The sequence below is a fragment of the Streptomyces sp. NPDC091281 genome (assembly GCF_044757425.1).
Classification (GTDB): domain Bacteria; phylum Actinomycetota; class Actinomycetes; order Streptomycetales; family Streptomycetaceae; genus Streptomyces.
On sequence record NZ_JBIVUY010000005.1, the window covers coordinates 278,998 to 509,683 of the forward strand.

Sequence of the window (230,686 nt, forward strand, 5' to 3'; positions counted from 1 at the left end):
GAGAGCGTCGCGCGGGTCGCCTTGCCGTCGAGGACGACGTCGAAGGCGAGTCGCTCCGGCGAACGCGCGTCGTCACCGATGCGGAAGGTGCCGTCGGCCAGGGGGACGAGGGGTTCGCCGAGGTCGGTGGTGAAGTCGCCCTGCCAGACCCAGAGCCGTCCGCCGCTGCACTGCACCCGGATGTTGGGGAGCCACGGGTTGTAGCCGCGGTAGTGGCCGACGAGGGGGGCCCAGCGGGTGGGCGGCTCCTCGATGACGCTGGGCCGCTCCGGGGCCTCCTCGATCGCGGACCGGGGCAGCACGAGCGCCGGGGACGGGCGGCGGGACCGGGCGGCGTCGGCCCGCTCGATGGCGTGGTGGGCGAGGTCCGACCAGGGTCCGCTGCCGTTGGCGAGGACGACGGCGCCGAGTCCCCGTTCGCGGTCGCAGACGAGGGCGGCGTTGTAGCCGACCATTCCTCCGGTGTGCGCGACGTACGCGCGGCCCTCGCGCTCGTACACGTACATGCCGAGCCCGTAGGTGTAGGGCGGTTCCTCGGCCTCGACGGGGTCGGTGATCATCTCGCGCAGGCTGTGGGGGCGCAGGAGGCGGGTGTCGCCGTCGCCCAGCAGGAGCCTGATCCAGGCGGTCATGTCGGAGGGGGTGGAGGCGATGCTGCCGTCGGCCGTGGCCGTCTCCAGCCAGTGCGCCGGTGCCAGTCCGTCGGCGCGGCGCGGCGGCCGGTCGTCGTAGAAGGGCGCGTAGCCGACGGCGAGGCGGCGCCGTGTGTCGTGGGTGACGGCCGCCTCCGAGGCGGTCATGCCGAGCGGGCCGAGCAGCCGTTCGGCGAGGAGCTGCTCGTAGGGCAGGCCGGACACCGCCTGGAGGACGAGGCCGAGGGTCTTGTAGCCGGTGTTGGAGTAGTAGTGCCAGGTGCCGGGCGGGGTCGTCGCCTCGGTGTCGCGCAGGGCCCAGACCTCGAACGCGGCCTCCCCCGTGTACTCCGGCCCGCTGACGATGCCCGCGGTGTGGTTGAGCAGGTGGCGGACGGTGATCGGCGCGAACGCCGACCGCACCTCGAACCAGGGGAGGTAGCGGGTGACCGGCGCGTCGAGGTCGAGGAGTCCGCTGTCGCGGGCCTGGAGGACGAGGGCCGCCGTGAAGCCCTTGGAGATGGAGCCGATCTCGAAGAGCGTGTCGTCCCGTACGGCGGTCCCGGCGGCGAGGTCGGCGGATCCGGCGGTCGTCCGCGCGAGGACGCCGTGGCGGTCCGTGATCGCCAGGGAGACGCCCGCGGCCCACGAGGTGTCCTCCAGCACCCCGCGGACGGTGTCGTGGAAGTCGGGGCCGAGGGTGATCGTGGTGGCTGCCATGGTGTTCTTCTCCGTACGTGCTGAGGGGTGCTGGGGGCGGCGCGGGGACAGGTCAGCGCGCGCCGCGGCGGAGGGCCCGGCCCGCGAGTTCGCCGGTGGGTTCCCCGTCGCGCAGGGCGGGGCGGCCGTTGACGAGGACGTGGCGCGTTCCGGTGGCGTACCGGTGGGGGTCGGCGTACGTCGCGTGGTCCTGGACCGTGTCCGGGTCGAACACCACGAGGTCGGCCCACGCGCCGGGCCTGATCCGCCCCCGGTCGACGAGGCGCAGCGTGTCGGCGGGGAGGCTCGTCATGCGGCGTACCGCCTCCTCCAGGGTCAGCAGGCCGTCGCGGACGAAGGGGCCGAGGACGCGGGCGAACGAGCCGTAGGCGCGCGGGTGGGTGGGGGCGTCCGCGAACGGCGGCTCCGTCGAGGACGCCTCGGCGTCGGAGCACACGCCGACCCACGGCTGCCTCAGACCGAGGCGGATGTTCTCCTGCGACATGCAGAAGTAGAGGGCCTCGATGTGGGGGTCGTCGGCCACGAGGTCCAGGAGGGCTTCCAGGGGCTCGTCGTAGCCGCGTTCGGCGCTGAACCGGGCCAGTGTCTTTCCCGCCGCGCCGGTGAGCGCCCCGGAGGAGCCCTGGAGGAGGACGCCTTCGGCGCCGCCCGCGTCGCGGTAGATGTTCTCCCAGGCGCCCCCCGGCGCCCGGACGTCCGCGATGATCCGCGCCCGGTCGGCGGGGTCGGCGATGCGGGCGAGCAGGGCGTCCTCTCCCCCGTCGAAGTACCAGGGGGGAATGGACGCGGCGAGGCTCGTGCCGCCCGCCTCGTAGGGATACAGGTCGGCGCTGATCTCGATGCCCTCGTCGCGTGCCTCGGCGATCAGGCGGATCGCCTCGGGCATGCGCTGCCAGTTGTCGCGGCCGGAGGCCTTGAGATGCCAGACGTGCACCCGGCTCGACGACAGGCGGGCGATGTCGATGACCTCGCGGACGGACTTCTCCAGGTGCGCGGCCTCGTCCCGGATGTGGGAGACGTACAGCGCGTCGTGGGCGGCCGTCACCGTCGCGTAGGCGGTCAGTTCCTCGGTGGAGGCGTAGGCGCCGGGGGCGTAGAGAAGGGACGAGCCGACGCCGAGGGCACCGGCGGCGAGTTCCTCGTCGAGGACGTCGCACACCGAGCGGAGTTCGTACGCGGTGAGCGGCCGTTCGTCCGCGCCGGCCCGGATCGCCCGGAGGTTGTGGGCGCCGACGAAACTCGCGACGTTCGGTCCCGTCCCGTCGGCCTCCAGCGTCCGGAGGAAGTCCGCCAGGCGCGGGAAGGCGGTGCGGACCCCGTCCTCACGGGGCCGGGCGTCGACGATCTCGACGGCGCGGCCGACGACCGGGCCGAGCGAGTACCCCTCGCCGAAGATCTCCGTGGTGACGCCCTGATGGAGGTCGGACAGTCCACGGGGGTCCTGCTGGAGCGACTCGTAGGCGTGGCTCAGGATGTTGATGAATCCCGGCGCGACCGTGAGACCGCTCGCGTCGAGTTCCGGTCGCCCGTCCGGCGCGATCCGCCCCACCTCGGTGACACGGCCGCCCGAGACGGCGACGTCGGCTCTCCTGCCCGGCGCCCCGGTCCCGTCGACGACCGTCCCGCCGCGGATGACGAGGTCGTTCGCCCGTGCCATGTCACACCTCTCCTCTGACGTCGGCCAGGTCACGGCGCGTCAGGTCCTCGTAGGTCTCGCGGCGCACCACCGCACGCGTCCGCTGTCCGTCGGCGAAGATCACCGGTGGCCGGCGGGCGCCGTTGTAGTTGTTCGCCATCGTGTGGCAGTACGCCCCGGTCACGGGGACCGCCACGACGTCGCCGACCCGCGGTTCACGCAGCGGGACGCCCGTGCTGAGCCGGTCACCGGACTCGCAGTGCTTGCCGACGAGGTTCACGGCCTCGCCGCCGCCGACGCGGTTCACGACGGTCGCCTCGAACCGCTGCCCGTACAGGGACACTTCGAGGTTGTCGCCCATGCCGCCGTCGACGGCGACGAACGTCGGGTGGCCCTTCTTCACCGAGACGACCCGGTAGAGGGTGAGTCCGCTGCGCGCCACGACGCTGCGGCCCGGCTCGATCAGCAGCTGCGCGTGCCGCGGCAGGTGTGCGGCGGCGGCGCCGACGAGGCCGTCGAGCCATGCTTCGACGCTCGGCGGGGCGTCGTCGTAGGTGTAGCGGACACCGAGACCGCCTCCGAGGTCGTAGATGTCGAACTCGCCGTACGAGGCGAGCGCGCGCACGGCCGCGACGTAGGGGTCGACCTCGCATATCTGGCTTCCGATGTGCATGTGCAGGCCGCGCAGGTTCAGGCGGTCGCTGGCCCGCAGGCGCGCGATGGCCTCCTCGGCGTCGGCACGCCCCAGACCGAACTTCGAGCCCTGCTTGCCCGTCGCGAGCGCCTCGTGCGTCTCGGCCGCGACGTCGGGCAGCACGCGGACGAGGACGTCCTGGCGGCCGGTGACGATGTCCTCCAGCTTCGCGATGTCGTCGAAGTTGTCGATGACGACGAGTCCCACTCCGGCGTCGACCGCGGCCCTGAGTTCATCGGCCGACTTCGCGTTCCCGTGCACCACGATGGTGTCGGGCCGCACCCCCGCGGCGAGGGCGAGGGCGAGTTCACCGCCCCCCGCGACATCCGCTCCGAGCCCCGCCTCCGCGAGGGTCCGGTACACGGCCGTCGCGGGAAACGCCTTGGAGGCGAACACGACACGGGAGTTCGGCCACCGGGCGGCCAGCGCCTCCCGGAACAAGGTCGCCTGCCGGATCAGCGCCGACTCGTCGAGCACGTAGGCGGGGGTGCCGAACCGCTCCGCGATGTCGGTGAGCCGTACGCCTCCGACGACCAGTTCGCCCTCGGCGTCGAGGTGGGTGCCCTCGGGGAACAGCTCGATCAGAGCGCGTTCGTCGTCGTGCGGATTCGTGCCTGTCGCGTCGAAGATCGACGTCGTCATGTGTATGCCCCGCTTTCTGGTTTCCGATCACTTTAGGGAGCCGACACAGGGCAGATCTCTAGCCGATTGGACTAGGATCTCGGCATGAGTTTGTACGATCAGCCAGCTGCCGGGTGTTCTCTCGCGGAGCTTCTGGAGCGCGTCCTCCCGCTGCGGGTCACCGTCCTCACCGGGTCGGCCGACCTCGGCGCGCTCTTCGTGCACGGCACGGTCCTCGCGGGACTGGGAGAACGGCTCCCGGACCTGCCGGACAGGTTGCTCCTGCTGGTGGGGGACGGTGACGCACCGCGGGTCGCGGCGTCGGTCCGGGAGGCCGCCGCGCGCGGCTTCGGCGCGGTGCTCCTGCGGGCGGGCGCCCCGGCGGCCCCCGAGGCGCTGCGCGCGGCGACCGAGGCCGGGGTGTCGCTGCTCTCCTTCGACAGCGAACTGAACTGGCGTGAGGTGGCGGCCCTGCTCGACGCGGTGATCGAGTCGCACTGGGCCCCGCCCGACGGCGGGCCCGCGGTGGGGATCGAGGAGCTGTACGTGATCGCCGACGCGGTCGCGGCGACCATCGGCGGCTCGGTCTCCATCGAGGACCTGTCGCAGCGGGTCGTCGCCTATTCGAGTGTGCCGGGCCAACTGATCGACGCGGTACGCAGCGAGGGCATCCTCGACCGGAGCGCCCCCCACGATCCGGGGGACCGGGAACGCTACGGGCGCATCCTGCGGTCCGACGGCGTCGTCCGGTTCGAGCGGATGGGGGACGAACTCGCGCGGGCGGCGATGGCGGTCAAGGCCGGCGACCTCCCGCTCGGCACGATCTGGGCGATCGAGGGCGAGCACGGCATCGGCCCCCAGGACGAGGCCGCCCTGCGGCAGGGCGCCCGGCTGGCGGCGCTGCACCTGCTGAGGGCGCGCGACACGGTCGAACTCGATCACGGCCTGCGCGGCGACGCCCTGCGATCCCTCATCGACGGGACGGAGAACGCGGACGCCGCGCGCATCCGGCTCCGCCTGCGGGACGACGTGCCGCGCGCGCTGCTCGCGTTCGGGTTCGAGGACACCGCGGCGGACCGGTCCGACTCGTCGGAGGCGGCACGGGCCGCCCAGGACGTCGCCCGCCAGGTCACCGCCCTGCGGCCGGGCGCCACGATCACCGTGTCCGGCGGGATCGTCTACGTCCTCCTGGTCGACGAACGCGCGGCCCCCGCCGCGTCCTCCCTGGCCGAGTCGATCACGTCGATACTGGGCGGCCGGACCCGGCGGAGGCTGTTCGGGGCGGTCGCCGTCGACGGCGACGCGGCCCGCCCCCTCACCGAGCTGCGCGCGGAGGCGGACGACGTGCTGGCGGTGCTCGCCGCCCGCGCCGACCGGCCGGTGGCGGCCCTGGGCGACGTGCGGGTCGACGTCATCCTGAGCCACGTCGCGGCCGAACTGACGCGCACCTCCTGGCTCCGTGACGCGGAGATCACCAGGATCTTCACCGCCTCGGCCCGCAACCGGGAGATCGCCGCGAGCGTGGCCGCGTGGTTCGACGCCCGGTTCGAGGTGAGCCGGGCGGCGCAGGCCCTCAAGGTGCACCCCAACACCCTCCGCTACCGGCTCCGCCGCTTCTCCGAACTGACGGGAGTGGACCTGGAGGACGCGGACGCCTGCCTGGGCGTCTGGTTGCAACTGCGCACGCACCCGGAGATGCACGCCTCCTGACGGGGCGTCGTCCCGGGCGGCGTGCCCGTGCGCCCCGCGACGGTCGAGGCCGGGCGGGGCAGGGCGGAACAGGCGGGGCGGGGCGGATCGGCGCTAAGGCTTCCGGAGTACGCGGAGCCGGCTGACGTCCGGCACTACGGCGCCGCGGACGTGGCCGCCGGGCGAGCGGGCGATCCGTTGCAGGAAGTCGACGGCGGGCCGCGTGATCTCCTCGCCGGGCAGGATGTTGGGGATGCCCGGCGGATAGGCGGACAGGGCGTCGGCGCTGATCCGGCCGACGGCCGCCGTGTCGCGGACGACCTCGGTCGGTGCGTAGAACGCCTCCCGCGGCGAGACCCGCGGCGGGCCGGGCGGCGGCAGCCGTGCCGGGTCGGCGGTCTCCCGCGGTGCCGCGTCGGTGCGGGCCGCGAGGACGGCGTCGACGAGCCGGTCGAACGAGGTGGCCCTGCCGACCCCCACGAGGGGGACGAGCGTGGTGCGGGTCGCCATCTCCACCCACAGGCCCGCGTCGCGCGCCAGCGTCAGCCGGAGGGCGTGCGCGTCGGCGCAGATCCCGCTGACGTCGATCGGCATGCGCAGCGGGTCGCGGGAGACGATGTCCGGATAGGCGGCGAAGGTGTCCTCGATCAGCGAGACACCCGCCTCCCGCCGGACGCGGTCGCGCGCCGCCTCCAGGGCGCGCATCGTGTCGTCGACCCGCGCCCCGCCCCGCTGGAGGTCGCGACGGGCGACGTCGATCGATCCGAGGAGCAGGGAACTCTCGCTGGTCGAGTTGGTCATGTGGTAGGCCCGCTCGATCGCGGGCTCCAGCGCGTCGGCGTGCGCGGTGTCGCCGAGGTGCAGCACCGCGCTCTGGTGCAGGGAGGACGTCATCTTGTGCGTACTCATGACGACGATGTCGGCGCCCTGGCGCACGGGGGACGCGGGCAGGTCCGCGTGGAACCCGAAGTGGGCTCCCCAGGCGCAGTCGACGACGAGTACCGCGCCGGCGTCGTGGGCCACGCGGGCGATGCCCGGCACGTCGGCGACGGCCCCGAAGTAGCTGGGGCTGACGATGTGGACGGCGGTGACCGGTCCGGGACGGTCGGCGATCGCCCGCGCGACGGACGCCGGGGTGACGCCGTGGGCGATGCCGTTGCGGGCGTCGACGCCGGGCAGGACCCAGGACGGCCGCAGCCCGGCGAGGACGATGCCGTCCACGACGCTGGAGTGGACGCTGCGCTGGACGACGATGCCGTCACCGAGCTGGCTGACCGCGAGCGCCGCGAGCCGGTTGCCCTGGGAGGAGCCGTTCGTGAGGAACCAGGTCCGTCTCGCGCCCCAGGCCGTCGCGGCCATCCGGTGGGCGCGCTCGCGGGGGGAGTCACGTCCGAGGTCGATGCCGTCGAGGAGCTGGGTGACGTCGACGGCGAGGGCCCGTTCGCCGAGGAACTCCGCCTGGCCCGCGGCGAACGCGTCGCCGGTGGCGCCGTGGCCGGGCACCATGAAGGAGACCGGCTCGCGGGCCGCGTGGCGCAACAGGGCGTCGGCGTAGGGGGCTTCGTGGTCCGCGGCGGTCCGGGGCAGGCCGTGGTGGCCGAGGCGCGGTGTCATCCGTTCACCGTTCCCTCGGCGTCGGCGCGGTGCTGCCCGCTCGGCAGCGCGGCCAGCAGTTCGCGCGTGTACGGGTGTTGCGGGTTCAGCAGCACCTCTTCGGTGGTGCCGACCTCGACGAGCCGTCCGGACCGCATCACCGCCACACGGTCGGCGATGTTCCAGGCCAGGCCGAGATCGTGGGTGACGACCATGAGGCTGAGGCCCATCGTCTCGCGCAACCGCAGGAAGAGGCCGAGGACTTCGCCGCGCAGCGACGCGTCGAGGCTCGCGACGGGCTCGTCGGCGATGATGGTGCCGGGTTCGACGGCGAGCGCTCCGGCGATGAGGACGCGTTGACGCTGACCGCCGGACAGCTGGTGCGGGTAGCTCAGGAAGAACTCTTCCGGCGGGCGCAGGCCGGCGTTCGACAGGGCCCGTGCCACGAGATCGACCTCGGTGACGTCCTCACCGCGGGCGTGGTGCTCGGCGACGAGCCGGTGCAGGCGGATGCCCTCGGCGACCGACGTGTAGACGGAGTGCTTCGGGTTCAGCGCGGCCGCCGGGTCCTGCATGACGAGTTGGACGCGTCGGCGGTAGGCGCGCAGCGCGGCCCCGCCGGTGGGGAGCCGCTCACCGCGGGCGGTCACCTCGCCGCTCGTCGGGCGTTCGAGACCGAGCAGGGTTCTGCTCAGCGTCGTCTTGCCCGACCCGGAGGCGCCGACGAGAGCGAGGATCTCACCGTCGCGGACCTCCAGGGTGACGCCGTCGACGGCGTGGACCTCGCCGCGGCCGTGCGGGGCGGGGAAGGTGACGTGGAGGTCGGTCGCGCTCAGCACGATGTCGTTCATCGGGACACCTCCGACAGGGGGCGGGTGATGCCCAGGTCCTCGGCGCGCAGGCAGCCGGTCTCCGGTCCGCGCGCGTACCGGGCGAACTCGGGCCGGTGGACGAGGCAGGTGTCGTCGGGGGTCCGGCACCGTGCGACGAACTCCCGCTCGGCCGCGCCGTCCACGGCCGTGACCGGGTCCTCGGCGAGCCCCTGCGGCCGGTACCGGGAGGAGGGGTCGCCGATCGTGGGGAACGCGCCCGCGAGGGCCCGCGTGTAGGGATGCCGCGCCTGCTCGAACACCCTGGGGCCGGGGCCCTGTTCGACGACGCGGCCCCGGTGCATGACGACCACGTCGTCGCAGACGCTGGACAGCACCGCGAGGTCGTGGCTGATCATCATCAGGCCGAGTCCCAGCTCCGTGGCCAGGTTCCGCAGCAGACGCAGGATCTGGGCCTGCACCTTCACGTCGAGCGCCGTGGTCGCCTCGTCGGCGATCAGCAGCCTGGGGTCGCAGGCGAGCGCCATGGCGATCATGACGCGTTGCTTCTGTCCGCCCGACAGCAGATGGGGATGGCTGAACGCGTGCTCCGCCGTGAGGCCCACCATGTCGAGCAGTTCGGCGACCCGGAGGTCGGCCGCGCGCCGCGTCGTCGCCGGACGGTGCACGAGAAGGGGCTCGGCGATCTGCTCCCCCACCGTGCGCACCGGGTTGAGAGAGTGCATCGCGCCCTGGAAGACGATCGCGGCGTCCGACCACCGCATGCGGCGCAGCGCGCCCCAGGACAGGGAGTTGACGTCCTGGCCGCAGACCTCGACCCGGCCCTCGACGCGCGTCCCGCGGGGGTGCAGCCGCAGCACGGCGCTCGCGATCGTGGACTTGCCCGAGCTGGACTCACCGGCGATCCCGAGGGAGCGGCCCTGTTCGAGGGAGAGGGAGACTCCGCGTACGGCGGGGATGTCGCCCCGGCCGGACCGGTACGTGACCCGAAGGTCCTCGATCCTCAGCAGGTGCGTCATCGGGCCTCCTTGAGGCGGGGGTTGACGATGTCCTCCAGTGCCTGGCCGGCCATCGTGAACGCGAGCACCAGGACGACGACGCAGATCCCGGGCGGGAGCAGCGCCCACCAGGCCCCGAGGGAGACGGCGCCGGTGCCGAACGCGGCGTTGAGCATCGTGCCCCAGGAGACCGCGGTGGGGTCGCCGAAGCCGAGGAAGGACAGGGTGGTCTCGGCGAGGACCGAACCGGCGACCGTGAGGGTCGTGTTGGCGAACACGAGCGGCAGCACGTGGGGGAACACGTGCTTCGCCATGAGGTGCCAGGGGCCCGCGCCGAGGACCCGCGCCCGTTCGATGAAGGGCCGTTCGCGGACGGAGAACGTCTGCGCGCGGATCACCAGCGCCGTCGCGGGCCACCCGGTGACGCCGATCACCACGATGATCGAGAACAGGGAGCCGCCGAGCAGGGTCGCCAGGACGAGGGCGAGGGGCAGGAACGGGATGACGATGAACCACTCGGTGAGCCGGAACAGGACGGTGCCGGGCCACCCGTCCGACATTCCCGAGGCCATGCCGACGATGGTGCCGATCACCATCGAGATGACCGTGGCGGTCAGGCCGACCAGGAGCGGCACCCGGGCCCCGAAGACGAGGAGGGTGAGCACGGACCGTCCGTTGTCGTCGGTGCCGAGGGGGTACGTCGTGCTCGGCGGCGCGAGGATCGGCCCGGACGCGGCGCTCACGCGCAGGTCGTCGGCGTCGGCGAGCAGCGGTGCGCAGACCGCGACGACCGCGAAGAGGAGGAGTACGGCGAGTCCGGCCATGCCGGCCCGGTTCGCGCGGAACGTCGCCCAGGTACGGGCCCAGGCCTCTCGGCGGAGTTTCCGGCGGAGCGCCGCGGCACTGGACCTTCCGGGTGCGGGGGCTGCTGTCGTCATGCTTTCACCCTCGGATCCTGGAGTGCGTAGAGGAAGTTCGCGAGCGTGTTGGCGAGCACGACCGCGCCCGAGAACACGAGGAACAGCCCCTGGAGCAGGGGGAGATCGGGAATGCGCAGGGCCTCGCTGGTGAGGAGGCCGAGGCCGGGGACGGAGAACACCGTCTCGACGGTGATCGCGCCGCCCACGGTGAACGCGAGGTTGAGCGCGATGAGCGTGGTCATGGGCAGCCGGGCGTTGGGGAGGGCGTGCCGGCGCAGGACCTGCGCGTCGGAGAGGCCCTTGGCGCGCCCGGTGAGGAGGTAGTCCTCTCCCATCACGTCGAGCATCGAGGACCGCATGATGATGGAGTACTCGGCGAGGTAGGAGATCGTCAGGGTCACGGTCGGCAGGACGAGGTGCCAGACGGTGTCCGCGACGCCGACGAAGCTGGTGGGGTCGACGCCGGGCGAGTGGAGTCCGCCGATGGGGAAGACACCGAGGACGGGACTCGCGGCGAACGCCATGAACAGCAGGAGGCCGAGCCACCACTCGGGCATGGCGTACGTGATGATCGCGGAGGCGGAGGTGGAGCGGTCGAAGCGCCCGCCGTGCCTCCAGGCCTGACGGCTGCCGAGGCGGCTGCCGAGCCAGATCGACAGGATCGTCGCCGGGAGGACGAGCAGGAGGGTCGGCCCCATGCGTTCGGCGATCAGCTCGGTGACCGGTTTGGAGTACTGGAAGGAGACGCCGAGGTCCCCGGTGACGACCTGTTTCAGGTATTTCCCGAACTGGACCGGCAGCGGCGCGTCGAGTCCCAGCCGGTGCCTGATGTCCTCCAGGTCCTGCGCGGTGCGGGCCTTGCCGCGTCCGAGGGTCCGCTCGGGGTGCGGGTTGATCACGCGGAACAGGAAGAAGTTCACGACGACGACGAAGACGAGCGCGAGCGCGGAACCGGCGAGCTGCCGGAGCACGAACCGGCGGCTGAACCGGCCGGCGAACCGTGAGGGCCGGGGAGGCAGTCCCTGCCGGACCGGCGCCTCGACGCTGAGGGCGGGCGTGGGTGTGGGTGTGGATGAGGGTGTGGGCGTGGGCGTGGATGTCGATGTGGGTGTGGGTCGTGTGGTCATTCCCGCTCCTCCGCTGTCGCCCGGCGCCACCGCGCCCTCGCGAGCCGCCCGATCAGCCAGATCGGGACGAGCGCCGCGACGCCGCCGTAGACGACGGTGGCCGTTCTCCCGGCCCGGTCCGCGCTCGTGTCCCGGGCGGCGTTCCCGGTCGGTCTCAGCGAGTAGAGGCTGGAGACGTCGGTCATGACGTCGCCGCCCGCCTGGAACGCGGGGGTCCATCCCCGCCACCGGTCGGTGCGGTAGGCCTGCTGCCCCATCGGCTGCCCCAGCACGATGTAGGGAGCGTCCCGGTGGAGGACCTGCTGCATCTTCTTCACGATCGCGACGCGCTTGCCGTGGTCGCGTTCGTGCTTCTGCTCCGCGTACAGCTCGTCGTACTCCTTGGAGCAGTACCAGCTGTCGCTCTGGAGGGCGCGTTGCCCGCAGGTCAGGTAGATGAGGACCGAGTCGGGGTCGTCGCTGAATCCCCAGCCCCACCAGAACATGTCGTAGTCGCCGCTCAGGACTTCCTCGTTGAGCTTGTCGGCGGTCATCGCGTCGATCCCGATGTCGAAGCCGAGGTCCTGCATCCATTCGCCGATGAGGCGGGTGGCGAGGAGGGACGACTGCTCCGACGCGTCGACCGCGATGCGGAGCCGCGGCATCGGCCGGCCGTCGGGGAGGGTGCGTCTGCCGTGGGCGTTCAGCTTGTATCCGGCCGCGTCGAGTCGGCGGGCGGCGAGTTCCGGGTCGTACCGCGTGTCCTCTACGGGTGGCTTCCACTGGAATTCCGGAAAGCCGTCCGGGACGACCGTCCGCAGCGGCGACATGCCTCCTTTGAACGCCTTGCGGGAGATCTCCGCCGGGTCGAACGCGGTGGTCAGGGCGTGACGGAACGCCGGGTCGAGCACCGCGGGATTCGGGTCACCGAGCGGTTTTCCCGTGTCGGGGTCGGCGGAACCCGAGTTGAAGCCCACCTCCAGGAAGTTGCCGAGGAACGGGAACTGCCCGGCGACGACGTGCGGTTGGCTGCTGAGTTTGCGGGCCTGCAAGGCGTTGACGCTCGACGTGTAGTCGACGTCGCCCTTCAGGATCGCCTGCATGATGGTGTCCTGCGCTTTGAAGAACTGCCAGTCGACATAGGTGACCGGACTGGTCCCGCGCCAGTTCCCGGGCCACGCCTGGAAACGGTAGAGCGAACTGCCCGCCCCGCCCTCCAGAAGCCGGTAGGGCCCGGACGTCACCAGGTTCTTCGGATCGAGCGGATATCGATCGAGTTTCTCGTCGGGATATCTTTCGAGGACCTTTTTGGGGAGGATCGGGATCGGCAGCTTGGGGAGCGTCGCGCTCGGCGCGTCGAGGTCCAGCCTCACGGTGCGGGCGTCCGGGGCTTTCACGGTGCGCACGTTGTCGAGGTAGTTGCCCCAGGTGCTGCCGCCCGGCCCGCCCGCCAGGACGCGCTTGAGGGTGTACGCCGCGTCGGCCGCGGTGAGCGGTGCCCCGTCGCTCCAGCGGAGCCCCGCCCGCAGGTGGTAGGTGACGGTGAGACCGTCCGGCGCGACGTCCCAGGAGTCCGCCAGTCCGGGTCCCTGTTCGGACAGGGAGTCGTGGGAGGGCGAGGTCAGCGCTTCGAAAAGGTAAGGGATCAGGCTGTACGCATTCGACAGGATGAACATCATCGGGTTGAGGGTGTCGACCTCGCCGACGGCCGCGACGGTGAGCTTGCCGCCCGCGCCCTGCGCACCCGGGGCCTTCGCACCCGTGGCCTTCGCACCCGCGGCTTGCACAGCCGTACCGTCGGCGGACCCTGCCGCGACCGTGTCGGTCGCGGAACGGTGACCGGCCGCCGGGGCCGACGCCGTGAACCCGCCGACGAGGAGCGCGACCAGCGCCATCGCCGCGAGGGACCCGGCGCCGGCGCGCGTACATGGGCCTCGGAGGTGAAACGATCTGGAACCTGACGTGGTTCTCCACGGCATAGTGGGCCTCCCGCACGTCGGCGACCGACGTGTCCTCGTCCCCGAAGAGGTGCCCTCGTGGCACGTGCGTCTCGGATTCCGATCAGTAGACCAGCCGGTGCGGGAAGCTATCTTTGGCCTTTTGGCTGAATTTCACGCAGCGGATTTATGCCGTCAGCCATCTCGGCACCCGGCTGCGCGCCGGGGCCGCCGATCGGGGCCGTCGATCGGGACCGTGTTCCGGTCGACGTTCCCGTCGACGTCGCAGTGGGTGCTCCGGTCGACGGCGGTCCGCCCCCTGGACGCGGTGGGGCGCGGGGGCGGGCGCCGGGGGCGTCAGGTGGACCAGATCACCGTGCTGCCGTCCAGGACGACGACCTTGCCGTCGGGCCGCAGGACCAGCTTCGCGCCCTGGTGGCCGTAGCTGCCGGCGGCCCAGATGGGACGGTTCGCCGCGTTGTGGATCACGAGGTTGCCGTCGGCCTGGAAGATGGCCCGGTGGCGCTCCCCGAAGGTCATGGCCGCCCACGTCGCGTTGCCGTTCTCGTTGTAGACGACCAGGTTGCCGTCGTCCTGCATGACCATCCGGATGCGGTTCGTGGTCCAGGCCTCGCCGGCCTCCAGGACGCTGGGCGCCGAGACGACCTGGGTCGACCAGACCGGCTTGGGGCTCTTCTTCGGTGCCTTCGGCTTGACGGCCGCCTTGGTCGGCTTCGGCGGCGGCACGGGCTTCTCCGGCGCGACCGTGGGCTTCTCGGGCGGCGCTTCGACCGGCTTCGGCTCCGGTGGTGCCTCGGTCTTCTTCTTCGGCGCCGCGGAAGGGGTGGGCTTCTCGGTGACGTAGCCGTCGGCGGAACCGAAGGCGGCGGCCTCGTCCAGCACCGTGCCGGAGCCCGGAGCGGTCGACTCCGACGCGGCGTTCGGCCGGTCGTCCCGCTTGTCGAAGCCCCCGGCCAGCAGCAGCGGCACGGCGACCAGCACGGCTCCCGCCATCGCGGCGGCCGCCACCATCGGCTTGTTGAGCCGCCCGCCGCCCGAGGCCGTGGCCGCGGTGTCCCCGGGCGGCGTGGCACCGTCACCCGCCGTGGCCACCGCGCCACCGCCGACGCCGACACCGCCCGACGGTTCGGGGGACGCCCCGCCCCCGACTCCGGCACCGGCACCGGCACCTGCACCTGCTTCGGCACCGGCGCGGGGAGTCGCGGCGGCCGGGAGCGTGGTGTCGGGGTGAGGGGTGGCGGAGGGTGCGGGCTCTGCGGTTCCCGGCTGCTCCGCGGCTCCGGGCTTCTCCGTGGCTGCGGGCTGCTGGGCGGGCCCCGGCTGCCGCGGGGTCGGGGCGGGCGGCTCTGCGGTGTCGGGCTGGTCCGGCGCGGCTGCGGCGGGGGCCGTGCCGGGCGCCGCTGCGCTCGTACGGGCCGCGGCGGCGCCGGTCTCCGCCTCGGCCTCGGGTGCGGGCGCGGGCGCTCCGGGCGCGGCTGCGGCCGTGGCGTGCTCGGGGCCGGCGGGGGCCGCCGCCGGGCTCAGCGCACCGGCGGGCGGCGCGACGGAGGCGGGCAGCGGGACGGCCACCCGTACGCGCGGCGCCGCACCGGCTGCTGCGGGGTCGGTTCCGTCGGGTAGGTCATGTGCGGGGACCATGGGGTCGCTTCTCCTCAGCGGCAGGCGTCACGGGCGGTCGGGTCCGGTCCGGGGCCAGTTCCGGGTCCGGGTCCAGGTCGGAGGGGGGTCTCGGCAGCGCGGCCGGAGGGGTCAGGAGAAGGACCAGAGGTGGTCGTCCTTGAGATCGCAGTCGAAGATCGTCAGCCTGGCGTCCTTGCCCCCGGAGCCGTAGTAGCCGCTCACGTCGAGGCAGAGGTTGCCGCTGGAGTGGCTGCGTATCCAGAACTTCCCCGCGGACTTCTTGTCCAGGTACCAGAGCTGGTTGTCGGCGGTGGTGCCGTTGCAGTGGTACTCGGACACGGCGGTACGGGCCGGGCGGCCTCCGTAGTAGGGAAGGTCCAGGCAGTAGCCGTCCAGGCTGTTGCGGATCGTGAAGAGGTCGGCTCCGGCGGGCCCGGCGTTCTCCTTGGTCACCACGAGGTCCCACAGCTGGTTGTCGCCGGTCCGGTCGCATGTGTACTGGTTCACCGGACCGTCCACCCGGCCCCTGCCGTAGTTGGGGACGTCCACGCACAGCCCGGTCATGACGTTCTTGATGAGCACCCTGGTGGTGGTGCGGAAGTCGGCACCCTGCGGGAGGGAGCGTCCCGTCGCCTTCCTGCGGGCCGGTGCCGCCGCCTTCGCCGGGCGGTTCTGACCGCCGGGGGCCGAGGCCCGCGGCGTCGTCGGCGTGGCCCGGGACGGCGAGGCGGGCTCGGACTCCTTGACCTGTCCCGCCGCGGGAGTGGCGCTCTCCGACTCCTTCGCTCCCCCCGCCCCCGGAGCGTTCACCTTCTTTTCCGGCGGGACCGGGGTCGAGGCGACGTAGCCGTCGGAGCCGGGCGCGCCGTCCGACCCGCCGCCTTCGAGAAGGGTGCCGCCGACGGGCTGCGCCCGGTCCGCTCCCGTGGGCGGCCGGTCGTCCGCGCCGGTCCCGAGCAGCAGGAACGGCACCCCGACGAGGACCGCTCCGGCGATCGCCGCCGCCGCGAGCAGCGGCTTGCCGGGGCGGCCGTTCGACGGTTCGTCCCCGTGCGTCGCCGTCCGGCCCTCTGACGGGGCGGCCGGAGAGGAGGCGGCGGCGGTCGCATCGGGCACGGCGGGGGGCGCAGAGGGGCCGGTTGCGGTCGGCGGCTGCGGCGGGGCCTCGGGGACATCGGCTCCCGAGCCGGACGACGTCTCGGGGAGGGGTGCCTCCGCCGTCACCGGGGTGCTGTTAGGCGCGGGGAGGGGTGCTCCTGCTGCCGGGGTGCCCTTCGGCGCGGGGACAACGGCCTCTTCCGCCGGAGCGCCCTCCGGTGCCGTCTCGCCGCGCGGAGCGGCCGGGGCCGTCGGCTCACCGTGGACGGCCGGGGCCGCCGGGGCCTCCGTACCCTCCGCGACCGGTGAAGGGGCGGCCGACGGCTCGGTGCCCGCCGACGGGGTGGCCGTCGCGGCGGACCCGGACGGCTGAGGTCCGGGCGGAGGTACGGGCCGACCGGTCGCCGCGAGGAGGCCCTGGGGCGGGGGGCCGGGTGCGGCCGCCCCCGCGGGGAGGACCGACGCCCGGCGCACGGCGGGACCCGGTGTCTCCGTGCTGTCACCTTGCTGCGGCATCGCTGCTAGTCCATTCCGTAGAGTCAGTGGTCGAGTGAGCCCAGAGGCCCGGCACAGCGGCCCGGCCAGCCGAACGTCCCTGCCCCGGACGGGCGTTGGGCCAGGACGTCGTCGAGGCGGGCGAGTACGGTGCGGTCCTGGTCGTCCAGGGGCGTGTGGTCGAGGGGAGCGGCGCCCGCGGCGGCGGGCAGTTCGCGCAGGAGGACGAGCGGCGTCGGGCCCTCGCCGCGTACGTCGAGCACCTTGAACAGGGTGCCGGGCGCGAAGACGACCTCGTCCGCCTGGGCCTGGGGGCCTGTCGCGCCGAACAGGTGCCGTACCCGGCGTCCGGTCACCGACCAGACGGCGTACCGGGTGCTCGCCGGGCGGGCGCCGGAGCCGTCGCCCGGCAGGGCGCTCACCGGGGCGGGATCGCGCAGCACGGCGCCGGGCACCGGTGTCGCGCCGCCGCCCTCACCGGCCCCGCGCAGCGCGGGCCCCCGGAACGACGGCATCCGCCGCAGGGCCGAGGCGACGCAGGCCGCGTACGGCAGCAGGCGCGGGTCGCCGGTCCGCAGGCCCCGGTCGAGTTCCTCGTGCCCGAGCGGGCCGTCCCCCGTGCGCAGGTACAGGAGCAGGGCGACCAGGTCGGCGCGCGCCGCCTCCTGTTCGGGTCCGCGCAGCGCGGGCATCCTCGTGAACGCGCGCGTGACGACCGCCGCCTGACGGTCCCACAGCGCGTCCGCGAGGACCCGGAACGCGGCCCGCTCGGCCGCGGTGCTCTGGTGTCCGGGCTGGAACGGAACAGCGGGCAGCGGCCGCACGGGGCGCACGGGCCGTGGCGCGGAGGTGGTCTCCGGGACCGGCCGGGGCGTCGGCGGTACGGGGGCGGGGGCGGGCGTCGCGTTCGGTGTCACGGGTACGGGAGTGGGCGTCCCCGTCGGCGCCGCGGGTACGGACGCCGACGTCTCCCTCGGCCCTGCGCGGCGGGATGTCTCCTCGGCGGGAGCGGAACTGGTGAGGCGGGGCCGGACCGGGGGGCCCGGCAAGGACGGCTCCCGGGATGACCCATGTTCGGGCGTGCTGCGGGTGCTGTCCGGTGCGGGTTCCGATGCCGGTCCCGGTCCTGGTGCCGGTGCCGGGGGCGGGGGCGGGGGCGCTCCGTTCTCCTTGTCGCGTTCGCGATCCGGCTCGGTGGCCTGCGGTGAGGCCGCGGTGCGCGCCTGCGGACGGGTCTGCGGATCGCCGGTCGTCGCCCCTGCCGACGCGGCCGTGCGCGCGGCGTGCCCGGCCGTCGTACCGGCCGCCGCTGCCGCGGCCTTCGGCTCGGGAAGCACGGTGGCGGCGGGCGCGGTGGGCACGGTGGGCGCGGCGGATGGCGTGGGCGCGCCCGAGGTACGGAGGGGCTGGCTCCGGTCCGGTCGGTGGGGCGTACGGGGCCCGCTCGTCGTGGCGGATGCGCCGACCGTCGCCCCCGTCGGCGCCGTGGAGGTGGCCGTCACCGTCGGCACGGAGCGCGGCGGGGTGGGCGACGGCGGTGGCGCGGCGGCGGTCTGCGGCGCGACACCCGCCGCCGGAGCATGGGCGGCCGGAGCATGCGTGGCCGGAGTGGGCGCGGCCGGAGTGGGCGCGGCGGGGTCGGGGCCGCCGCTCGCCGCCGGTCGGTTCCGCTCCCCCGGGGACGTCGAGGGGTGGCCCGCGGGCTCGTTGGCCGCCTGTGCCGCTGCCGGGCGGGCCCCGGCTGGCGCCGTCCTGGTGAACGTCGCGAAGCGGAGGCTTCTGACCTGGTACTGGGCGGCCAGTCGGCGCAGTTCCTGGCCGCCGTCGGCGGCGGTGCCGTGGACCTGCACACGGGCGCGGGAGGACATGCCCGGCGGCAGCCCGGCGAGCAGTCTCTCCAGGACGGGGGACAGTGACCGGTCGAGCACCTCGCCGGGGCGGCCGACCTCGATCTCGGGGCCGCGGGCGTCGACCGGGCGGGCGGCGAGCGCGCCCGGCTCGGTGTCCGTGCCGCTGATCCACAGTCCCGCCCGGGTCGCGGTGACCTGCCACCGGTCGGAGAGGCGCACCCGGCCGCGCCGGGGGTCGCCCGGTCCGGTCAGCGGCGGGGTCCAGCGCAGCAGCCGGGGCGCGGACGCGCCGGGGGCGCAGATCACGGAGTCGACGAACGGCTGCCAGCTCGGTGTCCCGTCGGTGCCCACGGCCGTCGAGCGGACGGTGCCGCGGTGCCGGCCGGAGTCGGTGAGGAGCGGCAGCCCGCTGTAGACGACGACGTCGGCGTCGGTGAGTTCGGCGACGCCCTGGCCGACGCGCAGCACGTCCCGTCGGCCGCCGGGGGCGAGCCGCAGGGTGGTGCGCGCGGTGTCGGTCAGGGCCGTCACGACCTCCGCGACGTCGTCGGTGACGACGTCCTCGCCGTCCGGTACGCCGACGACGACGAGGAGTCCGCGCCGGTCGACGGGGACGGCGAAGCACAGGTCACCCGGGCGCGGCGCGCGGGCGCGCTCGGGTCGGACGAGCACCCCGGCCGGTATGTGCTGCACGACGCACCCGCCGCTGGTGCGGGACGGCAGGCTGCCGGGGGCGGGCTGCCAGTCCGGGGCGGGTTGGCGGGGTCCGAGGGGGACCGCCGGGGCGCCGGGCGAGAAGAGCCACCAGCCGCCCTCGCGGTCGGCCGGTCCGGGGCCGGGCGACGGGTCGTGGACGAAGAGTCCGCCGCCGGGTACGCCGAGGACCGTGCCGTCGGGGGCGATGACGTCGAACCCCCAGGCGTCGGCGATCCGCCGGGCGACGGACGGCATCCCGGGGCGCTCGTCGCCCGCGCCGGACATGGCGAGCCGGACGGTGTCGACGCCGTCGCCGCGCAGGGTGTCGAGGAGGGCGGCCAGTCGCGGCCAGAGCGCGGGAGCGGAGGCTTCGTCGGCGCCCGCGACGACGGTCATCGTCCCGTCGGCGTCCGACTCCAGGGTGCGGGTGAGATCGGCGATGTCGGCGGGGACCAGCAGTTCGTCGGAGAACCGCCGCAGGAGCATGAGGCGGTCGTACTCCTCGACGAGGAAGCCGGGTTGGCCGGACGCGTCCTGGCCGGTCCGGTCGGTCCCGGACGGAGGGGTTCCGGTCCGGTTCCGGTCGGTGCCGGACGGCGGGGCCTCGGCCCCGGCCCGGCGGCGGCGCCAGCGCATCAGCGGTGCCCTCTCTCGGAGGACGGCACCGGAGCGTCGAGGCCCGGAACTATTTCATACACCACATACATGGAAGGTGAATCCCCGCTGAGATGACTGATCGGTTGCGTGGTACTGCGCTCGGTTCCGTGAACGGCTCGGAAGCGCCCGGCGAGGCGGCTCAAGGGAATTCCGCGGCGGCGGTCCCGTGCGCGGGGCCGGACTTCCGCCCGGTGACTCCTCCGGTCGACGGGCGGACCGGCCCCCGCCCGACCGTACGAGCCAACGAGACGCGGTTGCGCGGCACTTGCCTGTCGCACGAGGAGCCTGCCTGATCCGGATCATACGCGGCCTCCTGGACAAGGTGTCATCAGTGCTCCTCCGCAACGACGTAGCGCGTGCCGTCGAGAAGCAGGCGTACCGTGCCGTGCCGATCGCTGCCGAAGGTGTGCGCGCGTCCGTCCGGGGTGACGACGACGATCCGTACGCCGAGGACGGCCGCGGCCACGGCGACTTCGCGAGCCCACGCCCCCTCCGCACCCGTCGCCTCACCAACCTCGTTCGACACCAGCGCGCCTGACGTGCCGTCATCGGCGCGGTCATCCAGCGCCGACGTCTGACTCAGCAGCCAGCGCAGGTGCTGTTCCTGGGTCAGGCCGAGGTCGTCGATCGTCAACGCGCCTCCCAGCAGGACCGCTTGGGCGGTCTGGCCGCCGGTCAGGGTGACGCCCAGCCCCGCCAGGTCGGCCACCGGGACGGTGCGGCCACGGTCGGTGCGCAGCGGGGTCGCGGTCTCCCCCAGTGCCGACACCAGGGCCTCCGCGAAGGGCAGTCCCTCTGCGGACGGCCGCGCCGGGTCGTCGGCTCCCTGGTGGACCGTGGGCTCCTGCGGGACCGGCCCGGATGCGGCGGCGTCGGACGCGACGGCGTCGGGAGTGCGGTCGGTCCGCGCGGCGAGGTGCTCCCGGGTCAGTTCCGTGCCGGGGGGCAGCAGAGCGCGGGCACGCTGGGCGGCCTGCCACAGCAGCGACAGGGCCTGGTCCTGGTCCTGGTCCTGCGCGACGATGCCCGCCGACCTGGCCAGTGCGACCAGCGCCTGGTCGTCGGCGCGGGCGCGGAACGGGGCGGGGGACGCGAGGCGGTCCAGTACGGCGCTCAGCTCGCGCTCCTCGTCGCCGACGCCGTCCTCCGGGTCGTACAGCCGGGTGATCCGCTGGTCCGCCGCGCGTTCGGCGCCGCCCGGACTGCCGATCTCCCTGCCCAGTTCGACCGCGAAGCCGAGGTTCCGGTCGGTCGCGACGGTACGCAGGAAGGCGGCCATGCTCTCGGCTTCCGCGCGGGTGGTGAACCGCTGGGCGGACCCGAACAGGTCGCCCCAGTTGAGGACGATCCGGTCGACGTCGGTCCAGGACAGGTCGCCGTGGATCTGGGACTCGAAGTACCGTCCCACCGCCGCGTAGCCGAGTTCCGCCACGTCTCGGCGCATCTCGGGGTCGTAGCGGAAGCGGGTCGCCTCGGCGAGCGCCAGCCTCACCCGCCGCTCCTCGCCGTATGCGAGGAGGGGGTAGACGTGGGCGTTGTCGGTGTACGAGAGCACGCCCCGCTCCGCCGTGTCGGCGCTGTCGCCCGGGGTGTGGGTGACCCTGCCGCGCACCGGCTCCTTCCAGTGGACGACGGCGCTGCCGTAGGAGTAGGTGCCGCCGTTCTGCGCCGGGGACACCAGGGCCGCGTACTTGGGGAGTTCCTCCGGGCTCGGCGGATCGAACGCGCCGCTGCCGGGACCGTCCTGCGGGGTGCCGTCGACGCGGCGCAGGGCGGCGGCGTAGCCCTGGAGTTCCTCGACCCAGCCGCGACCGGCGCGGCTGGCCGTCCCTCCGGTGGTGCCGCTCTCCCAGAAGTTGCGGAAGCCGGTGTCGGAGGTGAGGGCTTCGGCCCGGGTGGGGACGGTGCCGTCGGGGCGCGGGGCCGTACCGGGGGGACGGCTCGCGAGGTCGATGTTCGAGGCGATCGGCAGCCGCCGTACGTGATCGTGGGCGTCCTGGAGGATGCCCGCCATGCGTTCCGCGTCGTCCACCGGATACCTGGTGCGGAACGTGGAGTTGAAGTGGGTGACGCGCTGGAGGAACGCCTCCCGGTCCCGCGCGTGGAACAGTTCGCCGCGCTGTTCGGCGGCGAGCAGCGCCCATGTCTGGCTGGGGGTCAGGTCCTCCCAGCCCGCGCGGTGGCGGGGGTCGCCCGGGGTGCGCAGGGCGTGCAGCAGCTCCACGTCCTGTGCGTCCGGAACCATGTGCCGGTCCCCCTGGCCGGACTCCGTGGCGTGCTGCGTGGCGTGCACGGTCAGCGGCTGGCGGTGTCGGGTCCCCGGAAGGGGGCGGCTGATCGCCTGCTTCGCCAACTCCCGCCGGTCCAGCGCCTTCGGCATGATCAGCGTGCCGACGGCACCGGCGTCGGTGGTCGCGGCGGGCGAGGGCGCGGTGGTTCCGGGCGGTGCGGCGTGCAGGGCCGCTTGTTCGCGTCGCCGCAGGGGTGCGACACGTGCCTCGATGGCCGCGTCGATCAGCGGTACCCGGGCGCGCCCGGCGGCGTCCTCGGCGTCCCAGGCGGCCTGGTTCACCTCGTCGGGACCGACCAGGCGGATGCCGGTCAGCAGTTTGCCGAAGTCGCGGGCGTTGCCGTGGCCGATGCCGATGTTGTGATGGGTCTGCCCGTCGATCACGTCCTGCACGTCCGACGCGGAGCGGAAGTTGGCCGCCGCTCCGGTACGGAGACGTTCCTGGTGGACGAGGGCGGAGGTGGGGATCTGGTAGGCGCCGGCGGCCTGGTTGGGCTCTCCGTAGGTGGTGACGAACCTCCAGTAGTCCCGCCACGGCAGGGTGAACTCGACCACCACTTCGTCGTCGGAGGCGGCGTTGGCGTTGCTGAACACACTCGTGTGCGACAACGACGTGGTGAAGAACTTCCGGTACTCCGCACTCTGGTTGTAGGCCATCGCCGCCCTCAGGCCTGCGGCGGGGTTTCTCCCCTGGAACTGCTCCGCCTCCAGGACCGACATCTTCCGGTAGAGCTGCATCGGATCACCCGGGTCCCTGAGGATGGGCTTCGCGGACGCGGCCTGCAGGGCGCGAATGCGCACCAACTCGTCGTGGAACGCGGCCATTCGCCCCGTCATCGAGTGGTGCAACGCCAGCTTGGACACCACCACGTCCTGGTCGTAGGCGAAGACGTAGTAGCCGCTGGTGAAGTCGGCCGCGGCGTCGTCCGTCTCGAAGAACCTGGCATAGGCGCGGTAGAAGTCCTCCATCACCGCGGCCGTCACCTGCCGCGCCGGGGGCGCACCATGCACGACGGCGTCCGCGGACTGGGGGGACGCCCCGCCGGACTCGTCCAACCCGTCGGAGCCGTCAGACCCGTCGGAGCCGTCGGCCCCGGACCGGCGTCCCGGATCATCAGCGACGACCGACGCGTGCACCGCCGGACCGGCCTCACCGATCCCGGTCATGAAGTCCAGGAACGCCTCGTACGTCGCATTGTCCGCCGCCGTCGCCGCAACCGGATTCGCCCCCGCCGAGTGGACCGCCGCCGGATCAACCCCGTACAACCGCTCCAGCAGCGGCACCAGTTCAGGCTCGTTCTCCCGCACCCACGCCGCACCGTTGTTCCGCGCCCGACCCGTCACCGCGTCGACACCATGATTCGTGCCCACATACGCGTTGCTCAACTGCGCGAAGAACTCGAACACATCCGTCGACGAGTAGTTGTCCGCCTCGCGGCCCGACACATCCCGGCGCACACCGTCGGGCCACTCCTCATCCGCACCGGCATCCCGCTTCGCCTTGTAGACCCGATCGACCAATTCCCTTTCCGTGTCGGTCAGTCCGACCGTGTGGATCAGGTGCGCGACCTCATGCGTCGCCGACGAATACCCCTCCGCCTGCGACGGCACCGCACCGACCGACGTGCGCTCACCCAGAAGGTTCTCCTCCGCGATCACCGCCACCAACCCACTCTGCGCACCCCTCAACTCATCCAGCCCACGACCCCCCACACCACCCAACCCCACGAACGAACCCACCGAACCCAACGCCACGTCCTGCGGCAACACCACCACCACCGCACCCGAACCCAGCAACCGCGACACCACCTCACCGTCCCGGAACATCCGCGCCACCTGCGCCCCCACCTCCCACCGCGCAGACACCGGACGCACCGACCCACCCGGCACCACCACCAACAACCGCGCACCGAACTCCGCGAACTCCCCCACCGACAACCGCGACCGCACACCCCCCACAAACCCCGCACGCCCCGCCAACCACCGCCGCACCCCCACCGGCAACAACCCCACCGCAACCAACAACTCAGCCACCGGCAAACCCGACAACCCCGCCAGCAACCCCTCCGCATCCGCAGGCTCCACCACCCCCGGAACCACCACCTCGACCTCGGACGGCACGCCGATCTCAGCTTCATCGAGCGCTTCGGGGCCGAAGGGCTCCCCATGGGAGCGGTTGCGTGCCGCCTCGAGCTTGCGGGTGATCAACTCCGATGCCAGGTAGCGGAGTTCCTGCCGGGCGTCCCGTGCCGCCGCTCGCGCGGCAGCCCTCACCTCGGCGGTGGACACCACGCGCAGTCCGGTCACCAGCCGGGCGAACGCCGGGGCGTTGCCGTGGCCGATGCCGATGTTGTGATGGGTCTCCTCGTCGATGACCTCGGTGACGTCCTCCTGGGCCCGGAAGTTCGCCCCCGCCCCCATCCGCAGCCGCTCCTGGTGCACCAGCGCCGAGTCCCGGATCTGATAGGCACCCGCCGTCTGGTTCGGCACACCGTACGTGTCGACGAATCCCCAGTAGTCCCGCCACGGCACGGTGAACTCGACCACGACCTCCTCGTCCGAGGCGGCGTTGGCGTTGCTGAACACATTCGTGTGCGACAACGACGTGGTGAAGAACTTCCGGTACTCCGCACTCTGGTTGTAGGCCATCGCCGACCGGAAGCCCGACTTCACATCCCGTGCCGACAGGAACTGCTGCGCCTCCGCCGCCGACATCTTCCGGTACAGCGCCATCGGTTCGTCGGGCTCGTGAGCGATCCGGGTCGCCCTCGCCGCCCGCTCCGCGCGCAGCCCCAGCAACTCGTCGTGGAAGCGCACCATCTGCGGGCGCAACCGCTCGTCGGTCGCCAACCTCGGTGTCACCACCTCCTGTTCGTCCACGAACGCGTAGAAGACGCTGTCGAAGTCCGAGGCGGCCGCACCCGACCCGAACAGGAAGTCCGCGTATGCCTGGTAGAAGGCCGCCATCACCTCGGGGGTGAACCGGCCGGACGGCGCGCCGTGCACCACACCGGCTCCGGAGCCTCCGGAGGGGTCCTTGTCGGCGTCGGAGGCGCTGTAGTGGCTGCTGGTGGGGCTGTAGTAGACCTCGACACGCGGGGTGCCGGGGGCGTGGGGCCCGTGCTGGGAGACCACCAGGTCCGGCGCGTCGGTGAAGGACCGGGCGACGTCGAAGGTGACACCGAGGGCGTGGGCCGTGAGGGCCAGGAACGTCTCGCCGTACGGTGTCGACCAGTGGGTGCTCCAGTTCTCGACGGCGGCCAGCAGGGGGGCCAGTTCCTCGGAGGTCGGCCTCGCGGTGCTCGTCGGGTACGTGGCGAGCACCCGCGTCCGCAGGTCGTCGTCCGTCAGACCGGCAAGGGCCTCCGGTGTGCCGACGCCGTGCCACCGCGCCAGGTTCAGCAGATCGGTCCGGGTCGTGCCCGGGTCGTGGAGGTGCTGCGCGAACTCCCTGACGGTGGACTGCCGCAGCTGGCCGATGACCTCGTAGGGAAGCGTCTCGTCGGCGACCGCCTGGTCCAGATAGCCCGCGACGAGTGCGCGCAGGGCGGCAGCGGCGGCCTCCGCGTTCGGGTGCGGGGGCATCGTGCCCGTGTGGGAGAACACCTTCGCCCGGTGGGCCAGCGCCCCGCGGACGCCGTCCGTGGCGGAGAGCCACCGGTAGAGGTCGGGGTGGGTGGTGGCGAGGCCGGGCAGCGCGTCCCTGACCAGCCGGGGAGCGCTTCCGATCACGGCGTAGAGAAGGCACTCACCGTTGGCGACGGTCCGCAGGAGCCGCCCGCGGGCCGGGCCGCCGGTCGGGGGCGCGGGGGTGGTCGGCGGGTCGGCCTTCTTGGTCTGCCCCTCCGAGCCGGATGTGCTGCCGCTCGCCTTGGCCTTTCCCTTCGGCGGCGTCACCTTCGGGACCTGCGGCGCGGGCTCGGTCGACGCGGGCTCGGTCGAGGTCGACACAGGCTCGGTCGACGCGGGCTCGGTGGACACAGGCTTGGTCGAGGTCGACACAGGCTTGGTGGACGTGGACTCGGTCAGCGCGGGTTTCGCCGTCACGGTCTCGCTCGTGCCGGACACCTGCGCCTTCTGGGTGGTCCCGTCCGAGGTGACCGGGGCGGGCTGTGGCTGGTGCTGCGGGACCGCGGGCGACGGGCGCAGGGTGTTCCTCGGTCCCGGCCTGGCGGCCGGTGTGGCGGCCAGGGACGACAGCGGGACACTGACCAGGCCCTCGTCGGTGCCTCGCCGGAGGGCGTCCACGTCCTGGGCGAGGCCGGGCAGCCGTCCGTGCGCCGCGGACTGCGCGGCCGCCTGCTCGGACTGCTCCTTCAGCGCCTCCACGACGGAGCGGTTGAGTGCGCGCAGGTCGGTGCGCCGCGCGTCGCGGTCCGTGCGGGCCTGGTCGAGACGGCCGTCGGCCTTGGTGAGCAGGGTCGCCGCCTCGGCCGCCGCGGTCTCGGCGTCGGACAGGGCCTTCTCCAGCGCGGGAAGGCGACCGGCGGCCTTCTCGGCCGTGGTCCGGGCGGTGTCGGCCTCGCCCTGGAGGCGTTTCTGCTCGGCGCGCAGGGCGTCGAGCCGGTCGCGCGCGGCGTCGCGGCGGGCCTCCGCGCGGGCCGCTCGGTCCCGTGCCTCGCGGATCCGGTTCTCGGGGACGGTGCCCGCCTTCTGCCGGGCGATGTGCGTCAGCACGAGTTGGGTCGCGCGTACGACACCGGCCGCGGCGGTGGCCTCGGTGGTCGCCTCACTGATCCGGTGAGGGATCTCCAGCAGCAGTGCGGTGAGCCGCCGGGTCTCCTCCCGCCAGCGGTCGCGTTCCGCGGTCACGGTGTCCCGCCGCGTCTCGGCCGTCGTGACCTCGGCCCCCGTGCGGGTGACCGCGTCGGTGGCGGTGCGCTGTGCGGTCTCGGCGGTGGTGAGGTCGTCCTCGGCGGTGGCGAGCGCGGTGGCGCCGCGCGCCTGGGGGCCGCGCAGCGCGGCCTCCCGGTCCCGTGCCTCGTCCTGGGCGCGGAGGGCGTCGGCGTGGGCGGTGATCTGGGCGGACAGGCCGGTCCAGGCGTCGAGGGTGTCGGCGTCCGTGCTGTCCAGGTCGCCGGTCGGCGTGAACCGCCAGTGGCGCAGCCCTTCGTCGGTGCGCAGCACCAGTTCCACAGGCCGGCCGGCGAGGGCGGCGGTGCGGGAGGCGGCGTACAGGGCGCGGGCGAGCAGGAACCCGTCCGGGTCGGGGCCGATGGCGAGCCAGAGCTGGGCGGCGGGGTCGCCGGGGTCGAGGCCGTCCGCGAGGGCGCGCGGGAGGTCGCCGAGGGGGTGGGTGGTCCAGTCGCGGAGATCGGCCTGCGGGAGGGCGGCCAGCAGGGAGCGCAGGTCGTAGACCTGCGGGTCGGTGCGGGCGTCGGTGATGCCGTAGCCGAGCACGTCCCGTTCGCCGAGGCGCATCTCGGCGCTTCCGGTGACGTAGAGGGTGCCCTCGGGGCCGTTGACGGTGATGACGGTGTCGACGAGGGTCTCGTAGGTGCGGGTGCCGCGGCCGTTCTCGGGCAGTGCGGTGCCGCCGCCCTTGAACCACTCGCGGCGGGTCGCCGTGATGCCGGAGCCCTGGCCGCGGCTGACGGGCTGCTGGGCGAGGAGGGGCAGTCCGGCGCCGAGGAGGTCGCGGTCGTCGGCGGCGTACGCGGTCTGGAGGACCGTGGCGGACGCCGATCCGGCCGTCTGCGCGGTGTTCGCGGTGATCGTCGGCAGCCGGAGCCGGTCGAGGGCGACGTCCCCGGCGTCGGTGACGCGTCGGGGGTTGAACAGTTCGATCCGCAGGCCGGGCGGGTCGTCGGACTCGAAGACGTCGGGGTAGGCGCCGGGCAGGGTCTGGGTGAGTCCGGCGGCGCGCGGGGGGTCGAGGCTGATCTCGCCCGCCTGGACGAGTTCGCCGATGCGGACGGCGGCGGCCTCCGCGGACTCGGAGAGCTTCGTCGCTCCCCAGGTGGCGGCGAGCCGGGGGGCGACGGTGGTCAGCGCCTGCGCGAGTTCGGCGTACGCGTGGTAGTGGAACACCGGTGTGGGGCCGGTCGGCACGAGCCGCTGCCCGTCGGCGAGGTGCGGCCCGCCGGTGCCGGTGCGGGGGGTCCTCAGGGGGTGGACGGCGGAGACGGCGGCCGGGACGGGGGTCACGGGTGCCGCGGGGTCGGTCGCCTCGCTGCCGGTGAAGCGGAGGGTGACGCGGACGGGCACCGTCGCCGTGGCGGCGGGGCGGCCGCGCAGCATCCGTTCCAGCCAGGTGAGGAAGGTGATGTCCTCGTCGTACCAGGCCAGCACACCGGCCTCGATGATGCCGCCGGGCACGTCGAGGGGCCAGTCGGTGACGAGTTCGGAGCGGACCGACGCGGTGTACGCGTAGTCGACGTCGAAGTCCGCCGCGTTGTCCGTGCGCATCCAGAAGCGGTCCTCGCCCGAGGTGGCGGTCCTGCTGGTGTCGGCGCGTTGGACGGTGTTGCTGAAGGCCGGGCCGGTGCGGTCGGTGCGGGTGTCGTCGGTGGGGCGCGGGTAGCGGGCCGTCGGGGTGCCGGTGGTGACGTGCCGTCGGTTGTGGGTGACGGCGCTGGAGGTGTTCGCGGGCGCGTGCACGTGCACCTGTTCGAAGCCGCTGCCGCCGCCCGCGGGACGGCCGCGGACGGTACGCAGCCCGGCCGTGTCCTGGACGGGCCGGGCGGCCAGGGTGACCTCGACGAGTCGGGCGCCGCCCTTGGTGACGTGCCGGAAGTGGAAGCTCCGCGCTCCGTGGGGGCCGCGGCCGGGCAGGGCGCGCAGCGCGGTCGGGGAGGTCATGTCGGCGATCCGCGCGAGGACGCCGGGCAGGAACGAGGGGTGGCCGGGGACGGTGGAGCCGGGTGCCTCGCGTTCGACGAGGGCGGTCAGTTCGGCGCGCAGCCGGTCGCGGCGCTCGGTCCCGTCGTCGGCGTACTGCTTGGCCGACAGGATGCCGGCCAGGCCGGGTGCGCGGGTGCGGGCGAAGCGGTCCGGGAGGGGCAGGGTCGCCTCGGGCGGGGTCGGCACGGTCAGACCGTCGACTCCGGTGAACCATGCCGCGTCGCGGGCCAGTTGGGCGTCGCTCAGGAGGAACTGGGTGCCGGGCGGGAGGTCGACGGCGAGGGTGACGGGTGCCGCGCCGGTGAGGCCGAGCGTGTTGCCGACCAGGTTGCGGCGGCCGTGCCGGACGGTGATGAGGACGGTGGCGCGGCTGCCGACACGGTGCAGGGTGCCGCTCTCGGTCGGGGTGCGGGTCACGCCGGTGCTGGAGGCCTGGGTGTGGGTCCGGTCCGTACGGCTGCTGTAGGCGTGCCGTCCTGACGGGTTGAAGGCGCCCGTGGGCTCCGGCTTCTTCGCGCCCTCGGGGGTCTTGCGCGGCCGTTGCAGCGAGGTGGCGGTGACGGCGACCTGGTGGCCGCCACCGCTGGTGACCTGCTGCTGGGTGGTGTCGGTGGCGCCGACGTCGGTCTCCAGGTACTGCTTGCCGCTGTGCAGGTGCTCGGCGTCGTGCAGGTAGCCCTGGAGTTCCACGCTGAACTCGTGGTCGGCGCCGAGGCCGGGCAGGGTCAGTCCCTCGATGACGTAGCCGCCCTTGAAGATCTGGTGGGCGCGGCCCAGCCGGTTGGCGGGGCCGAGGGCGCTGCGCAGGGCTTCCATGAACGGGGTGCCCTGGTCGGTGGCGTCGGAGCCGGTGAGGGTCTCGGCGGCCTTCCCGACGGCCTTTCCGACGGCTTTGGCGACGGCGGGCGCCTTCGCGGCGGCGGCCTCCTGGACGGTCTCCAGCAGGCCCTTCTCGGGGCGGCCCGGATAGGTGTGGGTGACGATCTGTTCGAACGCGTCGAGCAGGGCGGCGGTCCCGGGGAGGACGTCCATGACGGCGTCGTCGGGGAGCCGCACCACGCCGTCCACGGGGGTGCCGTCCGGGTCCGTCAGCGCGAGGCGCCGGCGGTCGGTGGCGTCGACGGGCCGGACGCGGTGGGTGGCGGGTGCCCGCCGGGGGGTTCCGGCGGGGACCGTGCGGTTGCGGGGGACGGCGAGGGTGAGGTGTCCGGAGACGGTCGCCGGGGGCGGCGTCTCGGGCGGGGCGGGCCGCTCGACGTCCGCGGGACGGGTGGGGTGCGCGTCGGGATGCGAGGCCGGGTCGGCGAACCGCACCGCGGGATCGGTGCCCTGGCCTTCGTAGAGGTCGAGGGCGAAGCGGGCGGGCACGTCGAAGATCTCGGTGGACTGGCCGCTGCCGATGAAGAACTGGTCCTGGTTGACGGCGGAGCCGGCCGTGGCGGTGTGAGCGGTCTGCCCCGCGTACAGGTAGTCGCCGGTGCCGCCGAGGGTCCACGGGGTGGTGGAACCGAGCGGGCCGCTGGGTCCGCCGCCGAAGCCGCCCTGCGCTCCGTAGGCGTATCCGCTGGACTCGCCGCCGCCCGCGGCGAACGACGAGATGCCCATCACCTGGATGTCCGGGAGGGTCCGGCGGTGTCGCGCGTCGGTGGCGGGGCCGGGCGCGGTGTCGCGGAACGCGGACAGCCGCAGCTGGACGCGGCGGACGGCGCCGGTCCGGTCGGGCAGGTCGAACCACTCCGGGTGGCCGCCGTCCACCATGGCGTCGGCGGCGGCGCGCAGGCCGATCTCGGAGCGGGCCTGTTCGAAGCGCCGCAGGTTCGCGAGCTGTGCCTGGGCCCGCGCCTCGTCGAAGAGCCCGAAGTGCGCTTCGAGGGGCGGGAGGAAGCCCTCGGCGCGCAGCCACGCCTCCGCTCGCTCGAACATCTGCTCGGTGCCGTCGACGGCGAGGGGCGCGGTGGAGGCGCCGAGGGTCCGCAGGTTCTCCAGTTCCTCCGGGAGTTGGCGGTCGCCCTGCCCCGGCCGGTGTTCGGTGCCCTCGGCCTGTTCCGCGGCGAGGACGCGCAGCCGCATCCCGTCGTCCCACGGCCCGAAGGTGCGGGCGGTGCTGCCGCCGCGGGCCCGGATCAGGGTGACGTGGTGGGTGACACGTGCCGGGGTGAGCAGGTGGCCGCGGTTGCTGCGCACGGCGTGCGCCATCGTGGCGGAACCGCTTGCCGACAGGGTGGCGCTGGTCTGCCCCTTCACCCCGCCCTTGACGGCGAAGCTCCCCGCGGCCTTCGTCGCGGCGTCGGGGTGCCCCTGGGCCCGGTCGCCGGTGAACGAGGGGCCGACGCTGCCGTCGAGGGCGGCGCCGCTGGTGAACTTGGCCGAGCTGTCGATCTTGACCGTGTGGGCGACGTGCGCCTCCAGGTTGATCTTCCCGTCGAGGGAGCGGTGCGTCGGGGCGCCCGGTGTCACCTCGGTGGTCACCTTCAGCATGCCGATGACCCGGCCGTCGCTGTCCAGCAGGAGCGGCGAGTACAGTCCGCGGCCCCGCTGGAGGGGCAGGGTGCCGCGCAGCACCGGCTCCGACAGGAACGTCTCCAGTTCCTGGGCGGAGGTGTCCGACAGGTCGGCGAGGTCGGTGGCGAAGCCGCGGCGCACCTCGGCGAGCAGCCGGGCGGGCTCGCGCACCGAGTCGACGCCCCAGACCGGGAGGTCGTCGAGGTCGGCGGGGGCGGGGAGCTGTTCGGCGTTGTCGACGGCGAGGTGTTCGGGGAACCAGACGGTGACCGGGCCGTGGGTCCGCGCGTCGCTCCATCCGCCCGCCGGGGGCTGGGCGGGTGCGTCCACCCGGACCTGCCAGACGGTGCCGAACTCGATCGGCCGGGAGAGTTCGTTGCTGCGCTGGGCGGTCATGGTCTGCACGACGTGGGTGACGGTGGTGACCGACGCGTACTCGTTGTGGGTCAGGGTGAGCGCGAGCGCGCCGTCGACCGCCGAGACCGGTCCGGCCGCGGTGACGGGGTAGCGGCCCGACCAGTTCACCGGGATGGTGCGGACCGTCCCGGAGGCTGCCGTGTGCGAGGACTCCTGGCCGCCCTGGGCCCGCCGCTCGACGCGCTTCTCGGGGTCCTCGGTGCTGTGCGCGCCGTACCGTTCGGAGCGGGTCGGCTCGCGCAGGGCGAGCCGGATGTCGACGGTGCGGTCGCGGCCGTCGTGCCGGACGGTGAAGCGTGCGCCGGTGCTGCTGCGCAGGTAGGGCAGTTGGCGGGCGAGTTCGTCGGCCGTGAGGGTGGCGCGGAGGTGGAGCAGCACCGGGTGGTGGTCGGGGACGGTGCCGGTGATGCCGAGCGCGTCGAGGATCTGCCGGTGCACGCCGTCGACGACGGACGCGGGCAGCGGCTCGACGTGGACGAGACCGACGTGCCCGTCGTACTGGGAGCCGTAGTCGCTGACGTAGGAGGACAGGGGCGTGGACCAGTCACGGGGTGCCTGGCTGACGTCCCAGCGCCCGTCGTGGGTGTCGGGGGGCAGGGGGTCCTCGGTGGGCTGGGGCTCCCCGGCGGGCATGGTGTCTCGCGGCGCGGGTGAGGTCGGCGCGTGCGCGTGGTCGGGCACGGCGGGACCGGCGTCGAGCACGTTCTCCACGGTGCGCAGGTCGTCCGAGGTGAACGCGCCCTCGCCGGGCAGGCGGGTGGTGTCGGCCATCACGCCGGTGCCGACGGTGCGGAGCAGGCGGCGGAACAGGGAGTCGCCGTCCCGGCCGCGGTCCCTCATACCGGTGTAGTGCGCGATCTCGTGGAGGACCACGGCGTCGTCGCGCGCCGGGTCGGCGCCGAGCCGGAGGTGCAGCTGGTCGGAGCGGCCGGGGTCGGCGTCGCGGCTCAGCTCGATCGCTTCGGCGTGCTCGGGCGCGGGTGTCAGCAGCAGGTCGACGTGGAGCTGGTCGCCGGACCGGGGCAGGTTCAGGCCGTGGTTGAGATGGGTGTCGAGGAGGCCGCGCAGCCGTTCCTGGAACGCGGGCAGGTCCTCGGCGGTGAAGCCCTTCCCGAAGCGGACGGGGAGGTGGAGGCTGAGGTTGCGCACCCAGCGCCCGTCGTCGGCCTGGATACGCCGTACGTGCATACGGATCAGGGTGGTGCGGCCGTGCAGGGTGCCCGGGGCACGGCGCGCGCTCAGCGGGTCCGCCGCCGGATCGAACCACTCCGTGTACAGCGGTGAGGCGGGGGCCTGGGCACGCCGGTCACGCCACTGGTCCGGGCGGATCGGTGCGGGGGCGGTGTCCGGGGTGGCGTCGGAGGGTGCGGCAGCGGTGTCCGGGGTGGTGGTGTCCGGGGTGGTGCTGGCTGGGGTGGCGCCGGACGGTGCTCCGTGCAGGGCGGCTTGTTCGCGCTGCCGCATCCGCTCGACCCGCCGGTCGATCTCCGCGTTGATCCACGGGACGCGTGCGTCGGCGGCGGACGCCTCCGCGTCCAGGACGGCCTGGGTCACCTCGTCCGGGTCGACCAGGCGTATCTCTCCCAGCATCCGCCCGAATTCACGGGAGTTGCCGTGGCCGATGCCGATGTTGTGATGGGTGTGCCCGTCGATGACCTCGTCGACATCGGCCTGGGTATGGAAGTTGGCCGCCGCTCCGGTGCGCAGGCGTTCCTGGTGGACGAGGGCGGAGGTGGCGATCTGGTAGGCGCCGGACGCCTGGTTGGGCTCTCCGTAGGTGGTGACGAACCTCCAGTAGTCCCGCCACGGCAGGGTGAACTCGACCACCACTTCGTCGTCGGAGGCGGCGTTGGCGTTGCTGAACACGCTCGTGTGCGACAGCGAGGTGGTGAAGAACTTCCGGTACTGGCCGCTCTGGTTGTAGGCCATGGCCGCTCTCAACCCGGCGGCGGCGGTCCGTCCCTCGAACTCCTGCGCTTCCAGGACCGACATCTTCCGGTACAGCCGCATCGGGTCACCGGTGCGGCGCGTGATGGGCCGGGCGGACGCCGCCTGACCGGCGCGGATTCTCACCAACTCGTCGTGGAATCCGGCCATCTGCTGCATCATGCGCTGCTTGAGCGCCAGGTCCGGCAGCAACACGCCCTGCTCGTAGGCGAAGACGTAGTAGCCGCTGGTGAAGTCGGCCGCGGCGTCGTCCGTCTCGAAGAACCTGGCGTACGCCCGGTAGAAGTTCCCCATCACCGCGGCCGTGACGTGCCGGGCCGGGGGCGCACCATGCACGACGGCATCCGCGGACTGGGGGGCCGCCCCGCCGGACTCATCGAACCCGTCAGACCCGTCAGAGCCGTCGGAGCCGGACCGGCGTCCCGGATCATCAGCGACGACCGACGCGTGCACCGCCGGCCCGGCCTCACCGATCCCGGTCATGAAGTCCAGGAACGCCTCGTACGTCGCATTGTCCGCCGCCGTCGCCGCAACCGGATTCGCAGGCGCCGAATGGACCGCCTCCGGATCAACCCCGTACAACCGCTCCAGCAACGGCACCAGTTCCGGCTCGTTCTCCCGCACCCACGCCGCACCGTTGTTCCGCGCCCGACCCGTCACCGCGTCGACACCATGGTTCGTACCGACATACGCGTTGCTCAACTGCGCGAAGAACTCGAACACGTCCGTGGACGAGTAGTTGTCGGCGTCCTGGCCCCAGAGGTCGCGTCGTACACCGTCCGGCCAGGCGATGTCGTGACCGGCGGCCCTCTTGGCGTCGTAGACCTGGCGGATCAACTCCCGCTCCATGTCGGTCAGTCCGACCGTGTGGATCAGGTGCGCGACCTCATGCGTCGCCGACGAATACCCCTCCGCCTGCGACGGCACCCCACCCACCGATGTCCGCTCACCCAGCAGGTTCTCCTCCGCGATCACCGCCACCAACCCGCTCTGCGCCCCCCTCAACTCATCCAGCCCACGACCCCCCACACCACCCAACCCCACGAACGAACCCACCGAACCCAACGCCACGTCCTGCGGCAACACCACCACCACCGCACCCGAACCCAGCAACCGCGACACCACCTCCCCGTCCCGGAACATCCGCGCCACCTGCGCCCCCGCCTCCCACCGCGCAGACACCGGACGCACCGACCCACCCGGCACCACCACCAACAACCGCGCACCGAACTCCGCGAACTCCCCCACCGACAACCGCGACCGCACACCCCCCACAAACCCCGCACGACCCGCCAACCACCGCCGCACCCCCACCGGCAACAACCCCACCGCAACCAACAACTCAGCCACAGACAACCCCGACAACCCCGCCAGCAACCCCTCCGCATCCGCAGGCTCCACCACCCCCGGAACCACCACCTCGACCTCGGACGGCACGCCGATCTCAGTGCCGTCGATCACGTCGAGGCCGAACGGCTCGCCCTGCACACCGGCGAGTTGGTCGAGCTTCCGCTGGATCAGCGCGTGGGCCGTGCGCCGTCCGTCCGCACGCGCGGTGTCGGCGGCCGTCCGGGCGGCCTGTTCGACCTCCTGCGCACCGACCTGACGCGTCGTGGTCACCAACCGGCCGAAGTCGCGGGCGTTGCCGTGCCCGATGCCGATGTTGTGATGGGTGTGCCCGGTGTGGACCGCCTCGACGTCCTGCGCGGTACGGAAGTTGGCGGCGGCGCCCGTGCGCAGCCGTTCCTGGTGGACGAGGGCCGAGTCACGGACCTGGTACGCGCCCGCCTGCTGGTTCGGGGTCCCGAACCTGCCGACGAAGTCCCAGTACGGGTCCCAGGCAAGAGTGAACTCGACCACCACCTCCTCGTCCGAGGCGGCGTTCGCGTTGCTGAACACACTCGTGTGCGACAACGACGTGGTGAAGAACTTCCGGTACTCCGCACTCTGGTTGTAGGCCATCGCCGCGTTCAGCCCCGCGGAGGGCGACGCCACCAGAATCTGCTGCGCCTCCGCCGTCGACATCTTCCGGTACAGGCGCATCGGGTCACCCGGCTGACGGTCGATCGGCGTCGGCATCGCCGCACGCTCTTCCTCGACACCCAGCAGCTCGGCATGGAACCTCTCCATGCCGCGCACCGTGCGCGCGTGAACTGCCAGTTCGCGGGTGACGGCGTTCTGACCGTCGACGAAGTCGTAGTACACGCTGTCGAAGTCCGACGCCGTGCGCTCGGCGGAGAAGAAGTGATCCGCGTACGCCCGGTAGAACGCCGCCATCACGTCGGGGGTGAACCGGCCCGACGGCGCGCCGTGCACCACGCCGGTGTCGGCGGTCCGGGACACCGTGGACTCGGTCTCGGACTCGGTCTCGGACTTGGGCTGGGACACGGGCTTGGACACGGGTCCGGGGGTGGTCACTGAGGTGGGTACCGGAGTGGCCTCGCGAGTGGGCTGTACCGCGTCACCGCCTTCCGCTGTCCCGGTGGATTCCGGTCCGGACACGGTGGTCAGGGGCACCGCCGGGGCCAGGGCCGGGGTGTCCCCGGTGTCCGCCACGGTGGTCCCGGTGCCCTCGGTGACCGTGCTCGTCGGCTGCGGGGCCCGGGGTGCGCGCGGTTCGGCTCCCCAGGGCCCGCTGGTCGTCGGCACCGGACGCTGCGGGGCGGGTACGGCCGACCGGGACTCCGGCGACGGCGTCGTGAGGTCGCCGACCAGCGCGCCGAGCAGCGCCAGGTGGCGACCGCGCAGGCCCCCTTGCGCGAGCCCGTCGGGAGCGGGCCGGGTGAAGTCGCCCATCAGGCTGCCGGGGATGTCGGGCCGGGCGGCCGCGGCCGGGTCGCCGCCCCGTGACTCGTCCCTGAGGCCGAGCTGGTGGGCGATCTCGTGCGCGTAGTCGACGGGTTCGGCATCCGCCCACCAGGCGTTGCGGGTCATCTGCTGGTCACGTCCGACCAAGCTGACGTCGAGCGCGTGCGGGTGGCTGTCCCCGGACACCAACTCGACGGTCACGTGCAGGAGATCACCGTCGGGGAGACGATGGCCGGCCGCGTTGAAGTGCGCCTCCACTCCCGCACGTACCTTGTCCCAGACAGGGGCGGGCATCCCGTCCGGCGCCGCCACCTGGACGGTGAGGTCGACGACCGACTCGCCGTCGAAGACGAACCGGCGCGCGTCGAACTTCGAGTGGACGACGTACTGCGTCGTCCCGCCCGGCCGTGCGGGATCGGCGGGGGTGGAGACCGGATCGACCCAGGTGTGGGTACGGGTCACCGGGGACGCGGCGGCCCGCGCGGCCTCGAAGGCGGAGCCCCCCGTCGACGAGGCGGGCGCGGCGGGGACGGGGTGCGCGGTCGTGACGGGCGGCACCTCGGCCGTCTCGTCCCCGAACTCCTCCTGGATACCGTCCTGTTCCTGCTCGGGGCCGAGGACACGACGCCCGTCGGAGCCCTCCGCCCCGGACGCGGGGCCACTCCCGGAGCCGATACCGCTGCCACTGCTGGTTCCGCTGCCGCTGCCGGTGCCCGTGCCGCTGCCGTGCGGCAGCGTCGCATCCGTGTCCGTGTCGGTCGGGTGGCCGGTGGAGGACCGCGGGGCGCTCTCGTCGCTGTCCTCACCGAACAGGTCGCCCGAGGTGTCGGTGGTCCGGACCTCGGTGCGTCCGGTGTCGCCGGACACCGAACGCGGCCCACCGGACGCCGAGTTGGCGGCACCACCCGTACCCGTTCCGGTGCCCGTACCGGTTCCCGCCCCCGTGCGGGGAGTGTGGGTCTCCGGGGCCGAGACGGCCGCCGGGGAGGTCGTCGTGTTCGGGCCGCCGTCTGTTCCGTCGAGGTCCGCCGCGCTGTTGTCGAAGGTGTCGTCGGCGGTGTCGTCGAAGGTGTGGTCGGCAATCCGGTCGGTGACGTTGTCGAGGCCGGTACGGGAGCCGGAGCCGCCCAAGCCCTTCGCGGCGGTGGAGCCGGACAGCGCCGCCGGGTCGGCGCCCGGGGGCGTGGAGGAGGACGTGGACGCGTACGTGGTGTCGGAGGAGAGCGACGCGGTGTCCGAGTCGAACAGCGAGTCGTCGTCGAACAGCGACACGTCGTCCAGGGACGACACGTCGGAGCCGCCGTCGTGGACGCCGTCCGTGATGCCCGAGGGCGTCGGCACCGGGAGGGACGGAGGGAGCGGCGGCGGCGTGACCGGGACGTTCCCCGTCGAGGTGACCGGCGGAGGCACCGGAGCGGTGACCGGCGGGGCGGGGATGTGCGGCGGGATGCCGGAGGTGACCGTCGGCAGCGGCGACGGCGCGGACACCGGGTCCGCGGACGTGGTCGGCGGGGGGACGGTCCTCCCGCCGCCGTTGCCCGTGTCACCGGGCGGCGAGGTGCTGTCGTTGATGCCGTCGAACTCGGTGGTGGTGAGGAACTTGTTCACCTTGAGGCCGCCCAGGACCAGCGCGCCACCGGCGATCACGGTGATCACCGAGCTGGTCCCGGCCCCGACGAACGTCTCCCACTTGAAGTCCCACTCACCCTCGAAGGCGCCCTGGACGAGGTACTCGGCCATCGATTCGCTGACCGCGCTGGAGACGAACTCCCCGGTCAGTACGGCGCCGCCGTTGAGGCCCTTGGCCCAATTGGGGTTCGTCCTGGCGAACTTGTCGAAGCTGTCGAGGTTCTTGAACCAGTTCTTCACCACCTTGCCGCCGCCGCGGAAGAACATCTCGAACAGGCCGTTCAGCGCACCGGCGGCGGCCGACTTGCCGACGTCACGCCAGTCGATGCCCTTGGGCTTGCGGCCGCCCGGGTTCAGCGCGATCTGGGCGAGCTGCACGGCGAGGCTCTGAAGGGCCTCCTCGAACGCCTCGGTGAGCACCGCGGTGAACGGCGCCAGCTGCACCAGCCGTTGGACGATCATGAAGACGGCCAGCCTGCTGCGGGCCCTGGCCAGCGCCATCTGGGAGATCGACGTACCGCCCGTGATCGCGGCCAGCGCGGCCAGGAGGGCCAGCTCGATGAGGAGCATGACGATCTCGGCGATGATCTCCCACTTCGCCGCCTGGATCTTGATCGAGTGGTTGACCTGGCCCTGGGCGATCTCCTCGAGCTGGTCGATCATGCCGTCGAGGTGGTTGACGCCGCCGTCGTCCACCAGCAGCGACAGGCCCCGGACGTAGGCGTCGCCGACGTCGTCGGGCAGGGAGGTGGCGGCGTCGACGATGGAGGTCTGGATCTCGTCGCGGAGGGAGCGGACACCACGGCCGAAGTTCAGATACAGATCCTTGCTGTAGTAAGCAAGGTTCTCCCTGGCCTGCAACGGCATCTCGCCGATGATGATCCAGAGCATCTTCCTGACGTCCTCAGGAAAGACGATCTCCTGCATGTGAAGCTCCGCTCGTCCTCAGCTGTCGGTCGTGCCCTCTCCTCCTCGTGTCAGCGGCGCCCGCCGGTGTCGCCGTCGAGGGCGTCCTCGGTGCGCTTCTGGTGCTCGCGGATGCGCTCCGTGGAGTCGGCGGCGTTCTTCTCGATGCCCTCCAGGTTCGAGAGCGTCGCGGAGACCAGGCCGTCGAGCGCGTCGAACAGCGTCCTGCTGGTGCCCCGGCAGTACTCGTTGTTGCGTTGGTAGACCGGGCGGACCTTCTCGGCGAAGTCGTCCGTCCAGCCGGGCCATTCGGTGTAGTGCCGTTCGTTGCTGTCGAAGTCCTCGCCCAGCTTGCGGGCGAGTTCGGGCAGCCGCTTCATCCGCTCGATGCTGGCCCTCAGTGCCTCGGTGTTCGCCTCGTACACGCCGCTCATGCCCGGCCCCTTCCTCGGTCGTGCGGGTCGTCGCCGTCCTCGTGGATCTCGTCGCGCAGCCGGTTGCGGGTGCGCCCGCCGCCGGGTTCACCGCCGAGCGCGGACCCGAAGATGCGGTCCCAGTCGATGTCGATGCCGCGCAGCTCCGGCAGTTCGGTGCTGGGCGCGGTCAGCGGCCCGAAGGTGTCCATCACCTCCTGGGCCATCTGGGCGCGGCCCCGCCCCACGGCCTCCATCACGGACTGGGCGAGCTGACTGGCGTTCATCGAGCGGTACTTGTTGTCGAGGAACTTCAGTCCGGTCAGTTCGCCGGCGGCGCCGACCGTGACCTCGACGGCCCGGTCGCGGGAGCGGACGGTCGCCGAGGCCCCGGCGAGTCGTTCCTCGGCCTGCGCCACGGCGGCCTGCACGGACTCCAGTTCGGCCATCGCCTTGGCGATGCGCTGCTCGATCGGTTCGGTCACGGGTGGCTGCTCCTCGCCTGCGCTGCGGTGGTCATCGGCCGATCACGGCGGGTGCGCCGCCGTCGTCGGTGCCCCATACGTCGTCCTCCTCCTCGGCCCACACCTCCCGGGCGCGGTCACCGCTCTGCGTCTGCGGCCGGCCGCCGGGAGCACCGGCGCCGCCCACGGGCACGAAGGGGCTGGAGCCGGTGGTGCCGGTCGCGCGGGGCGCGGACACCTGTACGTTGTTCTCGTCCTGGACGGGGCGGGCCGCGGGGCCGCGGCGTGCGCCGCGGCTGTTGAGGGGCTGCCCGTCGTCGATGACGTTGCGGACCCGCTCGGTCTGGGCCTGGTTCCCGCCGCCCGCGCCTCCCATACCGCCCATGCCGCCCATCGGCATGCCCATCGGCATGCCGCCCGTGCCACCCGCGCCGCCCGCGCCGTTGAGGCCGCTCATGCCGAGGCCGCCGGGCAGCGAGCCGGTGTTGAGCGGGGTGCCGCCGTCGCCCGAGGAGGCCGCGGCGGTGGACGCTCCCGAGGTGGCGTACGGGGACTCGTAGGGGGACTCGTCGTACAGCTCCTCCTCGTAGGAGCCGTAGTCGTAGCCGGAGGAGGCGCCGGGGAGGGAGCCGGGCGAGCCGCCGCCGGAGTGGAAGCCCGGTGCGGTCGGCAGTCCGCCCGGTGAGCCGTTGAGGTCGCCCGTGGAGACGGTGCCGTCCGGGAGGGTGGTGGAGCCGATGCCGGTGCGGGGGTCGACGGTGCTGACCGTGCCGTCGGGGAACTCGGTGACGATGTTCCCGTCGGAGCCGAGCCGGGTGACGCTGCCGTCGGGGTTGGGGAGGAGGTCGCCGACGTTGAGCGGGCCGGTCTCGACGGTGCCGTCGGGATGGGTGACGGTCGCCGTGTGCAGGTCGGGGTCGATCCGTACGGAGCTGCCGTCGGGGAACTGCGTGACCAGCCGGTCGTGGGCGTCGAGGGTGGTGTGGCTGCCGCCCGGGTTGGTCAGCACGTCGCCGGAGAAGGGGCTGGCGTCGACCCGGTCGGGCCACTGCGAGGCGAGGTCACCGACGTTGAGGTCACCGGAGCCGATGACGCTCCCGTCCGGCAGATCGAGGCCGCCGCCCCCGGGCAGCCCTCCGGTGCCGCCCTGGACCTGCTGCCAGGCTTCCTCCTGCCGCTTCTGAGCCTTCTCCTGCTCGGCCCTGACCTCGGCTTCCTTGGCCTCCTGCTCGGCCCTGGCCTCTTTCTCCTTGGCTTCCTGTTCGGCCCTGGCCTCTGTTTCCTTCTGCTCGGCCTTGGCCTCGGCGGCGGCCTGCTTCTGCTCGGCCTCCTTCTCCTTCGCCTCCTGCTCGGCCTTGGCCTCCGCTTCCTTCTGCTCGGCCTTCGCCTCGGCGGCGGCCTGCTTCTGCTCGGCCTCGGCCTCCTTCGCCGCCTGCTCCGCCTTGGCTTCCTTCTCCTTGGCTTCCTGCTCGGCCCTGGCCTGGGCTTCCTTCTCCTCGGCCTTGGCCTCGGCGGCGGCCTGCTTCTGCTCGGCCTCCTTCTCCTTCGCCTCCTGCTCGGCCTTGGCCTCGGCCTCCTTCTGCGCGGCGGCCGCCTCCGCCTCCGCCTGCTTCCTCTCCTGCTCCTTGCGGGCGGACTCCTGGTCGGCGCGGGACTGGTTGAACTGGCTTATCTGCAATTGCTCCGCGCGTGCCTGAGCCTGCTTGGCCTCGGCCTCCTTGGCCTCCTGCTCCGCTTTGGCCTGGGCTTCCTTCTCCTCGGCCTTCGCCTCGGCGGCGGCCTGCTTCTGCTCGGCCTCGGCCTCCTTCGCGGCCTGCTCCGCCTTGGCTTCCTTCTCCTTGGCTTCCTGCTCCGCCTTGGCCTGGGCTTCCTTCTGTTCGGCCTTCGCCTCGGCGGCGGCCTGCTTCTGCTCGGCCTCGGCCTCCTTCGCGGCCTGCTCCGCCTTGGCCTCTTTCTCCTTGCGTTCCTGTTCGGCCTTGGCTTCCTTCTCCTTGGCCTCCTGCTCGGCTTTGGCCTTCGCCTCCTTGGCCTCCTGCTCGGCCTTGGCCGCCTTCTCCTTGGCCTCCTGCTCCGCCTTGGCCTTCGCCGCCTCCGCCTTGGCCTTCTCCGCCTCGGCCTTCTGCCACGCGATGAAGTCGTCGTTCTTCTTCTGCGCGGCCGCGGCGGCCGCCTCCGCGTCGGCCTTCTCCTTGGCGGCCTTGTCCTCCGAGTAGGAACTGGTGAGGTCGTCGTCGCCGCGGGTGCGGACCGTCCCGAGATCGATGTTCGTGGAACTCCACTTGTTGTGGATCTCGTCGAGGGCGGCGTTGGCCGGTTCCACCAGGTTCTCGATGACGGACGCCTGCCAGTGCGAGACGGCCATCTCGCCGATCGCCTTCCAGGTGCTCAGATCGGTGAGCTTGCCGAAGTTGTCGCTCTTGCCGTACCGGGTCGCCGTGTCGTCCATGAGCGAGGTGGGATGGTACGTCGTCCGCGTGCCGCCCCTGGCGACGCTCTGCACCTTGTAAGTGATCTGCGTGATGTTCCGCTCCCACACGTGGTCGGTGACCTCGACCAGCAGATCGTGCAGCCAGCGCAACGGATTGCCCATGTAGAGCTCCCAGTGCGCCCAGCTGGTCTGGAGTGTGCGGGCGGCCTTGGACAGGGCGTCCTTGGCCTCCCGGATCTCGTTGCCCTGCTTGGAGTGGGTGCCGGTGAAGCCCATGTCCTTGGCGTAGCCGCTGTACTGGCGGTCGATGGTGTGGATCAGATTCCAGAAGACACCGGCGGCCTGCCCGCGCCAGGCGTCGTTCTGTTCGGTGCCGACGCGGCGCTGCCACTCCTCGACGATCTTCTGCTGCCTGCTGAAGAACTCGCCGACCCGGTCGAAGGCGGCGGCCGCCGTGTCGAAGGACTTGAGGCTGACCGCCTGGTCGTTGGCGACGTTCTTGCCGTTCCACGACCAGCCGTAGGTGCCGTTCTCGTTGTCGAGCATCCGCTCCAGCGCGCGCCCGGTCCCGTAGGCGTACTGGGTGAGCGGTGCGGTCGTCCAGACCGCGTCCTCACCGGTGAGCCCGAGGTGGTTGTCGTACTGGCTCTTGAACTCGCCGCCCTCCACCACCCCGCCCACGGGCGCGCCGTCGCCGTTCTTGTTGCCGAGCAGGGTGATGCGGGCCTTGTACATCGTGACGCCGTGGCCGTTGCTGCCTCCCCTCATGTAGAAGGGGATGACGAAGTCGGTGTTCTGGATGTTGAAGCCCGCGTTCTCGACACGCCAGTTGAAGTCGTCGGGATCGACGTAGTCGACGTAGCCCTGCTTGCTGATCTCCACCTTCATCTGCTTGATCTTCTCGTTGCCGAGGAGTTCGTCGAAGAGGGTGTGCCGTTCGGGCGCCTTGTACCCGGTGAGCAGCGACACCGCCTTGTTCCAGCTGTCATTGTCCGAGGTGAGCGGAATGACGTTCTTCTCGTCCATGATCGGTCTCCGTAGACGGCTGGGCTCACAAAGCGGGGATACGGGAAAGGGGGCGGGCCGGGCTCGCGGCCACCGGGACCGGCACAGGAGCGGGGCACCTCCCCGAAAGGGGGTCCGGGTCGTGCGGGCCGCATCCCGGCGGGCGGACGACGGCCTAGGTCGCGGACACGACCTAGTCGTCCTCGTCGTTGCCGCCGCCCAGGGAGTCGTCGACGTCCTCGAAGACGTCCAGCAGCTTCTGGCCGTCGATCGCGGCGAGGTTGTCGCCCTGGGTCTTGAACAGCTTCTCGATGCTGGTGCCGAGGTTGTCCTCGATGTCCTCGAAGAGGATCGTCTGGTTCTTGAGGATCACGTCGATGGCCCCGATGACCTTGGTGATGGACTCGACGAGGCTCTCCCCGTTGGTCCGGGCGTCCTTCACCATCGCGCCGATCGTCAGGGGGAGGGCCGCCTCGGACGGCGTGCCCTCGGGGATCTCGCCCCCCGGCAGCAGGTTCGCCAGGCTCGGTGCCGACCTGCCGTCGTACTCGCCGTCGAGAAGTATCTTCCTCAGTTCCTCACGGAAGTTGAGCACGTCCTCCTTGAGGAACTTCTCCAGCCACGCCTTGTCGAGGTTGACCGTCGTACCGTCCGCCATGTCCTTCTCCTGCCGGGGACTGCAACTGCCACTGCCACTGCCGGTGCACCGGGCGGCGACCCGCCCGCGTCGCGGGGGCCGCCGCCCGGCTCAAGGGACGCGCGCGTGCCGGCTCAGCGGCCGACGCGGACGCTCTCCCACAGCTGGGTGAGCTTCTTCTCGCTGTGGTCGTAGTTGCCGGACACGTCCGTCAGCAGCCTGGAGTGGTTCTCCAGCAGGGTCTTCATCGCCTCGACGGCGCCGTTCCACGCCGCCTGCTTGGCGTTGTACACCTCGCGGTCGTCACCTTCCCAGGACGCCTTCAGCGCCTGGAGTTCGGCGTCCAGGTTGACCAGGATGCTGGCGATCGCCCTGGTCTGCTGGACCATGTCGTCCGCCGCGTTCGACATGCTTCGGTAGTCGACGTAGATGTGTCCGTCGGTGAAATCGCTCATCTCGGAGCCTCGTCTCGCATCAGGTACGGAGGGGGGTCGACGGCCGGAGATCCGGCCCGTGCCGGCGCGCGGTGCGGGCTCAGCCCTTCAGCGCGTCGAAGATGCTCTGGGACTGGCTGTACGCGGTGTTGATGGAGTCGTTGTTGGCGCCCTGGGTCAGACCCTGCTGCTGGAGCGTCTCGTTGAGGGTGTCCACCATGTCCCGCACGTTCCGGGAGATGACCTCGGCCTGGTCGTCCCACAGCTTCAGCAGGTCCTGGAACGCCTTGCCGTCCGAACCCTTGAGCCCGGACGCCAGGTTGAACTTCATGTTCTCGACGTCCTGCCGGCAGTTCTGCACACCGGTGAAGGCCATCTCGAGGGCCTGGATGCCGTTCCGTGTCGCCTGCTCCTCTGACTGCTGGAAGCCTGCCACTTACCGCACCTCCTGATGATGGTGTCCGGTCCCCCGCACGGAACCGGACCACGAGCGGGCCGCACGACATCCCGCTCGGCGAGGGCAACCGGGCCCGGTGTGGAACCAGTTGACCGGACACTGCGAATCGCAACCCGGTCATCCTTGCATGATGATGTTGCTGAATTCTTTTGTCTTGAGGTCGATTTGAGGGACATTCTGCGCCGGAACAGGTCAGTTCCCGTCGGCGGGCTGATGGGCCGTCACGGAATCGCCCTCTCCGCGCCGCTTGTCCGTTCCGCCTGCCGCGGCGTCCCGCGCGGTGGCCTTCGCCGCGCCCGCGCAGGGAGCCGCCGTCGTCCGGCCGCCGCCTCCGGTCACGGCCGCCGCCGGGCTGAGGTCGGGGCCGGTGGGAAGCATCGCGAGCAGCGGCGAGGGAACCCCTCGGGCCTGCCCGGTGCTGTATCCGAGCGCCGCCAGCGCCTTGTCGGTGGCGATCCGGTACTTCATGCCGCTGTCGGTCACGAGGTAGACCGTGCCACCGGCGGCCCCGCCCGCGCTCAGCGCCCGTACCAGCGCGCCGCCGCCGGGGCGGACGGTGATCCGGTCGACGGGCACGCAGGCCGGGGTGAGCCCATCCGGAGCGGGCTGCGCGGCCGGTCCGAGCGCGGACGACGCGACGAGCGCGACACTGAAGCGGGCGCCCGCTCCGGCGCCTCCCTCGATCCGCGCGCAGGCCGTCCGGCCCGCGCCGAGACCGACGGCCGCGGGCGGCTTCGCGGGAAGGTCGGCGGGGTCCGTGCGCGGGGCGTCGGCGGTACGGCCGTCCAGCGCGTCGGCGCCCAGTCGCAGCGCGCCGGGAGCCTCCTCGCCGTACGCCTCCTCCCGCGTCCTCGGGTCGCCGAGGAGCAGGGCGGCGCCCGTCGGGGTCAGCGGCACCAGGCCTTCCCTGCGCAGCAGGTAGTAGCGGGTGTCCGCGCCGGGCACCGCGACCTCGAAGACCTGGCCGATCCGGGTCTTGCGGCCCCCCAGCTCCGGCCCCTTGCCGCCGCGGCCGGGTACGTCCGGCGGGGACAGGTCCGGGCCCGCGGGAAGGGAGTTGAGGAACGCCGACGACACCTTGACCCGGGGGGTGGTGTCGTAGCCGAGGGACCGCGAGGCGCCCCGCTCGTCGTCGAGGCGCAGCCTGCTGCCCCGCCACACCAGGTAGTCCGCCTTGTCCGGTCCGGTCACCACCAGCGCCTGCGAGGCGCTGAGGCCGGAGCCTTCCGCGGAGGCGCCCACCGCGAGGAGCGTCGTCACCGCTCCGGAGGCGGCACCGGAGCAGACCTGCCAGGCGCCCGTGTCGAGGTCGCCCGCGGCGGGCAGCCGGTCGGGCGCCCCGCTGATGCCGACGGGCGCGCCGGGCGGAACGCCCTCCAGGGAGCGGGAACCGACCTGGACGACCTTCATGTCGGCGCCCGCGAGCAGACGCGCGGAGGCGTAGTTGCGCACCGGGCGCAGCCGGCCCTCCAGGTAGAGGTAGCGGGACCCGGTGTCCTTGTTGACGACGAGTGTGCCCGTGGCCTTCCAGGAGTCCTTGACACCGGGCTTGAACAGGCCGAACACGAAGGCGCCCGCCGACAGCAGCACGGCGATCACCACGCCGACGGCGACTCCCCGGTTGGTGCGGCCCTGGGGGCTCTCCGGGGCGTCCGGATCGCCGCGGAGCAGGGCGGAGGTGAGGCGGCCCATGACGAACATGTGGGCCTGTACCTGGTCGCGTTTGGACTGCACGGTGCGCCCCCTCAGCCGTTGAGGGACCGCAGGGCCCCGTAGACACCGAGCACCCACAGCACCAGGGGCAGCAGGGCGATCGCCGCCGCCGAGTGCAGCAGTTCCGCGCCGCGGCCCCAGTACGGCATCAGCCTGCGGCCGGGCACCGTCCAGGAGGCGATGGCGAGGCCCGCGGTGGCGGCGAGCAGCCCGACCACGGTCAGCAAGCGCCCGGTCTCCCCGGCGTCGTGGGCCCGGGAGTACACCAGCAGGGCCAGGCCCCAGACCGCGGGCAGCACCAGGAACAGGCGCTGCCAGACGTTGCCGAGCCCTCGGGCGTGCAGCAGCAGCAACAGCGCCAGCGCCACGGAGGTGAAGACCTCCGCCAGGCCCGGTTCGCGGGCCATGACGGTGAGGGAGCCCGCGCAGACCACGCCGACCGCCCCGTACAGCGCGCTCATCCAGCCGTCCGCGAGCACCGAGCGGGCGGCGACGACCGCGGTGGGATGCGGGTCGATGCCTTCCTGCAACTGCTGGGCGTTCGTGGGCAGCGGAGGCATGCGCAGTCCCGCCATGCGGAAGGACAGCGGGGGCACGAAGGCGCCGAGGAGCACGGCGGCGAGCGCGATGACACCGGCGACCTCGACCGCGGTGAGCCCGGCGGCGAGCATGACCACGGCGGCCAGCGCGCCGAAGGCGGCGACCACGGCGGGCGCGAGGAACAGGGCGGCGTACGCGGCCACCGCGGCGAGCGCGAGGACGGCGCCGCCCGCGCCCGCGGCGGTCGCGGCGAGCATCCGGGAGCCGAGCACCTCCTGGCCGTGCGGCCCGGAGAGGGCGCCGCCGGGCAGCAGCCATCCCGCGAGGGCGAGATAGGGCACGGCCATCAGCCCGAGGGCCGCGCCCGCCCCGCCGTCGCCGACGGCCCGGCTGGCGGCGGCGGCGCCCGCGAGCAGCAGCAGCGCGGCCGCGGCGGCGCACACCGCGCGCGTGGTGCCCGGACCGCCGGGCAGGGCGAGCACCACCAGGCCGACCGCCAGCACGGTCACGGCGAGGCCGCGCAGCAGGGCGCGGCCCGCCGCCGCGGTCCATCCGTGGGGCTGGTCACGCAGCGCCGTGGAGATGCCGTCGACCAGGTCGTCCAGGTGCACCTCGGGGAGCGCGTCGACGCGGGGCCGGAGATAGACCGTCTCACCGTCGCGGAGGTCGAAGAAGTCGAGGGAACGCTCCTCGTCCAACGGCTCGCCGCCCAGGCGCTGGAGCACCCAGCCGCCGTGGTCGACGCCGGTCTCCTCCAGGTCGTCCCCGGCGTAGCCGAGCACGGCGGGGAGCAGGTCGGCGACCGGCACGTCGGCGGGGACGGCGAGGTCGATCGTGCGGGCGGGGGCTCTTACGGTCAGGCGGCACAGACCGGCCACCTGGTTGTCACTCATCGGTCTGGCTCACGCCTTCCGGGGTTCTGGCGCACAACAACGCACCGAAGTGGGGGGAGTTGCCCGTGGTGGTCAGCTCGGAGGATCGTAGTATCAAACGTCTCTTCGGGGTGACCCCGCCCCCGTGGCATCCCGTCCCCCCACCTGTGGAGGCGTTCCGTCGGCGTGACGGGCGCTCCGTAAGGAGACCGTACGGTGAGTGTGGTTCTGTTCCGGCGACCGGCCCGCAGGCGAGGCCCCGAGATGCCGGGCGGTGAACTGACCCTTCAGGAGCCGCCGGTGCTCCCCGAGACGGTGCCGGACTCCTCCGCCGTCTGGACCTATCTGCCGATGGCGCTGATGTCGGTGTCGATGATGCTGATGTTCATGCGGCCCGGCATGGGCAGCGGCGGAAGCAGCTTCATCTATCTGGCGCTCGGTCTGATGGTGATCTCCTCGGCGGCCATGATGCTCGGTCAGGTGATGCGCCGGAACAGCGAGCGCAAGCAGCGCCTCAAGGGCGAGCGCCGGGACTACCTGCGCTACCTGACCCAGACCCGGCGCAAGGTGCGGACCGCGGTGGTCGACCAGCAGCGGGCCCTGGCCTGGCGGCATCCCGAGCCGTCGGCGCTGGCGTCGGTGGCCGGGTCGACGCGGCTGTGGGAACGGCGGCCGCAGGACGAGGACTTCGGCGAGGTGCGGGTCGCGGTCGGCGACCAGAAGCTGGGCCTGCACCTGGCGCCGGTGACGGGCACCCCGGTCGAGGACCTCGAACCGCTCGCCGCGCACGCGCTGCGCAGCTTCATCCGCGCCTACGGCGTCGTCCCCGACCAGCCCATCGCGATCTTCCTCCAGGCCTGGGCGCGGGTGCTGTTCCGCGGCGACGAGGACCGGGTCCGCGCGCTGGCCCGGTCGATGGTCGCGCAGCTCGCCGCGTTCCACTCCCCCGACGACCTGTGGATCGCGCTGTGCGTGTCGGACGAGCGGCGGGCGGACTGGGAGTGGGCCAAGTGGCTGCCGCACCACCTGCACCCGCAGGAGAGCGACGGCGCCGGACCGGCCCGGATGAACGGGTCGGCGTTCAACGAACTGGAGGATCTGCTGGGCGCCGAGTTCCTGGAGCGGCCGCCCTTCGACCCGGACGCCGTGCCCGGCCGCGAGGAGCCGTTCACGGTGATCGTCGTCGACGGCGGCACCGTGCCCAGCGGCCACCGCCTGGACGGCCCCGGCATGCGCAACACGGTCGTCCTGGACCTCGGCGGGGCGCTGACCTGGCGGCCCGGCCGGGTCACCCTCCGCTTCGACGTGGACGGCGACGACTTCTCCCTGGTGCGCACCGACCGCGACCGCAAGGAGCAGTCGACCCGGCTGGGCCGCCCCGACGTCCTCGGGGTGCACGGCGCGACCGCGCTCGCCAAGCGGATCGCCCCCTATCGCATGGGCATGGCCGCCGACAGCAGCGAACCGCTCTCCACCGACGTGGAGTTGACCACCCTGCTGGGCATCCAGGACCTGCACCGGCACGACCCGCAGACCCTGTGGCAGCGCAGCACCGGCCCGAGCCGCCTGCGGGTGCCCATCGCGGTGGGTGTGGACGGGCAGCCGGTGGAACTCGACATCAAGGAGTCGGCGCAGGGCGGCACCGGCCCGCACGGCATGCTGATCGGCGCCACCGGCTCGGGCAAGAGCGAACTGCTGCGCACCCTGGTGCTGTCGCTGGCCCTGACGAACTCGTCGGAGACACTCAACTTCGTCCTGGTCGACTTCAAGGGCGGTGCGACCTTCCTCGGGCTGGACGAACTGCCGCACGTGTCGGCCGTCATCACCAACCTCGCCGACGAGGCGGCGCTCGTGTCCCGGATGCAGGACGCCCTGCACGGCGAGCTGATCCGCCGTCAGGAACTGCTGCGCGCCGCGGGGAACTACACGTCCGCGCTGGAGTACGAGAAGGCGCGTGCCGCGGGCACCCCGCTGGCGCCGCTGCCCAGCCTGTTCGTGGTGGTCGACGAGTTCAGCGAACTGCTGGCCGCGCACCGCGAGTTCATGGAGCTGTTCGTGATGATCGGCCGACTCGGCCGCAGCCTGGGCGTGCATCTGCTGCTCGCCTCGCAGCGCCTGGACGAGGGCCGTATGCACCAGTTGGAGAGCCATCTCTCCTACCGGATCGGCCTGCGCACGTTCTCCGCGATGGAGAGCCGCGGCGTCCTCGGCGTGCCGGACGCGTACGAGCTGCCGTCGGCGCCGGGCAGCGGCTTCCTCAAGTCCGGGGTCGAGGCGCTGACCCGGTTCCGGGCCGCGTACGTGTCCGGGCCTTACCGGCACCGCCGCGGCAGCGCCAACCAGGCCCGCGCCGCCGGGCAGACGGTGCCGTGGACGAGCGGCTGGGTCGTCCCGCGCGCCGTGCCCGACCTGCCGGAACCCGAGCCGGAGGCCGAGGAGAGCGTGGAGACGCTGCTCTCGGTGGCCGTGGACAAGCTGGTGGGGGCGGGGCCGCCCGCGCACCAGGTGTGGCTGCCGCCGCTGGACCTGCCCGCCACGCTCGACCAGGTGCTGCCGCCGCTCACCCCCGATCCCGAGCTGGGGCTCACCACGGTGGGCTGGCCGGGCCGGGGCGCGCTGAAGGTGCCGATCGGCATCGTGGACCGGCCGTTCGACCAGATGCGGGACCTGCTGACCGTGGACCTCGCGGGCGTCGGCGGGCACATCGCGATCGCCGGAGGTCCGCAGAGCGGCAAGAGCACCATGGTGCGCACGATCCTCACCTCGCTGGCCCTCACCCACACGCCGCGCGAAGTGCAGTTCTACTGCCTGGACTTCGGCGGCGGCACGCTGGCCGGACTGGACGGGCTGCCGCACATGAGCGGGGTCGCGGCGCGGCTGGACTCCGAGCGGGTGGGCCGCACGATCGCCGAGGTCAACACGCTGCTGGCGACACGGGAGAAGTTCTTCCTGGAGCAGGGCGTCGACTCCATGGCCACCTACCGGCGGCGCCGTGCCGCGGGGGAGTTCGCCGACCACGAGCACGGGGACGTGTTCCTGGTCATCGACGGCTGGTCGACGGTCCGCCAGGACTACGACCGGCAGATCTCCCACTTCACCGCGATCGCCGCCCGCGGCCTCAACTACGGCGTCCACCTCGTCGTCACCACCTCCCGCTGGGTGGAGCTGCCGTCCGCGGTGCGCGACCAGGCGGGCACCCACCTGGAGCTGCGGATGGGTGATCCGATGGACTCCGAGATCGACATGCGGCGGGCGGGCACCGTCCCCCGCGTTCCGGGGCGCGGCCTGACCAGGGAGGGCAAGCTGCACTACCTGACGGCGCTGCCCCGTATCGACGGCGGCGAGCGCGCGGACGACCTCGGCGAGGGTGTCGCCTCGCTGGTGTCGGCGCTGGCCGAGAGCTGGCACGGCCCCGTCGCGCCGCGCGTGCGCATGCTGCCCACCGAGCTGCCGGTGTCGGCGCTGCCCGCGCCCGAAGGCGACTTCCGCTTCCCGCTGGGGCTGGAGGAGGACGAACTGGCCACCGTGTGGCACGACTTCTCCGAGAGCCCGCACATGGTCGTCATCGGCGACACGGAGAGCGGCAAGACCAACCTGCTGCGGCTCACCGCGCGGGCGATCATGCAGCGGTACTCCCCCGCCGAGGCGCGGATCATGGTCGTGGACTACCGGCGCGAGCTGGTCGAGGCGATCCCCGACGCGTACCGGCTGGGCCACGCCGTCTCGATCGACGCGCTGCGCGACCTGGTCGACGGGGCGGCGCGGGCGGTGCGGACCAGGGTGCCGGGCCCCGACATCTCCCCCGGCAGGATGCGTGCCGCGGACTGGTGGTCCGGGCCGCGGCTGTTCGTCCTCGTCGACGACTACGACATGATCGGCTCGGGTCCGATGAACGCCCCGTTCGAGCCGCTGCTCGACCAGTTGGCGCTCGGCTGGGAGGTGGGCCTGCACATGGTGGTGGCCCGCGCCGCCTCCGGCGCGAGCCGTGCCATGGGCGACCATCTGATGCGCAGGCTCCAGGAGGTCAACACGCCGACGCTGATGATGTCCTGCCCACCGTCCGAGGGCTACGTCGTCGGCAACGCCAAGGGACGCCTGCTGCCGCCGGGCCGCGCAGCCCGCATCGCCCGCCGCCGTACGGTCCAGGTGCAGACCGCGTTCCTGGGCTCCGGCGAGGAGTGAACGGCGGTCACGGGCGACCGTGACCTCCGTACCCCCTGGTGCGGTCGGCGGAGGTCAGTCCGCCGGCCGCCACCTGCGGGCCCGGCCGCGGGGGATCACCGCGGCCGCGGCCGCCACCAGCAGCACCACCCCGCCGGCCACGGAGGCGACCAGCACGGCCCGGTGCCGAGGGGCCGGTGACGGCGCCTCGGGCAGGGCGGCCGGGGGCGGCTTCGGCACCGTGGCGGCGGCGTCGGTGAGGACGGCCGTCAGCGCGCCGTACACGTCCAGGCGCGGCGGCGACGCCGGATAGGCGGTGGCCGTCAGGCGGCGCGCCACGTCGGCCGCGCTCAGGTCGGGGTGGCGCGCCCGGACGAGGGCCGCGGCTCCCGCCACATGGGCGGCGGCGAGGGAGGACCCGGACCCGAGGTAGTGGCCGCGGCCCTTCGGCCCGTTCCCGACCACGCCGACGCCGGGGGCGGCGAGGTCGGCGGAGAGCGCCGTCGGCGCGTCGGCGGGGCGTCCGCCTCCGGCGCCGTAGTCCATCACCGACAGCACGTCCGGCGCCGCGGCGGGCCAGTACCAGAGCGGCGCGGCCCGGTCCTGAGCCGCGTCCCCCCGCGCCGTGTCCTTCGGCACCGTGTCCGGGGCGAACGGGGCCACCACCAGGGCGTCGCGCTTGTCCGCGTAGGCGACCGCGGCGGTCAGCTCCTTCTTGCCGGTGGGCAGCGCCCGAGCGACGTAGATCACCTGGGCGCCGCCGTCCGCGGCCTCCCTGATGCCGTCGGCGAGCAACTGCGGGGTGGTCGTGCCGCGCTCCTCGGTGCCCCGCACCGCGAGAATCCGCGCCGCCGGTGCCACGCCCGCCGGGCCCACCCCCTCCTTCCGTGCCGCGGCGATGAGTCCGGCGGCGAAGCTGCCGTGCCCGACGCAGTCGCCGTCCGCGCCGCCCGCCGTCTCGACCCGCCCGGCCAGCACCGGGATCGAGGTGCCGACACCGGTGTCCACCACCGCGACGGTCACCCCGGCGCCCTGCGACTGCTGCCAGGCGCGGGGCAGACCGAGGGCGCGCACGGTCCACGGTTCGCGCTCGGCGGTCCGTCCGGAGGCCGCCGCGCACGGCTCGTCGGCGCCCACCTCCGCACGCACCACGGGCAGTTCGACCGGCGCGGAGTCGGCGAGGGCCGGTCCGGTTCCGGCGAGGAGCAGGGGGAGGGTGCCCATCAGGACGGCGGCGGCCGCGCGTGCGGAGGTGGGGTCTCGTCGCATGGCGGGCATCCTATGGCGCCCGCCCGAGCGGCACGGGACGGCACCCGGTGTCCGGCGTTCCACGGCAAGTGCGCTGCCCCGCCTGGAAGATGACGGCCCCGCTCACGTAGCCTTCACCCGGTACGCGCCCCGACGTCCCACAGGGCCGAACCGTGGCGCCGGAGCGAGGAGGACCCAGCTTGTCGCGGCAGTTGCTCACGGTCTGCCCGGAGCAGCCGGGAAGTTTCCGGACCATCGGTGAGGCGCTGGCCCAGGCGCGCAGCGGAGCGGTCGTCAGGGTGCGGCCGGGCCGCTACCCGGAGAACCTGACCATCCGGACCCGGGTGACCGTCGTCGCCGAGGGCGAACCCGGCAGTGTCGAGATATGCCCGCGCCGCGGCAGCGCCGTCGTGCTGGTCGCCGACGCGGTCATGCTGACCGACCTCACGCTCCGCGGTGGCTCCGAGGACGTGCCGGTGGTGGACGCGGCGCGCGGGCAGGTCGCCATGGACGGCTGCACCGTCGTCGGCGCGGGCTGGACCGCGGTGCTGGCGCGGGAGTCGGGCTCGCTGGCCATGCGCGGCTGCCGGGTCAGCAACCCGGACGGGGCCGGGATAGTCGACACCACCGACACCGGCAGCGTGATCTCCGACTGCGTCATCGAGAACCTGGCCACCAGCGGTGTCGTCATCAGCGCGAACGGCCGTACGTCGGTGCGGGACTGCCGTATCCGCGGGGCGCGCGGCAACGGCGTGCTCGCCAACGGCGAGGCCCAGGGCGTCGTCGAGGACTGCGAGATCTCCGGCACCGGGAAGCCCGCCATCGCGCTGGAGGGCGACAGCAGCACCCGGGTGCGGCGCGTGCGGGTGCACGACGCGGCGGTCGGCGTGTACGTCACCAGCGGCTCGCGTCCGCTGCTGGAGCAGGTGACGGTCAGTGACACGTCCGGTCCCGGTGTGGTCCTGGCGTCGGGGGCCGACGCGGAGGTGCTGGGCTGCCGTACGTCCCGCACCAAGGGCAACGGGCTGGCCGTCCTGGAGCGGTCGCGGGGCACGTTCCGCGCGTGCGAGTTCGACACCGCGGGCGGGGCGGCGATCCGGGTGTCGGACTCCAGCGCCCCGGTGCTGACCGACACCACCGTCCGTGACTGCGCGGACCGGGCGGGCGCCGTCCTGCTGGAGGAGGAGTCGGCCGCCGAGTTCGAGCGGCTGGAGGTGGCCCACGCGGCCGGTGTCGGCATCCTGATCCGCAGCGGCGGGAACCCGCTGCTGCGCCGGGCCCGGGTCGTCAAGTCCGGCGGGCACGGGGTGGAGGTCACGGACGACGGCCGCGGACGGCTGGAGCACTGCGAGATCGAGAGCGCCGGAGCGGACGGTGTCCGGGTGTCCGGCGGCGGCCGTCCGCATCTGCGGGACTCCGCCGTCCTCGGCGCGGCCGACGCCGGGATCGGGGTGGGCGCGGAGGGCCTGGGCTCCGTCCGTGACTGCCGGGTGCAGGGCTCGGGTGCCTCCGGCGTCGCCGTGGACAAGGGGGGCGAACTGTCGGTGCTGCGCACCGAGGTGTCCGGCTCGGGCGCCCACGGCGTGCTGGCGGCGGACGGGGCGCGGCTGAGCCTCGACACCTGTGTGATCACGGGCAGTCTCGGTGACGGCGTACGGATCGACACCGCCGACCAGGTCAGCGCGGCGGGCTGCACCGTGCGGGAGAACAAGGGCGCGGGCCTGAAGCAGACCCGCGGCAGCGACCGGCTCACGGTGGAGGACCTGACCAGCGCGGACAACGGCGCCCCCGACCTGTGGGGAGCGGACGTCGTCGGCACCGCGGCGGCGGGCGAGCCGGGTGGCCGGGGCGGCTCCGGGAAGGCCGTGCCGTCGGGCCCGCTGGAGGAGCTGGACTCGCTGATCGGCCTGGCCGACGTGAAGCACCAGGTCCGCACCCTGGTCAACCTCAACCAACTGGCGCAGCGCCGGTCCCGGTTGGGCATGCCGGTGCCGCCGATGAGCCGCCACCTGGTCTTCTCCGGCCCGCCCGGCACCGGCAAGACCACCGTCGCACGCCTCTACGGCGGCATCCTCGCCGAGTTGGGCGTGCTGGGCTCGGGACACCTGGTCGAGGTCTCCCGCGCCGACCTCGTCGCCCAGGTCATCGGCGGTACGGCCATCAAGACGACGGAGGCGTTCAACGAGGCCCTGGGCGGGGTGCTGTTCCTGGACGAGGCGTACACCCTGCTGTCGGACAGCAAGGGCAACGGCGCCGACTTCGGCCGGGAGGCGATCGACACCCTGCTGAAGCTGATGGAGGACCACCGCGAGGAAGTGGTGGTGATCGCGGCGGGCTACACCGACGAGATGGCCTCCTTCCTCAACTCCAACCCCGGCCTGGCGTCCCGGTTCACCCGCACCGTCGAGTTCGCCAACTACACGCCGGAGGAACTCGTCACGATCACCGAGCGGATGTGCGAGGCCCACCGCTACGAGCTGGACCCGCGCACACTGGAAGCGCTCGCCGACCACTACGGGCGGATGGAGCGGGGCGCCGGCTTCGGCAACGGCCGCGCGGCGCGCCGGGTGTTCGAGGAGATGGTGGACCGGCAGGCGTTCCGGCTCGGCTCGATGGTCGACCCGGCCGAGGCGGACCTCTCCCTGCTGCTGCCCGCGGACGTCGGCCCCGAACCGGACGACTCCGCCGGCGCGGCGGGCAGTTCGGACGAACTGCTCGCGAAGCTGGACGCCATGGTCGGCCTCGGGGCCGTCAAGCGGGAGGTGACCGACCTGGTGAACCTGCTGGCGACCACCCGGCAGCGGCAGGCGGCCGGACTGCCCACCCCGCGGATCAGCCAGCACCTGATCTTCTCCGGCCCGCCCGGCACCGGCAAGACCACCGTCGCCCGCCTCTACGCCGAACTCCTGCACTCCCTCGGGGTGCTGCCCACGGGCCAGCTCGTGGAGGTCGCCCGCGCCGACCTCGTGGGCCGCTACGTCGGTCACACCGCGCAGATCACCAAGGAGGTCTTCGAACGGGCCCTGGGCGGTGTGCTGTTCATCGACGAGGCCTACACCCTCACCCCGGAGGGGGCGACGTCCGACTTCGGCCGGGAGGCGGTGGAGACCCTGCTGAAGCTCATGGAGGACCACCGCGACGAGATCGTGGTGATCGCCGCCGGATACACCGCCGAGATGCAGCGGTTCCTGCACTCCAACCCCGGCCTGTCCTCGCGGTTCACCCGCACCGTGGAGTTCGAGAACTACTCCACCGGAGAGCTGGTCGGCATCATCACCGCGCAGGCCGCCGACTCCGGCTACGACTGCCCGCCGGAGACCGTCGACGCGCTGAGCCGCTACGTGGCCGCCATCCCCCGCGACCGCGCCTTCGGCAACGCCCGCACCGCGCGGCGCCTGGTGGAGTCCATGATGACCCTCCAGGCCCGCCGCGTCGGCACGATCCCGTCCCCCGGCCTGGACGACCTGCGCCTGCTGCTCCCCGAGGACCTGCCACCGGACGGGGCCGACGGGGCGGGGCGCTGAGGGGGCCGCCCCGGGTGCCGTGCCGTCAGTGGTCGATCCACTGGTACCACTTCTGGTTGTCGGCGCCGTCGCAGGGCCACACGATGACCGGGGTGCCCGCCGTCGTCCCGAGGTTGTAGACGTCGACGCACTTCGAACTGAGCTGTGAGACCAGGTTGTTGGTGGTCTTGTTCAGGTGGAACTGCTGCGCCCGGCTGCCGTCGCACCGCGCTGTCCGCATCGCCGACCCGCTGGCCGACGAAGGCGAGGTCATGCACAGTCCGTCGGCGCGGGCCGTGCCGTCCGGGCGGAGGTCCCAGCGCTGTTCGTCCTGGTCGTTGCACCTCTCGATCCGCAGCCGGCCGCCTGCGGACGAGGGGTCGAGGCACATTCCGGCACCCCCCGCGATCAGGAAGTAGCCGGTCTTCGACGGGCTCTTGCCGTTCCCCTCGGCGCTCTTGGGCGTGGCGCTGACCGGCGGCGGCTTCCTGGGCGTGGTCCGGGGCGCGGGCGTGGGCTCGCTGCGGGGCTCGGCCGACGCGGCGTCCTTGCGCGTGGGCGCCTTCGCCGTGGTCCCGGACACGGAGACGGACGGCGAGGCCGCCCGCTTCGCCGACGGGGTCGCGGCCGCGTAGTCGCCCGGAGCGGACGGGAGCGCCGCCCCGAGCACGGTGTCGTCGGCGGTCTCGGCGGCAGCGGTGTCCGCCGCCCGGGGCGCGTCCCGGTCGTGCCGCGTCAGGATCAGAAGCGGTACGGCGGTCAGGAGCGCGCCGACGATCACGGCGGCGGCGAGCACCGGCTTCTTGGGGCGTCCGGGCCCGGTTGCCGTAGCCGCGGCATCGGCGGACGGGCCTCCCGGGGAACCGGACAGTACCTGTGTCCCGGCGCCTTCAACGGCGTTCCGGGAAGCGGAACCTGACGCGACGCCAGGAGCCGGGCCGGAAGCCGCTGCCGCCCCTGGCACGGCCCCGGCTCTCGGTACGGCGGCTCGGCGGGCGGCGGTGCCCGTTCCGCCCCGGCGCCCCCCGCCCGGCGCCGCGGTCCCGGCGCTCTCCGTCGTCCCGCTCTCCGCCGTCCCCTCGGCGGCCTCGCCGGTCTCCGCGTCCGGGCCGGTCTGCCGGGGGGACGCTTCCTGTGTCACGTCGGCGGCAGCCGCCCCGGCACCGTCCGTCGCACCGGCGGACTCGGCCGCGCCGGCCCGCTCACCGGAGGGATCGCGTCGGCCGGCGGGGGTGAGTTCCGCTCCCGCCGCGCAGGCCACCGCGGGCAAGGTGACCGCCTGACGCACCTTGGGCGCGGCGGACCCGGTCGCCGGGGGCGCTGCGGCAGCCGGTCGGGCTTCGTCGTTGTGAGGTGGCATCCGTACTCCGTCGTCGGCTCGTGGGGGATGCGTCCGTGCTGCTCAGCGGCGCGGGTGACGGGACCGTGAGGGCCCACCGCTGTCGAGGGGCCCGACCGATGCACCGTCGGCTCGCCCCGTCTCCCCGCGGACCGACGCCGCCGTGGCCCGCAGGACCCACGGGCCACGTCACGGACACGCAGGCCGAAGCGTAGCCAACGACCCGGCAGGGCCCGACCGTTGGGGGGAACGGAGGGGTGTCATGCGCGGGTGCCGCCGGATGGCGGGCCCGAGGATGCACCATGCCCGCCGGATCGGGCCGCGCCGGGTGGTGTTCCGGCACTCCTGGATGACCTGCGAACGGGGCCGGATCGCACAGCGGGTGGAGAAGCTCCGCGGCCTCCGGCGGTGCCGTGTCGGTGCGGGCCGCGAGGACGGCGTCGATGAGCCGGTCGAACGAGGTGGCCCTGCCGACTCCCACGAGGGGGACGAGCGTGGTGCGCGTCGCCATCTCCACCCACAGGCCCGCGTCGCGCGCCGACGTGAGCCGGAGGGCGTGCGCGTCGGCGCAGATCCCGCTGACGTCGATCGGCATGCGCAGCGGGTCGCGGGCGCACGCCGGGCGGAGCGGATGCCTCGCCGGACCCCGTCGGCGGACAGCCGCCCTCACCGGGGTCTCGACGCGTCCGGGCCGAGGCAGCGCCGCGTCTCGTGCTGTCACGCCACGGTCCGGCGCCGGGGACGGGCGACGGGCGTACCGCGTCGCACCGGAGGAATGCGGAACTCGAACTCGGGACGGTCCCAGGGGATGGCGGGCGGGTTCGCGAGCGCGGTCCCGATCCGGACCGCGCCGACGCGGTGGTAGAAGCCCTCGGCGGGAACATGCGACACGACCGCGACCCGGTCGAGCCCGGCGGCGCGGGCCTCGGACATCATGTGCGCGACGAGCAGTCGTCCCGTGCCCCGCCCTTGCGCCGCGTCGGCGACGAACAGCAGGTCCAACTCCGGCGGGGCGAGGACGAGCGAGTAGAACCCGAGGATCTGGCTCCCGTGGTCGTCGGAGCCGACGGCCACGAAGACGCGGTGGGCCTCGATGTAGTCGGCGCCGACCCGGTAGCCAGCGACCGCTGCGGCGTATCTGCCCTCGTAGGCACCGGAGCGGCGCACGAGCCGCGTGAGCCGTCCGGCGTCCTGCGGGACGGCCCGACGAATCGTGATCGTCCGGCCGCGTGGGGAGGTGCGTGAACTCATCGGGAGATCTTCTCTCATACGGAGTGCGATCATCCGCCCCCGTCTCCCGAGCGGGCCGGCGTCCCTGGTCGGCTCGCAGCCGTGGCCGAGGGGAAGGACGATCCGACGGGAGCACCGATTTTTAGTTGAACAACCAAAAAAGCGTACACTTGCACCCATGGGCAGACCTCGCAAGTTCGACGAAGACCAGGTTCTGGAGAAGGCGCGCGACCAGTTCTGGCGCTCCGGGTACGACGCGACGAGCATGCAGATCCTCTGCGAGGCGACCGGCGTGGCCTCACAGAGCCTGTACGGAGTGTTCGGGAGCAAGCACGACCTGTTCGTGCGGGCCCTGGAGGCGTACTGCGCCCGGCAGGTGGCTGGACTCGCCTCGATCCTGGCGGAGAGTCCGGACCCATGGGGTTCGCTGATGGACGCGGTGACCTTCGAGAACGACGGCCGGTTGCCGCTCGGCGTCGACGGATGCTTCCTCGCCTCCTCCGCCACGACGCTGGCGCGACGGGACGACAGGGTGCGCGAGCTGTCCCGGCGCACGTACAGGGACATCCTGGGAGTGGTGCGCGGTCAGTTGGAGCGGGCCCGGACCGCCGGGCAGGTCCGGGAGGACGTCGACCTGGACTCCGTGGCCGCCGGTCTGCTCACGTCGATGCAGGGCATCGAGTTCCTCGCGAAGAGCGGCCTGGAGGACAGCCTCCTGGAGAAGGCGCGCGCGGCGACCGTGGCCATGCTCACGGCCGCCTACGCAGGGCAGCCGCGGAACGACGACGAGGCATGAGCGGCGTCCACACAAGAGCTGACCGGCGTCCGTCCGCCGGCCGGACGTTCGATGCCGGACACCCGCAGGACGCCGCCGGGCCCGCCCTCCGGGCGGACGACAGGACTCTGCGGACACGACCTAGTAACCGACCGTGAAGCGCTTGTTGAGGTGCCTGGGATTCTCGATCTCGTCCACCAGCGCGACCGCGAAGTCCTCGTACGAAATACTGGCTCGACCGTCCGACCCCACCACGGGATGGTCCGATCCGGTCCGATAGCGGCCGGTACGCGCACCGGGGGCGAAATGGATCGGAGGCGGGGAGAGGTATGTCCACGTCACCTCGTCACCCAACGCCCGGTACGCCTCGAGGGCTTTCAGCTGTCCCCTTGCGTGCGGCTTGTACTCCTCCGGAAAACCTGGTGCTTCGTAGAAGGTCACTCCGTCTTCGTTGAGCAGGCTGGAGCCGCCCCCCATGTGGAGCACGCGCAGTTCCTTCGAGGGAAGGGACCGGGCCGCCGCGGCAACGGTGGCCACGACGCGTGTATACACCTCCGGGTTCCCTCCGATCGTGAGTACCAGCACATCGGCGTCCTTCGCGAAGGCGGTGACCGAGTCGAGCCGGGTGGCATCGCCGACGGCTGCCTCGACTCCGGGAGGGAGGTCGCGCAGCCGCCCCTCCTGACGCGCCACGGCTGTCACGTCGTGGCCGCGCGCGGCGGCCTCCGCGACGACCCGGGCTCCCGCGGTTCCGGCGGCCCCGAACGTGACGATCCTGCTCATCCTCTTCTTTTCCCTTCGCGGACAGGTGTTTCCGAACGCGCAGTGCTGCCGTCCGCCCCTGTGATCGGACGGTGCCCGACCAGTACGCGGGACGCCGCACGGCTCCACAGAAGGCTAGGACTGCGCGAACGGGCCGAGACAGGTGTGCCGGGGACTCGGAATGATGGAATTCGGTCGTCAGAGGCTTTCCGCAGCCGAGGCACTGGGAGGTCGAGCTGATCTCCGGAGGACCACCGCGTCTGCGCGGAAAACCCGTCACCGCGGCCTGGTCCGGGTGGACCGGGGCCGCGGTGATCCGGGAGGGACGCGTCAGATCCGGTCCAGGACCACGACCGGAATCACTCGTTCGGTCTTTTCCTGGTATTCGGCGTAGGTGGGGAAGGTTTCCACCATCAGCGGCCACAGCCGGTCCCGTTCCTCGCCCACGGCCGTGCGGGCCCGCACCCGTAGGTGCTCCGCGCCGACCTGGATCTCGATCTCCGCCCGGGCCAGCAGGTTGAGGTACCAGTTGGGGTGCCGGTCGTGCCCTCCGCGGGAGGCGACGAGGACGAAGGAGTCGCCCGTCGCCCGGTAGATCACGGCGAACTTGCGCGGCAGTCCGCTGCTCCGGCCGATCGTGTGCAGGACGAGGGTGAACAGGCCGGGGAGCCATTCGTGTCCGACCGCGCCGTCGGTCTCCTCGTAGGCCTTGATGTGTGTTTCCTGGAACAGCACGTGGGTTGTCTTCCTGGTGCGGAGTGGTTTCGGGGTCTGGGGACGCCCGACCGCGCGGCGGTCGGCCGACGGTCCGGGTCAGGGACGACGGGTCAGCAGGACGGTGCCGGTCCGGTCGGGGCGCCGCGCGTGCGCGACGGCCACGGCGTGCTCGGCGAGGTCGTAGTGGCCGGCGATCTCGGCGAGGTCGGGACGTGCGGCCACGAGGTCGAGGGCGAAGGCGACGTCGTCCGCGCGGGTGGCGTCGTCCAGGCCGGCCCACTGCTCGATGCTGACGCCGACCGCCGCTCGCTGGCGGCGCACCAGATCGAACGGTTCGAAGCCGGAGGGCCGGGAATCCAGGCGGCCGTAGGAGAGCAACGTGCCGCCCTCGCCGAGCCGGTCGAGCATGGCTCGGCTGACCGGTCCGCCGACCGGGTCGAGGGCCACCCGCACGGGCCGCCCGCCGATCGCCTCGTCCAGGCGCTTCTCCCACCCGTCGGCCGAGGTGGTGATGACGGGGACCTTCGGCCACCGTGCCCGGTGCCGGGCCGCCGTGTCCGCGGAGCGGACCAGGGCGATCAGGGACAGGTCATGGCGATCGGCGGCGGCGCTGACGAGAGTGCCCACCGCAGATCCGGCGGCGGCGTGCAGGATCGGTCCGTCTGCTCCGGCGGCCCCGCCTCCGTGGTGGTCGACGGCTCGCATGAGCATGCGCATGGTGAGCGGATTGACCAGGGCGAGCGCCGCCACATCGTCCGGCAGTGCGTCGGGCACGCGGTGCACGTGCGCCGCGGGTGCCAGCACCACTTCCTGCCAGGCGCCCGCGGCACCGAAGAAGGCGACCCTGTCTCCGGGGGCGACGCCTGTCACACCCTGACCGACGGACTGGACCGTCCCGCTGCCCGCGGACCCGACACCGGCCGGCCGCGCGGGATCGGGCGCGGCCCAGCCCTCCCGCACACCGAGGAGGTCACCGGCGTGGATCGCGGTGGCACACATCGACACGGCGACCTGGCCAGGTCCCGGGCGAGGTGGGGTGAGTCGGTCGCTGAAGGTGAGAACGTCGGCCGGGTCACCCGGTCCGGTACGGACGATGCCGCGCATTGCTCCTCCTGAGGTACTGGTGTGCCGCTGCCTCGAACGTGGGCGGGGAGCCTGAGGCGCGGGCCCGGCCCTCCCGGCCCGTCTAGCCCGCCTGGCCCACCTGGACGGGGACGTCGAGCTTCTCGCGCAGCCAGGAGGCCATCACGGTGACCGCCTCGTCGATCTCGGGAACCTTTCCGGCGCCGAACAGGAAGTTGTGCTGTCCGTCCGGGATCACCTCCAGCCGCAGGTCGACGCCGGCCGTCCGGGCTCGGGCGGCGAACTGCTCACTGTCGTCGGTCAGGATCTCCTGGTCGCCGTAGAGGACGAAGGTCGGCGGCAGCCCGGTCGGATCCGCGTGCGCGATGTTGATCCGGGGGTCGGTCTTCGCCACCCCGGTACCGTCCAGCATCAGGTCGCCGAAGGCGGTGAGCTGGGTACGGCTGAGCATCTTGTCGAGGTCCGCCTTGCCGTCGATGGAGGGGTTGTCGAGCGCGATGTCGAACCAGGGCGACATGGAGAGCACCGCGCCGGGCAGCGGCAGTCCCTTGCGCCGGGCGGTGAGCGCGAGGTTCACCGCGTAGTTGCCGCCGATGGAGTGCCCGACCGCGGCGATCCCGGCGGAGTCGTACCCCTCGTGCAGCAGCCACCGGTAGGCGGTCTCCACGTCGTCGATCTGGGCGGGGAACTTGTGTTCCGGCGCCAGCCGGAAGTTCACCAGGAGTGCGGGGACACCGGCGGCTCGGGCCAGATGACCGACCGCTTTGCGGTCCATCCACATCGAGGCGACCACCGAACCGCCCGAGTGGCTGTGCAGCAGCACATGCTCGGTGGAACTGCCGGCCGGCACCACCCACAGCGCGGGCACGCCGCCGGCGTCGACCTCCCGGTACGTGACGCCCTCCGGCTCACTCGCGAGGAGGTGCAGGGACTCGGCGACGTCGCGCCAGACGCCGAGGTTGTCCGTGAGGGCGAACTTCGAGGCCATCTCCTCGTAGAACGTGGCCATGTGGGTGAGTTCGGGGCTGCTCATGATGATCGCTCTTTCGTGCGGTGAGGCAGGGAAGCGCGGTGCGCGCACCGTTTCTGGTCGATCGACCAACAACAAGAATCACGGTACTCCATTTCTGATCGCTCGACCAAAAATGCGTCGGGCTCACGCCCGGAGCCCACAGTCCGCGGCCCACGAGCCCCGACCCGGGTCGCGCGTCCGTCTCCGGCGGCGCGCATCAGCCGGGAGCGCGGCACCGGCCTCGTACGGGATGCCTGTTCACACCGCCGACAGTGCCTCGGTCGGCGGCAGGCGGGAGGCGCGGACCGCGGGGTAGACACCGGCGACGGCACCCACGACGATCGCGCAGCCCAGACCGACGCCGAGCGCGCCGGGAGGGAGAACGGGCAGCCAGGACCGGGAGAGGGCGTAGACGGTGGTGACCCCGGCGCCCAGGGCGGTGCCGACGACTCCGCCGAGGACCGCCAGGGCCACCGACTCGGTCAGGAACTGGCCCCGGATCTGGCCCCGGTTGGCGCCGAGCGCCCGCCGTAGCCCGATCTCCCGGCGCCGCTCCAGCACGGAGACGATCATCGTGTTGGCGACTCCGATACCGCCTACGAGGAGAGCGACTCCCGCCAGCCCGAGGAAGAGCGCGGAGAAGGAGTGCTGGGTGGCCCGTTTCGCCGCGAGGGCGTCGGAGGGGCGGCTGACCTGCACCGCTCCGGGAAGCTCCGGGTTGAGTGTCGCGGGCAGGACGTCGCGGACCGCCTCGATGCGCGATTCGACCGCTTTCACGTAGAGCACAGTGGGGTGTCCGTCGAAGGAGAGCGTGTCCTTCGCGGCCTGCCAGCCGACCAGGACGGCTGTCTCCAGGTCCGGGGTGAGCGGCATGGGCCGCAGGATGCCGATCACGCTGAAACGGTGCTTCCCGATCGTCACGAGCGGCTCGTGACCGGGGACGATCGTGGCGATGCCGAGACGTACGGCCGCACGCGTCCCGAGGACGGCGGTGGGGAAGTTCTCCGTCCCGCTGTCGAGGAACCGACCGGAGCGCAGGCTACCGCCGATCGTGGCCAGGAGGTCCGTCCGGGTGGCGAGGACGGTCAGCCCGATCGAGTCGTTGGGGTCGGCGAGATCGGAACGGCGCACCGTGGCATGGGTATTGGCGACGGCGGTGGCACCGGTGACCGGGCCGATACGGGCCGCCGCCGCGGCGGCCGACTCCGGCAGCAGCGCCTTGGCGCCCGCGTCCGTCTGAGGCTGGGCGCGGAGGATGTTGGTGCCCAGCGCGGAGAGTTCTGCCAGGAGGGCACGCTGGCTGGAGGCGGGGATGCCCGTGACGACGACGAGGGTCGCTATGCCGATGGCGATACCCAGCGCGGAGAGCGCGGCCCGAGCGCGACGGGTGGACAGGCCGAGCAGCCCGAGGCGCAGGATGTCGAGAAGGGGGAGGCGGACAGGGCGGTTCACGCAGACCCCCGCACGTGGGTCGTAGCCGTCGGGCCGGCGGTGTCGGAGGCTATCCGGCCGTCCCGCAGCCGTACCGCGCGCGGCAGGCTGGCGGCGATGTCGAGGTCGTGCGTGATGACGGCGATGGTGGTGCCCTCCGCGTTGAGGCCGACGAGCAGTTCGAGCACGGCCTGTCCGTTGGCGCTGTCCAGAGCACCGGTCGGTTCGTCGGCGAGGACCAGGGCGGGCTCGTTGACCAGGGCGCGGGCGATCGCCACACGCTGTCGCTCGCCGCCGGAGAGTTGCCGGGGCAGGTGACGGGTGCGGTGTGCGAGACCGACGCGCGCGAGTGCCTCCTCGGCGCGTGGGCGGCGTCGCCGTCGTGGGACGCCCGCGTAGAGCAGACCGGTGGCGACGTTCTCCGCGGCGTCGAGGCCGTCGATGAGGTGGAAGTGCTGGAAGACGAAACCGAGGAACCGGGCGCGTACGGCAGACAGTTGACGGTCAGTCAGTCCGGCGGCCCCGTGCCCCGCGATGTCGACGCCACCGCTGCTGGGCCGTTCCAGCGTCCCCATGATGTGCAGCAGGGTGGACTTGCCGGACCCCGAGGGGCCGACGATGGCGAGAAGCTCGCCCTCGGCGACGGTGAGCGACACTTCGTGCAGGGCCGTGACGCCGCCCGGATAGGTCTTGGTGACCTCGTGGACCGTGAGGGCGGCAGCGGTGGTGCTCATGAGGAGGTCACCACCACCAGGCCCTCGCGGATGCCGGGACCGCTGACCTCGACGAGTCCGTCGGCGAACATGCCGGTCGTGACCGCGAGGAGCGAGGAGTCCGTCCGCTGGAGCGCGTACCCGCCCTCCCGCAGCGCGAGCAGAGCCGTGACGGGAACGACGAGGACGTCCTTGCGCCCCGGGGTCGTGAAGCGGACCTGCACGGACGCCGAGTCGAACGCCTTGAGGCCGTCGGCGTCCTCGGGCGTCACGGTCACCACGACCGTGGGGGACTCGGTCTGCGCGTCCGGGCCCTGCGCCGTCGTGCCCTGGACGACCGGCGAGACCGCGGTGACCTTGCCGGGGACGACACGGGCGTCGGGGAGCGTGATCAGTACGGCCTGCCCTTTCCGCACGGCGCCCGCGTCGGTGGCGTCCATTTTCATCGCCACCGTCTTCGCCGTGGTGGTGTACGTCAGCACGTCGGCGCCGACCGGGTCGCCGGGCAGCGCGGTGACGGTCTCGATCCGTACCGGACCGGGCAGGACGAGTGCGCGGTCCGGGGAGAGGGTGCCGGTGGCCTTCTGCCCGGTGTCGTGCTGCCAGCGCTTCAGCGCGTCGCTCAGCGCGGAGGTGAACTCGGCCTGTCCCGGGGGGAGCGGCGAGGCTGATCTGGTGACCGTCTCGCCCACGGCGTAGCCGAGTTCCCGCAGATTGTCCGCGAGGACCCGGACGTCGTGACCGCGGATCCCGGGCCTGTCCAGCGGCCGGAAGAAGGGGGTACCGCCGAAGAAGACCGGGACGGGCTGGTCGTCCACCCAGAACAGCGCCTTGCCCCGGGCGGCCCGCGTGCCGGGAGCGGGCACCTCGGTGAGGGTTCCGGTGCCCTTGCTCTTGAGGGTGAACGCGCGGCCGTGGCCGAGTGTGCCGGGGAGGGACTGGCTGGAGGACAGGTCGCTTCGCGTGACCTTCACCGTGTCGAGGTGCAGCGGCTGGTCGGACGTGGTGTGAGGGGCCTTCTGCGCGTGCAGGGCGGCGGCTGCCCCGCTGACCGCGCCCGCGCTCAGCACGACGGCCAGCGCGAGAGTGAGACGAGGACGCCGCCGTCGCCGGGGCATCCGGTGGTCAGTGGTTCTTTCCACCGAACGCCTCCAGCGTGCAGGCCTTGTCGACCGTGGTCTGCGCTTCCTCGCTCAGGGTCTGCTCGCCGGAGTAGTTCCATCCCGAGTTGTCGGGCAGCGAGACGACCTTGAGCCCCTTCTTGTTGAGGCATGTGATGTAGGCACGCCAGTCGTCGGCGAAGTGCGGGTTCTTGTCGCGGTCGAGTTCCGGCGGCTGGAGGGGCAGCTTGCCCGCGCAGGTGCGTTCGGCGGCGCGTGCCGTGGGGCTGTCGTCGTTCTGGTCGACGGAGTACGGCCCCCGCGAGAGGATCATCTTGTGCCCGTGCTCCTTGAGGCACGAGGCGTACGCGTTCCAGTACTGGTCGCGCTCCGCGTCGCTGCTGTCCAGCCGGAGTTGCGGCCTGCTCTGCTCGGAGGCCGCGGAGGGGGAGCGCTCCGGTTCGCCGCCCTCCCCGTTCGGGGCGGAGGGGGATTCCAGGGAGGCGACGTCGTTCTTCCGGTCCGCGTGCGACTCGCCCCCGCCGTCGGTCCCGCCGCACCCGGTGAGCAGACCCGTGCCGCCCAGCAGGGCGGCGCTGACCGTGAGGCGGACGAGAGGGGAAAGGGGTTTCATGAGGCTTGATGGTGGTCGGTGAATGTGGGATTCGTGTCAGGAAGCGTTGGGCCTCCTGTCCCCGTCCGCACCGGCCGCCGCGGGCCGGGGAATCCGCCGGACGGCGTTCCTATACTCGCTGCCATGAACGCTCGGATACTGGTTGCCGAGGACGACGCCAAGCAGGCCGAACTGCTGCGCGTCTACCTCACGCATGAGGGCTACTCGGTCTCGATCGTCCACGACGGCCGGACCGCCCTCGAGGCTCTGCGGCGGGACGCGCCGGACCTCCTCGTGCTCGACGTGATGATGCCGCGCGTGGACGGGCTCGACGTGTGCCGTGTGCTGCGTCGTGAGTCGGATCTTCCGGTCCTGATGGTGACCGCGCGCTGCACGGAGGACGACCTTCTGCTGGGGCTGGATCTCGGCGCCGACGACTACATGTCGAAGCCGTACAGTCCCCGGGAGCTGACCGCGCGGGTGCGGACCCTGCTGCGTCGCGCCCGTCCCGCCGAGGGGCGCAAGGCGCCGGCCGAACCCGCGCTCGTGGTGGGCGGCCTTCGGATCGACCCGGCCCGCCACCAGGTGTGGTGCGACGGGGTGCTGGTGGAGTGCACACCGGGTGAGTTCCGGCTCCTTGCGGCACTTGCCGACCGGCCCGGTCAGGTCTTCAGCCGCGAGCAGATCCTGGGACGGCTCCATGGGACCGGGGGCTACTTCACCGTGCGGACCGTGGATACGCACGTCATGAATCTCCGCCGGAAGATCGAGGACGATCCCGCCCGGCCGACGCGCCTGCTCACGGTCTACGGCGTCGGTTACGTCCTGTCCGACGAGGCATGAGCCGCCTCCGGCACCGTAGCCTTCTGGCACGGCTTCTCGTCCTCTCCGTCACGATCTCGATGTGCTCGATCGTGGCCACGGCGTGGCTCGCGACCCGCGTCACGGCCCGCGCCATCGAGCAGGAGCAGGGCCAGGCCATCTCGGAGGACTCCCGGACCTACGAGGCCCTGCTGACGTGGGCGGTGGACCATACCGACTGGTCCGGGGCGCAGCCCCTGGTGGAGAGACTCGCCCGGGAGACCGGCCATCGGGTGGCCCTCGCCACGCAGAACCGCGCGGTCCTCGCCGATTCCGCCCGGCCCGGCGCCAGTCCCCTGCCCGCCCGAGCCTCGGCCACCGTGGACGCGCTCGCGGTGGAGACGGGCATCTCCGGCAAGGCCGGAGACAGCCGCATCGACCCGCGCGTCGTCGGCCCCTTCCGGCTCACCGCCGGTGAACGTCAGCGCCTGCGGACCCTCGCCGAGCGTCGTGCGGAGTGTCTGCGCGGCGCCGTCGGCGGCGAGGTGACCATCACCACGACACCCAGCGGTCGGCCCCGTGTCACCGCCGCCGACTACGACGGGCCGCGCTGTCGCGGCGACGGCCTGGACGAGCCCACCCGTACGGAGGCCGTCGCCCTCGGCCGGCTCGACACGCTGGTCGACGACTGCCTGCGGCGGCGCGGCGCCGGCGCGGTGCGCCTGAATCCCGACCTGAGCTGGGTCGGGGCGGGCGCCGGTGCCCCCGATCCGGCGCTTGTCTCCACCTGTCTCGACAGCGGGCGCCGCCAGCAGCTCGATTCCTACGTCCCTCCGGCCGCGCTCCTCTTCATCGGCTCCCCGAGGGGCGCTGCCGGCTCGGCCTTCGACCTGTCGCCGCAGAACCGGCTCCGGGTCGTCGGTGTCGTCGCCGCGGTGCTCCTCCTGAGCGTCGCCGTCACCGTGAGTCTGGGTCTGCGCCTCGTCCGCCCGTTGCGGGCTCTCACTGTCGCGGCGCACCGGATGAGAGACGTGGGCGAGGCCGTGCCCGTGCCCGTCACCGGTCGGGACGAGGTCGGTCGGCTCACCGAGGTGTTCAACGAGATGTCCCGGAGGCGCGCGGAGCTGGAGCGCATGCGGCGCGAGATGGTCGGCGACGTCGCCCACGAGTTGCGTACCCCGCTCAGCAACATCCGCGGCTGGCTGGAAGCCGCCGAGGACGGACTCGTCCCGGCCGATGGTGCCCTCGTCGGCTCGCTGCTGGAGGAGGCGCTGCTGCTTCAGCACATCATCGACGACCTGCGTGATCTCGCCGCCGCCGACGCGGGTGAGCTGAGGCTGTACAGGGTGCGCTGCGACGCCGCCGAACTGCTGCGGCAGGTGGCCACCGCGCACCTGGCCCAGGCCGAGCAGGCCGGGGTGTCTCTTGTCGTCGCTTCGGACTCCGTGCCCGGGGAACTGCTCGGCGACCCGCTTCGGGTCCGGCAGGCGCTGGGGAACCTGGTGACCAACGCGGTCCGGCACACTCCGTCGGGGGGCACCGTCACGCTTCGAGCCGAACGTGACACCGAGGATGTGGTGTTCTCCGTCGCGGACACGGGGGCCGGTATCGGCCCTGCGGATCTGCCGCACGTCTTCGACCGTTTCTGGCGTGCCGAGAAGTCACGCAGCCGCGGCAGTGGCGGCAGCGGTCTGGGACTGTCGATCGTGCGCAACCTCGCGCAGGCGCACGGGGGTTCGGCCACCGTGCGCAGCACGCACGGGGTCGGTTCGGTGTTCTTCCTGCGGCTTCCGGCCGGGGGCGAGGGCGGAGCCGAGCCAGGGCAGGCTCCGCCTGGGTGAACCGGTCACCGCACGGTGCGTACGCCGGAGCCGCGGGCGAGGGGGTGGAGACCTCGCCCGCGGCGTCGTGCGCCGGTCAGCGGTGATCGGTGAGCGGGTCCTGGGGGAAGTTGAACTGCCCGTTGGCGTTCTTCGCCTGGTCTGCCGGCGTGAGGGGGTTCATCACATCCCAGTGCTCGACGATCTTTCCACGGGAGAGACGGAAGAGGTCGTAGTACGAGTAGGGCGTTCCCTCGTAGCTGCCCTGGCCTATGACGAGAGTGAAGTTCCCCTCGCCGAACACCTTGTTGATCTTGTCGACGCGCAGCTTTCCGGTCTTGACGAGGGACTCGTAGAAGGGCTTGCTTCCCGCGACCCCGTCGGAGGCGACTCCCAGGCTGTGCTGGATGTAGGTGTCCGCCTTCCAGATGGGTTCGCCGTAGCGGGAGAAGTCTCCCTGCATGAAGACCTCGGTCATTCCCTGCCAGACGAGACGCTTGTTGGCGTCCGTCCGCTGGTTGTCCACCACCCGGGTCGGTCCGTCGATCTCCGTGTGGCCGGCACCGTTCGGGCCCGCGGCAGGCTGGTGGGTTCCCCAGTGCTCCACGATCCTGCCCTGCTCGAAGCGGAAGACGTCCCAGGCGACGGTCCGGCCGGTCGGCAGTTTCGTGTTCGAGTGGACCAGCACGTAGGGCCCGTCGACGAGGACGCGAACCGGGTCGACGGAGATCGCTCCCCTGGGGGCGGAGGCCAGCCAGGACTTGAGACCGGCGAGGCCGTCACCGAGGGCCGGGTCGTGCTGGATGAACTTCTCGGGGTTGATGACGGCGAACGCCGAGCGGTCGCCCGTGCGATAGGCGTCGAGGAGACGCAGCACGGCGCGCTTCTGCTGAGCGGCGGTGGTGCCGTGGGTGATGTCCTGGTGTCCGGCCTCGGCCACGGGTGAGGCCGGGACGGAGGAATGGGCCGAGGCGATGGGCAGGGCGGTGAGGGCCAGCAGTGATGTGGCTCCGACGAGAATACCGAGTCGGGTCGACCTGATCATTCTGTGCTCCTGTGAGGTCTGAAGAGATGAGTGGGCCGCGGTGTTCCCGCGGCATGCGCTCCGGAAATGGCCCCGCTCGTGGCGACGGGCCGGTAGGGCCTGCCGTCCGGTGTCACCGATGCCCGGACGGTGAGCGGACCGTCACGCGATGCGCACCGAGCGCTTGGCGAGACCGTTCCAGAAGCCGTCGACCACCGTGCGCGCGCCGTCGAGTTCTTCGTGACCCGCGCCGAGAGCGACGAACAAGGGGGCGAAATGTTCGGTCCGGGGGTGTGCGAGGTGCGCGGCGGGCGCTTTGCTCTGGAAGTCCAGCAGGGCGTCGACATCCTGCGCGATCAGGGCCTGGTGGCCCCATTCGTCGAATTCCCGCATGAACGAGCTGACGTTGTTGTCGAAATTGATCGCGTTCAGGTTGTGAGTGAAGAAGCCGCTCCCCACGATGAGTACGCCTGCGTCCCGAAGCGGGGCCAGCTTCTGGCCCATTCTCATGAGTTCCTGAGGATTCAGGGAGGGCATGGACATCTGCAGGACCGGCACGTCCGCTTCGGGGAACATTTCCACGAGGGGAACGTAGGCGCCGTGGTCCAGTCCTCGTTCCGGGAAACTCTGCACCGGCGTGTCGCGCCCGCCCAGAATTTTATGCACGGCGTCCGCCAGTCGCGGGGCGCCGGGGGCGGGATAGCGGACGTCGTAGTAGTGCTGCTCGAAGCCGTGGAAGTCGTGGATCAGCGGCACCGTCGTCGTCGCGCCCAGAGCGACGGGAGCTTCCTCCCAATGGGCGGAGACGATCAGAATCGCGGAGGGCTTCGGTAGGTCGCTCGCGAGTCCGGACAGTTGCTTCGTCCATATCGCGTCGTCCGCGAGGGTGGGGGCCCCGTGGCTGATGAAGAGCACCGGAGTGCGAACCCCAGAGACTTCAGGCATCTTGCTGCTCCTTCGGCATGGTCAAAACGCGTCGCCCAGCATGTCCGGGCTTCGCACTTTGCACTCAGAGCCTGCGTGATGCCGCTGGAGGGAAGCGAGATTCTGAGGGGACACCACCTGATCGAAATCGGACAGCCAGACCGTCCGTCCCGTCTGCGGGGAGTCAGTCGCCTCAGCCGCCCTGCCGCTGACGGAAGGCCTTGGGAGAGGTCCCGGCCAGGCGGCTGAAGAACGATCCGAAGTTGGTGGGCTCCGAGAATCCGAGACGTCGAGCGATTGCCGCGACGGGTTCCCCGGTATGTGCCAGAAGCCGCTGTGCCTCCAGGACGACGCGGGCGTCGATGACGTGTTTCGCGGGCTTCCCCGTAGCCGCCAGACAGGCACGCGAAAGAGTCTTCACGCTGTAGCCCAAGGAATCGGCATAGTCCTCGACCCGGCGGGTGGTGGCGTACGAGCGCTCCAATTCCGCCCGGAAGCGCGAATAGACGGTCTCCGTTTCGGCCGACAACTCGGTCGGATCGTCGCGGCCGGGCAGTCGATCGATGTGGAGCAGCAGAGTGGCGAGCAGCAGTTGGAGGATCTGCGAGGACGTCTCACGGTCGGGCCTCTCGAACTCGCCGCGGATCTGACCGATCAGGACGGCCAGTTCCTCGTATTCCTTTCCGGTGCCCAGTTGCCAGCACACCTGGCCGTACCACTCGTGCAGCAGCCGGTCGGCGGGCGAGACGGGCACGGGAAACGCCGAAGTGAATATCAGGTGAGGGCCTCTCATCGTGCCTGGAGTGCCGAAACGCTGCACCTGTCCGGGGCGGAGCCACAGAAGCGTGCCGGGTCGGCAGGGATGCGTGACGAAATCGGCAGTGTGCTCCCCCGCACCCTCGGAAATGAGCGTGATCGCATGAAAATCCGTGCGATGGAACCGCTCCAGCGCCCCGTCCCGCCCCCTTCCGTGCACATCGTCCAGGTCCATCATTTCGAAGTTCGGAACAGTAGCCCTGGGCGAGTTGAAGCCATAGCCGGGGATGGTATTACCATTGCCCTCGAAGGAATTCGGTGTCGACACGATGCTCTCGTATTCACTGCGCGATGGGAATATGCGGCTCATATCCATCGTAGCTTCCGTGCACCGGGGCCTCTGTCCTGCGAGTCGGCGACGGTGAGCACCTTTCCTGCACGAGCGCGGCCCTCCCCCTTGTTCGGAGCATTCACCGCGAGCGTCCGCGTCCTGGTCTCCGGCCGAGCCCGGCGGGAGGGGCTGCCACCGTGATGCGGGATGTCGCATTCGACGGCCCGCCCCGGCCTCCGACAGGCACCGGCCCGCAGCCCGGTTCCGTCCCCCGCCCCCGTCCGGCGCACCCGGCACGATCCCCTACGGACCGGGGTGCGGCTGATCCCGCGCCGGCCGGACCGGCGTGCTCCCCCGCGCAGTCGGCTCACCGTCTGCCGGGCGCTGTGGCCCGCCCGGGTTTCGGTGGGCCGGGGCGTCGGTGACCGTATGGCGGGACGGCCAACCTGTCAGCACGCGTCGGACGTTGTCCCGGACGGCTCCGAGGAGACGGACGTGCGCCGACCCGGTCTCGCCCGCGAGGTGGGGCGAGAGCAGGACGCGGTCGCAGCCGAGGAGGGGGCTGTCCGGTCGCAGGGGTTCGTCGGTGAACACGTCGAGGGCCGCTCCCGCGAGTCCCACCCCAAACGCGAAACACCAGGCCAGAACAGCCCAGCCCAGCCCCGGAAGATCAATGACCGTCACATGGGGGCGTGCCACCGGTTGTACGGGGGCTTTCCGGTCTGCTGCCGGCGGTGTCGACGCCGGTGCGCATCCCGGCCCCGGACGCCGCGCGCCCGGGTCATGGAGCCACAGGCCGGCCGCCCGCCTCGGCTGGTGGGGGTGCTCCGTTCCGGTGCTTCCACCGGCTGTGACGCACCGTTTCCGGCGGGCGGGCGGCCTGGAGCGGGTCAGTGGGCGCCTTGGCCGCCGTCGACGTTGAGGATGTGGCCCGTGATGTAGGCGGCCTCGTCGGATGCGATGAAGAGGATCGCCGCGGCGATCTCCTCGACCAGGCCCACACGGGCCAGCGGGATCTGCGCGGCCATGGCGGCCTTGTTCTCCGGCGTGCCCGTGAAGCGCGTCAGCATGCCGGTGTCGGTCGGGCCGGGTGCCACCGCGTTCACGCGGACTCCGGACCCGGCGACCTCCAGGGCGACGGACTTGGTGATGCCCTCGACGGCGTGCTTGCTGCCTGCGTACAGGGAGGCGCCCGCGGCACCGCTGTGCCCGTAGGCCGAGGAGATGTTGACGATGTTGCCGCTTCCCTGTTCCCGCATGACGCGCACCTGGTGCTTCATGCTGAGGATCACGCCGAGGACGTTCGTGTCGAACGTCGCGCTGTAGGTGTCCGCGCTCTGGTCGGTTATCGGGCCGGGACGGCCCTCGGTGCCCGCGTTGTTGACGGCGACGTCGATGCGGCCGAAGCGTGCGACGGTCCGGTCGGCCATGGAACGGACGTCGTCCTCGTCGCGGACGTCGGCGTTGATGAACTCGGCCTCCGAGCCGAAGGCGCGCAGTTCCTCGGCCAGGTCCTTGCCGGTCTGCTCGTGCCGTCCGATGACGACGACGTCGGCTCCTTCCCGGGCGAAGGCGACGGCGGCGGCGCGGCCGATACCGGTGAGCGCACCGGTGACCATGATGACGGGCTTCTTCATGACGTGTTCTCGATTTCTGTCGTGCGGTGCCGGGCGCGGGTGCGTCCGGTCCGGGGGAGGCGGAGCCGGTGGTGTGGTGTGACCGGCCGCCGTGGAAGCGGGGAGGCGGTCGCCTTCCCGCGAGTCACAGTTCTTGCTTTGCCTGGGGGCTCTGATGCCTGTGGAGCACCGTTCGCGGAGGTCCCTGACGCCGGGCGCCGCGGGGGTGCGCCGCAGCGCGTCGGCCCGCCAGGGGTGTACGCGGGGAGCACGGTGTCCTCGCGGCGGGCGTCCTCGATCCGGCGGCTGCCGCGGTGTCCGCCGCGGGTCAGTGGCGGACCGTGATGACGATCTTGCCGACCTGGGTGTTGGACTCCATGTAGCGGTGGGCCTCGACGATCTCCGTCAGGTCGAAGGTCCTGTCGATGACGGGGCGCAGCGTGCCGAGAGCCAGGCCGGTGTGGACGAAGGCGACGCCGCGGGCCAGTCGTTCGGGGTCGGTGGTGACCTCGAACAGCGTGTAGGTACGGGTGGTCAGGGCCGGGAAGCTGCGGGCGTTGGGCAGCGGGGTCAGGCGGGTGTCCAGAGCGCCGTAGACGATCAGGCGGCCCCCGGGAGCCACGGCCCGGGCGATGGTCTCGACGCCGGGTCCGGCGACCGGGTCGAGGGCCAGGCCGACGCCGACGCCACCGGTGATCTCCTTCACGCGGGCAGGCAGGTCCTCGTCCTCGGTGACGACGACGTGGGCGGCGCCTTGGTCCAGCAGGGGCTGCTTCTTGTCGGCGGTACGGGTGGTGGCGATGGGCACGGCGCCCAGGTGGCGGGCCGTCTGGACGGCGGCCAGGCCGACGCTGGAGGACGCGGCGGTGATCAGGACGTGGTCCCCGGGGCGTACGCGGCCGTCCTCGGCAAGAGCACCGTACGCGGTCAGGTAGGCCATCCATACGGCGGCGGCGGTCGTGGGGTCGAGGCTGCCGGGCCGGGGCACGACGGCGGCGGCGGGGACCAGGATGTGGTCCCCGTAGGTGCCGTAGCCGGTCATCAGGAACGCCGGCACCACCCCGACCGGGTCCCCGGGCCGGAACCCGGACACGTCCGGGCCCACGGCTTCGACCACCCCGGCGGCCTCGTATCCCAGGCCGGAGCGCGGGAACTCCGGCTGGTAGCCGTAGACGCCCTCTCGGAACATGACCTCCGCCCGGTTCAGTCCGATCGCGTCGACACGGATGCGCAGTTCGCCGGGACCGGGATCGCCGACGTGCACCTCCCGCAACGTGAGGACCTCGGGTCCGCCGACCTGGTCGAACTGCACGCCCTGGGCCATGGTGAGTGCTCCTTGCCTACCTGATTGCTTACTTACGGCGATGCGGTGGTTCGGTGACGCGGTGGTTCGGTGACGCGGTGGTTTCGGTGAAGCGGAGGTCCGCCGGTGTGCCGGTGTGGCATCGATCGGCCTTCGGCGGGCGCGGCGGGCCGCCGGCCGGGGCAGGGGTGGACGCGGCTGGGGTCCGGGGAGGTGAAGCCGACGGCCGCACGACGGGGTCGGCGGTCGCGTTCGGTCGGCCGCCGGGCGCAGCCGGGACGGCGAGGGTGGGTGCCGCGGGGCGGATCGGCGGGCACCGCCCTCGGCCGGGTGGGTCCGGGGCGACTGCCGGGCGTTCGCGCGGCGCGGTCCGTGTGGCTGATGTCTGGTGGCTGGTGGCCGGACGGGGTGCGGCAACGGCGTGGCGGAGCCGGTCAGCGGTGCGTGTGCGCCTGTCCTCGGGTGCCGGGGCTCCTCAGGTCACGGTCGGGGCGGGTCGGGTCGGTAGTCGCCCTGCCCTCCGCGCGCGGGGTGAGGCGGGGTCAGGCCACTCGTGTCTGCTGTCGGTAACCGCCCGGAGCCAGTCCGAACTCACGTTTGAAGGCCTTGGCGAACGCGAACTCCGAGCCGTACCCGGTGCGTGCCGCGACCTTGGTCAGCGGGACGTCGGACTCGCGCAGCAGCTGTGCGGCGGTGGTCATGCGCCAACGCGTCAGGTAGGCCATCGGCGGCTCGCCGACGAGGGTGCTGAAGCGGCGGGCGAAGGCCGCGCGGGACAGGCCGGACGAACCGGCCAACGACTCGACGGTCCACGGCGCCGCGGGGTCCCGGTGGATCGCGTCCAGGGCGGGGGCCACCGCGGTGTCCCGCAGGGCGGCGGCCCAGCCCCGCGCGGCGTCCGCGGGCTGGTCGTCCAGCCAGGCGCGCAGGATGTAGAGCAGCAGCGAGTCGATCAGCGCCTGCATGATGCCGTCGGAACCGATCCGCGGGTTGTCCAGCTCGGCGCCCAGCAGCGTCACGGTGGAGCTGAGTTCGGGGTGGCGGCCGTGCCGCGCGGGCAGATGGATGATCTCCGGCAGCCGCTGGACCAGCGGATGCGGCCGGCCGCGGTCCAGGTGGTAGTTGCCGCACAGCAGGCTGGTGGGCGGGCCGTCGCCGCCCACCACGAGCGAGCCGACGGGAGAGCCGCCGTGGACCGTCTCGCTCGTGGCGGGGTCCAGCGCCGGTGTGGAGGGCTGGTCGGCGAGGACGACGCTGGCCCCGTCGCGCACGAAGACCACGTCGCCGGGACCCAGCGGAATCGGCGCGACGCCGCCGGGCGGCACCAGCCAGCACGTCCCGTGCAGCACCACATGGAACCCGGCCCCCGCGACCGGCGGCAGCCGCAGCCCCCAGGGAGCCCGGCCGACCGTACGGCACGACGCCGGGCTGCCGGTGCGCATGGAGGCCAACGCCTCGGTGAGGATGTCCATCCCCGCTCCCTTCTCTTCTCGGGTGACTGCGGTGCCGGCCGCCGCCCGACGCGGGGCGGCCGACGGGATGCGTTCAGAGCGTCAGGACGATCTTGCCCTGTACGGTGCCCGACTCGATCAGCTCGTGGGCCTTCGGGGCGTCGGCGAGGGAGAAGGTCTGCTGCACATGCGGGCGGATCCGACCGGCGTCCACGAGCTGGGCGATGGCCTCCAGCGCGGCGTAGTCCGGCTCCACGGTGACCCCGGCGAAGCGGTACCCGGCCGCCGTGACCGCCGCGGCGAGGGCGGCGTCGCCCTGCTGACGCAGGCTCACCAGGACGCCCCCGGGCCGCAGCGGGCCCAGCGCCCGGGTGCCCTGGGCGGTGGAGTCCAGGACCACATCCACGTCCCGGACCGCTTCGGAGACATCGGCGGTCCGGTAGTCGATCACCTGGTCCGCCCCCAGGGAGCGGACGAAGTCGTGCCGGGGCGCACTGGCGAGCGCCGTCACCCGCGCACCGCGCGCCTTCGCGATCTGCACCGCCAGATGACCGACCCCGCCGGAGGCACGGTGGACCAGCACGTGGTCCCCCGCCGAGACACCCGCCGCGTCCACCAGCCCCTGCCAGGCCGTGAGCGCGGCCAGCGGCAGTGCGGCGGCGTGCACATGGTCCAGCGTGGCGGGCTTGCGCGCCACCTGCCGTCCGGGCACCGCGACGTACTCCGCGTACCCCGTCGCGGCCCGCGGGAAGAAGGGCATCCCGTACACCTCGTCACCGACCGCGAAACGCGCTCCGGCACCCACCTCCTCGACAATGCCGGAGATGTCCCAGCCGACCCCGAACGGCGGCTCACCCAGCAGCCGGTAACCGCCCGACCGCACGGACGCGTCGACCGGGTTCACCGCGCTCGCGACAACCCGGACCAGCACCTCGGCACTCAGGAGACGGGGACGTTCGACCTCGACGACCTCAAGGACCTCCGGCGCACCGAAGGACTTCTGGACAATAGCTCTCATCACGATCTTCCCTGCCGTTCCGATGGGGCACCCTCAACGTACGGAGATCCGACGAGCGGATGAATGGCCCACAGTCCACCCCACATGTCCGAACGTCTCGCCCCACCACCCGCACACCACAACACCCACCCACGGCCGGGATCCGGCCGGGCACTGCGCCCGCTCATTCCGCGCTGGTCACGGTGTCTTCAGCAGACCGGCGAGCACCTGCAGCCGACGGGCGTCCAGGCTGCCGTCCGGGACGGTGCAGACCATGAGCGCGGGACCGGCGTTCCCTGGCATCGGGTAGGCGTCCCAGTCCAGGTTCAGTTCGCCCACCAAGGGGTGGTTGAGGCGCATGTGGCCGCGCGTGGGGCGCATCACGTCGTGGAGGGCCCACAGGGCGGCGAACTCGTCGCTCCGGAGCGCGAGGTCACCCACGAGTTCGACCGCGCGCGGGTGCCGCGGATCAGCGGCGACCTGCGTGCGCAGCATCCCGATCAGATCCGCCACGGTGGCCGCCCGGTCCGGGCACGCCCGCTCGGCCTCGGGCCGCAGGAACAGCGCCAGCAGGTTCCGTTCCCTCTGCGCCAGCCGGGAGAAGTCTCCGAGCAGGGCGCCCCCGAGCGGATTCCAGGCCAGCACGTCCAGGAAACGGCCGACGACCAACGCGGGCGACGTCATGCCGTGCAGCAGCCGCAGCGTGGTGTCGGGCACCTCTTCCGGTCCGTACGCATGGGCCACGGGGGCCGGGTGACGGGCGGCGGCGGCGAGACCGTGCAGGTGCCGCGTCTCGTCGGCGGAGAAGTCGAGGGCACGCGCGAGAGCGTCCAGAACCTGTTCCGAGGGCCGGACGTCGCGTCCCTGCTCCATGCGCTGGTAGTAGTCCGGGCTCACCCCGGCCAGCAGCGCCAGCTCCTCCCGCCTCAGCCCGGCGACACGCCTCCGCGGCCCCGGCTCCAGGCCGATGTCCTGCGGTCGCAGCCGGGTACGGCGCGTGCGCAGGAAGTCCGCGAGTTCGCGCCGGGGATCGTCGCTCATGGCGTGGGAGGCTCCGGTCACACCGCCAGTATGCCGCCGGCGCGAGCCGCGAGGGTGGGTCCGCCAGACCCAGGAAAAGGAGAACGACCGCGCCGCCCCGTGCCGGAGCCACGATCGAAGACACCACAGCCACCACGGAAGGACAGCGCCATGAAGGCCGCGCAGATCATGAGTTTCGGTACGGCGGACGTACTGCGGATCAATGAAGTGGATCGCCCCGTTCCACGGACCGGTGAGGTGCTGGTGTCGGTCGAGGCGTCCAGTGTCAACGGCCACGATGTGATCGTCCGCTCGGGAGGGCTGAAGATGGTGTCGGGGCGCCGGTTCCCGATCGGTACGGGGCTGGACTTCGCGGGCACCGTCGCGGCGACCGGCGCCGACGCCGCGGGCTACCGGGTGGGCGACCGGGTGTGGGGCACGGTCCACCCCCGCAAGAAGCACTCCGTCGCGGGGGCCGCCGAGTACGTCGTGGTGCCCGCGTACCGCATCGCGCTCGCCCCGGCGGACCTCTCGGCCGTGGAGGCGGCCTCCTTGGTGGTCGGGGGTTCCACGGCACTGATCGCCCTGCGTGACAGCGTACGCATGGTGAGTGGCGACCGGGTCCTGGTCCGGGGCGCGGCCGGCGGAGTGGGCACGGCGGCCGTGCAGCTGGCGCACGCCATGGGCGGCCAGGTGACCGCGCTGGCCCGAGACCGCCACGCCGAGCTCCTCACCGGACTCGGCGCCGACGAAGTCCTGGACTACGGCTCCACCACGCCGGACCGGACCGGGCCGTTCGACATCATCGTCGACACGGTCGGCTCGGAGCTGAACTCCTACCGCAGCCGGCTGGCCAGAGGCGGCCGGATGGTCACCGTGGCACTCTCCCCTTCCAGCATGGCCGCCATCGCCGCGTCGAGTGTCCACGGGGCCCGACGTATCCGCGCCTTCAGCGCCGACCCCGAGACGCGTCTGCTGCACGAGGTGGCCGACTTCGTCGCCTCAGGGCTGCTGCGCCCCGTGGTGGACAGCGTCTACCCCCTCGCGGGCATCGCCGCCGCGCACCAGGCGTTCGAACGGGGCGGTGTCGCGGGCAAGCAGGTGGTGACGGTACCGCGCGGCTCCGCCTGACGCCGACACGCCGTGGCTCCGCGCACGACGGGACAGCGGGGGCGCGCCGGGGTGCGCCGGGCCGAAGACGAACACCGGCCGACGCGGACGGACGACCCCGGAGGGCACGGGTGAGCTGCCGGACCTGGCGCAGCAGGCCGCTGCGGAGAGCAGCCGCCGCGGCGGCGCCGGGCGGGCACACACCCGGCGGGCGGCGGCTGCCCCGCCGTGCGGCACGCCACCCCGACCGGGCCCTGCCGCGGCCGAGACGGCGGCCGGGAACAGCGGGATCGTGGTCCTGGCCGGCGGTTCACCGACGGGGAGGACCCGGGTCTGCCGGGAGGCCGTCCAGCCGCTCGCCGGACAGAGGTGGCGACTGTGGCACCCTGACGACCCGACGCGAAACACCGCCGAGCGCTCTCGCGCTCGCCTCTGGGCCCACCGTCGGACCTGCGCGGGAGACGATCCAGCTCACAGGCCGAAGGATGCTCCCGTGTCCATCCGGACCAACTCTCCGAGCTCGTGCCCGACTGGCGTCATCGCTCCCCCGCGAGGTCGAGATCACCCCTGCTCGTCCCGGACGCGTCCTCAACACTCCGTGAGCGCGACCAGTGCCGCGTGATCGGCCCCGACACCGCCCGCCACCACGCCTCCACCGGCAGCTTGCCGCCCGGCTCGAACGGCTCGCCCGGACGCGGGAGTGCCACGGCCTGACCGGCTTCCTCGGCGGCGTCCTTGGTCCACTCGCCCGGCTCGGCCCACGGGTGGGTGGCGAGGTTGAAGGTGCCCCAGTGGATCGGCATGAGGACGCCCGCGGGCGCGCCGCCCTGGAGGTCGAGGTGGGCGCGGACGCCCTCCGCCGGGGTCATGTGGATGTCGGGCCAGAAGGTCGAGTAGGCGCCGATCTGGATCATCGTGGCGTCGAACGGGCCGTACGTCGCGCCGATGTCCTGGAAGCCGTCGAAGTAGCCGGTGTCGCCGCTGTGGTAGACGCGGTGGCGCTCGCCCGCGACGGACCAGGACGCCCACAGGGTGTGCTGCGTGTTGCGCAGGCCGCGGCCGCAGAAGTGGCGGGCCGGGGTGGCGGTGAGGGTGAGGCCGCCGACGCGGGTGTCCTCGTGCCAGTCCAGCTCGCGCACCCGGTCGGCGGGGACGCCCCAGCGCTCCAGGTGGGCGCCGACGCCGAGCGGGACGGCGAAGACGGTGTCGGTGCCGGCCAGCTCCTTGATCGTGGGCAGGTCGAGGTGGTCGTAGTGGTCGTGGGAGATGACGATCACGTCGACGGGGCCGAGCGCGGCCAGTGGCAGCGGGGCGGGGTGCAGGCGCTTGGGGCCCGCGAAGGGGAACGGGGAGCAGCGCTGTCCCCAGACCGGGTCGAACAGCACCCGCTGCCCGTCGATCTCGGCGAGCACGCTGGAGTGGCCCATCCAGGTCAGCCGCAGGCCCGTGGCGGGCGGCGCCACGATGTCGGCGAGGGTGGTGGGGTGCACCGGGATCGTGCCCGAGGGGGCGCGCAGCGGGCGGGTGTCCTTGTCGAAGAACGTCTTGGCGAACTCGACCGCGGAGCCCGACGGGCGGGTCCGGGCGGTGCCGCCCGGGTTCTGGAACACCCCGTCCTTGAAGTGGGGCGACCTGCGGATGCGCGCCATGCGCTCCCCGCTCGGGTCCGCGCCGAAGGCCTCGGGCCGCAGAGCGCGGAGCCCGGTGCGCTGGGAACGGAAACCGGACACGGTACCTCCAGGTGGACTCGCTAGGGGTTCCCATTATGGTCGGCCCGGATGACAACGTCGGACCATGCCGCCCACCTGGTCTCTCCCGGCGGCGCGCGGCCCCCGCGTTGACAGGTCGCCGCACCCTCCCGATACTGACCGACTGTTCAGTAAAGGTTCCGGCGAGGAGTCCGCATGGCCACCCCCCAGTCCGCCCCCGCGCCTGCCATCCGGCCCGCCGCTCCGCCCGTCGCGTCTGCCCCCGGGCCCGCTCCCCTGGTCTCCCTCACCTGGACCGACGACGTCACGGGCCGCCGTGGCTTCCTCGTCGTGGACCGGCTGGTGCGCGGGGTGTGCAGCGGCGGCCTGCGGATGCGCGCGGGCTGCACGCTGGACGAGGTGACGGGCCTGGCCCGCGGCATGAGCCTCAAGGAGGCCCTGCACTACGACCCGGCGGCGCGCTACGTCCCCCTCGGCGGCGCGAAGGGCGGCATCGACTGCGACCCCCGGGACCCGGAGGCGTACGGCCTGCTGGTGCGGTTCCTGCGGGCGGTCCGGCCGTACGTGGCGGCCTGCTGGACCACCGGTGAGGACCTGGGGCTGACCCAGGACCTGGTGGACCGGGCCGCCGCAGAGGCGGGGCTGGTCTCCTCGATCCAGGCGGTGTATCCGCTGCTGGACGACGAGGCGGCGGCCCGCGCCCGCCTGGCGGACGCCTTCGCCGTCGAGGTGGACGGCATCGGCCTGGACGAGCTGGTGGGCGGCTGCGGGGTCGCGGAGTCCGTGCTGACCGCGCTCGACCGGGAGGGGACGGCGTACGCGGGCACGCGCGTCGCGTTCCAGGGGCTCGGCACGATGGGCGGGGCGACGGCCCGCTTCCTGGCGCGGGCGGGGCTGAGCGTGGTGGCCGTCGCCGACGTCAAGGGCACGATCGCCAACCCGGCGGGCCTGGACGTGGAGGCGCTGCTGGCCGCCCGCGACGGGCACGGCACCGTCGACCGGTCGGCGCTGCGGCCCGGCGACCGCGAACTCCCCGGCGACGCCTGGCTGTCGGCGGAGGCGGAGGTGCTGGTCCCGGCGGCGGTGTCGTACGCGATCGGCGTCGACGAGCAGGCGCGGATCACCGCTCGCTGGATCGCGGAGGCGGCCAACATGCCGGTCCTGCCGGAGGCGGAGGCCCTTCTGCACGCCCGCGGGGTACGGGTGTTGCCCGATGTCGTCGTCAACTCCGGTACCAACGCCTGGTGGTGGTGGACGCTCTTCGGCGACATCGGCGCGGACGCGCAGGAGGCGTTCGCGCACACGCGCCGGTCGATGCGGACCCTGGTGGAGCGGGTGCTCGCGGACGCGGACCGCGACGGGACGACCCCGCGGCGGGCGGCCCACGCGCTGGCCGGGCACCGGCTGCCGGTGATCACGGAGCGGTTCGGGCAGTACCGCTGACGACGCCGGGCGCCGCTGTCGGTGTCGACTCGGGGCCGCCTCCTCGGACGGTGTCGGCGCAGGTCCGGGGCCCTGTGCCGGTGCCCGGTGCGCGGGCGGACGCGTGCGGGGGCCGTGTGTAGGGTGACCGCGTGGCGAGGGTGCGGATGAGCGTGGCGGAGCGGCGGGAGGACCTGCTGCGGGCCGCCGTCGAGCAGATCGAGGCGCGGGGCGTGGCGGCGGTCAGGATCGCCGACGTGGCCGCCGTGCTCGGCGTGAGCAACGCCCTCGTGCTGTACCACTTCGCCACGAAGGAGAAGCTGGTCGCGGCGGCGTTCGCGTACGCCGCCGAGGGCGATCTGGCCCGGCTGCGCAAGCTGCTCGGCCGCCGCACCACGGCGCTGCGCCGTCTGCGGTCGGCGGTGCGCTGGTACGCGCCCACCGGCCAGGCCAAGGGCTGGCGGCTGTGGATCGAGGGCTGGGCGGTGTCGCTGCGCGAGCCCGCGCTGCGCGAGGTGGCCCGCGACCTCGACCGGCAGTGGAAGGCCGCGCTCACGGGCGTGATCGCCGACGGTGTCGCGGCGGGCGAGTTCCGCTGCCCCGACCCCTCCGGCACGGCCCTGCGCCTGACCGCCCTGCTCGACGGCCTCGCGGTCCAGCTGACGGCCTACGACGGCGCCGTGTCCCGGACGCGGGCGCAGCAGTGGGTGGACGAGGCCCTGACCCGCGAACTCGGCCTGCCGCAACGGGCGGAGAGCACCGAACCCGTGCAGACGTCCGACGGAGCCGACGCGGACTGAGGCGGGCTGACGCGGGCAGCCCGCCCACTGTGCCCCACGATCACCCCCTCCCCCCCAGCGCACCCTCAGTCCAGCTCGTACACCGCCGTGACCGTCGCCGTGGCCCGGACGGTGCCCGGCTCCAGCGGTACCCCGCCGAACGCGGCGCCGGACAGGTCGGCCGCCGCGGCGACGGGTCGCGGGGCGGCGTAGGCGTCCTCGCTGAGGGAGACCAGGCGGCCTAGCCGGTGGCCCGTGAGCCGGGCGTACTGGAGGGCCTTCGTCCGCGCGTCCTCGACGGCGCTCTCACGGGCGCGGGCCCGCAGCGGCGCCGGGTCGGCGACGTCGAAGGCGACGGAGTGGACGCGGCCCGCCTCCCCGGTCGCGTCGGCGACGGCGCGCAGCAGGGCCCCGGTCGCGGCCACTTCGCGGACCCGTACCGAGAAGCTCTGCGCGGCCTGGTAGCCCGTCAGGCGGGCGGTGCCGTCGCTGTGGTCGTGGACCGGGAGGAGGGAGACGCTCTCGGTACGGACGTCCTGGTCGGCCACGCCCTGGGCGCGGACGGCGGCGAGCAGGGCGGTCGCGGCGGCGCTCTGGGCGTCGAGGGCGGCCTGCGGGGTGCGGCCGGCCGTCTCGACCCCGGCGCCGACGACCGCGAGATCGGCGTCGGCGCTGACCACGCCCTCACCGGTCACGGTCACGGTGGCGGGAGCGGGGGCGGCACCGGAGACCGCAGCCCCCGGCTGCTCGCCGGGCGCGGCGAAGGCAGGCAGTGCGGGGCCGAGGAGGGCCAGCGCGACGAGGGGCGCCACGACGGCCACCCGGCGGGCGCGGACCCGTGCGGCGCGGGACGACGGGGACGGGATCGTGAACGTACGGGGCATGGCGCTCCGGTCCTTCCGGGGGCGGGCGGCGGCTGCCGTCATCCCAGCAGCCGCACCCGCCCCCGGCGGCACACCACTCCCGCACCCTCACCTCACTGGTGGAGCCCGTCCGGGTCACCGGCCCCCTCGGACCGCGGACCCCGTCCGCTCACTGCACGGCTCACCGCCCTGCTCAGGCCACCCGGGCGATCCGCTCCTTGATGGCGTCCGGGGAGAGCGTGCCCTTGGCGGTCACGTGGTCGCCGGACGACTCCCCGCGCAGCCGCCGCCCGATCCACGGCACCAGGTACTCGCGCGCCCAGTGCACGTCGTCGCGGCGGATCTCCAGGGTGCCGCGCGGCGGGAGCAGCGGCCACGGCTGCTCGGGGTCGGCGGGCACGTCCAGGCCGAGGGTCTGCCCGGCGCGCAGGGCCACGCGCGTGTGCCCCTCGGGGCCGAGGTGGAGCCGGTCGCCGTCCCAGGCCCGCCGGTCCTGCACGGACCTGAGCGACCAGAGGTCGAGCACCGGGCAGCCGTACCGGTCGGCGATGGCGCGCACATGCCCGTTGTACGTGGCGATCTTGCCGCGCAGATGCTTCAGGACGGGGACGCCGCGGGTGTCGAACCCGGTCGTCACGAGGACGGTCCCGGCCGCCGAGGCGAGGGCCGCGACGGCCCGTTCGAAGCGTTCGGCGACCTCGTCGGGGTCGGTGCCGGGGCGGAGGATGTCGTTGCCGCCCGCGCAGAGGGAGACCAGGTCGGGCGCGAGCGCGACCGCGCCGGGAAGCTGGTCCGCCACGATCTGGTCGAGCAGTTTGCCGCGGACGGCGAGGTTGACGTAACGGAAGTCGCCCTCGGGCCTGCGGTCCGCGAGCAGGACCGCGAAACGGTCGGCCCAGCCGACGAACGCGCCGTCGGGGCCGGGGTCGCCGACGCCTTCGGTGAAGCTGTCCCCCAGCGCCACGTACGACCCGATCGGTGATCTCTTGTCGTTCTTCGAATCGTCTGCCACAACGGTTCATGATTCACCTTTGAATGTGACTTACGCGACCGTAGGCAGGGGTTGACGGGCGGTGAGATAAGCCACTCCTAAAGAGTTTCCCAATCAGGGAATAAGGGATCTTCCCCGGAACGGCGCCACAGGGCTGCGGCGGAATGGCGGAACGGCGTCGCGGAACACACCGAAGGCCGGGCCCCCTGGATGAGGGTCCGGCCTTCGGTGTGCGTGTCAGGTGTGGCTCGGGGTGCGGCGGTGTCAGCCGACCGAGACGCCGTGCGAGCGGAGGTAGGCGACCGGGTCGATGTCGGAGCCGTAGTCCGGGGTGGTGCGGATCTCGAAGTGCAGGTGCGGGCCGGTCACGTTGCCGGTGGCGCCCGAGAGGCCGACCTGCTGTCCGGCGGTGACGGTCTGGCCGCCGGAGACGGAGAGCGAGGACAGGTGGGCGTACTGGGCGTAGCGGCCGTCGGCGAGGCGGATGACGACCTGGTTGCCGTAGGCGCCGCCCCAGCCGGCCGAGACGACGGTGCCCGCGCCGACGGCCTTGAGGGAGGTGCCGGTCGGGACGACGAAGTCGACACCGGTGTGGTAGCCGCTGGACCACATGCTCCCGGACATCCGGTACGGGGTGCCGACGGCGGCCCCGGCGACGGGGGCGCTGAAGCCGCTCGCGTTCGAGGTGTCGGCGGCCTGGGAGGCGGAGCCGTCGGAGGAGCCGGAGGCCTTCGAGGAGCCCGCGGAGGACGAGGAGTCCGAAGACTTCGCGGAGTTGGACGACTGTGAGGACTTCTTCGAAGCGGACGAATCCGACTTCTTCGACGAATCACGCGGAGCCGACGGCGCCTTGGAGGCCTCCGTGGCGCCCGCCGGGGCCTTCTTGCCGATCGACAGCTTCAGGCCGGGGTGGATGAGCGACGGGTCGGCGCCGACGGCCTCGCGGTTGTCCGCGTAGAGGCGGGTCCAGCCGCCGCTGACGTGCTGCTCGTCGGCGATCTTCGAGAGGTAGTCGCCGGGGCGCACGGTGTACGTCGTGGCGGCCTTGGCGCCGTCGGCGGACGTCCGTGCGACGGGGGCGGCCTGGACGCTCTGCGCGGCGTGGGAGACGGCCTGGGCGGCGGGCGCCTCGGACGGCGCGGCCTGCGCTCCGCCGGCGCCCATCAGGGGGAGGGCCAGCGCGGCGCCGCCGGTTCCGGCGGCGGCGATCGAGCGGGTGAAGAACTGGGACTTGGGACGGCGGTGCTTACCCTTGGCGGGCATGGCGAATTCCTCTCCGGCGCCTGCGAGGTGAGCTGTCGGGTGCGGACTGGAGATGTCCGGCCGCGCGGGGACGCGGCTTTACCCCGAGCCGTTCCGGGAACCGGAACAGGCGTTACTACCTGTGGGTCCCCCGCTCCTGCCGTGTACGGGTGAGTGGGTGCGGAATCCGGGCGGCGGCAGGATTGGGCGTCCGTCCGGATGGGTCAGGAACGTAAGCGACCAAGACGCACGGGAACAAGCAGAGGTTGCGCTTCCGGTGCATTTCCCTTGATCCCCTTCCGGAATTCACGGTCACCCTGTGTCGACCGGGAGACGTCGCGGGCGGGGAACACCCGCGGAAATCAGGCGTATTACGTGAACATGACGCGCGACATACGGTCACGGATGAGACGCTGCTCACGTGACACCTCTCCAGGTCGCCCTATTCCAGGCCGAGTTGGAACGAAGAAGCCAATCGAGCCAATTCGACTAATTCCATCAATTCGGGCAGACATCCCAGATGTCACCTCACCGCACATCCAACCCAAGGGGGCCATCGGGGGAGGTGTCCGACAGCGGCCGGTGTTCCGGGCTCCTCCGGTTCGGCCGCCCCCGTGTCGTATGGTCGTGACGCAGTGGTCATGAACGTGATCACGAGAGTGGTCACGCAGGTGTTCCGGCGGCCGTCACGAGCCGCGTCGGCCGGAACCACGACCGGGAGGAGCCCCCGTGACGCAGCAGGTCCCGTCGACCGAGCCCGAGCTGGCCGCCGTACGCAACTTCCGGGACGTGGGCGGCCTGCCGACCACCGACGGACGGCGCGTGCGGCACGGCGTGCTGTTCCGCAGCGGCCACCTCGCGCACGCCACCGCCGAGGACGCGGCGTTCCTGTCCTCCCTGGGCCTGCACACCGTCTTCGACTTCCGCAACGCCGCGGACCAGAAGCTGGAGGGCCCCGACGTCGAGCTGCCGGGCACACGGAACGTCAACCTGCCGCTCTCCGACCCGGCGGACGGCGCCGAGTTCTGGAAGATGGTCCGCGACGGCGACCTCGCGCAGCTGCGGGAGATCCTGGGCGACGGCAAGGGCGCGGACCGGATGATCCAGTCCTACCGGGCGATCGTCCGGGAGCGCACCGCCGAGCACTCGCGGGTGCTGCACGCGCTCGCCGAGGACAGCGTGCCCGCGCTGATGCACTGCGCGGCGGGCAAGGACCGGGCGGGCCTGTCGATCGCGGTGACCCTGCTGGCGCTCGGCGTGGAGCGCGAGGCCATCGTCGCCGACTACCTGGAGTCCAACGCCAAGCACCGCCGCTACCGGGTGCACCGCAGCGGCAGCTCGGCCGAGGCGTTCTCCCCCGAGGTGATGGACCTGCTCGCCCCGCTCTTCGACGCCCGCGCCGCGTACCTCACGGCCGCCTTCGACACGATCGAGGAGACCTGGGGCGACGTCGACACCTACCTGGAGCGGGGTCTCGGCCTGTCCCCGCGGACCCGGGAGCGGCTGCGCGAGCGCCTGCTCGACTGATCCGCGCCCGACCCGGCGACGCCCGCCCGACGGGCACCCGACGTCCCGAGGCGGGCCTACTTCTTGGCGCCCACCTCGAACAGCAGCCACAGGAACCCGGCGAAGACGTGGCCGACGGCGATGTAGATGATCAGCCTGATCCACAGGCTGCGGGGGAACTTCTCCTCGATGTCGGTCACGGCGTCTCTCCATGGGTGGGGCCGAGGCACAGGGTGGCCGTCGGGCTCTGCAACAGGGTGTGGACGAAGAGGAGTTCGACGCCGTCGGGGTCCTGGGCGGCGATACGGTGCGGGGTCAGCGAGTCGAAGTGCGCGCTGTCCCCGGGGCCGAGCACGTGCGCGGTGTCGCCGAGGCGCAGCAGGAGCCGTCCGCGCAGGACGTGCAGCCACTCCTCGCCGGGGTGGACCCGCACGATGTCGCCCTGCGAGCCGTGCGGCACCTGCACCCGCAGTGCCTGCATGCCCCGCCCGGAGGCCCCGGCCTGCCAGTACGTCCAGCCGCCCGCGTGGGTCGGCTCCATGTCGGCGGCGCGGACCACGGCGTCCCGGTCGGCGACCGACTCGCCGAGCAGCTCCGAGACGGTCGTACCGTAGGTACGGGCGAGCGCGAGCAGCATCGGCAGCGAGGGCTGGCGCTGCCCGGTCTCCAGCCGGGACAGGTGGGCCGGGGACAGCCCGGCGGTCCGGGCCGCGGCCTCCAGGGTGAGGGCGGCACGCCGCCGGAGGGAGCGCAGTTGCGGCGCGACGGCCGGGAGGTCACCGCCGGGCTCGGGCCCGGACGGCGGGGCGGGGTGGCTCATGACCCCATTCAGCCCCACCTTTGCCTCTGCGGCAAATTTCTTGCCTCTGAGACAAAGAAGCAGGGAAGGGGGGCTCGGTCGGGTCGCCTAGCGGTTGGCCACCGCCTGCTTCACGAGGGTCCTGCCGAAGTCCCAGACGAGTCCGCCGCCGTCGTGGGCGTCGTCCATCACCGCGGTGAAGGCGTCCACAAACCGGTCCACCTCCCGCTCCCCCACGATCAGCGGCGGGATCAGCTTGATGACCTCCAGGTGGTCGCCGGAGACCTGGGTCAGAATCCGGTGCCGCTGGAGCAGGGGGACGACCACCATCTGGGCGAACAGGCCCTTGCGGGCGGCCTGGAGCATGGTCCAGCGTCCGCGCAGCTTGAGCGAGCGGGGCCTGCCGAACTCGATGCCGATCATCAGGCCCCGGCCGCGGACGTCGGCGAGCATCTCGTAGCGGTCGGTGAGGGCGGCGAGGCGGGTGCGGAGCAGGTCGCCGGTGGCGCGGGCGTGGGCGACGGTCTGCTCGTTCTCCATGACCGCCAGCACGGCCAGACCGGCCGCCATGGCCTGGGCGTTGGAGCCGAAGCTCGCGGAGTGCACCAGCACCCGGTCCATCGAGGAGTAGACCTTCTTGAAGATCCAGTCCTTGCCGAGGGTGGCCCCGACCGGGACGTAGCCGCCGGAGAGCGCCTTCGCCACGCAGACCAGGTCGGGTTCGACGCCCTCCTCGTGCTGGTAGGCGTAGAAGTCACCGGTGCGGCCCAGACCGGTCTGCACCTCGTCCGCGATCAGCAGGGCCTTGTGGCGCCGCAACAGTTCCTGCGCGGACCGCAGATAGCCGGGCGGCGCCTCGTGCACACCCTTGCCCTGGATGGGCTCCACGATCAGCGCGGCCACGTCGCCCTTCTTCAACTCCCTTGCCAGCGCGTCGAGATCGCCGAGCGGTACGGCGGTGTCGGGCAGCAGGGGCGCGAACCCGTCGCGGAAGCCGCCCTCGCCGTTGACGGAGAGGGAGCCGGTGGTGAGGCCGTGGAAGGCGTGGTCGCAGTACAGGACCCTGGGCCTGCCGGTCGCGTAGCGGGCGAACTTGAGGGCGGTCTCGACGGCCTCGGTGCCGCTGTTGCCGAAGAACACCCGGTCCAGGTGGGGGCTGTGGGCGAGCAGCCGCTCCGCGAGCAGGCCGGGCAGCGGCTGGCAGTCGAAGCGGGTGAGGTCGGCGAGGGAGGCGTCGAGGACGTCGTGCAGCGCCTTGCGGACCACGGGGTGGTGACGGCCGAGGCCCATCACCCCGAACCCGGCGAGCATGTCGAGGTAGTCGTTGCCGTCGGCGTCCCAGAAGTAGGCGCCCTCGCCGCGCTCGTAGACCTTGTCGAAGCCGATCGTGTGGAGCATGCGCGGGAGTTGGTGGTTGAGGTGGCGGCTGTGCAGCTCGTAGCGTTCGGCGCCGCGCGCGGCGAGCAGCGCCCCGAGGTCGAACTCCCCGGCCTGCGCGGCGGCGGACGCGGATTCCGCGGTGGTCATTCCTGTGACTCCTTGACTGCCTGTGACTCGCTGACGGCCCGCTCGTCCCGTACGGCGAGGCCCGCGCCGACGCGTCCGGCGATCTCGACCGGGGTGAGGCCGATGTCCGCGAGGACCTCGGCGCGTTTGGCGTGGGCGAGGAACTGCTCCGGAATCCCGAACCGCTGCACGGGCACGTCGACGTCGGCGTCGGAGAGAGCCAGCGCGACCGCCGAACCGACCCCTGCCGCACGGCTGTTGTCCTCCACGACGGCCACCAGCCGGTGTCCGGCGGCCAGTTCGGTCAGTGCCGGGTCGACGGGCTTGACCCAGCGGGGGTCCACGACCGTGCAGGGCACCCCCCGCGCGCGGAGCAGGTCGGCCGCCTGGAGGCAGACGGACGCCATGACGCCGACGGCGACCAGCAGCACCCCGGCCCCGGACCCGGCACCCTCGTCCCGGTGCAGGACGTCGACGCCGCCGACCCGGTCGACCGCCGGGACGAGGGGGCCCACCGACTCCTTGGGGAAGCGGACCAGGGTCGGCGCGTCGTCCACCGCGACGGCCTCGCGGAGCTGGGCGCGCAGCTGGTCGGCGTCGCGCGGGGCGGCGATCCTGAGGCCGGGCACGACCTGGAGGATCGACAGGTCCCACATGCCGTTGTGGGAGGCGCCGTCGACACCCGTCACCCCGGCCCGGTCGAGGACGAAGGTGACCCCGCAGCGGTGCAGGGCCACGTCCATCAGCAGCTGGTCGAAGGCGCGGTTGAGGAAGGTGGCGTAGACGGCGACGACGGGGTGCAGGCCGCCGGTGGCGAGACCGGCCGCCGACACGGCCGCGTGCTGCTCGGCGATGCCGACGTCCCACACCCGGTCCGGGAAGCGCTCGGCGAACCGACCGAGGCCCACCGGGTGGAGCATGGCGGCGGTGATCGCGACGACGTCCTCGCGCTCCTCGCCGATACGGACGATCTCCTCGCCGAACACGGAGGTCCAGGACGGCGCGCCCGCCGGGGCGAGCGGGGCGCAGGTCAGCGGGTCCATCACGCCGACGGTGTGGAAGTGGTCCTCCTCGTGGGCGAGGGCGGGCTCGTAGCCGCGGCCCTTCTCGGTGAGGCAGTGCACCAGCACCGGGCCGTGGAAGCGCTTGGCGCGGCGCAGCGCCGACTCGACGGCCTTGATGTCGTGGCCGTCGATCGGGCCGACGTACTTGAGGCCGAGGTCCTCGAACATGCCCTGCGGGGCGAAGGCGTCCTTGAAGCCCTTCTTCGCGCCGTGCAGGGACTCGTAGACGGTGCCGCCGACGACGGGGGTGCGCAGCAGGACGCCCTTGCCCCAGGCGAGGACCTTCTCGTAGCCGTCGGTGGTGCGCAGGGTGGCGAGGTGGTTGGCGAGGCCGCCGATGGTCGGGGCGTAGGAGCGCTCGTTGTCGTTGACGACGACGATCAGCGGCCGGTCCTTGGCGGCGGCGATGTTGTTCAGCGCCTCCCAGGCCATGCCGCCGGTGAGCGCTCCGTCCCCGATCACGGCGACGACGTGGCCGCGCTCGCCGCGGACCTGGCGGGCCTTGGCGAGGCCGTCGGCCCAGCCGAGGGCGGTGGAGGCGTGGCTGTTCTCGATGACGTCGTGCTCGGACTCCTCACGCGAGGGGTAGCCGGAGAGGCCGCCCTTGCCGCGCAGCTTGGAGAAGTCCTGACGGCCCGTCAGCAGCTTGTGCACATAGCTCTGGTGGCCGGTGTCCCACAGGATGCGGTCGGTGGGTGACTCGAAGACGCGGTGCAGGGCGACGGTCAGTTCCACCACGCCCAGGTTGGGGCCGAGGTGTCCGCCGGTCCTGGCGACCGCGTGCACCAGGAACTCCCTGATCTCCTCGGACAGTTCGCCGAGTTCCGTCTCCGACAGCGCCTTCAGGTCACGCGGCTGCCGGATGTTCTCCAGGATCGACACGCTCGGGCCCCCTCTCGGTCCCTGCTGCTCAACTCACGGTGACGGCCGGCTCCCCCGGGGCGGCGCCGTCCTGCTCCATCTGCGCGGCGATCCTCATCGCCTCGTCGATCAGGGTCTCCACGATCTTGGACTCGGGGACGGTCTTGACGACCTCGCCCTTGACGAAGATCTGGCCCTTGCCGTTGCCGGAGGCGACGCCGAGGTCGGCCTCGCGGGCCTCGCCGGGGCCGTTGACGACACAGCCCATGACGGCGACCCGCAGCGGCACCTCCATGCCCTCCAGACCGGCGGTGACCTCGTCGGCGAGCTTGTAGACGTCGACCTGGGCCCGGCCGCAGGAGGGGCAGGAGACGATCTCCAGGTGCCGTTCGCGCAGGCCCAGCGACTGGAGGATCTGGATGCCGACCTTGACCTCCTCGGCGGGCGGGGCGCTGAGCGACACCCGGATGGTGTCGCCGATGCCCTGCGCGAGCAGCGCGCCGAAGGCGACCGCCGACTTGATCGTGCCCTGGAAGGCGGGCCCGGCCTCCGTGACCCCCAGGTGGAGGGGGTAGTCGCAGGCCGCGGCGAGCTGCCGGTACGCCTCGACCATGACGACGGGGTCGTTGTGCTTGACGGAGATCTTGATGTCGCGGAAGTCGTGCTCCTCGAAGAGGGACGCCTCCCACAGCGCCGACTCCACCAGCGCCTCGGGGGTGGCCCTGCCGTACTTCTGGAGGAGGCGGCGGTCGAGGGAGCCCGCGTTGACGCCGATGCGGATCGGGGTGCCGTGCTCCCGTGCCGCCTTGGCGATCTCCTTGACCTTGTCGTCGAACTGCTTGATGTTGCCCGGATTGACGCGGACCGCCGCGCAGCCCGCCTCGATCGCGGCGAACACGTACTTCGGCTGGAAGTGGATGTCCGCGATCACCGGGATCTGCGACTTGCGGGCGATGGTCGCGAGGGCGTCCGCGTCGTCCTGCGTGGGGCAGGCGACGCGGACGATCTGGCAGCCGGACGCGGTCAGTTCGGCGATCTGCTGGAGAGTGGCGCCGATGTCGGAGGTGCGGGTCGTCGTCATCGACTGCACCGATACCGGGGCCCCGCCGCCGACCGCCACCGGCCCGACCTGGATACGCCGCGACATGCGGCGCTCCGCGATCGGACGGGCCGGGACCTCGGGGACGCCGAGGGAGACGGCGGTCACCGCGTCACCCCCGGTTCCCGGGCGAGGCCGTCTCGCGCATCGCGCGCAGCGACTCCTTGAGCGAGCCCATGGTGGCGAGGACGGCGGTCGGCTCGTAGCCGCAGTGCGCCATGCAGTTGGCGCAGCGCGGGTCCTTGCCGCGGCCGTACTGGTCCCAGTCGGTCTTCTCGATGAGTTCGCGGTACGTCGGGACGTAGCCGTCGCTCATCAGGTAGCAGGGCTTCTGCCAGCCGAACAGGGAGTAGTTGGGGATTGCCCAGGCCGTGCACGGGAAGTCGACCTTGCCCTCCAGGAAGTCCAGGAAGAGCGGGGAGTGGTTGAGCCGCCACCGGCGCCGGTTGCCGCCGGAGAACGCCTTCTTGAACAGTTCGCGGGTCTGCTCGACGCCGAGGAAGTGCTCCTGGTCGGGGGCCTTCTCGTAGGCGTAGGCGGGCGAGATCATCATCTCGTCGACCTTGAGGTCGTCGTTGAGGAAGTTGAGGACCTCGACGATGGTCTGCGGGGTGTCGGTGTTGAAGAAGGTCGAGTTGGTGGTGACGCGGAAGCCGCGGGACTTGGCCTCCTTGATCGCCGCGACGGCCTCGTCGAAGACGCCTTCCTTGGCGACCGACTCGTCGTGCCGCTCGCGCAGGCCGTCGATGTGCACGGCGAAGGCGAAGTAGGGCGAGGGCGTGAACTTGTCGAGCTTCTTGCGCAGCAGCATGGCGTTGGTGCAGAGGAAGACGTACTTCTTCTTCGCGACCAACTGGCGGACGATCTCGTCGATCTGAGGGTGCATCAGCGGTTCGCCGCCGGCGATGGAGACCATCGGGGCGCCGGACTCCAGGACCGCGCCGACGGCCTGGGCGACCGGCATGCGCTGCTTGAGCACCCCCGCCGGGTGCTGGATCTTGCCGCAGCCCTCGCACTTGAGGTTGCAGGCGAACAACGGCTCCAGCTCCACGATCAGCGGGAACTTGTCCCGCTTGCGGAGCTTCTGTTCAGCCAGGTACGTAGCGACTTTGATGGACTGGCGCAGCGGCATGGCCATCTGGCTCACCTCCGGGGGAGCAGCACGTTGCGGTGCCATTCGAAGAATGCAGGCAGGACGGAACGAAGGACACGGAAAGCCGATATTCCACCGCGTACCGTGCCGATCCGGACGAGTTCATGTTCAGGAGCGTCCACGACCACCCGGACGGCCGCAACCGGGCGCGTCCCCGCGCGGACGGCGCTCAGCAGCGTGGCCGCCGACTCCATGTCGACGGCGATCGCGCCGGTGGCGAGCAGGTCGGACCGCTCCGGACCGCGGACCACGTGGTCGGAGCCGGTCAGCGGGCCGGTGTGGACGGTGCGCCCGGGAAGGGTGCGCACGAGTTCCTTGACGAGCAGTTCGGTGTTCACGCACGGCACGGTGCCGAGCGGGTCGCGGGTCTCCTCGGCGACGACCAGGTCGCCGGGGTGCATTCCGGGGGCCAGGCCCGCGCAGAAGCCGGTGGCGAGGACGGCGGCGCCCGAGAGGACCGGGTCGGTGAGGACCCGGCTCACGGAGCGTTCGGCCGCCTTCGGCCCCATGCCGGTGCGCAGGACGGTGACCGGCCCGCCCGCGCCGCCGCGCTCGCCCATGCGCAGGGCGAGGTGCTCGATGCCGAGCGCGCAGGCGATCAGCAGCGGGGCGGGGGCGGGCCGCGGGGTCATCTACTTTCCCTTCGCCTCGGCGGGGACGGGGGTCAGCGCGGCGAAGGGGTCGCCGTGCACGTACCGGCCGAGCGCGGTCAGCGGGAAGACCTGCCGGTAGAGGTGGTAGTTGATGGAGAAGTCCCAGGGGAAGCCGGTGCCGGTGAACTCCGGCTCGTCCCAGGAGCCGTCCTCGCGCTGGGTGCGCACCAGCCAGGCCACCCCGCGCGCGACCGCCGGGGAGTCCTGCTCACCGGCGGCGAGCAGCGCCATCAGCGCCCACGCGGTCTGGGAGGCGGTGGAGGCGCCCCGGCCGCTCCAGCGCGCCGGGTCGTCGTAGGAGCGCAGGTCCTCGCCCCAGCCGCCGTCGTCGTTCTGGACCCGCTCCAGCCAGGAGACCGCGCGGCGGATCGCGGGGTGCCGGGCGGGCAGGCCCGCGGCGGTGAGGGCGGGCACCACCGAGCCGGTGCCGTAGACGTAGTTGACGCCCCAGCGGCCGAACCACGAGCCGTCCGGCTCCTGTTCGGCGAGGAGCCAGTCGATGCCGCGCCGGGTGCGCGGGTCGTGGGCCAGGCCCTCGACGGCGAGCATCTCCACGACGTGCGCGGTGACGTCGGCGGACGGCGGGTCGATGACCTCGCCGAAGTCGCAGAACGGCAGCCGGTTGGGGAAGGGGCTGGTGTTGTCGACGTCGAAGGCGCCCCAGGCGCCGTTCCTGGACTGCATGCCGAGGTTCCAGCGCACCCCGCGCCCGATCGCCCGCTCCATCCGCTCCGGGTCGTGGTGGCGGACCCGGCGCAGCGCGAGAACGACCTCTGCGGTGTCGTCGATGTCGGGGTAGTTGTCGTTGTGGAACTCGAACGCCCATCCGCCGGGCGGGAGTTGGGGACGCCGTACGGACCAGTCGCCGGGGCGCACGATCTGCTCGCCGAGCATCCAGTCGGCCGCCTTGACCAGTTGGGGGTGGTCGGCCGGCACCCCCGCGTCGGCCAGCGCGATCGTGGCCAGGCAGGTGTCCCAGACCGGGGACTGGCAGGCCTCGACCATGCGGGCGCCGTCCTCGCGCCACACCGCGTACCGGTCGAGGGACTCCAGGCCCGCGCGCATCACGGGGTGCTGGAGGTCGTAGCCGAGGAGGTGCAGGGCGATGACCGAGTAGACGGCCGGGGGCTGGATGCCGCCCCAGCAGCCGTCGTTCTCCTGCCGTTCGACGATCCAGCGGGCGGCGGTGTTCAGCGCGGCGGCGCGCAGTCTTCGTACGGCGACCGTCCGGTAGCCGCGGACCACCTTGTCCAGCCGCTGGAACAGGCCGTCCCAGGTGTGCAGCGGGGCCAGCGGCCGGGGCGGGTTGGGGCGGGCCGGGTCGGTGTGCAGCTCGTCCAGCGGGAACGGCGCGGGCCGGACCGGGCGGGTGGCGGAGACGACGGTGAGCGGCACGATCGTCTGGCGGGCCCAGCAGCCGAAGTTGTAGATGCTGAGCGGGAACCACTTGGGGAAGTACAGGAGTTCCGGGGGGAGTTCCGGCAGGTCCTCCCACTTCCACCAGCCGAACAGCGCCAGCCAGATCCGGGTGAAGACCCGCGCCGAGGCGATGCCGCCCCGCTCGCGGACCCAGGCGGAGGCCCGTGCCATGTGCGGCGCGTCGGGCGCGTCCCCGGCGAGCCGCAGCGCCACGTACGCCTCGACGGTGGCCGAGAGGTCGCCCGGCCCGCCGTGGAAGGTGGCCCAGGTGCCGTCCTCGCGCTGCTCGCCGCGGATGAAGAGGGCGGCGGCGCGGGTGGTGGCCTCGTCGCGGATGCCGAGGAACTGGCGGAGCAGCAGGTCCTCGGCGTCCATGGAGACGTTGGTCTCCAGGTCGCCCTTCCACCAGCCCTCCGCGTCCTGCCGGGCGAGCAGGAAGTCGGTGGCGCGCCGCATCGCGTGCGCGGCGGCTTCTGGTCCCCCGGCCGCCACGGGGATGTCGAGGTGGGTTTCGCTGGCCGCGGCAGTACGGGGCGGGAGGGCCCCGGTGCTTCCGTCGGTCGTCGCTGTCATGGCTTCCCCTTCGTGCAGTGTGCATCCGTTGCGTCTGCTTGGGTCCGCCGTCGGCCGGTGCGTCTCTTCCCGCGACACCGGCCGGCGACTACGCGAGGGCTATTCGACCGATAGTGATCATCTCTTTCGTACGACGACGAAGTCGGCGAGCGCCGTGAACCGGTCCCGGACCTGCTCGGGCATGTCGACGGCGTCCAGGGCTTCGATGGCGACGGTGTGCTGACGGCGGGCCTCGGCGGCGGTCCACTCCCGCCCGCCGGCCTGCTCGATGAGGGCGGCGCGGGCGGCGAACTCCTCCTCGGAGAAGGTGGCGAAGTCGCTGCTCTTGGCGTCGGCGGCGAGGATCTCGCCCAGCTGCTCGGAGGCGGCTCCCCCGGCGGCGAGGGCGGCGACGACGGGGAGGGACTTCTTGCGCTGGCGCAGGTCGCTCCAGGTCTGCTTGCCGGTGGAGACGGGGTCGCCCCAGATGCCGAGGAGGTCGTCCACGGCCTGGAAGGCGAGTCCGAGGTGGTAGCCGTACCGTTCCAGCGTGTCGGCGGTGCGCTCGTCGGCGCCGCCGAGCACCGCGCCGATGGAGCTGGCGCAGGCCAGCAGGGCGCCGGTCTTGTTGCCCTCCATCTCCAGGCACTCCTCGACGCTGACGCGGTCGCGGTGCTCGTAGGAGATGTCCTGCGCCTGGCCGTCGATGAGGGCGCGGGTGGCGGCGGTGAGGCGGCGGGTGGCGCGGCCCGCCTCGACGGTGCCGAGTTCCAGCAGGACCTCGTTGGCGAGGGCGAAGAGGGCGTCGCCGACCAGGATGGCCTGGGCGGGGCCGTGCACCTTCCAGACGGTGTCGCGGTGGCGGCGCTGCTCGTCGCCGTCCATCAGGTCGTCGTGCAGCAGGGAGAAGTTGTGCACCAGCTCGACGGCGACCGCGCCGGGCACGCCGACCTCGGGGGCCGCGCCGGTGACCTCGGCGGAGAGCACCGCGAGGGCGGGCCGGACGGCCTTGCCGCCGTCGCCGTCGGTGGGGTTGCCGTGGGCGTCGATCCAGCCGAAGTGGTAGGCGGAGACGGTGTCCATGGGGGGCGCCAGCCGGTCCACGGCCGCCCGCAGCACCGGCGTGGCTAGGGTCCGGCCGCGCTCCAGGAGCGCGGTCACGTCCACCGCGGTCTCTCGACTCGCCGGCGGGGCCGGGGGCACAGGGGGCACGATGTCTCCTCTTGTCGCGGTGGCGGAGGGGGTGCGGGGGTGTGCCGAGCCGTGCTGATCGGTCATCAGGCCGCCTCCTCGAACGCGAAGAGACGGCGGGGGCGGGGCCGGCCGAGGGCGTCGAGCGCGGCGTCGGCCGCGTTCACGCCGCTGCGGACCGCACTCTCCATGGTCGCGGGCCACCCGGTGGCGGTCCACGCCCCGGCCAGGTACAGGCCGGGTGACTTGGTGCGGGCGCCGGGCCTGAGCCGTGCGACGCCGGGGGCGGGAGCGAACGTCGCGGTGCGCTCCCGCGTCACGAAGAAGTCCCGCACCTGTGCGCCGCGGGTGTGCGGCAGCAGCCGCTCCAGCTCGGGCAGGTAGCGCTCGCGCAGCTCGGCGACGGGGGCGTCGATCTCGTCCTGCGCGGCGGACTGGGACAGGGCCAGGTACTGGCCCTCGGTGAGCCCGGAGGCGGCGGTGCGGTCGAAGACCCACTGCACGGGCGTGCCGAGCGCGGCGAGGAACGGGGCGTCGAGGACCTTGCGGTCGTAGACGACGTGGACGTTCAGGATGGGCGCGGTGCCGATCTCCAGCAGCCGCCCGGGGGCGTCGAGCGCGCCGTCCGGCAGCAGGTCGTGGGTCTCGCGCTGCGGTACGGCGAGGACGACGGCGTCGGCGGTGAACGTCTCTCCGGGGGTGTGGACGCGCCAGGTGCCGTCCGGCTCCCGGTCGAGGGAGGCGACGCGGGTGCGGGTCTCGGTGCGGACGCCCGCCGCGTCGAGCGCCTTGCGGGCGAGCCCGTCGTGGAGGTCGCCGAGCGGGACGTGGGCCCAGCCGATGTCGGCGGCGCCCGCCTCGGAGAGCAGGCCGGTCTTGAACACCATCGCGGCGAGCGCGAGGGAGGTGTCCCCGGCGACGGCGTTGAGGGTGGCGACGCCGACCAGGTCCCACAGGGCCTCGACGGCGCGCGGCGACTGGCCGTGCGCGGCGAGCCAGGTACCGAAGTCCTGGTCGTCGAGGGCCGGGTCGGTGAGGTCGAGGGCCTTCAGGGCGAGGGCGGCGCGGCCGACGCGGGCCCGTTCGGCGAGCGAGAGGTGCGGGTAGGCGGCGATGCCTCGCCCTAGGTGCAGCGGGACCGGCAGCGCGTCGCGCCGGATACGGCCGAGGCGGCGTCCGGCGGGGCGGTCGAGGTCGACGACGGGCACGTCGAGACGTTCCTGCAGCGGTGCCAGCGCGGTGGCGTCGACGCGGTCGAGGAACCAGCGGTAGGCGGTGCAGCAGCGCAGGTAGACGTGCTGTCCGTTGTCGACGGTGAGGCCGTCGCGCCGGAAGGAGAAGGCCAGGCCGCCCAGGCGCGGGCGGCCCTCCAGCAGGGTCACGCGGACCCCGGCGTCGGCGAGCGCGAGCGCGGCGGTGATCCCGGCGAGCCCGCCGCCGACCACGACGGTGTGCCGCCCGGCGGAGTCCGGGACGTGCGGCAGCGCCTCGTCGCTCATCGTGCACCCTCCCCTGCGGTCCCACCGTGTCGGTTGCACTCTGCACGGCGGGCCGTCGCCGTCAGGGACGCCGCGCCGGAGCGGAGGGTTGCGTACCGCGTTTCGCCCTCGCCGGCCCCCGCGCGCGCCCCGTCGGCCGGGCCCGCCGCGCCGCGCGCGCGGACGCCGCGGCGCCCGGTGGCCGAGAAGCCGTCGCCGGTGCCGTCCCCGGCGTCCGTGCCGTCCCGCCGCTCCATCAGGGCTGCCTCCTGAGCGTCAGCCGCGCCACGTGGCGCGCGTCCAGGCCGGACAGGCCGCGCACGGCGACGTAGGCCTTCTCGTGGCCGGACAGGGAGACCCGGCCGCGCAGGACGGCCTCGGGGTCGCGCTCGATGCGGTCGAGGAGGCGGCGGTAGATGCCCGCCATCGCGGCCACGCAGGCGCCGCTGCGCCGGTCGAGCAGCGGCAGCAGCCGGTAGCCCTCGGCGAACAGGGCGCGGGCCCGCCGCACCTCGAAGTGGACGAGACCCGCGAAGTCGGACCCCTCCGGCGGTCTCGGCCCGTCGAACCCGGCCGAACAGCCGAACTTGGCGAGGTCGTCGGCGGGCAGGTAGGTCCGGCCGGCCGCCGCGTCCTCCCGCACGTCGCGGAGGATGTTGGTGAGCTGGAGGGCGAGCCCGAGGGTGTCGGCGTACTCCGGCGCGCGGTCGGCGCCGCGCGCGCCCGGCTCGGTGCCGAACACGCCGAGCGAGAGCCGCCCGATCGCGCCGGCCACGCAGCGGCAGTACGCGCGCAGGTCGTCCCAGGTCTCGTAGGTCTCGCCGCGGACGTCCATGAGGACGCCGTCGATCAGCTCGTCCAGGCCCTCCAGCGGGATCGGGAAGACCCGCGCGGCGTGCGCGAGGGCGACCGCGACGGGGTCGGTGTCGTCCTCGTCGACCTCGCCCGCGCGGATACGGGTCAGCAGCGCCCGGGTCTCGTCGAGCCGGACGTTCTTGACCTCGCCGTCCAGGGCGCCGTCGCCGATGTCGTCCACGCGGCGCGAGAGCGCGTAGAGCGCCGACATGGCGCGCCGCTTCGGTGTGGGCAGCAGCCGGATACCGTACGCGAAGTTCCGGGCCTGCTGCCCGGTGACGGCCTCGCAGTAGCTGTAGGCGGCGAGGACCGGTGCGGACAGGGTGGGCACTGGGTCCACGGTCCGGATCACCCCTCTCCTCTCAAAGACAGGCCCGTCTCGCGTAGCAGCCGCAGCGTGCCGGGCTTGGGCGGGCCGGGAAGGACGTCGTGGTCGGCGGCGGTGATCGCGTGGATCGCCGCCCGGCCGCCCGCCACGAACCCGGCGAGCAGCAGCCTGAGGCGGCCTCGGACGCTGCGCACCAGGGGCGCGCCCTCGTCCAGCAGGTCACGGGCGCGGGCGGCCTCGTAGGCGATCAGGGCGCGCACGGAGGCGTTCGCGGAGTCCGCGGCGAGGTCGCTCTCCTGCACGTGGAACCGCTTCATGTCCTCGGCGGGCAGGTACACGCGGTCGCGGCCCAGGTCCTCGGCCACGTCCTGGAGGTGCTCGACGATCTGGAGGCCGGTGCAGACCGCGTCGGAGCGCCGGACCCGCTCGGGGGTGGTGGTGCCGGTGACGGCGAGCACCAGCCGGCCGACGGGGTTCGCGGAGAGTTCGCAGTACGCGAGGAGGTCGTCCCAGGTCTCGTAGCGGGCGACGAGCTGGTCCTGGCGGTTGGCGGCGATCAGTCCGAGGAACGGTTCGGGGGACAGCGCGCGGCGCCGGACGGTCGGCTGGAGGCTCCGCAGCAGGGGGTGGGCGGGGGTGCCGTCGAAGACGCGGCGCAGGTCGGCCTCGAAGGCGTCCAGGAGCACCAGCCGGTCCTCGGCGTCGGCGTCGGACACGCCGAGCAGGCGGGCGTCGGCGCCGCCGGGGGCGAGGTCGCCGTCGCCGATGTCGTCGACGAGGCGGGCGAAGCCGTAGACGGCCATGAGGTCGTCGCGCCAGGCGCGCGGGAGGAAGAAGGGGGCGACGGGGAAGTTCTCGTCGGCGGCCTTCGCGAGGGTGGCCCGCGCCGGGTCCGCGCCGGGAGGCGCCGTGCGCTCCGTCCGCGCCGTCACGGGGTGCTCCCCTGGGCAGGGACGGCGCGCGCTGCCTTGAGCTGGGGAGTTTCCGTAGCCATTGCCGTCACATCTCCCGTTCTACACCGACAACCCAGGACCCACTATTTCGGACACGCCGCCCGGCCCTCCGCGCGGCGGGGCCGTCCGAGGGTGTCGCGCATTATCGCCCCACTTGGCGTGTTTCGGGACCGGTCCAGCTTACGTTGTACAACGCGTGAGGGATCGCGGGGGTGTCCCGCAGATCACAACAACACACCGATCGCCGCCAAGCTTCCGGCGCCGAGCCGGAGTTGACGCTTCCTTTGCAGACGCGGGCCCCGCCGGAGGGTTCCGGCGGGGCCCGGCGGCCGGGGGCCGCGTCCGCGCGTTCCGGTCGCTACTTGCCGGAGAACTTCTCGTACTCCCGCAGGACCTCTTCGGTGGGGCCGTCCATGCGCAGTTCGCCGCGTTCCAGCCACAGGACGCGGTCGCAGGTGTCGCGGATGGACTTGTTGCTGTGGCTGACCAGGAAGACCGTGCCCGCCTGGCCGCGCAGCTGCCGGATGCGCTCCTCGGAGCGCTTGCGGAACTTGGCGTCGCCGGTGGCGAGCGCCTCGTCGATCATCAGGACGTCGTGGTCCTTGGCGGCGGCGATGGAGAACCGCAGGCGGGCCTGCATGCCGGACGAGTAGGTGCGCATGGGGAGGGTGACGAAGTCGCCCTTCTCGTTGATGCCGGAGAAGTCGACGATCTCCTGGTAGCGCTCCTTGACCTGCTCGCGGGACATGCCCATGGCGAGGCCGCCGAGGATGATGTTGCGCTCGCCGGTCAGGTCGTTCATCAGGGCCGCGTTGACGCCGAGCAGGGAGGGCTGGCCGTCGGTGTAGACCTTGCCGCTCTCCGGGGGCAGCAGCCCGGCGATGGCCCGCAGCAGGGTGGACTTGCCGGAGCCGTTGGAGCCGATGAGGCCGATGGCCTCGCCGCGGTGGGCGACGAAGGAGACCCCGCGCACCGCGTGCACCTTGCGCACGCCCCGCTCGTCGCCGCGCTTGACGATGCGGCTGAGCGCGGACGTGGCGCTGCCCTTGCCGGAGCGGGCGCCGTGGACGCGGTAGACGATGTGGACGTCCTCGGCGATGACGGTCGGGACGGTCTGCTCAGCCACGGCCGTACCTCTCCTCGGCCTGCCAGAAGTACACGAACCCGCCGACGGCGAAGAGGGCCGCCCAGCCGCCCGCGACCGCCCAGACGTGGTCGGGCAGGTTCTCGGCGCCGTACTCCTCGATGAGGGCGAAGCGCATCAGGTCCATGTAGATGGCGGCCGGGTTCCACTGGAGGATGTTCGCCATCCACTGGGGCTTGTCGGCGAGGAAGACCGGGATGGAGAACATGACGCCGGAGGCGTACATCCAGGTCCGCATCACGAACGGCATCAGCTGGGCCAGGTCCGGGGTCTTGGCGCCCGCGCGGGCGAAGACCAGGGCCAGGCCGGTGTTGAAGCAGAACTGGAGGGCCAGCGCGGGCAGGATCAGCAGCCAGGACATGTCCGGGTAGCTGCCGAAGGCGATCGCCACCGCGAAGAGCACGATCATCGAGTACAGCAGTTGCTGGAGCTGCTGGAGCGCGAAGGAGATCGGCAGGGAGGCGCGCGGGAAGTGCAGGGCGCGGACCAGGCCGAGGTTGCCGGAGATCGCGCGCACCCCGGTCATCACGGAGCTCTGGGTGAAGGTGAAGACGAAGACGCCGGTGACGAGGAAGGGGATGTAGACGCTCTTGGGCATCCCGCGGCTGGCGTTGAGGATCACGCCGAAGATCATGAAGTAGACGGCCGCGTTGAGCAGGGGCGTCGCCACCTGCCAGAGCTGGCCGAGCTTCGCCTGGCTGTACTGCGCGGTCAGTTTCGCGCGGGAGAACGCCAGGATGAAGTGCCGCCGCCCCCACAGCTGGCGGACGTACTCCCGCAGCGGAGGCCGGGCACCGCTCACGGCCAGCCCGTACTTGGCGGCCAGCTGTGCCGCCGTGAGGCCCTCGTCGGGCGACGGGGGCGCGCTCACCGCGACTCCGCCGTCATGCGTTGTCTCACTCACCAGTAGGAAACTTTCGTCTTCGGATAGCGCGACCTGGACCGTCCGGCCGGAGCCGGTGGGGCCGTACGGACGTACGACGGCCCGGGACCCCGGGGGGAAGCTTGTCAGATGACGGGAGGACGGCCCAGTCGGGTCAGCCGCCACACCGTACGCCACTTGATGGGGCGGCGCGGGCCGCACGACGTGGTCCACCCCTCCCGGAAGCCACCGAACCACGCCTTGAGGGCGGAGCGCGAGGGGCGGCGCAGGAGCGTGAGGAGCAGCCAGACCCCGAGATAGACGGGGACCAGGGGTGCGGGAAGGTTTCGCCGGGCCAGCCAGACCCGGTTGCGGGCCACCATGCGGTGGTAGACCGCGTGCCGCGAGGGCGCGGTGGTGGGGTGGTACAGCACCATGTCGGCCCGGTAGTCGATCATCCAGCCGGCGTCGAGGGCCCGCCAGGCGAGGTCGGTCTCCTCGTGGGCGTAGAAGAACGCGTCGGGGAGGGTGCCGGCCTCGGCGAAGACCTGGGTGCGGACGGCGTTGGCGCCGCCGAGGAAGGTCGTGACCCGCGAGGAGCGCAGCGGGTCGGAGGCGCGCAGCCGGGGGACGTGGCGGCGCTGGGTCTCGCCGGTGTCCGGGTCGGCTATGCGGAAGCTGACGATGCCGAGCCTCGGGTCGGCCGCGAAGGCCTCGCGGCACAGGCGGGCCGTGTCGTGCTGGGCGAGGAGCCCGTCGTCGTCGAGGAACAGGAGTATGTCCACGTCGCGGCCGCTGGGGCCGAAGGCCTGTATACCGACGTTGCGGCCGCCGGGGATGCCCAGGTTCTCCGGCAGTTCCACGGTCCGCACGTGCGGGTGGCGCTCGGTGACGTCGGGGACCGGGGAGCCGTTGCCGACGACGACGACCTCGACGGTGTCGCCCTCCTGCTTGGCGACGGAGTCGAGCAGGGCGTCCAGTTCGTCGGGGCGGTTGCCCATGGTGATGATCACCGCGCCGACCTTCAGCGGGGCGCTCACTTGAGCCTGCTCGACACGAGGACGGACACCAGGTGCAGCACCGTCTGCAGGAGCGCGATGCCCGCGAGGACGGCGACGCCGAGGCGGGAGAAGAACAGGTCGCCGCGGACCTGGTCGGCGATCGCCAGGACCAGGATGAGCAGCGAGGCCTCGATGCCGAGGATCAGGCGGTGGAACTTGAGCGCGGCGGCGGCCCGGCGGGCGAGCGCCATGCCGGAGGAGCGGGGCTCGGCGGCGGACTCCTTGACGGGCGGCAGTCCGCCCTGGTGGCGGGCGACGCCGACGAGGTCGGTCTCCGCCTTGATCAGGATGGCGCCGAGCGCGGCGAGGGTGCCGAGGAAGGCCCACAGCCAGTCGATCCGGCCGCTGCCCCACAGGTCGGCGGCGCGCAGCCCGAAGCCGACCAGGACGGCGGCGTCGGTGAGGTAGGCGCCGACCCGGTCGAGGTAGACGCCGGAGAGCGAGTACTGCTTCTTCCAGCGCGCGATCTCGCCGTCGACGCAGTCCAGCAGCAGGTACAGCTGGACGGCCAGCACCCCGAGGACGGCGCCCGCGATCCCCGGCACCAGCAGCGCCGGGGCGGCGAGGACGCCGCAGACGGTCATCAGGTACGTGAGCTGGTTGGGCGTGACCCTGGTGTTCACCAGATAGCGGTCGACCCGCAGGGACACCTCGCGCATGTAGAGGCGCCCCATCCAGTGCTCACCGCTGCGCCGGTCCTTGACCCCCGCGGGGTGGACGACCGGACGGAGTTCAGCTACCGATGGCCTTGACATAGTCGGTGTACATGTCCTTGATCTGGTCGGTCGTGAGGTCGAGGTGTTCGAGGATGGTGTAGCGGCCGGGCCGGGTCCGCGGGGCGTACGCCACGACCTCGACGAACTCGTCGGGCGTGAAGCCGATCTCCCCCGGCAGCACCGGGAGCCCGTGGCGGCGCAGCACCCCGGCCATGTGGGCCGCTTCCTCGTGGGCGCCGCGCAGGAACATCGCGAAGGCCGCGCCCAGGCCGCACTGCTCGCCGTGGGCCGCCGCGCGTCTGGGGTGGAGCAGGTCGAACGCGTGGTTGATCTCGTGGCAGGCCCCGGAGGAGGGCCGGGAGTCCCCGGACACGGACATCGCGATGCCGCTGAGGACCAGGGCCTCGGCGAGGACCTGGAGGAACTCGGTGTCCGCGATGCCGCCGGGGTGGCGCAGGACCGCCTCGCCCGCCTGGCGGGCGATCGCGGCGGCCAGCCCGTCGATCTTCTCGCCGTTGACCCGGTGGGCCAGCTCCCAGTCGGCGATGGCGGAGATGTTGGAGACGGCGTCGCCGATCCCGGCCCGCACGAACCGGGCCGGTGCCTGGCGGATGACGTCCAGGTCGATGACGACGGCGATCGGGTTGGGCACTCCGTAGGAGCCGCGGCCCGCGTCGTTGTCGAGGGTGGCGACCGGGGAGCAGAGGCCGTCGTGGGCGAGGTTGGTGGGGACGGCGACCAGGGGCAGGCCGACGCGGGCGGCGGCGAACTTGGCGCAGTCGATGATCTTGCCGCCGCCGAGGCCGACGAGCGCGTCGTAGTGACCGGCGCGGATCTCCCCGGCGAGGCGTACGGCGTCGTCGAGGGTGCCGCCGCCGACCTCGTACCAGGTGGCGCCGGGCATCGACGGGGCGAGCCGGTCGCGCAGCCGGGCGCCGGAGCCGCCGCTGACGGCGACGGCGAGCTTCCCGGAGTGCGAGACGCGCTCGTCGGCGAGGACGTGCGCCAGGTCGTCGAGGGCACCCGGGCGGATGTCGACGACGACCGGTGAGGGGATGAGCCGGGTCAGTACTGGCACGCGATCTCCCGTCCTCGGGCGAGATCGTCGTGGTTGTCGATCTCGACCCACGGGACGTCGCCGATGGGCGCCACGTCGATCCGGAAGCCGCGGTTCACCAGTTCCTGGTAGCCGTGCTCGTAGAACTGCTGGGGGTCCTTCTCCCAGACGGTCCGCAGGGCGTCGGCCAGCTCCGGGGCGGCGTCGCCCTCGATCAGGGTGACACCGATGTACTCGCCGGTCGCCTCGGAGGGGTCCATCAGCTTGGTGATGCGGGTCATGCCCCGGTCGGGGTCGACGACGACCTTCATCTCCTCGTCGGCGAGGGACTTCACGGTGTCGAGGGCGAGGATGATCCGCTTGCCGTCGCCGCGCGCGGCGAGCAGGGTCCGCTCGACGGAGACCGGGTGGACGGTGTCGCCGTTGGCGAGGATGACCCCGCCCTTCAGGGCGTCACGGCCGCACCAGAGGGAGTAGGCGTTGTTCCACTCCTCGGCCTTGTCGTTGTCGATGAGGGTGAGCCGCAGGCCGTACTTCTTCTCCAGGGCGTCCTTGCGCGCGTACACGGCCTCCTTGCGGTAGCCGACGATGACGCCGACCTCGGTCAGGCCGATCTCGGCGAAGTTGCCGAGGGTCAGGTCCAGGACCGTGGGCTCGCCCTCGACGCCCGCGGGCCCCACCGGCACCAGCGCCTTGGGCAGGGTGTCGGTGTAGGGGCGCAGGCGCCGACCGGCGCCGGCCGCCAGCACGAGGCCGATCATGCGGGTTCTCCTTCGTCGTGTACGGCGGGTGCGCCGTCCTGGTGGGCGGCGACCCAGAAGCGGATGCTCTCGGCGAGCACCAGCAGGGCCAGGGCCACGGCGAGGACCGTGAGCGCGACCGTGAACTGTCCGGCGGTGAGGAGCGCGGCGAGCACGGCGACCAGCAGGGTCCGCCCCTCCTGTCCCCCGGCGGCGCGCACCAGCCAGGCGGGCGGCGCGCCGGCGTCCCCGCGGATGCGGTACACCGTGTCGTAGTGATGGTAGGCGACGGCCGCAACCAGCCCGAAAGCCGCCGGCAGCGCCCCGTTCACCTCCGCTTTCGCGGCGAGGACCAGGACGGTGAGGTACTCCCCGGCTCGCAGGAACGGCGGCACCAGCCAGTCCAGGGCGCCCTTGAGGGGGCGGGAGAGGGCCTCGGCGGAGAGGACGGCGTACAGGGCGGCGAAGAGCACGACCCACCAGCTCGGGCCCCACGCCCAGGCGGAGGCGACGACCAGGGCCGCGCCGAGGGCGGCGGCGAGCGGGGCCAGGTGCGGGCCGGACCTCAGCAGCGGGGCGAGGGCTCCGGCGAGGGGGCCGTTGTCGGCGAGGTCGGCCAGGGCGCGGGCGGCCCGGTCGGTGCGGCGGGCGCGGCGGGTCAGGGAGCGCAGGACGCGGCCCGCGGTGGTGTAGCAGGCGGCGAAGGCGCAGCCGACGAGCAGCACGGTGAGGGTGACGCGGGGGGTGGTGACGGCGGTGAGGACGGCGATCATGGCCCAGCGTTCGCCGATGGGCAGCACGATCATGCGGCGCACCCACACGGTCCAGCCCACGCCGTCCAGCCGTCCGGAGAGGGCGGCGGTGGGGCTGGTGTTGGCGGTGGCGTCGTGGTTGGCCTCGTTGAAGGAGAAGTCCACGACGTGGCGGCAGGTCTGGAGGATCATCGCGCCGAGCGCCAGCGCCCACACGTCGTCCCCGCCGCGGGCGGCGCCGAGGGCGAGGCCCGCGTAGTAGGCGTACTCCTTGGCCCGGTCGAAGGTGGCGTCGAGCCAGGCGCCGAGGGTGGAGTACTGGAGGGAGTAGCGGGCGAGCTGTCCGTCGGTGCAGTCCAGGACGAACGAGAGGATCAGCAGCAGTCCGGCGGCGACGAACCCGCCCCGCGTGCCGGTGGCCGCGCAGCCCGCCGCGATCAGCGCGGTGAGCAGCGAGGCGGTGGTGACCTGGTTCGGGGTGAGGCCGCGGCGGGCGCACCAGCGGGCCAGGTAGCGCGAGTACGGGCTGATGAAGAAGGTGGTGAAGAAGCCGTCGCGGGCCTTCACGGCCGACTTCAGACGTACGGCCTCGTCGTCGACGGCGGAGACGGCCTGCCGTGCCTCGTTGCGGGCCTGCGGGTCGGCGGGGACGGCGGCGACCAGGCTGCCCAGCTCGGGGCGCTGGACGGGGGTGCCGTCGGCGTCGAGGGCGGCGACCACGCGGTCGGCGAGGCTGTCCACGGCGAGCGAGGTGCCGCCCGCGGCGGTGTTCTCGCGGGCCAGGGCGCGGGTGAGGGCCTGGCGGGCGGCGGGCTGGGCGGTGACGGCGCCGGGGACGGCGGCGAGCGGGAAGCGGGGGTCGGTGAGGCCCAGGCGCAGGGCGTGCGGGTGGCCCACGAAGCGGGCGTCCACCACCGCGACCCGCTGGTCGGCCGGGACGGCGGCGAGCTGGGCCTCCGTGTCGGCGGCGTCCACGGCGGTCCGGACGTCGAAGCCGAGGGACCGCAGATCGCCCTCGATCGACGATCCGGGGACCGGCGATCCGGTCAGGATGGCGGTCGGCAACCGAACTCACTCCCTGGGTGCCGGCGCGTGGGCGCCGGTGATTCGCATGGCGGCAACGCCCCTTGGCGGCACCAGGCGGGCGGCATTCGGCAGAGGCTATCGGATGCCCGGAAGGCCGCGTTCACCGCCCGTTCAGGTCGACTCCACACGGCCGGTACCGGCCTCGCCGAGATCATCATCAGTGATCAGGGGCCCGCCCGACAAACCGCGCGGGGGCGGACCGGGCATCCGCGACATTGCGGGACCCCGGGCTCGGGGCGCCCCGGTGAGCGGGGGCGCGCGGGACGGGCGGCGCGCACGGACACGGGCCTCCGCGGCGGTCTCCGCGAGGCCGCTCCGGCGGCCCGCTCGGCGGTCCCGGCGAGGCCGCTCCGCCGGGCCGGCCGGGGCGGGTGCCGGAGAGAGGCGGACGGGCGGCGCATAGGGTGGGCGGCCATGACGTGGCTGATCACCGGCGGTGCCGGATACATAGGGGCCCATGTGGCGCGGGCGATGGCCGGGGCCGGGGAGCGGGTCGTCGCGCTGGACGATCTGTCGGCCGGGGTGCCCGAGCGGCTGCCGGACGGGGTGCCGCTGGTGCGGGGGTCGTCGCTGGACGGCGCGCTGGTGCGGCGGGTGCTGGCCGAGCACGCGGTGACGGGTGTGGTGCACCTGGCGGCCCGTAAGCAGGTCGCCGAGTCGGTGGCGCGGCCGACGCGCTACTACCGGGAGAACGTCGGCGGCCTCGCCACCCTGCTGGAGGAGGTCGCCGGGGCCGGGGTGCGCCGGTTCGTGTTCTCCTCCTCCGCGGCGGTCTACGGCGACCCGCGCACCGACCTGATCACCGAGGACACGCCGTGCGCGCCGGTGAACCCGTACGGCGAGACCAAGCTCGCCGGGGAGTGGCTGGTGCGGGCGGCGGGCGAGGCGCACGGCATGGCCACGGCGTGCCTGCGCTACTTCAACGTGGCGGGGGCGGCGGCGCCCGAGCTGGCGGACACCGGCGTCTTCAACATCGTGCCGATGGTCTTCGACCGGCTCACCCGCGACGAGGCGCCGCGGATCTTCGGGGACGACTACCCGACCCCGGACGGCACCTGCGTACGGGACTACATCCACGTCGCCGACCTCGCCGAGGCGCACCTCGCGGCGGCGCGGCGGCTGGCGGCGCCGGACGCGCGCGGCGACCTGACGGTGAACATCGGCCGCGGCGAGGGCGTCTCGGTGCGGGAGCTGGTCACGCTGATCGGCGAGGTCACCGGCGACACCCGCCCGGCCGTCGTCGAGGCCCGCCGTCCCGGGGACGCGCCCCGCGCGGTCGCCTCGGCGGCGCGGGCGGCCCGTGAGCTGGGGTGGACGGCGCGGCGCGGGGTACCCGAGATGGTCGACTCCGCGTGGCGGGGCTGGCAGGCGCGGCACGGCCGCTGAGCCGGGCGCCGAAGTCACCCGCACGGCGCTGACCTGCGGATCGTTTCCGCAGGTCAGGGCACATGACAACGGTGTTCAGTGCCGCGTTGCCGGATACCCCCCACCCGTAGTTCACTGAGGTCCCGAGCGGATCACAGGAGGCGTCTGTCATGGGGGCTGGGCACGACCACGGGCACGGGCACACGCACGCGCCGACCACCGGTACGGCCGCGTCGGCCTACCGGGGCCGGTTGCGGGTCGCGCTGTCGATCACCCTCGCCGTGATGGTGGTCGAGATCGTCGGCGGGCTGCTGGCGGACTCGCTGGCGCTGATCGCGGACGCGGCCCACATGGCGACCGACGCGCTCGGCCTCGGCATGGCGCTGCTCGCGATCCACTTCGCGGGCCGCCCGGCGACCGGCAACCGCACCTTCGGCTACGCCCGCGCCGAGATCCTGGCCGCGCTCGCCAACTGCCTGCTGCTGCTCGGCGTCGGCGGATACGTCCTCTACGAGGCGGTGCAGCGGTTCGTCGACCCGGCGCCCACCGAGGGCGGGCTGATGATCGTGTTCGGCGCGATCGGCCTGGTGGCGAACATGGTCTCGCTCACCCTGCTGGTGCGCGGCCAGGCGGAGAGCCTGAACGTGCGCGGCGCGTTCCTGGAGGTCGCCGCGGACGCGCTGGGCTCGGTCGCGGTGATCGTGTCGGCGGTCGTCATCCTGGCGACCGGCTGGCAGGCGGCCGACCCGATCGCCTCGCTGGTCATCGGGCTGATGATCGTGCCGCGCACGGTGAAGCTGCTGCGCGAGACGCTGGACGTGCTGCTGGAGTCCGCGCCGAAGGGCGTCGACATGGCGGAGGTGCGGTCGCACATCCTCGCCCTGGACGGCGTGGTGGACGTGCACGACCTGCACGCCTGGACGATCACCTCGGGGATGCCGGTGCTGTCGGCGCACGTGGTGGTGGTCCCGGAGGCGCTGGACGCGATCGGCCACGAGAAGATGCTGCACGAGCTGCAGGGCTGCCTGGGCGACCACTTCGACGTGGACCACTGCACGTTCCAGCTGGAGCCGGGCGGCCACGCGGCGCACGAGGAACGCCTCTGCCACTGAGGGACGGGCCCCCGCACCCGGAGCACCCGGAATCCCCTCGTACATCCGTTCGGTGAGGTTCCGGATCGGCGGTGCCGGGCAAGATCACCCACCGAGCCCCGGCTTCCGGCGCCCCACCGGGCGGCGGTCACCGTCGCGCCGTACGCCGGACATGCGGCCGTTCGCGCGGAAGTGCCGGGAGAGCCGTGACGGTACGGCAGACTGGGGGCGCGAGCACCGATGTTAAGGATGGGTATGCCGATCACACCTGCCACCGCGACGACCGGCTCGTCGAACGCCACCGCGGACGCGATTCTGCTGGAACTCGTCGACGAGGACGGCCTGACCATCGGCACCGCGGAGAAGCTCGCGGCGCACCAGCCGCCGGGACAGCTGCACCGGGCGTTCTCGGTGTTCCTCTTCGACGAGCAGGGCCGGCTGCTGCTCCAGCAGCGGGCGCTCGGCAAGTACCACTCCCCCGGTGTCTGGTCCAACACCTGCTGCGGCCACCCGTACCCGGGCGAGGCGCCCTTCGCGGCGGCGGCGCGGCGGACCTTCGAGGAGCTGGGGGTATCCCCGTCCCTGCTGGCGGAGGCGGGCACCGTCCGCTACAACCACCCGGACCCGGACTCCGGTCTGGTGGAGCAGGAGTACAACCACCTGTACGTCGGGATGGTGCAGTCCCCGCTGCTGCCCGACCCGGAGGAGGTCGGCGACACGGCCTTCGTGACACCCGCCGAGCTGGCGGAGCGGCACGCGAAGGACGTGTTCTCCTCCTGGTTCATGACAGTGCTGGACGCGGCCCGACCGGCGGTCAGGGAGCTGACGGGCCCGTCGGCGGGCTGGTGATCCGGGCCGCGTCCGCGGGCGTGAGCGGCAGGGCGGCCCAGATCACCTTGCCGCCGCCCGCCGTGTGCTCGACGTCGCACATGCCGCCCGCCTCCCGGGTGATCTCCCGGACCAGGAGCAGGCCCCGGCCGCCGGTGCGGCCGTGGTCGGCCTCCAGGGCGGTGGGCCGGTAGGGGTGGTTGTCCTCCACCGCCACCCGCACCCACTGCGCCCCGACCGCGACCTCCACCCCGACCACGGGCGACAGCAGCGCCGCGTGCCGGACGGCGTTGGTCACCAGCTCGGACACGATCAGCAGGAGCCCCTGGACCACGTCGTCCGAGGCCGGCACGCCCTGCCGGTGCAGCAGGTCCCGCACGGCGTGCCGGGCCTGCGGGACCGAGGCGTCCGCGGCGGGCGCGGTGAACCTCCACACCCCCTCGTAGCTCAGGGCCCGCGGCCCTCTGTTGCCGGGCGGGTCCTCCGGCGTCCCTACGGGCACGCCCGCGTCGCCCTCCGCCCGTGACCCGGGGCCTCCCCCGTGGTTCTCCATCGTCCGGTCGCCACCCTTGCGCTCGATTGTCACCACACGTCGAGTGTTGGTAACGCGGCGCTTTTCCCCGAAGACCTGAACAGAAGTCAGCCGATATCGCGCACTTCCGACCGGGAGACGGCGCTTCCAGAGGCGGAACGGACCGTTTCTGTCGCGCCGGTGCCGTCTTCGGGGACTCTTCGGGTGGTACGGGTTTGCCGGAGCGGTCGGCCGGTTTCACCGGGGGCCGGTGAGACGGATTGCTCACAGTGGGGCCCGCCGCGCGGCCGTGTTTCACCGCCTTTGCCCGCGATGAGGCGGCCTCCGGGCCGACGGGGCAGGTCACGCGGGTGGACCGGCGGCTAGCATCCGGCGCATGGAGCCCGAACTTCTGCTCGGGGTCACCGACGCGGTGGCCACCGTCGTACTGCACCATCCGGCCAAGCGCAACGCCATGACCGAGGCGATGTGGCGGGGCCTGCCCCCGCTGCTGGAGAAGCTGGCCGCCGACCCGGGCGTACGGGTCCTGGTGCTGTCCGGTGCGGGCGGCACCTTCTGCGCGGGCGCCGACATCTCCACGCTCCAGGGGTCGGCGCAGGAGGCGCAGGAGCTGGCCGTGCGCGCCGAGGAAGCGCTCGCCGCGTTCCCGAAGCCGACCCTGGCCGCGGTGAAGGGGCACTGCGTGGGCGGCGGCGCCCAGCTCGCGGCCGCCTGCGACCTGCGGTTCGCCGAGGAGGGCGCGCAGTTCGGGGTGACCCCGGCGAAGCTCGGCATCGTCTACCCGTCCTCCGCCACCCGTCGCCTGGTGGCTCTGGTGGGGCCCGCCGCCGCCAAGTTCCTGCTGTTCTCCGGCGAACTGATCGACACCGGGCGGGCGCTGCGCACCGGCTTCGTCGACGAGGTGCTGCCCGCGGGTGAACTCGACGCACGCGTCGAGGAGTTCACCCGCGTCCTGGTCGGGCGCTCCCAGCTCACCCAGGCCGCCGCGAAGGAGTTCGCCGACGGCCGCACCGACCGCGACGCGCACTGGGCGGCGCAGGCCCGCGCGGCCGGGGACACCGCGGAGGGCGTCGCCGCGTTCCTGGAGCGCCGCGAACCCCGCTTCACCTGGAACCTGCCCGGCTGACCCGCGGCCCGGCACCGGACCGGCCGGGCGCGCGGGGCATGCACGGCCGTTCACGAGGTACCCGGAGACTCCCGGCCGGTGCGGCCGGGAGACGAGAGGAGACCCCCGTGTTCCGTGCCATCGCAGACGTGCTGCGGCAGATCGGCGGCGCCATCGCCACCGTGGTGACCCTCCCCTTCCGGGCCCTCGCCCGGCTCTTCGGCGGCGCCTCGTCCTCGACCCGGCGCAGCGGCGCCTGACCCCGCCGCGCGGGTCCGGCCCGGTGCCCGGCGCGCGGCCCGCCGCACCCGCGCCCCGGTCCCCGGATGTCGGTCCCGCCTGCCACAATTGCCGCGCAACCTCAGTGGAGAAGGCGGTACGGGAATCGTGACGACACCCGGGTCAGACGGAACAGGCTCGATCGAGGGCAGGATCGCCGGAGAACTCGGCGTACGGGAGCGGCAGGTGCGGGCGGCCGTGGAGCTGCTCGACGGCGGCTCGACGGTGCCCTTCATCGCGCGCTACCGCAAGGAAGCGACCGAGATGCTCGACGACGCGCAACTGCGCACGGTCGAGGAGCGGCTGCGCTACCTGCGGGAGCTGGAGGAGCGGCGGGCGTCGATCCTGGAGTCGGTGCGCGAGCAGGGCAAGCTCACCGACGAGCTGGAGGCGAGCATCCGGGCCGCCGAGACGAAGGCCCGCCTGGAGGACATCTACCTGCCGTTCAAGCCGAAGCGGCGCACGAAGGCGCAGATCGCGCGCGAGGCCGGTCTGGAGCCGCTCGCCGAGGGCCTGCTCGCCGACCCGGGCGTGGAACCCCTCGCCGCGGCGGCGGCGTTCGTCGACGCCGACAAGGGCGTCGCGGACCCGCAGGCCGCACTCGACGGGGCGCGGGCGATCCTCACCGAGCGGTTCTCCGAGGACGCCGACCTGATCGGCGAGCTGCGCGAGCGGATGTGGACGCGCGGGCGGCTGGCGGCGACGGTGCGCGAGGGCAAGGAGGAGGCGGGCGCCAAGTTCGCCGACTACTTCGACTTCACCGAGCCGTTCACGGCGCTGCCCTCGCACCGGATCCTGGCGATGCTGCGCGGCGAGAAGGAGGACGTCCTCGACCTCGTCCTGGAGCCGGAGGAGCCGACCGACGGGCCGTCGTCGTACGAGGGGATCGTCGCGGGCCGGTTCGGGGTCGCCGACCGGGGGCGGCCCGGCGACAAGTGGCTGAAGGACACGGTCCGCTGGGCGTGGCGCACCCGCATCCTGGTGCACCTCGGCATCGACCTGCGGCTGCGGCTGCGGACGGCCGCCGAGGACGAGGCGGTCGACGTGTTCGCGGCGAACCTGCGCGACCTGCTGCTCGCCGCCCCCGCCGGGACCCGCGCGACGCTCGGCCTCGACCCCGGTTTCCGGACCGGCGTGAAGGTCGCCGTGGTCGACGCCACCGGCAAGGTCGTCGCCACCGACGTCATCCACCCGCACGTCCCGGCCAACCGCTGGGACGAGGCGATCGCGAAGCTGGCCCGGCTGGCGCGGGAGCACACGGTCGACCTGGTCGCGATCGGCAACGGCACCGCGTCCCGCGAGACCGACAAGCTCGCCGGTGAACTCATCACCAGGCACCCGGAGTTGAACCTCACCAAGGTGATGGTGTCGGAGGCGGGCGCCTCGGTGTACTCGGCGTCGGCGTTCGCCTCGCAGGAGCTGCCCGACATGGACGTGTCGCTGCGCGGCGCGGTGTCGATCGCCCGGCGGCTCCAGGACCCGCTGGCCGAGCTGGTGAAGATCGACCCGAAGTCGATCGGCGTCGGCCAGTACCAGCACGACCTGTCCGAGGTGAAGCTGTCCCGCTCGCTGGACGCGGTCGTCGAGGACTGTGTGAACGGCGTCGGGGTCGACGTGAACACGGCGTCCGCGCCGCTGCTGGCCCGGGTCTCCGGCATCACCTCGGGCCTCGCGGAGAACATCGTGGCGCACCGCGACGCCAACGGCCCCTTCACCTCCCGCACCGACCTGAAGAAGGTGGCCCGGCTCGGCCCGAAGGCGTACGAGCAGTGCGCGGGCTTCCTGCGCATCCGGGGCGGCAGCGACCCGCTGGACGCGTCCAGCGTGCACCCGGAGGCCTATCCGGTGGTGCGGCGGATGGTGAAGTCCTCGGGGCAGGACGTGGCCGCGCTGATCGGGAACACGGGCGTGCTGCGGTCGCTGCGGCCGGACGCGTTCGTGGACGAGAAGTTCGGTCTGCCGACCGTGACCGACATCCTCAAGGAGCTGGAGAAGCCGGGCCGCGACCCGCGCCCGGCCTTCAAGACGGCCACTTTCAAGGAGGGCGTGGAGAAGATCGGCGACCTGGCGTCCGGGATGGTCCTGGAGGGCGTGGTGACCAATGTGGCCGCGTTCGGCGCCTTCGTGGACGTCGGCGTCCACCAGGACGGTCTGGTGCACGTCTCCGCGATGTCGCGGACGTTCGTCAAGGACCCGCGTGAGGTGGTCAAGCCGGGCGACATCGTCAAGGTGAAGGTCCTCGACGTGGACATCCCGCGCAAGCGGATCTCGCTGACGCTCCGCCTGGACGACGAGGCCGCGCCGAAGGACGGCCCGGCGGGTGAGGGCCGTGCGCAGCGCGGCGGCGGGCGTCCGCCGCAGCAGCGGCAGCAGGACGGCGGCCGCCGGGGCGGCGGCGGTGGCGGCCAGCGCGGTGGCGGCGGTCAGCGGGGCGGTTCCGGTGGGCGGCAGGCGCCCGCGCCCGGGAACAGCGCCATGGCCGACGCGCTGCGCCGGGCGGGCCTGGTGGACCCGAAGGGCAAGCGCTAGCGGTCGTACGGCAAGGGCCCGGCCCCCCGCGTGAGGGGGGCCGGGCCCTTGCCCTTGCCCTATAGCGCCCGGAACGGTGTCAGCCTTCGGTGACCTTGCCGTCGGCGACCTCCAGGCGACGGGTCACGTGGACCGCGTCCAGCATGCGGCGGTCGTGGGTGACCAGCAGGAGGGTGCCCTCGTAGGCGTCGAGGGCGGACTCCAGCTGTTCGATCGCGGGCAGGTCGAGATGGTTGGTCGGCTCGTCCAGGACGAGCAGGTTGACGCCCCGGCCCTGGAGCAGGGCGAGGGCGGCGCGGGTGCGTTCACCGGGCGACAGGGTGGCGGCCGGGCGCAGCACGTGGTCCGCCTTGAGGCCGAACTTGGCCAGCAGGGTGCGGACGTCGGCCGGTTCGGTGTCGGGGACGGCCGCGCAGAACGCGTCGAGGAGCGTCTCGGTGCCGTGGAACAGCAGGCGGGCCTGGTCGACCTCGCCGACCAGGACGCCCGAGCCGAGGGCGGCGTGCCCGGCGTCCAGCGGGACGCGGCCGAGGAGGGCGCCGAGCAGGGTGGACTTGCCGGCGCCGTTGGCTCCGGTGACGGCGACCCGGTCGGCCCAGTCGATCTGGAGGGTGACCGGGCCGAGGCGGAAGCCGTCGCGGTGGACCTCGGCGTCGCGCAGGGCGGCCACGACGGCGCCGGAGCGCGGGGCGGCGGCGATCTCCATCCGCAGCTCCCACTCCTTGCGGGGCTCCTCGACGACGTCCAGCCGTTCGATCATGCGCTGGGTCTGGCGGGCCTTGGCGGCCTGCTTCTCACTGGCCTCGCTGCGGAACTTGCGGCCGATCTTGTCGTTGTCGTTGCCCGCCTTGCGGCGCGCGTTCTTCACGCCCTTGTCCATCCAGGACCGCTGGGTCTGGGCCCGCTCCTGGAGCGCGGCCCGCTTGTCGGCGTACTCGTCGTAGTCCTCGCGGGCGTGACGCCGGGCCGTGTCGCGTTCCTCCAGGTAGGCGTCGTAGCCGCCGCCGTAGAGGTTGATGCGGTTCTGGGCGAGGTCGAGTTCGAGGACCTTGGTGACGGTGCGGGTGAGGAACTCGCGGTCGTGGCTGACGACGACGGTGCCCGCGCGCAGGCCGGTCACGAAGCGTTCGAGGCGCTCCAGGCCGTCGAGGTCGAGGTCGTTGGTGGGCTCGTCGAGGAGGAAGACGTCGTAGCGGGAGAGCAGCAGGGAGGCGAGGCCCGCGCGGGCGGCCTGGCCGCCGGAGAGCGAGGTCATCGGCTGGTCGAGGCCGACGCCGAGGCCGAGGGAGGCGGTGACCTCCTCGGCGCGCTCGTCGAGGTCCGCGCCGCCGAGGTCGAGCCAGCGCTCCAGGCTGACGGAGTACGCGTCGTCGGCGCCGGGCGCCCCGTCGACGAGGGCCTGGGTGGCCTCGTCCATGGTGCGCTGGGCGTCGGCGACGCCGGTCCGGCGGGCGAGGAAGTCCCGGACGCTCTCGCCGGGGCGGCGCTCGGGCTCCTGGGGCAGGTGGCCGACGGTCGCGGTCGGCGGGGAGAGCCGCAGTTCGCCCTGCTCGGGGGCGGTGAGCCCGGCGAGCAGGCGCAGCAGCGTGGACTTGCCCGCGCCGTTGGCTCCGACCAGCCCGATCACGTCTCCGGGGGCGACCACGAGGTCGAGCCCGGAGAAGAGGGAGCGGTCGCCGTGCCCGGCGGCGAGGTTCTTGGCGACGAGGGTGGCAGTCATCAGACATCAGATCCTAGAACCTGCGCGGGGCGCCCGGTGCGGGGGCCGGTCCGGGGGCTGCCGGGGTGCGGGGGCGGTCGGTTACCGTCCGGACGTGGACATCCAGGGCGTGGACAGGCGGACGGACGGCCGACCCGGCGACGGGACCCAGGGCGGGACCGGTGGGGCCGGCGGTGAGGTCGTGGTGGTCGGCGGCGGGGTCGTCGGGCTGACGACGGCGGTGGTGCTCGCGGAGCGCGGGCGGCGGGTGCGGGTGTGGACACGGGACCCCGTCGAGCGGACCACGTCGGCGGTGGCGGGGGCGCTGTGGTGGCCGTACCACATCGAGCCGATGGCACGGGCCCGCGTCTGGGCGCTGCGCTCGCTGGAGGTGTACGAGGAGCTGGCCGCGCGGCCCGCGGAGACCGGGGTGCGGCTGGTCGGCGGGGTGATGGGCGAGACGGCCCCCGAGGACGTCGCCCACTGGGCTGCGGGGCGGGTGCCGGGACTGCGCCGGTCCACGGCCGAGGAGTACCCGGCCGGGACGGGTGTGTGGGCGCGGCTGCCGCTGATCGACATGGCGGCGCACCTGCCGTGGCTGGTGGAGCGGCTGCGGCGGGCGGGCGGCACGGTCGAGGAGCGGACCGTGTCCGACCTGGCGGACGTCCCCGCGCCGGTGGTCGTCCACTGTGCGGGGCTGGGCGCGCGGGAGCTGGTCGCAAACGACTCGATCCGGCCGGTGCGGGGGCAGTTGGTGGTCGTGGAGAACCCGGGCGTGCGTTCGTGGACGGTCTCCACGGCCCCGGACGGGACGATGGCGTACCTGTTCCCGCAGCCGGGGCGGCTGCTGCTGGGCGGGACGGCCGAGGACGACGCCTGGTCGCTGGAGCCGGACCCGGCGGTGGCGGCGGCGATCGTGGCGCGCTGCGCGGCGCTGCGGCCGGAGGTGGCGGGCGCGCGGGTCCTCGACCACCGGGTGGGCCTGCGGCCGGTACGGCCCGCGGTGCGGATCGAGCGGGAGGTCCGGCCGGACGGGCGGGTGGTGGTGCACCACTACGGGCACGGCGGGGCCGGGGTGACGGTGGCGTGGGGCTGCGCGGAGGAGGCGGCGGCGCTGGTGGAGCCCGCCGCCTCCTGACGGCACGGTCCGATCCGGTCCGGTCCGATGGGATCTGATCTGATCCGGTCAGGGCACGCGGTGTGCGGTGTGCGGGCCGGTGAGGCCGGGCGGTACGGCGGTGTCACGGTCCGCCGGGCCCGTACGGACGCCCCGGTCGCCGCGGGTGGCGGCGGCGAAGGCGCTCGGGCCGCCGACGAACGGGACGCGGGCCGAGGTGCGGGCCAGGTCCAGGGTGAGGGTGGGGGTGTCGGCGGGCGGGTCGATCAGGCCGCTGTCGGTGCCCGCCACGACGAGGGCCAGCCGGTGTCCGGCGGGGACGACGTGGTCGGTGGCGGTCAGGTCGAGGGTGATCCGGTAGGCGCGGCCCGGGGTGAGCGGGACGCCCTTGCCGGGGTCGGCGTACGTGCCGAGGTCGGCCCAGCCGCGGCTGACCACGGTGTGGCCGACCTGTGCGGTACGTGCCTTCGTCTCCCGGAAGCAGGCGCTGTCGCCCGGCGTGCTCTCGCCCCAGCAGGTGCGGTCGGTGAGGGTGGTGATGCCCTCGCCGCTCGCCGCGTAGTCGCGGATCGTGTCGGGGCCGAGGGCGACGAGGACGGCGCTCAGGTGGGCGGTCGGGGTGCTGGGGGTGACGGTCACGGTGACCTCGGAGGAACCGGCCAGCCGCAGGTCGCGGGTGAGGGGCGCGGTGGTGAAACCGGCCTTGTCGGGGGTGGTGGTGTCGATCGCGGCGGCCCAGGCGTCCTCGTCGTGCCGGGGGTCGTCGGTGAAGGTCTCGGTGCCGCGGCCGGGGCGCGTGCCGAGGGTGCCGACGCCGGGGAGGGCACCGGAGGCGGGGCGCAGCGTGGTGGTCCGGGTGTGCTTCGGGGGCCAGGCCGTGGAGGTGACCCACTGGTCGGGGGCGCGTTCGACGTCGGCGACCGGTTCGCGGTCGACGCCGTTGTCGTAGCCGAGGAGTTCGTGGTCGAACCAGCGGTGCAGGGTGCGGACCCAGTCGGCGCGGCGGAAGTCGAAGGGATCGACGTGACCGGTCTGGGAGAGCCAGATCTTGCGCTCGACGCCGGCCCGGCCGAGGGCGTCCCACCAGGGGCCGAGGTGCGAGGTGCGGACGTTGAGGTCCTGGAGCCCGTGCACGACGAAGACGCTGGCGCGCACCTTGTGGGCGTTCTTGACGTAGTCGCGTTCGGCCCAGAGGGCGGTGCGGTCGCCGGTACGCGGGGCGCCGTCGACGAGGCGCTGCTGCACGGCGGCGCAGCGGGCGCGGGCCTCGGGGCTGTCGACGTAGTCGGAGAGCCAGTCGGGGCCGGAGTCGTAGAGGGGGGCGCCCTGGCTGAAGTAGTAGTCGTACCAGGAGGAGATGGCGCTGATCGGGACGATGGTGCGCAGGCCCTCGACGCCGGTCGCGGCGACGCCGTTGGCGATGGTGCCGTCCCAGCTCTTGCCGATCATGCCGGCGCGGCCGTTCGTCCAGTCCGCGCGGGCCGTGGTGGTGCCGGTGCGGGTGGTGTACGCGGTGGCGCGGCCGTTGAGCCAGTCGACGACGGCCTTCGCGGACCGGACGTCGGAGCGGCCGCCGACGTCGACGCAGCCGTCGGAGCGGTTGGTGCCCGCCAGGTCGACGGCGACGAAGGCGTAGCCGCGCGGCACGAAGTAGTTGTCGTAGTAGAGGGGCGCCTGGACGAGGCGGCCGTCGGCGTCGTAGGTCTTCTTCTGGCTGTCGTTGCCGCGTCCGCAGCAGGAGTAGTAGGGGCTGGCGTCCATGATGACGGGCACCTTGCGGCCCCGGGCGGCGGGTTCGCGGGGGCGGACGATGTCCACGGCGATGCGGTCGGTGCGGCCGTCCCCGTCGCCGTCGAGCCGGGTGTCCACCCAGACGGCCTCGCGGACGGCATCGGCGTAGGAGTAGACGGGTCTGCTCTCGCGCGGACCGGCGTGCGCCGCTGCCGGGGTGAGGAGGGCGGCCACCAGGGCGGTGAGGAGGACGGTCGCGAGCGGTCTCCAGGTCGTGAAGCGCGTGCGTGTCGGCATGCGCGGGACGGTACAGCGGTCAACTCCCGTACAGAAGAGGGCCTGTGGGGGTTCAGGGGGTGCGGTGGGCGGCGGCCGGGGCGGGGCCGGATCAGGTCCGTGGGGATGTTTCGGTCGTGACGGCCGAATGGCGATCGTGTGACGGCCGTGGCGCGGGGCAGGTCCTGGGACACGGGAACTGCCTAGGCTCCGAACAGACCTCCTGCCCCCACGACTTGGAGTTCCAGTGCATCGCAGAATCATCGCGCCGGGCGCGCTCGCCGCCGCCACCGTCCTGCTGGCGATCCCGGCCTCCGCCGCGAGCGGCTCCCCCGGCGCGCCGGGGATCGGCGACCCCTACTACCCGGCGTACGGCAACGGCGGCTACGACGTCTCCCACTACGACCTGCGGCTCAAGTACCAGCCAGCCACGGACGAGTTGGAGGGGACGGCGACGATCCTCGCGCGGACCACCGCCGACCTGACCCGGTTCGACCTCGACTTCCTGCTCGACGTGAGCGAGGTCCGCGTCAACGGGGTGAAGGCCTCTTTCGCCGCGACCGGCGAGCACGAGCTGGAGATCACGCCGCGCAGCCCCCTCGCGAAGGGCACGGCGGTCACCGTCGTCGTGCGCTACCGGGACGTGCCGTCCACCAAGAAGGCGTACGGCTTCACGAGTTGGCACCGCACCCCGGACGGCGGGGTCGGCGCCAACGAGCCCGAGGCGGCGTGGTGGTGGTTCCCCAGCAACGACCACCCGCTGGACAAGGCCACCTACGACGTGTCCGTGCAGGTGCCCGACGGGACCCAGGCCATCTCCAACGGCACGCTCCAGTCGACGAGTTCGAAGGCCGGGTGGACGCGGTACAGCTGGCGGTCCGCGAAGCCCCAGGCGACCTATCTGGCCACCCTCGCCGTCGGCCGCTTCGACGTCACCACCGGGACGACCGAGAGCGGCATCCCCGTCGTCAACGCCTACAGCAAGGACCTGGGCGCGAACGGGGCGGCGGCGCGGGCGAGCGTCGAGCGGACCGGGGAGATCGCGGACTGGCTCACCGGGTACTTCGGCCCCTACCCCTTCGACTCGCTCGGCGGCTACGTCCCGAACACGGACACCGGGTACGCGCTGGAGACCCAGACCCGGCCCTTCTACAGCCCCCGGCAGTTCGCGAGCGGCTCCAACACGTCCGTCGTCGTGCACGAGCTGGCCCACCAGTGGTACGGCGACTCGGTGTCCGTCGCCGGATGGAAGGACATCTGGATCAACGAGGGCTTCGCACGGTACGCGCAGTGGCTGTGGTCCGAGTCGGAGGGAGAGGGGACGGCGCGCGAACTCGCGGACTACGTGTACGCCACGCACCCCGCCGACGATCCGTTCTGGACGGTCGCGCCCGGCGATCCCGGGCCGGAGAACCAGTTCGACCTCGCCGTGTACGACCGGGGGGCGCTGGCCCTCCAGGCGCTGCGGGAGGAGTTCGGGGACAAGGCGTTCTTCGCGGTGCTGAAGGGGTGGCCGCGGGAGCACGCCTACGGCAACGCGACGGTCGCCGACTTCCGGCGGTACGCGGAGGGGGTGTCCGGGGTGTCGCTCGGGGCGCTCTTCGAGACGTGGCTGTACCGGCCGGCCAAGCCGGGGGGCTCCGCAGGGGGGCGGGTGGCTCGGTCGGCGCAGGCCCTGCGGGTGGCTGAGCCGGAGTCTTGGCGGGCCATCGTGGCGACGAATGGGGTGCACGACCACTGAGGTGGGGGGTGTGGGGGGGTGCGGGTCCGTTGTGGCTGGTCGCGCAGTTCCCCGCGCCCCCCTCCGGGGGTTGGGTGCTTGTCGGGTGCGGGTCCGTCGTGGCTCGTCGCGCAGTTCCCCGCGCCCCTGAGGGGGTGTGCCTTAGCTGGGTTCGATTGTGCTGTGGGGGCCGTGGGCGTGCGCGGTTCCCCGCGCCCCTGGGGGGGTGGGCTTCTCGGGTTTCCTGCGGTTGGTGGGGCGGTGATACTGCTGCGTATGAGTGGGGAGAGCGGGGAGTCGGGGCTCACGGTGGATGAGTTGGCCGGGCGGGCGGGGCTCACTGTGCGGACCGTGCGGTTCTACGGGGCCAAGGGGCTGCTGCCGCCGCCGGAGATCGGGGCGCGCCGGGTGGGGCGTTACGGGCCGGAGCATCTCGGGCGGCTCGCGTTGATCGAGGAGCTGCGGGGGCAGGGGCTGACGCTGGCGGCGATCGGGCGGTACCTGGAGCGGCTGCCGCCGGGGCTGGACGCCCGCGACCTGGCCGTGCACCGGGCCGTCGTGGCGTCCTGGGCGCCGGACGCCGTGGAGACCGTCGACCGCGCCGAACTGGCCCGCCGCGCGGGACGGACGCTCACCGAGGACGACGTACGGCGGCTGACCGCCATGGGGGTCGTCGCCCCGGACGGCGACGCGGCGGACGCGGTGCGGGTCGACACCGGGCTGCTGCGGCTCGGCGTACGGCTGCTGGACGTGCCGCTGTCGCAGGAGTCGATCCTGGCGGCCCGTACGGTCCTGCTGGACCACGCGCGGGCCGCCGCGCACGACCTGTCGCGGCTGCTGCGCGAGGAGGTCCCGGAGGCCGACGCGGGCGCGGTGCGGTCGCTGTCGGCGCACATGCAGCCGCTGGTGGTGCAGGCGCTGCTCACGGCGTTCCAGCGGTCGCTGACCGAGGAGGTCCGGGAGTGGATCGGGGAGCCGTCCGAAGACGGCTCCCCGTGACGTCCCGCAGCCCGCGGGGGCCGGTCAGCGGCCGTCGGTGAAGGTCTCGCCCTTCTCCGCCTTCGCCACCAGCAGCGCGGGCGGGGTGAAGCGGTCGCCGTAGCGCTCGGCGAGTTCGCGGGCGCGGGCCACGAAGCCGGGCAGGCCGCCGTCGTAGCCGTTGACGTACTGGAGGACGCCGCCGGTCCAGCCGGGGAAGCCGATGCCGAAGAGGGAGCCGATGTTGGCGTCGGCGACCGAGGTCAGGACGCCCTCCTCGACGAGGCGGACGGTGTCGAGGGCCTCGGAGAACAGCATGCGTTCCTGCATGTCCCGGAACGGGATCTCGGCGCCCGGCCGGGTGAAGTGCTCGCGCAGGCCCGGCCAGAGGCCCGCGCGCTTGCCGTCGACATAGTCGTAGAAGCCCTTGCCGCCGCTGCGGCCGGGCCGGTCGAACTCGTCGACCATGCGGTCCACGACGGCCTCGGCGGGGTGGACCTGCCAGGTGCCGCCCGCCTCCTCGACGGCCCGCTTCGACTCGGCGCGGATCTTGCGGGGCAGGGTGAGGGTCAGCTCGTCCATGAGGGAGAGCACCTTGGCGGGGTAGCCCGCCTGGGCGGCGGCCTGTTCGACGGAGGCGGGCTCGATGCCCTCGCCGACCATGGCGACGCCCTCGTTGATGAAGTGGCCGATCACGCGGGAGGTGAAGAAGCCGCGCGAGTCGTTGACGACGATCGGCGTCTTCTTGATCTGGCGGACCAGGTCGAAGGCGCGCGCCAGGGCCTCGTCGCCGGTGCGCTCGCCCTTGATGATCTCGACGAGCGGCATCTTGTCGACGGGTGAGAAGAAGTGCAGGCCGATGAAGTCGTCCTGCCGTTCCACGCCCTCGGCGAGGGCGGTGATGGGCAGGGTGGAGGTGTTGGAGCAGAGCAGGGCGTCCGGCTCCACGACGTGCTGGATCTCCTGGAAGACCTTGTGCTTGAGCGAGGTGTCCTCGAAGACGGCCTCGATGACGGCGTCGCAGCCCGCGAGGTCCTGCGGGTCGGCGGTCGGGGTGATGCGCGCGAGGAGGGCGTCCGCCTGCTCCTGGGTGCTGCGGCCCCGGGCGACGGCCTTGGCGCACAGCCGCTCCGAGTACGCCTTGCCCTGGAGGGCCGCTTCGAGGGAGACGTCCTTGAGGACGACGTCGATCCCGGCGCGCGCGCACGAGTAGGCGATGCCCGCGCCCATCATCCCCGCGCCGAGCACGGCGGCCCGCCGCACCTGGCGCGGCTCGACGCCGCGGGGGCGGCTGGCGCCGGAGTTGACGGCCTGGAGGTCGAAGAAGAACGCCTGGATCATGTTCTTCGAGGTCTGCCCGGCGGCCAGTTCGACGAAGTAGCGGGCCTCGATGACCTGCGCGGTCTCGAAGTCGACCTGGGAGCCCTCGACGGCGGCGGCGAGGATGTTGCGCGGGGCCGGGTAGGGGGCGCCGCCGGTCTGCTTGCGCAGGTTGGCGGGGAAGGCGGGCAGGTTGGCGGCGAACTTGGGGTGGGCGGGGGTGCCGCCGGGGATGCGGTAGCCGGGCACGTCCCAGGGCTGCCGGGACTCGGGGTGGGCGTCCACGAAGGCTCGTGCCTTCGCGAGCAGGTCCTCGGGGCTGTCGGCGACCTCGTGGACGAGGCCGTTCTCCAGGGCGCGGCGCGGGCTGTACTGGGTGCCCTGGAGCAGCACCTTCAGCAGGGCGTCGGCGATGCCGAGGAGGCGGACGGTGCGGACGACCCCGCCGCCGCCGGGGAGGAGGCCGAGGGTGACCTCGGGGAGGCCGATCTTGGAGCCGGGGGCGTCGAGGGCGACACGGTGGTGGCAGGCGAGGGCGAGTTCGTAACCGCCGCCGAGGGCTGCGCCGTTGATGGCGGCGACGACGGGCTTGCCGAGGGTCTCGATGCGGCGCAGGTTCCGCTTGATCTCCAGGCCGCCGTCGAGGGCCTCCTGGGCGGTGGCGGGGGTGACGCGGATGAGGTCGCGCAGGTCGCCGCCCGCGAAGAAGGTCTTCTTCGCGGAGGTGATGATGACGCCCCGGACGGTGTCCTTCTCGGCCTCCAGGCGGTCGGTGACCGCGGCGAGGGAGGCGCGGAAGGCCGCGTTCATGGTGTTGGCGGACTGGTCGGGGTCGTCCAGGACGAGGGTGACGAGGCCGGTGCGGTCCTGTTCCCAGCGGATGGTGGTGCTCTGTGTCATGACAGGGTCTCCGGTGAAGTGGTGGGGTTCCGCGGGGAGTTCAGACGCGTTCGACGATGGTGGCGATGCCCATGCCGCCGCCGACGCACAGGGTGGCGAGGCCGTAGCGCTTGTCCTGGCGTTCCAGTTCGTCGACGAGGGTGCCGAGGATCATCGCGCCGGTCGCGCCGAGCGGGTGGCCGAGGGCGATGGCGCCGCCGTTGACGTTGACCTTGTCGAGGGAGAGACCCAGGTCCTTGGCGAAGCGCAGCACGACGGCGGCGAACGCCTCGTTGATCTCGACCAGGTCGATGTCGTCGATGGTGAGTCCGGCCTTGGCGAGCGCCTTGCGGCTGGCCGGGGCGGGGCCGGTGAGCATGATGGTGGGCTCGGAGCCGGAGACGGCGGCGGAGACGATCCGGGCGCGCGGGGTGAGGCCGTACCGCTCGCCGACCTCGCGGGAGCCGATGGCGACGAGCGAGGCGCCGTCGACGATGCCGGAGGAGTTGCCCGCGTGGTGGACGTGGTCGATCTTCTCCACCCAGTGGTACTTCTGGAGCGCGACCGCGTCGAAGCCGCCCAGGTCGCCGATGTCGGCGAACGACGGCTTCAGCCGGGCGAGGGAGTCGGCGGTGGTGCCGGGGCGGGGGTGCTCGTCGTGGTCGAGGACGACCAGGCCGGTGCGGTCCTTGACGGGGACGACGGAGCGGGCGAAGCGGCCGTCCTTGAGGGCGGTGGCGGCCCGCTCCTGGGAGAGCGCCGCGTACTCGTCGACGTCGCGGCGGGAGAAGCCCTCGAGGGTGGCGATGAGGTCGGCGCCGATGCCCTGCGGCACGAAGTTGACCGCCAGGTTGGTCATCGGGTCGTTGAACCAGGCGCCGCCGTCGGAGCCCATCGGGACCCGCGACATCGACTCGACGCCGCCCGCGAGGACGAGGTCCTCCCAGCCCGAACGGACCTTCACCGCGGCCAGGTTGACGGCCTCCAGGCCCGAGGCGCAGAAGCGGTTCTCCTGGACGCCCGCGACGGTGTCCGGGAGTCCGGCGGCGATCGCGGAGATACGGGCGATGTCGGAGCCCTGGTCGCCGACGGGGCCCACGACGCCGAGCACGATGTCGTCGATCGCGGCCGGGTCCAGGCCGGGGAAGCGGTCGCGCAGCTCGTGGATGAGGCCCACGACCAGGTCGACCGGCTTGGTGCCGTGCAGGGCTCCATCGGCCTTGCCGCGCCCGCGCGGGGTGCGGATCGCGTCGTAGACGTACGCTTCGGTGCTCACGGGGAGGCCTTTCGGTGCGGGTCGGGGAGCGGAGGGTCTTCGGGGGCGCCGCCCGGCCCCGCCGGGTCGGTGAGGGCGGGGACGTCCCAGTCGCGGGCCACGTCGGCGGTGTGGGCGCCCGGCAGGGCGGGTCCGGCGCGCAGGACGGCGGGCGTCGCGGAGAAGCGGGGCGCGGGGGCGGGCTGGGTGAGGCCGCCGTGGTCGGTGAAGGTGCCGCGCGCGGCGAGGTGCGGGTGGTGCGGGGCCTCGCGCAGCGACAGCACGGGCGCCACGCAGGCGTCGGAGTCCGCGAAGACGGCCGTCCACTCGGCGCGGGTACGGGTGCGGAAGCGGGCGGCGACGGCGGCGCGCAGGGCGTCCCAGCGGGCGGGGTCGCGGCGGGCGTCGCGGAAGTCGTCGGGGCGGGCGGGGCCGTCGGGGCGGGCGGAGCCTGCGGGGCCGCGTGGTCCGGCGGGGGCGGCGGGCGCATCGGTCGCGGCCGGGTCGTCGGAGGGCTCGTTACCGTCGGACGTCCCGGTGCCGTCGAGGCCGAGGAGGCGCAGGAACTCGGCGTAGAACTGGGGTTCCAGCGCGCCGACGGCCATGTGCAGGCCGTCGGAGGTGGCGTAGGTGCCGTAGTAGGGGCAGCCGCCGTCGAGGAGGTTGGCGCCCCGGCGGTCCTGCCAGGCGCCCGCGGCGACCATGCCGTGGATCATCGTGGCCAGGTGGGCGGCGCCGTCCACGATCGCGGCGTCGACGACCTGGCCGGTGCCGGTGGCGCGCGCGTGGTGCAGGGCGGCGAGCACGCCGACGACGAGGTAGAGGGAGCCGCCCGCGTAGTCCCCGAGGAGGTTGGCGGGGACGGCCGGGGGCCCGTCGGGGGCGCCGATCATGCCGAGGGTGCCGGTGAGGGCGAGGTAGGAGATGTCGTGGCCCGCGCGGGCGGCGAGCGGACCGTCCTGGCCCCAGCCGGTCATCCGGCCGTAGACCAGCCGGGCGTTATGGGCGTGGCACTGCTGCGGGCCGACACCGAGGCGTTCGGCGACGCCGGGGCGGTAGCCCTCGATCAGGACGTCGGCGCGGGCGGCCAGGTCGAGGACGCGGGCGGGGCCGTCCGGGGCCTTGAGGTCGACGACCACCGAGCGCTTGTTGCGGTTGGCGAGGTCGTACGCCGGGTCGATCGCCAGCACGGGGCGGCCGGGCCGGTCGACGCGGACGACGTCGGCGCCGAGGTCGGCGAGGAGCATCGCGGCGAACGGGCCGGGGCCGATACCGGCCAGTTCGACCACGCGCACACCGGCGAGCGGACCGGGGCCGGTCGGCCCCGCGCGGCCCGGTCCCGCCGTGTGTGCCGTCGTCATCCGGCCCCCTCGCTGTGACACAACCGATGTGACACCAGTGATGCTAAGAACGGGATCTCCCCCGCACAAGACTGGACGAGCAAGCGCTTAGAAACCAGTGTAGGTCCAGCCCGCGTCCGGTTCGGCGACCAGCCGCTCGGGCGCGATCGCGCGGTAGCTCTCCTCGACCCGGTCGCACAGCAGCTCCGCCGCCGGGGCGCCGTCCCGGACGCCGAGGAAGACGTAGACCTTTCCGTTGACCTTGGCGACGGACTCGCCCCACGGGAACTCCTCGGCGGCGCCGGGCAGCGCGAGGGCGAACTCGCGCGTTTTCTCCCGCTTCCCCAGCGCGTTCCTGTCCACGGTCACCGGCCGCCTCCGGGCTCGTCGTCGGGCTCCGTCCTCCTCACGCTAGCCTCAGCCACCGACAGCGGCGCGTGAGCGACGGCCGGACCACCAGACGACCGGATCGACAAGGGGTGTCATGAGCAGGCCGAAAAACACGGACCGTCCCTACGACGTCGTCCTCTTCGGGGCGACGGGCTTCGTGGGCGCGCTCACGGCCGAGTACCTCGCGGCCCACGCGCCCGAGGACCTGCGCTGGGCGATCGCGGGGCGCGACGAGATCCGCCTGCGGCGGCTGCGCGACCGGCTCGCCGCCCGCGTGGAGCCCGGGGTGCTGCGCGCGGACGTCGCCGACCCGGCCTCGCTGCGCGCGCTGGCCCGCCAGGCGCGCGTGGTGGCCACGACGGTCGGGCCGTACGTCGAGTACGGCGACGACCTGGTGGCCGCCTGCGCGGACGCGGGCACCGACTACCTGGACCTCACGGGCGAGCCGGAGTTCGTGGATCTGACGTACGTGCGGCACGACTCGCGCGCGCGGGAGACGGGCGCGCGTCTGCTGCACGCGTGCGGCTTCGACTCGGTCCCGCACGACCTGGGCGCGTACTTCACGGTCCGGCAGCTGCCGGAGGGGGTGCCGCTGACCGTGGACGGCCATGTCAGCGTCGACGCCAGGTTCTCGGGAGGGACGTTCGCGTCCGCGCTGGGTCAGTTCGCGCGGCGGAAGCAGATGGCGGATGCCGCGCGCGAGCGCCGCCGCCACGAACCGCGTCTGCTGGGCCGCCGGGTCACCACGCGGCTCGGGACGCCCCGCTTCGCGGGCGAGGTCGGCGCGTGGGCGCTGCCCCTGCCGACGATCGACGCGCAGGTGGTCGGCCGTTCCGCGCGGGCCCTGGAGCGCTACGGCCCCGACTTCCGCTACCGCCACTACGCGGCCGTACGACGGCTGCCGGTCGCCGTGGGCGGGACGGCCGCGGCGGGCGCCCTGTACGCCGCCGCGCAGGTCCCGGCGCTCCGGCGGCGGCTGTCGGACCGGCTCAAGCCGGGCGAGGGGCCGAGCGCGGAGAAGCGGGCGCGCAGCTGGTTCTCGGTGCGGTTCGTCGGCGAGGGCGGTGGCCGCCGGGTGTTCACGGAGGTCGCGGGCGGCGATCCGGGCTACGGCGAGACGGCGAAGATGCTCGCCGAGGCGGCACTGGCGCTGGCCCTCGACCCGCTGCCGGAGACCGCCGGGCAGGTCACGACGGCGGTGGCCATGGGCGACGCGCTCACCGCGCGGCTCGGCGCCGCCGGGATCGGATTCCGGGTCGCGGCGATCCGCTGACCCGGCCCCAGGACCCGGCCCTCGGCCCCTTATCCCCCCGGTCTCCCGGCGTCCCGGCCGGCCTCCCGGTGATCCTTCCGAGGCCCTACAGGGGCCACACCACCAGCGTGTAGACCATGCCGACGACCCAGCCCGCCCCGGCCAGCACGGCGAGCACGAGCCCGGCGCCGACCGGGCCGCCGACCGGGCGCCCGTCGGGGCGGCCCACCAGGTGCTCGGCGGGGCGCCGGGGGCCGCGGTCGGCGGCACGGTCGGGGTGGGCGTGGAGCTGCGGGGCACGGCGCGTGGTCATACCGTCAGCTTTTCGTCCCGGCCGGGTCCGGCACATCCGTACAGATACTCACGCGTGCGCCGCGGTACTCACCCCGTGCGCCCGAGCCCACGCCGATCTGTGATTTGAGACTTTCCGGAGCCGCCACCCGCTCCTCGCCCGCCATTCCCGGCTCATCGTCCGTCCAAGTGCCAAGAAGGACTTCAATGAAACGATGGAAGGACGCGAGCGGAGAGAGGTGAGCGACGTGAAGTTCGTTCTCGAAGTCGCCCTGGACGAAGGGGCGTCGGCCGAGGACCGGGCCCGTGAACTGGGGCGCGTCCTGCGGTACTGGGGCGGTAACCTGGGCCACTACGCCCTGGAGCCGGGGGACGGGTCGGAGGTCTACGACTCGGGGTACCGCGAGGTCGGCCGGTGGGACGTGGTCGCCTCCTGAAGCGCCGCCCGGCACAGCGCGTCCGCCCGCCGGGTCGACTCCGGCAGGCGGAACTCCGGGGCCAGGGCGAGGGTGTGCGCGCAGGCGTTGTCCAGGCTCACCCGGTGGCCGACGCTCACGAACACGGGCTTGACGCCCGTCCGGGTGCGCAGGGCCCGCCCGACCTCCTCGCCGTCGGCGAGCAGCGGGGCGGCCGAGCCGCGGGCGGCGCCGGGATCGTCGTACACGAAGGTGAACGGGTTCTTCGCGACGCCGACGGTGGGGAGTCCGGTGAGGACGCCGAGGTGGCTGGCCAGGCCGAGCCGGCGCGGGTGCGCGCGGCCGTAACCGTCGCAGACGACCAGGCCGGGCGGGCCGGGCAGCGCCTCCAGGGCGGCGAGCACGGCCGGGATCTCCCGGAAGGCGAGCAGTCCGGGCACGTACGGGAAGGGGACCCGGCCGACGGCGGTGGCGGCGGCGACCACGGTGAGCGTGGCCGCGTCGAGGGTGACGGCCGCCGCCGCGACGACGTCGCGCACGTCGTCGTAGGCGACGTCGACGCCGGTCACCCGGCCGGTGCCGGGCGGCGGGCCCGGCTCGTCGAGGACGACGCGGGCGCGCAGCGCGTCCTGGACGGCGCGGGCCGCGTCCTCGGTGGCGGGCCAGTCGGCGGGTACGGGAACGTCCCGTACGGCCGCCACCAAGGCCGCGGACGTCCCGGTGGTCCCGGTGGTCCCGGTCGTCGCGGTGGGCCCGGACGGGCCGGTGGGCTGAGGAGTCTCGCTGGTTGTCATGGTGGGGACGAGCGTACGGGCCCGCCCACCGGGATCAGTTCTTCTTGTCGTCGAGCGCGCGCTGCAACTGGCTCTTGTTCATGTCCGAGCGGCCGTGGATGCCACGCCGCTTGGCCTCGGCGTAGAGCTGGTCGTACGTGGGCCCCTGGGCGCCCTGGTGGGACCGCAGCCCGCCCCGCCTGCCGGACGAGATGTCGTCGAGGGAGGACCGGGACGCGGTCCTGGACTCGCCCGCCCTGGCGCGTTCCTTGTTGACGGTGCGCGCGGCGATCTCCTCGGCGCGCTCCGTGCTCTCCCCCCGGTCCTGCGCGCTCTTCTTGATGTGTTCGTACTGGCGTTCCCGCTTGGGGCTGGAACCGCTGGGCATGGTGGGGCTCCTTCCGTGTCGGCAGCGGTTCGGGTACCCCGGAACGCCCCGTCTCTCCCGGAGCGGGACGGTTCAGTGCTCCAGGCGGGCCGCCCGGCCCTGTTCGCCGGAGGCCCAGCAGGCGCCGTCGCGCGCGCAGTCCACGGTGTCGTACGAGCCGGTGTCGACGGTGCGCCAGGTGCGGCCCGCGTCCTTGGTGAGGTCGGTGCCGGTGGGGCCGACCGCGAGGGCCGCGGCGCGGCTGTGCGGCAGCCAGGCGACGCCGGAGCGGTAGGCGGGCGGGGGCGTGGCGGCGGCCCGCCAGGAGCGGCCCCCGTCGGTGGTGCGGGCGGCGGCCCGCGGGGAGGGCTGGTCGGCGCGGTAGTCGCCGCCGACGGCGAGGCCGTGCGCGCGGTCCCGGAAGGCGAGGCCGAAGACGCCGCGCGCGGGGTCACCGGCCGGGATCGGGGCGCCGGTGACGGTCCAGGTGCGGCCCCGGTCGGCGGAGTGCAGCACGCGCGCGTGGTCCGCGCCGCCCGTGGCGATCCACGCGTCGCGCGCGCCGGACGTCACCAGGCACTGGCCGCTCGCCGCGAACCCCGCCTCGCCGGGCAGCGCGGCCGGCATGCCGGTGTCCGGGAGGACCCGCCACGACCGGCCGCCGTCGGCGGTGGACAGGACGCGGAACCTGCCGTCGACGGGGTCGCTCATCGCCAGGCCGTGGCGGCGGTCGAAGAAGGCCAGGCAGTCGTAGAAGGCGCGCGGGTCGGTGTTGCGGAAGGACTCCGTCCAGGTCGTGCCGCCGTCGTCGGTGCGGTAGACGCGGGACGCCTCGCCCTCCCCGATGGCCAGGACGACCGCCCGCCGCGCGTCGAACGCCTCGACGTCCCGGAACTCCAGCCCCTCGGCGCCGGGCGGCGACACGGTCCGCCAGCGCCGTCCGCCGTCGGTGGTGCGCAGCACGGTGCCGCGGCTCCCGGCGAGCCAGGCCGTGTCCCGGTCGACGGCGGCGAGACCGCGGAAGCGGACGGTGGGGACGCCGGTGTCCTTGAGCGCCCAGCGGGCCCGCTCGTGGCCCCGGCCGGTCCCGGGGGCGGCCGTACGCGCGTCAGCGGCCGTGGCCCCGTACGGCGCGGTCGCCGCGCCCGGTCGGCCGGAGGGCGCCGTCGCCGGTCCCGCCTGCGCGGGGGCGGCGGTGAGGGCCGCGAGAGCCGCCGCGCAGACCGCCGCCACCAGGGCCGTCCGCCCGGCACGGGCCGCCCGCACGGCGCCCCGGTCCTGTCCCGCCCGCCCCGGATGCCCCGCCCGCACCACACCTCCCATGAATCCCGTACGTCCCGTACGTCCCGCTCGATCCGTCCGTCCCGTGCGCCGCGTCTTCCCCAAGGGCCTCATGGCGGGCGAAGCTAGCCCACGGTCCCGGTGGCGTCCAGACGGCCCGGACGACGCCGACCGCCCCGACCGCCGCACGGGACACGGCGGGAGAGGTGCGTCACTCGCGTACATGAAGCGCGGTGACCGAGGTCACTCGGACACCGTGTGCACGGATCGGCCGGTTCCGGCGTCTTTCCAGGTGTCCGGCCGCACTCTTCCGGAAGTACGTCCCGCCGTCACGAGGGAGCAAGGCGTTGTCCATCGTCATCGAGCAGCCCGTCGAGGCCCGCCTGGTCGCCGCCGCGCCGCGGATGCAGAGCATCCCCGCGACCCTGCACTACGACCGGGACGACCCGTTCGCCGTCCGCATGGCCTTCCCCGCCCCGGCCACGCTGGAGGGCGTCGAGGTCTGCTGGACCTTCGCCCGCGACCTGCTGACCGACGGCCTCCGGGACGCGGTCGGCGACGGCGACGTCCGCGTCCGCCCCTACGGCTACGACCGCACCGTGCTGGAGTTCCACGCGCCGGAGGGCACCGCCATCGTGCACGTGCACTCCGAGCAGATCCGGCGCTTCCTCAAGGCCTCCGGCGAACTGGAACCGGAAGGACTGGAACACTTCCGGGTCGACCTGGACGAAGGCCTCGCGGAGCTGATGCGCGGCGCCTGACGCCTCACAGGGCGCCCCGTACGGCCCGCCCGCCCGATAATCCGTTGACGCCCCGCACAGCCCCTCCCTACCGTGGGCATCGCTTCTGTTGCCGTCGATCGGAGAAGGACGTTGCTCGTCTGAGGTCCTGGGACACCACGCCGCACCCCCAGAGGTGCGTGCGCAGCGTGCGACCTCGGCGTTCGAGCCGTCCTTGCGGAAGCCCACCCGGCAGACGCCCCCGCGGAACACCTCCGCCCCGGGCACCGCCGTCCACTCCCCCCGCCTGGTCGCCGCCTCCCCGTGTCCCGACATGTGCCGCCCTGACCGCACACGCGACCGCGAGGCCCCTTTGTCACATCCCACCTTCTCCATCACCTGTTCGTCGCTGACCTTCGCCTGGCCCGACGGCACCCCCGTCCTCGACGCACTGGACGTCGCCTTCGGCCCCGGCCGGACCGGACTCGTCGGCGTCAACGGCTCCGGAAAGTCCACCCTCCTCAAGCTCGTCGCCGGTGAGCTGACCCCCACCGAGGGCACCGTGCGCGTCGCGGGCGAGGTCGGCTTCCTCCCGCAGAACATCACCCTGGACACCACGCTCCGGGTCGACGACGTGCTCGGCATCGCCACCCGCCGGGCCGCCCTGCACGCCATCGAGGCCGGAGACGCCACCGAGGCGCACTTCGACACCCTCGGCGACGACTGGGACGTCGAGGAACGCGCCCTCGCCACCCTCGGCGAACTAGGCCTCGGCCACATCGGCCTGGACCGCACCGTCGGCGAGGTCTCCGGCGGCGAGTCCGTCCTGCTGCGGCTGGCCGCCCTGCTGCTGCGCCGCCCCGACGTCCTCCTCCTCGACGAACCCACCAACAACCTCGACCTGTACGCCCGGCGGAGGCTGTACGCGGCCGTCGCCTCCTGGCCCGGCGTCACCGTGATCGTCAGCCACGACCGCGAACTGCTGGAACTCGTCGACCAGATCGCGGACCTGCGCGGCGGCGAGGTCACCTGGTACGGCGGCAGCTACTCCGCCTACGAGGCCGCCCTCGCGGGCGAGCAGGAAGCCGCCGAGCGCATGGTGCGCGTCGCCGAGGCCGACCTGCGCAAACAGAAACGCGAACTCGCCGACGCGCAGGTCAAGCTGGCCCGCCGCAAGCGGTACGGCCAGAAGATGTTCGAGCAGAAACGCGAACCCAAGATCGTCATGGGGGCGCGCAAACGCTCCGCCCAGGAGTCGGCCGGCAAGCACCGCATCATGCACGAGGAGCGGCTCGCCGAGGCCCGGGAGCGTCTCGACGAGGCGGCCGAGGCGGTGCGGGACGACGACGAGATCCGCGTCGACCTGCCGTACACGGCCGTACCGCCCGGCCGGGACGTCCTCACCCTGGAGGCGCTCCACCTCGCGTACGGCGCGCGCGTGGCGGGCCGCTTCGACCTGCGCGGGCCCGAACGGATCGCGCTCGTCGGCCGCAACGGCGCGGGCAAGACGACACTGCTGCGCACCATCGCCGGGGAACTGGCACCGGAGGCGGGCGAGGCGCACGCGCACGTGCCGCTGCGCTTCCTCCCGCAACGCCTCGACGTCCTCGACGACGGACTGAGCGTCGCGCGCAACGTCGCCCGGTTCGCGCCGGACGCCGGGAACAACCGCGTCCGGGCCCGCCTGGCCCGCTTCCTGTTCCGGGGCGCCCGCGCCGACCAGCTCGCCGGAACCCTGTCCGGCGGAGAACGGTTCCGGGCCACGCTCGCCGCGCTCATGCTCGCCGAACCCGCCCCGCAACTGCTCCTGCTGGACGAGCCGACCAACAACCTCGACATGGCGAGCGTCCGCCAGCTCACCACCGCGCTGGAGTCGTACGAGGGGGCACTGATCGTCGCCAGCCACGACGTGCCGTTCCTGGAGTCCCTCGGCATCACGCGCTGGCTGCTGCTGGACGGGGAACTGCGGGAGTCGTCGGCGGAGGAGGTGGCCGGAGTGGAGTAGGACACCCCCGTCGGCGCATGGGGGACACGGAGGGCGCGGGCCGGGTCGGGGGAAGGCCGCCGGTCTCAGGACGGGCACAGCCTCCCGGCAGGGGTTCTGTCCCGGTACGGCGGCGCTGCATGATGGCGGACCGGTGCCGCCGACGCGGCGCCGCCCGCACCACCGGCGAATCGGAGACCTGGACGTGCCCAGCAAGAAGGCCCTCATCCGCCGCCCCGGCCCGCGCCTCACCGAGGGCATCGTCACCCACCTCGAACGGGAACCCGTCGACGCGGACCTCGCCCTGGAGCAGTGGGAGGCGTACGGCGAGGCCCTGCGGGCGCACGGCTGGGAGACCGTCGAGGTCGAACCCGCCGACGACTGCCCGGACGCCGTGTTCGTCGAGGACGCGGTGGTGATGTACCGCAACGTGGCGCTCATCGCCCGCTCCGGCGCCACGACCCGCCGCGACGAGACCGCCGGGGTCGAGGAGGCCGTCGCCCGACTCGGCTGCTCCGTGAACTGGATCTGGGAGCCCGGCACCCTCGACGGCGGCGACGTGCTGAAGATCGGCGACACCGTCTACGTCGGCCGGGGCGGGCGCACCAACGCCGCCGGGGTGCAGCAGATCCGGGAGACGTTCGAACCGCTCGGCGCGCGCGTGGTCGCCGTACCGGTCAGCAAGGTGCTGCACCTGAAGTCGGCGGTCACCGCGCTGCCCGACGGGACCGTGATCGGACACGTGCCGCTGGTGGACCGTCCGGCGCTGTTCCCGCGCTTCCTGCCGGTGCCGGAGGAGGCGGGCGCGCACGTGGTGCTCCTGGGCGGCCCCAAGGTGCTGATGGCGGTGAGCGCGCCCAAGACGGCCGACCTCCTCGCCGACCTCGGGCTCGAACCCGTCCTGGTCGACATCGGCGAGTTCGAGAAGCTGGAAGGATGTGTGACGTGCCTCTCGGTGCGGATGCGGGACCTCTACGCCTGAGCGGGTGACACCGTCACCGGATCAGCCCCGGGACCTGCGCTTCCGGGACCGGTCGGGCGGTCGCACCGGACGCCGGAATCGCTTGGCGGAACCCCGCTGATCAGCGATCTTTACAGCGCTCTTAACCTACGGCTACGTAACCTACGGGTTCGTAGCCTACGATCCCGTAGGTTCCGGTTCCCCCGCCGGACCGTCCCCCGCTCAGCACCACCGTCCCCTGGAGTACCCGTGACGATCACCTCCCCGCACCTCGGCAGCCCCTCCGTCTGGACCGACGCCAAGCTGCTGTTCGCCCTGGAGGAAGTCGTCGAGAAGGAACTGAACCGGCATCTCAAGGTCGCCAAGGACTGGATGCCGCACGAGTACGTGCCCTTCAGCGACGCCCGCAACTTCCCCGGCTTCTTCGAGGACGGCCAGGCCTGGGAGAAGGAGCAGTCGAAGGTCACCGAGATCGGCCGGATCGCCCTGGTGGTGAACCTGCTGACCGAGGACAACCTCCCGAGCTACCACCACGAGATCGCCAGCCTCTTCGGCCGCGACGGCGCCTGGGGCACCTGGGTGCACCGCTGGACGGCCGAGGAGGGCCGCCACGGCATCGTCATGCGGGACTACCTGCTCGCCTCGCGCGCCGTCGACCCCGACAAGCTCGAAGAGTTCCGCATGGCCCACATGAGCGAGGGCTTCGAGTCGGACAACCGGCACTCCATGCTGCACTCGGTGGCCTACGTCGCCTTCCAGGAACTGGCCACCCGCATCTCGCACCGCAACACCGGCCACCAGTCGGGCGACCCGGTCTGCGACCGCATGCTCGCGCGCATCGCGACCGACGAGAACCTGCACATGGTCTTCTACCGCAACCTGCTCAAGGCGGCCTTCGAACTGGCCCCCGACCTCACCATGCAGGCCGTCCGCGACGTGGTCGTGAACTTCCGCATGCCCGGCCACGGCATGCCCGGCTTCGAGCGCGCCGCCGCGCAGATGGCCATCGGCGAGGTCTACAACATGCGCATCCACCACGACGACGTCCTCCAGCCCGTCCTGCGCTTCCTCAAGGTCCTGGAGATCGACGGCCTCGGCCCCGAGGGCCTCCAGGCCCAGGAGGAGCTGGGCTTCTTCATGGGCGGCCTCGACGCGGAGGCGGCCAAGTTCGACGAGCGCCTCGCCGCCCGCAAGGCCCGCATGGCGGCCCGCAAGGCGGGCTGAACACGACCCGGCGCACGAGCCGGGCACAGGCCGACGGCCCGCACGGGGAGACCACCTCCCCCGTGCGGGCCGCGCCGCTTTCCGCTCCTTCCTCGTCCCCCTCCCCTTCCTCCTCCGCGCCGACGGCGCCCCGGCCCTCCCCGGCCGTCGCCGTGCCTCCTCGTTCCCGGCCCGGCCGCCCCGGTCCCCCGACCACGCCCCCGCGACGCGGTCGTACGGAGTTCCCGGGCCGCCGCTCGGGCGGGTGCGGCGCCCGTGGCGTCACGGGGTGGTGCGGCGGAGGTGGAGCCGCTCCTTCTCGGACAGGCCGCCCCAGACGCCGAAGCGTTCGTCGTGGGCGAGGGCGTGGGCCAGGCAGGCGGGGCGCATCTCGCACATGCCGCAGATGCGCTTGGCCTCCCGGACGGAGCTGCCGGGCTCGGGGAAGAAGAAGTCGGCCCCCGTCTGGGCGCACAGCGCCTCCCGCTGCCAGGCCAGGTCGGCCGGCGCGAGCGTGCGGGGCGTGGGGAGCGGGTCGGCCGACGGGAACAGGTCGCTCGTCGGGATCGGGTCGGTCGGTGAGATCAGGTCCTCGTACATGCGGGGAAGCGTGCCGGGCGGCGGAAAACGTTCGATCAACGCCCGCTATACGCGCGCGGCGCGGGCCCCCGGCCGCCCGATGGTGCCCCCGGAACGGGCCGTGACGCACGGCGGCGCGCGGAAGCAGGCCGTGTCGGCGCGGTGACCCGGCGACCCGGTGAGCGGTCCGGCGGCGGTTGTCAGTGGGCGGTGCCAGACTCGTCAGTGCGGACCACGGGACTCTCGACGAGGAGGGCGACGATGCTCACGACCCGTTTCGTCGACGGCGCGCCGAACTGGCTGGACGTCGGCATGGCCGACCTGGAGCGCGCCCGCGACTTCTACGGCGCCCTGTTCGACTGGCGGTTCCGCTCGGCGGGGCCGGACGCCGGGGGCTACGGCTTCTTCCAGGTCGACGGGCGGACCGTCGCGGGCGGCATGCAGATCCGGCCCGAGCAGGGCCCGCCGTCCTGGACGGTGTACTTCCGGACCTCCGGCGCGGAGGACACCTGCGAGGCGGCCGAGCGGGCGCACGGCCGGGTCCTGTTCCCGCCCATGGACGTGATGGGGCAGGGCGTCATGGCGATCCTGGCCGACCCGGCGGGCGCCCCGTTCGGACTGTGGCAGCGCGGCGACCTGCCCGGCATCGAGGTGACCGGCGAGGCGGGCGCGCTGTGCTGGGTCGAACTGCACACCCCCGACATGGCCGCGGCGGCGGCCTTCTACCGGGCGACGCTGGGCCTGGAGACGTCGGCGGTCGCCTACCCCGGGCAGGTGTACACCACGGTCGCCCCGCCCGGCGCCGACGACGACGGCGCCTTCGGCGGGCTGGTCACCCCGGACGAGGAACCGGCCGGTGCGGACGCCTGGCCGGACGCGCACTGGCTGGCCTACCTCCAGGTGGCGGACGTGGCCGCGGTCGTCGCCCGGACCGCCGAGCTGGGCGGAGGCGTCCGGCTGGGCGCCACCGACATCGCGGGCGTCGGCACCGTCGCCCACCTCTCCGCACCCGACGGCGCCCGCTTCGCGGTCATCAGACCGGACCCGCGCCAGAGCTGACCCGCCCCGAGGGGCTATGTCGACGCGCGCCGGACCAGCGTCGTGGGCAGGACCATGCCCGCCGGGGCGTCGCGCTCGGGGGCGGCCCGGTCGTCGCCGCCGTTGCGGCGGTCGAGGTGGCGCAGCAGCAGGCGCGCCATGATCCGGCCCATCTCCTCTATGTCCTGACGGACCGTCGTCAGCGGCGGGTCGGCCTGCTCGGTGATCGGCAGCATGTCGTCGAAGCCGACCACGGCCACGTCCTCCGGCACCCGCCGCCCGCGCTCGCGCAGCACCCGCAGGGCGCCCACGGCGGTCAGGTCGTTGGCCGCGAAGACGGCGTCGACGTCGGGGCAGCGGTCGAGGAGGGTGCGCATGGCCCGCTCGCCGCCGCCGAAGGTGAAGTCGCTCTCCACCACCAGCCGCGGGTCCGCGTCGCCCCGCACGTCCCGGAACCCGGCGAGCCGGTCGGCGGCCGACGTCTGGTCCAGCGGGCCGGTGATGTGCGCGATCCGGGTGCGGCCGAGGCCCGCGAGGTGGCGTACGGCCTCGCGGGCGCCGCCCCGGTTGTCGCAGTCGACGTAGACCACGTCCTTGGTGCCGTCGCTCCAGCCGGGACGGCCGCCGAACACCGTCGGGACGCCCGCGCCCTGGATCAGGCCGGGCAGCGGGTCGTCGACGTGCAGCGAGAAGACGAGGGCGCCGTCGACATGGCCGCCCGCGAGATAGCGGGCCACGCGGGTGTGGTCGTCGCGGCCCTCGGTGAGCAGCAGCACGAGCTGGTTGTCGCGGTAGGTCAGCTCCTTGCTGATGCCGCGCAGTTGCAGGGCGAAGAACGGATCGGCGAAAACCCGGGTCTCCGGCTCGGCGATGACGACCGCGACGGCGTCGTGGCGCTTGGTCACCAGGCTGCGGGCGGCCTGGTTGGGCACGTAGCCGAGTTCGTCCACGGCCCGCCGCACCCGCTCGACGAGGGGTTCGCGGACGCCGTCGCCGCCGTTGACGACCCGTGAGACGGTCGCCCGGGAGACTCCGGCGCGCGCGGCCACTGCCTCCAGGGTGGGACGGGGCGCTGTCTCGGTCACTTTCGGGTTCCTCCTCGGTACGGTCCGGTCAGGATAGCTCCGGACGAAGCGCGAGGTGAGAGCGCTCTCTCCGCGGGCGGCGGCGGGCTGGCTCGATCCGGTGCGGCGCCCCTCGGACGGTACGGCGGCGAGCCCTCGCGGGCGGCGAAACGGACGGACGGGGTCCGGGCCCGGCACCGTGGCGGCGCCGGGCCCGGGGGCCGTACGGGACACGGGCTACAGCAGTCCGGCCGCCGCGAGGTGCTTGCCGACGCGGGCGGTCTCCTCCGCCGAGAGGGGGATCTGCGGCTCGGCGGTCAGCGGGCAGGCGATGACGCCGCGCAGGTGCAGAGCCGTCTTGAAGGCGCCCAGGGCGGCCGAGCCGCCGCCCATCCGGGCCGGGTCGGCGGCGTTCACCAAGCCGAACAGGGCGCACAGCCGGTCCTGTTCGGCGCGGGCGGCGGCCAGGTCGCCGTCGCGGACGAGCCGGTCGAGGCGGACGTAGCCGTGCGGGTCGACGTTGGCGAGGCCGGGGACCGCGCCGTGCGCGCCGAGGGCGAGGGCTGCGTCCGCGAACAGTTCGGAGCCGGTGAGGACGCTGAACCCGGTGAGCGCGCGGGCGCCGGTGACGATCTCGCGGAATCCGGCCAGGTCGCCGCTGGAGTCCTTGAGCCCGGCGACGACGCCCTCGGCGGCCAGCTCCAGGACGAGTCCGGCGGGGAGCTTGGTGTGGACGGCGGACGGGATGTCGTAGGCGATCACCGGGACGGGGCTGCGTTCCGCGATCAGCCGGTAGTGGCGGGCGATCTCGGCGGGGTGGGTGCGGGCGTAGAAGGGGACGGTGACGACGACCGCGTCCGCGCCCGCCGCGGCGGCCGTCGCGACGTGGTCGAGGACGCGGGGGGTGGTCATGTCGATGGCGCCCGCGAGGACCGGCAGCCGTCCGGCCGTGTGCTCGGCGACGGTCTCGGTGACCAGCCGCCGCTGCCGGTCGGTGAGGTAGGCCGCCTCGGAGGTGGAGCCGAGGACGAACAGACCGTGCACGCCCGCGCCGGTCAGATGGTCGACGAGGGCGCGCAGCGAGGGGACGTCGACCTCGCGGTCGGGGGTGAGGGGCGTGCAGACCGGCGGGACGACGCCGGAGAGCCGCAGCGGCGGGGTGCGGGGGGCGGGCTGGTTCATCGGGGCTCCCTGGGGGGACGGTCGCGGCCGAGCCGTGCGGTGGGCTCGTCCTCGGGGACGGGGTGGTGGCAGCGGTAGAGGTGGCCGGGCCGGGACCCGGCCGAGACGTCCGGCAGCTCCCGGCCGCAGCGGGGGTCGGCCCGCCAGCAGCGGGTGTGGAAGGGGCAGCCGTCCGGCGGCCGGGTCGCCGAGGGCACCGGGCCGGTCAGCGGGATCGGGTCGACCGGGCGCAGCAGGCTGGGCGTGGCGGAGAAGAGGGCGCGGGTGTACGGGTGGCGGGCGCGGTCGGCGACCCGGTCGGCCGGGGCCTCCTCGACGATCCGGCCGAGATACATGGTGATCACGCGGTCGCTCATCCGCCGTACGGTCTGGATGTCGTGGGAGACGAAGACGAGGGCGAGGCCCAGCCGTTCCCGCAGGTCGAGCAGGAGGTTGAGGATCTGGGCGCGGACGGAGACGTCCAGGGCGCTGGTCGGTTCGTCGGCGACGACCAGGTCCGGTTCGAGGACGAGGGCGCGGGCGATGGCGACGCGCTGGCGCTGGCCGCCGGAGAGCTGGCCGGGCAGGGCGTCCGCGACGCTCCACGGCAGGCCGACCAGGGCCATCAGTTCGCGGACCCGGTCCTCGCGGTCGGCGCGGGTGCCCCGGCGGTGCACGTCGAGGGGGTCGCGCAGGATGCGTCGTACGGGCAGCCTGCGGTTCAGGGCGGTGGCCGGGTCCTGGAAGATCATGCCGGTGCGGGCGCCGACCGTGGTGCGGCGGTCCTCGGGGCTCATCGTCCACAGGTCGCGCCCGCCGAAGGCGACGGTGCCGGAGGTGGGGCGCTGGATGCCGACCAGGACCCGGGCCAGGGTCGACTTGCCGCAGCCCGACTCGCCGACCACGCCGACCGTCTCGCCGGGCGCGACGGCGAGGTCCGCCCCGGTGAGGGCGTACACGCGGCCGCGGCGCAGGAGGCCGCCGCCGTGCGCGGGGTGGACGACGTGCACGTCCGTGACCTGCACGGCGGGGACCGCGGCGGGGGCGGGGGCCGGGCCGGGGCCGGTGGTGGCGGTCATGTCACGGGCTCGCTCTCCGCCGAGGTGAGGTCCACGGCCGGGTGGTGGCAGGCGGCGGTGTGGGTGGGGGTGCCGGTGAGGACGGGCGCGGTGGTGTGGCACAGGGCGGTGGCGCGCGGGCAGCGGTCGGCGAAGCGGCAGCCCGCCGGGAAGTCGGCGGGCGCGGGGACGACGCCCCGGATCTGCGTCATCCGTTCCTCGGCGGACTCCAGGGAGAGGACGCTGCCGAGCAGGCCGCGTGTGTAGTGGTGGGCGGGCGCGGCGACCAGGTCGGCGGTGACGCCGGTCTCGACGATCTGCCCGCCGTACATGACCACGACCCGGTCGGTGACGTCGGCGACGAGGGCGAGGTCGTGCGAGACAAGGATCAGGGCGAAGCCGAGTTCGGCGCGCAGCCGCAGCAGCAGCTCCATGACCTGGGCCTGGACGGTGACGTCGAGGGCGGTGGTCGGTTCGTCGGCGACGATCAGCCGGGGGTCGCGGGAGAGGGCCATGGCGATCAGGACGCGCTGGCGCTGGCCGCCGGAGAGTTCGTGCGGGCGGCTGCGCAGGGTGCGCTCCGGGTCCAGGCCGACCAGGGCGAGGAGTTCCTCGGGGCTGCGGCGGCCGCCGCGCCGGACGAGCTGGCGGAGCTGGGCGCGGACGGTCATCGCCGGGTTCAGCGCGGACAGGGCGTCCTGGTGGACCATCGCCATGTCGTGGCCGAGGAGGCGGCGGCGGACGCGGGCCGGTTCGGCGAGGAGGTCGCGCTGCTGGAAGCGGATCTGGCCGCGGACGCGGGCGCCCTTCGGCTGGAGGCCCATCACGGTGAGCGCGGTCAGGGACTTCCCGCAGCCCGACTCCCCCACCAGCCCGAGCACCTCGCCCGGCCACAGTTCGAAGCCGACGCCGTCCACGATGTCCACACCGCGGTGGCGGCCGGGGAAGCCGATGGCGAGGTTCTCGACGGCGAGCACCGGCTGCGCGGCCCGGTCGGCCGGGGGCCGCGCGCGGGCCCGGAGACGGCGGGCGGCGTCTGCGAGACCGGGCAGGGGGAGGACGGGGAGCACGGAGGGCAGGGGGTGGGGCGCCTCGGGGGCGGGGGCGGCGTCGCGGTGCGGAGGGGCTGCCTGGGCGTCCGGAGTCGTGGCGTACGGGGCTGGGGCGTCCGGGGTCGTGACGTCCGGGGCGGCCTCCGCGGGTACGGCGCCGGGTGCGTCCGGTGACTTGAGCGCGCGGGGTGCGGGGGCCGCCCACGCGTCCGAGACCCCCTCGGAGAGGACGTTGAGGCAGAGGACGGTGAGCAGCATCAGCAGGCCGGGGAAGACGGTGGCCCACCAGCCGCCGGTGAGCACCATGTTCTTGCCGTCGGCGATGACGCTCCCCCAGGACGGGTCCGGGGGCCGCACGCCCGCGCCGACGAAGGAGAGCGAGGCCTCGAAGACGATGGCCTCGGCGACCTGGACGGTGCAGAAGACGAGGACGGGCGCGGCGCAGTTGACGGCGACGTGCCGCAGCACGATGTGCGGGGTGCGGGCGCCGATGACGCGTTCGGCGGTCACGTAGTCCTCGCCGTACTGGGCGAGGACGTTGGCCCGGACGACCCGCGCCACCGGCGGGGTGAACAGGAACGCGATGGCGAGGGTCAGGACGGTGATGCCGCCGCCGAAGACGGCGACCAGCACGGCGGCGAGCGCGATGCCGGGGAACGCCATGACCACGTCCAGGCCGCGCATGAGCGACTCGTCGACGCTCTTGCGGGAGGTGGCGGCCAGCGCGCCGAGCAGCGCACCCGCGACGAGGGCGAGCGCGGTGGCGCCGAGGCCGATGGCGAGGGACCAGCGGGCGCCGTACATCAGCCGGGAGAGGACGTCGCGGCCGAGGCTGTCCTGGCCCATCCAGTGCGCGGCGGACGGGTGTCCGGTGCCGTCCACGGGGTCCTGCTGGTCGAGCGGGTCGTGGGGGGCGAGCAGCGGGGCGAGGACGGCGGCGAGGGCGACCACGGCGAGGAAGGCGACGGCAACCTTCGGCAGCAGCGGGAGCCGGGCGCGCCGGGGCGGGCCGGGGTGGGAGAACCGCTCGGCGAGACGGGCGCGGGTGAGCATCAGGCCGCCCTCAGTCGGGGGTTGACGAGCAGATAGAGGATGTCGATGACGAGGTTGACGACGACGAACCCGGTGGCGGTGGTGAGGACGACGCCCTGCACGACGGCCGGGTCGCCGTTCTGGACGGCGTCGATCATCAGCTTGCCCATGCCGGGCAGGGCGAAGATCGTCTCGATGACGACGGCACCGCCGAGCAGGTAGCCGACGCGCAGGCCGAGCACGGTGAGCGGGTTCATCAGCGCGTTGCGCAGCACGTTGCGGCCGACGACCACCCGGCGGGGCAGGCCGTGGCCGAGGGCGGTGCGGACGTAGTCCTTGTCGAGTTCCTCCACCACCGACGTCCTTACGACGCGGGTGAGTTGGGCGGCCACCGGGAGGGAGAGGGCGAGGGCGGGCAGGGCCATCGTGCGCAGCCAGCCGGTGAAGGAGTCGGCCGGGTTGATGTAGCCGCCGGTGGGGAACCAGCCGCGTTCCACGGCCAGGAACTGGATCATCAGCAGTGCCAGCCAGAAGCCGGGCGCGGCGACCCCGATCAGTGACACCGTCCGGACCGCCTGGTCCGGCAGCCGGTCGCGGTACACGGCCGCGGTGATGCCGCCCGCCAGGGCCAGCAGCACGGCCACGGCGAGGCCCAGGAAGGTGAGTTGGAGGGTGAGCGGCAGCGCGGTGGTGACCAGGTCGGCGACGGCGGCGCGGGTCAGCGCGCTGGTGCCGAGGTCGCCGTGGAGGAGTCCGCCGACGAAGTCGACGTAGCGGACGGGGAGGGGGTCGAGGAGTCCGTTGCGTTCACGGAAGGCGTGCAGTTGCTCGGGGGTGGGGTTGGCGCCCTGGAAGAACGCGGACGCCGGGTCGGCGTCGGAGAACCGCATCACCAGGAAGACGAAGAGGACGATGCCGAGGAGGAGCGGCACGAGCAGGGCGATCCGGCGGACCAGGATGCGGACGACAGCCGACATGACGTCAGACCCACTTCGCTTGCAGGAGGTTGAGGCCGGGATAGGGCTGGGCGCGGGCGCCGGTGAGGGCGCGCGGGTCCCAGGCGGTCATCAGCTCGTTGTGCACCACCGGGTAGAGCACGGCCTGTTCGGCGACGACGTCCACGCAGTCCTGGATCATCGCCCGCTTGCGGTCGGGGTCCGGTTCGCGGGTGGCGCGCTCCATGTCGGCGAACAGGCGGCGGGCGACCGGGTCGTCCGCCCAGCGGGCGTATCCCGTCCACAGGTTCCGGGGGCCGTAGTTGTAGTGCAGGATCAGGTCCGCGTCGACGCCGAACTGGTTGGGGTTGGCGGCTGCCGCGACGACCTGGTAGTCCCGCTTCTGGTCGAGTTTGGTGAAGACGGCGGTGGTCTCCTGCGGGGCGAGGGTCGTCCTGACGCCGATCGCGTCCCAGGACGCCTTCACCGTCGGCAGGCAGTCGACGATCCAGCTGACGTTCACCGCGAGGATCTCGACCTTCAGCCCGCGCACCCCGGCCGCCTTCAGCAGCGCCCTGGCCCGGTCGGGGTCGTGGCCGTAGACCGTCTTCGCGGGCCGGTAGGCGGGGTTGGACTCGTCGAGGAACGAACTCGCCGGTCTGCCGTGCCCCTTGAGGGCGACCTTCACCATGCGCTCGGTGTCGATGGCGTAGTGCAGCGCCTGCCGGACCCGGACGTCGTCGAAGGGCGGGCGGCGGGTGTTGAACATGAGGAACAGGTTGTTCATCCCGGCGGCGCCCGCGACGGTGAGGCCGTCCCGTTCCAGCCAGGGGATGTTGGCGTACGGGATGTTGTCGGCGATCTGCGCGCCCGCGCTCACCCCGGAGATCCGGGCCACGCGGGAGGCCGCGTCGACGATGGTCAGCCAGTTCATCCGCCGGAACGCTGGGCGGCGCGGGCCGTCGTAGGCGTCGTGGGCCTCGAAGACGGTGTGGGACTTGGGGTGGTGGGCGGTCTGGCGGTACGGTCCCGAGCCCACCGCGAGGCCCCGCACGGCGTCGTCCCAGGCGCCCGGCCGGGAGAACACGTGCCGGGGCATGATCTTGGCGAGGGTGAGCCGGGCGAGCCCGTCGGGGAAGGGGAAGCGCAGGACGAGGTCGACGGTGCGGGTGTCGACGGCGCGGACCTCCTTCAGCCAGCCGGTGAAGAAGTTCCCGGCGAGGGTCTGCGTGCCGGGGTCGAGAATGCGGTCGTAGACGAAGGTGACGTCGGCGGCGGTGACGGGGCGGCCGTCGTGGAAGGTGGCGCCGGAGCGGAGGGTGAACCGCCAGACGGTGGCGCGCGGGTCGGCCGGGAGGCGGGTGGCGAGGGCCGGGTAGGGGCGGCGGGTGAGGGGGTCGGTGTCGACCAGGCCCTCGTAGACGTGGTTGATGCCGGCCATCGCGAAGGCGGAGGCGGTCTGGGTGGGGTCCCAGCTGCCGTCGTTGCCGTAGCCGATGACGGCGGTGAGGGTGCGGTTCGGGCCGGTGCCGCCGGTGTCGTTGGTGGACTCGGGGCCGCCGCAGGCGGTGAGGGTGGTGGAGACGGCGCCGACCGCGCCCAGCGCGCCGGCGGTTCCCCCGGTGCCGAGGGCGCCCAGGGTGCCGGCCGCGCGCGTCAGGAACGTGCGGCGGTCCGGGGGTGGGGCGGCGAAGGCCACGGTGCCTCCAGCGGGGGGCGGGTCGGGGACCGAAGAATGATGTCCCTTTTACCGCATTTATCCGCGTGGGGGCGGGAGGGGGCGGGGGTGCGGGGGATGCCCTACGCGGATGGCGTAGCCGGGGGTGGATCGCCCCCGCCGCCCCTTCCCTGCCCGACCCCGGGGGCTGCGCCCCCGGACCCCCCTTTCGGTCCTGGACGGACCTCGTCCTCAAACGCCGGACGGGCTGGAGGGGCGCGCCGACGGCTCGACCGTGGGCCGCGCGTCTCAGTGGTGTCCCCCGCCCTCACCCCCACCGCTGCCGCCCCCGTGCGGCTCGTAGCCGGGGATCGTGCCGTCCGTCTTCTTCACCAGGAACAGGCCCACCATGCCCATGTCCGAGTGGCTCTGGACGTGGCAGTGGTACATCCAGGCGCCGGCGCCCACGCCTTCCCCGGCGACCACCTGGAAGCCGAAGGAGTCGGCCGGGCCGACGATCTTGTTGTCGATGACCTGGCTGGGGTCGTCGGGGCCGGTGAGCATGCCGGTGCGGTTGTCGGCCCAGCGGTGACCGTGCATGTGGAACGTGTGGTAGTACTCGCCGTGCGTGATCATGACGAACTCGACCCGGTCCCCGACGGTCGCCTCGAAGTCGGGGCCGGTGTGCGCGGGACGGTTGTTGATCGACATGTCGTTGAAGACGATCGTGTGCGTCGCGTCGGGCAGCACGTCCCCCTTGCGGCGCACGATCACCGCGCCGTACAGCCCCTTGCGGATGCCGCCCGTGCCGTGCTCCGTGCCGACGACGTGGTCGTGGTAGTGCCAGTACCCGGCGCTGCCCGCCCGCCAGGTGCCGTCGGCCCGGCGGCCGGGGAGGTGGGTGCGCCAGGTGTAGACGCGGGTGCCGCCGGGCTCGACGTCGCTGTGGTTGAGGGCGGTGCCGTCGCTGGAGATCTCGTAGTCCAGGCCGTGGACGTGCAGGCTCGCCCGGACGTCGAGGAGGTTCTGGAACTCGATGTGGACGGTGTCGCCCTCGTTGATCTCGATCAGCGGGCCGGGGACGGAGGCCTTGCCCTTCTCGAAGCCGTAGCCCAACTGGCCGTCGGGAAGCTTCTCGGCGTACAGCTTGAGGTGCCGGACCTGGCCACCGGGCGGCGCCGCGCGGGCCGGACCGTCTACGCTGACGGCTTCGGAGGACAACGACAACGATGTCGCGGCCACCGCACCGCCCAGCATCACGCGACGGTTGAACGAACGTCTGTCCATGCTGAACTCTCCACCCTGCTACGGAACTTGCGGAGGGTCACCCGGGATGAGCCCGAGTGACGGTACCGGTCGGCGGCCCGTTCATCCACACCCAGGACAAAGTTCGTGCCATTCCGGTGATAGGTATTGGCGAACCGTGCAAAGACGTCTAGCTTCCTTGGCGCTGTCGCTGTGACCCAGGAGGCGTCCATGCACTTACGAGGGTTGAGCACGAGTAGGGCCGTACGGGCGAACAGACGCGTCTGGGCGGCCACGGTGGCCGCCGGGGCCGTCACCGCCGGACTGCTGTCGGGTCCGGCCGCCCACGCGGGCCCGGCCCCCGATCCATCCCTGACAACGATGTCCATCACGTCACCGCCGGGCGGCGGAGACGTGAGCGTCCTCGTCTTCTACGGCTCCGCCGGGGCGGGCGAGGAATCCCCGGTCGTGAACGCCGGGATCGAGGCGATCGAACGGATCGGCCTGTCCGGACCGGCGGACCAGCGGTTCGCGGTGGAGGCCACCGACGACGCGCGGGTCTTCACCGACGCCGAGGAACTGGGACGGCACAACGCCATCGTGTTCCTGACCGGCGCCGGGGACGTCCTCGACCCGGACCAGGAGGCGGGCCTGGAGGCCTACATGGAGGCGGGCGGCGGCTTCGTCGGTGTCGCCGACGCGGCCCGCGCCGAGCCGTACTCGTCCTGGTACACCGGACTGATCGGTGCCCGTCCGGCGGCGACCAGCCCGACCACCGTGCAGCGGGCCACCGTCGAGGTCGGCGACCGCAGCCACCCCGCCACCAAGGGCCTGCCGCTGGAGTGGAAGCGCCCCGACCTGTGGCCCAACTGGGCGACCAACCCCACCGGTACGGTGCACACGGTCGCCCGGGTCCGCGAGTCGACGTACCGGCCGGGCACCGGCGCCAACGGCGCCGACCACCCCATCAGCTGGTGCCGGGACTACGACGGCGGCCGGTCCTTCTACACCGGGATGGGCGGCACCGCCGCCGCCTACGACGAGACGGACTTCCGCGCCCACCTGCGCGGGGCCCTGCTGTGGACGTCGCGGCTGTCGCAGGCCGACTGCAAGGCGACCATCACCGCCAACTACAAGGTCGAGCGGCTGACCCAGCCCAACCAGCCGGGCCAGAACGACCAGATCGGCGAGCCGCACGGCCTGGTGACGGCCCCGGACGGCCGGGTGTTCTACATCGGCCGAGGCGGCGCCGACTCCTCCCGGCCCGTGATCACCGACTGGAACAACCCGAACATCGGCAAGGGCACGGGCGAGATCCACATCTACGACCCGGCGACGAAGAAGGTCACCCTGGCGGGCGGCCTCACCGTGTTCGGCAACAAGGGCGGCGGGGACGAACTGGTCAAGGTCGAGGAGGGGTTGCTCGGCATCGAGCTGGACCCGCGCTTCGAGGACAACGGCTGGGTCTACCTGCACTACACCCCGCACTCCGGCCTGAACCGCGACACCCGGATGGCGGAGCGGCGCGTCTCGCGCTTCACCCTCGACCCGGTCACGCAGAAGCTGGACCTGAACAGCGAGAAGGTCCTGCTGAAGTGGCCGGTGCAGGTGCACAGTTGCTGCCACTCGGGCGGCGGGATGGCCTGGGACTCCAAGGGCAACCTGTACATCGCCACCGGTGACAACAACTCCAGCGGGTTCAGCGGCGGTTACTCGGGCAACAACCCGCAGCCGAACTACAAGGGCGTCTCCTTCGCGGACGCGCGCCGCACGGCGGGCAACACCAACAACCTCAACGGCAAGATCCTGCGCATCCATCCGGAGGCCGACGGGACCTACACCCTGCCCGCCGGGAACCTCTTCACCGGGCGGGAGACCGACGAGGGTGGCGGCAAGACGCGCGGCGAGATCTACGTGATGGGGGTCCGCAACCCGGCCCGCATCTCCGTCGACCCCAAGACCGACGTCCTGTACGCCGGTTGGGTCGGCCCGGACGCGGGCGCGCCCTCGACGACCTGGGGCCCCGCGAAGTACGACACGTTCGCCGTCATCACCAAGGCGAGCAACCGGGGCTGGCCGTACTGCATGGGCAACAAGCAGCCCTACCGGGACCGCAACCTGCCCGACCCGAACCAGCCGCTCGGCTGGTACGACTGCGACCGGCCGAAGAACGAGTCCCCGAACAACGACGGCCTCGTCAACCTGCCCCCGGTCACCGGCAACAACATCTGGTACTCGCCGCAGGGCGGCGCCCCGGACTACCCGCGCAACGCCGCGGGGGTGCCCTCGTACAAGCAGGAGGAGGCCACCTACCGGCTGCCCTGGCTCAAGGGCGGCGGCCAGGCCGCGATGGACGGCCCGGTGTACCGCTACGACGCGACGAGCGGCAGCGCCGTCAAGTGGCCGGCCTACTGGGACGGCAAGTGGTTCGTCGGCGACTTCTACGACGCCGACCAGCCCCGCAACGCCGTGCTCACCGACCCGGCGAACCACGGCGACGGCGGACTGCCCGTGCACTCCGAGTCGTTGAAGAAGATCGTGCCCGTCGGCAACGACGGCATCAGGAACCTCATGGACTGGAAGTTCGGCCCCGACGGCGCGCTCTACGTCCTCGACTACGGGCGCGGCTTCTTCACCTCCGACGCCAAGTCGGCGCTGTGGAGGGTGACCTACACTGGCGGCGGTCCCACGCCGTCCGCCGACCGACTGGTGAGGGGGACCCGGTGAGGGCGAGCGGAACACGCGCACGGCGCAGACTCTGGCCCGCGCTGCTGGCGGCCGTGCTGATGGTGCTCGGGCTCCAGGCGGCGCCCGGCACCGCGGCCGAGCCCCGGCAGGAGCCCGGCGGGGCGGCCGCCGCCCAGGTGCTGACCTGGACGGCGGGCGACGACATCACCAAGTACAACGCGGCGCCCACGACCGCGGTGGCGGGCGCGGCGACGATCGTCTTCGAGAACAGCGCGGCGACCGGCAACACCACCGGCATGCCGCACACGCTGACGTTCGTGACGAGCGACCCCGAGTTCAACAGCGACGTCACCCTGAACATCCTGGCCAATCCGAGCGACGACCAGAAGGGCAGGCACACGGCCGAGGTCACCCTGACCCCGGGCCGCTACTTCTACCACTGCACGATCCCCGGGCACGGGCAGATGCAGGGCATCCTCGTGGTGACGGAGGGCGGCGGCGAGGACACCACCGCGCCGCAGACCTCGGCGGCCGTCGACGGCGTGCAGAACGGCGACGGCGACTACGTCGGCTCCGCGAGCGTCGCGGTCACGGCGACCGACGAGGGCTCCGGTGTCGACCGCGTCCAGTACGCCCTCGGCGGCGGGGACACCTGGCTGCCGTACACGGCGCCGGTCGTCGTCGACCAGGTCGGTGACCACACGGTCCGCTACCGCGCCTTCGACAAGGCGGGCAACGTGTCGGCGGAGAAGAGCGTCAGCTTCACCGTGGTCGCGCCGCCCTCCGACGACACGACCGCGCCGGAGACCTCGGCGACGGTGAGCGGCGAGCGCAACGCCGACGGCGCCTACATCGACATGGCGACCGTCACGGTGACGGCCTCGGACACCGGGTCGGGCGTCGACCGCATCCAGTACGCGATCGGCGCGTCCGGCGCGTGGACGGCGTACACCGCTCCCGTGATGGTGCATCAGGTCGGCGCGCACACCGTCCGCTACCGGGCGGTCGACAAGGCGGGCAACGTGTCCGCCGAGAAGAGCGTCGCCTTCACGGTGGTCGCGGCCCCGCCGCGGGACACCACTCCCCCGGTGACCGGCGCCACCGTCGACGGCACCCGCAACTCGGCGGGCGCGTACGTCCGTTCCGCCACGGTGACGGTCAGCGCCACCGACGCGGGCGGGTCGGGGGTGGCGGCCGTGGAGTACTCGCTCGACGCCGGCCCCTACCTGGCGTACACCGCGCCGGTGGTGGTGGACCGGGTCGGCACGCACACCGTGGCCTACCGGGCGAGCGACAAGGCGGGCAACACCGCGGCGGCGCGCACCGTGAGCTTCACGGTCGCGGCGGGCGGCGGGGTGCCCGCGCCCAACTGCCCCGAGTGGGACGAGCGGTTGACGGTGATCGTCGGCACGGCCGACTCGGGGGTGCCCAACCGGGTCACGAACAACCGGTGCCGGATCAACGAGTTGATCGAGGACGAGAAGGAGTGGACCTCCCACGCCCTCTTCCTCAAGCACGTGAAGACCGTGCTGGACGGGCTGTTCCGGGCGGGCGTGGTCGACGAGCGGGAGTACGACGCGGTGACCGCCGCCGCGAAGGCCTCCGGGATCGGCAAGCCGGGCCAGACCGACGGCTACCGCACGATCATGGACGGCAGCCCCGAGTCGCTGGCGCGCTGGGCGCACGTGGGCGGCGGTTCGTTCGCCGCGAACGGCGACGGGTCCATCACCTCGGGCACCACCCGGGCGGGCCTCGGCATGCTGTGGTTCCCCGAGCGCAAGTACGGCGACTTCTCGCTGCGGTTGCAGTGGCGGGACGACGCCCCGGGCACCGGCAACGCCAACTCCGGTGTGTTCGTGCGGTTCCCGCAGGTCAACGGGCACCCCGAGGAGTCGCGTCCCGAGTGGGTGGCCATCAAGTACGGGCACGAGATCCAGGTGTTCGACAAGCCCGACGGCGACATGTACAAGACCGGTTCCGTGTACGGCTTCGACCGGGTCGGGCTGGCCGGGGCGGGCGTGACCCAGAAGGGGACCTGGAACGACTACGAGATCCGCGCGGTCGACCAGCACTTCTCGATCTACCGCAACGGTGTGCTGATCAACGAGTTCGACAACATCGGCGGGCTCGCGTTCTCCCCGCCGCGCTCGGACGACCCGGGCACCGACGGACGGCGGTTCGCCTCCGGCTACGTCGGCCTCCAGGTGCACGGCACCACCGACGTGGTGTCCTACCGGGACATCCGCATCAAGGAACTGTAGAAGGCCGACTCCCCTGATCCGTCAGGGAGTCGTGGTCGAGCCGGGTCCGTCCTTGCGGGCCCGGCTCGGCTGTACCCGCTTCGGTTCGCCGGGCATCTTGGGGTACTCCGGCGGATAGGGCAGGTCACCGAGGCCGTGGTCGTGCTCGTCGCGCCGGGCGAGATCGAGCAGCGCCTCCAGCGAGAAGGCGTGGTCGTCCATGTCGGCGTGCACGTCGCCGAGTTCGGCGTAGCGGGCGGGCATGGTGACGATGTCGAAGTCGCGCGGGTGGGCCTCGCCGACCTCCTCCCAGCGCAGCGGCGCGGAGACGGGGGCGTGCGGGCGGGGCCGTACGGAGTAGGCGGAGGCGATGGTGCGGTCGCGGGCGGTCTGGTTGTAGTCGAGGAAGATGCGCGCGCCGCGTTCCTCCTTCCACCACTTGATGGTGACCTGCTCCGGCATGCGGCGTTCCAGCTCCCGGCCGACGGCGATGGCGGCGCGGCGGACCTGGGTGAAGGTCCAGCGGGGTTCGATCGGCACGAACACGTGCAGGCCCCGACCGCCGGAGGTCTTGGGCCAGCCGCGCAGCCCGCCGAACTCGTCGAGGACGGCGCGCAGTTCGTGGGCGGCGCGGACGGCGTCGTCGAAGTCGGTGCCGGGCTGCGGGTCGAGGTCGATGCGGAGTTCGTCGGGGTGGTCGACGTCCGCGCGGCGCACCGGCCACGGGTGGAAGGTGAGGGTGCCGTACTGGGCGGCCCACAGCACGGCGGCCTCCTCGGTGGGGCACATCTCGTCGGCGCTGCGTCCGCTGGGGAAGGTGATGTGGGCGGTGGGAATCCAGTCGGGCATGTTCTTGGGGGCGCGCTTCTGGAAGAAGTTCTCGCCGCTCAGGCCGTCCGGGTAGCGCTCCAGGGTGGTGGGCCGCTCGCGCAGGGCGCGCAGGATGCCGGGGGCCACGGCCCGGTAGTAGCGGGCCAGGTCCAGCTTGGTGTACCCGTGCTCCGGGAAGAAGATCTTGCCAGGACTGGACAGCCGTACGGTCCGGCCGCCCACCTCCAGTTCCACCGCTTCGCCCATGCGTGCCACCGTAGGCGGCCCCCGGACGGCCCGCACGGCGAGCGGGGCGGGCGGGGGCGGCGCAGACTCGGGGCATGGATCTGCCGGTGATGCCTCCCGTGAAGCCGATGCTCGCCAAGTCGGTGGCGGCGATCCCGCCGGGCATGCGGTACGAGGCGAAGTGGGACGGGTTCCGGGCGATCGTGTTCCGTGACGGCGCCGAGGTCGAGCTGGGCAGCCGGACCGGCAAGCCGTTGACCAGGTATTTCCCCGAGCTGGTGGTGGCGCTGGCGGAGCGGCTGCCGGAGCGGTGCGTGGTGGACGGGGAGATCGTCATCGCGCGGGACGGGCGGCTGGACTTCGACGCGCTGACCGAGCGCATCCACCCGGCGGACTCGCGGGTGCGCACGCTGGCCGAGCGGACGCCCGCCTCGTTCGTCGCGTTCGACCTGCTGGCCCTCGCGGACGCGTCGCTGCTCGACGTGGCGTTCACCGACCGGCGGGCGCTGCTGGCCAGGGCGCTGGAGGGGGTGACCGCGCCGGTGCACCTGGCGCCCGCGACCTCGGACCTGGAGGTGGCGCGCCGCTGGTTCGAGGAGTACGAGGGCGCCGGTCTGGACGGGGTGATCGCGAAGCCGCCGGGGCTCGGGTACCTCCAGAACGAGCGGGCCATGTTCAAGATCAAGCACGAGCGGACGGCGGACGTCGTGGTCGCCGGGTACCGCCTGCACAAGAGCGGCCCCGTCGTCGGGTCGCTGCTGCTCGGGCTGTACGACGAGCGGGGCACGCTCCAGCACGTCGGGGTGTCGGCGGCGTTCACGATGAAGCGGCGGGCGGAGCTGGTCGAGGAGCTGGCGCCGCTGCGGCTCGCGGACGCGGGCGCGCATCCGTGGGCGGCGTGGGCGCGGGAGGAGGCGCACGAGAGCGCGCGGCTGCCGGGCGCGCCGAGCCGCTGGTCGGGCAAGAAGGACCTGTCGTGGGTGCCGCTGCGCCCGGACCGGGTGGCCGAGGTGGCGTACGACCACATGGAGAACGGGGCCCGGTTCCGGCACACGGCCCGCTTCCGCCGCTGGCGCCCGGACCGCACCCCGGAGAGCTGCACCTACGCGCAGCTGGAGGAGCCAGTGCGGTACGACCTCACGGAGATCCTGGGGACGCCTCCGCCGACCGCGTAGGGAAGCCCACCGCGCAGGGAAGCCGACGGCGTCATGAGGGCGCCCCGAGAACAGTGACCGTGTACGCCCCGCCCCCGGACCCGGGCGGGGCGTACACGGTCGTCGGCCGGTGGGGGTGAACCCGTGGTGGGCCGTTCGGCGCAGTCGGCGCGCACCCGCACGGAAGAGCGGGTAGAGGCAGCGATGAACCGATAAGCGCACAATCGAACCAAGGGGTCCGGGTGGCGAGGGTGGAGATGGCGACGGTGGACGAGGCGACGGGTCCGAGACCGGCGGAACGCGGCACGCGGCGGCCGGGCGGGCGGCGCGCGCGGCGCGGCGGCCCGGCGGCCCTGCTCGCCGCGGCCCTGGCGACCGTCCTCGCGGCGGGCTGCACCTCGGGGCGCGGCCCGGCGGACGACAGCCGCGGCTCCACCCCGCCGCCCGGCCGCACCGCGACGGCCGACCCCACGCCCAGCACCGCGCCCTCCCCCACCGCCGCCGCGGGCCAGGTGCTCGCCGTGAAGATCGACAACGTCCGGGCCGCCCGCCCGCAGACCGGCCTGGACGCCGCCGACGTCGTCTACGTCGAACAGGTCGAGGGCGGCCTGAGCCGGCTGATGGCGGTGTTCGCGACGAAGCTGCCGAAGACGGTCGGGCCGGTGCGCAGCGCCCGCGAGTCCGACCTGGAGCTGCTGCGCCAGTTCGACCGGCCGGTGCTCGCGTTCTCCGGCGCCCAGGGCAAGCTGCTGCCGCTGATCGACCGGGAGCCGCTGGAGGCGGTCACGCCGGAGGACACCGACGGGGTCTACTTCCGGGGCCGCGACAAGGCGTCCCCGCACAACCTGTACCTGCGGCCGGGGCGGCTGCTGGACGAGGCGCCCGGCGCGGCGGCCCTGACCACCGGCTTCCGCCACGGGCCCGCCCCGGCGGGCGGCAACCCGGCGAAGGAACGGACCGTGCGCTTCCCCTCGGCCCGCTTCACCTTCACCTGGTCGGCGCGGGCGAAGGGCTGGGAGCTGAGCACCGACGGCACCCCGACCCGCGTCACCGACGGACGGCGGCTGGCACCGGCCACGGTGGTCGTGCAGTACGTGAAGATCCGCCGGTCCGCCTACCACGACTCGCTGGGCAACCGGACGCCGTACACCGAGACCGTCGGGACCGGCCGGGCCGAGGTCCTGCGCGACGGACGGTCCTACCCGGCGCGGTGGCGGCGGCCCGCGGCGACGGACGGCACGGACTTCACCGCGCCGGACGGCACCCCGCTGCCGTTCGCCCCGGGCCAGGTGTGGGTGGTGCTGGCCGCCGCCCGCTAGACCGCACCGCCGGGACACCGACGGGGGCACGGATGGCGGCACCGATGGCAACTCCGGTGAGAGACACACTCGTTGGGGTGAGAATCCGAGGCGGTGACCGGTGCCCGTAGGAGGCTCTGCGGTGGTTCCCGGGGAAACCCTCCGGGCACGACGCGGACCGTTCCACGGAGGACCCCATGGCCAGCACCCCCGACGACCTCAAGTACACCAAGGACCACGAGTGGGTCCGGGTCGAGGGCGACTCGGCCCGGATCGGCATCACCGACCACGCGCAGCGCCAGCTCGGTGACGTCGTCTACGTCGAACTCCCCAAGGTCGACGACCGGGTGGAGGCCGCGGAGCCCTTCGGCAGCGTGGAGTCGGTGAAGGCGGTCACCGAAGTGCTCGCGCCGCTGGGCGGTACGGTCGCCGAGATCAACGAGGGTCTCAACGACGAGCCCGAGTCGGTCAACACCGATCCCTACGGCGACGGTTGGATGATCCGCCTCACCCTGTCCGACACGTCCCAGCTGACCGGGCTGCTGACGGCGGCCCAGTACGAGGACTACGTCAAGGACGAGTCGGGCGACTGACACCGCACCCGGCACCACCAGCAACGCACCGCCACGCCCGCCTCGGCCCCGCGCACCCGCACTCCGCGCCCAGCGCGCACCGCGTACCCGCACCCCCGTTTCTCGAAGGAAGAGTCATGACCACCGCAGACCCCGTCGTCGCCAAGCTGGACCAGTTGTTCGCGATGACGGACACCGACCGTGACGGACACGTCGACTGGAACGACTACCGGCGGATCATCGACCGCTACCTGGAGGCCTACGCGGTCGGCGGCGACGACCCGCGGGCCCACGCCCTGACCGGCGCCTACCGGGCCTACTGGTCGGAGCTGCTGCGGCACGCGGACGGCGCCGAGCGGCTGGACCGGGAGGCGTACCACCGGGCGAACCGGGCGGCGGGCGTCGACGGCGGCGGTTCGGATGTGGTGGAGGGCGTGCCGCACGCGGTGTTCGCGCTGATGGACGGCGACGGGGACGGGGCCGTCGACCGGGCGGAGTTCACCACGTTCCTGGCCGTGTGGGGCGTCACCGGGCCGGAGGGGGCGGCGGTCTTCGACCGTCTCGACGCCGACGGCGACGGGGTGATCGGCCGCCAGGAGTACCTCCGGGCGGTCCGGGCGTTCTTCCACGCGCCGGAGGCGGACAGCGCGGGCGACGCCCTGCTCGGGGCAGCTCGGCCGCTGACACCGGAGCCGTGCGCCGCTGACACCGCGGGCCGTACGGCGTAGGGCGTACGGCGCGAGGGGTGTCCCCGTCAGGGGCGCCCCTCGGCCGTGGGGCGGGTCGGCGGGTGGGCGTCAGCGGCGGGTCTGGCCCGGGACCAGGCCGACCGGCGGTGCGGTGAGGCCGTCCAGGGCGCGCTGCGCCTGGAGTTCCAGCCCGTCGGCGCCGCACTCGCGGGCCAGGGTGAGGCCGCGGTGCAGCTCGGACGCCGAGCGGGCGGCGATGCCGTACTCGACGCGGGCCGCCGCGTGCTCGTACTGGCAGGGCGAGGCCTCCAGGTAGGTGACGGCCTGCCCGGCGAGACGGACCGCGCGCTGGCCGGTCTCCAGTGCGGCGGCGCAGCGCAGGGCCTCGCCGATCGCGGTGTCGGTGCCGAACCGCTCCGCCTGACGGCGGTAGTCGGCGGCGAGCCGGGCGGCGCGGGCCGGGTCGCGGGAGGCGAGGCTGCGGGTGAGGTCGACGGCCCAGGGCACCATCACCGGGTTGAGGTGGCCGCGGGCGGACGCGGCCTTGTCGGCGGCCTCCAGTTCGTTGATCCCGTCCTCGGTCCGGCCGACGGCGAGCAGCAGCCTGCCGCGCAGCGACCGCGGGTCGGGCAGCACGATCGTGGACGGGTACGGCGGTGCGAAGCCGTACTGCTCGGCGACGTCCCAGGCCTGCTGGACGTGGCCGCGGGCGAGGAGGGTGTCGACCAGGTTGCAGACGGCCGACCAGTACAGCGGCAGGCCGCGCCCGACGCGTTCGGCGAGGCGCAGCGACTCGCGGAGGGTCTCCTCGGCCTCCTTGAGACGGCCCCGGCGGCGCAGGCCCAGCCCGAGGTAGGCGTGGGCGAGCGCGAGGTGGCCGCCGCTCCAGCCCGCCGACACGTAGGCGCGCAGGGCCTCGTTGAAGAGGGCGTCGGCGCGGTCGAGGCGGTCGGTGTAGGCGTAGGAGCTGGCCAGCATCATCAGCAGCTCGATGCCCCACTCGCTGTCGGTCCAGCCGAGGCCGGGCGCCAGGCGGCCGTTGACCAGGGCGCGGTCGCAGAATTCGACGACGACCTCGGCGTTCTCGCCGTGGGTCATGGCGTCGAAGCCGCGCAGGATCAGCAGGGCGCGCTCCGCGTTGTCCCGGCCGGCGCAGGTGGCGGCGAGGTCGGCGAGCTTGCGGGAGCGTCCGGCGGAGCTGCCGTCCCCGGCGTGGATGCCCTCCCACATGAACTGGACTGCCTGGAGCCGCATCCGGGCGGGCCCGGAGGGCTGCCGGGCGGCCTCCGCCTCGACGGTGCGGACGGCCTCCTCGACCTGGTCGTTGTGGATGAGGGCCTGCGAGAGGCGGTAGACGGCGTCGACCCGCTTGGTCCCGTCGAGGCCGGGCAGGGCGAGCGCGGTCCGCAGGTGGTCGATGGTGCGGGCGGGCGAGGTGAGCAGGGTCGCGCAGCCCAGTTCGTACAGCACGTGCGGGTGGACGTCGGGCGCGGGCGGTTCCTGGAGGGCGCGTTCGAGACAGCGGCGGGCCGCGTCGGGCGCGCCGACGGCGAGGTGTTCGCGGGCCGCCTCGCGCAGCTGGTCGACGAGTTCCTCGTCGTTGTCGGCGTAGACCTGGAGCAGGTGGCGGGAGGCCGCGGCCGGTCCCTTGCCCGCGTCGATGACGACCTCGGCGGCGATGCCGTGCATCGCCTTGCACAGGCCCTCGGGGATGGAGGCGTAGACGGCGGTGGCGATCAGCGGGTGGACGAACTCCAGGTCGCCCTCGTGGACCGGCCCGGAGGCGGGGTCGGGCGTGGTGAGGATGCGGGCGGCGCGCAGCAGGTCGGCGCAGCGCACGGCGGTCTCGTGGGTCATCCCGGCGAGGCGGGCGGCCTGGTCGACGGTGATCGACGCGCCGAGGATGGCCGCCGCCATCGCGAACCGGGTGGCGTCGACGCCGAGTCCCTCCAGGCGGGCGACGAGACCGCCGCCGCGGGCCGAACGGTTCAGCGGGCGCAGCTCGGTGGCGGTGGCCTCGGTGGCCTCCAGGTCGCGGTCCTGCACCTTGGCGAGGAGTTCGACGGTGTCGTACGGATTGCCGCCGGTGACCGCCCAGACCTCACGGCAGAACGGGTCGTCGGCGTGCCCGCCGAGGGTGGCGCGGGTGAGTCCGGCGACCGCCGCGGGCGTCAGCGCGCTGAGGCTGGTGACGGACCGTCCGGCGGCCTCGGCGATGGTCGCCAGATAGCGGGCGCTGTGGCCCTTGAGGCCGTCCGGCCGGTGCGCGACGACCAGCAGCACCGAGAGGTCGTCGAGCCGTTCCACGAACGCGGACAGGAAGCGGAGGGTCTCCTGGTCGGCCCAGTGCGCGTCGTCGACGAGCAGGACGAGCGGCCAGTCCCGGCGGGCGAGGCGGGTCACGGCGGCCACCAGACCGTCGCAGACGCCCTGCGGGTCGGCGGGCGCCTCGCCCGGTTCCGCGATGCCGAGGGCGGGACCGGCGATGTCGAACCAGTCGCCGAGGTATTCGCGGGCCTCCTCAGGGTGCAGCGACAGCAGCACCGGCTGGAGGAGCTGGCGCACCACGTTGAAGGGCACGGACCGCAGGGTCTCCCCGCCGCGGGCGGACCAGACCGTGCAGTTGCGGGCCTCCGCGATGCGTCGGGTCTCGGCCAGCAGGGCGGTCTTGCCGAGCCCGGCGTCGCCGCGCAGCACATGGACGCGGCCCGCCGAGCCGCCGTCGGCGCGGAGTGCGTCCACCACCCGCTCGATCGCGGCCACCGCCTCGTCCCGCTCCCAGAGGGAGGCCGAGGTGGCCGCCGCCGGCCGTACCTCCGTCATCCCGCTACCTCCCCAAGTCGCCCGAACGACGTACAGACCTTGAGCGTAGCCCTCCGGCGGGCCGTGTGGAGGGCGGTCCGGAGAGCTGCTGCCCTGCTGGGTGACCGAGCGGGGTGCGCAAGGGGCCGAACGTCCCGTGTCCGGGCGCCGGAGTGTCAACAGCGGTCGCGGAGCGAAGAATTGACGTCGGTTTCGCGCCAGAGCGGCACGGCGTGCCAGGGCGGCGGCGGTCCGGGGCGGGCGATCGGGTGCGGTCCCTCTCATCCGCCTTTCACCGATGCCTCATACGGTGGGGGTATGACGCAGGTGACTCCCCCCGGGTGGTACCCCGATCCCGGGCAGACGAATGACGCCCCGCCCACCGAGCGCTGGTGGGACGGAGGGGCCTGGACGGACCGCACCCGTCCCACGGGAACGGCCGCCGCGGCGTGGGGTTCGCCGACACCGGCGACGCCGCAGTACGGCGCCGCCGCGCCCCCGCAGGGCCCGTACCCGGCGCAGCCGCCGCAGTACGGGTATCCCGCGCAGCCCGCGCCGGGCCACCCCGGCTACGGCGCCTATCCCCCGGCTCCCCCGGCGACGCCCCGGCGCGGGTTGCGGATCGGGATAGCCGTGGCCGCCGCGGTGGCGGTCCTGACGAGCATCGGGGTCGGTGTGTACGCGCTGACCGACGACGGCGGGTCGGGCGACTCCGGTACGGCGCAGGGGCAGGACCGGCCGGGCGGCGACGACAATCCCTTCGGCGACCCCGGTGACCGGGGCGGGTCGGGGGGACCGGGCGGGTCCGAGGAGCCGCGGGGTCCGGGGGGCGAGTCGCCGTCCCCGGACGGGTCGGCGCCGCCGAAGATCCGCAGCGGCGCGGTCACGGACCCGCTCAACGGCATCAGCATCCCGATCCCGAAGGGGTGGGCCGGGCAGCAGCTCCAGGTGGGCGCCCAGGTCAGCTCCGAGTCCACGTACAAGTGCCCCGGCGACACGTCGAAGAGCTGCACCAGGGGCGGTGTGTACTCGGCGCCCGCCGAGGCGCTGGGCACGAACGGCGCGAGCGCGGAGGCGGTGGCCAAGGCGGACATCGCGAAGAACGCCGAGGAGTCCTACGGCGGCACCACCTACGGCGAGATCACCTCGCACCAGGTGCTGGCGTCGAAGGCGGTGACCGTGGCCGGTCAGAAGGGCTACCTGGTGCGCTGGAAGGCGGTCACCAGCAAGGGCGCCGACGGCTACGTGCAGTCGCTGGCGTTCCCCGCGCCCGCGGACGCCAAGCGGATCGTGGTGCTGCGCTTCGGGCTCGACGCCGACCAGAAGGTGTCCGTCATCGACGAGATCACCGAGGGCGTGAAGCGGGCCGAGGGCGGCGGCTCGGGGCAGGACGTCTGAGCCGGCCGTCGCCGCGGCGGCGCGCGGGAACCGTTCGGCCGGGTGGGGCGCCCCTCCGCTCAAGGGGAACCCCACCCGGCCGGGGGGTGCGCGCCGCCCCCGTCCCCACGGTGCGGCGCGTGCAGGCCGCTGTCCGGGTCATCCCGCGGACGGCGGCCTGGGTTCTTCGGGGGGATCGGGGACGCGGGCGGCCTCAGGAGGCTCGGGGGCGGCGGGGCCGTCGGGGGTGAGGCCGAGGCAGGGCAGGACGGCGGCCTCCACGAAGCGGAGCAGGTACTCCTCGTCGGCGTAGTGCCCGTCGACGATCGGGCGGGCGCGTACGACGCCGAAGATCTGCGCCGGGATGTAGTCCAGCGCGGGATGGCCGGCCGGGACCTCTCCCCGCTCGACGCCGCGCAGCAGGATCTTCCGCAGGGCGGAGATCTCCGGCTCGATGATCGTCTCGCGCAGCGCGCAGGCGAGTTCGGCGTCCTGGGTGACGGCGTGGCCGAGGGCCTGGAGCAGCTTGGTGTCGGTCATCGACCAGCGGGCGGCCGAGCGGGCCGCCTCCCGCAGGTCCCCGGCGAGCGTGCCGGTGTCGATACCGGCCAGCCGCGAGGCGCGGCGGGAGCGCAGGGCGGCCACGACGAACTGGGGCTTGGTCTTCCACTGCCGGTACAGCGTGGACTTGCTGCACCGGGTGGTGGAGGCGACCCCCTCCATCGTGACGGCGTCGTAGCCGCACTCCTTGATCTGTTCCAGGACGGCGTCGAAGAACTCCTGCTCACGCTCGGGCGTGAGCCGGGAGCGGCGCGTGGCGGTGACCGACTCCGGTCCGTCCGCGGCCTGCGACGTCATCGGCCCTGCTCCTCACTGTGCTCGGTGCCTGGTGGGGCGGTGTCCAGTGTGTCGTACGTCAATCGATACGCCAGTGTACCGGTACCCGATCGTATCGGTACACTGGCGTATCGGTACGACATCGTATCGATGGTGCGTCAGCATCATCGGCCCCTGCGTGCCGCCACCGCACCACACCGTCAGTGAAGGGGCCGGGGGATGAATGCCCGCACCGAGCCTGAAGAAGCCGAGGGACCCCGAGGGTCCGTAGCGGCGCCCGCAGCGGCACCCGCGCGGCCCGCGACCGCCGCGCGGCGGGACGTGACCGGGGGCGCCGAGGCGTCACGGCCGTCCGCCGGGCCGCAGCCGTCCGGCGCGTCCGCCGTCTCCGGGAAACGGCGCAAACCCGCGGTCCCCGGGCGGCCGCCGCTCGTGCGGGAACTGCTGCTCGTCGCCGGGCTGTTCCTCGTCTACAAGCTCGGCCGGCAGCTGGCGACCGGCCACACCGGCGAGGCCTTCCGCAACGCCCACGACGTGTGGGACGCGGAGCGGTGGCTGCGGCTGCCCGGTGAGGACACCGTCCAGTCCCTGCTGCTGCACGGCGACACGCTCGTCCGGATCGCGAACACCTACTACGCGACCGTCCACTTCCCCGCCACCGCCGCCTTCCTGGTCTGGCTCTACCTGCGGCGCCCCGGGCACTACGTCTGGGCCCGCCGGGCGCTGGCCGCGGTCACCGCCGCCGCGCTGGTGCTGCACCTCACGTTCCCGCTGGCCCCGCCGCGGATGCTGGCGGCGACCGGACTCGTCGACACGGCGCGCGTCTACGGCCCGTCGGTGTACGGGCCGCCGCAGACGGACACGCTCTCCAACCAGTTCGCGGCGATGCCCTCGCTGCACTTCGGCTGGGCGCTGATGGTCGCCGTCGGCCTGATCGCGGCGACCCGGTCGCGGTGGCGGTGGCTGTGGCTGCTGCACCCGCTGCTGACACTGGTGGTCATCGTGGGCACGGCGAACCACTACTGGCTCGACGCGGTGGTCGCGGCGGTCCTGCTCGGCGCCGCCCTCGCGGTGCTCCGGCCGCCCCGGCGCCTCACGCGCGGGAGGGTCGTACGGCGGGGCGCGGCGGCCCGGACGCCGGCCGACCCGAAGGTGCTCGTGGGGGCGGGCCGATGAACGCCACCTTCGTCGCCGTGCTCCTCTCGCTGTTCTCGGCCGTCGCCTACGCCGCCGCGGCCGTCGCCCAGGAGCGGCTGGCCGCCCGCTCCCCCGGCCAGGGCCTGGTCCGGCTGCTGGGCCACGGCGCCTGGTGGGCGTCGGTGGGACTCAACGGCGGCGGCGCCCTGCTGCACGTCGTGGCCCTCAGGTACGGTCCGCTGACGCTGGTGCAGCCGCTGGGCGCGCTCACCCTGGTGGCCGCCGTGCCGCTCGGCGCGCGCCTCGCGGGCCGCCGGGTCGGCGGTACGGAGTGGCGGGGCACCGCGCTGACCCTGCTGGGGCTGGCCGCGATCCTGGTCACCGCGACCGGACCGGCGCCCGAGGACGTCCTCAGCCCGGCCGAGGCGGTCGCGGTGGCGGGCGTCACGGCCGTGGTCATCGGCGTGCTCGCCCGGCGCGGCGCCCGGCCCGGACTGCGGCACGCGGCCGCGTCCGGCTTCGCCTCCGGGGTCGCCTCCGCCCTCACCCAGACGGTGACGGTGGCCGCCACGGACCGCACGGGCCCGCTGCTGGGCGTGCAGGTCATCGGGATGGCGCTGCTGGTCGCCGCGCTGGCGGCGGGCGGGCTGCTGCTCGCCCAGACCGCCTACCGGGACGGCCTCGGCGCGCCGCTCGCGATGGTGACCCTGGCCAACCCGGTGGCCGCCGCCGCGATCGGCCTGGCCCTGCTCGGCGAACGCCTCCAGGGCGGCCCCGCGGGCATCGTCCTCGCCCTCACCGGCGCCGCGCTCGCGGGCCGGGGCGTGGTCCTGCTCTCCCGGACGGCCCCCGAGGCCGCGGTGGAAAGGGTGGTGGCGTACGGCGGCCCCGGCACCGGCGCGGCCCCCGGGCCGGTTCCGGTGCCGGACGACGACGAGCATCCGGTGGCCGCCGTCCTGGCCCTCGAAGCCGACCGCGCCTCGGCGGAACCCGCGCTGCTGCCCCGCCCCACGACCGGACCGGGGCACCTGACACCGCTGTGAGCGGGGGTGCGGGCGGTGTCCGGCACAGGGGCGGGGCGGGACGCCGAGCGCCGAGCCCGGGGCGCCGGGGCGAGGGCTTCGTCGCCCCGGCGTGGGCGCGGGGCAGGGCGGCGCGGGCGCGAGGTCAGCCGAGGCCGCGGGAGTCCTGCTTGAGGGCCGTGTCGACGGTGAGCGCGGTGGCGACGACCAGGCTCAGCAGCGGCTCGGGCAGCTGGTAGTGGATCTGGAGGACGTAGTTGTCCGCCGTGGTGAAGAGGGTCTTGGCGAGGCCCTCCCAGGTCTTGGTGATCCGGGCGACCTCGTTGCCCGCGTGGTCGACGATCGAGAAGTTCCAGGCGCGCCAGTTCTCCGCCTTGATCGCGCCGACCTGGGCGCCGCCCGCGTTGATCGCGAAGTTGATCTTCCCGATCACGTTCTGCTGGACGATCTCGCCGACCGGCTGTCCGTCCGGACGGGCCACGAGGACGCGGGACTTGAGGAACTTGCGCGGCCGGGTCAGCAGCAGCACCGGCTGACCGTACGCGTCGCGGATCTCCAGCTTGTGGGTGAGGAACTGGTCGATGCTGGCGACGAAGCGCAGCACCTTCTTCAGCGCGCTCTGCCCGACCTGGACGACCGAGCCGAGCTGGTTGCCCTGCTGGTCCATCACCTTGTACTCGTTGGTCAGCTCGATGAGCTTGGCCTTCTGGTTGACCACCAGCACGGGCTCGCTGAAGAGCGTGCCGCCGCCGGGGCCGCCCGCCGCGACCCCGGCCTGCTGCTGCACCTGGCGCTGGACGCGCGGGTCGGGCGCGGCGGCGGGCTGGGCCGGGACCTGGGCCTGGGCCTGACCGTACGCCTGGGCGCTGCCCTGGGGTTGCGGCTGGGGCGGGACCGCCACCGGGGCCTGGCCCGGGGTCTGCGGGGCCTGGTCCTCGGCGTGGGTGTGCTCGGTCCACTGGGACCCGTCCCAGTAGCGCTGGGTCCGGGTGGCCCCGTGCGGGTCCGGGTACCAGCCCGCCGGAGTGTTCGAATGCGTGTTCACCGGGGCACACTACCCCGAGTCGTCAGGGACCTGACCAGACCCGGCCGGACCGCGCTCACCGTCCTCTTACCGAGCGGGCCCCGGCGACCGGGACCTCCGGCCGGGGCACCGGGCCACTGGGGCACTGGGCCGGAGGACACTGGGCCGCCGGGGTGCCCTCACTCCGTGACGAGGGCCGGGTCGCTGACGCCGGGGCGGCCGTTCTCCACGTGCCCGGCGAACCGCCGGACGAAGGACGGGTCGGCGGTGGAGGTGACGGTCAGGTCGTACCAGCGGCGGCTCGCGGCGAGGCCGACCGTGCGCTTGAGGACCGCGCCGACCCGCACCCGTACGGTCGTGGTGCGGCCCCGGTAGCCGTCGGCGACCTTCAACTCCACCGTGCCGGAGCCCCGGTTGGTGAAAGTCAGCTCCAGGTCGTCACCGACGTGCCGGGCGACCACCTCGGGGCCCGCCGTCTTTCCGGGCCCCTGGAAGACCCGCAGGAAACCGTTCGGGCCGTGCACGGTGAGGTCGTGACGCCCGCCGGAATAGGCCGAGTTCCAGGTGTCCGAGAGCGTCTTGCCCGCCTCGGTGGTGTACGTCCAGGGCCCGTCCGAGCGCGCTCCGGAGGTGACCAGGAAGGCCGCGCCCGCCTTCGCCCCCGAGGCGAAGGTGAGCGTGAACGTCCCGGCGCCGGTGTCGGCCGAACCGTCCACGGCGGGGGCGTACTTGAGGGGGCGGGTGGGCCGCGATCCGGGTTCCTGGGCGGGCAGCACGCCCCGGTCGGGCGGGGTGGGCCGGTAGTCGGGGTGGCGGTCGCGGTCCTGGGGCGCGTAGTCGCCGGTGTCCGGGAGGCGGACCGGGCCGGTGTCCTTGCGGGAGAAGTCGAAGGCCGAGGTCAGATCACCGCAGACGGCACGCCGCCAGGGCGAGATGTGCGGCTCGCGCACCCCGAACCGGCGCTCCATGAAGCGGATGACGGAGGTGTGGTCGAGGGTCTCGGAGCAGACGTAACCGCCCTTGCTCCAGGGGGAGACGACGAGCATCGGCACGCGCGGGCCGAGTCCGTACGGTCCCGCCGTCCGGCCGCCGCCGCCCGGGAAGAGGTCGAGGCCGACGTCGACGGTGGAGCGGCCCTGTGCGGCCGACTTCGGCGGGAGCGGCGGGACCACGTGGTCGAAGAAGCCGTCGTTCTCGTCATAGGTCACGAAGAGCGCGGTGCGTGCCCACACCTCCGGGTCGGCGGTGAGGGCGTCCAGGACCTGGGCGATGTACCAGGCGCCGTAGTTCGAGGGCCAGTTGGAGTGCTCGGAGAAGGCCTCGGGGGCGGCGATCCAGGAGATCTGCGGGAGGCGGCCGGCCTTCACGTCGGCGCGGAGCCGGTCGAAGTAGCCGTCGCCGTTCTTGACGTCGGTGCCGGTGCGGGCCTTGTCGAAGAGCGGGTCGCCGGGGCGGGCGTTGCGGTACTTGTTGAAGTACAGCAGGGAGTTGTCGCCGTAGTTGCCGCGGTAGGCGTCGGATATCCAGCCCCAGGAGCCCTGGGCGTCGAGGCCGTCGCCGATGTCCTGGTAGATCTTCCAGGAGACGCCCGCCGCCTCCAGGCGCTCCGGGTACGTCGTCCAGTCGTAGCCCAGTTCCTCGTTGCCGAGGACGGGCCCGCCGCCGGTGCCGTCGTTGCCGGTGTGTCCGGACCAGAGGTAGTAGCGGTTGGGGTCGGTCGAGCCGATGAACGAGCAGTGGTAGGCGTCGCAGACGGTGAACCGGTCGGCGAGCGCGTAGTGGAAGGGGATGTCCTCGCGGGTGAGGTACGCCATCGTGGTGGTGCCCTTGGCAGGGACCCAGCGGTCGTAGCGGCCGTTGTTGTAGGCGGCCTGGCCGTCGGGCCAGCTGTGCGGAAGGCCTTCCAGGAACTGCATCCCGAGGTCGTCGGCGGTCGGGTGGAAGGGCAGCAGGTCTTTCGCCCCGTCGGACTGGTGCCACACCGGTTTTCCGCTCGGCAGGGTCACCGGATGCGGGTCGCCGAAGCCGCGTACGCCCCGCAGGGTGCCGAAGTAGTGGTCGAACGAACGGTTCTCCTGCATCAGGACGACGATGTGCTCGACGTCCTCGATCGTCCCCGTGCGGTGGTGCGCGGGCAGGGCGGCGGCCCGCTCGATGCTGCTCGACAGGGCGCTGAACGCGGTGGTGGCGCCCGCGATCTGGAGGAATCTGCGCCGGTTCACTTCGGACATGGGGGGAGCACCTTTCGTGCGGGGGGATGGTCCGGCGGCCGGCCGGGGCCGGGAATCCGCGCGCATGGAGTGTTCCAAGGGCACACAACGTCAGGGAAGGGACGGGTGGCGCCGATGTGAAGGGCACCGGTACGGGAAGTACCGGTCTCGGCCACCGCGTCCGAAACGGCGGAACGCCGGTCCCGGCAACCCCGTGCCCGGCCGACGGCACCGCGCCCCGCACGTTCCGCACGGTGACCGGATGAGCACCCTCCGCATCGGAATCCGGCCGTTGTGTCCGCTCGTGGCCGAGAAGTCGCGGACCGCGGAGACGAGCCGGGACCGGCCGCCGGTCGGGTACGCGCCAATAGCGGTGGTAGGCCGTATCCGGCGTGCAGGGACCGCCCGGTCCCTTCCGACTCCCCGGCCGCATGCGGGAACACCGGCCTCACCACTCCCCCACTCCCCCTTCACCACCCGCGCACTTCCGGCCGTTCGTCGCGCGCGGGTTCCGCCGAGGTGCAGACGGCCCGCTCGGCGGCTGCCTAGCCTCCCGGCCCATGCGATCACCTCTGATGAAGCGCCTCGGCCTGACCACCGTCCTCGCCTTCGTCCTCGCCGTCTTCGGCCTGGCGCCCAGCGCGAGCGCGGACCCGGCGGACGCCCAGCTGACGTTCGCCACCGACAGCGCGACCACCACGCCCGGCGGCACGGTGAACCTCTCGATGACGATCACCAACAACAAGACCTACGACATCTGGTTCGTCTACCAGACGATCGACCCGACCTGGCTGACCACCCAGCGGCCCGACCTGAAGTACTCGTTCACCGGCTGCTCGCTGGCCACCGGCTCCGGCGCCGTGCCCTGTTCCGGGACCGGCCCGGCCAACCTCGGCGGCAACTACGGCGCCACGATCCCGCCCGGCCAGAGCCGCACCGTCACGCTGACGCTCCAGGTCGCCGCCGACTCCGGCTGCAACGGCAACATCGGCTTCTACTCCTACTTCTACGCGGAGTTCAGCGACAGTTCGAGCCTCAGCGGCGGTCCGGTGTACACGCCCGAGACCCGCGTGCTCTGCGCCTGAGCCGACGTCCGCACCGGGCCGCTCCCCCCGTGAACCATGACTGACACACCGGCAGGAACGGTCACCGCGCTGGTGAGGGTGACCTAAAAGCGGCCTGTGATCAGGCACACACCGGGGCAGCGCCCCGGGACACCCCGCCCGGCGGGCCCCAGCGGCCCGCCGGTGCGTCGTTCCGGGCCCGGACCAGCGCAGGCGCCCCTCACGCCCCTCCGGTTCGCACGACCACGACGGACGGATTCCCGCCCAATTCGGTTCCACCCGGCCCCCATTGGACACCTGCGCTTTTCCGTCATGTTTCGCAGCATGACCACGGAAGCTACACAGAGACATCACTATGTGACGCGACGGATGCGTCGACGACCGGCTTCTGAGGGGGATGCCCGGCGTCACGCAAGGGGGTGCGTCCGCTCCATGGGAGCCGTGCTCACCCCTGCCCGGGGAGGGGACTTCACCGCATGAAGCGGACCATTCGCACCACCGTGCTGACGGTGGGCGCGCTCATCGCCGCACTGGGCCTGCCGGCCGGTCAGGCCCAGGCCGATCCGATCGCACCCCGAGTCGACCTGCGGGTCCTCGTGGTGAGCGACGGCGGCCCGTCCACCGACGCGATCGCGGCCGAACTCGACGCGGCGGGCACGCCGTACACCGAGGTCGACCTCACGCAGGCGGGACGACCCGTGATCGACGCCGGGTTCCTGGCGGACACGGTGGCCGGCCGGCCGCGGGCGAAGTACCAGGCCGTGGTGCTGCCCAACGACAACCCGTTCGCGGCGAACTCCGCGGAGATGGCGGCGCTCGCCGCCTACGAGCAGACCTACGCGATCCCGCAGGTGGACGCGTACACCTACGCCCGCCCCGAGGCCGGGCTCCAGTACCCGGTGTACGGCGGCTACTCCGGCAGCGTGGACGGCGTGCAGGCGTCGGTGACGGCCGCGGGCAAGGCCGGTGCCTTCGCCTACCTGGACGGCGCGGTGCCGTTCGAGGACAACGACCCGGCCGTGGGCGAGAGTTACGCCTACCTGTCGAAGCCGGTCGTGGGCGCCGACTTCACCTCCTACGTGGACGCGCCGATCCCCGGAGCCGCCGGGCGCGGTTCGCTGGTGGGCGAGTACCGGCACGACGGGCGGCGCGAGCTGGTCGTCACGTTCGTCTACAACCAGTACCAGCAGCAGTTCCGGCTGCTGGCCCGCGGCATCGTCGAGTGGATGACCGGCGGCACCCATCTCGGCGCCTCCCGCAACTACTTCGCGGTCCACGTCGACGACGTGTTCGCGGCCGACGACCGCTGGAACACCACGCTCAACTGCACCCCCGGCGACGTCGACTGCACCGACCCGAACGCCGTCCCGGACCCGATCCGGATGACCCCCGCCGACGTGAACCACGCGGTCGCCTGGCAGAACGAGCACGGCTTCACGCTGGACCTCGCCTACAACGCGGCGGGCAGCGTCGACCAGCGTGAGGACAACAACGGCGCCGACCCGCTCGCCGACGAACTGATCGCGGACCGGAACCAGTTCCGCTGGATCAACCACACCTACACGCACGCCTTCCTCGGCTGCGTCCAGGACACCAGCGTGGTGCCGTGGCGGTGCGCGACCAACCCCGACGGCTCGACGCGCTGGGTGACCCGCAACGAGATCGCCGACGAGATCGCCACGAACCGGGTCTGGGGCCAGACCGCCGGACTCCCGCTGAACAACGGCGAGCTGGTCACCGGGGAGCACTCCGGGATGCGCGTGCTGCCGCAGCAGCCGGTGGACAACCCGAACCTGGCGCTCGCCCTCGGCGACAACCAGATCACCTGGCTCGGCTCGGACAACTCCCGTGAGCCCGGCCAGCGTTCCGTCGGCGGCGCCACCACGGTGCCCCGCTACCCGATGAACGTGTTCTACAACGCGGGCCGCGCCGCCGAGCAGGTCGACGAGTACAACTGGATCTACACCAGCCGCGCCCAGGGCGGCAGCGGCATCTGCGAGGACAACCCCGCCACCAGCACCTGCCTGCCCGCCCCGCTGGACCCGGCCACCGGCTACGCCGGGCACATCGTGCCCCTGGAGACCCGGATCGCCCTCGGGCACGTCCTCGCCAACGACCCGAAGCCGCACTTCATCCACCAGTCGAACCTGGCCGAGGACCGCATCGCCTACCCGGTGCTCGACGGCGTCCTCGACGGCTACGCCGCCCTGTTCGCCGACGACACCCCCGTGGTGAACCTCCGGACGAGCGACATCGGCACCGAGCTGAAGCGCCGGGCCGCCTGGAAGAACGCCGTCACCGCCGGTCAGGTCACCGCCTACCGCATCGGCACCTCCGTGACCGTGCAGGCACCGCTCGGGGTGGCGGTCACCGCGACCCTGCCCACCGGGACCACGCTCTACGGCACCGCCTTCGGCACGGCGTACGCGGGCGCCCGCTCCGGCTGGACCCCCTCCCTGGGTCTCCCGCTCCTGTTCACCCTGCCCCAGGCCCCCGCCGCGCCCGCCGCCGCGGCCCCCGACACCGCCCGGGTCACCCGGCCCGCCCCGGACACCCGGGTCCCGGCCGGTGTCACCGACCCGGTGGGGCAGACGGCCACCGGCTGACCGGCGCCCGGACCCCCCGGGTCCGACCGCAGGTCCCGGCCGCCCGCACGGCGGCCGGGACCTCCCCCGGCGAAACGGTTCCCCCCGCGGGGCGGACCGTCGACCGGTCACGACTCACCACACACGGCCGTGGAGCCCACCGATGCACGTTCCCCACGGCGCGCGACGCCCCGACGCGACGCGCGTCACCCTGCTCACCGAAGGCACCTACCCCCACAGTCACGGCGGCGTGAGCGTCTGGTGCGACCAGCTCGTCCAGGGCATGCCCGACGTCGACTTCGACGTGGTCGCCGTCACCGGCACCGGACGCGAACCCGTCGTCTGGGACCTGCCCGCCCACGTCGGCGAGGTGCTCTCCGTCCCCATGTGGGGCGACCCGCCCGCCGGGCACGCCCCCCGGGGTCGCGCCCGCAACCGGCTCGCCGCCGCCTACGAACGCTTCCTGACCGCCCTGCTCGACCCGCGCGCGGAGGACGGCTTCGCGCCCGCGCTGTACACGATGGCGCGGGCCGCGGGAGACGGCGCGCTGAGCGCCTTCCTCCGCGGCGACCAGGCGATATCGCTGCTCACCGCGGTGTGGAACCGGCCGGGGCTCGCCGTGCGCGAGGCCGCGCCGACCGTCCACGACGCGCTGACCGCGACCGCGCTGCTGGAGCACGCGCTGCGCCCGCTGGCCGCGCCGGTGCCCGAGGCGGGGGTGGCGCACGCGGTCAGCGGCGGCGTCGCCGTCCTGCCCGGCCTCGCCGCGCTCGACCGGCACGGCGTCCCGCTGCTGCTGACCGAGCACGGCGTCTATCTGCGCGAGCGCTACCTCGGCTACCGCACCGCGCCCTACCGCTGGCCGGTGAAGGCGGTCGTCCTCGGCTTCTTCCGGCTGCTCGCCGAGGAGACCTACCGCCGGGCCGCCCTCATCACCCCCGGCAACCGCTACAACCGGCTGTGGGAGGAACAGGGCGGCGCCCGCCCGGAGTCGATCCGCACCGTCTACAACGGCGTGGACCCGGCCGCGTTCCCGCCCGCCGGGCCCGAGCCGCAGGCGCTCACGCTGAGCTGGGCGGGCCGGGTCGACCCGATCAAGGACCTGGAGACCCTGATCCGGGCGTTCTCCCTGGTCCGCGCCCAACTGCCGGACGCGCGGCTGCGGTTGTTCGGCGGGACGCCGCGCGGCGGTGAGGCCTACCGGGAGCGCTGCGAGGCGCTGGCCGCCGAGCTGGGGCACGCCGACGCCGTCACCTTCGAGGGCCGCGTCGACGACATCCGGGACGCCTACGCGGCCGGGAACGTCGTCATGCTGTCCAGCATCAGCGAGGGTTTCCCGTTCACGCTGATCGAGGCCATGTCGTGCGGGCGGGCGACCGTCTCCACCGACGTCGGCGGGGTGCGGGAGGCCGTCGGCGACACCGGGCTCGTGGTGCCGCCGCGCGACCCGGCCGCGATGGCCGCCGCCGCCCTGGAGCTGCTGGGCGACCCGGCGCGGCGGGCCGCGATGGGCGAGGCGGCCCGGCTGCGGGTGATCGAGCAGTTCACCCTGCGCCAGACCATCGACACCTTCCGCGCGATCTACCACGAACTGCCCGTGCTGGGCGCCGGATCGCCCGTCGACCTCGTCCCGGCCGCCCCGGCGGTCACCGGCACGGGGAGCCTCGCCGGATGAGCGGGCCGATGTCCCTCGAACCCGGCGGGTCCGAACAGGACACCCTCGCGCTGCGGCTGGCCGAGCCGGTGCGACCCCGGCGGCGGCCCCGGTGGGCGCTGGACGAGGCCACGCTCGCCATCCGGCTGCCCCGGACCGGCCCGGACGAGGAGGCGGTGAGCGCGCTCGCCGCCGAACTCGCCGACCGGGTCGGGCCCGCCGTCCACCCGTACGAGGTCGCCGCGCTGCTGGAGGCGGAGGGCCTGTCCGCCTCCCTCATCAAGGAGCGCTACGGCCACCCGAACCTGTTCTCGCTGGCGTCCGCGCTGTACGAGCGGGTGCCGCGGACCTTCCCGGAACCGGCCCCGGCGGCCGACCCGTGGCGGCCGGACACCGTGCGCTGTCTCCTGCGGGGCGTGCTGTTCGCGCTGCCGGGCCTGGCGTACCTGCTGACAGCGCCGCTGTGGGACGCCGCCCGGCACACGCCCGCGCTGGTGGTGGCGGGCGTGCTGTCCTGGGCGTGGGGGCAGGCCCTCGGGCACCGGGCGCATCTGCGGATGGCGGCCGGGCGCCGGGAGGCCGCCCGGACCCTGCTGTACGGCGCTCCGCTGGGGGCGCTGCTCGCCACGGCCGCCGCCGCGCTGCCCGCCGGGGGCGGTCCGGTGACCCTGGTCGCGGCCGGGCAGTCGGCGTATCTGGCGGCGGCGGGCGTGCTGCTGGTGCTGGGCCGGGAGCGGCTGCTGCTGGCCGCGCTGAGCCCGCTGGTCGCCGGGGCGGCCGTCCTGCCCTGGTGGGAGCCCGGACCGCAGGTGCGGGCCGGACTGCCGCTGCTGGCGCTGCTGGCCACCCTCGCGGTGACCGGCGGGGTGCTGCGCTCCGCGCTGGCGGTCCCGGCCGCACCCGGCACGCTGCGGCCGAATCCGCTGTGGTCGCTGCCGTACGGGCTGTTCGGGCTGGCCGCGGCGGTGCTGGTGCTGCTGGAGGGGCGCGAGGAGCCGTACGCGGTGATCGTGCTGACCGTCAGCATGGGGCCCGCCGAATGGCTGCTGTACCGCTACCGGGGCCTGTCGGTGGCCGCGTTGCGGTCCGCCGGGACGCCCGCCGGGTTCCTGCTGCGGTCGGCCGGAATCCTCGGGTTCTGCCTGCTCGCCTATCTGCTGCCGCTGCTGCCCGCCGCGCTGCTGACGGGCGCCGATCCCGCCGTGCTGCTGCCGCTGGCCGCGGCGCTGTGGACGGCGCTGCTGCTCCAGGCGTTCGGCGCGGCCTGGCCGTCGGCCGTGATCTGTCTGCTCGCGGCGGGCTGCGCCTCGGCCGCCGCCCTGTTCGGCCTGCCACCGGGCCCGGCGGCACTGCCGCTGAGCTGCGCGGCCGCCGCGCTCTGTCTGACGGGGTGCGCGCTGTGGCTGCTCGGCCGGCCCGCGCCGCACGCCTGAGCACGGCCCGCCCACGCAAGCCGCTCCGCTCCCTCGCTCTTCTCCGCGCCCGCTTCACCCCCATCACCTTCTCCAACCGATCGGAAGGACCAACGAGTTGACCTCCGCACCGCTCGCCGCCGTCACCGGAGCCGAGGGCTTCATCGGCTCCCACCTCACCGAGGCGCTCGTCGCGTCCGGGCACCGGGTGAGGGCCATGGCCCAGTACAACTCCTTCTCGTCGTACGGCTGGCTGGAGACCCTGAGCCCGGACGTCCTGGACCAGGTGGAGATCGTCCTCGGCGACGTCCGGGACCCCGGCTCGGTCCGCGGGCTCCTCGACGGCGCCGACACCGCCTACCACCTCGCCGCGCTGATCGCGATCCCGTACTCCTACCAGGCGCCGCACAGTTACGTGGACACCAACGTCACCGGCACCCTCAACGTGCTGGAGGCCGTCCGCTCCCTGGGCACGCCCCGCCTGGTGCACACCTCGACCAGCGAGACGTACGGCACCGCGCAGACCGTGCCGATCAGCGAGGACCACCCCATCAACACTCAGTCCCCGTATGCCGCTTCGAAGGCCGGCGGGGACCGGCTCGCGGACAGCTACCACGCCAGCTTCGACACGCCCGTGGTGACGCTGCGCCCGTTCAACACCTTCGGGCCGCGCCAGTCGATGCGCGCCGTCATCCCCACCGTGATCGGGCAGGTGGCCGCCGGGGAGCGCACCCTCACCCTCGGCGACCTGCGGCCCACCCGCGACTTCACCTTCGTCAAGGACACCGCGCGGGCGTTCCTCGCGGTCGGCACCGCGCCCGCCGAGCGGGTCGTCGGCCGGACCTTCAACGCCGGTACGGGCGGCGAGATCTCGGTGGGCGACCTGGTCGCGCTGATCGGCAAGGTGATGGACAGCGCGCTCGACGTCCGCGAGGACACCGCCCGCATCCGGCCCGCGAACTCCGAGGTGATGCGGCTCGTCGCGGACGCCTCCCGGCTTCAGGAGGCCACCGGCTGGCAGCCCGCGCACTCCCTGGAGGAAGGGCTCGCGCAGACCGTGGACTTCTTCCGCGACCCGGCCAACCTGGCCCGCTACAAGACCGGCATCTACAACATCTGACCGCTCCCCGGCACGTCCCCGCACATCGCACGCCACCCACTCACGAAGGAGGAGCCTCATGCACGCAGTGATCCTGGCGGGAGGCAAGGGCGTCCGGCTGCGCCCCTACACCACCGCGCTGCCCAAGCCCCTCGTCCCCATCGGCGACCAGCACGCGATCCTGGAGATCGTGCTGCGCCAGCTCGCCAACTCCGGCTTCACCAGCGTCACCCTGGCCATCGGCCACCTCGGTGAGATCATCCGCGCCTATGTCGGCGACGGCTCCCAGTGGGGCCTCACGGTCGACTACGCCACCGAGGAGAGCCCGCTGGGCACGATGGGTCCGCTGCTGAACCTGCGCGACCGGCTGCCGGAGTCGTTCCTCGTGATGAACGGCGACGTCCTGACCGACCTCGACTACGCCGACGTCCTGCGCCGCCACCGGGAGGCCGCCGCGCCGCTGACCATCGCGACGTACGCCCGCACGGTGAGCATCGACTTCGGGGTGCTCACCACCGACGACAGCAAGGTCGTGGCGTTCACCGAGAAGCCCAGCATGGACTACCGGGTGTCGATGGGCGTGTACGGTCTGTCGCTGTCGACCCTGGACGCCTACACGCCCGGACTGCCGCTGGGCTTCGACGAGTTGGTCCTCGACCTGCTGAAGGAGGGCAACCCGCCGCAGGCCTACGCGTTCGACGGGTACTGGCTGGACATCGGCCGCCCCGACGACTACGACCGCGCGAACGCGGAGTTCACCACCCGCAAGTCGCTTCTGCTCAAGGGAGCCTGAGCACCACATGCGCATTCTCGTCCTCGGCCACACCGGCTGGCTGGGCGCCCATGTCGCCGAGCGGCTGCGCGCCCTGCCGGGCGCGCACGTCCTCGGCGGCGGGCGCTCGCCCGCCGCCGGGTACCCCGTCGACCTCGCCGCCGTCCGGCCGGAGCAGCTCGCGAAGACGCTGGCCGCCGCCGCGCCGGACACGGTGGTGAACTGCGCGGGCGCGACCGGCGGCGACGCCGTGACCCTCGCGGAGGTCAACGCCCGCGGCCCGGCGGTGCTCTGCGCGGCGCTGCGCTCGGCGGCGCCCGCGGCCCGGCTGGTCCATCTGGGGTCGGCCGCCGAGTACGGTCCCGGCGTCCCCGGCAGCCGGGTCACGGAGTCGGCGGCGACCCGCCCGGCGGGCCCGTACGGCGCGACCAAGCTCGCCGGGACGGTCGCGGTGACCGCGTCGGGGCTGGACGCGGTGGTGCTGCGGGTCGGCAACCCGGTGGGGCCGGGGGCGCCGTCGAGCGGGCTGCCCGGCCGGATCGCCGGGCTGCTGCGCGCGGCGGGCACCGACCCGGCGGCGGTGCTGCGGCTCGGCGACCTGTCGGCGTACCGGGACTTCGTCGACGTACGGGACGTGGCGTCGGCGGTGGCGCGGGCGGTGACCGCGCGGGGTCCGCTGCCGCCGGTGCTCAACGTGTCCGGCGGACAGGCCGTGCCGGTAAGGGAGTTGGTGGACCGGCTGGTGCGCCTGGCGGGCTTCGCGGGCCGGGTGGAGGAGAACGCGGGCGGCTCGGCGCGCTCGGCGGAGGTGTCCTGGCAGTGCTCGGACGTCACCGCGGCCCGAGAAGCCCTGGACTGGCGGCCCCTGCACACCCTCGACGACGCCCTGACGGCGCTCTGGGAAGGCGAACGGTCCCCATGAGTCTACTGATCCCCCTCTACGTCCATCCGGCCGAGGACCCCGGCGCCTGGCACCGGCTGATCACGGCCGCCACCGCCACGTACGGCGTCGTCCTCAACCCGGCGGACGGGCCCGGCGACGGCCCCGACCCGGCGTTCACCGCGGCGGCCTCGGCGCTGCGGGCGGCGGGGGCCCGGCTGCTGGGGTACGTCGACACCGACTACGGCACCCGCGCCACCGACGCGATCACCGAGGACGTGCGCCGGCACCAGGAGTGGTACGCGGCCGACGGGGTGTTCCTGGACCGGGTGACGTCGACGGCGGAGGCGCTGCCCGCCTGCCGCCGACTGGTGCGCGCCGTACGGCGCCTGGGGACCGGCACGGTGGTCCTCAACCCGGGGGTGCACCCGGCCCCCGGCTACACCCGGCTGGCCGACCTGACGATCACCTTCGAGGGCCACTGGTCCACGTACGTCTCGGCGTTCGCCCGGCCCGCCTGGGCCGCCCGGCAGGCACCGGAGCGGCTGTGCCATCTGGTGTACGGGGTACCGGAGGCGCTGGTGCCGCTGGCCGTGCGCACCGCGCACGAGCGGGGCGCGGGCGTCTGCGGCCCCGTCACGGGTGAACTGCCCAATCCGTGGGCTGAGTTGAGCCCAGCACTGACGGGAGCGGAGCGATGAGGCGGCGGAGCGGCGGCGGGCGGCGCCGGGTGGGCGGTCCGGTCCTCGCGGCCCTGGTCGCCGGGGCGCTGCTGGCCGGGCTGGGCGGCTGCTCGGTCGGCGGCGGCGACGGCAGCGGTGGCGGCACCGGTGGCGGCGGTGGACGGGACGGCACGAGCGCCGGGGACGGGGGCGCGGCGAGCGCCCGTCCCGGTGGGCCGTCGGGGGCGGCGAAGGCCCGGTGGAAGCCGCGCCCCGGACTGGCCTGGCAGTGGCAGCTCGACGGGAAGGTCGACCCGTCGGCCGACGTCCCGGTCTACGACATCGACGGCTTCGAGAACACGGCCGCCGACGTGGCCCGGCTGCACCGCGACGGCCGCAAGGTCATCTGCTACGTCAACGTCGGCGCGTGGGAGGACTTCCGGCCCGACAAGGACGCCTTCCCGCGCGCGGTGCTCGGCGGCCCCAACGGCTGGGACGGCGAACGGTGGCTGGACATCCGGCGGATCTCCGTGCTCCGCCCGATCATGGAGCGCCGCTTCGACATGTGCCGCGACAAGGGCTTCGACGCGGTGGAGCCGGACCTGATGGAGGCCTACGGCAACAGGACCGGCTTCCCGCTCACCGCCCGCGACCAGCTCCGCTACAACCGCATGATCGCCTCGGTCGCCCACGAGCGGGGCCTGGCCGTCGGGTTGAAGAACGACCTCCCCCAGATCCCGGAGCTGGTCGGCGACTTCGACTTCGCGGTCAACGAGGAGTGCGCCGAGTTCGACGAGTGCCACCTCCTCACCCCGTTCATCGAGGCGGGCAAGGCCGTCTTCCACGTCGAGTACACCGAACCGGCGGCCTCGTTCTGCCCGCGGTCGCGCAAGCTGGGACTCTCCTCGATGGTGAAGAACCTCGACCTGGACGCTTGGCGCCGGCCCTGCTGAGCCGTGGGCGTGCGGCGGAGGAGTCGAGTCGGCGGACGGGTGGGGTGAAATGCAGTTCGTGCCACTGATCCCCTGAAGACACCACATTTGTGCCATTGGCAGGTTATAGACTTCCTTCCCTGCCCGCGCTTGGGGGACGGGCAGGCAGACCGGCCACCTGGAGACCATGTGGTGCGCATTCATGTCAGGGTCCTCGGCTCCGCGTGTCTCGAACTGGACGGCGCCCGCGTGCGGTTGTCGCCGCAGGCGGTGAAACTCCTGTTGCGGCTCGTGGCGGCCGAGGGGAAGACCGTGCCCGCCGGGGCCCTCTACCGCGAACTGTGGGCCGCCCCGCCCGATCTGCGCATCACCCGGGGCCACCGCACCGAGGTGCAGAAGCGGGTCCACGAACTACGCCGCGCCATGGCCGACGGCCACCCCGGCGAGGGCGCGGGCCCGCTGCGCACCGAACAGTCCCTCACCGGACGCGAGCCGGTGTCGGCGTACCGACTCGTCCTGGACCAGGGCCAGTTGGACCGGCTGGAGTTCGAACGGCTGGTCAACCAGGCCACCCACTCCGCCCCCGGCCACGCCGTGGCGCTGCTGGGCGAGGCATTACGCCTGTGGCGCGGCACCCCGTTCGAGGAGGTCGCCGGGTCCGCCTTCGCGCAGCCCCTGGTGCGCCGCCTCACCGATCTGCACAGCATGGCCCGCCGGGAACTGCTGCGCGCGCACTCCACGTTGGGGCAGCTCCATCTGGCGCTGCCGCTCGCCGAGTCGCTGGCCCGCGAGACGCCCGACGACCCGGAGGCCGTCCGCACCCTGCGGGAGCTGCGCGAGAACCTGCGCGCCCGGCACGGCGACGACGTACTGCGCCACCCGATCACCCCGCTGCGCACGACGGTCGTCGTCAAGCACGGTGACCTCTTCGACCAGGAGGACGCCAACCTCGTCGTCGGCTTCGGCGACACCTTCGACACCTCCACCGACGAGGACGTCGTCATCAGCCGGGACAGTGTGCAGGGCCAGCTCCTGCGACGGCTCTACGCGGACCGGCGGGGGGACCTGGACCGCCAGTTGCGCAAGGCGCTGCGCGGTGTCCCGCCCGCCGGTACCGAGACCGCCCGCGACAAGCCCCGCGGCAAACGCGTCCGATATCCGCTCGGCACCGTCGTCCCCCTTCCGCTGCCCGGCCGACGCGTCTTCGCGACCGTGTACTGCCGCCAGGGCAACGACCTCGTCACCCGCGGCACCAAGGACCAACTCCGCGCCTCGCTCGACCGGTTGTGGGACGCGGTGATCGTGCACGGCCTCTACAAACCGGTGGCCGTGCCGCTGCTGGGGTCGCGGCTCGCCCGCATCGACGGGATCGACGACGAGGAGTCGTTGCGGATGATCGTGGAGAGCTTCCTGCGCGCCTCCCGCCGGACACCGGTCGCGCCCGAGCTGCGCGTCATGGTCCACACCCCGTCCCTGGAGCGCATCCGGATCTGGGACGTGTCCCGCTTCCTGGACTCTCTCGACGGCTCGGTGCGGACCGGCGATGAGTGAGCCGTCGCGGGAGCGGGCGCCCCGTCCCGGACTTCCGCCGGAGCTGACGGAGTCGGCGCTGCGCGTGCTGGGCGACGTCCTGCGCTGGCGGCTCACCGACGCGCAGTGGGAGCGGCTGGCGGGGCTGCTCGACGCGGCCGAGTCGGCGCTGCGGTCGGGGGCGGCGCAGCTCTTCGAGGCGGCGACGGTGGAGCTGGCGCTGTCCGGGCCGGTCCGCGTCACCCGGATCGGCCATGAGCCCGGCGACGGAGGCGAGGCCGCCGGGACGGGGGCCGCGGCGGACCCGTACCGGAGCCTGCCGTACGGGCAGCCGCACGGGCCGGACGAGCGCGTGCGGGAGCGGCTGAACCAGCTCATCCACCAATTGTCGTCCGGAAGCCCACGGGACGGCGAAGCCGACGGGGACGGCGGCAAGGGCCGCGACGGGGGCGGCGACGGCACCGGTCACGGCGGCCGGGTGACCGGCTGCCCCCTCGGTCCTGGGGACCGCCGGTGACCGGGCCGCACGGCCCCTCCCGGCCCGGCCCCTCCGGGCGGCCCGGCCTCCTCGCCCAGCACCTCGTCGTCCACCTCTACGCCCCCGCCGACGGCCCGTCCGCGCCCGCCGCGCACCGCGCGCTGCAGGCGATCTGGCACGGCTGCCGCGTCCTGTTCGGCATGACCGGGCCGATTCCCCGGACCGGCCTGCCGCCCTTCCCGCCCGAGCGCCTCGACGCCCCGGCCGCCCCCGGCACCGAGACCCCGCTCGCCGCACAGGAGCGGCCGGGCACCGACCTCCAGGCGATCCTGCGCCGCCACCACGACGTCCTCGACCTGTCCGTGTGCCTGGCCTCCGACGCCGACGGGCGCGGCGGCGCCGAGCCGGGCGAGCGCTGGCGCTCCCCCAACCGGGCCTGGTCCGCGCTGACCGACCCGCACGCCCCGCACCTGCTGGGTCAGGCGCGCCTCTACGTCGCGCGGGTGGCGTCCGCCGAGGAGGTACGGAGCGTCGCGGACCCGCTGTACGAGCGGCTGCGGCGCCTGCTGCCCGCGGAGGCGGTGCCCGCCGACCCATGGCGGCGGCGCGGCTCCGGGCACCGGGGCGACCTCGCCCTGTGGGAGACCGGCGACGACAGCGACACACGCACCCTGCGCCGCTTCCTGGTGGCCGTCGCGCCCGACGCCGACGCGGCGGCCAGCGCCTGGCTGTGGTCGGGCGGCGGCACCGCGCTGCCGCCGTTCGCCCGCTATCTGCTGCAGGCGGCCAAGCTCCGCTACCAACTGCGGGTGTGGGAGCGCGACAACCACACCCGGGAGCTGCGGGCCGCGCTGGAGTCGCTGGGCACGCAGCTGCGCCGGCTGGGCGCCGACGGCCCGGCCACCGCCGACCTGCTGCGGCTGCGCAGGCTCGACTCGGTGCTGTTCCTCAACGACCTGCGGGCGCTGCGGCGTACGGTGGACATCGCCGCGGAGAACCTGACCCGCTCCGTCGACCTCGGTGAACTCCTGCGTCCCGGAACCGCGTTCGCGGACGACGCGGCGCTCGCCCGCTCCTTCGGGGAGCGGCTCGACGACGACCTCGCGTATCTGGGCCTGGCCGTCGACGGCGCCACCGAACTGACCGCGGCCCACCCGGCAGCGGCAGCGCCGCAGGCCTCAGCACCGGCCGCCGCACCGCAAGTCGCCGCGCCCGAACCGCAGTCGGCGGACGCGGCCGAAGCCCCCGAGCTGAATCCCGACCACGCCCGCAACGTCTTCGTCGTCCACGGACGCGATCTCCCGGCCCGGGACGCGCTGTTCGCGTTCCTGCGCGCGCTCGGCCTGCGCCCGCTGGAGTGGGAGGACCTGGTCGCGCTGACCGGGCGGACGTCACCGTTCCTCGGGGAGGTCCTGGCGCGCGCGATGCCGTACACCCGGGCGGTGGTGGTGCTGCTGACCCCCGAGGACGTCGTCCGGCTCCACCCGGACCTGCACGAGCCGCACGGGCGGGAGCGGGAGGCCGTCTGGGGGCTCCAGGCCCGGCCCAACGTGCTGCTGGAACTCGGTATGGCCCTGGTCACGCACCCCGACCGCACCCTCCTCCTGCTCGCGGGCGACCAGCGCCCACCCAGTGACCTCGGCGGACGGAACTTCGTCCGGATGTCGGGCGAGCCGGGGTTCCGCACGAAGGTGGCGAGCCGGTTGCGGCTGGCGGGCTGCCCGGTCGACACCACCGGCCAGGACTGGCTCACCGCGGGCGACTTCGGCTCCCTGGACGCGTACGACCGCCGACCGCCCGGCTCCGACGATCCGCCCGTGACGCCCGGACCGCCCCCGGGCACCGCGCGGGAAGCGGACGGGAAGCACGGGGAAGCGGGCGGAAGCACGGGGAAGCACGGGCCCGTGGTGCCGGAAGCGGGGGCGGGGGTTTCGTCGGACCATGAGCGACTCACACCATGACGGCGACGCCCTCGACCTGTTGAAGGCGATCTTCCACGACAAGCCCCGGCTGCTGCGGGCCGTGACCCTCGGCGACCTGGAGGGCCAGGGCGTGCTGAGCGAGGTCCGCACCCACGCCCGGCTGTTCGGCGACCCGGTCTACCAGTTCACCGTCGGCCGCACCCAGGCCGGCAAGTCCACCCTCGGCAACCTCCTGTTCGGTGCGGACGCCATGCGCGTCACCGGCCGCCAGGACACCACCAAGGAGGTCGGGGTGCTGCCCATGCGCAGCGACCTCTACTTCTTCGACACCCCGGGCGCGGGCAGCGACGAGAAGTACGAGAACTACGCGCGCCTCGCCCTCGGCCTGCCCCAGATAGACGACGGCGGCGACACGGTGTCGTCGTTCGAGCTGTGGGACTTCGGTGAGGCCCGCGTCGAGGACGGCGGCACGGTCGGCGTCCAGCGGCGGACCATCACCGCCGACCGCTGGGAGGAGGACTTCGCCGGCCCCTACCCGCCGGACGTCCTCGTCTACGTGGTGGACGCGGTCAAGGGGTTCATCCGGCCCGACCGCACCTACCTGCGGCACATCCTGGAACGGTACGGCGACAAGGTCGTCATCGCCCTCAACTGGTTCGAGGGCCGCACCACCCGCACCGAGGTCGACAACGTCCGCGCACAGATCGAGATGGTCTACGACACGGTGTTCGGCTCGGCCGCGGCCCCCCGCTTCGTCGAGTTCAACGCCCGGACCGGCACCGGCGTCCACGACCTCACCCGCGCCCTGTGCCAGGTGATCGCGCCGGAGAAACTGGGCGGCATCCAGGCCGTGCTGGACGGCGACCTGAAGGAGCACGCGCGCGTCGAACGGGGCCTGCACTACCGCCGTACCGTGCACCGGATCGCGGCCCGGCTGGCGCTCAACACCGTCGGCCAGGACCTCGGCGGGAAGGACCTCATCGCCGTCGCGGCGGGCGGCATCAGCCAGTTGGGGGTGCTCACCTTCGAGGCGGAGGAGGCCGCGTCGGCGCTGCGCGGCGAACTCGCCACGCTCGCCGAGCGGGAGGCGCGGGCGGTGCGCGCCGAGCGGACCGAGACGCTCACCACCAAGGAGGCGAAGACCCAGCAGCGCGACATCGTCGTCCACGAACCGAAGTTCGAGAACGAGGTCGTGAAGAAGAAGCACAAGCAGAAGATCACCCGCGAGGTCGAGGAGGTCACCGGAAAGGGCCTCTGGGACGTCGTGAAGGTCTACGCGAAGAGCGGCTACGACCAGTTGGAGAACCTCGTCGACGGCGGCAGCGTCCAGGACCGGGAGAAGATCCGCGCCCGCGCCCGCCGCGACTCCGTGCACACCACCACCCGCCAGGTCGAGGAGGAGATCGAGGTCCCCGTCACCGAGGTGCGGCAGAAGCTCGCGGGCTACGAGAAGCGGGTGATCGACACCGTCACCGAGGTGGTCGGCTTCACCGAGCGCGCCGTCGGCACCAACGCCCTCCAGGGCGGACTCCCGGTGATCCAGCTGCTGTTGGGCGTCGGCGCGGGCGTCGAGGCGTACTGCCTCGACGGCGGCGGCAAGACCGGCGGGGACGGCCGGGGCGGTCTCGACGGTCATGTGGAGCGGGAGCGGCAGCGGATCGCCCTGGCGCTGAACCGGGCCGAGCCGCGCCTGGTGAAGCTGCTCGCCAAGGGCGACGAGGCGGAGGAGGAGATCGCCGGTCTCCTCGACGGTCTCTTCGCGGGGACGGCGTCATGAGCGCCGGGGCCACGGCCGGACGGGCCGGGACGAAGGGCGGCGGCACGAGCCACCCGGCGCTGCTGCCGGTCGACGAACCCTCCCTGGGTGCCGTCCGCGCCCGCTTCCTGCGCGAACGCCTCTCGCAGGGGCGGGCGGACCGCACCCCGCTGCCCCGGCTGGTGTCGACGGGCCGGACGGGCAGCGGCAAGTCCACCCTCGGCAACCTGCTGGTCGGCTGCGACGACCTGCTGCGCTCGACGGGCCGCCACGACTGCACCGACGCCGCGCACGTCCTGCGCTTCCCGCGCGGCCTGAGCTATGTCGACCTGCCGGGCGTGGCGGGCGACGACCGGCTGGAGAACTTCAACCGGGTCGCCCTCGGCATGGCCCAGGTCCCGCAGTGGCCCCTCGTGCGGGAGATGCGGGTCTTCGACTACGAGGAGCGGCGCTGCACCGGCGAGCGGACGCATCCCGCCGCCGGGTTCCCGGCCGACCTGCTCCGCCCCGACCTGGTGCTGTACCTGATCGCCCCGCACCAGGGACTCGGGCGGGCCGAGAAGCCGTACGTCAAGGACATGTTGCGGGCCGTGGGCAGCGAGCGCGTGCTGTTCGTGCTCAACCTGTTCCACGGCCCGGACGGGCGGCGGACCGCGACGCCGCAGGACCTGACCGAGACACGGGCGAACCTGGACCGCTGGCACCGGGAGGTGGGGCTGGCGCTCGACTCGTCCCGGCTGGTGCCGATGGACTGCCGGTCCGGTGCGGGGCTCGCGGAGCTGCTGTCCGCCGCCCGCGACTGCCTCGGCGGCAGCACCGCGCTCGGCGAGGTCGTCTCCTACCAGCACGAACGGGCGCCGCGCGCCTACCGCGCGGAGGTGCAGCGGGCCGTCGTGGGGTTCGCCGCCCAGGTCGCCGGACGGACACCGGCGTCGGACGCGACGGCCACCGAGGTGCCCGAGGTGGCGGCCCGCCTGCTGGCCGCGTACGCCGGACGCCTCGCGGGCGAACCCGTCAATACGGCAGGCATAGCGGGCGCGGCGGGAAGCGGTGCCGGGCGGCACGAGTCGTGGCTCAAGGCGTTCACGCGGCTGGCCGCGCGAGAGGTCGCCACGCTGCGGCAGGTGGCCACCGAGCCCGTCGTGGAACGCCGTTCGAAGGACGTCTACAAGAAGGTGCCGCGCTACGACTGGGTGAAGGAGACCGACTACGACCGGCCGATCTACGAGACCCGCCGCCGCAAGGTGAAGGTGTCGCCGGGTGACTTCGACGAGTTCCTGGACGGCGTCGGCAACTGGCTGGGCGGGTCGGGGTTCGTCGCCGAGCGGTGGATCACCGAGGAGGTCCTGGTCGGCTACAAGAAGAAGAAACGGCAGGTGGTGGTGGGGCACGAGAGGCAGTACGTGCGCACCGACCACTGGGACGAGACGGTCGGCCACCGCGAGATCGGCGTCGCCTACGCGCCGCTCGGCCCGGCCGGGGTGGCCCTCGTCCTCACCGCCTGGCACGCGGCGCTGGCGGCGCTCGCCAAGGACGGCACCGGGAACCTCGCCGCCGTGCACCGGGAGATCCGCCGCCGGATCGACCCGCTCGGCACCGCGCCCGACGCCCTCGCGGCGCGGGCGGAGGAGCTGCTGCCCGCCAAGACCGTACGGCTGCTGGAGGCGGCCCTGCGGACCGGGGAGACGGGGGGTGCGCGGTGAGGGCCTTCGCGGGGCGCCGGAACCGGCGGCGTGACCTGGACGGTCGCCGCGGCCTGGGCGCTCGGTGCGACCGGGACGGTCACCGGGACCGGGGCGGCCGGTCCGCGGTGACGCGGGACGCCGGGATCTCCCGGTGAGCCGGGGCGGGGGCGCGGTGCCCGGCCGGGGAACGGCGGACGGCCATGGAGTGGGAGCCGAGCCGTCCGGTGGCCTCCTCGACCGGGCGCGCGCCCTCGCCCTGCGCGCCGCCGAGGCACGCGCCCGCTTCGACGCGGGCGCGGCGCCCGACGGAACGGACTCCGCGGCCGGTGAGACGGGAGGAGCAGGTGGGCCGGGAGGGACAGGTGGGCCGGGAGGGACGGGTGGGCCGGGAGGGACGGGTGGGGCAGATGGAGCGGGTGGGGCGGACGCGGCGAGGTGGCCGGCGCGGGTCGCCGCCCTCGCGGAGGCGGTGGACGCGACCCGGCAGGCGCTGGCGCTGCCGTTCCCCGAGCCGGGACCGCGGGCGGTGCTGAACGGCTGGCTGTCCTCGCACCTCTACCACCGCTGGCACGTCACCGGCGACCCGGCCGACCTCCACGAGGCCGTCGCCCTGGGCCGGGCCGCGCTGGCCGGACCGCATCCGGAACCGGCCGAGGCGCACCGCAACCAGTGCGCCGCCCTGCTCGCGCTGTTCGGTACGACGGGCGACCCCGCGTTCCTCGACGAGGCCGCCGCGCACGGCAGGGGTGCCGTCGACCGGACCCCGCCGGGCCATCCGGCGCGGGCGGGCTGCCTGTCCAACCTGGCCGCCGTCCTGCACCGGGTGCACCAGTTCCGGCGGGACCCCGACGCCCTCGACGCAGCCGTGGCCGCCGAGCGGGAGGCGCTCGCCCTCACCGCGCCGGACGACCCGGCCCACGCCCGCTACGGCCACAACCTGGCGACCCATCTGCGGGCCCGCTACGACGCCGTCCGCGACCCGGACGCCCTGGAAGAGGCCTGCGATCTGGCGCGGGCGTCGGCCGAGGCGCTCGGCGACCCGCTGCACCTGATGTCCGCGGCGGGCGCCCTCCTCACCCGCTACCTGGCCAGCGGCGACCTCGCCGACGCCCGGGAGGCGCTGGACCTCGCGGACCGGGCCCTGGCGCGGGTCCCGCCCGGCGACCCGCGGCGGGGCGCCTTCCTGAACATCGCCTCGGCGGCGATGGGCCGCCTGGTCGAGCGGACCGGCGACCCCGAGCTGGCCCGCCGGGCGACCGTGACCGGCGCCGAGGCCGTCGCCGCGACCCCGGCCTCGCACACCGACCGGCCCGGCCATCTCCGCAATCTCGCCGCGCACCGGGTGGCGCTGTTCCGGCTGACCGGCGACACCGCCGAACTGCGGTCCGCCGTAAGGGCCGTGGAGGAGGCGCTCGCCCTGCTGCCGCCGACGCGTCCCGAACGCGGCGGCTGCCACTCGGTGCTGGTGGAGACCCTGGCCACGCTGTACGCGCACACCCAGGAGCCCGGTCTGCTGGACGACGCCGTACGGGCGGCCCGCTCCGCCCTGCGGGAGGGGCCGCGGGAGGGCGCGCAGCGGGTTCCGTGGCTGAACAACCTCAGCGCCGTCCTGCACGCCCGCTACGGTCTCGACCACGACCCGGCCCGGCTGGCGGAGTCGGTGGCGACGGCACGGGAGGCGGTACGGCTCGCGGGCGCCGACCCCCGACTGCCGCTCTACCTGGGCACGTTGGGCGCGACGCTGCGCGACCTCGGCAGTGTGCACGGCAACGACCCCGTGCTGCGGGCCGAGTTGGTGGCGGTCGCCCGGCGCGCGCTGGAGCACACCCCGGCCGGGTCGCCGGACCTGCCGCGCCGGACGGGTGAACTGGCCTGGTCGCTGGTGCTGTCGGCGGCGGCCGGGAACGACGGGGCCGCCGCCGAGGCGGTGACCGTGGCCCGGCGGGCGCTGCGCGCGATGCCGCCCGGCGGCGCGGGCCACGCGGGCGCCGCCCTCACCCTCGGCTCGGCCCTGCGCGTACGCCACCGTCCCCCCGCGCCCCAGCGGCTCCCGGCCCCGCCCGACGACGTCACCGGGGCGGCGGAACTCCTCTCCGGCCAGGGGGACTTCCTCACCGAGGCGGCCGACGTCCTGGCGTCCGGTGCCGCCGACGAGGCCTCACTCCCCCACGACCGCCTGGAGTGCGCGCGCTCCCTGTCCGGCCTGTGGCTGTCGGCGGGCGAGCCCGCGCGGGCCCTGGCCGCGGTCGAGTCGGCGGTGGACCTCCTGCCGTACGTCGCTCCCCGGCACCTGGACCGCAGCGGGCGGGAACGGGGCATCGAACGGCACGCGGGGCTGCCGCAGCAGGCCGTGGCGGTGGCCCTGGCCGCCGGACGACCGGACCGCGCGGTCGAACTCCTGGAGCGGACACGGGGAGTTCTGCTGGGCGAGGTCATTGCCGAACGCGGTGAATTCACGGGGCGCGAGGAACACGGGGGGCGCGGGGAGCACGGGGGTGGCCCGGAGGGTCTACCTCCCGCCCTGGCCGCGGAGTTCGTACGGCTGCGGGAGCAACTCGCCGTGCCCGCGCACTGGTCGCACGCTCCGCCCGGGGACCGGCTGGGGGCACTGGCGGAGGCCGAGCGGCGGCGCGAACTGACGCTCCGCCGGGACGAGTTGCTGGCCCGCATCCGCGCCGCTCCCGGCCGGGCGGACTTCCTGCGGCCCCCCGACCTGGCGGAGTTGACGGCGTCGGCGGCGGGCGCGGGTCCGGTCGTCCTGGTCGTGGAGGGCCCGGAGGGCGGACACGCCTTGGTGGTCGGCGCGGACCCGGCAGCCGCCTCCCCGGACGGCGGGGTGCGGGTGATCCCGCTGCCCGAGCTGACTCCCGGCGGGGCGCACCGGTGGGCGGCGCGGCTGCGGGAAGCGCCGGAGCGCACCGGCCGGCTGGACCGGGACGACCTGCTCGCGGTGCTGGCGTGGCTGTGGGACGCGGTGGCCGGGCCGGTGCTCACGGCACTCGACCCCGCGCCGGGCTCCCGCCTGTGGTGGTGTCCGACGGGCGCGCTCGCCCTGCTGCCGCTGCACGCGGCGGGCCGCTACGGCGCCGGGCCCGCGGTGAGTGTGCTTGACCGGGTGGTGTCGTCGTACACGCCGACGCTGCGCGCGCTGGCGTACGCCCGTGCCCGCGCCGCGTACGGAAACCCCCAGGGGGACGGCCCGCCGGTCGGTGGCCCGCTGGTCGGTGGCCCGCTGGTCGTGTCGGTGGCGGAGGCGGCCGGGCAGCCGGTGCTCACGGGCGCCGACCGGGAGGCGGCGGAGGTGGGGCGGCGGCTGGCCGGGGCGCGGCTGCTGCGCGGGGCGGCGGCGGACCGGGCGACGGTGCTGGCCGCGCTGCCCCGGCACGCGGTGGCGCACTTCGCCTGCCACGGCGTGGACGGCGTGGTCTCCCCCACGGGCAACGGTGTCCTGCTGGCGGACGCGGACGGCCGTCCGCTGACGGTGGCCGCGGTGGCGGCGCTGGATCTGCGGGGCGCGGTCCTCGCGTATCTGTCGGCCTGCGGCACGGGCGAGACCCGGTTGTCGCTGGCCGACGAGTCGGTGCACCTCGCCTCCGGTTTCCAGCTGGCCGGGTATCCGCACGTCGTCGGCAGTCTGTGGCCGGTGCCGGACCTGGCGTCGGAGCGGATGGCGGCGGCGTTCTACGCGCACGCCGCCGAGGACGGCCGCCTGGCGCCGGAGCGGGTGCCGTACGCCTTCCACCGGGCGGTGCGCGAGGTCCGCGACCGGTATCCGCGCCATCCGGAGCTGTGGACGGCGTTCGTCCACCACGGCGCGTGAGGCGGCTGCGAGCCCACGGGGTCCGTGACGCTCACCGTCCCGCGCGCAGCACCCGGGACAGCCCCAGCGCGGCCGTCCGTACGGCGGGGGCGAGGTGCGCGGGGCGGAAGCGGGCACAGGGGACGGCGACCGAGAGGGCGGCGACGGTGCTGCCCCCCGCGAACACGGGCGCGGCGATGCAGCTCACGCCGGGTTCGGCCTCCTGCTCCTCGTAGGCGAGGCCGGAGACGCGGGTCTTCTCCAGGGCGCCGCGCAGCCGGGCGGGGTCGGTGATCGAGTGCGGGGTGAGGCGGGGCAGCGGCCCGGCGAGGACCTCCTCGGTGAGACCGGGGTCGGAGAAGGCGAGGAGGGCCTTGCCGACTCCGGTGCAGGTCAGGGGCAGACTGCCGCCGATCCGGGACGGCAGCTGGAGGGCTTCGTGGCCGTGGATGCGCTCCAGGTAGACGACCTCGGCGCCTTCCCGGACGCCCAGGTGGACGGTCTCACGGGTCGCCTCGAACAGGTCCTGGAGGAAGGGGAGGGCGGTCTCGCGCAGGTCGCGGCGGCGCGGCACGAGTGAGCCCAGCTCGAAGAGTTTCGCGCCGAGCCGGTACTGCGGGCCGCCGCGCTCCAGCCAGCCGAGCCGGACCAGGTCGGCGGCCAGCCGGTGCACGGTCGCCTTGGGCAGCCCGGTGCGGGCCGCCAGTTCCGACAGACGGTACGGGCCGCCGCTCGGGCTGAAGCATTCGACGATCATGGCGGCCTTGTCGAGCATGCCGCCAGTGGCGCTGTTCCGTTTCACGGAACAAGCGTTGTCGCATCAGGGACGCGCTGTCTATACCGGAGGCGTCCGAACCGGACCGGGAGCGCGCGAACGGGGCGCACCCGCCCGCCCCCGCTCCCCCCTCTCCCGTCTTGCCCCTCTTGCCCGTGTTGCCCCTCTTGCCTCCGGAGGCACCGTGTCGTCCACGAAGGTAGCCGTCCTCGGTTCCGGTCATATCGGCACCGACCTCATGATCAAGATCCTGCGGCTGTCGGACCGCCTGGAGATCGCCGCGCTGGCCGGGATCGACCCCGCCTCCGAGGGCCTGGCCCGCGCCCGCCGCCTCGGGGTCGCCACCACGCACGAGGGCGTCGAGGGCCTCGTCGCGCTGGACGGGTTCGCCGACGTGGAGCTGGTCTTCGACGCGACCTCGGCCGGCGCCCACCGTCACCACGACGAGGTGCTGCGCCCGCTCGGCCGCAGACTCGTCGACCTCACCCCGGCGGCCCTGGGCCCGCTCGTGGTCCCGCCGGTGAACGGCGGGGCCCATCTCGACGCCCCGAACGTCAACATGGTCACCTGCGGCGGCCAGGCCACCATCCCCGTGGTGGCCGCCGTGTCGGCGGTGACACCGGTCCACTACGGCGAGATCGTCGCCTCCCTCGCCTCCCGCTCGGCGGGTCCGGGCACCCGCGCCAACATCGACGAGTTCACCGAGACCACGGCGGCGGCGGTGGAGAGCGTCGGCGGGGCGGCCCGCGGCAAGGCGATCATCATCCTGAACCCGGCCGACCCGCCGCCCCTGATGCGGGACACCGTGCACTGCCTGGTCTCCGACTGCGCCACGGAGGCCGTCACCGACTCGGTGGAGGAGATGGTGGCGCGCGTGCAGGAGTATGTGCCCGGCTACCGCCTCAAGCAGCGGGTGCAATACGAGAAGGTGGCCGCCGACGACCCACTGCGCACCCTCGCGCCCGGCTCGGGCGAGGCCCTGAAGGTGACGGTGCTGCTGGAGGTCGAGGGCGCGGGCCACCACCTTCCGGCGTACGCCGGGAACCTCGACATCATGACCTCGGCCGCCCTGCGCACCGCCGAACGCATGACCGACCGCACGCGCACCCCGGAGGCGACCCGATGACCGCGCTGTACGTCCAGGACGTGACCCTGCGGGACGGCATGCACGCCGTACGCCACCGCTACACCGTCGACCAGGCCCGTACGATCGCCGCCGCGCTGGACGCGGCCGGGGTGACGGCGATCGAGATCGCCCACGGCGACGGCCTGTCCGGGTCGAGCGTCACCTACGGCGTGGGCGCGCACACCGACTGGGAGTGGATCGAGGCGGTCACCGGGGCCGTACGGCACGCGATCCCGACGACGCTGCTGCTGCCGGGCATCGGCACGGTGCACGACCTGCGGCGGGCGCACGCGCTCGGCATCCGCTCGGTGCGGATCGCCACGCACTGCACCGAGGCCGACATCTCGGCGCAGCACATCGCCGCCGCGCGGGAACTGGGCATGGACGTGGCGGGCTTCCTGATGATGTCCCACATGGCCGAACCGGCCGAACTCGCCGCGCAGGCCCGCCTGATGGAGTCCTACGGCGCCCAGTGCGTGTACGTCACCGACTCCGGGGGCCGCCTCACCATGGACGGCGTCCGCGACCGGTTCCGCGCCTACCGGGACGTCCTCGACTCGGCGACGGAGGTGGGCATCCACGCCCACCACAACCTGGGCCTGGGCGTGGCGAACTCGGTGGTCGCGGTGGAGAACGGCGCCGTACGCGTCGACGCGTCCCTCGCCGGACAGGGCGCGGGCGCGGGCAACTGCCCGCTGGAGGCGTTCGTCGCGGTCGCCGACCTCCTCGACTGGGACCACGGCTGCGACCTCTTCCCCCTCATGGACGCCGCCGAGGACCTGGTCCGCCCGCTCCAGGACCGCCCGGTCCGCGTCGACCGGGAAACCCTCACCCTCGGCTACGCGGGCGTCTACTCCAGCTTCCTCCGCCACGCCGAGACCGCCGCCCTCCGCCACCACCTCGACACCCGCACCCTCCTGGTGGAGGCAGGCCGCCGCGGCCTCATCGGCGGCCAGGAGGACCTGATCGCGGACATCGCGCTGGATCTGGCGCGGGGCGCGGCCACGTCGTGACCTGAGCAACACCGCGGCGCGCAGCAGCCGTTCGCTCCGGTGACCGCCCGCTGACCCGGGCGCCGTCGGCGACCTGAACGCCGACGGTGCCCGGGGTCAGGGCTCGGGGGTCAGTTCTCGGGGGCGGGGACCACCGTGAGGTGGCCGACGGAGCGGCGGGGGCGGCGGACGCGGCGGGGGGCGGGGGGCGGGGCCTCGCGGAGGACCATCGTCAGGCGGGTGTAGCCCATGTCGCGCAGGGTGCGCGGGGTCTCGCCGACGATACGGCACTCGGTGGCGCCCCGGCGGGGGTCGGGGTGGAGCAGGGTGCGGACGGCGCCGTCGTGCTCGACGGCGCCCTCGCCCATGGCGCGGACCCAGTGCGGCAGGCCCTGCCGGTAGGCGGCCTCCATCAGTGGGTCCTGGGCGATGTCCCGGCGGATCGCCTGCAACCCGCGGTCGTGGTCGTGCCGTTCGAGGGTCGCGGCGAAGCGTGCCAGCATCGGCAGGCACCAGCCCGACTCGTGGTCGCCGAGGACGGCGGCGGCGTCGGGGTGGAAGAGCACGAAGCGGAGGAAGTTGTCGCCCGGCTGCGCCGTGGGATGCGGGCCGACCTCCCTGAAAAGTGACGCGAAAGCGGCGTTGGCGAGGACGACGTCCCAGCGGTGGTCGACGACGACGGACGGGAAGGGCACGGCCTCCAAGTACGTGGCGTAGTCCCGGAGATAGGCCTGGGCCTCGGGACTCTCGGGGACGGGCCGCGGTACCGACCGCTGCCCACCTGCCTGAATTGCCATCGGGAGGTCACCCCTCTTGCCTCTGCGGCCATCTCGCGGCGTGCCGATCCTCACGCCCCGGTACGTGACGTGTCAACTATCGTGGCATTCGGCGCTTGTTGACGGCTGAAATTGGCCACAGTTGTGGCGACACCTGGATGTGAGTTCGACGGACCGGCTACTCTCCGGGCAGTTCACGGCGATCGCGTGTGCCCGTGAGAGGCTCGTGAGAGACGTAGGAGACCTGTCGGTGACGGATGGCTTCGAGGTTCCGGACGCCGCGGCGTCGGCGCTGCTGTCGGCCGTCGTCGCCCGCGTCTCCGCACTCGCCGAGCGGCTGGAGGTGGCACCCTTCGAGGTGTTCGCCACCGGACGGCTGTCCGTCGCCTCCGGTGTCCCGGAGCCGGTGGTCAAGTCCCTGCTGAGCGGGCGCCCGGCGGGCGAGCCCGACGTCCAGGCGCGCTTCCTCCAGCGCCTGGACCTGCTGCGCCGCACCCGCCTCAAGCCCAACGGCCGCAGATACACCCAGCAGGAGATCGCCGACGGCGCCGGCATGTCGCGGCAGCAGGCGGGCGCCCTCATCAACGGCGACCGCCGCCCCACGATGGAGCACTGCGACGCGCTCCAGCGCTTCTTCCGCGTCCACGCCGGGTTCCTCACCGCCGAGGACCCGGAGGCGCTGGCGGGCGCCCTCCAGCACACCGAGCAGGAACTGCTCCAGAAGCTCGCTGCCCGGGAGGCCGCCGCCGCCACCGAGGACCCGCTGGAGCGTCTGCTCCAGGACCACGGCGTGCGCGGCATCGCCTGGCGCGCCGCCCAGCTCCCCACCGATCAGCACCGCGACAAGGTCGCCGAATGGCTGGACATGCTCCTGGAGAGCGTGAAGCGGCCCGAGTCGTGATCGGGGGCTACTAGGTGGGCATCGCCAAGGACATGCGCCGGCTGTGCGGCGAACTCGTCGCGGAACTCGGCCTCCCCGCCCCGGCCGCCGCCCCGGCCGACCTCTACACGGCCCTGTGCGACGCGATGAGCCGCCGCCGCGGCCGTCCCGTGATGTTCCGTACGGCCGTCTTCCCGCCCGGCACGGCCAGCGGGCTCTGGCTCGACATGGCCGAGCAGGACCTCGTCGTCATCGAGGAACGCACCGCCCCCGACCACCAGTTGGTGATCCTGGGCCACGAGCTGTGGCACATGAAGGCCGGGCATTGCAGCCACCACGTCGAGGGCGCGGCAGTGGCGGCCCGCCTGCTGCACGACGAGGCCGACCTGCGGGCGACCGTGCTGCGGGTCGCCGCGCGCAGCCGGTTCGACCAGGCCGACGAGCGGGACGCGGAGAGCTTCGGTCTCCTCCTCGCCAGCAAGTGCCGTGCCTGGCTGCCCGGTTCGTCACCGCGCGGGCGCGGGCAGCGCGACCATCTCGCGGGGCGGATCGAGGCGTCCCTCGGCTATCTCGGGCCCCAGGACCGCGGCACCGTCTGAACCCGGCGGACGCCCGGCGAACGCTCCCGCACGTCCGGGGTCGACCGGAGCCGGTGGATCACCCGCAGCGGGTGGATCGGCCGGAGCTGGTGGATCAGCCGGAGCCGGGGGGATCAGCGTGGATCAGCCGGAACCGGGGGGGATCAGCGCGGGTCCGGCGTGTCCTCCGGGTGGGCCATCGCGGCCTTCTGCAACTCCACCGCCGCCAGCAGGCTCAGTTTCGGCTCGGCCCGGCGCAGCGCCTTGACCGCCGCGATCGAGTCGACGGCACCGGTGAAGCCCGCGTCGGCGAGCCGGGCGCGCACCCACCGCGCGCGCAGCAGGCCCTCGGTGGCGGCGGCCGTCGACTCGACGAGGGCGACGGCGCGTTCGAGGCCGGGGCGCTGCTCGGCGGGCGCCTCGTCGAGCGCCTGGCGCAGGGCGGCGGCGACCGTGTCCGCGTCCCGGAGGACCAGGACGAAGTTGTGCCTCTTGTCGAATCCCGCGAGAGCTGCCATGCCGACCACCGTGGCGCCCACGGCGAACCCCTGGCAAGGGACTTGAGGTTTTCCAGAGGCTGAGCCGGTTCCGGCCGCGCCCGGCCCGCGGGAGAGATGCGCCCACGCGGGGGTTCCGCCCCCGCGACGGCTCCGCCCGCACAGGCGTCCGCGTGCGCCGAGCGGGCGAACCGGCGGAGCGGCGGACCCGATTGTCAGTGGGGGGCGGCAAGCTGGGGGACGCGCCACCGTATGCGGGGCGTGCGCGCCGCCAGGCGCGTGGGGAGACGACGCCGACACGGGGAGAGCCGACCGATGCACACCGCCGTACTGACCGACCGCGAGCGCACCGCCGTCCAGGCCTATCTGCGGCTGCTGCACACCGTCCGGGCGTCGATCGGCGACGAGGACGCGGCGCCGCCACCGGGACGGCCGCCGATGGTGCCGCCCGCCGTCCTCGCCGAGGCCGAGCAGGCTCTCGCGGCGGCCGGACTGCGGGGCAACGAGGAGGAGTTCTTCCGGATGCTGGCCGCCTGGCTGCCCGAGCACTGACCACGCCGACCACGCCGCTCCCGAGCGGTGAAGCCGCGGGGCGGCCCCTCAGGTGTCTCGGTCCGCGAGGTCCCGCGGGTGCGGAACCGTGATCGCCGTCGCCACCAGGCCCTCGCCGAGCACCCAGCCGCCGTCGAACCGGCCGAGGCGCCGCTCGCCCACGACCGGTCCCGGCACCAGGAGGCGGGCGCTCAGGGTGCCGCGGGTGGCGCCGGGGGCGCCGCGGTCGATCGTGATGTCGGCCTCGCCGAAGTCCAGCCACTTCCCGGTCAGCGGGAACCACGCCTTGTAGACCGACTCCTTGGCGCTGAACAGCAGTTTGTCCCAGTGCACGTCGGGCCGGTCGGCGGCGAGGCGGCGCAGCCGCTCCCGCTCCGCGGGCAGCGAGACGGCGTCCAGGACGCCCTCCGGGAGCGGCCGGTGGGGTTCGGCGTCGATGCCGAGCGAGGCCAGGTCGGCGGCGCGGACCAGGGCGGCGGCGGCGTAGCCGTCGCAGTGGGTCATGCTCCCGGCCAGCCCGGTCGGCCACCGCGGGGCGCCCCGCTCGCCGGGCAGGACGGGGTGCGGGGGCACGCCCAGTTTCTCCATGGCGCGGCGCGCGCAGGTGCGGACCACGGTGAACTCGCGGCGCCGCTTGGCGACCGCCCGCGTCAGGAGGGCCTCCTCCTCGGGGAAGAGCGGCCCGTCGCCGAACGCGCGGGCGCCCTCCTCACCGTACGCCTCCACGGCGACCACCGTCTCCGGCAGCAGCTCCTCGATCACGTGGTCTCGTCCTCCGGGGGCAGGATGCGGCGCGGGCGGCCCGGCGGGCGGGAGCGCTTGCGCCATTCGCGGGGGTAGCCCACGGACACCTCCTCGAAGCGGACGCCCTCGTGCCAGGTGGTGCGCGGGATGTGCAGATGACCGTAGACCATGGCGGCGACGCGGAAACGGCGGTGCCAGTCGGCGGTCAGCCGGGTGCCGCACCACATGGCGAACTCGGGGTACCACAGGACGTCCGTGGGGTGCCGGTCCAGCGGGTAGTGGTTGACGAGGACCGTGGGCAGGTCGTCGGGGATCTCGGCGAGGCGCGCCTCGGTCGCGGCGACCCGGGCCCGGCACCAGTCCTCGCGGGTGGGGTAGGGGTCGGGGTGCAGCAGGTACTCGTCGTTGCAGACGATGCCCGTGCCGTGCGCGTACTCCAGGCCCTGGGCCTTGGTGGTGCTGCCGGCCGGGAGCCAGGAGTAGTCGTAGAGGAGGAACAGCGGGGCGACTACGGCCGGGCCGCCGGGGCCCTCCCACACCGGGTAGGGGTCCTCGGGGGTGACGACGCCGAGGTCGCGGCAGACCTCGACCAGGTGCTCGTAGCGGGCGACGCCGCGCAGGGTGACGGTGTCCTTGGGATGGGTCCACAGCTCGTGGTTGCCGGGCGCCCAGACGACCTTGGCGAAGCGGCTCGCGAGGGTCTTCAGGGTCCAGTGGATGTCGGCGACGCTCTCCGAGACGTCCCCGGCGACCAGCAGCCAGTCCTCGTCGGTCTCGGGAGCGAGCTTCTCGACGATGGCCCGGTTCTCCGGGTAGCCGATGTGCAGATCACTGATGGCCAGCAGTCGTCCGCCGCCACCGGCCGTCGCCTTCACGTCCTGTCTCCCCGCTCTCCGCCTCGTCCACGCCGCCGCCGGGACCACGCTGACGCGCGTCCACCGGCGGCGTTCCCATCCTTACCCGAGCCCACGCCGACCATGAACATGATCGGCGAATCCGTAACACGGGCGTTGCACGCGGCACCCCCGCGAAGCCGTATGATCGCCCCAACACCACCGCCTCTCCATCCCTTCGCGCAGGGCGGTTCGGTGTACCTCCACCTCCCCCCTGCCCGGGTACGGGCCTGCTTCGCCCTGCCCGCACACCGTGAAAGGCGGCCTGCATGGTCTCTCGCGTACGCGTCTGGCTCAACCGCACGTACGCGGAGAACGTGTTCTTCATGGATCAGCTGCGGCGAAATCCGAGCGATCGCGCGGTCGAGATCCACGCCACCCACGGTGACGCCGACTCGCCGGTCCTGGCCGCCGCCGACACCGCCGACCTGGAGCCGGAGGGCCTGTCCCCCGCCGGGTACGTGGAGTACGCCCTCGACCAGTGCCGCCGCCGCGGGATCGACGTGTTCGTGCCCCGGCTGCACCAGGCGGCGATCGTCGCGCACCGCGCCGACTTCGCGGCGGCCGGCACGGCGTTGCTGGCGCCGCCGCCCGAGGCCGTGGCCGTCTTCCACGACAAGGTCATCGCCTACGAGGCCGTCCAGGCCATCGGGGTGCCCGTGCCGCCCTGGTGGCGGGCCCGCACGGCCGACGAACTCGTGCACGCCGTAGAGGAGTTGGAGGCGCGCGGGCACCGTGCGTGCTTCAAGCCAGCGTCCGGCGCGGGCGGGGTGGGCTTCCGCGTGATCACGCGCACCCCCTTCTCCCTCGCGCACCTGAACGGCTTCCCGAGCCCGTACGTCCAGCTGGACCTGGTCGCCGAGGCGCTGCGGCGGTCCGAGGAGCCGGTGGACCTGCTGGTGATGCCGCGGCTGGAGCAGCCGGAGGTGTCGGTGGACTGCCTCACCGGCCCCGACAACCTGGTCCGGCTCGCGATCGGCCGCACCAAGAACGGCCGCCGCCGGGGGTTCACCCTCGACGAGCGGTGGCTGGAGCCCGCCCGGCGGATCGCCGAGGGCTTCGGGCTGCACTACCTGTCCAACATCCAGTTCCGGATGCTCGGTGAGCAGCCGGTCCTGATGGACGTCAACACGCGCCCGGCGGGCGGCCTGCACCAGTTGGCGCTGTGCGGAGTCAACGCCCCCTGGTCGGCCGTGCAGTTGGCGCTCGGCGAGGACCAGGGCGAGATCACGCCGCCGTTCCTCGGGCAGGACTACACGGTGGTGTCGGGGCCGCGTCCGCTGCGCGCCGCGACACTGCCGCCGCACCTGGCCGAGGAGACCGGCGCGCTGCTGCCCGCGGTGCCCGCCCCGGCCGAGCCCGTCGAGGCGGGCCCGGTCGGCGCCCCGGTGGAGGTCGGCCCCTCCGCCCCCGCCCAGCCGCTCCAGGCGGCCTCGGCACCCCGCCCCTGATCCGGACCCGCCACGGGGGGGGCGGGACACCCTCGCCCCCCTCACTCCACCCGCTCCACTCGCTCCACCGGTATGGACCAATTCACCGTCAGACCTTGACAGTTGAATTGGTCCATACCATTTTGGTTGGCGCACCTCCCCATCCCTTTGTCCCAGGGAGACCATGTGCGCCTCTCACTGCTCGGACGCCCCTGGCGTCGCTTCCTCGCCCTGCTCGCCACCGCCGCCCTCGCCTTCGCCGGAGCGGTGGCCCTCCCCGGCACGGCACAGGCGGCCAACATCCTCGGCAACCCCGGCTTCGAGTCGGGCGGCCTCGCCCCCTGGTCCTGCACCGGCAACCTCGGCTCGGTCGTCTCCACCCCCGTCCACGGCGGCACCAAGGCCCTCGCGGGCGCGGTGACCGCGAGCGACATCGCCCAGTGCGGCCAGACCGTCACCGTGCAGCCCAACACCGCGTACACGCTGAGCGGTTGGGTACGCGGCTCCTACGTCTACCTCGGCGTCGACGGCGGCGCCTCCACCTGGGCCTCGTCGCCGACGGCGTACACCCGGCTGTCGGTGTCCTTCACCACCGGCGCCGGGCAGACCAGCGCCCGCGTCTACGTGCACGGCTGGTACGCCCAAGGCGCCTACCAGGCCGACGACATCAGCCTCGACGGTCCCGGCGGCGGGGGCTCCGACACCCAGGCGCCGAGCGTGCCGGGCGGACTGACCTCGACCGGGAAGACCTCCACCAGCGTCTCGCTGAGCTGGAACGCCGCCACGGACAACGTGGGCGTCACCGCGTACGACGTCTACAGCGGCGCCAACCAGGTGCTGACCGTCTCCGGGACGAGCGCCACCGTCAGCGGGCTCTCCCCCAGCACCGCCTACATCTTCTCGGTGCGGGCGCGGGACGCGGCGGGCAACGTCTCCGGGCCCTCCGCCTCCGTGTCGGTGACGACCGACGCGGGCGGGGGCGGCGGCACCGGCTTCAAGCAGGCGGCGCCGTACCTCTTCCTCGGGTGGGGCGACCCGCCGAGCGCGACCTCGGTGATGAGCGCGACCGGCGTCAAGTGGTACACGATGGCGTTCATCCTGTCCTCCGGCGGCTGCACCCCGGCCTGGGACGGACAGCGGCCCCTCACCGGCGGCAACGACCAGACCGTCATCAACTCCATCCGGTCGGCGGGCGGCGACATCGTCCCGTCCATCGGCGGCTGGAGCGGCAACAAGCTCGGCCCCAACTGCTCGACGCCGCAGGCCCTCGCGGGCGCCTACCAGAAGGTGATCGACGCCTACGGCCTCAAGGCGATCGACGTCGACATCGAGAACACCGACGAGTTCGAGAACGCCGTCGTGCAGGACCGCATCCTCGGCGCCCTGAAGATCGTCAAGGCGAACAACCCCGGTCTGCGCACCATCCTCACCTTCGGCACCTCGACCACCGGCCCGACCTCCTGGGGCAACCGGCTGATCGAGCAGGCGAAGGCGCTCGACGCGGGCATCGACGTGTTCACCATCATGCCGTTCGACTTCGGCGGCGGCGCCGACATGTACGGCAACACCGTGAACGCCAGCGAGGGGTTGAAGAACAAGCTCAGGTCCACCTTCGGCTGGGACGACGCCACCGCCTACGCCCACATCGGGATCTCCGGCATGAACGGCCTCTCCGACCAGCAGGAGGTCACCTCGCCCGAGACCTGGACCCGCATCCGCGACTGGGCCAACGGCCACCACATCGCGCGGCTCGCGTACTGGGCCGTCAACCGTGACCGGCCCTGCCCCGGCGGCGGAGTCGTCAGCAACTGCTCCGGCATCAGCCAGACGACCTGGCAGTTCACCTCCATCACGGCGGGCTTCACCGGCTGAGCCGACCCCGCCGCACGCACGACGAATCCCCCGGGCGAAAGTCCGGGGGATTTTTTTCGTCAGGGGTGTATCAGGCGCCGGGGTGCGCGCTCTTAAGACATGTAACACCGCAGGACCACGGAGGATCGACGGGGGACACGGGGGAACGACGGGGGTCGCGACCCCTCCGTGGAAGCACCACCGGCACCACGAGTACGACCAGCACCACCCGCACCACCTGCACCATCCGCTTCACCTGCACCACCGCATCAAGGACCGACGGGGGAAACCGGGGATCGACGGGGGATCCCCGAGCACGGGGGAACAGGGTCGGTCGGCCGCTGTCACGGGGAGCGACCGACCGGCCCGAACGCACCGCCCGGTGCGCGAACGACGGGGCGGGCACGGCTGGGGGGCCGTGCCCGCCCCGCGTCATGTCCCGGCCCGCGTCATGTCCTGCGGGGCGGTGCGCGAGGCGTGCCGGGGGGCTAGTCGTCGCGCGGGGCGCGGTTCAGACGGAGCGTCAGGATCTGGAACGGGCGCAGGACCACCGGGACCGCGCCGTCCTCGTCGACGGTGCCCGGTTCGAGGGGCCGCTCCAGCAGGTCGGTCACCTGGACGCCGTGGAAGGGGAATCCGGCGCGCAGGGTGCCGCGCGCCCGCCCGCCGCGCGACTCGTAGAGCCGGACGACGACGTCCCCAGAGGTGTCGTCGGCGAGCTTGACCGCCTCGACCGTGATGCCCTCGCCGTCCACCGAGAGCACCGGCTCCGGCTCGCCCGCCGCGTCGGCCACCCGCAGCGGCAGATTGAGGGCGTACCCCTCGGCGACCGCGTCCTCGATGCTCGCGCCGGGCAGCAGCGCGTAGGTGAGGCGGTGGCGGCCCTGGTCGGCGCCGGGGTCCGGGACGCGGGGCGCGCGCACCAGGCTGAGGCGGACCGTGGTGGTGGTGCCGCCGTCCTCGCGGACCGTGCGGGTGACGTCGTGGCCGTAGGTGGAGTCGTTGAGGATCGCGACGCCGTAGCCGGGTTCGCCGATGTGCACCCAGCGGTGGCAGGAGACCTCGAACTTGGCCGCCTCCCACGTGGTGTTGGTGTGGGTGGGGCGCTGGACGTGGCCGAACTGGATCTCGGCGGAGGAGTGCGCGGCGCGGACGTCGACCGGGAAGGCGGCCTTGAGGATCTTCTCGGCCTCGAGCCAGTCGAGGTCGGTCGCGATGTCGATCCGGGGGCTGCCCGCGCGCAGGGTGACGGTCTGGGCGACGGTCGAGCCCCGGCCGAAGGAGCGGGTGACGCGGATCGAGGCGACGAGGGGGTGTTCCTCGACGACGGTGATCTCGTCCGCCGTGAGCAGGTCGGTGTAGCGGTTGCGGTAGTGGCGGTCGATGTCCCAGGCGTCCCAGTAGTTGGGGAGGTCGGTGTGCAGGCGCAGCAGGTTGCCCGCCTCGGCCAGGACCTCGCGGCCGGCCCGCAGGTCGTACACGGAGGCGAGGGTGCCGTCGGCGGCGACCTCGACGCGGACCAGCCCGTTGTCGAGGACCCGCCCGGAGACGGTGACCGGCCGCGGCGCCGGGGTGGCGGTGCCGTCCGGGGCGGCGATGCCGTGGGAAGGGGTGGCGGTGTCCGCGGCGGGCCGTGGGAGCGAGGCGCTGCCGCCCGCCGGGACCTCGACGTGGACGGGGGTGCCGTCGGGCGCGCGGACGACCTCGGCGCGGGGGTAGGGGCTGGTGTTGAAGACGCGGGGTCCGCCGGTGCCGAGGGCGGTGATCGCATCGGCGGTCAGGGCTTCCAGCTCGGCTGCCACGCGGGCGTATTCGGCCTCCGCCTCGCGGTGCACCCAGGCGATGGAGGAGCCGGGCAGGATGTCGTGGAACTGGTGCAGCAGCACCGTCTTCCACAGCCGGTCCAGCCGCTCGTACGGATAGGCGAAGCGGTCCGGGTGGTGCAGGGCGGCCGTCGTCGCCCACAACTCGGCCTCGCGCAGCAGGTGTTCGGAGCGGCGGTTGCCCTGCTTGGTGCGGGCCTGGGAGGTGTAGGTGGCGCGGTGCAGCTCCAGGTACAGCTCGCCGTTCCAGACGGGGGCGTCCGGGTACTCGGCGCGGGCCTTGGCGAAGAAGGCGTCGGGGTGTTCGACGACGACCTTGGCCGAGCCCTCCAGATCGGCCAGCCGACGGGCGCGTTCCATGATCTCGCGGGTGGGTCCGCCGCCGCCGTCGCCCCAGCCGAAGGGGGCGAGGGAGCGCGTCCCGGCGCCCTTCTCGGCGTAGTTGCGGACCGCGAGGTCCATCTCCTCGCCGCTGAAGGAGGCGTTGTAGGTGTCGACCGGCGGGAAGTGGGTGAAGATGCGGGTGCCGTCGATGCCCTCCCACCAGAAGGTGTGGTGGGGGAAGCGGTTGGTCTGGTTCCAGGAGATCTTCTGGGTCAGGAACCACTCGTTGCCCGCCAGCTTGGCGAGCTGGGGGTAGGCGGCGTTGTAGCCGAAGGAGTCGGGGAGCCAGACGCCCTTGGTCTCGATGCCGAGGTTGTCGATGAAGAACCGCTTGCCGTGGACGAGTTGGCGGGCGACGGCCTCGCCGCCGGGCAGGTTGCCGTCGGACTCGACCCACATGCCGCCGACCGGCACCCACTGGCCGCGCGCGACCGCCTCCTTGATGCGGGCCCACACCTTCGGGTACTCGTCGCGGACCCACTCGTACTGCTGGGCCTGGGAGCAGGCGAAGACGAACTCCTCGTACTCGTCGGCGAGGGAGGTGACGTTGGAGAAGGTGCGGGAGGTCTTGCGCTTGGTCTCGCGGATCGGCCAGAGCCAGGCGGAGTCGATGTGGGCGTGGCCGACGCCGGAGATCGTGTGGGCGCTGGCGTGCGCGGGCCTGGCGAGGACGGGGGCGAGGACCGCGCGGGCGGTGGGGGCGGAGCCGGAGATGTCGTCGAGGTCGAGGGCGTCCATGGCGCGGTCGAGGGCGTGCAGGATCTCGTGGCGGCGGGGTTCGTGCGCGCCGAGGTGGGCCATGAGGCCGCGCAGCACCTGGAGGTCGAGGTCGAGGTGCCAGACCTCCTCGTCGAGGATCGCGAGGTCGGCGTGGCGGAACGTGTACAGGGGGCGGTCGCCCGCCGTGCGGATGTCGCCGAGGGGGGTGGGGGCGGCGAAGCCGTCGGCGAGGATGTCGGGGTTGGAGGCGGCCTCCACCAGGTAGTCGACGTGCTCGCCGCCGGTCGCGGGGTTGCCGACGGGCACGTACTGGTTGAGCGGGTTGACCGCCTTCAGCGGGGTGCCGTCGGTGAGGTGGACCAGGGCCTCGGCCTGGTTGCCGGGCCAGTCCCCGACGAAGCCGAGGTCGATGACGGCCTCGACGCGGCGGCCCGCCCAGTCGGCGGGGACCCGCCCGCTCATCCGGAACCAGGTGGTGCCCCAGGGCGGGCCCCAGGGGGTGCCGGCCGCGAACGGCGCGTAGGCGGCGGCCGCGGCCTCCTCGAAGGGGACCGGTTCGCCCGGTGCCTGCCAGGCCTCGACCGTGAGCGGCACGCGGTCCGCGTGGACGGCGGGCTGGACGCGCTGGGTGTGGACGCGCTCGACGCGCTCCTCGATCCGGCGGCGTTCGTCGTGCATGAAGGTCTCCAGGGAGCCGGGAAGGACGGGCGGACTGCGGGGCGCTGCGGGGCGGGGACGGTGTCAGCGCAGGTAGGCGAGGCCGGGGTGGACCCCGGTGTAGCCGTCGACCAGGCGGCGGGCCACGCTCACGGAGTCCACCAGCGGGTGGAGGGCGAAGGCGGCCACCGCGCGGGTGCGGGAGCCGGACTCGGCGGCGGCCAGGACTTCCCGTTCGACGGCCTTGACCGCGCAGACCAGTCCGGTCGCGTGGTCGGGCAGCGGCGAGACGGCCACGGGGTGGGCGCCGTTGGCGTCGACGAGACACGGCACCTCGATCACGGCGTCCGCGTCGAGGACCGAAAGGGTGCGCCGGTTGCGGACGTTGAGGATCAGGGTGGTGCGTTCGTCGCGGGCGATGGCCCGCATCAGGGCGAGCGCCACCTTCTCGTAGCCGCCGGAGAGGTCGTCGGCGTCGCGCTCCCCGGCGCCCGCGCTCTCCCGGTTCTCCGCCATGTACGTCGCCTCGCGCTCGGCGCGGGTGCGGTCCCAGGCGGCCAGCGCCGACCCGCCGGTCTCGCGCATCTCGGCGTAGAAGGCGGCCTGTTGGTCGCGGAGGAAGGCACCGCGGGTCTTCTCGGCCCGCTGGTAGGCGAGGACGGCCTCGCGGTTGAAGTAGTAGTAGTGCAGGTACTCGTTGGGGACCGCGCCCAGGGAGCGCAGCCAGTCGGCGCCGAAGAGCTTGCCCTCCTCGAAGGAGCCGAGCAGGTCCGGATCGGCGAGCAGGCGCGGTAGTTCGTCGCGTCCGGCGACGCGCAGGCCGCGCACCCAGCCGAGGTGGTTGAGGCCGACGTAGTCGATGAACGCCTCGCGCGGCTCGGCGCCCAGCACCTGGGCGATACGGCGGCCGAGGCCGACCGGGGAGTCGCAGATGCCGATGACCCGGTCGCCGAGGTGGCGGGACATGGCCTCGGTGACGAGTCCGGCCGGGTTGGTGAAGTTGATGACCCAGGCGTCCGGGGCGAGGCGGGCGACCCGGCGGGCGATGTCCTCGGCGACGGGCACGGTGCGCAGTCCGTACGCGATGCCGCCCGCGCCCACCGTCTCCTGGCCGAGGACACCCTCGGCGAGCGCCACCCGCTCGTCGTGCGCGCGGCCCTCCAGACCGCCGACGCGGATCGCGGAGAAGACGAAGTCGGCGCCGGTCAGCGCCTCGTCGAGGTCGGTGGTGGCGGTGACGGCGGGGGCGTCGGGCACGGCCGAGGCCTGCTCCGCCAGCACCCGGGCCACGGCGTCGAGGCGGCCCGCGTCGAGGTCGTGCAGCACGACCTCCGTGACCCGCCCCTCGGCCCGGTCCGTCAGCAGGGCCCCGTACACCAGCGGCACCCGGAATCCGCCGCCGCCCAGAATCGTCAGCCTCACGTGCGCACCTCTCCCAACGGTCCTGCCTGCGCCGGTGGTCCGGCCTGTACCCCCTGAGCCGGTTGTCCGGCCTGCCGCGCCCGTCCGGCCTGCCCTGCCTGTGCGGGCGGCCCCGGTTCCCCCGGCCGGGCCGCCCGCCGTGCCGGTGGCGGCTCGTCCGCCGGGTGCGCCAGCACGATCTCCACGCCCGCCTCCTCCAGCGCGGCGCGGGTGACCGGGTCGAGGGGGGCGTCGGTCACCAGCGCGTCCAGGGCCTCGGGGCCGCAGACGCGGGCCACACCGGTGCCCGGGAACTTCGCCGCGTCGGCCAGCAGGACCACCCGGCCGCCCGCCGCGATCATGGCGCGTTTCACCGGGACCTCGACCACCGTCGTGTCCATCACCTGACCGCCGGTCCGGACGCCGCTGGTGCCGAGGAAGAGCCAGTCGGCGTGCAGCTGGCGCAGGTTGTCCTCGGTGAGGAAGCCGACCAGGGAGCGGTACTCGCGGCGGACCATGCCGCCGAGCAGCACCAGCTCGATGTCCTCGTCGTCGGCCAGTTCCTCGTAGACCACCAGGTTGCTGGTGATCACCGTGACGCGGCGGCCGTGCAGCTGGCGGGCCAGCCGGTAGGCGGTGGTGCCGATGTCGAGCAGGACCGTCTCGCCGTCCCGGACCATGGCCGCCGCGCGGGCCGCTATGGCGTCCTTCTGGGCCACCCGGACCTCGGCGACCTCGGCGAAGGGCTGGTCGCCCTCGTCCACGACGGCACCGCCGTGGACGCGGGTGAGCAGGCCCTCCTCCTCCAGCCGGACCAGGTCGCGCCGGACCGTGGCGGGGCTCACGCCCAGTTGCTCGGAGAGGTCGGTCACAGCCGCGGGGCCGCCCGAGCGCAGGGCCCGCAGGATGAGTTGGTGTCGTCGTTCTGCCAGCACACCGTGCACAGTACTCGTCATCTTCAATCAAATCCATGCTCAGTTCTGCTCGGGTATTGACCAATCTTTCGAAGGAGCGCACGATTCCGGACACGAAATGAAGAGTTCTGACGAACTCGTGGCGTCCCCCTGGTGGCGCGCACGCCGGACGCGAAACCCCGCGCGAACGGGAGGGCGCGTCCGGGCCTCGACGAAAGGGCGTTTCCCGTGGACGACCGGCCCGACGACGACCGGCCCGACGTGCTGCTGACCGGGCTCCTCTTCTACGACCTCGTCCTCACCGGGCTGGAGGGGCCGCCCGTGCCGGGCGAGGAGATCTGGACGACGGGGATGGGCTGCGGCCCCGGCGGGATCGCCAACCTCGCGGTCGCCGCCGCCCGCTTCGGCCTGCGCACCTCGCTGGCCACGGTCTTCGGGGACGACTTCTACGGCGCCCACTGCCGGGAGGTGATCGGCGACCAGGAGGGCGTCGACCTCTCGCTGTCCCGCGTGGCGCGGGGCCGCCCCACCCCGGTCACGGTCGCCCTCGCCCTGCCCGGCGGCCCGGCGGGCGGCACACCCCGGCCGGACACGGCGACCGGGACCCGTCCGACCGAGCCGGGCACAGCCGCCGCCCCCGCCGCCGCCCCCGCCACTGTCCCCGCCGCGCGGACCGTGCACGACCGCGCCCTGATCACCCACGGGGAGAACCCCCCGTACAGCCAGGACGAGCTGATGCGGGACGCGCCCGCCGCGCGGACCGCGCTCGTCCACCTGGAGGCCGAGCCGCGCGCCTGGATCGCCCGCGCGGCGGCCGAGGGCACGCGGGTCTACGCCGACGTCGGCTGGGACCCCACCGGGACCTGGTCGCGGGATCTCCTGGACCAGCTCGCCCTGTGCCACGCCTTCCTCCCCAACGAGACCGAGGCCATGGCCTACACCCGCACCGGCAGCGCGCGGGAGGCCCTCGGCGCGCTGGCCGAGCGGGTGCCGGTCGCGGTGGTGACGCGCGGCGGCGACGGGGCGCTCGCCGTGGACCAGAGCACGGGCGAGTACGCGCAGGTCCCGGCGCTCGACATCGATGTCCTGGACGCGACCGGCGCCGGGGACGTGTTCGGCGCGGCCTTCGTCACCGCCTCCCTGGGCGGCTGGCCGCTGGAGGAGCGGCTGCGGTTCGCCGTCCTCGCGGCCGGACTGTCGGTGCGCCGGCACGGCGGGGCGCTCGCCGCGCCCGGCTGGTACGGCGTCGACCGCTGGTGGCGCGCCCTGACCGACCCGGAGCTGCGGCGGGCGTACGGCTTCCTGGCGGACCGGCTGCCGCGGGACCCCGGCCCGCCGGTCCGGTACGCGCCGGTCACACCGCCGGTCCCGGGCACCACGACCGTCCCGCCCGGCGGACGCAGGCCGGGGACGGCCGCCGCCGGACGACCCCGCGCCGCCCCCGCCGTCCCGGCCGCGCGGCCGGACTAGGGTCTGTCGTTTGGATCATGCCGGCTTCGGGCCTGGGTGCCTGGTGAGTGCCGGTGAGCGGGGTGTGGTGCGTGCAGCTGCAAGGCGGAGGAGGGCGTCGACGCGGAGCGTCGGCAACCGACGACAACGCCGCAGATGTGCGTGCCACACCCCGCGGCCCAGGCGTGATCCAAACGACAGGCCCTAGGCGAGGTCCGCCCCCGTGTGCCCGCGCTCCACCCGCATCGCACCGCGTCTCCCCCACGGCGCCCGGCGGGGAGGCCCCGCCCTCCCCGTGGCCCGGCCTCCCCGGCGGGCCCGTTCCTCCGACGGTCCGGCCCGCACGCCGGTCCGTCGTCGGCGACATCAGCGACATCCCGAACAGATCCGAAAGGCGGTGGGAGCTGTGCGGCTCTCACGAAGAGGACTGCTGCGCGCGGGGCTGGCCGGTACGGCCGCCGGCGCGCTGGGCGGCCTGACGGCCGGCTGTGCCGTCCCGACCGGCTCGACCGGCCGGAACATGGTCCTGTGGTACTGGAGCGGCGGCCTCAGCGACACGGTCGTCAAGCGGGCCAGGTCCCGCTACGGCGACGCGGTCGACCTGAAGGCGGTGCAGATCGGCGGCTACTACCGGTCGAAGCTGATCACCACCCTGGCGGGCCGGGCGCACATCCCCGACATCGCGGGGCTGAAAGGTGAGGACATGGCGTCCTACCTGCCGAACGCCGACCAGTTCGTGGACCTGCGCACCCTGGGCGCCGAACGGCTGCGCAGCGCGTACCTCGGGTGGAAGTGGGACCAGGGCATCGCCGACGACGGCAGCATGGTGGGCTTCCCCATCGACTGCGGGCCCGTCGGCCACTACTACATGCCGGAGGTGTTCGAGCGGGCCGGGCTCCCCCACGAACCGGCCGACGTGTCCAGGGAGTTGGACACCTGGGAGAAGTTCTTCGACGCGGGCGTGCGGATGAAGAAACGACTGCCGGGCACCTACCTGCTCACCGACATCACCAGCGTCTACAGCATGGCGGTCAGCCAGGGCACCGCCAACTACGTCGACCGGGAACGGAACTTCATCGGCGACCAGCCGCACATCCGGCGGGCCTGGGACCGGGCGGTGGACGCCAAGCGGCTCGGGATCGTGTCCAAGCTGGTGAGCGGGACCCCGGACCAGCTGTCGGCGACGGAGAGCGGCAGGCTGCCGAGCCAGCTGAACGCGTCCTGGGCCACGAGTGACATCAAGCTGGGGGTGCCGAAGACCAAGGGGCGCTGGCGGGTGGCGAGTTGTCCGGGCGGTCCGTCCAACATCGGCGGCTCGTTCCTGGCGATCACCAAGGCGTGCCGGGAGCCGGAGCGGGCCTTCGAGATCATCACCTGGCTCCTCGACCCGGCCAACCAGGCACAGGGCTTCGTGGACGCGGGCCTGTTCCCGTCGACGCCGGCCTCGTACGGGATGGCGAAGCTGCGTGAGCCGGACCCGTTCTTCGGCGGGCAGGTCACCATGGACGTCTTCGGGCCCGCCGCGCAGCGGGTGCCCATCGCCTACAACAGCCCCTTCGACGTGGCGCTCGGGCAGCCGGTGAAGGACGAGATCAAGAACGTGGGCGTCCTCGGCAAGGACCCGGACACGGCCTGGCGGGACGCGATGCGCAAGTGCCGGCGGATCGCCGGTCACCTGGGGGTGAACGTCTGATGGCGACCACACTGCACCGGCCCGGCCGCCCGCCCGCCGTCACCGGGGGCACCCCGGCCGCACGCCCCCGCAAGGGCCTGCGCGCCCACTGGCACCTGTACGCGGCGATCTCCCCCTTCTACCTCCTCTTCCTGGCCTTCGGTCTGATCCCGGTCGGCTTCTCGCTCTGGGTCTCCCTGCACCGCTGGGACGGCCTGGGCTCCATGGAGTGGGCGGGGCTGACGCAGTATCAGTACCTGTGGAGCGACGCCGACTTCTGGCACGCGGTCGGCAACACGATCCTCATCTGGGCCCTCGCCACGTTCCCCATGATCTTCCTGGCGATGGTCACGGCCGTGATGCTCAACTCGGCGGTGCGCCTCAAGAACGTGTACCGGCTGGCCTACTTCCTGCCGAACGTGACGTCGGTGGTCGCGGTGGCGATCATCTTCGGCTCGGTGTTCTCCACCAACTTCGGCCTCGTCAACGCCCTGTTGCAGGCGGTCGGGCTGGACCAGGTGGCCTGGCTGAACACCCCCTGGGGCATCAAGATCGCCATCGCGACGCTGATGACCTGGCAGTGGACCGGCTACAACGCGATCATCTTCCTGGCCGGGCTCCAGACCGTGCCGAGCGAGCTGTACGAGGCGGCGCGCATCGACGGCGCCGGGCCGGTGCAGACGTTCTTCCGGATCACCCTGCCGATGCTGCGGCCGGTGCTGCTGTTCGTGCTGGTCGTGTCGACGGTGACCGGGCTCCAGAGCTTCTCCGAACCGCAGGTGCTGCTCCAGACCACCGCCAACGACTCGACGTACGCGGGCGGTCCGGGCGCCTCCGGGCAGACGATGGTCCTCTACTTCTTCCAGCAGACCTTCGACAACAACGACTTCGGGTACGGCGCCGCCGTCGCGTGGGGGATCTTCCTCGTCGTCGTCCTTTTCTCGATCATCAACTGGCGTCTGGTACGGCGCCGGGGCGAAGACTAGGGAGGCCGGTCGCCATGGCATCCGTCAAGGGAACCCGGGGGCGCGGGATCGCCCTGCACGCCGTGCTGGTGCTCGGCCTGCTGCTGTCGGCCTTCCCGTTCTACTGGGCCGTGATCATGTCGACGCACACGTCGTCGGAGATCTTCTCCTACCCGCCGAAGCTGCTGCCCGGCTCGCACTTCGGCGAGAACCTGCGGCACCTCTTCGACAACGTCGACTTCTTCGGGTCGATGGCCAACTCGCTGCTGGTGGCGGGGTCGGTGACGTTCCTGGTGCTGTTCTTCGACTCGCTGGCCGCGTTCGTGTTCGCCAAGTTCGCCTTCCCGGGCCGCCGGACGCTGTTCGCGCTGCTGATGGTGATCTTCATGGTGCCGGCGCAGCTCGCGGCGATCCCGCAGTTCGTCATCATGGCGAAGCTGGGCTGGATCGGCTCGATGACCTCGCTGATCGTGCCCGCGGCGGCGAACGCGTTCGGCATCTTCTGGATGCGGCAGTACATGCGGGGCGCGATCCACGACGAACTCCTCGACGCCTCCCGCATCGACGGCGCGAACTTCCTCCGCCAGTACTGGCACGTCGCGCTCCCGGTCGTCCGGCCGGGGCTCGCCTTCCTCGGCATCTTCACCTTCATGGGCCAGTGGAACGACTACGCGTGGCCGCTGATCGCCCTCACCAACCCCGACAACGTGACCCTCCAGGTCGCCCTGTCGCAGCTCAACGGCACGCACGGCACCACCGACTACGGGATGGTCATGACCGGCGCCCTGCTCGCCCTGGTGCCGCTGCTGCTGGTGTTCGCGGTCGGCGCCCGGCAGATCATCGGGGACCTCGCCAAGGGAGCCGTCAAGTGACCGATCCGCTGCTGGCGTTGCGCCCCTGGGAGGCGCCCGAGCTGACCTCGTGGGGGCGGCTGCCGATGCACGCGGTGGACCGGCGGGCGGGCGCGCTGTCCCTGGACGGGGAGTGGCGGTTCCGGCTGCTCCCCGCACCCGACGGCGCGGAGGCCGCCCAAGGCCCCGGCCCTGACCCCGGCTCCGGCTCCGGCTCCGGCGGGGAGTGGTCCTCGGCGTGGGTGCCGGGCGCGTGGACCCTCCAGGACACCGACGACCTCCCCCGGTACCTCAACGTCCGCATGCCGTTCGGGGAGTTCCCGCCGCACGTGCCCGCCGCCAACCCGACCGGCGTGTACGAGCGCGAGGTCGAGGTGCCCGCGGAATGGGCCGGGCGGCGGATCGTGCTCCAGGTCGGGGCGGCCGAGAGCGTGCTCCTCGTGCACGTGGACGGGCGGCCGGTGGGGATCTCCAAGGACTCCCACCTCGCGGCCGAGTTCGACCTGACGGCGCGGGTGCGGCCCGGCGCGCGGTCCGTCGTACGGCTGACGGTGGTGAAGTGGTCGGACGCCTCGCACCTGGAGGACCAGGACCACTGGTGGCACGGCGGGATCACCCGCCCGGTCCTGCTGTACGCGACGGACCCGCTGTATCTGGCCGACGTCGGGGTGCGCGCCGGGCGGGACGGGGAGCTGCGGGTGGACTGCCTGGTGCGGGACGCGGGCGGGGCGCTGCCCGACGGCTGGTACGTCAGCGGCCACCTCGCCGCCGAGGCCGACGAACCCGACAGCCCCGCCGGTCCAGGCCCCGCCGGTCCGGGCCCCGTCGACTCCCCCGCCCACCCGGACTCCCCCGGCGGGCTGCCGCTCGCGCAGGACGCCGCGTTCGACCGGGTCAACGCCGACGAGGAGCGGGTCTCCGCCTTCCTCGGGGAGGCCCGCCTCGGCGCCCGCGTGCCCGGGGTGCGGACCTGGACCGCGGAGACGCCGGAGCTGTACGGCCTCACGGTGCGGCTGCACCGCGCCGACGGCAGCGTCGCGGACACCTCCCGGCACCGGATCGGCTTCCGCGACGTCGAGATCAGCGGCCGGGACCTGCTGGTCAACGGCGAGCGGATCTTCGTACGGGGCGTCAACCGGCACGACTTCCACCCGCTGACCGGGCGGACGGTGTCGTACGACGACATGCGCGCGGACCTGGTGCTGCTGAAGCGGTTCGGGTTCAACGCGGTGCGCACCGCGCACTACCCGAACGACCCGGCGCTGTACGACCTCGCGGACGAACTCGGCCTCTACGTGGTCGACGAGGCGGACATCGAGACCCATGACCACGCGCACGAGATCGCCGACGACCCGCGCTACCTCGGCGCGTTCCTCGACCGGGTCTCCCGCATGGTGCTGCGGGACCGCAACCACCCGTCCGTCATCGTCTGGTCGCTGGGCAACGAGTCCGACTACGGCGCCCACCACGACGCGGCGGCCGGCTGGGTGCGACGGCACGACCCGACCCGGCCGCTCCAGTACGAGGGGGCCGCCAAACGCGGCTGGGCCGACCCGGACGTCGCGTCCGACATCGCCTGCCCGATGTACGCGTCGCTGGAGGAGTGCGTGGCGCACGCCCTGTCCGGGCTCCAGACCAAACCGCTCATCCAGTGCGAGTACTCGCACGCGATGGGCAACAGCAACGGCACGCTCGCCGACCACTGGGCCGCCGTCGAGGCCACCCCGGGGCTTCAGGGCGGCTTCATCTGGGAGTTCTGGGACCACGGCATCCTCCAGCGGGTGAGCGACGGAAGGCCCACCGGACGGGCCGGCGCGGGACTGTACGCCGACGGGGTCGCCGCGCCCGGCCACCGCTGGGCGTACGGCGGCGACTTCGGGGAGCGCGACCACGACGGCGCGTTCGTCGCGGACGGCGTCGTCTTCCCCGACCGCACGCCGAAGCCCGTGCTGTACGAGCACCGTGAGCTGGCGGCCCCGGTGCGGCTGACGCCGTACCGGCACGAGGGGCTGGTGCTCGCCAACCACCAGCACTTCCGGGGCCTGGAGTGGCTCGCGGCCCGCTGGGAGCTGGTCCTCGCCGACGGCGACACGGTGACCGCCCCGGCCGAACTGCCGCAGCTGCGGCCGGGCGGGACGGCCGTGGTGCCGCTGCCGTTCGCGCTGCCGCGCGCGGGCGGCGAGGCGTGGCTGACGCTGCGGGTGACGACGGCGGAGGACCTGCCGTGGGCGCCGCGCGGCACGGAGGTGTGCGCGCCGCAGGTGCGGCTGCGCGCGCCGGACCGGTCGGCGCCGACCGCCGGGGCGGTCCGGCCGTCGGCGGTGACGGCACCGGTGGCGGTGACCGTGGTCGAGGTGGACGGCGCGGGCCTGCTGACGCATCCGCTGCTGGCGGCGGGGCCGACGCTGTCGCTGTGGCGGGCGCCCACGGACAACGACGAACTCGGCGGCATGGCCGGGCGTTGGCGCGCTTGGGGCCTGCACGCGCCGGTCCGCCGCCTGGTCTCGGTGCGGCGGACGGGCGCGGCGGTGACGGTCGTCGCGGAGTACGCGGGCACCGGCGGCGTGGTGCGGCACCGGCAGGTGGTGACGCCGGTCGTGGGCGGTCTGCGGATCGAGGAGGAGGCCGACCTCCCGGACGTCTTCGACGACGTGGCGCGGGTCGGGTCGGTCTTCGAGACGGTGCCGGGGCCGGACGTCCTGGAGTGGTTCGGGCAGGGGCCGTGGGAGTCGTACCCGGACCGCTGTACGGGGGCCCGCGTGGACCACCACCGCCTGCCGGTCGACGCGCTGTTCACCCCGTACCTGCGTCCGCAGGAGAGCGGCGGGCGGCACGGCGTACGCCGGTTCACGCTCTCCGGGCCGGGCCCGGAGCCGTCCCCCGGCGGTCTCACCGTCGCGCTGGACGTGCCGCGCCAGGTGTCGGTCACCCGGTACCGCGCGGCGGACCTGGCCGCGGCGGACCACCACGACGAGCTGGTGCCCCGCCCCGGCTGCGTGGTCCATCTCGACGCCGCGCACCGCGGTCTCGGCACGGCGTCCTGCGGCCCCGACACCCTCCCCGGCTACCTGGTCCGGCCGGGCCGCCACCGCTGGAGCTGGACGCTGTACACCGGCTGACGCGGGGTGCGGTCGACCCGGGGTACGGTGGGCCGGAGGGCGCCGTCGCGGCGCACCCGCCGGCCGGTTCAGCGCGGTTCAGCGCAGTTCGGCGCGGAACGCCGCCGGGGTCCGCTCGGTGTGCTGGTGGAAGAACTTGGAGAAGTTCGCCGGGTCGGGGAAGCCCACGGCCGCCCCGACCCGGCCGATGGGCAGGTCGGTGTGGGCGAGGAGGCGTTTGGCCTCCAGGACGACCCGGCCGTCGATGAAGCCCTTGGGCGTGCCGCCGGTCGCGGCGCGCACCGCGCGCACCAGGGTGCGGCGGGAGTAGCCGAGGGCGTCGGCGTAGGCGCTGACGCTGTGGTTGGTGGCGAAGTCCCGTTCCACCGCCTCGCGGAAGAGCCCGAAGGTGGTGCCGGTGCGGCGGGCGGCCTCCTCGGCGGACCCGGCCGCGAGGTGGGACAGGCGCAGCAGGAACGCGGTCAGGGAGTGCCGCAGCACCGAGGTGTGCAGGGCGGGCGGGAGGGTGGCGGTGTCCTCGTACTCCCGGCGCAGGTGGGCCAGTGAGCCGTGCAGCGCGACCCAGGCCCGCGGGTCGGGGCGCAGCAGCGGGGGCAGGTCGTAGCGGTAGAGGCCGGTGGCCTCGACGGTGGGGCGGGGCAGGAAGCCGGGCTGCATGGTGAGGACGGTGCCGCGGTAGGCGCTGGTGCGGGAGAAGCGGTGCACCTGGCCGGGCCGTATCCACAGGACGTCGCCCGCGCCGACCTCGTACTCGGCGAAGTCGACCATGTGCCGGACGGGGCCGCCGGTGAGCAGCAGGACGACGTGGAAGTCGATCCGGTGGACGCGGTCGAGGGCCGCGCCCGCGGGCCAGGCGCGGTCGCCGCCGATCGCGGCGACCTGCATGCCGACCCCGCCGACACTGAGGTCGACCGGGAAGGGGAACGTGCGGATCGCCCCGCCGACGCCGTCGGCGGCCCCGCCGGTCCCGGTCTCACCCCCGTGGGTCCGTGTCCCACCCCCGCCGGCCCCGGTCGCGCCCTTACCGGTCCCGGTCGGCCCGCCCCCGTCGCCGTTCTGGACGTCTTCGTCCGCCATGTCCGCCCCGTGCCGTCTCGTGCGCCCGGTCCACCCGGCCGGGGTGTCCCACTTTCACCACAGCCTGACACACCGTGACCTTCCACCGAAAAAGTCAGACTTTTACTCTTGAACGCGTCGGACCAGCCCCTTCGCGCACGCGAGGATTTCCTGAAGATGAGTACGCAGTCACCGGAGACGGCGGACACCGCGGACGCGGCGGCCCCGAGGGGCCCCGCGCGGGGAGCGGACACCGCACCGCTGACGTACCGCACCCTTCAGAAGGTGACGGCGGAGGGCCCCGTGTCCGGCTCCCGAGGCACGCCCCCACCCCCGGGCCCGCCTCCCCCGCCCGCCGGGCGTCCCCGGCTCCCGCACGCGGCCGATCCGGCCGCCGGAAAGAAGATGATCACTGTGACCGAAGCACCCGCCCCCGCGGGAGCGCTGGAGCGCCTGGCCGCCGAGGGCGTGTCGATCTGGCTGGACGACCTCTCGCGCGGCCGGATCGCCTCCGGCGGCCTCGCCGGGCTCGTCGCCGACCGGCACGTCGTCGGCGTCACCACCAACCCGTCGATCTTCGCGGCCGCCATCGGCGCGGCCGGGACGGAACCGGTGGGCGCATCGCACCCGGAGCACTCCGAGCACCCGGAGGACTCTGAGCGCCCGGAGCACTCGGACTACGCGGAGCAGCTGGCCGATCTCGCCGTTCGGGGCGTCACCGCCGACGAGGCGGTCCGGATGCTGACGACCGCCGACGTCCGGGACGCCGCCGACGTGCTGCGTCCCGTGCACGAGGCGACCGGGGGCCGGGACGGCCGGGTGTCGATCGAGGTCGATCCCCGGTTCGCCCACGACACGCGGGCCACGGTCGCCGAGGCCCGCCAGCTGGCCTGGCTCGTGGACCGCCCCAACGTCATGATCAAGATCCCGGCGACCCGGGCGGGGCTCCCGGCGATCACCGAGGTCGTCGGCCTCGGCATCAGCGTGAACGTGACGCTGATCTTCTCGCTGGAGCGGCACCGCGCGGTGATGGACGCCTATCTGGCCGGTCTGGAGCGGGCCGCCGCGCGGGGCCTGGACCTGTCCGCGATCCACTCCGTGGCCTCCTTCTTCGTGTCCCGCGTCGACACCGAGATCGACCGGCGGCTGACCGCGCTCGGCACCGACCGGGCCCGTGCCCTGCGGGGCCGGGCCGCCCTCGCCAACGCGCGCCTGGCCTACGCGGCCTACGAGGAGGTCTTCTCCGGGGACCGCTGGACCGCTCTCGGCGGGGCGCGGGCGAACAAGCAGCGCCCCCTGTGGGCCTCCACCGGGGTGAAGGATCGCGCGTACAAGGACACCCTGTATGTGGAGGAGCTGGTCGCTCCCGGCACGGTGAACACCATGCCGGAGGCCACGCTCGCCGCCACCGCCGACCACGGCGCCGTCACGGGCGACACCGTCAGCGGGGGCTACGCACAGGCCCGCGCCGACCTCGCCGCCGTGGAGGCGCTCGGCATCTCCTACGAGGAGGTCGTCACCCGGTTGGAGGAAGAGGGGGTCGCCAAGTTCGCGGCGGCCTGGCAGGACCTGCTGGACACGGTCACGAAGTCGCTGGCCGACGGGCCCGCCGTCGGCACGGCAATCGTCGGCACGGGAGCCGTGGGCACGGGAGCCGGCGGCATGGGAGCCGTCGGCGGGGAAGACGACGGCGAGGGTTTCGACACCGAGGGAGTTGACGCGGAATGAGCACCACCGGCACCGCCGCCGACTGGGACAACCCGCTGCGGGACGTCCGTGACCGGCGCCTGCCCCGGATCGCCGGTCCGTCCGGGCTCGTGATCTTCGGCGTGACGGGCGACCTGTCCCGCAAGAAGCTGATGCCCGCCGTGTACGACCTCGCCAACCGGGGTCTGCTGCCGCCGGGCTTCTCCCTGGTGGGCTTCGCCCGCCGCGACTGGGAGGACCAGGACTTCGCGCAGGTCGTGCACGACTCGGTGCGCGAGCACGCCCGTACGCCGTTCCGCGAGGAGGTCTGGCAGCAGCTCGCCGAGGGCATGCGGTTCATCCCCGGCGACTTCTCCGACGACACGGCGTTCAAGCAGCTCCGGCAGACCGTCGACGAGCTGGACCAGGCGCGCGGCACCAGCGGGAACTACGCCTTCTACCTCTCCGTGCCGCCGAAGTTCTTCCCGAAGGTGGTGCAGCAGCTCAAGCGGCACGGGCTGGCGAACGCGCCGGAGGGTTCCTGGCGGCGGGCGGTCATCGAGAAGCCGTTCGGGCACGACCTGGCGAGCGCGCGAGAGCTGAACGCGATCGTGCACGACGTGTTCGAACCGGACCAGGTGTTCCGCATCGACCACTACCTCGGCAAGGAGACCGTCCAGAACATCCTGGCGCTGCGCTTCGCCAACCAGATGTTCGAACCGATCTGGAACCGGTCGTTCGTCGACCACATCCAGATCACGATGGCCGAGGACATCGGCATCGGCGGCCGGGCGGGCTACTACGACGGCATCGGCTCGGCGCGGGACGTCATCCAGAACCACCTGCTCCAGCTGATGGCGCTGACCGCGATGGAGGAGCCCGCCTCCTTCGACGCGGCCTCGCTGCTCACCGAGAAGCTGAAGGTGCTGCGGTCGGTGAAGCTGCCCGAGGACCTGGGCCGCTCGACGGTGCGCGGGCAGTACGCGGCGGCCTGGCAGGGCGGCGCGAAGGTCCCCGGCTATCTGGAGGAGGACGGGATCGACCCGGCCTCGACCACCGACACGTACGCCGCCGTCCGGCTGAACGTCGACAACCGCCGCTGGGCGGGCGTCCCGTTCTACCTGCGCACCGGGAAGCGGCTGGGCCGCCGGGTCACCGAGATCGCGGTGGTCTTCCAGCGCGCCCCGCACTCCCCGTTCGACTCGACGGCCACCGAGGAACTCGGCGCGAACGCGATCGTCATCCGCGTCCAGCCCGACGAGGGCGTCACCGTCCGTTTCGGTTCCAAGGTGCCGGGCACCTCGATGGAGATCCGGGACGTGACGATGGACTTCGCGTACGGCGAGTCCTTCACCGAGTCCAGCCCGGAGGCGTACGAACGGCTCATCCTTGACGTGCTGCTGGGCGACGCCAACCTGTTCCCCCGTCACCAGGAAGTGGAAGAGTCCTGGAGGATCCTCGACCCGATCGAGGAGTACTGGGCGGACCACGGCAGGCCGGCGCAGTACCCCTCCGGCGGCTGGGGACCCGAGGAAGCCGACGAGATGCTCGCACGAGACGGACGGAGCTGGCGCAGGCCATGAAGATCGACCTGACCGACACCACGGCAAGCAAGATCAACAAGGCGCTGGTGCAGGGTCGCCGCGCCATCGGCACACCGGCCGTGGGCATGGTCCTGACGATGGTGATCGTCACGGACGAGGAGAACGCCTACGACGCGATCCGGGCCGCCGAGGAGGCCTCGCACGAGCACCCCTCGCGCACCCTGGTCGTCATCAAGCGGCACGCCCGCACCCCCCGTGACCGCACCGCCTCGCGTCTCGACGCCGAGGTGCGGGTCGGCGCGGACGCGGGCACCGGCGAGACGGTGATCCTGCGGACGTACGGCGAGGTGTCCGACCACGCCGACTCGGTGGTCCTGCCGTTGCTGCTGCCGGACGCCCCGGTGGTGGTGTGGTGGCCGGTGGACGCCCCGCACAACCCGGCGAAGGACCCGCTGGGCGCGCTCGCGCAGCGCCGTATCACCGACATGTACGCCGTCGAGCGGCCCCTCCAGGCGCTGGAGGCGCGGGTCCGGTCCTACGCCCCCGGTGACACGGACCTGGCGTGGACGCGGCTGACGCCGTGGCGGTCGATGCTGGCGGCGGCGCTGGACCAGGCGCGGGTGCCGATCGTGTCGGCGGCCGTGGAGAGCGAGGCGGACAACCCGAGCGCCGAACTCCTCGCCCGCTGGCTGGAGGCCCGTCTTCGGGTGGGCGTGGAACGGGTCGTCACGGCGGGCCCCGTCGTCACGGCCGTCCGGCTCGGCACCGAGAACGGCGAGATCGTCATCGACCGGCCCGAGGGCCCCCTCGCCACGCTGTCCCTGCCGGGCCAGCCGTCGCGGACCCTCGCCCTGAAGGTCCGCTCCACCTCCGAACTGATCGCCGAGGAGCTGCGGCGCCTCGACGCCGACGAGATGTACGCCGTCGCCCTGCGCGGCGAGGCCACCGAGGAGACGCCGTCCCATGTCTGACACCCCCCGGCTGACGAGCCTGCCCGAGTGGGCCGCCCTGGAGGAGCACCGGGCGACCTCGCGCGCGGGCCTGCGCGAACTGTTCGCGGCCGATCCCGGGCGCGCCGAGCGGTACGTGGCCCGCGTCGGCGACCTGCGGATCGACTACTCCAAGCACCTGATCACCGACGAGACGCTGCGGCTGCTGCGTGAACTCGCCGCCGCGACCGACGTGTTCGGGCTGCGGGACGCCATGTTCCGCGGCGAGCGCATCAACACCACCGAGGACCGGGCGGTCCTGCACACCGCGCTGCGCGCCCCGCGGGACGCGGTGGTCGAGGTCGGCGGGGAGAACGTCGTCCCGGCGGTGCACGCGGTCCTCGACAAGATGGCCGACTTCGCCGGGCGCGTACGCTCCGGCGAGTGGACCGGGCACACCGGGCGCCGTATCCGCACCGTGGTGAACATCGGCATCGGCGGCTCCGACCTCGGCCCGGCGATGGCGTACGAGGCGCTGCGGGCGTTCACCGACCGCTCGCTGACCCTCCGGTTCGTGTCCAACGTGGACGGCGCCGACCTGCACGAGGCGCTGCACGGCCTGGACCCGGCGGAGACGCTGTTCGTCATCGCGTCGAAGACGTTCACCACGATCGAGACGATCACCAACGCCACCTCGGCGCGCGCCTGGCTGCTGGCCGGTCTCGGCGGCGACGAGAAGGCGGTGGCCCGGCACTTCGTCGCGCTGTCGACCAACGCGGAGAAGGTCGCGGAGTTCGGCATCGACACGGCCAACATGTTCGAGTTCTGGGACTGGGTAGGCGGCCGCTACTCCTACGACTCCGCCATCGGCCTCTCCCTGATGATCGCGATCGGCCCGGAGCGGTTCCGGGAGATGCTCGACGGCTTCCACCTCGTCGACGAGCACTTCCGCACCGCGCCCCCGGAAGCCAACGTCCCTCTGATCATGGGCCTGCTGGGCGTCTGGTACGGCAACTTCCACGACGCGCAGTCCCACGCGGTCCTGCCGTACAGCCACTACCTGTCGAAGTTCACGGCCTATCTCCAGCAGCTCGACATGGAGTCCAACGGCAAGTCCGTCGACCGCGAGGGCCGGTCGGTGGCCTGGCAGACCGGCCCCGTCGTCTGGGGCACACCGGGCACCAACGGGCAGCACGCCTACTACCAGTTGATCCACCAGGGCACCAAGCTGATCCCCGCCGACTTCATCGGATTCGCCCGCCCGGTGGGCGAGTTGAGCGACGGGCTCAAGGCGCAGCACGACCTGCTGATGGCCAACTTCTTCGCCCAGACCCAGGCGCTCGCCTTCGGCAAGACGGAGGACGAGGTACGCGCCGAGGGTGTGCCGGAGGAGCTGGTCGCCCACAAGACCTTCCGCGGCGACCACCCGACGACGACCGTGCTGGCCCGCGAGCTGAGCCCGTCCGTGCTCGGCCAGTTGATCGCGCTCTACGAGCACAAGGTGTTCGTGCAGGGCGCGGTGTGGGACATCGACTCCTTCGACCAGTGGGGCGTCGAACTCGGCAAGGTCCTCGCCAAGCGGGTCGAGCCCGCCCTGACCGAGGGCGCCGACGTCCCCGGCCTCGACCCCTCCACCGCCGCCCTCGTGGCCGCCTACCGTGAACTGAAGGATGTGCACTGACATGCAGCTTGGTCTGATCGGTCTCGGCAAGATGGGCGGCAACATGCGCGAGCGTGTCCGCCGCCACGGCCACACCGTCGTCGGCTACGACCGCAACCCCGAGGTGTCCGACGTGGACAGCCTCGCCGCGATGGTCGAGGGCCTGGACGCGCCGCGCACCGTCTGGGTGATGGTCCCGGCCGGTGCCGCCACGCAGTCCGTCATCGACGAGCTGGGCGGGCTGCTGGAGGCGGGCGACACCGTCGTGGACGGCGGCAACTCCCGCTGGACCGACGACGAGAAGCACGCCGAGGAGCTGGCCGCCAAGGGCATCGGCTTCGTCGACGCGGGCGTCTCGGGCGGCGTCTGGGGCCTGGAGAACGGCTACGCCCTCATGGTCGGCGGCGACAAGAAGCACGTGGAGCGGCTGAAGCCGATCTTCGACGCCCTCAAGCCGGACGGCCCCTACGGCTACGTCCACGCGGGCAAGGTCGGCTCCGGGCACTTCTCCAAGATGGTCCACAACGGCATCGAGTACGCCATGATGCAGGCCTACGCCGAGGGCTGGGAGCTGCTGGAGAAGGTCGACTCCGTGGAGAACGTCCGCGAGGTCTTCCGCTCCTGGCAGGACGGCACCGTCATCCGCTCCTGGCTCCTCGACCTCGCCGTCAACGCCCTCGACGCCGACCAGCACCTCGACAAGCTCCGCGGCTACGCCGAGGACTCCGGCGAGGGCCGCTGGACCGTCGAGGCCGCCATCGACAACGCCGTGCCGCTGCCCGCGATCACGGCGTCCCTCTACGCGCGGTTCGCCTCCCGCCAGGACGACTCGCCGCAGATGAAGATGATCGCCGCGCTGCGCAACCAGTTCGGTGGCCACGCGGTCGAGTCGAAGGAGTAGCACCGGCCGCGGCGGAGGGACGAGAGGGGCGGGACGGCCCGGCACACCAGCCGGACCGACCCGCCCCTCACCACGCGGGCCCCGGCGGTCAGGCGTCGTCCGTGCGCCGGGGCATGCCGTACGCCCGCTCGATCCGCACGCGCAGCACCAGCCGCCGGTCACGGACCATCGCGGCACGGAAGTCGTCCCAGTCGGGGTGCTCGCCGAGGACGTCCCGGTAGAGACGGACCAGTTCCTCGACGGTGTCGTCGTACGGGTGCGCGGCCACGGGCGCGAGGTCGGCGGTGCCCTCGACGACGGTGTACGCCCAGTGGTCGCCGGTCGTCACGTGGTACGACACCCGCGGATCGCGGCGCAGGTTACGGGTCTTGGCCCGGTCGTCCGTCACGGAGATCCGCAGCAGCCCCTCGTCCGGGTAGTAGTGGTGGCTCACGTTCGACACCTGCGGGCGCCCGTCGCGCTTGAGCGTGACGAGCACCCCGCTGCGGCCTTCGGAGAGCAGAGCGAGCAGGGCGTTCTGCGTCGTGTCCTGAGTCATGCCGGGGCAACGGGCGGGGGGTCCGCCCGCATTCCCCGGCTGCGGAACCACGGCGACGAGAGAAGCACCGACAAACGGTAGACACTGTCTACCCGCTCCTGGTAGACAGTGTCTATGCGTGAGGACGAGGAGCGGACCGGCGACCTGCGGGTGCGTCTGGTGGATGTCGGGGTGGACCTGCTGGACCGGGAAGGCCTGGGAGCGTTGACGCTGCGGGAGATCGCCCGTCGGGCGGGGGTCTCGCACGGGGCGCCCCGCCGCCACTTCCCCACCCATCTGGAACTGCTGTCGGCCATCGCCGCCCGGGGCTTCGCCGACCTGGCCGTGATCGCGGCGACCGCGCGCGGCGACGGCACCGACCCGGCCCGCGTGCAGCTGGACCGACTGGCCCGCGACTACGTGGAGTTCGCGCTCGACCGGCCCGGCATGTACGGGCTGATGTTCCGTCATGACCTGCTGGAGAGCGGGCATCTCGGGCTGCGCGACACCAGCCTCCCCCTGTTCGGCGTCCTGGTGGACCTGGTCGGCCGGGCCGCGCCGGGGGCCGACGCGCGCGTGACGGCGGCCTCTCTGTGGACCGGCCTGCACGGCATCGCCCAGCTCTGGAGCTGGGGAAGTCTCCAACTCGCCATCGGCGCGGACGACTTCGGCCCGTTGCTGCGGACGGCGCTCGACGCGCACCTCGGCCCGGAGGACGGCGGCCGGTGAACCGGGCGCTGGTTCTCACGGGCAGCGTCGCCGGTGCCGTCGTCGTGGCGCTGGACGGCACCGTGCTCATGGTCGCTCAGCCCGCGCTCCGCCGGGACCTGGACACCTCCCTCGCCGGGGCGCAGTGGACCGGCACCGCGTATCTCGTCGCCGTGGCAGCCCTGTTGGTGGTGGCGGGCCGGTTCGGCGACCGCCACGGACACCTCCGCCTCTACGGCGTCGGCATGCTCGGTTTCGGCGCGGTCTCCGCCGCGATCGCGGCGGCCCCCGGCGTGGGCTGGGTGATCGGACTGCGGGTCGCCCAGGGCGTGTGCGGGGCGCTGCTCCAGCCCGCCACGCTCGGCATGCTGCGCACCGCGTACCCGCCGGAGGAGCTGCGGCGGCCGATCGCCGTGCGGACGGCGGCGATCGGGCTGGCCGTGGCGGTCGGCCCGGTGATGGGAGGGGCGCTCACCTCGGCGTTCGGCTGGCGGTCGGTGTTCCTGGTGAACGTGGTGCCCGCGGCGGTGTGCGGCACGGTCGCCCTCGCCGCGGCGCGCCGTGAGCCCCGGCGCGCCCCCGGGGCCCGGGCCGCCCGCCCCGACCTGGCGGGCGCCCTCTGGCTCGCCGTGGCGCTGGCCGCGCTGGTGCACACCCTGGTCGAGCCGTCGGGGGCGTGGGCGCTGCCCGGTGCCGCACTCGCCGTCGCCGCCGGTGCCGGGTTCGTCCGCCGGGAGCGCCGCGCCCCGGACCCGCTGCTGCCTCCGGCCGTACGGCGCTCCCCCGGTGTCCCGGCCGCGCTCGCGCTGCTGGTCACCGTGTCGGCCGCGCTCAACGGCGCGCTGTTCTGCGCGGTGTTCGTCCTCCAGGACGGGTGGGGTCTCGATCCGCTGGGGACGGCGTTGACGGCGCTGCCGCTGGCCGTGCTGCTGGTGGCGGCGGCCCCGGTGGGCGCCGTGACGCTGCGCCGGGCAGGGGCTCGCCGCACCGTCGCCGGGGCGATCGGCGCCCTGGTCGCCGGGTTGCTGGTCCTGGCCGTAGCCGCGGAGGGCGACCCGGCGTCCGGCCCGGCCGTGTTCTGTGTCGGGTTCGCGCTGCTGGGTGCGGGGTTCGGGGCGGTGATGGTCGCCGCGACCCATGTCGTCGTCCGGCAGGTCCCGGCCGGGTCCGCCGGGGTGGCGGGCGGGTGGCAGCAGACCGCGCTGAACGTCGGCCCGGTGCTGGGGCTCGCGGTGGCGACCCTGCTCATGGGAGCGGGCGGAGCCAGGAGTCCGCTCTCGGGTGCGGCGGTGCCGCTCGTGGTCCTCGCCGCGGTGACCTCGGCGGCGCTCCCCCTGTGCCGGGTGCTGCCGGGCCGCTCTCGCGTCCTGTCCCCCGGTGCCGGCAGCGACGGCACCGCACCCGTCCCGGCCGGTCGAAGCGACGTAGAGCACACCGTGACCGGCGGCGAAAGAGGGGTCCGCGGGGCGTCGCTGGGTCACGATGAGGTCTGAGGGCGGTCCGGCGGGGTATGTCGGACCGCACCTTGGACGAGCGCACCGGAGGAGAGCGATGGCACAGCTGCGACAAGAGGTCGATCCCGGCGAGGTGGGCCTGGACGCGAAGGCGCTGGACCGCCTCGACCAGCACGTGGCCCACTTCGTGGACGAGGGCCGCCTCCCCGGCTTCCTGGTGTCCGTGGCCCGCGGCGGACGCGTCGCCCACCTCACCGCGCACGGCCGCCGGGACGTCGCCGCGGATCTGCCCGTCGAGCCGGACACGCTGTGGCGGATCTACTCGATGACGAAGCCGGTCACCTCCGTCGCCGCGCTGATGCTGGTCGAGGAGGGGCTGCTCTCCCTGGACGACCCGGTCGCCGCGCATCTGCCCGCCTTCGCGGACCAGCGCGTCCACGACGGCGGTGAGGGCCCCGGCCCGCGCACCCGTCCGGTCCGCCAACCGGTCCTGATCCGGCACCTGATGACCCACACCGCCGGTCTGACGTTCGCGTTCTACCACTGTCATCCCGTGGACGCCCTCTACCGGGAGGCCGGGCTGGAGTCGGCCGTGCTGCCCGGCTCGACGCTGGCCGAGACCGTCGAGGCGTACGCGCGGCTGCCGTTGCAGTTCGAACCGGGCACCGAGTGGAACTACTCGGTCGCCACCAACGTGCTGGGCCGGGTGATCGAGGTGGTCTCCGGGCGCCCGCTGGACGAGTTCCTCGCCGAGCGGATCTTCCGCCCGCTCGGCATGCCGGACGCCGGGTTCCAGGTCTCCCCCGAACAGGCGGGCCGGCTGGCCGAGTTGTACGGCGACACCGACGACGGCCGGATAGAGCCGATCCCCGGCCTGCCGCTGCACGGGCGGCCCCGCTTCCTGTCGGGCAGCGGCGGGATGGTGGCGAGCGCGTACGACGTCCACCGGTTCGCGGAGTGCCTGCGCCTCGGCGGCGCCCTCGACGGCGTACGGCTGCTGAAGCCGGAGACGGTGGCGCTGATGACCCGCAACCACCTGCCCGGCGGCGCCGATCTGCGGACCGTCGGCAGCCGCCCCGCGCACGACGAACCCGGCAACGACGGCGTGGGCTTCGGCCTGGGCGTCTCCGTGGTGACCGACCCGGCGCGCGCCCAGGCCCCGACCGGGCTCGGCACTTTCGGCTGGAGCGGGGTCGCCACCACCACCTTCTGGGTCGACCCGGTCCACGACCTGACCGTCCAGTTCCTCACCCAGCTGCGGCCCCGCCGGTCGCTGAAGCTCTACCCCGACCTCAAACGGCTGGTCCACGAGGCCGTCACCGGCTGAACCGGGGCCGCACAGAGGGAGCGGGGGGCGGGCCGCCGACCGGCCCGGCCCCCGCGTGCCGCCGCACCGCCGGTCGGCGGCCGCCTCACGACCAGTGCGCCACCGCGTCCAGGTGCGGCAGGCGGTGGTCCAGCCGCTCCCGCTTGGTGCGCAGGTACGTGATGTTGTTCTCGGACGGCGGGATCAGCAGCGGTACCTCCTCGGCGACCCGGATACCG

At 73.3% G+C, this 230,686-nt stretch carries 168 protein-coding genes, 2 pseudogenes and 1 riboswitch (2 of these 171 running past the window's edge); of the genes and pseudogenes, 70 read left to right on the forward strand and 100 right to left on the reverse strand.

The window, feature by feature from the left end; translation table 11 throughout:
* The 3 genes in view from ACIQPQ_RS15865 to lysA are tightly spaced (at most 52 nt apart) and all read right to left on the reverse strand, a layout consistent with a single transcriptional unit that may run on beyond the window.
* Window positions 1-1,352: the 5' portion of a serine hydrolase domain-containing protein gene (locus tag ACIQPQ_RS15865; protein ID WP_401304062.1), read on the reverse strand. It extends 34 nt beyond the left edge of the window; only the first 1,352 of its 1,386 coding nucleotides appear in the window; it begins with the start codon at window positions 1,350-1,352; the stop codon falls past the left edge of the window.
* A 52-nt stretch (window positions 1,353-1,404) separates the two neighbouring features.
* A complete protein-coding gene (locus ACIQPQ_RS15870; protein WP_401304065.1) occupies window positions 1,405-3,009 on the reverse strand; it encodes an amidohydrolase family protein in 1,605 nt (534 codons plus the stop codon).
* 1 nt (window position 3,010) lies between these two features.
* On the reverse strand, window positions 3,011-4,324 hold the full coding sequence (lysA, locus tag ACIQPQ_RS15875) for a diaminopimelate decarboxylase (RefSeq protein WP_401304067.1): 1,314 nt from the start codon (window positions 4,322-4,324) through the stop codon (window positions 3,011-3,013).
* Window positions 4,325-4,408: 84 nt separating this feature from the next.
* Between lysA and ACIQPQ_RS15880 the strand changes: the two genes are divergently transcribed.
* On the forward strand, window positions 4,409-6,013 hold the full coding sequence (locus ACIQPQ_RS15880; RefSeq protein ID WP_401304069.1) for a PucR family transcriptional regulator: 1,605 nt from the start codon (window positions 4,409-4,411) through the stop codon (window positions 6,011-6,013).
* A gap of 93 nt (window positions 6,014-6,106) precedes the next feature.
* Here the strand turns inward: ACIQPQ_RS15880 and ACIQPQ_RS15885 are convergent, their stop codons facing one another.
* The 18 genes from ACIQPQ_RS15885 to eccD form a co-directional block, all read right to left on the reverse strand.
* Complete coding sequence (locus ACIQPQ_RS15885) at window positions 6,107-7,606, reverse strand: aminotransferase class I/II-fold pyridoxal phosphate-dependent enzyme (protein ID WP_401304072.1); 1,500 nt, start codon at window positions 7,604-7,606, stop codon at window positions 6,107-6,109.
* Complete coding sequence (locus ACIQPQ_RS15890; protein WP_401304075.1) at window positions 7,603-8,436, reverse strand: ABC transporter ATP-binding protein; 834 nt, start codon at window positions 8,434-8,436, stop codon at window positions 7,603-7,605. Before ACIQPQ_RS15890 ends, ACIQPQ_RS15885 begins: the two co-directional genes overlap by 4 nt.
* Entirely contained in the window at window positions 8,433-9,434 is a 1,002-nt protein-coding gene (locus ACIQPQ_RS15895) for an ABC transporter ATP-binding protein (protein ID WP_401304077.1), read from the reverse strand. The genes ACIQPQ_RS15890 and ACIQPQ_RS15895 overlap by 4 nt, the downstream gene beginning before the upstream one ends.
* A complete protein-coding gene (locus tag ACIQPQ_RS15900) occupies window positions 9,431-10,351 on the reverse strand; it encodes an ABC transporter permease (protein WP_401304080.1) in 921 nt (306 codons plus the stop codon). Before ACIQPQ_RS15900 ends, ACIQPQ_RS15895 begins: the two co-directional genes overlap by 4 nt.
* The gene (locus ACIQPQ_RS15905) at window positions 10,348-11,304 is read right to left on the reverse strand and encodes an ABC transporter permease (protein ID WP_401304083.1); all 957 of its coding nucleotides are present in this window, start codon (window positions 11,302-11,304) and stop codon (window positions 10,348-10,350) included. The genes ACIQPQ_RS15900 and ACIQPQ_RS15905 overlap by 4 nt, the downstream gene beginning before the upstream one ends.
* A 152-nt stretch (window positions 11,305-11,456) precedes the next feature.
* On the reverse strand, window positions 11,457-13,334 hold the full coding sequence (locus ACIQPQ_RS15910) for an ABC transporter substrate-binding protein (protein WP_401304086.1): 1,878 nt from the start codon (window positions 13,332-13,334) through the stop codon (window positions 11,457-11,459).
* Window positions 13,335-13,733: 399 nt separating this feature from the next.
* Window positions 13,734-15,035 (reverse strand): mannose-binding protein, encoded by a 1,302-nt coding sequence (locus ACIQPQ_RS15915; protein WP_401304087.1) that lies wholly within the window; start codon window positions 15,033-15,035, stop codon window positions 13,734-13,736.
* 111 nt (window positions 15,036-15,146) lie between these two features.
* Complete coding sequence (locus tag ACIQPQ_RS15920; protein WP_401304090.1) at window positions 15,147-16,133, reverse strand: RICIN domain-containing protein; 987 nt, start codon at window positions 16,131-16,133, stop codon at window positions 15,147-15,149.
* Between the two features lie 521 nt (window positions 16,134-16,654).
* Window positions 16,655-19,792 carry a hypothetical protein gene (locus ACIQPQ_RS15925; protein WP_401304092.1) on the reverse strand — a complete coding sequence of 1,046 codons (3,138 nt, stop codon included), beginning with the start codon at window positions 19,790-19,792 and terminating at the stop codon, window positions 16,655-16,657.
* Between the two features lie 349 nt (window positions 19,793-20,141).
* The gene (locus ACIQPQ_RS15930) at window positions 20,142-39,176 is read right to left on the reverse strand and encodes a hypothetical protein (RefSeq protein ID WP_401304095.1); all 19,035 of its coding nucleotides are present in this window, start codon (window positions 39,174-39,176) and stop codon (window positions 20,142-20,144) included.
* A 50-nt stretch (window positions 39,177-39,226) separates the two neighbouring features.
* On the reverse strand, window positions 39,227-39,589 hold the full coding sequence (locus ACIQPQ_RS15935) for a hypothetical protein (RefSeq protein ID WP_383766593.1): 363 nt from the start codon (window positions 39,587-39,589) through the stop codon (window positions 39,227-39,229).
* Entirely contained in the window at window positions 39,586-40,053 is a 468-nt protein-coding gene (locus ACIQPQ_RS15940; protein ID WP_401304097.1) for a YbaB/EbfC family nucleoid-associated protein, read from the reverse strand. Before ACIQPQ_RS15940 ends, ACIQPQ_RS15935 begins: the two co-directional genes overlap by 4 nt.
* Window positions 40,054-40,084: 31 nt before the next feature.
* Window positions 40,085-43,486 carry an AAWKG family protein gene (locus tag ACIQPQ_RS15945; RefSeq protein WP_401304100.1) on the reverse strand — a complete coding sequence of 1,134 codons (3,402 nt, stop codon included), beginning with the start codon at window positions 43,484-43,486 and terminating at the stop codon, window positions 40,085-40,087.
* A gap of 172 nt (window positions 43,487-43,658) precedes the next feature.
* A complete protein-coding gene (locus tag ACIQPQ_RS15950; RefSeq protein ID WP_401304102.1) occupies window positions 43,659-44,123 on the reverse strand; it encodes a type VII secretion system-associated protein in 465 nt (154 codons plus the stop codon).
* Window positions 44,124-44,236: 113 nt separating this feature from the next.
* Window positions 44,237-44,557, reverse strand: a complete 321-nt coding sequence (locus ACIQPQ_RS15955; RefSeq protein WP_383766603.1) for a WXG100 family type VII secretion target — start codon at window positions 44,555-44,557, stop codon at window positions 44,237-44,239.
* A gap of 79 nt (window positions 44,558-44,636) precedes the next feature.
* Window positions 44,637-44,912, reverse strand: a complete 276-nt coding sequence (locus ACIQPQ_RS15960; RefSeq protein ID WP_383767172.1) for a hypothetical protein — start codon at window positions 44,910-44,912, stop codon at window positions 44,637-44,639.
* A 273-nt stretch (window positions 44,913-45,185) separates the two neighbouring features.
* Window positions 45,186-46,727, reverse strand: coding sequence for a type VII secretion protein EccB (gene eccB, locus ACIQPQ_RS15965; protein WP_401304105.1), 1,542 nt, complete (start codon window positions 46,725-46,727; stop codon window positions 45,186-45,188).
* An 11-nt stretch (window positions 46,728-46,738) separates the two neighbouring features.
* A complete protein-coding gene (gene eccD, locus ACIQPQ_RS15970) occupies window positions 46,739-48,139 on the reverse strand; it encodes a type VII secretion integral membrane protein EccD (RefSeq protein WP_401304108.1) in 1,401 nt (466 codons plus the stop codon).
* A 201-nt stretch (window positions 48,140-48,340) separates the two neighbouring features.
* On the opposite strand from eccD, the gene eccCa reads away from it, so the two are divergent.
* On the forward strand, window positions 48,341-52,300 hold the full coding sequence (eccCa, locus tag ACIQPQ_RS15975; protein WP_401304534.1) for a type VII secretion protein EccCa: 3,960 nt from the start codon (window positions 48,341-48,343) through the stop codon (window positions 52,298-52,300).
* A gap of 54 nt (window positions 52,301-52,354) precedes the next feature.
* On the opposite strand, the gene ACIQPQ_RS15980 is transcribed toward eccCa, so the two are convergent.
* Entirely contained in the window at window positions 52,355-53,548 is a 1,194-nt protein-coding gene (locus tag ACIQPQ_RS15980; RefSeq protein WP_401304110.1) for a S8 family serine peptidase, read from the reverse strand.
* A 179-nt stretch (window positions 53,549-53,727) separates the two neighbouring features.
* Here ACIQPQ_RS15980 and ACIQPQ_RS15985 point away from each other — a divergent pair, with 179 nt between their 5' ends.
* Entirely contained in the window at window positions 53,728-57,051 is a 3,324-nt protein-coding gene (locus tag ACIQPQ_RS15985; protein WP_401304113.1) for a right-handed parallel beta-helix repeat-containing protein, read from the forward strand.
* A 25-nt stretch (window positions 57,052-57,076) separates the two neighbouring features.
* On the opposite strand, the gene ACIQPQ_RS15990 is transcribed toward ACIQPQ_RS15985, so the two are convergent.
* A complete protein-coding gene (locus ACIQPQ_RS15990) occupies window positions 57,077-57,826 on the reverse strand; it encodes an RICIN domain-containing protein (RefSeq protein WP_401304116.1) in 750 nt (249 codons plus the stop codon).
* A 1,260-nt stretch (window positions 57,827-59,086) separates the two neighbouring features.
* On the reverse strand, window positions 59,087-59,620 hold the full coding sequence (locus tag ACIQPQ_RS15995; RefSeq protein ID WP_401304119.1) for a GNAT family N-acetyltransferase: 534 nt from the start codon (window positions 59,618-59,620) through the stop codon (window positions 59,087-59,089).
* A 157-nt stretch (window positions 59,621-59,777) separates the two neighbouring features.
* Between ACIQPQ_RS15995 and ACIQPQ_RS16000 the strand changes: the two genes are divergently transcribed.
* Window positions 59,778-60,395, forward strand: a complete 618-nt coding sequence (locus tag ACIQPQ_RS16000) for a TetR/AcrR family transcriptional regulator (protein WP_401304121.1) — start codon at window positions 59,778-59,780, stop codon at window positions 60,393-60,395.
* A 120-nt stretch (window positions 60,396-60,515) separates the two neighbouring features.
* On the opposite strand, the gene ACIQPQ_RS16005 is transcribed toward ACIQPQ_RS16000, so the two are convergent.
* From ACIQPQ_RS16005 to ACIQPQ_RS16040, 8 genes are all read right to left on the reverse strand, one after another.
* Window positions 60,516-61,157, reverse strand: a complete 642-nt coding sequence (locus tag ACIQPQ_RS16005) for an NAD(P)-dependent oxidoreductase (protein WP_401304124.1) — start codon at window positions 61,155-61,157, stop codon at window positions 60,516-60,518.
* A 309-nt stretch (window positions 61,158-61,466) separates the two neighbouring features.
* The gene (locus tag ACIQPQ_RS16010) at window positions 61,467-61,871 is read right to left on the reverse strand and encodes a nitroreductase family deazaflavin-dependent oxidoreductase (RefSeq protein WP_401304127.1); all 405 of its coding nucleotides are present in this window, start codon (window positions 61,869-61,871) and stop codon (window positions 61,467-61,469) included.
* Between the two features lie 78 nt (window positions 61,872-61,949).
* A complete protein-coding gene (locus tag ACIQPQ_RS16015) occupies window positions 61,950-62,957 on the reverse strand; it encodes an alcohol dehydrogenase catalytic domain-containing protein (RefSeq protein ID WP_401304129.1) in 1,008 nt (335 codons plus the stop codon).
* 82 nt (window positions 62,958-63,039) lie between these two features.
* A complete protein-coding gene (locus ACIQPQ_RS16020) occupies window positions 63,040-63,969 on the reverse strand; it encodes an alpha/beta hydrolase (protein ID WP_401304132.1) in 930 nt (309 codons plus the stop codon).
* 237 nt (window positions 63,970-64,206) lie between these two features.
* Complete coding sequence (locus ACIQPQ_RS16025) at window positions 64,207-65,400, reverse strand: ABC transporter permease (protein ID WP_401304135.1); 1,194 nt, start codon at window positions 65,398-65,400, stop codon at window positions 64,207-64,209.
* Window positions 65,397-66,113 (reverse strand): ABC transporter ATP-binding protein, encoded by a 717-nt coding sequence (locus tag ACIQPQ_RS16030; RefSeq protein WP_401304138.1) that lies wholly within the window; start codon window positions 66,111-66,113, stop codon window positions 65,397-65,399. Before ACIQPQ_RS16030 ends, ACIQPQ_RS16025 begins: the two co-directional genes overlap by 4 nt.
* The gene (locus tag ACIQPQ_RS16035; protein ID WP_401304141.1) at window positions 66,110-67,234 is read right to left on the reverse strand and encodes a hypothetical protein; all 1,125 of its coding nucleotides are present in this window, start codon (window positions 67,232-67,234) and stop codon (window positions 66,110-66,112) included. The genes ACIQPQ_RS16030 and ACIQPQ_RS16035 overlap by 4 nt, the downstream gene beginning before the upstream one ends.
* On the reverse strand, window positions 67,218-67,826 hold the full coding sequence (locus ACIQPQ_RS16040; protein ID WP_401304144.1) for a hypothetical protein: 609 nt from the start codon (window positions 67,824-67,826) through the stop codon (window positions 67,218-67,220). Before ACIQPQ_RS16040 ends, ACIQPQ_RS16035 begins: the two co-directional genes overlap by 17 nt.
* Window positions 67,827-67,949: 123 nt before the next feature.
* Here ACIQPQ_RS16040 and ACIQPQ_RS16045 point away from each other — a divergent pair, with 123 nt between their 5' ends.
* Both ACIQPQ_RS16045 and ACIQPQ_RS16050 read left to right on the forward strand, forming a co-directional pair.
* A complete protein-coding gene (locus ACIQPQ_RS16045; RefSeq protein WP_401304147.1) occupies window positions 67,950-68,648 on the forward strand; it encodes a response regulator transcription factor in 699 nt (232 codons plus the stop codon).
* A gap of 59 nt (window positions 68,649-68,707) precedes the next feature.
* Window positions 68,708-70,447, forward strand: a complete 1,740-nt coding sequence (locus tag ACIQPQ_RS16050; protein WP_401304149.1) for a sensor histidine kinase — start codon at window positions 68,708-68,710, stop codon at window positions 70,445-70,447.
* Between the two features lie 76 nt (window positions 70,448-70,523).
* Here the strand turns inward: ACIQPQ_RS16050 and ACIQPQ_RS16055 are convergent, their stop codons facing one another.
* From ACIQPQ_RS16055 to ACIQPQ_RS16095, 9 genes are all read right to left on the reverse strand, one after another.
* Window positions 70,524-71,471 carry a nuclear transport factor 2 family protein gene (locus ACIQPQ_RS16055; RefSeq protein WP_401304152.1) on the reverse strand — a complete coding sequence of 316 codons (948 nt, stop codon included), beginning with the start codon at window positions 71,469-71,471 and terminating at the stop codon, window positions 70,524-70,526.
* Window positions 71,472-71,612: 141 nt separating this feature from the next.
* Window positions 71,613-72,395, reverse strand: a complete 783-nt coding sequence (locus ACIQPQ_RS16060) for a dioxygenase (protein ID WP_401304155.1) — start codon at window positions 72,393-72,395, stop codon at window positions 71,613-71,615.
* Between the two features lie 172 nt (window positions 72,396-72,567).
* Window positions 72,568-73,500: a helix-turn-helix domain-containing protein gene (locus ACIQPQ_RS16065; protein ID WP_401304157.1), complete on the reverse strand. Its 933-nt coding sequence runs from the start codon at window positions 73,498-73,500 to the stop codon at window positions 72,568-72,570.
* A gap of 264 nt (window positions 73,501-73,764) precedes the next feature.
* On the reverse strand, window positions 73,765-74,160 hold the full coding sequence (locus ACIQPQ_RS16070) for an NAD(P)-dependent oxidoreductase (protein ID WP_401304159.1): 396 nt from the start codon (window positions 74,158-74,160) through the stop codon (window positions 73,765-73,767).
* 191 nt (window positions 74,161-74,351) lie between these two features.
* Window positions 74,352-75,098, reverse strand: coding sequence for an SDR family NAD(P)-dependent oxidoreductase (locus tag ACIQPQ_RS16075; RefSeq protein ID WP_401304162.1), 747 nt, complete (start codon window positions 75,096-75,098; stop codon window positions 74,352-74,354).
* A 307-nt stretch (window positions 75,099-75,405) separates the two neighbouring features.
* Window positions 75,406-76,401: a zinc-dependent alcohol dehydrogenase family protein gene (locus tag ACIQPQ_RS16080; protein WP_401304165.1), complete on the reverse strand. Its 996-nt coding sequence runs from the start codon at window positions 76,399-76,401 to the stop codon at window positions 75,406-75,408.
* Window positions 76,402-76,922: 521 nt separating this feature from the next.
* Entirely contained in the window at window positions 76,923-77,852 is a 930-nt protein-coding gene (locus ACIQPQ_RS16085; RefSeq protein WP_401304168.1) for an AraC family transcriptional regulator, read from the reverse strand.
* Between the two features lie 73 nt (window positions 77,853-77,925).
* Window positions 77,926-78,849 (reverse strand): NADP-dependent oxidoreductase, encoded by a 924-nt coding sequence (locus tag ACIQPQ_RS16090; protein WP_401304171.1) that lies wholly within the window; start codon window positions 78,847-78,849, stop codon window positions 77,926-77,928.
* 177 nt (window positions 78,850-79,026) lie between these two features.
* Window positions 79,027-79,869, reverse strand: coding sequence for a helix-turn-helix transcriptional regulator (locus ACIQPQ_RS16095; RefSeq protein ID WP_401304172.1), 843 nt, complete (start codon window positions 79,867-79,869; stop codon window positions 79,027-79,029).
* 150 nt (window positions 79,870-80,019) lie between these two features.
* On the opposite strand from ACIQPQ_RS16095, the gene ACIQPQ_RS16100 reads away from it, so the two are divergent.
* The gene (locus ACIQPQ_RS16100; RefSeq protein ID WP_401304175.1) at window positions 80,020-80,979 is read left to right on the forward strand and encodes an NAD(P)-dependent alcohol dehydrogenase; all 960 of its coding nucleotides are present in this window, start codon (window positions 80,020-80,022) and stop codon (window positions 80,977-80,979) included.
* A gap of 515 nt (window positions 80,980-81,494) precedes the next feature.
* On the opposite strand, the gene ACIQPQ_RS16105 is transcribed toward ACIQPQ_RS16100, so the two are convergent.
* Window positions 81,495-82,688 (reverse strand): MBL fold metallo-hydrolase, encoded by a 1,194-nt coding sequence (locus tag ACIQPQ_RS16105; RefSeq protein ID WP_401304177.1) that lies wholly within the window; start codon window positions 82,686-82,688, stop codon window positions 81,495-81,497.
* 174 nt (window positions 82,689-82,862) lie between these two features.
* On the opposite strand from ACIQPQ_RS16105, the gene ACIQPQ_RS16110 reads away from it, so the two are divergent.
* Entirely contained in the window at window positions 82,863-84,110 is a 1,248-nt protein-coding gene (locus tag ACIQPQ_RS16110; RefSeq protein ID WP_401304180.1) for a Glu/Leu/Phe/Val dehydrogenase dimerization domain-containing protein, read from the forward strand.
* A 131-nt stretch (window positions 84,111-84,241) separates the two neighbouring features.
* The gene (locus tag ACIQPQ_RS16115; protein ID WP_401304182.1) at window positions 84,242-84,889 is read left to right on the forward strand and encodes a TetR/AcrR family transcriptional regulator; all 648 of its coding nucleotides are present in this window, start codon (window positions 84,242-84,244) and stop codon (window positions 84,887-84,889) included.
* A 65-nt stretch (window positions 84,890-84,954) separates the two neighbouring features.
* Here ACIQPQ_RS16115 and ACIQPQ_RS16120 read toward each other — a convergent pair whose 3' ends face one another.
* From ACIQPQ_RS16120 to ACIQPQ_RS16130, 3 genes are all read right to left on the reverse strand, one after another.
* Window positions 84,955-85,752: an SIMPL domain-containing protein gene (locus ACIQPQ_RS16120; protein ID WP_401304185.1), complete on the reverse strand. Its 798-nt coding sequence runs from the start codon at window positions 85,750-85,752 to the stop codon at window positions 84,955-84,957.
* 172 nt (window positions 85,753-85,924) lie between these two features.
* Window positions 85,925-86,743, reverse strand: a complete 819-nt coding sequence (locus tag ACIQPQ_RS16125) for an SGNH/GDSL hydrolase family protein (RefSeq protein ID WP_401304188.1) — start codon at window positions 86,741-86,743, stop codon at window positions 85,925-85,927.
* Window positions 86,744-86,986: 243 nt separating this feature from the next.
* Complete coding sequence (locus ACIQPQ_RS16130) at window positions 86,987-87,985, reverse strand: peptidoglycan DD-metalloendopeptidase family protein (protein ID WP_401304190.1); 999 nt, start codon at window positions 87,983-87,985, stop codon at window positions 86,987-86,989.
* Window positions 87,986-87,989: 4 nt separating this feature from the next.
* Window positions 87,990-88,155: riboswitch (cyclic di-AMP (ydaO/yuaA leader) on the reverse strand.
* Between the two features lie 538 nt (window positions 88,156-88,693).
* On the opposite strand from ACIQPQ_RS16130, the gene ACIQPQ_RS16135 reads away from it, so the two are divergent.
* Entirely contained in the window at window positions 88,694-89,491 is a 798-nt protein-coding gene (locus ACIQPQ_RS16135) for a tyrosine-protein phosphatase (protein ID WP_401304193.1), read from the forward strand.
* A gap of 56 nt (window positions 89,492-89,547) precedes the next feature.
* Here ACIQPQ_RS16135 and ACIQPQ_RS16140 read toward each other — a convergent pair whose 3' ends face one another.
* The 20 genes from ACIQPQ_RS16140 to ACIQPQ_RS16235 form a co-directional block, all read right to left on the reverse strand.
* Complete coding sequence (locus tag ACIQPQ_RS16140) at window positions 89,548-89,670, reverse strand: DUF6126 family protein (RefSeq protein WP_383766643.1); 123 nt, start codon at window positions 89,668-89,670, stop codon at window positions 89,548-89,550.
* Window positions 89,667-90,290, reverse strand: a complete 624-nt coding sequence (locus tag ACIQPQ_RS16145; protein WP_401304196.1) for a helix-turn-helix domain-containing protein — start codon at window positions 90,288-90,290, stop codon at window positions 89,667-89,669. Before ACIQPQ_RS16145 ends, ACIQPQ_RS16140 begins: the two co-directional genes overlap by 4 nt.
* An 87-nt stretch (window positions 90,291-90,377) precedes the next feature.
* A complete protein-coding gene (locus tag ACIQPQ_RS16150) occupies window positions 90,378-91,796 on the reverse strand; it encodes an aspartate aminotransferase family protein (protein ID WP_401304199.1) in 1,419 nt (472 codons plus the stop codon).
* Complete coding sequence (dxs, locus tag ACIQPQ_RS16155) at window positions 91,793-93,721, reverse strand: 1-deoxy-D-xylulose-5-phosphate synthase (RefSeq protein WP_401304202.1); 1,929 nt, start codon at window positions 93,719-93,721, stop codon at window positions 91,793-91,795. The genes ACIQPQ_RS16150 and dxs overlap by 4 nt, the downstream gene beginning before the upstream one ends.
* A 28-nt stretch (window positions 93,722-93,749) precedes the next feature.
* Window positions 93,750-94,907 carry a flavodoxin-dependent (E)-4-hydroxy-3-methylbut-2-enyl-diphosphate synthase gene (gene ispG, locus ACIQPQ_RS16160; RefSeq protein WP_401304205.1) on the reverse strand — a complete coding sequence of 386 codons (1,158 nt, stop codon included), beginning with the start codon at window positions 94,905-94,907 and terminating at the stop codon, window positions 93,750-93,752.
* 4 nt (window positions 94,908-94,911) lie between these two features.
* A complete protein-coding gene (hpnH, locus tag ACIQPQ_RS16165) occupies window positions 94,912-95,937 on the reverse strand; it encodes an adenosyl-hopene transferase HpnH (RefSeq protein WP_401304207.1) in 1,026 nt (341 codons plus the stop codon).
* Window positions 95,938-95,942: 5 nt separating this feature from the next.
* Complete coding sequence (locus ACIQPQ_RS16170) at window positions 95,943-96,584, reverse strand: 1-hydroxy-2-methyl-2-butenyl 4-diphosphate reductase (RefSeq protein ID WP_383766662.1); 642 nt, start codon at window positions 96,582-96,584, stop codon at window positions 95,943-95,945.
* On the reverse strand, window positions 96,585-98,597 hold the full coding sequence (gene shc, locus ACIQPQ_RS16175) for a squalene--hopene cyclase (RefSeq protein ID WP_401304211.1): 2,013 nt from the start codon (window positions 98,595-98,597) through the stop codon (window positions 96,585-96,587). It abuts the gene before it with no gap.
* Window positions 98,598-98,714: 117 nt separating this feature from the next.
* Window positions 98,715-99,779, reverse strand: coding sequence for a polyprenyl synthetase family protein (locus ACIQPQ_RS16180; RefSeq protein ID WP_401304537.1), 1,065 nt, complete (start codon window positions 99,777-99,779; stop codon window positions 98,715-98,717).
* 74 nt (window positions 99,780-99,853) lie between these two features.
* Entirely contained in the window at window positions 99,854-101,266 is a 1,413-nt protein-coding gene (hpnE, locus tag ACIQPQ_RS16185; RefSeq protein ID WP_401304214.1) for a hydroxysqualene dehydroxylase HpnE, read from the reverse strand.
* Complete coding sequence (locus ACIQPQ_RS16190; RefSeq protein ID WP_401304216.1) at window positions 101,263-101,502, reverse strand: DUF6380 family protein; 240 nt, start codon at window positions 101,500-101,502, stop codon at window positions 101,263-101,265. The genes hpnE and ACIQPQ_RS16190 overlap by 4 nt, the downstream gene beginning before the upstream one ends.
* A complete protein-coding gene (gene hpnD, locus ACIQPQ_RS16195) occupies window positions 101,502-102,452 on the reverse strand; it encodes a presqualene diphosphate synthase HpnD (RefSeq protein ID WP_401304219.1) in 951 nt (316 codons plus the stop codon). Before hpnD ends, ACIQPQ_RS16190 begins: the two co-directional genes overlap by 1 nt.
* On the reverse strand, window positions 102,449-103,360 hold the full coding sequence (gene hpnC, locus ACIQPQ_RS16200) for a squalene synthase HpnC (protein WP_401304222.1): 912 nt from the start codon (window positions 103,358-103,360) through the stop codon (window positions 102,449-102,451). Before hpnC ends, hpnD begins: the two co-directional genes overlap by 4 nt.
* Before the next feature lie 379 nt (window positions 103,361-103,739).
* Window positions 103,740-104,507 (reverse strand): ABC transporter ATP-binding protein, encoded by a 768-nt coding sequence (locus ACIQPQ_RS16205; RefSeq protein WP_401304224.1) that lies wholly within the window; start codon window positions 104,505-104,507, stop codon window positions 103,740-103,742.
* The gene (locus ACIQPQ_RS16210; protein WP_383766683.1) at window positions 104,500-105,429 is read right to left on the reverse strand and encodes an ABC transporter permease; all 930 of its coding nucleotides are present in this window, start codon (window positions 105,427-105,429) and stop codon (window positions 104,500-104,502) included. The genes ACIQPQ_RS16205 and ACIQPQ_RS16210 overlap by 8 nt, the downstream gene beginning before the upstream one ends.
* 104 nt (window positions 105,430-105,533) lie before the next feature.
* Window positions 105,534-106,427 carry a glycosyltransferase family 2 protein gene (locus ACIQPQ_RS16215; protein ID WP_383766686.1) on the reverse strand — a complete coding sequence of 298 codons (894 nt, stop codon included), beginning with the start codon at window positions 106,425-106,427 and terminating at the stop codon, window positions 105,534-105,536.
* Window positions 106,424-107,203 carry a CDP-alcohol phosphatidyltransferase family protein gene (locus ACIQPQ_RS16220; RefSeq protein ID WP_401304227.1) on the reverse strand — a complete coding sequence of 260 codons (780 nt, stop codon included), beginning with the start codon at window positions 107,201-107,203 and terminating at the stop codon, window positions 106,424-106,426. Before ACIQPQ_RS16220 ends, ACIQPQ_RS16215 begins: the two co-directional genes overlap by 4 nt.
* Window positions 107,181-108,242, reverse strand: coding sequence for an iron-containing alcohol dehydrogenase family protein (locus tag ACIQPQ_RS16225; RefSeq protein ID WP_401304229.1), 1,062 nt, complete (start codon window positions 108,240-108,242; stop codon window positions 107,181-107,183). The genes ACIQPQ_RS16220 and ACIQPQ_RS16225 overlap by 23 nt, the downstream gene beginning before the upstream one ends.
* A complete protein-coding gene (locus ACIQPQ_RS16230; protein ID WP_401304232.1) occupies window positions 108,230-108,982 on the reverse strand; it encodes a sugar phosphate nucleotidyltransferase in 753 nt (250 codons plus the stop codon). The genes ACIQPQ_RS16225 and ACIQPQ_RS16230 overlap by 13 nt, the downstream gene beginning before the upstream one ends.
* The gene (locus ACIQPQ_RS16235; RefSeq protein WP_401304235.1) at window positions 108,979-110,778 is read right to left on the reverse strand and encodes a DUF5941 domain-containing protein; all 1,800 of its coding nucleotides are present in this window, start codon (window positions 110,776-110,778) and stop codon (window positions 108,979-108,981) included. The genes ACIQPQ_RS16230 and ACIQPQ_RS16235 overlap by 4 nt, the downstream gene beginning before the upstream one ends.
* Before the next feature lie 435 nt (window positions 110,779-111,213).
* Here ACIQPQ_RS16235 and galE point away from each other — a divergent pair, with 435 nt between their 5' ends.
* From galE to idi, 3 genes are all read left to right on the forward strand, one after another.
* Window positions 111,214-112,185 carry a UDP-glucose 4-epimerase GalE gene (gene galE / locus ACIQPQ_RS16240; RefSeq protein ID WP_401304237.1) on the forward strand — a complete coding sequence of 324 codons (972 nt, stop codon included), beginning with the start codon at window positions 111,214-111,216 and terminating at the stop codon, window positions 112,183-112,185.
* A gap of 149 nt (window positions 112,186-112,334) precedes the next feature.
* On the forward strand, window positions 112,335-113,276 hold the full coding sequence (locus ACIQPQ_RS16245) for a cation diffusion facilitator family transporter (RefSeq protein ID WP_401304240.1): 942 nt from the start codon (window positions 112,335-112,337) through the stop codon (window positions 113,274-113,276).
* 234 nt (window positions 113,277-113,510) lie between these two features.
* Window positions 113,511-114,104 carry an isopentenyl-diphosphate Delta-isomerase gene (gene idi / locus ACIQPQ_RS16250; RefSeq protein WP_401304242.1) on the forward strand — a complete coding sequence of 198 codons (594 nt, stop codon included), beginning with the start codon at window positions 113,511-113,513 and terminating at the stop codon, window positions 114,102-114,104.
* Here the strand turns inward: idi and ACIQPQ_RS16255 are convergent.
* A complete protein-coding gene (locus tag ACIQPQ_RS16255) occupies window positions 114,070-114,636 on the reverse strand; it encodes an ATP-binding protein (RefSeq protein WP_401304539.1) in 567 nt (188 codons plus the stop codon). The genes idi and ACIQPQ_RS16255 overlap by 35 nt on opposite strands.
* 355 nt (window positions 114,637-114,991) lie before the next feature.
* Here ACIQPQ_RS16255 and ACIQPQ_RS16260 point away from each other — a divergent pair, with 355 nt between their 5' ends.
* From ACIQPQ_RS16260 to ACIQPQ_RS16270, 3 genes are all read left to right on the forward strand, one after another.
* Window positions 114,992-115,741 carry an enoyl-CoA hydratase/isomerase family protein gene (locus tag ACIQPQ_RS16260; protein ID WP_401304245.1) on the forward strand — a complete coding sequence of 250 codons (750 nt, stop codon included), beginning with the start codon at window positions 114,992-114,994 and terminating at the stop codon, window positions 115,739-115,741.
* Between the two features lie 107 nt (window positions 115,742-115,848).
* Window positions 115,849-115,980, forward strand: coding sequence for an LPFR motif small protein (locus ACIQPQ_RS16265; protein WP_383766717.1), 132 nt, complete (start codon window positions 115,849-115,851; stop codon window positions 115,978-115,980).
* Window positions 115,981-116,107: 127 nt separating this feature from the next.
* Complete coding sequence (locus ACIQPQ_RS16270; RefSeq protein ID WP_401304247.1) at window positions 116,108-118,528, forward strand: Tex family protein; 2,421 nt, start codon at window positions 116,108-116,110, stop codon at window positions 118,526-118,528.
* 79 nt (window positions 118,529-118,607) lie between these two features.
* On the opposite strand, the gene ACIQPQ_RS16275 is transcribed toward ACIQPQ_RS16270, so the two are convergent.
* The gene (locus ACIQPQ_RS16275; protein ID WP_401304249.1) at window positions 118,608-120,248 is read right to left on the reverse strand and encodes an ABC-F family ATP-binding cassette domain-containing protein; all 1,641 of its coding nucleotides are present in this window, start codon (window positions 120,246-120,248) and stop codon (window positions 118,608-118,610) included.
* 181 nt (window positions 120,249-120,429) lie between these two features.
* On the opposite strand from ACIQPQ_RS16275, the gene ACIQPQ_RS16280 reads away from it, so the two are divergent.
* On the forward strand, window positions 120,430-121,365 hold the full coding sequence (locus ACIQPQ_RS16280; RefSeq protein ID WP_401304542.1) for an FAD-dependent oxidoreductase: 936 nt from the start codon (window positions 120,430-120,432) through the stop codon (window positions 121,363-121,365).
* Between the two features lie 48 nt (window positions 121,366-121,413).
* Here ACIQPQ_RS16280 and ACIQPQ_RS16285 read toward each other — a convergent pair whose 3' ends face one another.
* A complete protein-coding gene (locus tag ACIQPQ_RS16285; protein WP_401304252.1) occupies window positions 121,414-123,372 on the reverse strand; it encodes a Xaa-Pro dipeptidyl-peptidase in 1,959 nt (652 codons plus the stop codon).
* A 226-nt stretch (window positions 123,373-123,598) separates the two neighbouring features.
* Here ACIQPQ_RS16285 and ACIQPQ_RS16290 point away from each other — a divergent pair, with 226 nt between their 5' ends.
* Window positions 123,599-125,092 carry a M1 family metallopeptidase gene (locus ACIQPQ_RS16290; protein ID WP_401304255.1) on the forward strand — a complete coding sequence of 498 codons (1,494 nt, stop codon included), beginning with the start codon at window positions 123,599-123,601 and terminating at the stop codon, window positions 125,090-125,092.
* Between the two features lie 255 nt (window positions 125,093-125,347).
* The gene (locus ACIQPQ_RS16295) at window positions 125,348-126,070 is read left to right on the forward strand and encodes a MerR family transcriptional regulator (RefSeq protein ID WP_401304257.1); all 723 of its coding nucleotides are present in this window, start codon (window positions 125,348-125,350) and stop codon (window positions 126,068-126,070) included.
* A 24-nt stretch (window positions 126,071-126,094) separates the two neighbouring features.
* On the opposite strand, the gene ACIQPQ_RS16300 is transcribed toward ACIQPQ_RS16295, so the two are convergent.
* The 4 genes from ACIQPQ_RS16300 to ACIQPQ_RS16315 form a co-directional block, all read right to left on the reverse strand.
* Window positions 126,095-128,269 (reverse strand): 3-hydroxyacyl-CoA dehydrogenase NAD-binding domain-containing protein, encoded by a 2,175-nt coding sequence (locus ACIQPQ_RS16300; protein WP_401304260.1) that lies wholly within the window; start codon window positions 128,267-128,269, stop codon window positions 126,095-126,097.
* 40 nt (window positions 128,270-128,309) lie between these two features.
* Window positions 128,310-129,524, reverse strand: coding sequence for an acetyl-CoA C-acetyltransferase (locus ACIQPQ_RS16305; RefSeq protein ID WP_401304262.1), 1,215 nt, complete (start codon window positions 129,522-129,524; stop codon window positions 128,310-128,312).
* Window positions 129,521-130,864 (reverse strand): CaiB/BaiF CoA transferase family protein, encoded by a 1,344-nt coding sequence (locus tag ACIQPQ_RS16310; RefSeq protein WP_401304265.1) that lies wholly within the window; start codon window positions 130,862-130,864, stop codon window positions 129,521-129,523. The genes ACIQPQ_RS16305 and ACIQPQ_RS16310 overlap by 4 nt, the downstream gene beginning before the upstream one ends.
* Before the next feature lie 87 nt (window positions 130,865-130,951).
* A complete protein-coding gene (locus tag ACIQPQ_RS16315; protein WP_401304267.1) occupies window positions 130,952-131,212 on the reverse strand; it encodes a hypothetical protein in 261 nt (86 codons plus the stop codon).
* Window positions 131,213-131,327: 115 nt separating this feature from the next.
* Between ACIQPQ_RS16315 and ACIQPQ_RS16320 the strand changes: the two genes are divergently transcribed.
* The gene (locus ACIQPQ_RS16320) at window positions 131,328-132,506 is read left to right on the forward strand and encodes a saccharopine dehydrogenase family protein (RefSeq protein ID WP_401304270.1); all 1,179 of its coding nucleotides are present in this window, start codon (window positions 131,328-131,330) and stop codon (window positions 132,504-132,506) included.
* Window positions 132,507-132,591: 85 nt separating this feature from the next.
* Here the strand turns inward: ACIQPQ_RS16320 and mmpA are convergent, their stop codons facing one another.
* Entirely contained in the window at window positions 132,592-132,798 is a 207-nt protein-coding gene (gene mmpA, locus ACIQPQ_RS16325; protein ID WP_401304273.1) for a morphogenic membrane protein MmpA, read from the reverse strand.
* 226 nt (window positions 132,799-133,024) lie between these two features.
* Between mmpA and ACIQPQ_RS16330 the strand changes: the two genes are divergently transcribed.
* Window positions 133,025-133,213, forward strand: coding sequence for a hypothetical protein (locus ACIQPQ_RS16330; RefSeq protein ID WP_383766754.1), 189 nt, complete (start codon window positions 133,025-133,027; stop codon window positions 133,211-133,213).
* Here ACIQPQ_RS16330 and ACIQPQ_RS16335 read toward each other — a convergent pair.
* From ACIQPQ_RS16335 to ACIQPQ_RS16345, 3 genes are all read right to left on the reverse strand, one after another.
* A complete protein-coding gene (locus tag ACIQPQ_RS16335) occupies window positions 133,162-133,986 on the reverse strand; it encodes an endonuclease V (protein WP_401304275.1) in 825 nt (274 codons plus the stop codon). The genes ACIQPQ_RS16330 and ACIQPQ_RS16335 overlap by 52 nt on opposite strands.
* Window positions 133,987-134,020: 34 nt before the next feature.
* On the reverse strand, window positions 134,021-134,353 hold the full coding sequence (locus ACIQPQ_RS16340) for a plasmid stabilization protein (protein ID WP_401304277.1): 333 nt from the start codon (window positions 134,351-134,353) through the stop codon (window positions 134,021-134,023).
* Window positions 134,354-134,425: 72 nt separating this feature from the next.
* Window positions 134,426-135,598: a WD40/YVTN/BNR-like repeat-containing protein gene (locus ACIQPQ_RS16345; RefSeq protein ID WP_401304279.1), complete on the reverse strand. Its 1,173-nt coding sequence runs from the start codon at window positions 135,596-135,598 to the stop codon at window positions 134,426-134,428.
* A 362-nt stretch (window positions 135,599-135,960) separates the two neighbouring features.
* Here ACIQPQ_RS16345 and ACIQPQ_RS16350 point away from each other — a divergent pair, with 362 nt between their 5' ends.
* From ACIQPQ_RS16350 to ACIQPQ_RS16365, 4 genes are all read left to right on the forward strand, one after another.
* Entirely contained in the window at window positions 135,961-136,374 is a 414-nt protein-coding gene (locus ACIQPQ_RS16350; protein ID WP_401304281.1) for an SsgA family sporulation/cell division regulator, read from the forward strand.
* A 331-nt stretch (window positions 136,375-136,705) separates the two neighbouring features.
* Window positions 136,706-138,337: an ABC-F family ATP-binding cassette domain-containing protein gene (locus ACIQPQ_RS16355; protein WP_401304284.1), complete on the forward strand. Its 1,632-nt coding sequence runs from the start codon at window positions 136,706-136,708 to the stop codon at window positions 138,335-138,337.
* 184 nt (window positions 138,338-138,521) lie between these two features.
* Entirely contained in the window at window positions 138,522-139,298 is a 777-nt protein-coding gene (gene ddaH / locus ACIQPQ_RS16360) for a dimethylargininase (protein WP_401304285.1), read from the forward strand.
* A 228-nt stretch (window positions 139,299-139,526) separates the two neighbouring features.
* On the forward strand, window positions 139,527-140,501 hold the full coding sequence (locus tag ACIQPQ_RS16365; protein WP_401304288.1) for an acyl-ACP desaturase: 975 nt from the start codon (window positions 139,527-139,529) through the stop codon (window positions 140,499-140,501).
* 261 nt (window positions 140,502-140,762) lie between these two features.
* On the opposite strand, the gene ACIQPQ_RS16370 is transcribed toward ACIQPQ_RS16365, so the two are convergent.
* A complete protein-coding gene (locus tag ACIQPQ_RS16370; protein WP_383767187.1) occupies window positions 140,763-141,032 on the reverse strand; it encodes a WhiB family transcriptional regulator in 270 nt (89 codons plus the stop codon).
* Between the two features lie 288 nt (window positions 141,033-141,320).
* Here ACIQPQ_RS16370 and ACIQPQ_RS16375 point away from each other — a divergent pair, with 288 nt between their 5' ends.
* Window positions 141,321-142,118, forward strand: a complete 798-nt coding sequence (locus ACIQPQ_RS16375) for a VOC family protein (protein ID WP_401304290.1) — start codon at window positions 141,321-141,323, stop codon at window positions 142,116-142,118.
* Between the two features lie 14 nt (window positions 142,119-142,132).
* Here the strand turns inward: ACIQPQ_RS16375 and ACIQPQ_RS16380 are convergent, their stop codons facing one another.
* The 7 genes from ACIQPQ_RS16380 to ACIQPQ_RS16410 all read right to left on the reverse strand — a co-directional run bounded on the left by ACIQPQ_RS16380 (window position 142,133) and on the right by ACIQPQ_RS16410 (window position 151,343).
* Complete coding sequence (locus tag ACIQPQ_RS16380) at window positions 142,133-143,182, reverse strand: LacI family DNA-binding transcriptional regulator (RefSeq protein ID WP_383766775.1); 1,050 nt, start codon at window positions 143,180-143,182, stop codon at window positions 142,133-142,135.
* Between the two features lie 216 nt (window positions 143,183-143,398).
* Window positions 143,399-144,343 carry a dihydrodipicolinate synthase family protein gene (locus ACIQPQ_RS16385; RefSeq protein ID WP_401304293.1) on the reverse strand — a complete coding sequence of 315 codons (945 nt, stop codon included), beginning with the start codon at window positions 144,341-144,343 and terminating at the stop codon, window positions 143,399-143,401.
* On the reverse strand, window positions 144,340-145,401 hold the full coding sequence (locus tag ACIQPQ_RS16390) for an ABC transporter ATP-binding protein (RefSeq protein ID WP_401304296.1): 1,062 nt from the start codon (window positions 145,399-145,401) through the stop codon (window positions 144,340-144,342). Before ACIQPQ_RS16390 ends, ACIQPQ_RS16385 begins: the two co-directional genes overlap by 4 nt.
* Window positions 145,398-147,485, reverse strand: a complete 2,088-nt coding sequence (locus tag ACIQPQ_RS16395) for a dipeptide/oligopeptide/nickel ABC transporter permease/ATP-binding protein (protein ID WP_401304297.1) — start codon at window positions 147,483-147,485, stop codon at window positions 145,398-145,400. Before ACIQPQ_RS16395 ends, ACIQPQ_RS16390 begins: the two co-directional genes overlap by 4 nt.
* The gene (locus ACIQPQ_RS16400) at window positions 147,485-148,441 is read right to left on the reverse strand and encodes an ABC transporter permease (protein ID WP_401304300.1); all 957 of its coding nucleotides are present in this window, start codon (window positions 148,439-148,441) and stop codon (window positions 147,485-147,487) included. The genes ACIQPQ_RS16395 and ACIQPQ_RS16400 overlap by 1 nt, the downstream gene beginning before the upstream one ends.
* A gap of 4 nt (window positions 148,442-148,445) precedes the next feature.
* A complete protein-coding gene (locus ACIQPQ_RS16405; protein ID WP_401304545.1) occupies window positions 148,446-150,059 on the reverse strand; it encodes an ABC transporter substrate-binding protein in 1,614 nt (537 codons plus the stop codon).
* Between the two features lie 306 nt (window positions 150,060-150,365).
* On the reverse strand, window positions 150,366-151,343 hold the full coding sequence (locus ACIQPQ_RS16410) for a multicopper oxidase domain-containing protein (RefSeq protein WP_401304303.1): 978 nt from the start codon (window positions 151,341-151,343) through the stop codon (window positions 150,366-150,368).
* A 189-nt stretch (window positions 151,344-151,532) separates the two neighbouring features.
* Between ACIQPQ_RS16410 and ACIQPQ_RS16415 the strand changes: the two genes are divergently transcribed.
* Window positions 151,533-154,028 carry a ThuA domain-containing protein gene (locus tag ACIQPQ_RS16415; protein WP_401304305.1) on the forward strand — a complete coding sequence of 832 codons (2,496 nt, stop codon included), beginning with the start codon at window positions 151,533-151,535 and terminating at the stop codon, window positions 154,026-154,028.
* A gap of 59 nt (window positions 154,029-154,087) precedes the next feature.
* Complete coding sequence (locus ACIQPQ_RS16420; RefSeq protein WP_401304548.1) at window positions 154,088-156,250, forward strand: OmpL47-type beta-barrel domain-containing protein; 2,163 nt, start codon at window positions 154,088-154,090, stop codon at window positions 156,248-156,250.
* A gap of 21 nt (window positions 156,251-156,271) precedes the next feature.
* Here ACIQPQ_RS16420 and ligD read toward each other — a convergent pair whose 3' ends face one another.
* Window positions 156,272-157,306 carry a non-homologous end-joining DNA ligase gene (gene ligD / locus ACIQPQ_RS16425; RefSeq protein WP_401304308.1) on the reverse strand — a complete coding sequence of 345 codons (1,035 nt, stop codon included), beginning with the start codon at window positions 157,304-157,306 and terminating at the stop codon, window positions 156,272-156,274.
* 74 nt (window positions 157,307-157,380) lie between these two features.
* Here ligD and ACIQPQ_RS16430 point away from each other — a divergent pair, with 74 nt between their 5' ends.
* From ACIQPQ_RS16430 to ACIQPQ_RS16445, 4 genes are all read left to right on the forward strand, one after another.
* Window positions 157,381-158,460, forward strand: a complete 1,080-nt coding sequence (locus ACIQPQ_RS16430; RefSeq protein WP_401304311.1) for an ATP-dependent DNA ligase — start codon at window positions 157,381-157,383, stop codon at window positions 158,458-158,460.
* Window positions 158,461-158,696: 236 nt separating this feature from the next.
* Window positions 158,697-159,758: a DUF3048 domain-containing protein gene (locus ACIQPQ_RS16435; protein ID WP_401304551.1), complete on the forward strand. Its 1,062-nt coding sequence runs from the start codon at window positions 158,697-158,699 to the stop codon at window positions 159,756-159,758.
* A 176-nt stretch (window positions 159,759-159,934) separates the two neighbouring features.
* The gene (gene gcvH, locus ACIQPQ_RS16440) at window positions 159,935-160,330 is read left to right on the forward strand and encodes a glycine cleavage system protein GcvH (RefSeq protein WP_401304313.1); all 396 of its coding nucleotides are present in this window, start codon (window positions 159,935-159,937) and stop codon (window positions 160,328-160,330) included.
* Window positions 160,331-160,446: 116 nt separating this feature from the next.
* Window positions 160,447-161,037 (forward strand): EF-hand domain-containing protein, encoded by a 591-nt coding sequence (locus ACIQPQ_RS16445; protein WP_401304315.1) that lies wholly within the window; start codon window positions 160,447-160,449, stop codon window positions 161,035-161,037.
* A gap of 69 nt (window positions 161,038-161,106) precedes the next feature.
* Here the strand turns inward: ACIQPQ_RS16445 and ACIQPQ_RS16450 are convergent, their stop codons facing one another.
* Window positions 161,107-163,821 carry an ATP-binding protein gene (locus ACIQPQ_RS16450; RefSeq protein ID WP_401304318.1) on the reverse strand — a complete coding sequence of 905 codons (2,715 nt, stop codon included), beginning with the start codon at window positions 163,819-163,821 and terminating at the stop codon, window positions 161,107-161,109.
* Between the two features lie 297 nt (window positions 163,822-164,118).
* Between ACIQPQ_RS16450 and ACIQPQ_RS16455 the strand changes: the two genes are divergently transcribed.
* Window positions 164,119-165,198 (forward strand): DUF2510 domain-containing protein, encoded by a 1,080-nt coding sequence (locus ACIQPQ_RS16455; RefSeq protein WP_401304321.1) that lies wholly within the window; start codon window positions 164,119-164,121, stop codon window positions 165,196-165,198.
* 138 nt (window positions 165,199-165,336) lie between these two features.
* Here ACIQPQ_RS16455 and ACIQPQ_RS16460 read toward each other — a convergent pair whose 3' ends face one another.
* Window positions 165,337-166,035: a TetR/AcrR family transcriptional regulator C-terminal ligand-binding domain-containing protein gene (locus ACIQPQ_RS16460; RefSeq protein ID WP_401304323.1), complete on the reverse strand. Its 699-nt coding sequence runs from the start codon at window positions 166,033-166,035 to the stop codon at window positions 165,337-165,339.
* 411 nt (window positions 166,036-166,446) lie between these two features.
* Here ACIQPQ_RS16460 and ACIQPQ_RS16465 point away from each other — a divergent pair, with 411 nt between their 5' ends.
* Window positions 166,447-167,190: a phosphatase PAP2 family protein gene (locus tag ACIQPQ_RS16465; RefSeq protein ID WP_401304326.1), complete on the forward strand. Its 744-nt coding sequence runs from the start codon at window positions 166,447-166,449 to the stop codon at window positions 167,188-167,190.
* Window positions 167,187-168,194 carry a hypothetical protein gene (locus ACIQPQ_RS16470; protein WP_401304327.1) on the forward strand — a complete coding sequence of 336 codons (1,008 nt, stop codon included), beginning with the start codon at window positions 167,187-167,189 and terminating at the stop codon, window positions 168,192-168,194. The genes ACIQPQ_RS16465 and ACIQPQ_RS16470 overlap by 4 nt, the downstream gene beginning before the upstream one ends.
* A 124-nt stretch (window positions 168,195-168,318) precedes the next feature.
* On the opposite strand, the gene ACIQPQ_RS16475 is transcribed toward ACIQPQ_RS16470, so the two are convergent.
* The gene (locus ACIQPQ_RS16475; RefSeq protein ID WP_401304330.1) at window positions 168,319-169,218 is read right to left on the reverse strand and encodes a phospholipid scramblase-related protein; all 900 of its coding nucleotides are present in this window, start codon (window positions 169,216-169,218) and stop codon (window positions 168,319-168,321) included.
* A 158-nt stretch (window positions 169,219-169,376) separates the two neighbouring features.
* Window positions 169,377-171,428, reverse strand: a complete 2,052-nt coding sequence (locus tag ACIQPQ_RS16480; protein WP_401304332.1) for a phosphocholine-specific phospholipase C — start codon at window positions 171,426-171,428, stop codon at window positions 169,377-169,379.
* Between the two features lie 539 nt (window positions 171,429-171,967).
* Here ACIQPQ_RS16480 and ACIQPQ_RS16485 point away from each other — a divergent pair.
* The 15 genes from ACIQPQ_RS16485 (at window position 171,968) to ACIQPQ_RS16555 (ending at window position 193,658) form a co-directional block, all read left to right on the forward strand.
* Window positions 171,968-172,492, forward strand: a complete 525-nt coding sequence (locus ACIQPQ_RS16485; protein WP_383766827.1) for a hypothetical protein — start codon at window positions 171,968-171,970, stop codon at window positions 172,490-172,492.
* A 455-nt stretch (window positions 172,493-172,947) separates the two neighbouring features.
* The gene (locus tag ACIQPQ_RS16490) at window positions 172,948-175,077 is read left to right on the forward strand and encodes a hypothetical protein (RefSeq protein ID WP_401304335.1); all 2,130 of its coding nucleotides are present in this window, start codon (window positions 172,948-172,950) and stop codon (window positions 175,075-175,077) included.
* Between the two features lie 142 nt (window positions 175,078-175,219).
* Entirely contained in the window at window positions 175,220-176,731 is a 1,512-nt protein-coding gene (gene pelF, locus ACIQPQ_RS16495) for a GT4 family glycosyltransferase PelF (protein ID WP_401304338.1), read from the forward strand.
* Window positions 176,728-178,143 carry a hypothetical protein gene (locus ACIQPQ_RS16500; protein ID WP_401304339.1) on the forward strand — a complete coding sequence of 472 codons (1,416 nt, stop codon included), beginning with the start codon at window positions 176,728-176,730 and terminating at the stop codon, window positions 178,141-178,143. The genes pelF and ACIQPQ_RS16500 overlap by 4 nt, the downstream gene beginning before the upstream one ends.
* 97 nt (window positions 178,144-178,240) lie before the next feature.
* The gene (locus tag ACIQPQ_RS16505) at window positions 178,241-179,242 is read left to right on the forward strand and encodes a GDP-mannose 4,6-dehydratase (protein ID WP_401304342.1); all 1,002 of its coding nucleotides are present in this window, start codon (window positions 178,241-178,243) and stop codon (window positions 179,240-179,242) included.
* Window positions 179,243-179,300: 58 nt separating this feature from the next.
* A complete protein-coding gene (locus ACIQPQ_RS16510; protein WP_401304344.1) occupies window positions 179,301-180,014 on the forward strand; it encodes a sugar phosphate nucleotidyltransferase in 714 nt (237 codons plus the stop codon).
* A gap of 7 nt (window positions 180,015-180,021) precedes the next feature.
* Window positions 180,022-180,915: an NAD-dependent epimerase/dehydratase family protein gene (locus ACIQPQ_RS16515; RefSeq protein ID WP_401304347.1), complete on the forward strand. Its 894-nt coding sequence runs from the start codon at window positions 180,022-180,024 to the stop codon at window positions 180,913-180,915.
* Window positions 180,912-181,574: a spherulation-specific family 4 protein gene (locus tag ACIQPQ_RS16520; RefSeq protein WP_383766843.1), complete on the forward strand. Its 663-nt coding sequence runs from the start codon at window positions 180,912-180,914 to the stop codon at window positions 181,572-181,574. The genes ACIQPQ_RS16515 and ACIQPQ_RS16520 overlap by 4 nt, the downstream gene beginning before the upstream one ends.
* Window positions 181,571-182,488, forward strand: a complete 918-nt coding sequence (locus ACIQPQ_RS16525; RefSeq protein WP_401304349.1) for an endo alpha-1,4 polygalactosaminidase — start codon at window positions 181,571-181,573, stop codon at window positions 182,486-182,488. Before ACIQPQ_RS16520 ends, ACIQPQ_RS16525 begins: the two co-directional genes overlap by 4 nt.
* 171 nt (window positions 182,489-182,659) lie before the next feature.
* Window positions 182,660-184,018: a macro domain-containing protein gene (locus ACIQPQ_RS16530; RefSeq protein WP_401304352.1), complete on the forward strand. Its 1,359-nt coding sequence runs from the start codon at window positions 182,660-182,662 to the stop codon at window positions 184,016-184,018.
* Window positions 184,011-184,514 carry a CATRA system-associated protein gene (locus ACIQPQ_RS16535; protein WP_401304354.1) on the forward strand — a complete coding sequence of 168 codons (504 nt, stop codon included), beginning with the start codon at window positions 184,011-184,013 and terminating at the stop codon, window positions 184,512-184,514. The genes ACIQPQ_RS16530 and ACIQPQ_RS16535 overlap by 8 nt, the downstream gene beginning before the upstream one ends.
* Window positions 184,511-186,436, forward strand: coding sequence for a CATRA conflict system CASPASE/TPR repeat-associated protein (locus ACIQPQ_RS16540; protein WP_401304357.1), 1,926 nt, complete (start codon window positions 184,511-184,513; stop codon window positions 186,434-186,436). Before ACIQPQ_RS16535 ends, ACIQPQ_RS16540 begins: the two co-directional genes overlap by 4 nt.
* Entirely contained in the window at window positions 186,417-188,174 is a 1,758-nt protein-coding gene (locus ACIQPQ_RS16545) for a GTPase (RefSeq protein WP_401304359.1), read from the forward strand. The genes ACIQPQ_RS16540 and ACIQPQ_RS16545 overlap by 20 nt, the downstream gene beginning before the upstream one ends.
* The gene (locus ACIQPQ_RS16550; RefSeq protein ID WP_401304361.1) at window positions 188,171-189,856 is read left to right on the forward strand and encodes a hypothetical protein; all 1,686 of its coding nucleotides are present in this window, start codon (window positions 188,171-188,173) and stop codon (window positions 189,854-189,856) included. Before ACIQPQ_RS16545 ends, ACIQPQ_RS16550 begins: the two co-directional genes overlap by 4 nt.
* Window positions 189,857-190,307: 451 nt before the next feature.
* Window positions 190,308-193,658, forward strand: coding sequence for a CHAT domain-containing protein (locus tag ACIQPQ_RS16555; RefSeq protein ID WP_401304363.1), 3,351 nt, complete (start codon window positions 190,308-190,310; stop codon window positions 193,656-193,658).
* Between the two features lie 31 nt (window positions 193,659-193,689).
* Here the strand turns inward: ACIQPQ_RS16555 and ACIQPQ_RS16560 are convergent, their stop codons facing one another.
* Window positions 193,690-194,412, reverse strand: a complete 723-nt coding sequence (locus ACIQPQ_RS16560) for an IclR family transcriptional regulator (protein ID WP_383767198.1) — start codon at window positions 194,410-194,412, stop codon at window positions 193,690-193,692.
* A 184-nt stretch (window positions 194,413-194,596) separates the two neighbouring features.
* Here ACIQPQ_RS16560 and ACIQPQ_RS16565 point away from each other — a divergent pair, with 184 nt between their 5' ends.
* Both ACIQPQ_RS16565 and dmpG read left to right on the forward strand, forming a co-directional pair.
* Window positions 194,597-195,538, forward strand: a complete 942-nt coding sequence (locus ACIQPQ_RS16565; RefSeq protein ID WP_401304366.1) for an acetaldehyde dehydrogenase (acetylating) — start codon at window positions 194,597-194,599, stop codon at window positions 195,536-195,538.
* On the forward strand, window positions 195,535-196,551 hold the full coding sequence (dmpG, locus tag ACIQPQ_RS16570; protein ID WP_401304369.1) for a 4-hydroxy-2-oxovalerate aldolase: 1,017 nt from the start codon (window positions 195,535-195,537) through the stop codon (window positions 196,549-196,551). The genes ACIQPQ_RS16565 and dmpG overlap by 4 nt, the downstream gene beginning before the upstream one ends.
* A gap of 110 nt (window positions 196,552-196,661) precedes the next feature.
* On the opposite strand, the gene ACIQPQ_RS16575 is transcribed toward dmpG, so the two are convergent.
* A complete protein-coding gene (locus ACIQPQ_RS16575; RefSeq protein WP_401304371.1) occupies window positions 196,662-197,327 on the reverse strand; it encodes a hypothetical protein in 666 nt (221 codons plus the stop codon).
* Between the two features lie 229 nt (window positions 197,328-197,556).
* Between ACIQPQ_RS16575 and ACIQPQ_RS16580 the strand changes: the two genes are divergently transcribed.
* Together ACIQPQ_RS16580 and ACIQPQ_RS16585 are read left to right on the forward strand one after the other, a co-directional pair.
* A complete protein-coding gene (locus tag ACIQPQ_RS16580; protein WP_401304373.1) occupies window positions 197,557-198,207 on the forward strand; it encodes a helix-turn-helix domain-containing protein in 651 nt (216 codons plus the stop codon).
* 32 nt (window positions 198,208-198,239) lie between these two features.
* Entirely contained in the window at window positions 198,240-198,785 is a 546-nt protein-coding gene (locus ACIQPQ_RS16585) for a toxin-antitoxin system, toxin component (protein ID WP_401304553.1), read from the forward strand.
* Window positions 198,786-198,928: 143 nt separating this feature from the next.
* Here ACIQPQ_RS16585 and ACIQPQ_RS16590 read toward each other — a convergent pair whose 3' ends face one another.
* Window positions 198,929-199,282: a hypothetical protein gene (locus ACIQPQ_RS16590; RefSeq protein ID WP_401304376.1), complete on the reverse strand. Its 354-nt coding sequence runs from the start codon at window positions 199,280-199,282 to the stop codon at window positions 198,929-198,931.
* Window positions 199,283-199,576: 294 nt separating this feature from the next.
* Between ACIQPQ_RS16590 and ACIQPQ_RS16595 the strand changes: the two genes are divergently transcribed.
* Window positions 199,577-199,813 carry a hypothetical protein gene (locus ACIQPQ_RS16595; RefSeq protein ID WP_383766878.1) on the forward strand — a complete coding sequence of 79 codons (237 nt, stop codon included), beginning with the start codon at window positions 199,577-199,579 and terminating at the stop codon, window positions 199,811-199,813.
* 48 nt (window positions 199,814-199,861) lie between these two features.
* Here ACIQPQ_RS16595 and ACIQPQ_RS16600 read toward each other — a convergent pair whose 3' ends face one another.
* Window positions 199,862-200,575 (reverse strand): 4'-phosphopantetheinyl transferase, encoded by a 714-nt coding sequence (locus ACIQPQ_RS16600; RefSeq protein WP_401304379.1) that lies wholly within the window; start codon window positions 200,573-200,575, stop codon window positions 199,862-199,864.
* On the reverse strand, window positions 200,572-201,432 hold the full coding sequence (locus ACIQPQ_RS16605; RefSeq protein WP_401304382.1) for a metallophosphoesterase family protein: 861 nt from the start codon (window positions 201,430-201,432) through the stop codon (window positions 200,572-200,574). Before ACIQPQ_RS16605 ends, ACIQPQ_RS16600 begins: the two co-directional genes overlap by 4 nt.
* Window positions 201,433-201,719: 287 nt before the next feature.
* On the opposite strand from ACIQPQ_RS16605, the gene ACIQPQ_RS16610 reads away from it, so the two are divergent.
* Entirely contained in the window at window positions 201,720-202,901 is a 1,182-nt protein-coding gene (locus tag ACIQPQ_RS16610) for an ATP-grasp domain-containing protein (protein WP_401304384.1), read from the forward strand.
* A gap of 165 nt (window positions 202,902-203,066) precedes the next feature.
* Complete coding sequence (locus ACIQPQ_RS16615) at window positions 203,067-204,752, forward strand: carbohydrate binding domain-containing protein (protein WP_401304387.1); 1,686 nt, start codon at window positions 203,067-203,069, stop codon at window positions 204,750-204,752.
* Between the two features lie 467 nt (window positions 204,753-205,219).
* Here ACIQPQ_RS16615 and ACIQPQ_RS16620 read toward each other — a convergent pair whose 3' ends face one another.
* The 3 genes and pseudogenes from ACIQPQ_RS16620 to ACIQPQ_RS16630 all read right to left on the reverse strand — a co-directional run.
* A complete protein-coding gene (locus ACIQPQ_RS16620) occupies window positions 205,220-208,336 on the reverse strand; it encodes an alpha-mannosidase (RefSeq protein WP_401304389.1) in 3,117 nt (1,038 codons plus the stop codon).
* 63 nt (window positions 208,337-208,399) lie between these two features.
* Window positions 208,400-209,737 carry a 6-phospho-beta-glucosidase gene (locus tag ACIQPQ_RS16625; protein ID WP_401304392.1) on the reverse strand — a complete coding sequence of 446 codons (1,338 nt, stop codon included), beginning with the start codon at window positions 209,735-209,737 and terminating at the stop codon, window positions 208,400-208,402.
* A gap of 167 nt (window positions 209,738-209,904) precedes the next feature.
* Window positions 209,905-210,651 (reverse strand): annotated as a pseudogene (locus tag ACIQPQ_RS16630) (DeoR/GlpR family DNA-binding transcription regulator); the annotation flags it as partial.
* A 207-nt stretch (window positions 210,652-210,858) separates the two neighbouring features.
* On the opposite strand from ACIQPQ_RS16630, the pseudogene ACIQPQ_RS16635 reads away from it, so the two are divergent.
* From ACIQPQ_RS16635 to ACIQPQ_RS16655, 5 genes and pseudogenes are all read left to right on the forward strand, one after another.
* Window positions 210,859-212,001, forward strand: a pseudogene (locus ACIQPQ_RS16635) (PfkB family carbohydrate kinase); the annotation flags it as partial.
* A gap of 484 nt (window positions 212,002-212,485) precedes the next feature.
* Complete coding sequence (locus tag ACIQPQ_RS16640) at window positions 212,486-213,772, forward strand: ABC transporter substrate-binding protein (RefSeq protein ID WP_401304395.1); 1,287 nt, start codon at window positions 212,486-212,488, stop codon at window positions 213,770-213,772.
* Entirely contained in the window at window positions 213,772-214,737 is a 966-nt protein-coding gene (locus ACIQPQ_RS16645) for a carbohydrate ABC transporter permease (protein WP_401304398.1), read from the forward strand. The genes ACIQPQ_RS16640 and ACIQPQ_RS16645 overlap by 1 nt, the downstream gene beginning before the upstream one ends.
* 14 nt (window positions 214,738-214,751) lie before the next feature.
* Entirely contained in the window at window positions 214,752-215,588 is an 837-nt protein-coding gene (locus tag ACIQPQ_RS16650) for a carbohydrate ABC transporter permease (RefSeq protein WP_401304401.1), read from the forward strand.
* The gene (locus ACIQPQ_RS16655; protein ID WP_401304404.1) at window positions 215,585-218,686 is read left to right on the forward strand and encodes a glycoside hydrolase family 2 TIM barrel-domain containing protein; all 3,102 of its coding nucleotides are present in this window, start codon (window positions 215,585-215,587) and stop codon (window positions 218,684-218,686) included. The genes ACIQPQ_RS16650 and ACIQPQ_RS16655 overlap by 4 nt, the downstream gene beginning before the upstream one ends.
* 78 nt (window positions 218,687-218,764) lie before the next feature.
* Here ACIQPQ_RS16655 and ACIQPQ_RS16660 read toward each other — a convergent pair whose 3' ends face one another.
* Window positions 218,765-219,763 carry a helix-turn-helix domain-containing protein gene (locus ACIQPQ_RS16660; RefSeq protein ID WP_401304406.1) on the reverse strand — a complete coding sequence of 333 codons (999 nt, stop codon included), beginning with the start codon at window positions 219,761-219,763 and terminating at the stop codon, window positions 218,765-218,767.
* 384 nt (window positions 219,764-220,147) lie between these two features.
* Here ACIQPQ_RS16660 and tal point away from each other — a divergent pair, with 384 nt between their 5' ends.
* The 5 genes from tal to gnd are packed head-to-tail and all read left to right on the forward strand — an operon-like array spanning window position 220,148 to window position 226,462.
* Entirely contained in the window at window positions 220,148-221,470 is a 1,323-nt protein-coding gene (gene tal / locus ACIQPQ_RS16665) for a transaldolase (RefSeq protein ID WP_401304408.1), read from the forward strand.
* Window positions 221,467-223,011 carry a glucose-6-phosphate dehydrogenase gene (zwf, locus tag ACIQPQ_RS16670; RefSeq protein ID WP_401304410.1) on the forward strand — a complete coding sequence of 515 codons (1,545 nt, stop codon included), beginning with the start codon at window positions 221,467-221,469 and terminating at the stop codon, window positions 223,009-223,011. The genes tal and zwf overlap by 4 nt, the downstream gene beginning before the upstream one ends.
* Entirely contained in the window at window positions 223,008-223,943 is a 936-nt protein-coding gene (gene opcA, locus ACIQPQ_RS16675) for a glucose-6-phosphate dehydrogenase assembly protein OpcA (RefSeq protein WP_401304413.1), read from the forward strand. The genes zwf and opcA overlap by 4 nt, the downstream gene beginning before the upstream one ends.
* On the forward strand, window positions 223,936-225,582 hold the full coding sequence (gene pgi, locus ACIQPQ_RS16680) for a glucose-6-phosphate isomerase (RefSeq protein WP_401304415.1): 1,647 nt from the start codon (window positions 223,936-223,938) through the stop codon (window positions 225,580-225,582). The genes opcA and pgi overlap by 8 nt, the downstream gene beginning before the upstream one ends.
* A gap of 1 nt (window position 225,583) precedes the next feature.
* A complete protein-coding gene (gene gnd / locus ACIQPQ_RS16685; RefSeq protein ID WP_401304417.1) occupies window positions 225,584-226,462 on the forward strand; it encodes a phosphogluconate dehydrogenase (NAD(+)-dependent, decarboxylating) in 879 nt (292 codons plus the stop codon).
* 88 nt (window positions 226,463-226,550) lie between these two features.
* On the opposite strand, the gene ACIQPQ_RS16690 is transcribed toward gnd, so the two are convergent.
* Complete coding sequence (locus ACIQPQ_RS16690) at window positions 226,551-227,000, reverse strand: PPOX class F420-dependent oxidoreductase (protein ID WP_383766921.1); 450 nt, start codon at window positions 226,998-227,000, stop codon at window positions 226,551-226,553.
* 114 nt (window positions 227,001-227,114) lie between these two features.
* Between ACIQPQ_RS16690 and ACIQPQ_RS16695 the strand changes: the two genes are divergently transcribed.
* The 3 genes from ACIQPQ_RS16695 to ACIQPQ_RS16705 are packed head-to-tail and all read left to right on the forward strand — an operon-like array spanning window position 227,115 to window position 230,468.
* Complete coding sequence (locus ACIQPQ_RS16695; RefSeq protein WP_401304418.1) at window positions 227,115-227,708, forward strand: TetR/AcrR family transcriptional regulator; 594 nt, start codon at window positions 227,115-227,117, stop codon at window positions 227,706-227,708.
* A complete protein-coding gene (locus ACIQPQ_RS16700; RefSeq protein ID WP_401304421.1) occupies window positions 227,705-229,180 on the forward strand; it encodes an MFS transporter in 1,476 nt (491 codons plus the stop codon). Before ACIQPQ_RS16695 ends, ACIQPQ_RS16700 begins: the two co-directional genes overlap by 4 nt.
* A gap of 58 nt (window positions 229,181-229,238) precedes the next feature.
* Window positions 229,239-230,468: a serine hydrolase domain-containing protein gene (locus tag ACIQPQ_RS16705; protein WP_401304423.1), complete on the forward strand. Its 1,230-nt coding sequence runs from the start codon at window positions 229,239-229,241 to the stop codon at window positions 230,466-230,468.
* Window positions 230,469-230,553: 85 nt separating this feature from the next.
* On the opposite strand, the gene ribA is transcribed toward ACIQPQ_RS16705, so the two are convergent.
* Window positions 230,554-230,686 carry the final stretch of a GTP cyclohydrolase II gene (gene ribA, locus ACIQPQ_RS16710; protein WP_383766927.1) on the reverse strand. Its footprint extends 527 nt past the window's final position, so 133 of the gene's 660 nt are visible here — the last part of the coding sequence; its start codon lies off the right edge, out of view; it ends in the stop codon at window positions 230,554-230,556.

Excerpts from the sequence above, each read along its gene's own strand:
- ACIQPQ_RS15935 (WP_383766593.1), bottom strand. The coding sequence starts at position 39,589 with ATGAGCGGCGTGTACGAGGCGAACACCGAGGCACTGAGGGCCAGCATC.
- tal (WP_401304408.1), top strand. The coding sequence starts at position 220,148 with ATGATCACTGTGACCGAAGCACCCGCCCCCGCGGGAGCGCTGGAGCGC.
- ACIQPQ_RS16145 (WP_401304196.1), bottom strand. The coding sequence starts at position 90,290 with ATGAGCCACCCCGCCCCGCCGTCCGGGCCCGAGCCCGGCGGTGACCTC.
- pelF (WP_401304338.1), top strand. The coding sequence starts at position 175,220 with ATGCACGTTCCCCACGGCGCGCGACGCCCCGACGCGACGCGCGTCACC.
- ACIQPQ_RS16040 (WP_401304144.1), bottom strand. The coding sequence starts at position 67,826 with ATGAAACCCCTTTCCCCTCTCGTCCGCCTCACGGTCAGCGCCGCCCTG.
- pgi (WP_401304415.1), top strand. The coding sequence starts at position 223,936 with ATGTCTGACACCCCCCGGCTGACGAGCCTGCCCGAGTGGGCCGCCCTG.
- ACIQPQ_RS16050 (WP_401304149.1), top strand. The coding sequence starts at position 68,708 with ATGTGCTCGATCGTGGCCACGGCGTGGCTCGCGACCCGCGTCACGGCC.
- ACIQPQ_RS16480 (WP_401304332.1), bottom strand. The coding sequence starts at position 171,428 with ATGTCCGAAGTGAACCGGCGCAGATTCCTCCAGATCGCGGGCGCCACC.
- ACIQPQ_RS15890 (WP_401304075.1), bottom strand. The coding sequence starts at position 8,436 with ATGAACGACATCGTGCTGAGCGCGACCGACCTCCACGTCACCTTCCCC.
- hpnE (WP_401304214.1), bottom strand. The coding sequence starts at position 101,266 with ATGAGCGACGAGGCGCTGCCGCACGTCCCGGACTCCGCCGGGCGGCAC.
- ACIQPQ_RS16415 (WP_401304305.1), top strand. The coding sequence starts at position 151,533 with ATGCACTTACGAGGGTTGAGCACGAGTAGGGCCGTACGGGCGAACAGA.
- gnd (WP_401304417.1), top strand. The coding sequence starts at position 225,584 with ATGCAGCTTGGTCTGATCGGTCTCGGCAAGATGGGCGGCAACATGCGC.
- ACIQPQ_RS16230 (WP_401304232.1), bottom strand. The coding sequence starts at position 108,982 with ATGATCGGCCTCGTGCTGGCGGCCGGCGCCGGTCGGCGCCTGCGCCCC.
- ACIQPQ_RS16255 (WP_401304539.1), bottom strand. The coding sequence starts at position 114,636 with ATGGAGAACCACGGGGGAGGCCCCGGGTCACGGGCGGAGGGCGACGCG.
- ACIQPQ_RS16030 (WP_401304138.1), bottom strand. The coding sequence starts at position 66,113 with ATGAGCACCACCGCTGCCGCCCTCACGGTCCACGAGGTCACCAAGACC.
- ACIQPQ_RS16430 (WP_401304311.1), top strand. The coding sequence starts at position 157,381 with ATGGATCTGCCGGTGATGCCTCCCGTGAAGCCGATGCTCGCCAAGTCG.
- ACIQPQ_RS15910 (WP_401304086.1), bottom strand. The coding sequence starts at position 13,334 with ATGGCGCTGGTCGCGCTCCTCGTCGGCGGGTTCACGGCGTCGGCCCCG.
- galE (WP_401304237.1), top strand. The coding sequence starts at position 111,214 with ATGACGTGGCTGATCACCGGCGGTGCCGGATACATAGGGGCCCATGTG.
- lysA (WP_401304067.1), bottom strand. The coding sequence starts at position 4,324 with ATGACGACGTCGATCTTCGACGCGACAGGCACGAATCCGCACGACGAC.
- ACIQPQ_RS16450 (WP_401304318.1), bottom strand. The coding sequence starts at position 163,821 with ATGACGGAGGTACGGCCGGCGGCGGCCACCTCGGCCTCCCTCTGGGAG.
- ACIQPQ_RS16590 (WP_401304376.1), bottom strand. The coding sequence starts at position 199,282 with ATGGCAGCTCTCGCGGGATTCGACAAGAGGCACAACTTCGTCCTGGTC.
- ACIQPQ_RS16130 (WP_401304190.1), bottom strand. The coding sequence starts at position 87,985 with ATGCCCGCCAAGGGTAAGCACCGCCGTCCCAAGTCCCAGTTCTTCACC.
- ACIQPQ_RS16595 (WP_383766878.1), top strand. The coding sequence starts at position 199,577 with ATGCACACCGCCGTACTGACCGACCGCGAGCGCACCGCCGTCCAGGCC.
- ACIQPQ_RS16400 (WP_401304300.1), bottom strand. The coding sequence starts at position 148,441 with ATGTCGGCTGTCGTCCGCATCCTGGTCCGCCGGATCGCCCTGCTCGTG.
- ACIQPQ_RS16490 (WP_401304335.1), top strand. The coding sequence starts at position 172,948 with ATGAAGCGGACCATTCGCACCACCGTGCTGACGGTGGGCGCGCTCATC.
- ACIQPQ_RS16335 (WP_401304275.1), bottom strand. The coding sequence starts at position 133,986 with ATGACAACCAGCGAGACTCCTCAGCCCACCGGCCCGTCCGGGCCCACC.
- ACIQPQ_RS16220 (WP_401304227.1), bottom strand. The coding sequence starts at position 107,203 with ATGTCAAGGCCATCGGTAGCTGAACTCCGTCCGGTCGTCCACCCCGCG.
- ACIQPQ_RS16435 (WP_401304551.1), top strand. The coding sequence starts at position 158,697 with ATGGCGACGGTGGACGAGGCGACGGGTCCGAGACCGGCGGAACGCGGC.
- ACIQPQ_RS16485 (WP_383766827.1), top strand. The coding sequence starts at position 171,968 with ATGCGATCACCTCTGATGAAGCGCCTCGGCCTGACCACCGTCCTCGCC.
- ACIQPQ_RS16410 (WP_401304303.1), bottom strand. The coding sequence starts at position 151,343 with ATGGACAGACGTTCGTTCAACCGTCGCGTGATGCTGGGCGGTGCGGTG.
- ACIQPQ_RS16055 (WP_401304152.1), bottom strand. The coding sequence starts at position 71,471 with ATGATCAGGTCGACCCGACTCGGTATTCTCGTCGGAGCCACATCACTG.
- ACIQPQ_RS15915 (WP_401304087.1), bottom strand. The coding sequence starts at position 15,035 with ATGGTCCCCGCACATGACCTACCCGACGGAACCGACCCCGCAGCAGCC.
- ACIQPQ_RS16005 (WP_401304124.1), bottom strand. The coding sequence starts at position 61,157 with ATGAGCAGGATCGTCACGTTCGGGGCCGCCGGAACCGCGGGAGCCCGG.
- ACIQPQ_RS16610 (WP_401304384.1), top strand. The coding sequence starts at position 201,720 with ATGGTCTCTCGCGTACGCGTCTGGCTCAACCGCACGTACGCGGAGAAC.
- ACIQPQ_RS16065 (WP_401304157.1), bottom strand. The coding sequence starts at position 73,500 with ATGAGCCGCATATTCCCATCGCGCAGTGAATACGAGAGCATCGTGTCG.
- ACIQPQ_RS15950 (WP_401304102.1), bottom strand. The coding sequence starts at position 44,123 with ATGGCGGACGGTACGACGGTCAACCTCGACAAGGCGTGGCTGGAGAAG.
- ACIQPQ_RS16015 (WP_401304129.1), bottom strand. The coding sequence starts at position 62,957 with ATGCGCGGCATCGTCCGTACCGGACCGGGTGACCCGGCCGACGTTCTC.
- ACIQPQ_RS15900 (WP_401304080.1), bottom strand. The coding sequence starts at position 10,351 with ATGACGACAGCAGCCCCCGCACCCGGAAGGTCCAGTGCCGCGGCGCTC.
- ACIQPQ_RS16020 (WP_401304132.1), bottom strand. The coding sequence starts at position 63,969 with ATGAGCAGCCCCGAACTCACCCACATGGCCACGTTCTACGAGGAGATG.
- ACIQPQ_RS15930 (WP_401304095.1), bottom strand. The coding sequence starts at position 39,176 with ATGCAGGAGATCGTCTTTCCTGAGGACGTCAGGAAGATGCTCTGGATC.
- ACIQPQ_RS15945 (WP_401304100.1), bottom strand. The coding sequence starts at position 43,486 with ATGGACGAGAAGAACGTCATTCCGCTCACCTCGGACAATGACAGCTGG.
- ACIQPQ_RS16660 (WP_401304406.1), bottom strand. The coding sequence starts at position 219,763 with ATGGCGGACGAAGACGTCCAGAACGGCGACGGGGGCGGGCCGACCGGG.
- ACIQPQ_RS15885 (WP_401304072.1), bottom strand. The coding sequence starts at position 7,606 with ATGACACCGCGCCTCGGCCACCACGGCCTGCCCCGGACCGCCGCGGAC.
- ACIQPQ_RS16650 (WP_401304401.1), top strand. The coding sequence starts at position 214,752 with ATGGCATCCGTCAAGGGAACCCGGGGGCGCGGGATCGCCCTGCACGCC.
- ACIQPQ_RS16375 (WP_401304290.1), top strand. The coding sequence starts at position 141,321 with ATGCTCACGACCCGTTTCGTCGACGGCGCGCCGAACTGGCTGGACGTC.
- ACIQPQ_RS16090 (WP_401304171.1), bottom strand. The coding sequence starts at position 78,849 with ATGAGAGCTATTGTCCAGAAGTCCTTCGGTGCGCCGGAGGTCCTTGAG.
- ACIQPQ_RS16550 (WP_401304361.1), top strand. The coding sequence starts at position 188,171 with ATGAGCGCCGGGGCCACGGCCGGACGGGCCGGGACGAAGGGCGGCGGC.
- ACIQPQ_RS15870 (WP_401304065.1), bottom strand. The coding sequence starts at position 3,009 with ATGGCACGGGCGAACGACCTCGTCATCCGCGGCGGGACGGTCGTCGAC.
- ACIQPQ_RS16245 (WP_401304240.1), top strand. The coding sequence starts at position 112,335 with ATGGGGGCTGGGCACGACCACGGGCACGGGCACACGCACGCGCCGACC.
- ACIQPQ_RS16190 (WP_401304216.1), bottom strand. The coding sequence starts at position 101,502 with ATGGAGCGGCGGGACGGCACGGACGCCGGGGACGGCACCGGCGACGGC.
- ACIQPQ_RS16455 (WP_401304321.1), top strand. The coding sequence starts at position 164,119 with ATGACGCAGGTGACTCCCCCCGGGTGGTACCCCGATCCCGGGCAGACG.
- ACIQPQ_RS16460 (WP_401304323.1), bottom strand. The coding sequence starts at position 166,035 with ATGACGTCGCAGGCCGCGGACGGACCGGAGTCGGTCACCGCCACGCGC.
- ACIQPQ_RS16545 (WP_401304359.1), top strand. The coding sequence starts at position 186,417 with ATGAGCGACTCACACCATGACGGCGACGCCCTCGACCTGTTGAAGGCG.
- ACIQPQ_RS16340 (WP_401304277.1), bottom strand. The coding sequence starts at position 134,353 with ATGCCCAGCGGTTCCAGCCCCAAGCGGGAACGCCAGTACGAACACATC.
- ACIQPQ_RS16510 (WP_401304344.1), top strand. The coding sequence starts at position 179,301 with ATGCACGCAGTGATCCTGGCGGGAGGCAAGGGCGTCCGGCTGCGCCCC.
- ACIQPQ_RS16535 (WP_401304354.1), top strand. The coding sequence starts at position 184,011 with ATGAGTGAGCCGTCGCGGGAGCGGGCGCCCCGTCCCGGACTTCCGCCG.
- ACIQPQ_RS16690 (WP_383766921.1), bottom strand. The coding sequence starts at position 227,000 with ATGACTCAGGACACGACGCAGAACGCCCTGCTCGCTCTGCTCTCCGAA.
- mmpA (WP_401304273.1), bottom strand. The coding sequence starts at position 132,798 with ATGACCACGCGCCGTGCCCCGCAGCTCCACGCCCACCCCGACCGTGCC.
- ACIQPQ_RS16085 (WP_401304168.1), bottom strand. The coding sequence starts at position 77,852 with ATGGACATCCTCACCGAGGCGTTGGCCTCCATGCGCACCGGCAGCCCG.
- ACIQPQ_RS16705 (WP_401304423.1), top strand. The coding sequence starts at position 229,239 with ATGGCACAGCTGCGACAAGAGGTCGATCCCGGCGAGGTGGGCCTGGAC.
- ACIQPQ_RS16420 (WP_401304548.1), top strand. The coding sequence starts at position 154,088 with ATGGTGCTCGGGCTCCAGGCGGCGCCCGGCACCGCGGCCGAGCCCCGG.
- ACIQPQ_RS16170 (WP_383766662.1), bottom strand. The coding sequence starts at position 96,584 with ATGACCCCGCGGCCCGCCCCCGCCCCGCTGCTGATCGCCTGCGCGCTC.
- ACIQPQ_RS16300 (WP_401304260.1), bottom strand. The coding sequence starts at position 128,269 with ATGACACAGAGCACCACCATCCGCTGGGAACAGGACCGCACCGGCCTC.
- ACIQPQ_RS16075 (WP_401304162.1), bottom strand. The coding sequence starts at position 75,098 with ATGAAGAAGCCCGTCATCATGGTCACCGGTGCGCTCACCGGTATCGGC.
- shc (WP_401304211.1), bottom strand. The coding sequence starts at position 98,597 with ATGACAGCGACGACCGACGGAAGCACCGGGGCCCTCCCGCCCCGTACT.
- ACIQPQ_RS16095 (WP_401304172.1), bottom strand. The coding sequence starts at position 79,869 with ATGAGCGACGATCCCCGGCGCGAACTCGCGGACTTCCTGCGCACGCGC.
- hpnH (WP_401304207.1), bottom strand. The coding sequence starts at position 95,937 with ATGGCCATGCCGCTGCGCCAGTCCATCAAAGTCGCTACGTACCTGGCT.
- ACIQPQ_RS16385 (WP_401304293.1), bottom strand. The coding sequence starts at position 144,343 with ATGAACCAGCCCGCCCCCCGCACCCCGCCGCTGCGGCTCTCCGGCGTC.
- ACIQPQ_RS16620 (WP_401304389.1), bottom strand. The coding sequence starts at position 208,336 with ATGCACGACGAACGCCGCCGGATCGAGGAGCGCGTCGAGCGCGTCCAC.
- ACIQPQ_RS16260 (WP_401304245.1), top strand. The coding sequence starts at position 114,992 with ATGGAGCCCGAACTTCTGCTCGGGGTCACCGACGCGGTGGCCACCGTC.
- ACIQPQ_RS15995 (WP_401304119.1), bottom strand. The coding sequence starts at position 59,620 with ATGAGTTCACGCACCTCCCCACGCGGCCGGACGATCACGATTCGTCGG.
- ACIQPQ_RS16285 (WP_401304252.1), bottom strand. The coding sequence starts at position 123,372 with ATGCCGACACGCACGCGCTTCACGACCTGGAGACCGCTCGCGACCGTC.
- ACIQPQ_RS15925 (WP_401304092.1), bottom strand. The coding sequence starts at position 19,792 with ATGCGCTGGCGCCGCCGCCGGGCCGGGGCCGAGGCCCCGCCGTCCGGC.
- idi (WP_401304242.1), top strand. The coding sequence starts at position 113,511 with ATGCCGATCACACCTGCCACCGCGACGACCGGCTCGTCGAACGCCACC.
- ACIQPQ_RS15895 (WP_401304077.1), bottom strand. The coding sequence starts at position 9,434 with ATGACGCACCTGCTGAGGATCGAGGACCTTCGGGTCACGTACCGGTCC.
- ACIQPQ_RS16395 (WP_401304297.1), bottom strand. The coding sequence starts at position 147,485 with ATGCTCACCCGCGCCCGTCTCGCCGAGCGGTTCTCCCACCCCGGCCCG.
- ACIQPQ_RS16520 (WP_383766843.1), top strand. The coding sequence starts at position 180,912 with ATGAGTCTACTGATCCCCCTCTACGTCCATCCGGCCGAGGACCCCGGC.
- ACIQPQ_RS16445 (WP_401304315.1), top strand. The coding sequence starts at position 160,447 with ATGACCACCGCAGACCCCGTCGTCGCCAAGCTGGACCAGTTGTTCGCG.
- ACIQPQ_RS16310 (WP_401304265.1), bottom strand. The coding sequence starts at position 130,864 with ATGACGACGGCACACACGGCGGGACCGGGCCGCGCGGGGCCGACCGGC.
- ACIQPQ_RS16525 (WP_401304349.1), top strand. The coding sequence starts at position 181,571 with ATGAGGCGGCGGAGCGGCGGCGGGCGGCGCCGGGTGGGCGGTCCGGTC.
- ACIQPQ_RS15960 (WP_383767172.1), bottom strand. The coding sequence starts at position 44,912 with ATGGCCTTCACCGGTGTGCAGAACTGCCGGCAGGACGTCGAGAACATG.
- ligD (WP_401304308.1), bottom strand. The coding sequence starts at position 157,306 with ATGGGCGAAGCGGTGGAACTGGAGGTGGGCGGCCGGACCGTACGGCTG.
- ACIQPQ_RS16500 (WP_401304339.1), top strand. The coding sequence starts at position 176,728 with ATGAGCGGGCCGATGTCCCTCGAACCCGGCGGGTCCGAACAGGACACC.
- ACIQPQ_RS16645 (WP_401304398.1), top strand. The coding sequence starts at position 213,772 with ATGGCGACCACACTGCACCGGCCCGGCCGCCCGCCCGCCGTCACCGGG.
- ACIQPQ_RS16060 (WP_401304155.1), bottom strand. The coding sequence starts at position 72,395 with ATGCCTGAAGTCTCTGGGGTTCGCACTCCGGTGCTCTTCATCAGCCAC.
- ACIQPQ_RS16560 (WP_383767198.1), bottom strand. The coding sequence starts at position 194,412 with ATGCTCGACAAGGCCGCCATGATCGTCGAATGCTTCAGCCCGAGCGGC.
- ACIQPQ_RS16000 (WP_401304121.1), top strand. The coding sequence starts at position 59,778 with ATGGGCAGACCTCGCAAGTTCGACGAAGACCAGGTTCTGGAGAAGGCG.
- ACIQPQ_RS16320 (WP_401304270.1), top strand. The coding sequence starts at position 131,328 with ATGAGCAGGCCGAAAAACACGGACCGTCCCTACGACGTCGTCCTCTTC.
- ACIQPQ_RS15880 (WP_401304069.1), top strand. The coding sequence starts at position 4,409 with ATGAGTTTGTACGATCAGCCAGCTGCCGGGTGTTCTCTCGCGGAGCTT.
- ACIQPQ_RS16080 (WP_401304165.1), bottom strand. The coding sequence starts at position 76,401 with ATGGCCCAGGGCGTGCAGTTCGACCAGGTCGGCGGACCCGAGGTCCTC.
- ACIQPQ_RS16390 (WP_401304296.1), bottom strand. The coding sequence starts at position 145,401 with ATGACCGCCACCACCGGCCCCGGCCCGGCCCCCGCCCCCGCCGCGGTC.
- ACIQPQ_RS15955 (WP_383766603.1), bottom strand. The coding sequence starts at position 44,557 with ATGAGCGATTTCACCGACGGACACATCTACGTCGACTACCGAAGCATG.
- ACIQPQ_RS15980 (WP_401304110.1), bottom strand. The coding sequence starts at position 53,548 with ATGCGACGAGACCCCACCTCCGCACGCGCGGCCGCCGCCGTCCTGATG.
- opcA (WP_401304413.1), top strand. The coding sequence starts at position 223,008 with ATGAAGATCGACCTGACCGACACCACGGCAAGCAAGATCAACAAGGCG.
- ACIQPQ_RS16275 (WP_401304249.1), bottom strand. The coding sequence starts at position 120,248 with ATGACTGCCACCCTCGTCGCCAAGAACCTCGCCGCCGGGCACGGCGAC.
- eccD (WP_401304108.1), bottom strand. The coding sequence starts at position 48,139 with ATGAGTGACAACCAGGTGGCCGGTCTGTGCCGCCTGACCGTAAGAGCC.
- ACIQPQ_RS16295 (WP_401304257.1), top strand. The coding sequence starts at position 125,348 with ATGAGTGGGGAGAGCGGGGAGTCGGGGCTCACGGTGGATGAGTTGGCC.
- dmpG (WP_401304369.1), top strand. The coding sequence starts at position 195,535 with ATGACCGCGCTGTACGTCCAGGACGTGACCCTGCGGGACGGCATGCAC.
- ACIQPQ_RS16470 (WP_401304327.1), top strand. The coding sequence starts at position 167,187 with ATGAACGCCACCTTCGTCGCCGTGCTCCTCTCGCTGTTCTCGGCCGTC.
- ACIQPQ_RS16515 (WP_401304347.1), top strand. The coding sequence starts at position 180,022 with ATGCGCATTCTCGTCCTCGGCCACACCGGCTGGCTGGGCGCCCATGTC.
- ACIQPQ_RS16045 (WP_401304147.1), top strand. The coding sequence starts at position 67,950 with ATGAACGCTCGGATACTGGTTGCCGAGGACGACGCCAAGCAGGCCGAA.
- ACIQPQ_RS16150 (WP_401304199.1), bottom strand. The coding sequence starts at position 91,796 with ATGACCACCGCGGAATCCGCGTCCGCCGCCGCGCAGGCCGGGGAGTTC.
- ACIQPQ_RS16120 (WP_401304185.1), bottom strand. The coding sequence starts at position 85,752 with ATGCCCCGTACGTTCACGATCCCGTCCCCGTCGTCCCGCGCCGCACGG.
- ACIQPQ_RS16695 (WP_401304418.1), top strand. The coding sequence starts at position 227,115 with ATGCGTGAGGACGAGGAGCGGACCGGCGACCTGCGGGTGCGTCTGGTG.
- ACIQPQ_RS16585 (WP_401304553.1), top strand. The coding sequence starts at position 198,240 with ATGCGCCGGCTGTGCGGCGAACTCGTCGCGGAACTCGGCCTCCCCGCC.
- gcvH (WP_401304313.1), top strand. The coding sequence starts at position 159,935 with ATGGCCAGCACCCCCGACGACCTCAAGTACACCAAGGACCACGAGTGG.
- ACIQPQ_RS16575 (WP_401304371.1), bottom strand. The coding sequence starts at position 197,327 with ATGGCAATTCAGGCAGGTGGGCAGCGGTCGGTACCGCGGCCCGTCCCC.
- ACIQPQ_RS16110 (WP_401304180.1), top strand. The coding sequence starts at position 82,863 with ATGGCCACCCCCCAGTCCGCCCCCGCGCCTGCCATCCGGCCCGCCGCT.
- ACIQPQ_RS16100 (WP_401304175.1), top strand. The coding sequence starts at position 80,020 with ATGAAGGCCGCGCAGATCATGAGTTTCGGTACGGCGGACGTACTGCGG.
- zwf (WP_401304410.1), top strand. The coding sequence starts at position 221,467 with ATGAGCACCACCGGCACCGCCGCCGACTGGGACAACCCGCTGCGGGAC.